Below are 221,841 nucleotides of genomic sequence, written 5' to 3'. Positions count from 1 at the left end.
CCAGCGACGCCGCCAATATGTAGCGCGTCATCCCGGGCGTGCTGCCGGCACGGGCCTCATCGGTCTCGAGGTGCACTCGATCGTTCTCGTCTGCCATGGCCATCCAACGCGTGATGACCGTTTTGGGTCCGTAAGGATGGTACCAAGCGACGGCAGGTGCGCGATTTCCGCGTCCGGTCGCGCGATCGGGGTGGCGCGCCGCCACCCCTCTCGCGGAAGCTCACGCCGGGACGGTGGTCTCGTCGAAGAACAGCGCCTGGCTGATCGCCGCCTTCACCGTCGAGCGCTGGAACGGCTTGGTGATCAGGAAGGTCGGCTCGGGCCGCTCGCCGGTGAGCAGCCGCTCGGGGAAGGCGGTGATGAAGATCACCGGCACGTTGAACTCGGCGAGGATGTCCTTCACCGCGTCGATCCCCGAGCTGTCGTCGGCGAGCTGGATGTCGGCCAGCACCAGGCCGGGGCGATCCTCCATCGCCAGCGCCACCGCCTCGTCGCGGGTGACCGCCACGCCGGTGACCTCATGGCCGAGGTCGCGCACGATCGACTCGATGTCCATCGCGATGATCGGCTCGTCCTCGATGATCAGCACGCGCGCGCGCGTCTGCTTCTCGATCTCGGCGAGCGCCTCGGCCACCAGCGAGTCGACCTCGGACGGCTCGACCTCGATCAGATAGGCCGCGTCCTCCGGCGTGAAGCCCTCCATCGCGGTGAGCAGCAGCGCCTGGCGCGACAGCGGCGTCATGCGCGACAGCCGCGCGCGCGCCACCGCCTCCTGCTCCTCGGCCGGCTCGCTGCCCTCCACCTCGTCGAAATTGGCCGAGTTCCAGATCGCCTGGAAGGTGCGATACAGCCCCAGCCGCGGATCGACGTCGCGCGGGAACTGGTCCGGCGCGGCGACGATCGCCTCGAGCGTCGCGCGGACGTAGCGGTCGCCCTGCGCCTGGCTCCCGGTCAGCGCGCGGCCGTACCGGCGCAGGAACGGAAGATGCGGCGCGAGTTGTTGTCCGAGCGACATGTGTAGAAAGCCCTCCCTCACGGCGGTCGCCGAGGCGCCATCGTGCGTCATCAAAAAACGGTCGTGGACGCTGCGCGGCCGTGGCAATAAGTTCCCCCCGGTCGGCGATTTTCGTCGCACGGCGGGGGAACCATCGAGGGGCTATTTGGTTTCATCCGCCGAGCGCGGTCAACCGTGCCAGCTGCATACGAATGTTCCATCGTGTTCCGCTCGACCCGCCCAGCGGTCGCTGGGGCCGGGTTGTCTTGGGGGGTTTGCGTTGACGTCGGACAAGAAAGCGCCGGAGAAGCCGAGCAAGGCCCCCGCCGCGCATTCCAAGAATCGTGACATGGGTTCGGCGCTGCGCTCCGTGTATCAGAAGACCGTCGAGGAAGCCGTGCCCGACGATCTGCTCTCCCTGCTCGGCAAGCTTGACTGACCGAAGTGGCCGCGTCCCCGGCCGCTGACGTCCCGCGCCCGTCCGCGGGGCGGGGCGAGTTCGTCGGTCGCTGGCCGACCGGCGCCAAATTGTTCCTGATCCTCAGCATCGCGCTGCTGCCGCTGGCGCTGATCGCGATCTTCGCGACGCTGCGCGTGACCCAGATCGCCGACACCGAGCTGCGCTCGCACCTGCGCGTGGCCGCGGCCGAAGCGAGCCGCGCGATCGCGATCGAGCTGGTGGGCGACATGACCGCCTTGCGGGTCGCGGTGGACGCGCTCAACGCCGATCACGGCGACGCGCCGAGCTGCGCGCGCACGCAAGGCGTGTTCGCCCAGCAATCGGCGGCGGGGACGAGCTTCGTGATCCTCGATCGCCGCGGCCTGCCGATCTGCGGCGAGCCCTTCCCCGGTGCCGCCGCCTTCGCGCGCCAGTCCGAGCCGGCCGTGATCAGCGCGCGGATCGTCGATGCCGCGACCGGGGGGCGGCGCGGGCTGATGCTGCGCATCGCCGGGCGCAACAATGGCGTCACCGCCGCCGCCTATTTTCCCGCCGCCTTCCTGCAGCAACTCAGCCGCCCGAGTGGCTTCGCGCTCGATTACGGCTCGACGCTGACCCTGGGCAACCAGCGGCTGGAGCTCGATCCGCTCGCGCGCGAGAGCGCGTTCGAGCGGCGTGAGGCGGCGCGCAACGATCTCGCAATCGCGGGGCTCGCGCTGGAGATGCAGGTGCGCAGCGCGCCGATCAGCTCGCCGCTCCTGATCGCGCTGGCGCTCCCGCTGCTGATGTGGGCGCTCGCCGCCGCGATCAGCTGGTTCGTCGTCGACCGCCTGCTGATCGCGCCGCTGCGCGCGCTGCGCGGCAGCATCGCGGCCTATGCGCCCGGAGACCAGCCCGACCCGGCGCTGTTCCGCGCTTTGCCCGCGCAGGAGATCCGCGATCTCGGTGACACGTTCCGCGCGCTCAGCCGCACGGTCGCGTTGCACGAGGCCGGGCTGGCGGAGGGGCTGGTGCGCCAGACGAAATTGACGCGCGAGGTCCATCACCGCGTCAAGAACAACCTCCAGGTCATCTCCAGCCTCATCAACTTCCACGCCCGCGGCGCCAAGAGTGCGGAGGCGACCCAGGCCTATGCCTCGATCCAGCGCCGGGTCGACGCGCTGGCGGTGGTGCACCGCTATCATTTCGCGGAGATGGAAGAAAATCGCGGGGTCGGCCTGCGCTCGGTGCTGGGCGAGCTGGCGTCGAGCATCCGCGCCACCGCGCCCGAGGGGACGCGGATCGGGATCGTGCTCGACATCGACCCCTTCTATGTCACGCAGGACGTCGCGGTGGCGGTGGCCTTTCTGGTGACCGAGCTGGTCGAACTGGCGATGACCTGCGTGCCCGAGGCGCAATTGCGCATCTCGCTCAAGCCGCTCGCCGACGGCGCGCGCGATCGGGCGATGCTGCGGCTGTCGTCGCGCGCGCTGGTGGACAGCGACATATTGCGCGAGGGGCTGGGGCATCGCTACGGGCGCGTGATCGAGGGGCTGACGCGCCAACTGCGCTCATCGCTCGATCATGACCCGCTGTCGGGCGCCTATGAGATCGCGATCGCGGTGACGGGCAGCGAGTAAGTCGCTCGAAAGATTCGGCTTTGGAAAAAAATGCGGCGGGCGCTCGGAACCCTTCCCGGGAGTGGCCGTTCAGCTACCCGGACAGCGACTTTATGCCCCCCCGCTCTCGCTGTCCGCGACATAGGCCCGGAAGCGTCCACCCCTCCCCCCCCCCGGTGACGCTTCCGGGCCTTTATCCTTTCAGATCCGTCGCTTCGCTCGCCGCACGCTATTGCACGCGCGGAACGATCGCGGTTGTCGCGCATTGTCGCGATGATCTTCTAGGAGGCAGTCCATGCGTAAGATGATGACGGTCGCGGCTCTGGCCGGCGCGGTTCTGGTGGCGGCGTGCAACACGGTCGGTGGCGTCGGCAAGGACGTGTCGTCGGCAGGCGACGCGGTGAGCACGGCGGCCGACAAGACGAAGTAATCTTCATCCCTTCGAGGGTCGCACGGGAGGCGGGTCGCGATAACGCGGCCCGCCTTTTGCTATGGGGTGACGTGGTGTCGAGAGCGCTGGAAGGAGGCTTCCTTGCACGGCGCCGTCGCACGATGCCGTGGCACGACGCGGGGGAGGCCCATCATCCGTCGTCATCCCGGACTTGTTCCGGGATCCACGGTGCCGCGCGCTCCCAAGACGTTGCTCCTGCGGACCCGTGGATCCCGGAACAAGTCCGGGATGACGGCTGATCGTTGGAGGCAAATGCCCTGAGCGCGGGGTAACCGCCCCCTATTCCGCCTCGACCGCGGCCGCCGTCTCGCGCGCGCGCTTGCGCTCGGTGAACCAGATGCCGACGATCGCCAGCTCGTAGAGGATCACCAGCGGGATCGCGAGCAGCAGCTGCGAGCCGACGTCGGGCGGCGTCAGCACCGCGGCGATGGCGAAGGCGCCGACGATCGCGTAGCGGCGCGCGCCGATCAGCTGCTTGCGCGTCACGATGCCGGCGCGCTCGAGCAGCATCAGCAGCACCGGCAGCAGGAAGGCGGCGCCGAAGCCGAACAGGAACTGCATGACGAAGCTGAGATAATAGCCCATCGCCGGCAGCGCCTGCTGCTGCACCCCGCCGACCGTGCCGGAGAAGCCGAGCAGGAAGTGGAGCGCCATCGGGATGGCGATATAATAAGCCATCGAGGCACCGAGCAGGAACAGCAGCGGCGTCGCCAGCAGGAAGGGCAGCAGCGCGCGCTTCTCCTTGCGGTACAGGCCGGGCGCGACGAACTGCCACAGCTGCATCGCGATCACCGGGAAGGAGATCATCATCGCGGCGAAGAAGGCGACCTTCACCTGGACGAAGAAGGCCTCGAACAGCTGCGTGTAGATCAGCGTCTTCTGCCCCGCGGTCAGCAGCGGCTGCACCAGGAAGGCGAAGATGTCCTCGGCGAAATACCAGCAGACCGCGAAGGCCAGCACCACCGAGGCGATGCAATAGAGCAGGCGGCGGCGGAGCTCGAGCAGATGGTCGAGCAGCGGCGCGCGGCTGTCTTCCAGCTCGTCGACGACCTCGCTCACGACGCGGCCTTGCTGTCAGCCGCCGGAGGAACGTCCGGCGCACCCGGCACGACGCGCGGCTGTTCGACCATCACCGGCGGGTGATCCTCGTGCGCCGGCGCGCCGTGCGGGGGGGCCAAGGACGCGTCCGTGGGCGTATGCTCGATCTGCGCGGGCGCGTGCTCGCCCGACGCGGGCTCGGGCGGGGGCGGCGGGATCATCGGGTGCTCACGCATGATCCGCTCGTTCTCCGCCTTCCACTTCTTCTCCATCTCCTCCAGCTCGGCCTCGCGCACCATCTCGTCGAAGCCGGCGCGGAACTGGCGCCCGACCGCGCGCGCGCGGCCGACCCAATAGCCGACCACCCGCATCGCCTTGGGCAGGTCCTTGGGGCCGATCACCACCAGCGCGACCAGCGCGACCAGCAGGAACTCGGACGAATCGATGTTGAACATTCAGCGTGCCGGCCGGGTGCGAGGGATCAGCGCCGCTCCTCGCGGACTCGGTCGGCGTCGCGATCGAACGCGGGCTCGGCGCTCGACTGCGCCTCGATGCGCGGCTTGGGCGCGCGATCCTCGGCGTCCTCCTCAGCCATGCCCTTCTTGAAGTTCTTCACGCCCTTGGCGACATCGCCCATCAGGTTCGAGAAGCGCCCGCCACCGAGCAGCAGGACCGCGACGATCGCGAGGATGAGGATATGCGGAAGACTGAAGCTGCCCATGACGGAATCTCCTAATTGCGTGTCATCTAGTCGTCGTCGGCGTCTTTTTCCACCGCGAGTTGCTCGAAGGCGAGATCGACCGGATCGAGCAGCCCCGCGGCGCGCAGATCGTCGATGCCCGGCAGGTCGCGTCGGCTGGTGAGCCCGAAATGTGACAGGAATTCGGGGGTGGTGGCATAAATGAGCGGGCGCCCCGGCACCTCGCGCCGGCCGGCGGGGCGGACCCAGCCCGCCTCCATCAGCACGTCGAGCGTCCCCTTGGCGACCTGGACGCCGCGGATCGCCTCGATCTCGGCGCGGCTGACCGGCTCGTGATAGGCGATGATCGCGAGCGTCTCGATCCCGGCGCGGCTGAGCCGGCGCACCTCCTCGCGGTCGCGGCGCAGCAGGTGGGCGAGATCGGGCGCGGTCTGGAAATGCCAGCGCCCGCCGCGCTCGACCAGCTCGACGCCGCGACCGCGGTAGCGCTCGGCCACGGCGGCGATCGCGGCGCGGATGTCGCCGTCGCCGACATAGGCGCGCAGCGAATCGATCGACAGCGGCTCGGCGCTGGCGAACAGCACCGCCTCCACCGCGCGCTCGATCGCCGCGCTCACGCCGCCGGCCGCCGCAGGTAGAGCGGCGCGAACGGGGCCTCCTGCCGCAGCTCGACCCGCCCCTGCCGCGCCAGCTCGAGCGCGGCGAGGAAGCTCGACGCCAGCGCCGAGCGGCGCAGCGCGACGCTCGCCTGCTCGGGCAGGAAGGCCTCGATCGTGCGCCAGTCGATCGCGCTGCCGACCAGCGCCGCGACGCGCGCGATCGCCGCCTCCAGCGTCATCACCTCGCGGTCGTGGACGACGTGCATCACCGGGCGCGAGCGCGCCGAGACGCGGCCATAGGCGGTCATCAGCTCGTAGAGGTCGGCGGTCCACTGCGCCTTGCGCACCACGCGCAGCCCCTCGGGCGCGGCGCGGCGGAAGACGTCGCGCCCCAGCCGGTCGCGCGCCATCAGCCGCGCGCCGGCGTCGCGCATCGCGTCGAGCCGCTCGAGCCGCAGCTGCAGCCGCATCGCCAGCTCGTCGGCGTCGGGCTCCACCTCGGGGTCGCGCGGCAGCAGCAGCGCCGACTTGAGATAGGCCAGCCACGCCGCCATCACGAGATAGTCGGCGGCGAGCTCGAGCTGGAGCACGCGCGCGCGTTCGACGTAGCGGAGATATTGCTCGACCAGCGCGAGGATCGAGATCTCGCGCAGGTCCACCTTCTGCGCGCGGGCGAGCGACAGCAGCAGGTCGAGCGGCCCTTCCCAGCCCTCCAGATCGAGCGTCAGCTGCTCGGGCGCGTCGCTCACCGGATGGCGCCGGGGCGAGAGGGCAAGGCGCTGACGCGACACATGCGCCGCACCGTGGCACGTGACTCGGGGCGCGGCTAGAGGGGGCGCTGAGGGGGACGCCGGGGCGTAGGCGCTGCCCTTCCCTCACACGCTCCTGTTCCCCGGCGAAAGCCGGGGCCCAGGTGGGGGACGCTGGTGTGCTCCACGACGGCCTTCCCACCTGGACCCCGGCTTCCGCCGGGGAACAGGCAGCGAAGTGAGCGCCTACACCAGCGCCAGCAACCGGTCGCGCGTGTCCAGCAGCGCCGCCAGGTCGCCCGCGGGCGGGGTCAGCGTCGCCATCGCGCGCTCCAGCCGCGCCAGCGACACCGGCGCGATGTCGTCGAGCCGTTCGACGATCTGCTCCATCTCGGGCATGCGCGCCCAGCAGTCGAGCACCAGGTCGCAGCCCGCCGCGATCGCGCCCGCGGCCTTGTCGCCCGCGGTGCCCGACAGCGCCTTCATGTCGATGTCGTCGGTCATCAGCAGCCCGTCGAAGCCGATCGCCCCGCGGATCACCTGCTCGATCACCACCGGCGAGAGCGTCGCGGGCCGCTCGCGATCCCACGCCTCGAAGACGATATGGCTCGTCATCCCCATCGGCGCGTGCGCCAGCGCGCGGAAGGGGGCGAGATCGTCCTCCAGTTCCTCCGCCGCGGCGGTGACGGTCGGCAGGTGATAGTGCGTGTCGAGCAGCGCGCGGCCGTGCCCCGGCATGTGCTTGACCACGCCCACGACGCCGCCCGCGGCCAGCCCCTCCAGCGTGGCGCGGCCCATGGCGGCGACGCGCATCGGCTCGCCGCCGAAGGCGCGCGACGCGATCGCCTCGGTCGTGTCGGCGCGCGCCACGTCGAGGATCGGGTGGCAGTCGACCGTGATCCCCACCTCGGCGAGCATCAGCCCCAGCGCGTGCGCGTTGGCGCGTGCCGCCTCGATCGCGGAAATCGGGGCGAGTTCGTACAGCCGGTCGAACGCCGGCCCGGCCGGGAAGGCGGGCCACTCGGGCGGCCCCAGCCGCGCCACGCGCCCGCCCTCCTGATCGACCAGGATCGGCACGTCGTCGCGCCCCTCCAGCGCGCGCAGCGAGTCGGTCAGCGCGCGCAGCTGGGCACGATCCGCCACGTTGCGCTTGAACAGGATATAGCCCGCGGGGCGCGCGGCGCGGAAGAAGTCGCGCTCGGACGCGCTGAGCTCGAGGCCGGACAGGCCGAAGATGACGGGCTTCATGCGCGCGGCTTGTAGAGTGCCACACGCGCCGTGGGAAATCCCCTCGTGCACCGCCGTCCCGCGGTGGCGGACCCGTGAAGGCGGCCAAGGCGTTGATCCAGGTCACACGGGGGTGTCGAAGGGATCCGCATGTCATATCGCGCCGCCGGCCCGCTGCTTCTCGCCGCCGCCGTCCCCGTCGCCGCACAGGAGCGCGCCGGTCCGCCCGATGCGCGCGCGCCCGACGTCGCCGCGGACCAGCCGCTGATCCCGACCAAGCCGGAACAGCGCGTGCGACGCGAGCCGCTGCGCATCCGGGCGGCGCTCGGGCCGCAGCTCCAGCCCGGCTTCCCCGGCAATGATTCGCTGCGGCTCACCCCGATGCTCAACCTGTCGCGCGCGCGCGGCGACGCGCCGTTCCGCTTCGGTGCCCCCGGCGATGGCAATGCGATCGCGCTGCTGCGTCGCGGCGCGGCCGAGTTCGGGCCGGTGATGCGGCTGGAGGGGCGGCGGCGCGCCGACGACCTGCTCGTCGGTCTGCCCGAGGTGGCGCGCACGGTCGAGCTGGGCGGCTATGCGCAGACCTGGACGAGCGACCGGCTGCGCTGGCGCGGCGACGTGCGCAAGGGGCTGGGTGGGCATGGCGGCTGGATCAGCCAGCTCGGGCTCGACTATGTCCGCCGCGACGGCGACGATTGGCTGGTGTCGCTCGGGCCGCGGGTCACGCTGGCGGACGCGCGCTACCAGCGCGCCTGGTTCGGCGTCTCGCCCGAGGCGGCGGCGCGCACCGGGCTCGCCACCTATTCGCCGGGTGCCGGCGTCCAGTCGCTCGGCGCGACCAGCCGGGTGATCTACGCGCTCACGCCGCGCTGGGGCGTGCAGGCGCAGGCGATGTACCAGCGGCTGGTGGACGATGCGGCGCGCTCCCCGGTGATCCGCCGGGTGGATTCGCGCGATCAGCTCTCGGCCGGGATCGCGCTGAGCTACACCTTCTCGATCCGCTGACGACGACGGTTCAGCCCGTCACGAAACAGGGTTCGCCCGCCACCTTGAGGCGACCGCACAGATCGGTCGCGGCGCGCGGGCTGCCCGCGTTGACGCGCAGCCGGTAGACGTTGCGCCCGTTGACCGTGGCGGGTTGCACCAATTTCTCCAGCTCGGCGACATAGCCGAACCGCTTGGCGATCGCACTCCACGCCGCGTTCGCCGCCGCCTGCGTCGGGAACGCACCGAGCTGGACCTGCGCGCCGCCCGACCCCGCGCCGGGGACGCGGGCAGTCGGCGCCGCGACCGGGCGGGCGGCGCGCAGCGGCGCGCTCGCCTCGGGCACGGAGGCGCTGACGCTCGCCGCCCCGCGCGCGGGCGCCGGGGCCGGCGGCGCGGCGGCCGGCGTCGCACCCGGGCGCACGATCGGCGTCTCGGGCACCGCGCTCAGATCGATCGCGGCCGCGGTGTTGCTGCCCGCGCTCGCGGCAATCGCCGAATCGCCCTCGCCCTCGACCTTGAGACCGCCGGGCTCGTCGGGACGGACCTTATAGTCGCCCGCGGGCGCGGCGATCAGCCCGCCCTCGCCGCCCGCGCTACGCTGATAATGGTACAGGCCGAACAGCACCGCGCCGAGCACCGCCAGCCCGAGCAGCACGAGCAGCACGACGCGGCCGACGGGCGCACCCTCGGGCTCGTCGGGCTCGACCGTCTCGAGCCAGGGCAGCCGGTCCTCGTCGCCGCGCGCGAACGACTGAGACCTCGACATCAGTGCATCTCCGTGACCGCCTCCACGCCCATGATGGCGAGGCCATTGCGGATAATCTGGCCGATCGCGCCGGCCAAGGACAAGCGCGCGGCGGTGACCCGAGCATCCTCCGGGACGAGGAAGCGCCGCTCCGGCCGGTCATTGCCGACATTCCAGAGCGCATGAAACTCGGCCGCGAGATCATAGAGATAGAAGGCGATGCGATGCGGCTCGCGCGCCGCCGCGGCGGTCTCCACCACGCGCGGGAACTGCGCCGCGCGCTTCACCAGCGCGAGCTCCTCCGTATCAAGCCGGGACAGATCGGCCGCCTCGGCGCTGATCCCCGCCTCCGCGGCGCGGCGGTGGAGCGAATGGACGCGCGCGTGCGCGTACTGCACGTAGAAGACCGGATTCTCCTTCGACGCCTCGACCACCTTGGCGAAGTCGAAGTCCATCTGCGCGTCGCTGCGACGCGTCAGCATGGTGAAGCGCACCACGTCCTTGCCGACCTCGCGCACCACGTCGGCGAGCGTGACGAAATTGCCCGCGCGCTTCGACATCTTGACCGGCTCGCCGCCGCGCAGCAGCCGCACCATCTGCACCAGCTTGACGTCGAAGCGGGTCTTGCCCTCGGTCAGCGCGGCGACCGCGGCCTGGATGCGCTTCACCGTGCCGGCATGGTCGGCGCCCCAGATGTCGATCAGCTGGTCGGCGCCCTGCGCCTTCTGAAAATGATAGGCGAGGTCGGCGCCGAAATAGGTCCAGCTGCCGTTCGACTTCTTGATCGGCCGGTCCTGGTCGTCACCGAAGCGGCTCGAGCGGAACAGCGGCAGCTCGACCGGCTCCCAATCCTCGGGGGTCTCGCCCTTGGGCGCCTCCAGCACCCCGTCAAAGACGAGATCGCGCGCGCGCAGCCACGCCTCGGCCGCCTCGGGCTTGCCCGCCGCCTGCAGCTCCGCCTCGGACGAGAACAGGTCGTGGTGGATGCCGAGCAGCGCGAGGTCGTCGCGGATCAGCACCAGCATCGCCGCCACCGCGCGCGTGCGGAACAGCGCGAGCCAGTCGCTTTCCGGCGCGGCGGCGTAGCGGTCGCCGAACTCCTCGGCGAGCGCGCGGCCGACCGGGATCAGATAGTCGCCGGGATACAGCCCCTCGGGCACCGCGCCGACATCCTCGCCGAGCGCCTCGCGGTAGCGCAGGTGCGCCGAGCGCGCGAGCACGTCGACCTGCCCGCCGGCGTCGTTGACGTAATATTCGCGCACCACCTTGTTGCCGGCGAACTCGAGCAGGCTGGCGAGCGCGTCGCCCACCACCGCGCCGCGGCAATGCCCCATGTGCATCGGACCGGTCGGGTTGGCCGAGACATATTCGATGTTGACGGTGACGCCCTCGCCGCCGGACGAGCGACCGTAATCCGCCGCCGCCGCATGGATGGCGCCGATCTCGTCGCGCCACACGTCGTCGCGCAGCCGCAGGTTGATGAAGCCGGGACCGGCGACGCTCACCTCGGCCACGTCGGGCAGCGCGCGCAGCTCGCCCGCCAGCGCCTCGGCGAGCGCGCGCGGGTTGGTCGCGGCGGGCTTGGCGAGCACCATCGCGGCGTTGGTGGCGAGATCGCCGTGGCTGGGATCGCGCGGCGGCTCGACCGTGACGTTGCGGCGGTCGAGCCCGGCCGGCAGCGTGCCGGCGGCGGTGAGCGCGTCGAGCGCGGCGTCGACGTGAGCGGCGAAGCGAGTGAAGAGCGTCATAGGCGCGGCGCCTTAGCCGAAGCGCGGGGGTGACGCAAAACGCACGCGCGTGCCCCGCGGCCACGGCTGCACGCCCTGCAATCACGTTTGCGGAACGAACATTTGCACACGCTGCGGCGCAACATTCATGTTGCATCGCATCAAACGGGCGCACGCCCCCAAGCAGGAGCATCGATCATGCGGACTCTCTCGCTCATCGTCGCCGGCGCGACCGCGCTGCTCGCCACCGCCGCCGGCGCGGCCCCGGCCGAGCGCAGCTTCACGCGCGACGGTCACACCTATGTCTACACCACCAGTGCGCTCGACGCGCAGCGCACCGTGATCGAGGGGCATGAGGTCGGCCGTGGTGCCCGCTTCCGCCTGGTGGTGAACGGCGACCGCGTCTCGGGCAAGGCCAATGGCGTGCCGGTCTCGTTCCGCGCCGCGCAGCCGCTGCCGACCAACGCGAGCGGCGCGACCAACTGAGGACTTGGCGGTCACCCTCCCGCGCTGGAGGGTGACCGCGCGGGCATTCGCTTCGGTTCACCCGCTGCGGGTGAGCCGGGCGGCGCCCGTCGGACACAAGTCCCTTCAACGTCGTGAAGCGACTTCTCGGACGTCGCGGGCGCGGGGCGAAGGTTCCGGTGGCGTGAGCCCAGGCCGGATACACGGTCGACCGTGCGGCCTATGCCGTCGCTGTACCGCGCCTCTCTACGTACCTGTCGGGCCGATCAGAAGCCGTCGGGCAGGTCGATCGCGCCGACCACCTCGCGATAGCGCGCGATCGCGTAGCGGTCGGTCATCCCGGCGATGAAGTCCGCGATATGGCGCGTGACGCCGGGCTCGCCCTCGGGCAGGCGCGAGCGCCACTCCTCGGGGAGGCGCGCCGGGTCGTCGCGATAGGCGGCGAACAGCGCCGTCACCACCTGCGCCGCCGCGGCCGCTGCCGCCAGTTGGCGCGGATGGTGGTACAGGTTGGCGTACATGAAGCGCTTGAGCGCGCGTTCCTCCCCCGCCATCGCGGGCGAGAAGGCGATCAGCGCGCGCCCCGCGGCGCGCACCTCGTCGACGCTCGCCACCCCCGCCGTCGCGATCCGGCGTCGCGATTCCTCGATCAGGTCGTTGACCATCGCCCCGATCTGGCTGCGGATCAGTTCCCCCGCGAGCCGCGCCCGCGGCACGTCGCTGAACCGCGCCGCGACCCGCGCCCAGCCCGCCGCCACCAACGGCACCGCCATGATCTGATCCAGCGTCAGCAGCCCCGCGCGCAGACCGTCGTCGATATCGTGATTGTCATAGGCGATATCGTCCGCCAGCGCGGCCACCTGCGCCTCCAGCGAGGCATAGGTGTCCAGCGCGAGCGCGGCGTCGCGATCGGCCTCGGCGAGCGCCCAGCCCGGATGGCGCACCGGGCCATTGTGCTTGGCCAGCCCTTCCAGCGTCTCCCAGCTGAGGTTGAGCCCGGGCCAGCGCGGATACGGCCGCTCGATCCGCATCAGCGTGCGCAGCGTATGGCCGTTGTGATCGAACCCGCCATGCGCGCGCGTCGCGTCGCGCAAGGCGTCCTCGCCGGCATGGCCGAACGGCGGGTGGCCGATGTCGTGCGCGAGGCACAGCGCCTCGGTGAGATCCTCGTTGAGGCCGAGCGCGCGCGCGATCGTCCGTCCGATCTGCGCGACCTCGAGGCTGTGGGTGAGCCGGACGCGGAAATGGTCGCCGTCGGGGGCGAGAAAGACCTGGGTCTTGTGGCGCAGCCGACGGAAGCTGATCGAGTGGATGATGCGGTCGCGGTCGCGCTGGAAGGCGTCGCGCGGGCCGCGGTCGCCCGATTGCTCGGGATGGAGCCGACCGCGGCTGCGCGCGGGATCGGCGGCCCAGGGAGCGGGCGTCGTGGCGACGATCACTTGGCGTCGAGCCGGCTGACCTTCTGCCCCGCCTCACTGGTGAAGGTGAAGGCGGAGAGTCCCTGCTTGGCGAGCGTGTTCACCATCGCACGCGCCTCGGCCTCGGTCTTGAACGGCCCGGTGACGACGCGGTTGGTGGCGCGCAGCGGCGTGGTGTAGGCGCGCTTTCCCGCGAGCGCGGGCGCCTTGCCCTGCGCCGCCTTCCACGCCTTGCCGAGATCGTCCGCATTGGCGCCGCCCGCGACCTGCACCCAGATCCGCGGCGGCTCGTCGCGCGTCGTGCGCGCCGACTTGTTGGCCTTTTCCGCCTTGTCGCCCCTGTCTGTCTTCGCGGTTCCGTCCGCCTTGCCGCTCTTGCTCGCGGTGGCGCGCTCGTCCCCGGTCTTGCCCGCGCTGGACTTGCCTGCGCTGGACTTGGTCGCGTCGGCGCGGTCCGCGACCTTGCGCCCGGCGCCCCGCGTCGACGCGTCCTCGTTCGCGACGGTCCCGCGCGCGCGCTTGCCCGTGGCGGGAGCCTCCTCGACGGCGTCGCGGGCCGACCGCTTCGCGTCGGCGGCGGCGAGCTGGCGCCGCTGGCCGCGGACGGGCTCGGCCGGCGCGTCGGCGGCGACCTCGCGCGTGGTGACCCGCTTGGCCTCGGCGAGCCGCTGACGCTTCTGCTCGTCGGCGGCCACGTTGCGCTCCGCCGCGCGCGCCGCCTCCTCGATCGACGCGCCGGTGGGCGCGGGCGGCGCCGCCACCGCAACGACGCGCTGCGCCCCCGGCATCGGCGTGACGCCCAGCTCGGCCCCCGGCACCGAGATGCCCGCGACGATCCGGGCGAGGATCGAATCCTCGCCGAGCCGCGGCGGGGTCGGCCGCGCCGCCGCCGCCGCCACCGAGGGCGCGGGCGGCGTCGTTGCCGCAGGCGGGATCGCGCTGCCGGTCGGCCGCGGTGCGGTCGACGGGGGCGGCGTCGCGGCGGCGAGCTGCGTACCCTGCACCGGTGCGCCGGCGGGCCGCGCTCCCGCAACGTTCGCGGTCGCGGTCGCCGGTGTCGACGTCGGCGCGGTCGCGGGAGGCGGGGCCGCGCGTGCGGCGACGGGCGGCGTCGCGGCGGCGAGTTGGGGCGCCGGAGCCGCCGGCGTCGACATGGGCGGCGAGGCGGTCGCGGTGACGGCGGCCGGCGGCGCGACCGGCGGCGTGGCCGTGACGGGCGCCGCGGCGGCGACCTGGCGGCTCGGCGGCCGGGCGCGCGCGGCCGCGGCGGCAGCGCGCGCGGCAATCTGGCGCTGGCGCTCGGCTTCCTTGAGGCGGCGGCGCTGCTCGCCGCGCGAGAGCGGCTTGGTCGCGGCGGGCGCGGGCGCGGCGGCGGCCACCTCGACGCGGCGCGGCGCGTAAGGATCGGCGCCGAGCACGGGCAGCACCGGCACCATGCGCGCGTCGGCGAGCCGCGCCGGGGTCGGCGCCACCTCGCCGAAATGCACGGCGAAGGCGCGGTCGGCGGCGTTCAGCGTCGGCAGCCGCTGGAAGAAGGCGGCGAGCCCCTGCGCCATGCCCGGCGGCATCATGCCGGTCGCGATCCGGTTGGCACCGGCGACGTCGCCGCCCATCGCCAGGATGAAGGCCCGCGCGCGCCACGCACCGCGGTCGGAGCGGCGCAGCAGGGCGTCGATCTCCGCCAGCGCCTCCTGCTGCCGCCCCGAGATGCCGAGCGACAGCGCGTAGCGACGACGGATCTCGTCGAGCTCGTCGCTCTGCCCCCCGCCCTGCGCGAGCGCGAGGCGATAGTCGCGTTGCGCGCGCTCCTGCTCGCCGATGAGATCATAGGCCAGCCCGCGATCGTCGGCGTAGCGCGCCATCACCGCGCCATAACGCTGCGCCTCGTCGAAATAGCGCAGTGCCTCCCCGGGGCGCTCGCCGGCGACGAGGATGCGCGCGATCCCGCCCTTCACGCGCGCGTTGCGCGGGTCGATCGCCTCGGCGCGCTTGTAGAGCGCCGCCGCGGCGGTGGCATCGCCCAGCTTGAACGACAATTCGCCCGCCTCGACCAGCGCGGAGAGATCGCGCGGCGACGCGCCGATCCGCCGTACCAGGTCGGCGAGCCGGTCGGCATCGGGGTTGGCGGCGGGCATGATCGCCTGCGCGCGCGCCGGCAGCGCTGGCGCGGCCGCGGCGAGCGCGGTGGCGAGCGCCAACGGGGTCAACGCGGCGGCGAGCGTGCGTCCCGGTCGCGGTCGAGGGACGTCGGTCATGCGAATCTTCACTCCGCGCCGGCGGTGACGCCGACGGAATCGACTGTGGCCCGTCGCCGGGCCGGGGCGCCGTCTAGACCGATTGGCGACTGAACCGGCAATGACACGCCTCGCCGCGCTGCGATGAAGCGCGCCAGTCCGGCGATGAAACGTGGCGGGCGGTCAGATCTTCTCCGCCGCGGCGAGATAGTCCCACATCTGCTGCGATCCCTCGCTGGTGAGGCGCAGCAGCACGCGGCGGCGGTCGACCGGATCGGCCTCGCGCGTCACCAGCCCGCGATCGACCAGCATCGCGATCTGGCGCAGCGCGGTGGTCAGCGGCGCGCCCGAGGCGACCGCCGCGCTGGTGGTGTAGGTCTGCCGCCCCGACACCTGCTGCACGAACAGGTCGAGCAGCAGGTCGAAGGCGGGTTCGCCGAACATCTCGCCCTGGAAATACTGCGTGCGCAGCCGCCGCTTCGCCAGGATCCGCTCGGCCGCGACGCGGAGCAGGCGGCGCTGGTCCTCGACCCGCGGTGTCTCGAGCAGTTCCACGGTGGCGAGCTGGCGACGGTTGGTGCCGGTGTAGAAGAGGCTGACGTGGTTGGTGACCCAGATCGCGCTGCCGTCCGCCGCGATATAGCGTTTGGTGATCGAATAGGGCTCGCCCCCGGCGAGCAGCGCCTCGGACCGCTGGCGGTTGACGGTGCGATCGTCCTGGTGCGTGATCTCCAAGATGCTGCGCCCGATCAGCCTGTCACGGTCGTAACCGAGCATCGCGATATAATCGTCGTCCGCGTCGACCAGCCGCATCTGCTCGTCGGTCAGGCAACTCATCAGGCTGCGCGATGCCGCGCGATCCATCTCCACCCCCGTGTCCACGCCCGCGATGCGCTTCATCGCTGATGCGTATCGCTAACATGGAACACGTGGGAATGGAGCAAAGAAGATTTACTCTGGATATGATTTCCAGCAACTTAGCCTATGTTAGCGGCACCGCCACACGGGTCACAGGCGGCGCGTACCCGGGTAGGCGAACAGCAGGTCGGCGTCGTTGGAGGCGTGGAGCTGCTCGTGGCCGGTCACGGTGACGCACTCGCCCGCCTTCCACTCCACCCCGCCGACGACCCCCGTGCCGCGGATCGGGACGAGCCAGCCGGTCGCGCCTTCGGGCAGGACGATCTCGCGCGCGCCGCCGGTCCAGCGCTCCAGCACGAACTTCGGCCCTTCGACCAGGATGGTGCGCCCCGGCGCGACCTCCCCCGGCGAGGCGTAGGGGACGTAGGGGTCTAGGTGCGCCACCGCGACGCCGTCGTCGAGGTGCAGCTCGCGCGGGCGACCATAATCGAACAGTCGATAGGTGGTGTCCGAGTTCTGCTGCACCTCGATCACCGTCAGTCCCGCGCCGATGGCGTGGATCACGCCCGATTCCGAATAGAGGAAGTCGCCGGCCTTCACCGGGCGCCAGTCGAGCTTGTGCTCGAGGCTGCCGTCCTCGGCGCTGCTGCGCAGCTCCTCGCGCGTGATCGGCTGGAGCGGGCCGAGCGCGATCGTCGAATCGGGTTCGGCGGCGAGGATCGTCCAGCATTCGTCCTTGCCGCGCGGCAGGCCGCGCTTGTGCGCTTCCTCGTCGGAGGGATGATTCTGCACCGAGAGCTTCTCGCTGGTGAACAGATATTTGATCAGCAGCTCGGGCTCTTCCGGATGCGGCGACTGGAACCAGATCTCGCCGATCGGCGCGGCATCGGGCGCGGGATCGGGGAAGCCGGGGAAGAGGTGATGCCGGCCCCAGGGCTTCTCGACGCGCTTGGTGGCGAGCAGGGTGGCGGGCATGCGAACTCCTTGGGTGCGAGCGAGAGTGCGGCGACAACGTGTCGTCCACGCGGCGTGTTGCGTCCGCGCGAAAGCCGTTGTTCGCCGCGACCTCCTTAAGCTAAGAGCCGGGTCGATGCGTACCCCCCTTTTCCGCCCGCTCTCGCTGGGTCTCGTCGCCGCGCTCGCGCTTCCGATCGCCGGCTGTGCGGGCAACCGCAACCGCGCCGATCTGCCCTATGTCGCGCGCGACGTCGGCACGCTCTATTCCGCCGCCAAGCTGCGGCTCGATCAGGGGCGCTACAAGGAAGCGGCGGCGCTGTTCGACGAGGTCGAGCGCCAGCACCCTTATTCGATCTGGGCGCGGCGCGCGCAGCTGATGGGGTCGTTCAGCTACTACCTGAACCGCGACTATACCCAGGCGATCCAGGGCGCGCAGCGCTTCCTCTCGGTCCACCCCGGCAACCGCGACGCGCCTTACGCTTATTACCTCGTCGCGATGAGCTATTACGAGCAGATCAACGACGTCACGCGCGACCAGAAGATCACCCAGCAGGCGCAGGACGCGCTGGGCGAGCTGACGCGGCGCTATCCCAACACGCGCTACGCCGCCGACGCGCGGCTCAAGATCGACCTGGTGCGCGACCATCTCGCCGGCAAGGAGATGGAGATCGGGCGCTTCTACGAGCGGCGCCGCCAATGGCTCGCCGCCACGCTGCGCTTCCGCCGCGTCGTCGACCAATATCAGACCACGACTCACGCGCCCGAGGCGCTGATGCGGCTGACCGAGACCTATCTCGCGCTGGGCGTCCGCCCCGAGGCGGAGAAGGCCGCGGCGGTGCTCGGGGCCAATTACCCCGGCAGCGACTGGTACCAGCGCGCGTACAAGCTGATGCAGCAATATCCTGCCAAGCCGATCGCGCCGCTCGCGCCCGGCGAGCTGATCGTGCCGGTGGCGACGCGTCCCGGCGTGCCGGGCGAGGCGACCGCGCCGCCGCCCAGCGCCGAGGCGCCCGCACCGACGACGCCGACCACCACGGGGGGCGACAATCCCTCGGGCAGCACCGCGCCCGGCGCGGTCACCGACACGCCCGCCACCACCCCGACCGGCCCGCAGTAACGCGGCGCGGAACAAACGGGGTAAACAGACGCGCGAATCGCCGCTAAGGAGCGCAGGCCGATGCTGACCGCGCTATCCATCCGTGACGTCGTGCTGATCGAGGCGCTCGAGCTCGAATTCGGGCCGGGCCTCGGCGTGCTGACCGGCGAGACCGGCGCGGGCAAGTCGATCCTGCTCGACGCGCTCGGGCTCGCGCTCGGGCGCCGCGGCGAGAGCGGGCTGGTGCGCAGCGGCGCGGCGCAGGCGGTGGTGACCGCCAGCTTCGACGCACCGCCCGCCGCCGCCGCGCTGCTCGCCGACAACGGGCTCGATCTCGATCCCGGCGAGCCGCTCATCATCCGTCGCATCGTCAAGGCCGACGGCGGCAGCCGCGCCTTCGTCAACGACCAGCCCGCCTCCGCCGCGCTGCTGCGCGAGATCGGCGCGCTGCTGGTCGAGATCCACGGCCAGCACGACGATCGCGGCCTGCTCGCCGCGGCGGGCCACCGCGCGCTGCTCGACGCTTTCGCGCGCAGCGACACGCGCGCGGTGGCGGCGGCGCATGCGGCATGGCGGTCCGCCGAGCGCGCGCTCGACGCGGCGCGCGAGGGGATCGCCGCCGCCCAGCGCGACCGCGAGTGGCTCGAACATTCGGTCGCCGAACTGACCGCGCTCGCACCCGAGCCGGGCGAGGAGGAGACGCTCGCCGAGCGCCGCCGCGCGATGCAGCGCGCCGAGAAGGTCGCCGACGACCTCAACGCGGTGACCGACCATCTCGACGGTGGCGACGGCGCGCTGACGCACCTGCGCCAGGCCGCGCGCGTGCTGGAGCGGATCGCGGAGGATCATCCCGCGCTGACCGACGCGCTGTCCGCGGTGGATCGCGCGCTGATCGAGGGGGGTGTCGCAGAGGAGCGGCTGCGCGAGGCCGCGGCGGCGCTGCTGTACGACCCGCGCCAGCTCGAGGACGACGAGGCGCGGCTGTTCGAGCTGCGCGGCATGGCGCGCAAGCATCGCGTCCAGCCCGACGAGCTGGCCGCGCTGACGGGCGACCTGGCGGCGCAGCTCGAGCAACTCAACGCCGGCGAGGAAGGATTGACCGGGCTGGAGCGCGACGTGGCGCAGGCGCGCACGCGCTACGAGGCCGCGGCGGCGGGACTGAGCGTTACCCGCGGCGAGGCCGCGACGCGACTCGACGCGGCGGTCGCGGCCGAGCTCGCGCCGCTCAAGCTCGACGCCGCGCGCTTCCGCACCGTGGTGGCGCCATTGGCCGAGAGCGACTGGTCCGCGGCGGGACGCGACCGCGTCGAGTTCGAGATCGCGACCAACCCGGGCGCGCCCTTCGCGGCGCTCGCCAAGATCGCGTCGGGCGGCGAGCTGTCGCGCTTCATCCTCGCGCTCAAGGTGGCGCTGGCGCAGGAAGGCGGCGCGTCGACGATGATCTTCGACGAGATCGACCGCGGGGTCGGCGGCGCGGTCGCGAGCGCGATCGGCGAGCGGCTCGCGCGGTTGGCGCAGGCGACCCAGCTGCTGGTGGTGACGCACAGCCCGCAGGTGGCGGCGCGCGGTGCCACCCACTGGCTGATCGCCAAGTCGAGCGACGGGGTGGTGACGCGCACCGGCGTCCGCCCGCTCGACGCGGTCGAGCGCCGCGAGGAGATCGCGCGGATGCTCTCCGGCGCGACCGTCACCGACGAGGCGCGCGCGCAGGCGGAGCGGCTGCTCGAGACCGCGTGAGGACGGGGGCGGCGAGCGATTCGCTCGACGTCACTCATCTCGCTTGAACCGTGCTCCTGCGGACGCGAGACCTTTGCAAAAGCCGCGCAACGCTCCGCCGCTACCGTCATCCCGGACGTGTTCCGGGATCCACGCTTCCGCGAGAGCAACGCACCGGCGGTCCGCGGCACGGTGGATCCCGGACCAAGTCCGGGATGACGGAAGGTTTCGCAAAGGTCCCGCGAAAGCAGGAGCACGGCGCTGGTTCAAGCCAGGTGGATCACACCCTAGCGGAGAGCCCCCTCCACCCAGCGTCACCGCACCGCTGGCGCGGCCCGCCCCGGCGATGGTAGACGCCGCTGCATGGGCCACGGTCACCACCACGCGCACGCGCACGCGCATCACCACCACGACCACGATTCGCACGGCCACCACCATCACGCCCCGCCCGAGCGCTGGGATCGCGCCTTCGCGATCGGGATCGGGCTCAACCTCGCTTATGTCGTCGCCGAGGGCGCCGCCGGGCTCGCCTTCGGATCGATGGCGCTGCTCGCCGACGCGGGGCACAATCTCTCCGACGTGCTCGGCCTTGCGGTCGCCTGGGGCGGCGCGACGCTGGCGCGCGCGACACCGTCGAAGCGCTTCACCTATGGGCTCAAGGGCTCGACCATCCTCGCCGCGCTCGCCAACGCGCTGCTGCTGCTCGTCGCGATCGGGGCGATCGCGCTGGAGGCGGTGCATCGTTTCGGCGCGCCGCAGCACGTGCCCGGGCTCACCGTCTCGCTCGTCGCCGGTGCGGGGATCGCGGTCAACGCGGTCACTGCCTGGCTGTTCGCGCGCGGGCGCGAGGGCGACGTCAACATCCGCGGTGCCTATCTCCACATGCTCGCCGACGCGCTCGTCTCCGCCGGCGTGGTGGTGGCCGGGATCGCCCTCTATCTCAGCGGCTTCGGCTGGATCGATCCGGCGGTGAGCCTCGTCATCGCCGCGGTGATCTTCTGGCAGACCTGGGGGCTGCTGCGCGAGACGGTGGAGATGGCCTTGTCGGCGGTGCCGCGCGGGATCGACTATGACGGGGTCCGCGCCGCGCTCGCCGCGCTGCCGGGCGTGTCCGGGATCCACGATCTCCACATCTGGCCGATGTCGACCACCGAGCCGAGCCTCACCGCGCATCTCTGCATGCCGGGCGGTCACCCGGGCGACGGCTTCCTCCATGCGGCGCAGGACATGCTCCACACGCGGTTCGGGATCGGCCATGCCACGATCCAGGTCGAGACCGGCGCGCCCTGCGCGCTGGGGGACGAACGCCGCGTCTGAGCGGGCGACCGGGAAGCGTCCCGGCCACGCGCTCAATAAGCGCGCGCCACCGCGAACTCGACCGCCTCGATCATCGCGTCCTTGGCGGCGCTCTCCGGGAAGATCGCGAGCGACTCGATCGCGCGCTGACCGTAATGGCGCGCGCGCGCGAACGTGTCGTCCACCGCGCGCGACTGGCGCACCAGCGCCACCGCCTGGGCGAAATCCTCGTCGCCCGCACGCCGCCCCGCCACCGCGTCGCGCCAGAAGGCGCGCTCGTCCTCGCCGCCGCGCGCGTAGGCGAGGATCACGGGTAGCGTCATCTTGCCCTCGCGGAAGTCATCCCCCGCGTCCTTGCCCATCGTGCCCGAGTCGCTGGTGTAATCGATCGCGTCGTCGACCAGCTGGAAGGCGATCCCGAGATTGCGGCCATAGGAATCGAGCGCGCTCTCCTCCGCGTCGCCGCGATCCGCCACCACCGCCGCGATCCGACAGGCGGCGGCGAACAGCGCGGCCGTCTTGGCACCGATGATGTCGAGATAGCGCTCCTCGCCCAGGTCGATCCGGCGCACCGCGGTGAGCTGGTTGACCTCGCCCTCGGCAATCACCGCGCTGGCATTGGACAGGATCTCCAGCGCGCGCAGGCTGCCGCCCTCGACCATCAGCTCGAACGAGCGCGAGAACAGGAAGTCGCCGACCAGCACGCTGGCGGGATTGCCCCAGATGATGTTGGCGGTGCGCTTGCCGCGGCGCAGGTCGGAGCCGTCCACCACGTCGTCGTGGAGCAGGGTCGCGGTGTGGATGAACTCCACCGCGGCGGCGAGCAGATGGTGCCGCGTTCCCCCGTAACCGAGCAGCCGCGCGCCCGCGAGCGTCAGCATCGGCCGCAGCCGCTTGCCCCCGCCCGCGATCAGATGCCCCGCCAGCTCGGGGATCAGCGGGATCTCCGAGCGCATGCGGTCGACGATCACGCGATTGACCGACGCCATGTCGTCGGCGACCAGGTCGATCATCGGATCGAGCGACGGCGACGTGCCGGCGAGACGGTGGAGAGTGGCGCTCATCTACCCTCGCCCTTAGGGGCTCGCACGCGCGCAACGCAAGCGCGGGCTTGCCCTGATCCACCTTGATCAGCATGGAGGCCGCGCGCGCGAGGGAGGCGAGCCATGACGGACGACGTGCTGAAACGCTATCGCAAGAGCATCGACAATATCGATGCCGCGCTCGTCTGCCTGCTGGCCGAGCGGTTCAAGGTCACCCAGGCGGTCGGCGCGCACAAGGCGACCGCGGGACTGCCCGCGGCGGACCCCGGGCGCGAGGAGGCGCAGATCGCGCGGCTGCGCCGGCTCAGCGAGGAGGCCGAGCTGGACCCGGAATTCTCCGAGAAGTTCCTGCGCTTCATCATCGACGAGGTGATCCGCCACCATCGTGCCGCACAGAGCGGCTGAGCCCGACGCCGCGCGTCGCCGTCACCGCGGGGAGGCGCGGTCGAGCCGCGCGACCACCATCCCCGCCTGACGATGCAGATAGGCGCGATCGCCCGCGGAGAGATCGCGCCGCGGCGACCGGTCGAACACGCACAAGGTGCCCAACGCCGGCCCGGCGGACGCGCGCAGCGGCGCGCCGGCGTAGAAGCGCAGCGGCTCGCGCTCGCTCATCGTCGGATGGCCGGCGAAGCGATCGTCCGCGGCGAGGTCGCACACGAGGAACAGCTCGCCCGGCGTCACGATCGCATGGCCGCACAGCGAGGTGCGCCGGCTGTACGCCCCCGCGGCAAGGCCACTCCCCGCCAGCACATAATGCCATTCCTTGTAGACGATCGACACCGCCGCCGCACTCGCCTGGAGCGTCTCGCGCACGTCCTCGACCAGCGACTGGAGCGCCGTGTCGCCGCGCAGCGCGAGCGCGCCGGACTGTTCCACCTCGCGTTGGCGGCTGGGTTCGTCGTCCGGTGTCGGCGCCGGCTCGAACACGGTGATCCCCATGGCGCTTCCCCTCACCCGGAGGAGGCTGGATAATCCAATGATCGAAGGAGGATAACTCCGTATCGCCGCCGAAATGAGAGCGATCGACCATGGTCATGGCCCCGATCGCTCCACACGGGCACGCGAAGGCCGGAGCAGAGCCGATCGCAGCCGACCGCGCGTCACCGGCGCGGCACCTTGCCCGGCTCGCGCGTTGCGACCATCAGCGGACCGTCCGGCGCCGCCCGAGGGAGATCGAATGGCCACGCTCGCCGCGCGCCTGCGCGAGAACATCGTCCTCTACGGCGCGCTCGCCGCCAATGTCGGCATCGCCATCGCCAAGTTCGTCGCCGCCGGCATCTCGGGATCGTCGTCGATGCTGACCGAGGGGGTGCATTCGCTGGTGGACAGCGGCAACCAGATCCTGCTGCTTTACGGCCAGCACAAGGCGCGGCGCGCGCCCGATGCGGCGCATCCGTTCGGCTACGGCCGCGAGCTGTATTTCTGGTCGTTCGTGGTGGCGATCCTGATCTTCGCGGTGGGCGCGGGCGTCTCGATCTACGAGGGCTGGCGCCACTGGCGCACCCCCGAACCGCTGGCCGACCCGCTGCTCAATTACATCGTCCTCGCGGTCGCGGTCGTGCTGGAGGGCACGTCCTGGTTCATCGCGATGCGCGCGTTCGCCGCCGCCAAGGGCGACGCGAGCTGGTGGCGCGCGATCCGTGAATCGAAGGATCCTCCCGGCTTCATGGTGCTGTTCGAGGACAGCGCCGCGCTGGCCGGGCTGGCGATCGCCGCGGTGGGGGTGTGGGCGAGCCATGCCTATGGCGATCCGCGCATCGACGGGCTGGCCTCGATCGCGATCGGGCTGGTCCTGGCGCTGGTGGCGGTGCTGCTGGCGCGCGAGAGCAAGGGGCTGTTGATCGGCGAGCGCGCCGATCCCGCGGTGATCGCGCGCGTCCGTCAGGTGGTGGAGCGGCAGCGCGGGGTCACCGCGGTCAATCACGTCCGCACGATCCACACCGCGCCCGACAGCATCTTCGTCGCGCTGAGCGTCGATTTCGACGATGCGCTGACGATGGGCGAAGGCGAGCGGATGATCGAGTCGATCGAGGACCAGCTCCGCGCCGCCGAGCCGCGCTTGTCCTCGATCTACATCCGCCCGGAGCGGCGCGAGGACGCCGCCGCGCTGCGCCCCGAGGCGGACGCGTGACCGTGCGTCACGTCGGCGCGCCGCTCGCCGCTTTGCTGCTCGCGCTGGTCGCGATGCCCGCGCACGCGGCGGTGACGATGACCTTCTGGAGCCGCGACTTCGGCAGCTATTTCCCGCACAGCTTCTTCCAGTTGCGCGGCACGCCCGTCGCGGGCGGCGCGCCGGTGGATGCCAGCTATGGCTTCACCGCACGGTCGATCTCGCCGGCGATCCTGTTCGGCAATGTCGCGGGGCGGATCGAGCGGCCCACGCTCTTCTACATGCAGGGCAGCAAGGTGCGCTTCGCGGTGACGCTGAGCGACGCGCAATATGCCGCGATCCTGGCCCTGGTGCGCGAGTGGGATGCGACGACCGGCGATTCGACCTACAATCTGGGCAAGCGCAACTGCGTCACGTTCGTGCGAGAGGCGGCGCGGCGCGCGGGGCTGGCGCAGGTCGACTTCCCCAAGCTGATGAAGAAGCCGACCAGTTACCTGCGCGCGGTCGCCGCGGCCAATCCGACGCAGGTGCGCGTGATCGAGCAGGACGGGCGCAGCTTCCTGGCCGCGCTTCCCCCGCTCGAGGCGGTCGTGCCGGTCGAGGTACCGGTGTCGACGCCCGGCACGATGCCCGGCAAGAAGGCCGAACCCGCCAGCGACTGAGGCGCAGCGGTGGCGCGACGCGTGGCGGCGTGAGAGCCTGATTCACCCCGGCCGATCCGTGTTCCTGCGTTCGCAGGAGCACCCCGCCGGTTCACACGCCAGCGTCACCCCGCCGGCACCAGCTCCACCACGTCGAGCAGCGACTCGAACGCCGGCTGGGGCAGCATCAGGCGCCAGCGCGCAGGGCCGATCCGCTCGAGCCAGGCGGCGAGGTCGCGCGCTGGCTGTCGACCATAAGCGAAGGGCCGGGTCTCGTCGCCGAGCATCAGCGTGCCGAGGAAGACCGCGCGCAGGCCGTTGTCCTGATAGATCACGCCGACCGGCCGCTGCGAGCCGGAGAGCTTCTCGAGGCGGAGCGTTCCCGCCGCATCGCTCGCGACGCGACAGGCGAAGGGCGGATAATCGACATAGTCGCGCGCGCCCGGTCGACGCGCGCCGAGCTTGAACACACGACACGCATATTGCCCCACCGGCGGCACCGGCTGATCGAGCCCGCGCGCCGGCTCGAACAGCGCGCCCTGCGCCGCGATCTCCGCCGGCGCGGTCCGGCGCGCGTCGGCCAGCGCGCGCTGCCACGTCGCGCGCCACGAGCGCAGGCGCGCGCGGTCGGCGGGCGTGGCAGCGTGGCGCCAGTCGGCCCCCGCCGGCGGCGGGACCAGGCGCGGCGGCGGTGTGTCGCCGCATCCGGTCAGCGTCGCCAGCAGGACAAGCACCGCGGATCGCCTCATGCCGCGGTCCAGCCGCCGTCGACCGACAGGTTGGCGCCGGTGATCGCGCTGGCCGCGTCGCCGCACAGGAACAGCGTCAGCGCCGCGACCTGCTCGGGGGTGACGAACGCCTTGGTGGGCTGCGCGGAGAGCAGCACGTCGTCGATCACCTGCTCGCGCGTCAGCCCGCGCGCCGCCATCGTCGCGGGGATCTGCTGCTCCACCAGCGGCGTCCAGACATAGCCGGGGGAAACGCAATTGGCGGTGATGCCGTCCGCCGCGGTCTCCAGCGCGACGGTCTTGGTCAAACCGACCAGCCCGTGCTTGGCCGCGACATAGGCCGATTTGTTGGGGCTGGCGACGAGGCTGTGCGCCGAGGCGGTCGACACGATCCGACCCCAGCCGCGCGCGCGCATGTGCGGCACCGCGGCGCGGATCGCATGAAAGGGCGCGCTCAGCCCGACCGCGAGGATCGCGTCCCATTTCTCCGGGGGAAAGTCCGCGATCGGCGAGACGAACTGGATCCCGGCATTGTTGACCAGGATGTCCGGCCCGCCCCAGGCGGCGTGCGCGCGCTCGATCATCGCCGCGATCTCGCCGGGACGGGTCATGTCGGCGGGGTCATGAAGCGCCTCGGCGCCGCTCGCCGCGGCCAGCTCGTTCCGCGCCTGCTCGATCGTGTCGGCATCGCCGAAGCCATTGATCATCACGCTCGCGCCCTCGCGCGCCAGCGCGCGCGCGATCGCGAGCCCGATGCCCGAGGTCGACCCCGTCACCACCGCGCTCTTCCCCGTCAGAATCATCCGTTCGCCTCCTCCACCCCGACGCTCTTCCGCGCGTGCCGGCCCGCTTGCAACCCGTCCGCCCCCGCGCGCATTCATGCCGCGACGGCAACGAAACGCCTGGGGGGACCCGATCGATGCGGCTCGACGACTATGACAACGACATCAACGTCGGCGAAGCGCGCGGCGGGGGCGGGATCGGCGGCGGGGGCGGAGGCGGGCTGCTGCTCGGGCTGCTGCCGCTGATCGGCAGCCGCTTCGGCTGCGGCGGGATCGTCGTGGTGCTGCTGCTGCTCGCGGTCTTCGGTGGGCTGGGCAATCTCGGCTCGATGCTGGGGGGCGGCGGCAGCAGTCCGGCGCCGACCCAGATCGGCCGATCGGAGGGCGGTGACGTCCGCCAGGTGTGCGACGCCTCGCCGCAGCGGCGCGAGACCTGCCAGGCGTTCAGCAACGCGCAGAATACCTGGGAACAGATCTTCGCCAAGGAGGGGCAGCGCTTCAGCCCGCCGATGCTGCGCTTCTTCAGCGGCAGCGGGCAATCGGGCTGCGGCCAGGCGATGTCGGCGATGGGGCCGTTCTACTGCCCGAGCGACAACGGCATCTATCTCGACACGCAATTCTTCGACGAGCTGACCAACCGCTTCAAGGCGCCGGGCGATTTCGCGCAATATTACGTGATCGCGCACGAGTTCGGCCATCATATCCAGAAGCTGCTCGGCACCTCGGATCAGGTGCAGCGCGCGCAGGCCCGCGGCAGCGAGCGCGAGGGCAATGCGCTGTCGGTGCGCCTCGAATTGCAGGCGGATTGTTACGCGGGCGTATGGGCGGCGCAGAACCGCCAGCGGCTCGATCCGGGCGACGTCGAGGAGGGGATGCGCGCGGCGCAGGCGATCGGCGACGACACGCTCCAGCGCGAGGCGCAGGGCCGGGTCGTGCCCGACAGCTTCACCCATGGCACGTCGGAACAGCGGCAGTCATGGCTGCGGCGCGGGATGCAGAGCGGCGACCCGGCGCAATGCGACACCTTCTCGGGCGCGATCTGATCCCGGGCGGCGAAGCGCCGCAAGAGCGCTGACAGCGAAAGGGAGGGCGGCCTCTCGGCTGCCCTCCCCCATGACCGTCAGGCGGCGACCTTGGCGCGGCTGGCGCGCTTGCGCTCGTGCGGGTCGAGGTAGCGCTTGCGCAGGCGGATCGACTTGGGCGTCACCTCCACCATCTCGTCGTCGTCGATATAGGCGATCGCCTGCTCCAGCGTCATCTTCTTCGGCGGGGTCAGGCGGATCGCGTCGTCCTTGCCGCCCGAGGCGCGGAAGTTGGTGAGCTGCTTCGCCTTCATCGGATTGACCTCGAGGTCGTCCGTCTTGGCGTTCTCACCGATGATCATGCCCTCGTACAGCGCCTCGCCGTGGCCGACGAAGAGGATGCCGCGGTCCTCGAGCGGGCCGAGCGCATAGCCCTGCGCCTCGCCCGCGCCGTTGGAGATCAGCACGCCGTTCTTGCGGCCCTCGATCGCGCCCTTGTGCGGGCCGTACTTCTCGAACAGCCGGTTCATGATGCCGGTGCCGCGCGTGTCCGACAGGAACTCGCCGTGATAGCCGATCATGCCGCGGCTCGGCGCGGAGAAGGTGATGCGCGTCTTGCCGCCGCCCGATGGGCGCATGTCGGTCAGCTCGGCCTTGCGCAGGTTCATCTTCTCGACGACCGTGCCCGAATATTCCTCGTCCACGTCGATGATCACGGTCTCGTACGGCTCGGTCTTCTTGCCGTCCTCGTCCTCGCCGAACAGCACGCGCGGGCGGCTGATGCCGAGCTCGAAGCCCTCGCGGCGCATCGTCTCGATCAGCACGCCGAGCTGGAGCTCGCCGCGGCCCGCCACCTCGAAGCTGTCGCGGTCGGCCGCCTCGGTCACCTTGATCGCGACGTTCGACTCGGCCTCGCGCAGCAGGCGGTCGCGGATCATGCGGCTGGTCACCTTGCTGCCCTCGCGCCCCGCCATCGGCGAGTCGTTCACCGCGAAGCGCATCGACAGCGTCGGCGGGTCGATCGGCTGGGCGTGGAGCGGCTCGCTCACCGACGTGTCGGCGATCGTGTTGGCCACGGTGGCGACGGTGAGGCCGGCGAGGCTGATGATCTCGCCCGCGCGCGCTTCCTCGACCGGGACGCGCTCCAGCCCGTGGAACGACATCAGCTTGGAGGCGCGCCCCGCCTCGACCACGTTGCCGTCATTGTCGAGCGCGTGGATCGGCTGGTTGAGCTTGACCACGCCCGAGTTGACCCGGCCGGTCAGGATGCGGCCGAGGAAATTGTCGCGGTCGAGCAACGTCACCAGGAAGGTGAAGGGCGCGTCGAGGTCGACCTTGGGGGCGGGGACGTGCTCGACGATCTTCTCGAACAGCGGGGTCAGCGTGCCCTCGCGCGCCTTGGGATCAGTCGAGGCATAGCCGTTGCGGCCCGAGGCGAAGAGCACGGGGAAGTCGAGCTGCTCGTCGGTCGCGTCGAGCGAGACGAACAGGTCGAACACCTCGTCGAGCACTTCCTGGGTGCGCTCGTCGGCGCGGTCGATCTTGTTGACCACCACGATCGGGCGCAGGCCGAGCGCCAGCGCCTTGCCGGTGACGAACTTGGTCTGCGGCATCGCGCCCTCGGACGAATCGACCAGCAGGATCACGCCGTCGACCATCGAGAGGATGCGCTCCACCTCGCCGCCGAAGTCGGCGTGGCCGGGGGTGTCGACGATGTTGATGCGCGTGTCGTTCCACACGATCGAGGTCGGCTTGGCCAGGATGGTGATGCCGCGCTCCTTCTCGAGATCGTTCGAGTCCATCGCGCGCTCCTCGACGCGCTGGTTGTCGCGGAACGTGCCCGACTGGCGGAAGAGCTGGTCGACGAGGGTGGTCTTGCCATGATCGACGTGCGCGATGATGGCGATGTTGCGCAGGTTCATACGGATTCCTGAGGTGGCCCGCGGCGGCCGCGGGCGATGTCGCCGGCGCGCATAGCCGAAAGCGCGCGCGGACGCCAGCCTTCGCGGCCGCAGCATGGTGCGCGCGGGCGGGACGGGTCAGGCGGGCGCGGCGAGCAGGGTGAGATCGAGGATGTCGAAGCCGCACACCCTCGGAACACTCCTCACCTCACCGTCATCCCGGACTTGTTCCGGGATCCACCCCTCCCCGCCACCGACACCTGGGGCGTGCGAGGCACGGTGGATCCCGGAACAAGTCCGGGATGACGGGAGGGATACGCAATAGGCCCTTTCAGCGGAGGTTCTTAGGCGTGGTCTCGCCATCTATTTGTCTAGTGCTCGGTGCCACCACGCCTGCGACCGCGCGAGAGGCTGTCGCGCATCCAGCGATCGGCCCGCCGCTCGACACCGCCACCCACCACCTCGACAACCCCGCCCCACCGTCTTACATACACAACACACTTGAACAGCGCGCGCCACCGCGAGACAAGAGCGCGCGACGCACGAAGGAGACGAGCATGGCGACCCCCCCCGGTACCGACACCGAGCCGGCGCTGACGCTGACCCCGCCCGACCCCGTCCCCGCGGTCTCCAGCGAGCGCGCCGCCGGGCTCGTGCCGGTCGACCCCGGCACGCGCAGCGAGCTGGAGAAGCGCGTCGACGCCTTCGTCGACCAGCTGCTCGCCGAGGACGTCAACTCGCCCGAGTTCGGCAAGCGCGTCGACGCGATCACCGCGATGGGACAGAAAGAGATCCGCGACGCCGCGGGCCAGTCCAACCGCTTCCTCGATCGCCCGGTGCGCGCGATGGACAAGGAGGCCGGCGTCGGCAAGGACCTCGCCGAGCTGCGCCGCACCGTCGAGCAGCTCGATCCCGGCCGCCGCGGCAATCTGTCCAAGCCGCAGAAGCTGTTCGGCGTGATCCCGTTCGGCTCCAAGATGCACGACTATTTCGACGGCTATAAGAGCAGCCAGACGCATATCGCCGCGATCCTGCGCAGCCTCGGCTCGGGCAAGGACGAACTGCTGATGGACAATGCCGCGATCGACACCGAGCGCGCCAACCTCTGGGCGTCAATGGGGCGGCTCGAGCAGATGATCCACCTCGCGCGCGCGATGGACGCGCGGCTGGAGGACAAGGCCAACGAGCTCGACGCCACCGATCCCGCCAAGGCCAAGGCGATCCGCGAGACCGCCTTGTTCTACGCCCGCCAGCGCACGCAGGACCTGCTCACCCAGATGGCGGTGACGGTGCAGGGCTATCTCGCGCTCGACCTGGTCAAGAAGAACAACGTCGAGCTGATCAAGGGCGTCGACCGCGCCAGCACCACCACCGTGGCGGCGCTGCGCACCGCGGTGACGGTGGCGCAGGCGCTGACCAACCAGAAGCTGGTGCTGGAGCAGGTCACCCAGCTCAACGCCACCACCGCGGGGCTGATCGACTCGACCGGCAAGCTGCTGCGCCAGAACACCGCCGCGATCCACGAGCAGGCCGCCGCCTCGACCATCCCGCTGGAGACGCTGCAGCGCGCCTTCCAGAACATTTACGACACGATGGACGCGATCGACACGTTCAAGCTCAAGTCGCTCGACACGATGAAGAGCACGGTGGAGACGCTCGGGCGCGAGGTCGACAAGTCGCGCGGCTATATCGCGCGCGCCGAGGGCGCGGCGCGCAACAGCCTCGCCAGCCCGGCCGAGCAGTTCAAGCTGGAGGCGCTGTGACGCTGCCGCCGAGCCACGACACCGACGCCGCGATCGCGGGCGCGCGCGCCGCGGCGGACCGGGTGAGCGGGCGCGGCGTGCTGACGGTGCAGCGCCGCGCGCGGCGCGGGCGCGGTGGGGCGAAGGCGCGGCTGGCGCTGATCGCGGCGGTGAACGGCGCGATCCTGCTGGTGGCGACGCTGCTCGGCGTCGGGCTGTTCGGCGGCGTGGCGGCGATCATATTGATGCTGGCGGCGACGCTGGCGATCGCCTTCGCGCCCGCGACCCCGGTGCCGACCCCCGAGCGGCTGGCGCGCTCCGAGCTGAAGGCACTGCCGGCGCAGACCGCGCGCTGGCTCGACGCGCAGCGCCCGTCGCTGCCCGCGCCCGCGCTGGCGGTGGTCGACCGCATCGAGCAAAGGCTCGACACGCTCGGCGTCCAGCTCGCCGCGCTCGACGAGGGCTCGCCCGCCGCGGCCGACATGCGCCGGCTGATCGGCGAGCAGCTGCCCGACTTCGTCCGCGACTATGCGCGCGTTCCCCCGGCGCTGCGCGGCACCGCGCGCGGCGGCCGCACCCCGGACCAGCAGTTGGTGGAAGGACTCGGCGTGATCGAGCGCGAGCTGGCGGCGACGAGCGAAGAGCTCGCGCAGGGCGACCTCGACGCGCTCGCGACCAGGCGACGCTACCTGGAGATCAAATACGAGGCGGAGTGAGCAGGATCGGCGATCCGGACGTCACCGCCGGAGACCAAGAAGCACTGCTCCGGACCAAGAAGATCTATTGTCGCGCGAGCGACGCGCCCGCCCCGTCATCCCGGGCTCGATCCGGGATCCATGGCGCCGCGACCGCCGCGGCGCTGCTCTCGCGGAATCATGGATCCCGGCGCGAGGCCGGCGTGACGGTGAGGTGATACCGCCCCCTCGCCTTCACTCGATTCGCCGAGACCTCGCGACCCGTCAGCGCCCCCGCTCTCGCACCGAGGAACGACGCGCGGCCTACCCCGCCGCCATGCCCCACAAGAGATAGCCGTTAAGACCGACGATCACCGCCGCGATGCCCCAGGCGAGCCCCGCCAGCCAGCGCGGCGCGGCGAACTCGCCCATCAACCGCCGGCTGGCGGTATAGGCCACCAGCGGGATCACCGCGAAGGGCAGTTGCAGGCTCAGCACTACCTGGCTCAACACCAGCAGGTCGGTCGCGCCGCGATCGCCCATCGCCGCCACCACCACCACCGCGGGCACGATCGCGATCGCGCGGGTCACCAGCCGGCGCAGCCACACCGGCAGCCGCACGTCGAGGAACCCCTCCATCACGATCTGCCCGGCCAGCGTGCCGGTCACGGTCGAATTCTGCCCGCTGGCGAGCAGCGCGATCGCGAACACCGCGCTCGCCGCACCGACGCCGAGCATCGGCGAGAGCAGTTCGTGCGCCTGCTCGATCTCCGCCACCTCGGTGCGCCCCGCGGTGTGGAAGGCCGCCGCCGCCAGGATCAGGATCGCGGCGTTGATGAAGAAGGCCAGTCCCAGCGCCACCGTCGAATCTATCGTCGCCAGCTTGAGCGCCTCGCGCCGATCGCGCGCGCCGCTGCCGTACGCGCGTGTCTGCACGATCGATGAATGGAGATAGAGATTGTGCGGCATCACGGTCGCGCCCAGGATGCCGATCGCGATGTAAAGCATCGCGGGGTTCGTCACCACCTCGCGCGAGGGCACCAGCCCGACCGCCGCGCTCGCCCAATCCGGGCGCGCCCAGAACAATTCGAACGCGAAGCAGCCCGCGATGATGACGAGCAGGCTGGCGATGAACGCTTCCAGCCGGCGGAAGCCGTAGCGCTGCAACGCGAGGATCAGGAACACGTCGAGCGCGGTGACCACCACGCCATAGACCAAGGGCAGCCCGAACAGCAGCTTCAGCGCGATCGCGGTGCCCAACACCTCCGCCAGGTCACAGGCGATGATCGCGATTTCCGCCAACGCCCACAACAGCCAGGCGAGCGGGCGCGACGAGTGCTGGCGGCACGCCTGCGCGAGATCCAGTCCGGCGCCGATCCCGAGCCGCGCCGACAGGGCCTGGAGCACGATCGCCATCAGGTTCGACAGCAGCACGACCGAGAGGAGCGTGTAGCCGAACGCCGAGCCGCCGGCGATGTCGGTCGCCCAATTGCCCGGGTCCATATAGCCGACCGCGACGAGCCAGCCCGGCCCGACGAAGGCGAGCAGCTTGCGCCAGAACCCCGCTCCCTGGGGAACGGGAACGGTGGCGAAGCTGTCGCCGAGCGAGCGCGTGGTGGAGGTCATGCGCGGCGTTGAATGCGGGAGACGCGCCGCGGTTTCAACCGGCGCGTCGCTCACCCCGCCACGCGCGCCAGGATCGCGGCGTTGCGCGCCACCAGCGCGGGATCGCGCGCCGCGGGCGCGGTGAAGAGCGCACCGTCCAGCGCCGTGTCGGCGGGCACGGGGGAGCGCTCGGGCGGCAGCGCGCGCGCCAGTGCCGCGACCGAAGCGCGCGCGACCGCGCCGTTCGCCGCCGCCTGCGCGACCACCGCGGCGAGGTCCACCGCCGCGCCCTCGTCGCGCCACGAGTCATAGTCGGTCACCATGCCGACCAGCGCATAGGGCAGCTCCGCCTCGCGCGCGAGGCGCGCCTCGGGCAGCGCGGTCATGCCGATCACGTCACAGCCCCAGTCGCGATACAATCGGCTCTCCGCGCGGGTGGAGAATTGCGGTCCCTCCATCGCGAGATAGGTGGCGCGCTCGGCCACCCTCCCGCCCGCCGCGGTCACCGCCGCCGCGGCCAGGGCGGACAGCCGCTCGCACACCGGATCGGCGAAGGACACATGCGCCACCAGCCCGCTGCCGAAGAACGAGGCGGGGCGCGCCACGGTGCGGTCGACGAACTGGTCGACCAGCACGAACGTCCCCGGCGCGAGCTCGCCCCGCAGCGACCCGACCGAGGAGAGTGCGACCAGATCGGTGCAGCCCGCCCGCTTGAGCGCGTCGATATTGGCGCGCGCCGGGACGTCGCCGGGGGCGAGCCGGTGACCGCGGCCGTGACGCGGCAGGAAGCGGATCGCGACCGCGCCGATCCGACCGAACAGGATCGCGTCGCTCGGCTGGCCCCAGGGGGTGGCGACGTCGCGCCACTCGGCGTCTTCGAGCCCGTCGATCGCGTACAGCCCCGAGCCGCCGATGATCCCGATCGTCCATTGCGCGTTCATCGTCCGCCTCCGATAGTTCGACCCATGCGTACCTCCCTGTCCGCGGCGCTCGCGCTGCTCGTCCTCGCCGCCCCCGCCACCGCCGATGCGGCCACGCCGATCGCCGGACGCTACGTCACCGAGGACGGCGCCGGGATCGTCACGGTCGGCCCGTGCGGCGCGACCATGTGCGGCAAGCTGAGCACGATCCTGCGCAAGCGCCCCGGCGCGGCCGACACCGACGTCAACAACAGCGATCCGGCGCTGCGCAACCGTCCCATCCTGGGAATAGCGATCCTGTCGGGCTTCACCGACGAGGGCAAGGACTGGCGCGGCAAGATCTACGATCCGCGCAACGGCAAGACCTACAAGTCGATCGTCTCGCGCGAGGGCGACGGCACGCTCAAGGTGAAGGGCTGTATCGCTTTCCTGTGCAAGTCGCAGGTGTGGAAGCCCGCGCGCTGACGCGATGGGGCGCGGCGAAGCGCTTCCCGCGCCCACCGCCCTCGCGGTCAGCTCTCCAGCCGGAAGTGGAACAGCCGGCTCGGCCCGTCCTCGGGCAGCACGTAGAGGTCGCGCCCGGCGATCGTCATCCCCTCGCCGGTATAGGCGCGCAGCGGCCCCACCGCGCCCGCGCGCAGCGTTCGCCGCAGCGTCATGCTCGGCCAGTCGAGCCAGTCGACCGTGCCGCTCCACGGATCCAGATTGCCGCCCGCGACGAGCTGGTCGCCGACGAACTTCATGTCCTGATACCGCGTCGACGAGGGATTGGGCACGATGCGCACGTGCGCGAGGTCGTCGAGGTCGATCAGGTACAGAGCGCGACTGTCCCAATTTCCCGCCACCAGCCGCCGCCCGGAGGCCGCGACGCAGCCGAGATGATCCGCCACGTGCAGGCGGCGGCGCACCCGCAGCGTCGCCGCGTCGAGCTCGACCAGCACCGCCGAGCTGTGCGGGCGCAGTTCGGCCACCGCGACCCAGAGCGACCCGCCGCTCCGTGACAGCCCGCCGGGGTGGTAGCGCGCGCCATCGGTCAGCTCGACCCGGCGCAGCCACTGACCGGTGACGCGGTCGAAGGCGTCGAGATAGCCGCGCCGCGCCGCGCGATCGACCGAGGTGACCCACAGCCACCGCCCCGCGATCTCCACGCCCTGGACGTGGTCGAGCGCGCCGTCGAGCGCGAGCGTGTCGAGCAGGTGCGCACCCTCGATCGCGCCGTCGAAGCGCTCCGCCGCGCCCGCCACCGACAGCCCTGCCAGCAGCAGCAACGCCGCCGTCACCGTCGCTCGCACCGTCCGCCGCACCATCAGCCCCCCGCCGCGTCGCCGCGACGGCTGTGCCAAGCCGATGTGTCAGCAACGCTGAACTTCTGTTGCATTTCGGCGGCAACGGCGCGGCGCCGACCCGATCGGGCGCGAACTTGTAACTATTGCACGGGAAAGTCGCGACTTCTTCCAATCCGCGCCGATGCGGAACCGATATCATCCTGCATCAGAGGGGAGACGCGGCGGCGCCTTCGCGGCGACGCGGGGGCGCCGCCCGGTTTCCGTTCGGGGAGGACGATGATGCCTTATCGTCGTGGCTGGGCGGCGGTCGCGCTGTTGCTGCCGCTGATCCTGTTGGCGTTCTGGCCGGGCTATTTCGGTGCGCTGCGTGCCGCGCCGCTCGCGCTCCACGCGCATGGGATCAGCGCGACCGTCTGGCTGATGCTGCTCGCGCTCCAGCTCTGGTCGATCCACGACCAGCGTCTCGCGCTCCATCGCGCCGCGGGGATGGCGCTGTTCGTGATCGTGCCGCTGTTCGCCGGGGCGAGCCTCGCCGCGCTCCAGGGCGGCGTTGCGCTGTTCGCGAGCCGGAGCGACCCGTTCCACGCCGCCTTCGCGGTGCGACTCGCGCTGGTGGACCTGGTCGCGCTGGTCACCTTCGTGGCGCTGGTCCGCGCCGCCTTGCTCGCGCGGCGCGTGCCGCGCGCGCATGCCGCGGCGATGCTCGCCACCGCGCTGCTGGTGCTGCCGCCAATCCTTGGACGGTTGTTCCCGCTCGTCCCCGGCTTCTTCGACTGGCAGATCGCCGGGCGGTCGGGCTTCGCGCTGTCGGTCCACCTGGGGATGATCGTCGCGGTGGCCGGCGCGCTCGTCCTGTCGCGGCAGCGGCCGGGCGGTGGCGCCTTTCTCGCCACCGCCGCGTCACTGCTGCTCCAGTCGCTGCTGTTCGAGACGCTCGGCGCGAGCGCCGGGTGGGAGAGAATAGCGCTCGCCACGCTCGCGGTGCCGGCGCCGCTGCTGTTCGCGCTGGGCGCGCTGATCGCCGCCGGCGCGCTGGCGGAGGGCTGGCTCCGCGTCCCGCCACGCGCCCGTCGCCGGCTGCGCACCGCCTGAACCGTCGCCTGGACGCGCGTCACACCGGCGCCGCGTCCGCCCCCGCACCATAATGATGCCAGGTGAAGATCGCGGCCGCGCCGCGATAGGGCCGCCACGGCTCCGCCAGTTCGCGCGTCAGCCGCTCGCTCGGCCGCTCGGGCAGGCCGAGGATCCGCCCCACCTCGATCTGCACCGCCAGGTCGCCCGCGGGCCATATGTCCGCGCGCCCCTCGGCGAACAGCAGATACACTTCGGCGGACCAGCGCCCGATGCCCTTCACCGCGACGAGCTGCGCGATCGCTTCCTCGTTATCGGCGGGCAAGGCGGCGAGGTCGAGCGCGCCGGCGGTGACGAGCCCGGCGAGGCTGCGCGCATAGCCCGTCTTCTGCCGCGAGAAGCCGCACGCGCGCAGTTCCTCGTCGCTGAGCCCAGTGACCAGCGCCGGGTCGCCGGGATCACCGCGCTCGGCGAGCTTGCGCCACACCGAGTCGGCCGCGCGCACGCTCACCTGCTGGCCGACGATCGTGCGCAGCAGCGTGGCATAGCCGGTGGCGCGGATACGCGGCGCGGGATAGCCGACGCGCGCGATCGCGGCGGCGAAGGCCGGCTCGATCGCGGCGAGCGAATCGAGCCCCGCGGTGAGCGCGGCGGCGCTCAGCCCCATTGCGCGGCCCCGGCGCAAACGGCATGGATCGGGCGATTTTCGGTGGAGACCAACATGCCCAAGCTTATCGTCGAGACGCGCGCGGGGGAAGAACGCGAGATCGACGGCGCCGCCGGCCTGTCGGTGATGGAGGTGATCCGCGAGGCCGGGATCGACGAGATCCTGGCGCTGTGCGGCGGCTGCTGCAGCTGCGCCACCTGCCACGTCCACGTCGACCCCGCCTTCGTCGCGCTGCTGCCGCCGATGAGCCAGGACGAGGACGACCTGCTCGACGCGACGAGCGACCGCGACTCGACCTCGCGGCTGTCGTGCCAGATCGAGTTCGGTCCGGCGCTCGACGGCCTGCGCGTGCGCGTCGGCGCGGACGACTGAGGCTGTCCTGCGATCGGGTGGATGGGTTGGCGCGACGACGCGACGACGCGAAGAGGTCGGGGCCGGGAAACGGCGCGTAGCGCCAGAAGGATGTTCACGCGGAGGCGCGGAGACGCGGAGGGGAGCCGCGATCGACGACCGTCGCCTGCGCCCGCGATCGGAGCGCGACACTGCTGCCGCGCGCTCCCTCTCTGCGCCTCCGCGCCTCCGCGTGAACCGACCTTCTTCTTCGCGTCATCGCGTCGTCGCGTGAACCGATCTTACCCCACCCGCGCCGCCGCGGCGTAGAGCGCGATCGCGGCGGCATTGGAGACGTTGAGGCTCTCCACCTTGGCCGAGATCGGCAGCCGCGCCAGCTCGTCGCAATGCGCCTCGGTGTTGTGGCGCATGCCCTCGCCCTCGGCGCCGAGCACGATCGCGACGCGCTGGGCGCCCATCGCCTGCGCCAGCGTCTGCGTCGCGTGACCGGTCAGCCCGATGCGCCAGAAGCCGGCCTCACCGATCTCGTCGAGCGCGCGCGCGAGATTGACCACGCGCACCCATGGCACCGTCTCGAGCGCGCCCGAGGCGGCACGCGCCAGCGCCCCCGATTCAGGCGGCGCGTGACGGTCCTGCGTGACGATGCCGAGCGCGTCGAACGCCGCCGCCGAGCGCAGGATCGCGCCGACATTGTGTGGGTCGGTCACCTGATCCAGCACGACGAGCGGGCGCTGGTCCTCGCGCCCCTCCTCCAGCAGGTCGCCGAGCCACACGTCCTCGAGCGGGTCGACCTCCGCGACCAGCCCCTGGTGCGGCGCGTCGGAGGGGACGAGCCGGCCGAGATCGGGCGCCTCGGCGAAGACGATCGGCAGCACCGGCGGCAGATCGAGCGACCCCAGCGCTTCGCGCGTGCCCCAGACCTTGCGGACGGTGCGCTGCGGGTTCGCGAGCGCGGCGAGCACGGGATGGCGCCCCCACAGCCGCGTGCGATTGCCCTGTTGCTGACTCGGCCGATGTCCGCGCCGCGCCATCAGCCGCGACTCCGGCGGGCGGTGAGAGAGGCGAGCGAACGACGCGACATGACGAGGGAGCTTTCCGGCGATGGGAGGGAGTGCGGCGGACGCTATGCGCGCGCGCGCCGGGACGCAACCGCCGCGGTGCTCGCGAAAAGGCGGGACGGAAGGCGTTGACAGGCCGGGCGAGCGCGGGCATTGGGCGCCCTCGCTTTCGACAGCGCCGCTCGTGGAAGGGTGGCCGAGTGGTTAAAGGCAGCAGACTGTAAATCTGCCCACGCAAGTGTACGCTGGTTCGAATCCAGCCCCTTCCACCACCCCTTCGTTCCGGGTCATCTCAGACAACCTCAGAAACGGGTCATTCCCCTCGTGGGAAGGCTTGTCCGTTGTCTCATTTGGTCGCAATCAACATCGATGCAGCGCGACGATTCTGGGGGCACTTTGGGGGCACGAGTTTGCCAGCCTGGGGGCACCGGTTGCTGACGGACGTAACCTGCCGGAAGGCTGCCCCCAAGGACAAGCCGTACAAGCTCGGGGATGCCGCAGGGCTTTACCTCTACGTGCTGCCGAGCGGCTTCAAGTCGTGGCGCTGGAAGTACCGCGTCGGGGGCAAGGAGAAGCGCCTGGTCTTCGGGGGGTACCCGGAGATCTCGCTCTCCAAGGCGCGCGAGCTGCGCGAGGACGCGGCGCGGACGTTGCGCGAGGGCGCGGACCCGGCGGTGGCGAAGCGGCAGCGAGCGGCCGAGCAGACAGCGATGGCCGGCAGCAACTTCGAGACGATCGCGCGCGAGTGGCACGCCAGCCAGAAGGCGGGCTGGTCGAAGCGCTACGCGGACATCGTGCTCAACAGCTTCGTCAACGACGTCTTCCCGAGAATCGGCAAGCTGCCGATCGCCTCGGTGACGACGCCGCTGGTGCTCGAGGTGCTGCGGCCGATCGAGGCGCGCGGCGCCGTAGAGACGGCGCACCGCGTGCGGCAGCGGATCTCGGAGGTCTTCGCGAGAGCGATCGCGGGCGGCATCGCGCCGGCGGATCCCGCGGCGGTGACGAAGCGGGCGCTCGGGCGCAAGACGAAGGGCAAGTTCCCGGCGGCGCGCACGATCAAGCTGGCGCAGGCGGTCCTGGCCGATTCGGAGCGGCAGCCGGGGCACCCGCTGACGAAGCTCGCCTCGCGGCTGCTGGCGCTCACCGCGGTGCGCTCGGCAACGCTACGGATGGCCGAGAAGCACGAGTTCGAGGAGCTGGACGGAGCCGAGCCTATCTGGCGCGTGCCGGCGGCCAAGATGAAGCTCGGGGTCGAGCGGAAGCGGGATGCGGCTTTCGAGTTCGTCGTGCCGCTCTCGCGCCAGGCGGTCGAGACGGTGAAGATCGCAATCGCGTTCTCGGGCAAGGACAACCCGGGGCTCGTTTTTCGCAGCGTCCGCAATTCGCGGAAGCCGATCAGCGACAGCACGCTCAGCAAGGCCTACCGCGAGGCGGGGTACTCCGGGGTGCATGTGCCGCACGGCTGGCGCTCAACGTTCTCGACGGTGATGAACGAGCTGGCAAAGGATCGCGGCCAGGATGGCGATCGCGCGGTAATCGACCTGATGCTCGCTCACGTCCCGGAGGGTGTCGAGGCTGCGTACAATCGCGCCGCTTACATGCCTCGCCGGCGCGCAATCGCGCAGGAGTGGGCGGACATGCTGACGGAGGGCCTAGCTCCGCCGGAGACGCTGCTCGAGGGCAAGCGGCAGCACGCCTGATCGTCGGGGGCCGCGCATGACCGCGGCCTCGATGACGCGGCAGACGAAGCTGGTGATGAAAGGCTTCGCCGCCCGACTCGCTGGCAACACCGAGCGCGGCGCCGATCGGAAGGTGCGGCGCGGTAGCGTCGACGCCCGCGATCGCCGGGCTCAGGTCTATCGGCCGATCGGCGATGGCACGACGGCTGGCGCGCTCGGGTGGATCGATTGCCTATTGAAGGTCGTAGCCGAGTGGGACGACCAGGAGCGGCAGCGCGGCGGCGCGCGGCCGCTCGGCCTGCACGGCATGCGCGTGCTCGAGACGTTGCTCGGGCGCCGCGGCGGCGTTGCGGTCGACTTCAAGACCGGGCGTCTCGACCCGGCGATCGACACTATCGCTCGCGCGGCTCGCGTCGCGCGTGGGACGGTCATCCGTGCTCTGGCGCAGCTCAAGCGGCTGGGGATCCTCGATTGGGTGCGCCGCACGGAGAAGACCGGCGCCGATGGCGTGTTCGGCCCGCAGCGCCGCCAGATCTCCAACGCCTACTTCTTCACGCCCGAGGGGCTGCCAGCCCGGGTGGCGCAGCGACTGCGCGATCTCCTCGCACGGCGCCGGGTGCGACGCGAGGGCACACAGCCGCCACCAGGCGCGCCGCCTGCCCGGCCTATGCCGTCGAACCCCGAGATGCGAGCCGTCCTCGCCCGGATGGAAGCGGGGCTCGACCGTCGCGCGGAAGAAGCAAGCGCGAGTCCGCCATCCGGTCAGTATCCCCTCTCAGGGGTTCAAGGATAAAAGGAATGGGGTCGCTGAGGCGACCCCATGCGCAGATTTGATCATCCCCCCGCGCTGAGAGGTCCCACCGCCTCCGAACGATCGCCTAGGCTCGGCGGTCGGACGTGGCGGCTTGCGCCGCCCCGATGCTGCCTGGGGGGGATGGAGCACGAATGGTGCCAACCGCCCCGTGCGCGGCGTTCGCGGCGCGGTCAGCCCGTCAGGATCTCGGCCCAAGTCTCGAATAGTCGCCGGCGGGGCGCGAGCTGCTGGGCGCGGTTGTACGCGCTCTCCACCTTGGCCGTGGTTCCGTCCTCCCGCTTGAGGACGTGGCCAAGGGCGCGATCGATCGCGCCGCGCTGGTCCGGCGCCTGCTCGTTGAGGATCGTCGAGAAGGTGGCGCGCCAGCCGTGCGGGACATGGCGCCGCGCGAAGCCCGCGCGATCATAGAGCGCGCCGATCGCGCCCTCGCCGATCGGCGCCGCGCCGCCACGGCCCGGGAAGATCAGCTCACCGGCGTCGCGATCCGCATCCGCAGCATGCATATTCGCATCGGCAGAATGCATATCGGCAACGCGCAGAGCGCGCGCGGCGCGCAGGACGTCGACCGCGGCCGGCGCCAGCGGCACCAGGTGGTCGTTCGCCGCGTCGCGCTTCTTCGCTGCCGCGAGTTTCATCCGCGCGGAAGGTACGCGCCAGAGCGGCTCGACGCCGTCCAGGTCCTCGATCTCTGACCAACGCGCGCCGCGCACCATTGCCAGCCGCACCGCGGTGAGCGCGAGGAAGCGCGAGGCGAGCTTCACCGCCGCGCCGGCGCCGACCTGCTCGGCCGCGGCGAGCAGTTCGCGCGCCTCGGCGATCGTCGTCACCGCCGGCTGGTGCCGCGGCGCCGGCGCCGGCGCCAGTGCGCGGCCGACGACGGCCGCGGGGTCGATCGAGCACCAGCCCTCGCTGATCGCCAGCGCGAACACGTCCGAGATCCGCTGCCGCACGCGCGAGGCGGTGACTATCGCGCCGCGCCGCTCGATCGAGCGGACGACCCGCAGCACCGCCGGCGAGTCGATCGCGTCGAGCTCGGCCGCACCTAGCTGCGGGAACACGTCGGCCTCAAGGCTGGCGAGCACGTCGTCGGCGTGGACCTTCGTCCACCCGGCGAGCTGCTGCGCGTGCCAGGCGCGCGCCGCGCGCTCGAAGGTCATAGCCGTGGCGACCGTCCGCGGATCCACGCCCCGGCCGAGCTGCTCGCGCGCATCCTCGGCGCGCGCCCGAGCGGCGTCGAGCGAGACCTCGGGCCACTGGCCGATCGTCAGCAGCTGCTCGTGCCCGGCGAAGCGAAAGCGCCAGCGGAACGACTTGCGGCCGGTCGGCGCGACGAACAGATGCAGCCCGCGCTCGTCGGCGATCTTGTAGGCGGCCGCGCGCGGCCGCGCGGCTTTCACCGCGGCGTTCGTCAGCATATGACTATCCGGTCAAGAGGAGCGGCGCATGGACAACCAGCACCAGAAGATCAGCGGCTACCGTGACCTGTCGCAGGCCGAGATCGATGCGATGAATGAGGTCAAAGCACTTGAGGCGCGCTTCAATGGCATGATCGATCGGCTGAGAAGTATCGACGGGATCGATCAACGAAACGTTGCGATCGCCCAGACCGAGGGCGAGACGGCGTTCATGCGGGCTGTCCGCGCGATCGCGCAGCCAGTGCGGATCACCGACCGGTGAGCGTGAACCCGGACGCGGACAAGGCGGCTGCGGCGATGGACTGGCTGACCTTCATCGCCTCAATTGTTGGCTCGCTAGCGTGGCCCGTCGCCGCGTTCGGGATCGCCTTCCTCTTCCGCTCAGAGATCATCCGTCTTCTTAGTCGCATCCGAAGGCTTTCGGTCGGAGACAACTCAGTTGATTTCGGCGAACAGCTTGCTGAAGCCGAGGCCGACGTGCCCGCGATCGCAGAGGATGATGGCCTCGTAGCGCTGGATGATCGCCTCAAGCAGCTGGTGGTTATAGCTCCAGGCGCGGCGATACTTGAGAGCTGGCGGTCGCTCGAGGAGCAGGTCAAGAGGCGTTCTGCCGCGATTTTCGGGGAAAATGACGGCTCTTATGGCCGGTATAGTTTCGGCTACCGAGCACATCGAATGTTCAAAGAAGGGTTGATAAGTCCGGCAACTTACCGCCTACTTTTTGATCTTCGTAGTCTTAGAAGAAGCGCTGCGAACACCGGCGAGGTGACCACTGACGACGCTGTGCGCTTTCTGTCACTCGCTGAGAAAGCGAAGGTGCTGCTTGCAGGATCCGATTTAACCCCTGACCTACCCGAATGACGACCGCGGCGGAGGAAGCCTCCGCCGCGATGCACGCGCGGATGGCGGTTTTCTGCGGCTGAGCGGGGTATCCGCCGAGTGTTCGTACCCTCAGCGATACCCCGCGCTGATCAGCCGATGTTGCTGACGACCAGCTCTGTGACGCGCTTCGCCGTGCCCATCGCCTTGGTCGCGATCGACCAGGCAACATCGACGTCCACGGTGCGGAACCGGCTGAATACCGCGCGCGAGCCTTCCGTCGCGTTAATCGACAGCACGAACTTGCCGCGGATCCCGGCGAGCTGGTCGGCGAGCTGCTCGAAATCGCCGCGCGCGAACACGTCGGCGCCGTAATCGTCCTCGCAGCCCCAATAGGGCGGGTCGAGGTAGAAGAGCGTCTCGGCCGAGTCGTACCGCCGGATCAGGTCGGCATAGGGCAGCCGCTCAATCGTGACCGGCGCGAGGCGCGCGCCGAGCGCGCGGATCTCCGCGCGGAGCTGAGCATAGTCGAAGCGCGATGGTCGCCCCGCCGACACGCCGAAGGTGCGCCCGGTGACCTTCCCGCCGAAGGCGAGGCGCTGGAGGTAGAGGAAGCGCGCGGCACGCTCGATGTCGGTCAGCGTGTCCGGGGCTACCAAGCGCTGCCGCTCAAACTCGTCGCGGCTGGCGAGCAGCAGCTCCAGCTCGTCGACCAGCGGCTCGAAGTGGCGGCGCACGACGCGGAATAGGTTGGAGACGTCGCGCGAGATGTCGTTGATCACCTCGGCCGGCGCGGCACGGCCGCGGCGCAGGAAGATCCCGCCCATGCCGACGAAGGGCTCGACATAGGTACGGTGCGGCGTCGCATCGATGATGGCGCACAGGCGCTTGGCCAGGTTGCGCTTGCCGCCCAGGCACGGCGCGATCGGCCGGATGGCGGTGGTGGTGGGCATGCTGGTGCTTTCTCTTCAGGAGGAAGCGCTCGGCTACGCGCGCGGGATCGCGCCGATCGGCGACGATCGACGGGCCTGCACCAGGTCGGCGCAGGATCTCGGCAGCGGCTCTCGGCCGCGAATGTCTGGTGGTGGTGCTGCGCGGCCGGCCGCCCGAACCGGGTGGTTAGCCGCGCAGACCTGTGGAGCTACGCCCCCGCGTATTCCCCCGAAGGGTCTTCTATTCTGCGGGCCACCCGGCGAACCGGTGACCACAGGATGTTCCGCGCGCGCGGGCTGACCCTCTCGGCTACGATGGGGCCAGCGAGGCGACTATGACACCGCGCCGGCGGTCGAGGAAGCCTATCCGCGCAGCCGGCGGACCAGCTCCTTCCATTCGCGCGGCCCTTGCGGCCCCCACTCTGGCCCGGTCGGCAGGTCATAGGTGAGCCCGAGCCGCACGCGCTTGCCGCGGCACCTGGTGCAGCGCAGCCGGTCCTGGACCATGTGCAGGCGGCCGTCCCACAGGTGCACCATGAAGTAGCGCGAGAGCTTCGGGCCATCGATGACGGCGCGGTGACCGCACGCGCAGCGCACCGCGACGTTGCCACGGCCCGCCAGCTCGGCCAGCGTCTCAGGTCGGAAATTGGCACCCATCGCTCGACCAGCATGCCGGAACATGGCGGGAACGTAAGGGCTGGGAATGTTGGAGATCTGGTGCTCAGTGGGGCGCCCGCCGGCGCCCCACCGAGTCGACGTGCGTTACCGGGTGATCACCCGCATCGGCTCGAAGCGCCCAGCCAGGAACGCCTGCCACGCCGGCAGCGCGCGTAACCAGGCGGCGATCGCCGCGTGGCCGTCGTCCGACGGGTGGATCCCGTCACCAGCCCAGGCAGCGCTGTAGAGCAGGCCGTCGCGCCAGATATTCGTGTTGCGGCCGGTCGTGACGAAGCCGGCGACGTCGACCACTAGGTTGAGCGGATGCCCTGCGGCGCCGACGCGCGCGATCGTCGCGCCGGTCGCGCCGATCTCGGCGACCGCCTTGGTCGCGGTGTCGAACGGCGCGCCGTCGCGCAGCCACTCGTTGCCGAGGTCGACCGAGCCGCCGACCACGAAGCGGCCGCCGCCCGTCGTCGTGTTGTCTTGGTTCGCCGGCGCGTAGACCGTCGCGCCCGACTTCAGCGAGACCTGCGGCGTGATCGTGAACTGCGCCATCTTGGCGCTCGGGTGGATCGAGCGCAGCACCAGCCAGGCGTCGAGCGCCCTCTGACGCCAGGTCGTGACATTGCCGGTCGCCTCGTTGGTCCCCAGCTCGACGACGATGCGATCGACGAAGGGTAGCAGCGCGGTATTGCGCCCCGCCTGGGCGTTCGTGGCGAGGTTGGACCACTGCGACCCGAACTGGCCGACGTTCACGACCGGATAGTCGCCGCCGAGCGCGCGCTCGAGGTAGCCCGCCAGGCCGGTCGCAGGGTCGCCGCCGTTGGCGAAGGTCCCATTGTCGCCGGCGGCGCGCACGATGCTGTCGCCGAAGATGGCGAGAGCGTGCGGCACGCTGCAGGTGCCGCTGACATGCGCGACCCCGCCGAGCGGACCATAGCCGAAGCCGTTGCCCGGCGCCTGGCCCGGGTTGCCGGCGACCATGGTGGCGTCGGTGCGCGTGCCCCCGCCGTTCACATACTCGCCGCGCGCGGCGTAGAGCGGCGCGCTACCCGAGACGAGCGTGCCCGACGGCCAGGTCTGGTAGCTGCGCCAGCCGAGCGTGCGCGAGGTGAATGGTCCGACGATCGCGTCCGAGAAGTGGGTCGTGCCGGGCACGTAGGTGAGCGTCGCCGCCCCGCCCCAGGTGATCTCGACCGGCGTGCCATCGTTCCAGACGCGCTCGAGCGCGTTGTGCGAGGTCACGCCGGCGCCGACGTTCTCCTCGGCCGGCGCCGTCGATTTCTGGTGCCAGGCGGGGAGCACCACGCGCAGGCGCTTGATGCAGGTCGGGTCGATCAGGTTGGCGATCGGCAGCTGGCGCCGCGTGTTACTCTGGCCCGAGGCGTTGGTCGGGAACAGCGCCGTCGAGAGGTTCGGCGTCGCCGTGCGGTAGGTCACCAGCATGCCGAGGTCGCGGGGCGAGGACGGCTCGGGCTGGCCGCTGGCGTAGATGCTCGGCGTCGCCACCTGGGCGAGCGCGGCGGCCGGCAGCAGCAGCGCCGCCGCGATTGCGGGGATCAGGCGCCGCATCACGGCACCCGCGACAGGATGGCGGCGCAGCCGGTCGTCCCGCTGATCGTCACGCGCACGCTGGCGTTCGAGCCGAGCCCGATCACGGTACCGGAAGCGCCGGTGTCGCTGGCGGTCTTGCTCGCCGCGGTGGCGAAGGTGACGCCGTCGGGCCCGAGCACCTGGAAGTTGAGCGTGCCGTAGGCCGAGCAGCTCTGCGTCAGGATATAGGTCCCGCCGTAGATGGTCTGGGCGGCGGAGGGCACGTTGGCGAGCGCCAGGCGCACCGTCTCGCGCACGCTTCCGGTCGGCAGCGGCGCGGCCGCGCTCACCGCGACGCAGCTGCCGTCGACCTGCGCGACACACGCCGCGCTCATCGGCGCGTAGCCGGCCGGCGCTGCGACCGACGCCGCGGTCTGCGCCGACGCGATCGCCGGAATGAGAGCGAGCGCGATCGCGCCCGCCCGAAGAAGCAGGGTCCTCATAGTGGTCCTTCCTGGATGAAACGAAGAGGCGGGTCAGCGCGGCTTGGCAAGCTCGCCGAGCGTCGTCGGCAGCACGCCCTCGGGCCATGCGTCGATCAGGAGCTGGCGCTTGTCGTCGCAGCTCCACACGTCGAAGCCGCGGTTGCGGATCGTGCCCTCGGCGTCGGCCGAGGTCGCGCTACCGTCCGGTTGGCGGAGAACCGGCGACAGGGTGCAGGGCTCCATCGCCGCGGCCGGCGGCCGCACCCGCACCGGGACGGGCGGCATCGAGCGCATCGATGGCGCGCACGCGGTCAGCGCCAAGGCACAGAGCCCGGCCGGCGTCAGTCTGAGCATATTCCCTCACGGTGTCGGTGGAGTGGACGATCAGCGGCTCGCGCGCGGCGAGCCGGTCGGCGAAGGTCGACGTCGCCTTCGCCTCGCGCTGCGCGCTTGCCGCGACGATCTCGGCGCGCTCGCGGCGCGCGCGCTCGGCCGCGGCGGTCGCCTGGCTGCGCTCGAGCGCCAGATCGTGCCGCGCGTCGACCAGCTCGGCGCGCAGGTAGAGCGCGGCCGCGGCGAGCCCGGCGATCGTCAGCAGCGGCGCGAGTCGGCGCAGCAGCTCGAGCAGCGCGGCAGCCTTCACGCGGTCACCTTGCCGAAGGTCCGCGCCTTCAGCTCGGCGAAGTCGCCGAGGTAGAGCGCGGCCTCGGCCGCGCGCCGGCGCACCAGGCCGCTGCTCTTCTTGCCGTCGACCAGGTTGAAGAGGCCGAATGCGGCCGCGGCCGCGTCGATCTGGCCGGCGCGGTGGAGCCGCAGCACGCTCGAGCTGCGGAAGGCCTTGAGCCCGATGTTATAGGCCAGCGCGACCATCGCGCCGAACTGCTGCGCGGTGACGGGCACGCGGCCGATCGCCGCCATGACCGGCGCCGCGAAGTCGCGGGCGAGCAGCTGCGCGAACATCGCATCGGCTTGCTCCTGGGTGATGCGGTCGCCCGCCTTCACGCGCCGGCCGTCGGGATAATAGGTCATCCCCCAGCCGATCGTCCATTTGCCCGCCGGGCAGCGGTAAGCGGAGAGTCGGCAGCTCTCGAAGTGGTGGAGCAGCGCAATCGCGACCGGCCCGACCATCAGCGCCGGCGCCGGCGTGCTGAGCAGGCCCAGGCGGTGCGCGGCCTTCGGCTGCGGTACCGCGCGCGCGACGGTGACGCCGACGAAGAGCAGCAGGCCGATCCACGCCTGCAGGTGCTCGGGCAAGAGCGCGCGCAGCTCGGGCGGCATGCCGTTCCAGGCGCCCTGCAGCACGGTTGGGTCGAGCGCGAGCAGCGCGGCGGAGAGCGCGGCGCCGATCGCGGCAATACGGACGGACCAGGCGTGCGCGGCAGCGCTCGCCCGCTCGAGCAGGATCGACATGGGTGTTCCCTTCGGTGGTGAGGTCAGTCGCGCGCGGGCGAGCGCGCGAGCAGCAGGTCGAGCTTGGCGTCGACCCGGGCGACGATCTTGCCGAGGTCGCGGGTCTCGCTGTCGGCGCGATCGGCGCGCTGCTCGAGCTGGGTGGTGCGGCGCTCGTTGTCGCCGACCTGGCGCGTGAGCTGGCCGCCGTAGAAGACGATCGTGAAGAGGGTGACCAGGAAGGTCAGCGCCGACACGACGAGCGAGGCGACGCCGTGCCAGGTGACGCGCGCGGGTGCCGGCGCCACGACGACGGCCGAGGCGGTGGGGGTGTCAGTCATGGGGGATCTCCGCCGGCGCGCCGGCCTGGTAGTGGCTTAGGGGGCGACGGTGCCGCCGATGGTCCAGCGCGCCGACACGCCGTCGACGTTGGAGACACATTCCGCGTAGCAGCTGGTGCCCGGGCCGCCCGAGCGGGTGAAGGCCGAGGCGGCGCCGTCGGGATCGATCAGGTCGCCGTTCTCGGTGAGAAAGCCCCAGCTGTTCGCGTTGCGCTGCTCGAAGTAGACCCGGTCGCCGACCCGCACGTTGAGCGCGCTGACGACAACGTTGCCCGCCGCGTCGTACTCGGTGAGCCGGCCCTTGGGGAGTGTGATCGTGCGGTTGCCGTCGACCATCCGCACCGCCTGCAGGCCGCCGATATGGGCGCCGGTGACGGTGTAGGTGTTGGATCGCGCGCCGGCGAGCCGGAAGGGCGTGCTCCACGTCTTCGCGACTGCCATCGTGGAGTCGAGCGACGAGTAGCGCACGGTGAGCGCCTCGCCGGCGGGGATCACGATGTTGTCCGAGGTGATCCGGCCCGCGGTGGCGTTGACCACCACGAGCTCGAAATCGCCGGGCACCTTCGTCTTGTCGATCGGCGTGAGCACGGTGCCGTCGTAGTTGGTGCCCTGGATCCGCATCGTGATCTTGCGGTCGAGGAGGTTCGCCACCGGCAGCGACGGCGTGGCCGAGTTGTAGGAGATCTCCATGTAGTAGGAGCCGGTCTCCTCGCCGAACACGAGCTTGCGGATCGAGTGCTTCAGGTTGGGGAAGCGCTCGGCGTAGAGCCCGGCCGGGTTGTAGCCATGCGCCCCGCCGAGATTGTGGATCCCCTCGTAGAAGGTGTCGGGGAACTCATGCACCGCGGCGGCGAAGGGCGTGTTGTTGTCGTCGACGGCACCGCCCCAGAGATCCTTCACGTAGGTCGGCCCGGCGATGACCTTCACGCCGGCGCCGCGGTCGAAGCGGACGCTGCTCGGCTTGTAGTCCTGGTGCCAGAAAATCGTCGCGCCCTGCCCGCCCGACACGGTGACGGTGCAGCCACGGCCGCTGCCGCCGGTGGTCGCGGCGATCCCCTGCGGGAGTGCGGTGTAGGCGCCGACGTCGGAGACGTCGACGCGCTGGACCTCGCCCGCCGCGCTGACGCTGGTGACCTGGACCTTCGCCGTCCGCGACCAAGTCCCGCCCTGCGGCGTCAGGAGATCGCCGACGCGGTACCCGCGCCCGCCCGCGGCGACGCCGGCATAGCGGACTTGGTCCTGCGGCTGGCGCACCTTCGTGAGGTCGATCGTCGGGCCACGCCCGGTGATCGTCGCGCGCGTGTAGCTGAACACGCGGCGGTGATCGGTCTCGCCCTCGACCGCGAAGGTGACGTTGTCGCCGAAGCGGACGTGCGAGTCGTAATCCTGCGCCAGGTAGATCGTCGCCGAGCCGCTCTCGACCGGGCGGTGCGAGAAGTAGCTGTCGCGGATCGTCAGCTCGAAGGTGGCGGGATCGTTCGCCGTCGGCGAACTGGTGGCCAGGCTGCTGACCTGCGCGCGCTCGCTGTGGTGTCCGCTGACCTCGTTCCCTGGTCCGTAGCAGGAGAAGGCGATGCCCTGCCGGCAGTTGAAGTCCATGCAGTTGCGGATCTTGATGTTGGTCCCGCGCGGCGAATAGGCGGGCCCGCCCGAGCTGGCGCCGGCGTAGAAGTTGGCGGCGATGCAGGCTTCGAAGATGTAGCCGTCGACCTCGTCGTGAACGCCGAAGCCGTTGGAACAGCCGAGCGCGACGCACTGGCTCACGATGCCGTCACGCGCTGAGCCGTACTTCCAGGGTGCGGGATCATCATCGAAACAGGAGTAGCCGCCGGCGTCGTTCGGGTGGCGGATGTCCATGAAGGATCCGTTGCTCAGCCGGAGCCCCGTGTTGCAGGTGTCGTTGACGCCGTAGGGCCAATTGCCCGACGTCGGGATCGTCGGCGAGCGCTCGAAGTGGAGCCGGTCGACCACCGGCTGCCGGTTGGAGACCAGCCACACCAGCGGCCCGAAGAACTGGCGGCAGCGCAGGCCGATGACCTCGGGCTGCGCCATCTGGATCAGCTGCACCGCGCCGCGCACGCCAGCGCCTGGTCCGGTGAGCAGCGGGGTGTCGCAGCTGACGGTGAAGCCGTGGATCTCGAGCGCGGCGTCGGGCATCAGCGCGATCCGCGGGTTCATCGTGTAGGAGCCGCGAAGCGGCGCCGTCAGGATGATCTTGGTCGGATCGTCGGTGTTGTCCTTGCCGACGACGGCGTCCTCGCCCTCGTGGCGCGTGCCGGCGCCGTCCGCGGTCTTCTGGTTGGGGATCGGATCGTTGGCGTAGATCTTGACCTGCTGCCCCGCCTTCACCGGATGGGGCGACGCCATGGTGATGACCGAGACGGTGCCCTCGGTCTGGAAGGTGGGATCCTTGGACAGCAGCACCTTCACCGCGCCGATCGCCGTGATGCGGTCCCACCAGATCTCGTTGGCGACGCAGGTGATGAGCTGCGCGCGGGTGGTCGCGTAGAGGATCGCGTTGTGCGTGCCGACAAGCCGCTTGCGCTTCCCGTTCGGGATGACGCCGCTCCAATGCGGCGAGTAGACGCCGTCGTCGAAGACGAGCGTGTTGACGACGTCGTCGAGCATGAAGGCGTCCAGCGCCGCCTGCAGCCCGGGCGTATCGTTCTTCAGCTTCCGATCGCGGAGATAGTTGGCGATCGTCGCAGAGCCGCCGGGCAGCGCGCCGCCGCGCGCCAGCTCGAGCACCTTCGCCGGCGACGGCAGCGAGCGCACGAAGCCGGCGCTGTCGGTCGCCGGGAATAGCCCGTCGCCGGCCAGGCCACCGTCCGCCGCGCCCGCCCACCAGGCCGAGAACTCCTGCTGGGTGAGGTCGCGACGGCCGAGCAGCGCTGAGACCTTGTCGAGCAGGTCCTGGTCGAGTGCCATCAGATCTTCCAGTCGACGATCGCGGCCGCCTGCTTGGCGGCAAGGGTCTTGGCCGCGCGGACGGCGATCTTCGCCGCGCGCCGGCGCCGCTCGATCTCCGCGCGCGCCGCGCGGCTCGCCGCGGCCGCGGCCGTCACGGCATCGCGCGCCTGGACCAGCGTGGCGGCGCCGCTCGCCTGCATCTCGGCGTAGAGGAACGGCCAGCGCGCCTGCTGCTCGGTCGCCGGCAGCGCCTTGAGCGCCGCGAGGATCAGCGCGGTGGTGCCGCCCAGACCGCTGATCGACGCCACGTCGGCCATCTTCTCGCGGTAGGCGTCCGACTGACCGGGCACGATCGTGAGCCAGCGCTGCCGCGCGACGCCGGCCTGCGCGTCGATCTGACCTAGTATCATCTGCTCCGCCTCGGCCAGCGTCAGCGGCGCCGGCGCGTCGAGTGGCGGGCACGGAATGCCGCGCACCGCGTCGAGGGTCTCGCCCGGGGCGAGCTGCGCCTCAGCCTCCTCGCGGGTCGGCACGCGGACGTAGCGCGTGACCGAGGCCGAGCCGGCCGCGTAGATCGCAAAGCTCGTCATGCTCGCTTCGCCTCGTCAACGGAGAGATTGGAGCCGGCCTCGATAAAGCCCGTCCCGGTGCCGCCATCGTGTCCGAAGTAGACGAAGCGGAGGGTCCAGGTGTGCGTACCTTTCGGCACGTCGTAGATCCGTAGGCGGTTCGGCATGACCGAACGGACGCTGTTGATGTTGCTGATGTTGGCGGTGGTCATCCAATACCAGGTCTGGTCGACCACGATGCCGTTGCGCTCGAGCTGGAAGTAGCCGGCGTACCCGCCGCCCGGTCGCATCCGCATCATCCAGGCGACCTCGAGGTCGCTTTCCGCGAGATCCTTGTTCGTGACGAGCTGGGCGATGATCACCGAGCCGTTCGAGTAGGGCAGTGCCACGTTCTGCGCGGTCTGGGTGTAGTAGGGCCGCTTCACCGCGAACTGCTGGAGGTTCTTCGTCTCGATGCTGTCGGCGACGAGCCGCTTTGCATAGACATCGGTGTGAAATTCCCACCGCTGCTCGGCGCCATTGTACGAAAGCACCCGCAGCGGGTTGCCGCCGGACGGATCCACGAACTCGAACTCGTTGGCGAAGAAGGCCATCTTGCCCAGCCGCTCGGGTCCATCCGCGGTCAGCGAGAAGGCGGCGAACACGCCGTCGGCGTCGGCCCGCACGATCGACTTGGCATAGCCCCCGCCCTGCGGCCCGATCAGCGCCTCGTTGAGCGTGGTGATCGTGGCGTTCGAGTTGACGGTCGCGACCGCGACCTCCTCGAGCGAGCGCGCGAGCGACGTGCCGTCGTTGCCGAAGCGCACGGTGTCGAGATTGAGCACCCAGCCGGTTCCGTTCGTGGTGCGATAGCCGATCAGGCTCAGGTCGGTCGCGACCTTGGCGTTGATCAGGTCCTGCGCTTCCTTGAACTCGATGAAGATCGGCCCGACCGGCTGCCCTTGCACGAAGGTGCGCGCGTCGAAGATCCGCTGCAGATCGTCCTGGCGCAGCGCCTCCTCGAGGATCGACTTCGTGTTGATGTCGACTGAGGCGACCAGCTCCTGCGCCTCGCGGTCGCCGACGTTGGTCCCGGGCGGCGCGCCCACCGTGGCGTTGTCCTGCGGCTTGGTGTTGTCAGGGTCGCCGATCGAAGGCCACTCGGCCGACTTGCCGGCGTCGGTCAGCCCCTGGATCAGCGGCCAGAGCGAGGCGTCGTAGCGGGTCGGCTCGGCGCCGGTGACCGGCGCGGCATCGCTACCGTCCCAGGCATAGATCGCCGAATGCTCCTCGCGCAGCATCATCGGCACCTTGCCGTCGACCTGGATCGCCATGTCGGCGATGCGGAACAGCTTGCGGTCCCAGCCGAGCTGCCGGAACGTCAGACGGATCACATCGCCCTTCTGAAACTTCCACGCGGTCGCCTGAAAGGTGGCGGTGAAGGTGCCGCCGTAGATCATGCGCTGCAGGCGCTGCTTGGAGAGCCGCTGCGCCTGGCTTGCCGACTGCACCAGTGGATAATTGAGGGTCTGCGAGCGCTCGATCCCGTCGCGGCTGGCGATCGAGACCTCGGGATAGTCGGCGAGCTGGAACAGCGACGTCGTCGACGGATCGACGTAGCCCCCGCGAATGACGTTGACGCTGTCGTTTAGCGGGAGCGTCTGCGACCAGGTGAAGGCGCCGAGGACGTCGTCGGTGACGAGGCTGCCGATCGGCGCCGCCAGGTCGTTGTGCAGCACCGTCAGGCGCAGGCGCCCGTCGATATCGTCGAGCACCGCGTTCATCGACGCCTTGAGGTTGTCGAGCACCGCGTCGGTCGCGTCGCCCTCACTGATCACGCCGTCGCAGCGGTACCGCGGCTCGGTACCGCCGGCCGAGCGGATCACCGGCTCGTCGCAGAGATTGGCGGCTTCAATGAAGCTGGCGAGATCGAGGCGCTCGGGTGGGATGCCCTTGCCGACCGCCAGGCGCCCGGCGATCCGCCAGCCGAGCAGATAGAACAGCGTGCAGAGCGCGGGATTGCGCGACGCGCTGTCATCCCACGCCCAGGTCGACTGATCGTCGGCACGCTGCGGCCCCGAGCCGCCGGGCACCGTGCTATCGCGGCGCGGATCGTAGACCGAGGCGCCGTCCCCGACGATCGTCACCCGGCTCGGGATCGACTGGTTGAAGACGGAGTCGACCTTCTTCTTCGAGGTGTCGAGGATCTGATAGCGCAGGTAGACGTAGGCGCAGCCGGTGAAGCGCCGGGTTCTACCCATGCGCGGACCGAGGTTGATCGCGTTCGCAGCGTTGCCCTCGAGCACCGGGGTCACCTGCAGCCACTTCTGAAACTCGCCCTGCGCTCCGCCAGCCGCGGTCCAGGCGAGCTTGTCGTCGAAGTAGATCGCGCGGATGGCGGTGACCCGGTGCGACGCAACGACGATGAATCGGTGCAGGTAGGTCTGGTTGTCGGAATATTCCTGGTCGCGCAGGTCGGTCGCCATCGCGGTCGTGCCGAAGACGATCTTGCGGGGCTCGCGCGTGTTGATCGACACGGTGAGGCGATCGCTGGTCGACGACAGGCCCGCCGGCGACTTCGGCTTGCCCGAGAGCAGCGACGCGCCGGCGCTGAGGATCTGCGCCGCCACGAACGTCGGGCCGCCGATCAGGAAACCTACGGCGTTCATCGCGCCGCGCACCAGGCCCTTTTTGCCGTCGACGATGACGCCGAGGACCGGGCCGTAGAGGAACTTAAGCGCCTTCCCCATCAGCCGACCTTCCAGGCGATCGACCACGCGCTGCGCTCGAGCCTCACCCAGCCGGGCGCGCCGTCAACGTCGCCGACGAACAGAGCGCGCGGCCCGATCGAGACGCCGGCCATCCCGTCGACCATCACCAGGTCACCGCGGCGGGCGAAGGCGGGCTCGATCCGTGGCAGCGCGGCGTCGATCGTCGCCTCGAGCGTGCCGTCGCCGAAGCGGCGCAGCGCGCGCACGCTGCCGCGCGCGGTGCTGTAGTGGCCGCGGTAGGCGGCTGCGAGGTCCACGCCGGTCTGCGCCAGTACGGCGCCGGCCGCGAACAGCGCGCAGTCCAGCTCGCCCCAGCGGAAGGCCGCGCCCTCGAGGTCTGCGACATAGTCATGCAGCAGCTGCTCCCACTCGGGCAGGCGTTCGAGCATGGCGGCCTCCATCACAGGAGCTGTCGAATGGCGGCCGCGCTCATGGCGCTGCCGCTCGAGAAGGTGATCGCGGTGTTGCTGGTCAGCGGACTGCCGCTATTGCCGTTGGCGATCGCGATCGCGGCCTTCGCTGAGAGGTCAGCGGGATCGTACAGCGCCTGATCCATGTACGTCCGGCCCGACGCCTGGCTGTAGGCGGCGAGATAGCCCTCGATTATGAGGTTGATGGTCTGCCCGACGGCCGGGTCGCCCTCGATCGAGAGCGCGGTCATGTAGCCGGTGTAGTAGTGCTGGATCGCCCCGCGCTGGATGCCGTCCTCGTCGCGGATCATCCGCCACAGCCGCGCCGTGCGGCTCTGCCAGTTGGCCGCGCCGCCGATCAGGTTCAGCAGCTCGTTGTCGAGCGTCAGCAAGCCCGACAGCTTCGCCGAGACGGCGTCCGAGCCGCCATCCTTGGCGCGCACCGGGCCGATGTCGACGATCGTGGCGTCCAGGCCGTCGAACACGAAGCCGTCGAGATCCGCGTCGCCGGTGCCGTTGACGAGCAGCGAGCGGCCGGCGGTGCAGGCGCGCAGCGGGTCGCCGAGGACGTCGAGGTAGACGAAGAAGACCGGCCGGATGATCTGGCGATCGAGCGCGGCCGAGGCATTGGCGTCGGGGCGGCTCAACGCGCCTCCTCCACCGCGAAGGGGAAGGTATAGGTCTGGCCGACGTCGACGTCCCAGCCCGGCGCCTCGCTGGTCTGGCGTACCAGCGCGTAAGGCTCGCCGATCTCGACGACGGCGTTCTGCGCCGGGATCTCGCTCAGCTCGGGCCCGAACAGCGCAATCGCGGTACCGGCGCCGTCGCTGACCAGGTCGCGGGTTAGGCAGACCAGCCGCTTGTGGCCGCTCGGCAGAGGCACCGTCATCAGCTCGCCCGCGAGCAGCACAGTGGTGCTGGCAGGCAGGCCCTTGAGCGGCAGCGTGTCGGCACTGCCCGCGCCGGCGGCAACCTGGGGGTTGGCCGCCGCAGTCTGCCGTGCGCGCTCGATCGCGACGAGCGGGAAGCTGTTGCGCTGGCCGCGCAGCGACGTGAAGAAGCCGCGCCAGCGCAGCGCCCTCCCCTCACCGACCTGCGTCACGAAGGTGCCGGTCGCGCTCCAGAGCGCGGCGCCGGGCAGCCCGACGACCTTGCTGGTGTTGGTCCAGCCCGAGCGATTGACGCTCGCGGGTTCGGGACAGCGCCATTTTACGCCGCGCAGCGGAAGCCGCGCGGGTGGCTGGATCACGGCCATGGGATGAGCCTCAGATAGTAGGACGGCCGATTGCGGCCATGGTCTGCGCGGAGGCCGCGTCGACGAGCTGCGGCGCGCCGGCCTTGAAGACCTCGACCGCCGCGCCGATCGCGCGGTTGTCGATCGTGGCGTTGAGGTCCTCGCTGAGCGCGACGCGGACGTTGATCGTGCCGCCGGCGCCGCCGGCACTGACGCCGGCAATCTGCGGTGCCGCTGGCAGGCGCAGGCTGGTGCCGGGCGTGTTCCCGACGCGACCGCCGGTTGCGAAGCCTTGGAGCGTGCCCTTGTTCATGGCGTCGATCACCGGCCACCAGCGCGCTGTTGCCTCAGCCGTGACGATGCTCTCGCCGTTGGAGACCAGGAGCGGCCGCTTGCCGTCGACCATGGCGAGGATGCTGTCGGACGTGCCGGTGCCCGGGCCCGAGATCCGGCCGCCGGCAGCCTTCGCCTCTATCCGGCCGCCGGTCGCCCGACCCTCGATCTTGCCACCCTTGGCGAAGCCCCCGAAGCTGCCACCGATCGCCGAGACGATCGCCTTCTCGATCGCGATCTTCGCCAGGTCGGCGATGATGCTGGCCGCCATCTTCTTGAAGGCCGAGCTGACGGACTCGGTGCCGTTCACCAGCCCCACCAGGCCGTCCTGGAGCGTCTGCAGCCCGTCGACCGCCACACCCTCAAGCGCGTTGTTCACGTCGTCGGTGTTCTCGCGGAGCCGCTCGCGATACTGGTCCAGCGGGCCCGCGGTCTGCCGCTTGATCGACTGCGCGCCGGCCGCCTGCAGGTCGCCCAGGATCGCCTTGCGCTGGCGCGCGATCTCCTTCTCGGCCTCGCTGCTGTCACGCGACGCGATCACGCCGTCGAGCCGCGCGCGCTCTTCCTGGAACTGGATGTCGAGGATCCGCAGCTCGAGCGCGCGGCGCTGGCGCGCGGTGGTCGCCAGATCCGACTGCGCGGCGAGCAGGTCCTGCTGATTGCGCCGGCCCGCCTGGGTGATGGCGAGCTGCTCGTCGCGCTGACGCTGGCCGAGCTGCTCGTCGACCACCCGGGTCTCAAGGCCGGCGCGCTGGTCGTTGAGGCCCTGGAGCGCGACCACGCGCTGCTTCGCCTCGTCGCCGACGCCGAAGCGCCCCTGCTTGGCCTGCTCGATCAGCTCCTCGTTGCGGCTCTGGCGCTCGGCCTCGATCCGATCCTTCTCGATCTTGGCGCGCGCTTCGATCGAGCCGGACAGCTCGGCCTGGGCCACCGCGATCTCGCCGTTCGTCTGGCGCGATGCCGCGGCATAGGCTCGAGCGTCGCCCGCGGCGTCGCGGGCCGCGACTTCTTCCTTCCTCTTCTCGGCGGCCGCCGCGTTGCCCGCCTTGGTCGCCGCGCGCCCTGCGGCCTTCGAGGCGTCCCGGTCGGTGCGCTGCTGCGTCGAGTCCCGGAAGGCGGAGGCATCCTTCGACGAGGCGGCGTTGGCCGCGTCGACCGAGAGGCCCTGCTTCCGATATTTGTCATACTGCGTCAGCTCGAAGCGCTGCGCCTTGAGGTCGGCGATCAGCTGCTTGTTCGTGCCCTGCTGCGCGATCGCCAGGTCGCGCGAGATCCGCGCGCGCTCGCCGTCAACGTCGCGACCACCCGGGCGGTCGGTCTCACGGACGTAGTTGGCAAGCGGCAGCTTCACGGCCGCCTCGATGCTCGCCGACGCGGTGCGCGAGCGCTGCTGCGCCGATTCGTACTGCTTGCGCGCCTCGGTGCGCGCGCTCTCGTCGTGGCCGATGTAGCCGACCTTGGCGTCGAAGGTGCCCGATGCCGCCTGGAAGCGATCCTTTGCCGCGGCCGCGTCGTTCTCGGCGTTGAGCTTGTCGGTCGACAGCCGGACGAACAGCTCGCGGCGCCGCGCGCGGGCGAGCGCGTCGAGCTTCTCGGCCGCCTCACCAACTGCGCCGGCGAACGACCGCACGCCGGAGGATGCGGTGGCCGCCTGCTTGCCGACGGTCGCGACGTGATTGCCTGCGCTGAGCGCATAGCTGGCGAGCAGCTTCGACGTCTCGGACGCGGTGCGCTCGTGCTCGGCGAAGGCCGCCAGCTCGGCCGACGTCTTCGCCGCCTCGTCGCGCATCGAGATATAGGCGGCGATGAGCGCGCCGATTACGAGCACCGCGGCACCGCCGGCGACCGACCCGCCGATCAGCGTAAGCGCGCCGGCGAACAGGCGCGACGCCGCGGCCGCGGCGCGGCTGGCGATCGTCGCGGCCGTCGCCGCTGCTGTCGACGCGGTCGTCGCCGTGGCGGAACGGGCCTGCGCGCCGGCGAGCGCTCCCTCGGCCACCGCCAGCTCGCCGTCGACCACGGCCAGGCGCTGCCGTGCCGCGGTGAGCCGGTCGGTCGCGAAGGTGGCGTCGTTCTCCGCCTTGCGCTGCGCGGCGAGCAGCACGGTGCGGTTGCCGCCGCTGGTGTTCTGTGCGGCATAGCTGACGGCTGCGGCGCGCCGCTCGGCCGCCAGGGCGCGCTCGCCGGCGATCTGCTCGAGCAGCGCCGCCTGGTCGGCGCGCCGCGCGGCGATCGTCGCCTCGATCTCGGCAACCTCGACACGGGCGGACGCGGCGATCGCCTCGGCCTTCTGCGCGGCCGCGACCTTGCCGCCGATCAACACGACCTTCTCGGCGTCGAGCGCCTTCGTCAGCAGCAGCACCTCGCCGGCGACCGCGGCGATCGGCCCCGCGACGAAGCGGGCGGCGAAGCCGGCACCGACGACCGCCAGCGCCGGCGCGACGACGTCGAGGTTGTTGGACAGCGTGACGATCGCGGCCGACACGCGCGCGGTCGCGCTTAGCCCGGCATCGGTCTCGCCGATATACTTGCCGAGCGCGTTGTTGAGGATCGTGAACGACGCGCCGATCGTCAGGTTCGCCTTCGCGGCCTGCGCCTCGAGCTGGCCCGAGCCTTTGAGGAAGCCCTGGAAGAAGTCCTGCGACGTGACGGTGCCCGCGAGTACGTCGGCGCGCAGCGCGGCGACCGAGCCCTTGTATTTGTCGATACCGTTGGCGACCGCCTGCAGGATCGGACGCGCGCCCTCGTTGACGCTGTTGAACTCCTCGGCATGGACCGTGCCGGCCGAGAGCAGCTGGCCGAGCTGCAGCAACGCGCCCTGCGCGTCCTCGGCCGAGCCGCCCTGGACCTTGAGCGCAGCGCCGACGCCGTTGGTGAACTTGATCAAGTCAGCCTGGCTGGCGCCGAGCGCCTTGCCCGCCTGCGAGGCGCGGCCGTAGAGCGTGCCGACGCTCTCGAGCTGGATGCCGTAGCGCTGGGCGACCTCGAAGAGCTGCTCCTGCGTCTTCGCGAGACCAGCACCCTCAAGCCCGGCGACCTTCAGCTGGTTCGTGTAGCGGGTGTATCCGTCGGCATAATCCTTGATCCGGTCGACAGAGAACGCTGCCGCGACGCCCGACGTGGAGGCGAGCAGCGCCGCTTTGATGCCGCCGGCCGACGAACGGATGCGGTTCTCGGTATCGGCTACCGAGGCGCCCAGGGACGCGATCTCTCGGCGCGCGCCGGCGATCGACGTACCAAAGCCGGCGAGCGGACGGCCGAACTCACCGAGGCGGCGGTCGACCGCGTCTAGGCGGCGCGTGGTGTCGCCGGCGAACTGGTCGACCCGCGCCTGTCCCGCGCTCAGGTTCCGGCGCAGCAGCTCGACAGAGGCGTCGACCTGGAGGAGCAGCGTCTTGACGTCGGTACCCGCCATCGCCTCACTCCTCGCTGGCCGTGTTCATCGCTTTCCAGGCCTCGAAGGCGGCCCAGAAGTCGTGCGGCGTGGATGACCAGAATTGTGCGGCCGACCAGTGAAAGGCGGCCGCGGCGATGCCCGCTAGTCGGCGACGGGGGTCTCGGGGATCATCGTCCCCGTCGCTTTGGCTTCCCCCGAGGGCAGGCACCCTCCGGTTGCGGCGAGGCCGAGGACGAGCGCGATGCGCGGCTGCACCGCCATGACGCCGACCGGGAACAGCAGCTCGGCGATCGCGTCCTGCCCCGCGGCCTTCGCCGCGGTCACATGGGCGCGCTCGGCGGCCGATGCGTATTCGTCGAGGGCCTGCTCGCGGCCCCAGGCTCGAACGAGCTCGGTGACGACGATCGCCTGCGCCTCAAGCGTGAGAGCGCCCTGCTCGGCGAGTTGCGCGAGCTGCAGGAGCGCGAGGCCGGTCTTCTTCTCCATCGCGACGATCGCTGTGAACGACGGGCGGAGCACGAAGCTCTGCCCGTCGAGCACCAGGTCGACCTCGCCGCGAAGCTCGTTCGCGTCGGCCATGATCAGCCGAGGACGTCGGTGGTCGGCGCTGCGGCGGCCGAGAAGCCGATCTTCGCCTTCACCGCCTCGTTCTGACCGAAGTCGGTGGAGTCGATGTTGCCGTAGACCGACCCGGCGAACACGACGTCGCCGTTGGTGCCGGTGCTCGCGCCCTTGCGGATCTGGATGTTGAAGGGCGCCTGCGGCGTCGCGTTGCACAGCGTCTCGAGGCGCGTATAGCCGTTCGCGTCGGGCAGGTTCGGGATCATGTCGAGCGAGATCTTCAGCGACTTCAGACCCGGCGCCGAGGTGCCGTAGCCGGACTCGTCCTTGCTGGTCGTGTCGATCGAGCCCGCGTCGCGGCTGACGGACAGGTTCTGCTGCCCCTTCACCACGTTGAAGGTCCCGGCGGTCGCGCTCTCGATCCAGAGCAGGTAGTCGTTACCAAGCTTCTTCGCCATCGTGTCTCTCCAATGCGAAAAGCCCCGCGGGCGAGGCGGGGCGGAGGTTGTTGGGTAGGGTGGTCAGTCCTCGCGGAAGGCGAGGATGGTCAGGATGGTGGTGCCGACGTAGCCGGACCCGTCCTCCGACAGGGCGGCCGCGCTGCTCTCGAGCGCGACGTGCAGGTTCCACTCGCCCACCGGGAAGCTTCGGGCGGCGAGGATCGTCTCGATCTGTCCCTGCAGGTCGGTGCAGGGGGCGCGCTCGTCGCCCTCGGTAATGACGATCAGGGTGAGGGTGATGCGCCGGTCGGGATCGTCCGAGCGGCCGAAGGGTGAACTCTCGACGTCGCCGATGATGACGAGCGGCGGCTTCGCGTCGTCGGGCACGTCCTGGAACACGCTCGCGCCAACGATCGCCGCGTCCAGCTCGCGAAAGGCAAGCAGCTCGACGGCCGCGGCCGCGCTACTCATCCGCGCCACCTCGAGCCAAGCGCGCGAGGATCCGATTGAGCATCGGCTTTACCTCCCGGGTCACGCTGTCGCGCAGGTCACGATACTGGCCGCTGACGAAGCGATCGCCGGCGATCGCGCGGACCTTCATGCTGGCGCCGGTGCGTGGCCCGCGGGCGATCCGCACCGTCTGCGCCTTGCGGCCCTTGTCGAGCACGAAGCCGTAGAACAGCTTGGAGCGACCCCGCTTCGTGCCGAGCAGGCCGACCTGCAGGCGCAGCGTCTTCGGCCGCACCACGTACTTCACGCCCTGCCGCAGCGCGCCGGTCTTCCGCTTAGCGCGTGCCTGGACCGCCGCCTGGGTGCGGCGACCGGCGCGATCGAACGATGCGACCAGGTCGCTGCGCGCCTCGTCCGGCAGCTGCTGCATGATCCGGCGGAAGGCCTTGCTGCCCGGGACCTTGCTCACTTCCCGTTCGCCCCGCTCTCGCAGGTCATCACGAGGCCGTCGCGCGCCTCGTTGGGCGCGGCCGTCTTGATGTCCATGACGATCGAGCCGCAGCGCAGGCGGTGCGTCGTGTCGACGTCGCCGCGGATGCGGATCTCGACCCGCCACAGCTGCACCGCGCGCTCGACGTTCGCCCGCACCGCTTCCTCACCGCGCAGCCCGATGATCTCAGCCCAGGGCTCGCCGTAGGCCTTCCAGCCGCCGGTTTCCGGGTTCGGCTTGCGCCCCCCGCGGCCGTTGTCGACCAGGTCGGGCGCGAGCAGCGTCACCTGGTGGATCAGCCGGGTGGAGCTGAGCCGCATCACGCGCCGACCCGCTGGTTTGCGAGCAGCGGGCCGAGATCGACCGCCTTCTCCTCGAACTTGCCGCGGGTGAGCGCGAGCACCGCCCAGCGGAGGGACGGCGGCAGCTTGCCGACCTCGTAGCCGACGACCAGGCGCACCACGATCGCGCCCTTGCGCGCCATGATCGGCGGCAGTGCGGCGCCGATCGCGCGCACGATGCCGCCCTCGAGCGTGCCAGCACCGACCAGGTCATAGGACGCCGGCGACAGCACCTGCGACACGCCGGCGGGATCGAGGTAGCGGATCTCCGCCACCCGCTTCACCGGCGCGACCTCGAGGTGGGAGAGGTCGGCGAAACAGTCGGCGCGAACCTCGACGGTCTGCTCGACCATCCGCTGCCCGGTCATCTGCTCGATCTCGAGCCCCGCGGCGCCGACCAGCATCCCGACGTCGAGATCCAGGCTGTCGCCGTCGACGCGCAGGAAGCGCTTGGCATCTGCCAGCGCCACCGGCTCAGCCGCCGGCGACACAACGGTGACCGCCTCGCTCAGCATCTCAGGCCTGCGCCGCCGGCTTCTTGGCGCGCGCGCGCTTCGCCGGCGCCGGTGCGGGCTCGGCCGCCGGGGCGGGCTCCGTCGCCGGCGCGGCCGCCGTCACCGGCTCGGCCGGTGCCTGCTCGACCACCTCGACGGCGAGGTCGCCGTCGACCAGGCGCTGCGCCTCGTCCGCATCGACGTCCACGCCGACGACCAGGTCCTGCCCAGGCGCGCGGGAGAGCGTCGGGCCTTCCTGCCCGACGAGCATCTTGATCGTCTTCATGTGAAATCTCCTCGGCAAGCGGCAGGCGCGCCTGCGGCTTGCGGAAGAGGCGGGCCGCAATGGGCCCGCCTCCGATCGCCTGGCTGCCGATCAGGCGAGCTGCAGGTGCTTCACGGCGTTGGCGTCGATCAGCTTGCCGTCGTAGCGGATGATCCCCGCCATCCCGACCTTCGGCCAGAAGCGCTCGCGCACCGTGCCGATCAGCGGCGAGCCGACCTTGCGGACGGTGTAGCGGCTGTGATCGCCGAACAGCACCGCGCGGGCGCCGGTGGCGATCGCCGGCATGTCGTCGTTCACCGAGTAGGGCTTGCCGAGCAGGACGTCGGGCGCGTTGGCGCGCACGTCGCCCATCTGCCAGAGGAAGTTGCCCTGGCCGTCCTTCAGCTTGCGGATGACCGCCAGCGTGGTGTCGGCGAACTGCCAGCGGCAGAACGGGCTGCGGCGATAGGCCTGGTTGACCGAGTGCTGCAGGTCGATCAGCTCTTCGGCCGCGATCGCCGCGGCCGCGGCCGCCAGCTTGCCGCGCGGCGAGGCCGTCAGGATGCCGGTCGGCTCGTTCACGCCGGTACCGACGGTCAGCTTCGCGTTGCCGCCGCGGCCGAGACGCTCACCGAGCTTGCGCGCGATGAACTGCTCGAGGTTGAACTGCGAATCCTGCAGCAGCTCGAAGCTGATCTGCAGCCACGGCGTCGCGAACACGAAGGCGCTGAGCGTGGTGTTGCCGAACACCATGTCGCCCGAGCCGTCGTCGACCAGGTTGCCCGCCTCGGCGAGCGGCGCCGAGCCCTTGGTCGTGTCGTCGTTGGTCGGCACGTCGTAGGGGTTGCCCGAGCTGGTCACCATCTCGTCGGTGACGGTGGGGTCGTACATGGGGCCCCAATCACGCATGACCTCGACGATCGCGCCCGCCAGCGTGCGGGGCACGGTGAATCCGCCGGCGGCCGGCGTGCCGACGGTCTGGGCGCGGTTCTCGACGTAGCCGCCGCGGAGCGCCGAGCGCTGCTCGTTGCTGAGCTGCGACACGTCGCCGCCGACCGCGAGCATGCCGAAGAAGGCGTCACGGTACTCGGTCTGGATGCGCTCGGCGTCCTCGGCCGGCTCGCGGCCCTCGCCGTCATGACCGCGCACCTCGAGGTCGCGGCCGCCCGGGCGGCGCTGCTCGCGCAGCTCGAGGTCACGCGCCTCGGCACGCGCCATGCGCTCCTCGCGCTCGATCGACCGGTCGAGCGTGTCCAGCTCGCCCATGATCGTGTCGTGACGCGCCTCCAGCTCGGCGGTGCGCGCGGCGTCGGTGTTGGCGGTGACCTCGGCGAGCGCGGCGCGCGCCTGCGTGACGAGGGTCCCGCGCTGCTCGTGCAGCTGGGTCAAAGTGGGCATGAATGTCTCCGGGTTCCGGTTTCAGGGGAAGGCGTCGAGTTGAAGCGCCGACGCGCGCCTCGGGCTGGGCCCGGTGACTAGATCCCGCGCTCGAGCTGCGCCTGGCGCATGTGGCGCGCCGCTATGCGCGCGCTGGCGCCAGCGCGATTGTGGTCGCGGCGCTCGTCGCGGACACGCTCGAGGCTGCGCAGCGCGACCTCGGTGTCGCGGTAGGCGGGATAAGCGGTGTAGGTGATCTCGAAGAGGAGAGCCTCGAGGATCGTGCGCTCGGTCACGTCCTTGGTCTCGTCCCACTCCGACCGCACCGAGACGAAGCCGATCGACATGCCGGCGACGTCGCCGCGCTCGAGCTGCACGATCAGGTCGCGGCCGTCGCTGGTGTCGGGCAGCGGGTTCTCGAAGGCGAGCCCCTTCGCGTCCTCGCGCAGCGTCAGCGTGCCGGCGCCGAGGCGCCCGACGACGCGGCCGCTGTCGTGGCTGTGAAGCGCCAGCACGTCGCGCTCCTGGAGCGACTTCGTGAAGGCGCCAGGCGCAATCCGCTCGCGCCACATGCCGCCGATATCGGTCCAGGTGTCGAAAAGCGCGGCATAGCCGTGCCCGGTGCGGATCGCGCTGTCAGCCGCGGCGCGCAGCTCGAGCTGGGTGACGATCGCGCGCGTCTCGCGCTCGTTAGGCGTCGGTGCTGGCATCGGTCTCGTCCTTGGAGGCATCGGCGGGTGCCGGCTCGTCGTTGGCTGGGGGCTCGGGCTCGGTCGGCGGCTTGGTCGCGAGCACCGTGCCGAGCGGGACGGTCGCGCCCTGGATGTAGAGGCGGCCGCCCTCCCCGTTCGGGTCCGGCGGCCGGTTCTCGAGAGCGCGCGCCTCGTCGGGCATGAGCTGGCCGGTCTGGATTGCGCGGGCGAGACCCTCGATCCGGCTCTTGAAATCGCCGCGCTGCAGGCCGTCGAGGTTGTGCTTCACCTCGCGCGCGCGCCGGCGCTGGCCGAACAGCTTGAGATTGAGCTCCTGCTCGAAGATGACTGCCCAGTGCACCACCAGGTGCTTCACGAGCTGCAGATCCTGCTGCTCGGTGTTGGAGAACGTGCCCTTTGAGAGATCCTGCAGAAACACCGGCGGCAGCCCGTACAGGCGCGCGATCTCCTGGATCTGGAACAGCCGCGCCTCGGTCATCTGCCCCTTGTCGGGGTCGGTGCCGATCGGTTTGAGCGCGTGCCCGGGGGGCATGCCGAAGAAGGCGCGGCCAGCCTTGCGCGCCAGCTCGATCGCGCGCTGGATCTGCTCGGTGGCACGCTTGAGGCCGTCGGATCCCTGGGGCAGCGGACCCTCGAGCGCCATCGGCGGGATCCCGCCGCCCGCGAAGAAGCCGGCTGCATAGTTGGCCATCGCGATCGCCAGGCCGATCGCCTTGCGACCCATGTGGATCGGGCCGTAGGCGCTGAGCTGGTCGGGGCGCAGCGCGAAGGTGACGTCGATCACGTCGGCCGCGGCATATTCCTGGCCCTCGCAGCGATAGAAGCGCTTCCCGCCGCGGCGGATCACCGTCGTCGCGGTCGGATCCATCGGCCAGATCGCGACCGGGCGGACGCCCTGGCGCTCGATGTAGCTGACGCCGCGGCCGCCGGTGAAGACGCCGTGCCACATATACCGGCGCCAGTTGGCGCTGGTCCATTCCGGGTTCGGCGCCTCGTTGAGCAGCATCTGTAGCGCGCCGTCGACGCGCTCGGCCTCGCCGGCGCGATCGCGGAAGGCGTGAAGCGGCAGCGTCGCCATCATCCGCTCGAGGAAGTTGACTGCGTCGAACACGGCCGGGACCTCGAGCGCGCTCTCGACCGTGACGTGCGGCAGCTCGGCGCCGCCGCTGGTGATGCCGAGGAACTGCGCCCACTCGTCCCAGGTCGCGCCCGAGCTGATCGTGTCGGGGCGCTCGAAGGATCGCTGCTCGCGATCGGCGCCGAAAGGCCAGAGCCTCACGCTTCGCCCACCATGTCGAAGTCGGGGTCATCCCATGGGGAAGCCATCATCGTCTCTTCCTTCTGGGTGAGGGCGACGGCGATCGCGGCGATGAGCGCGACCGGGTTGTCGATCTTCGCCTCCGCGCGCGGCTTGCGCGGGTAGACGTTGTCCTTGGCGTCGAGCTGGGCGACGACGTTGGCGACCTGCCACTCCATGACGGGGCAGTTGCCGTGACGGATCAGCTCGGCGCGCATCCAGGCGTCGAGCTGTTTCATCGGGTCCGAGAAGTTGATCACGGTCGGCCGGACCTCGAGGACCGGCGCGCCATCCTTGACCAGGCGGTTGATCAGCATCGTCGCCTGGGCGGGGTCGTAGGCGATCGTCTGGACGTCGAAGATCTCGCGCAGCTCGCCGATCGCCAGCTCGATCTCTTCGAAGTCGGTGATGTTGCCTTCGTTGACGTCGAGCAGGCCGAGCGCGTCCCAGCCTTGGTAGGCGCTGACGTCCTCGACCGCCTTTGTCGGCAGGAAGTAGCGACCGAGCCGGATATACGGATCGGTCTTGGTCGGCCGCTCGCTGAGCGGCAGGATCAGCACCTCGACTGCGGCGATGTCGACCTTCGAGGCGAGGTCGAGGCTGACGATCGCGCGCCGGCCGCGCAGGCGCTCGAGCTGCTTCGCCTCGGCGAACAGCACCGGGATCCCGTCGTCGGCGCAGCGGCGCCAGGCCTCGATGTCGAAAAAGGCGGCCTTCGCCGCGACCCAGAGGTTGAGGTGCTTGGTCTTGAAGATGGCCCGCTTGCGCGGGGTGGCGACAGCGTCACGCTGGCGCGCCAGGAGGTACTCGAGGCCGACCGAGATCCCGATGTTTGGATTCGCCTTCCGGAGCGCCGCCTCGGTGCGCCAGTCGTCATCCTCGTCAATCGCGTACTCGGCGAAAAAGGTGTCGTCGTCGATCGGCGGGCCGCCGTTGTGGCCGATCCCGGCGAGCCGCTCGCGCTGCTCGAGGATCATCGCGTAGCACGGACCCGCCAGGTTCTCGCCGGCGGTGGTGATCAGCAGCTGGAGCGGCTGGTCGCGCGCGCCCATGCCGGTGATCATCGTGTCGACCTGGCCGTCGTCGACGTGCTCGTGATATTCGTCGTGGATCGAGCAGCTCGGCGACTGCCCGTCGCCGGGGTCGCCGATAATCGTTTCCATCCGCGACCCGTCGTCGGGTCGGTGCAGCTGCTTTGCGAGGATCTCGATCCCGAACTTCGCCTTCAGCGGCGGCAGCTTCTGCACCATTAGGCGCGCCGGCCGGAACACCTCCCAGGCCTGCTTCTCGTTGGTCGCGCCCGAGTAGACCTCGGCGCCGTGCTCGCCATCGGCACACAGCATGTAGAGCGCCAGGCCGGACGCGATCGCCGACTTGCCGTTCTTGCGCGGCACAACCAGGAGCCAACGCCGGAAGCGCCTGGTGCCCGCCTGGGTGCCGGCCTTGTGGAGCCAGCCGAAGACCAGGCAGAGGTTCCAGATCTGCCACGGCTCGAGCGTCAGCCGCTTCTTCTGTTTCGCCCAGGGCCCTTTGGTATGGGGCAGGCGTTCGATGAAGCGGCACGGTCGCCCGGCTTTCTCCTCGTCGAAGCGGTAGGGGAAGTCGTCGCCGGCGCTGCGGACCAGCTCGCCGATGAAGCGCTCGCACTGCAGGCGGATCTGCTTGCCCGCGGGGATCTTGCCCGCGACGACGTCGGCCGCGTAGCCGCGCGCGATCGCGGCATAGTCCCGCACCGGCACCCCGGCCGCCGTAGACACGGCTTAGAAGTCGTCGAACTCGCCCGGCGCGTCCTTCTTGCCGGTCGCGAGCTTCATGGCGGCCGACGGGCTGAGCATCAGCTCGCCGAGCAGCGACTGCGCCTGGCGCATCGCGTCCGACAGCATAGCGACCTCGGGCCGCGCGCGGATCATTTCGGTCACGACCTGCTCGCCGCCGACCTTCCGCACCGTCTTACTGGTGCAGGTGTCCCCCATCATCTCGAGCACCGCCTGGAAGCGCTGGATCTGCTCGAGCCGCATAGCGAGGAGCGCGACCACCTGGACGAACTGCGGCTCTGCGCGGTGCTGCGCGACCAGGATGTCGCCGATCTCGTTAAAGAGCCCGCGCGCGATGCTCGAGAGGTGCATCGGCGGGATCATCGCCTCGCCGGCGCCGATCGGCACCGGCACCTTCGCGCGCTCGGCGGCTGTCATCTTCAGCGCCGGCGACTGCCGTTTGCGACCCGACCCGGGGCGCGCTCCACCGCTCGCCATAGGTCGCCTCCCAAGGGTACATTTTGGTTTTGAAAAGGCGCGCGCGAGAATTTGGTTAGGCTGCGGTGTCCGGCAGCGCGGCGTCCGAGCGATCGACCCTCCCCCGCGGGGGGGGGGCAGGCCGGTCGAGGGGCGATCAGGCCCGCCGCGCGGCGTCCTCGGCCCGCGTCTTGGCCAGGTGGCACGGCGAGCAGAGGCCTTGCTTGTTCGCCCTGGTGTCGCTGCCGCCCGCGCTGAGCGGCACGATGTGGTCGACCTCCTCGGTCGGACTCTCGACCCCGCGCTTGAGGCAGGCGCGGCAGAGCGGCTCCTCGGCGACCACCTGCGCCCGCTCGCGCATGCCGGCGCGGCCGCGCTTGCGGCGGTCTGGTCGCCCCTCGGGCAGCGCCCAGGCCTTCCGCTTCGGCTTCACACCGCCGAGCACCGGCGGCTGCCATGCCATCGTCAGTCGACCTCTATCCCGAAGCCGCGCAGCTCCCGATCGACGGCAGCAATCTGCTCGTTGAGGTCAGCGTTCACGACGGCTCGCATCCCGTCGACGACGGCAGGACGCAGATCGGTGCGGTGGCCACCGAATTGGCTGCTCCCAATGATGTGAGCCGGGATCCAGCCGTTGTCTCGCAGGTCGATCAGCAGCGTGCGCTTTCGCTCGAGCGCGCTGACGAGGGCGAGGTCCGCGAGCTTCATGCGACCGCGATGTCCAAGGGGATCGAGGTCCAGGCCGCGTCGGGCGCCGAGCGCTGGTAGAACCGCACGTAGGTCTTCGAGCCGATGACGCGAATGCTCTCGCGGATCGCGAGCATGGCGCGCTTCCAGCGGTCGTCGTCAATCGCGACGCGCATCAGCATGAACAGCTCGGCGCGATTGATCTGGCCTTCCTTGTCGACCGAGAAGACCCGGTTGACGAGCGCGCGGATCTCAACGCCGCTGTCGGCTGCCCACTCGAGCAGGCATTCGTCGATGAGCGCCTTGGCTGCCTGCAGCTCGGGACCGAACTCGATCAGGTCGGCGACCTGGACCTGCAGCTTGCGGCAACCATCGAACGACGTGAGGGTAATGTTGCCCTTCGTGCCGCCGATCTTCGTGTCGAACTCCTGCGCGAGGATCGCCTGGAAGGCGCCGACGTGCTCGAAGGTGGCCGACTTGAAGCGGCGGATCCGCTCCGACAGCGCGATCGCGCCGTCGATCACGGTGCCGACCGTCTCATCCATCAGCAGATCGGTCGCCTTCACCGCGGCGAGCGGCACCAGCGCGCCCTTCGCGTCGCGGAGGTATGGCTCGCCGGCGACGTCAATCGCGCGAGGGTGGCTCTTCGGCTCGGTCACGCGACCGCTCCCGCCGCGATCGCGGCAACGACGGGCGTCGCCGGCGCATCGCCAGCGGACGGCAGCGCCGCGACCAGCTCGCGCAGCAGGCTGATCGGCACGCCGACCAGCGCGGTTTCGGCATGACCGGCGTTGAGCACGTCGGTCAGCTTCTGGCGGACGGTCGTCATCACCACAGCGCTCCATTCTTGAAGAGGCGCAGCGGCGGGTTCCGCGGCGCCGGCGCGCGCACCGCGGCGCGCAGGTCGCGACAGAAGAGGTGGATCAGCTCGTCCACGTCATCGATGTCGCGTTGTGAAGTGGCCAGCCGCGCGCGGTGGACTAGCTCATCGAAGCGTGGCGTGAACCGTTCGAGCTGGTCGGCCACATTCGGGCGCGGCTGGGGCGTCGCGCACTCGGCGCGGCGCAGCTGCAGCTGGGTCAGGGAGGCGGCGGACAGGGTCACGGGTGACCTCCGGAAACGACGCAGGCCGCACGCTCCGGGAGGTGTGGAGCGGGCGGCCTGCGGGCGCAGCTATGGCGGGGTCGTTTCTGCCGCTTACGTGACCGTTTTTCGCGGTGCCCTTGTGGGCCGTGCCCACAAGGGCACTCCAGCCATCAGCTCGGTCGTACCGCGGTCGACATAGCTCGGTTCGACTCTGCTACGGTAATCTTCAGCTCATAAAGCGTCCGGTCGTCTTCGTCGTTCAACTCGACGATCCAGACCTTATCAATCCAGAGTTCCGAGGCATGCCCCTTAATGAAGGCGCTCGCTGCTACCGCTAGCTCAAGACGAGCGTCCGCCAGACACGTCGCCTCAATCGGGCTCTTCTGGTAGAGGCGATCCTCGCCGCACCATCTCATGCTGAAGCGCGACATAAATTTTCCCACAGGGTCGGGCGAGGTTCCGCCGCTCGTAGGAACGCATATACCGAAAAGCTGCGTTAGAATATTATAGAATGTTATATTCCGTCGATTGGACGCCTTCGTCGGCTTACCGCCAGGTGTTCAAACCCGCGATTAGGATGGCGCGTGCGCGCCGGTCAGAAAGGCGCCACCGCCGGCCGGCGGCGGTCAGAGCCATATCGTCGACGATGATCGCGAGCAGCATCGCCGTATGCGGCGCGACCGCCGCGCGCCAAACGGTGTAGCTACGCTCGAGAAGCACGGCGCTGATCCGCTCGGCCGAAGCTGCGTCTGGCCCGCCGCCTGACCCTCGCGGCTCGAACCTTGCGGTGCGGACGGCGACATCGGCGATCGTGAGCTGGTGCGCGGCGTTGATGCGCTCGGCCGCTGCGAGCTGGTGCGTGTCGATCGCACCGGTGCGATGCAACCTTGCGAGACAACCTTCGCGCAGCGAGGCAAGCTTGTGCTTCTCGTGCGTCTCGGGCGTGCCCTCGGCCTTGTGCGACCAGCATTCGCGCAGAGCGACTGCTTCCTCGACGCCGGCAGCGAGCGCGATCGGCCGTACCACCTTCGTCTTCTTCCGCTTCGCGCTGACCTTGGCGCGCGGCCGCGGCGCGCCGAGCACCAGGTGCGCGACGCGCTGCTGCTCGCGCTCCGCTGGCGTCATCCCGTCCGCGCGCGCGGCGCCGCTACTGCTGCTGATCACCTGAACCCCCCACGGCTATCGCGGGCACATGCTCGAGGATCGCGACGAGCGACAGATGCTCTTGTGGGCACGGCTCGACCTCGATGTCGCGATCGACCTTCCAGCCTTCCTGGCGCAGCTTCTCCACGACGAGCTGCTCGAACAGCCCGGGCACGCTGATCGCGCGCTGCGAGCCGGGCACGCGATCAATCATCTTGAGCGTGGCGAGCTGGTGGACCAGCGCCTTCGCGCGTGTGCGGCCGACGCCAAGGCCGGCGGCGATATCGCCAATAGACGGGCTATGGCCTGTGCGGACCAGGTATGAGGTGATGAACGCCAAGGCTTGCGCGCGCCGGCCGGCTGGCTCCGCGCCGTCAGGGCAAATCGCTACTGAGACTCCCATGCACGCCACACTCCTACCTTCCAGAACATAGCAGGATCAGCGATGAAATGATAGGTCAGCAAGACAGACTGAGAGACATGGCTATTATTTTACTTGAGGGACCTTCGTGTAAAGGCGTGTCATTAGCCGCCGTCGCGGCATCAAGCGGGGTGGAGGATGGGCCTGATCAACCTACAATTCGTAGCCGAGGTAAACCGAAACGCCCGCGCGCTTTTCCGGATTGAGGAGGTCGAGAACGGTGACGTTTATGTGAAGCTTCGTTCGGGCCCGTTCGTCGGTATCGGAGATGATGCTCAGCGAGTGAAGCAGGAACGCTACTCGGTGCATTATGGGACAACCAGTCCGACGTATAGTACGCTTAAGTGCCGAACCGACTTGGAAGACGGAACTCAGCACATCAGCGTTGCTTTAACGGACGCAATTAAACGACAAAATGGCTTTTCATTGCTCTTTATGTATCGCGCCAACAATCTAGCTAGCAGCTACTTCGACCTTGGAAAAACCAAGATGAAGGTTATACGCACTGGCGCTTTCAATCCGGAAGCCAATACCCTCGTCCTCGGCGTCTTTGTAGGACACCCCGCCTTGACTTTCGACGTACCTTCGGGACAAGTGCTTATTGAAAGCGTTGTAACGAAGCATTTCAAGCTTGTGGTTGTTTGGCACTATCGACATTGCGCAGCCTCACCATTCTCAAGGAAGTATGAGACGATGACGACGGCGCCTGCCGACTCGCTCGACGAGGCGGCGCTGCGTCGAATGGCGGGTGAGAGTGTGGAAACGTGCCTCCAATGGTTCGAGGCGCTTTCTACGGAGCTGCTTGTAGACCTTCTCCTGACCTACCGGCACTTCGCCGCAGGTTATCCTGACGTCATCGCCGAGATCGATGAAGGTCTCGCGACGCTGGAAAGGTCGATCGTCCGGCTTGATAGCCAATTCTTTCGAGACCCTACCATCAGCAGCAACTGACCGCTTTACCGCGGCGGAGAAACCCTCCGCCACGGTGTTGAACATGCGAGCCGCAGGTCGAGCCTTTAGGGGCTCTAACATCTTCTATTTTTTCGCAGGTCATTCAGCTCAGGAGTGAACAGATGTACTGAACCAGCCCCTCTGTCCTCTCAGGTTTGTGCACCTGCAACCATTCAAGCAGGCGAACTGTATGAGACGTCTTTCTGTAAATATGTAGGTTACCCGTTAGCTCTTTAAATAGATCGTCCAGTAGGCTGGGCGCGTCGATTCTGAAAAGATCCGACTCCTCAGCATTGTCCGCAGCACGGTAGTTAGCGAAATTGCTGCTAATCCAAGCGTTGACTTGGGACTTGTCAGGAGGTGCGGAGTCCGTGTTTGTTGATGCGTAATCTTCCGATATTATGACGCTTATAGCGTCGGCATCAATAACAAAGTTTTCCAAGGTTCTTGCCGGAAGAAACCTAACACGACCTTGAAGATATCGTGAGAGATCATCAATTTCTCTTGATGATTTGCCCTCCCTGTCAAGATTAAAGACGCTTTGCCTCGGCAAGAGCGAAGATACGCTACCAAGGATACCATATATATCAAGCACTGCTTTGACGTCAGAGCCTTTTCTGAAAACGTCACCAGTAGCTCTTAGGCGAAGGAATTTGGTAGATACCAAGCTCAGCCCGGCCAGTCGAGCGATGATTGGGAAGGCGCCTACTTCAGTGGGCCCTTCGCACCAAACGACCCTGTCAACGGAGAATACGTCAGACAATTCACAGCCCAAGTCGAGCAAGATCTTCTCAATATCATTGAGCGATTGCCGATCTAGAACATCAATGCTTGTTCTTCCGTCGTACCACGACGTCGAGAGCAAAACCTCTGGGTCAATGACACTAATCAATTCTGGTGAATGTGTGGAGATGATATATTGATTGTCAGAATACTTGTTAAGGATCGCCATCAGCTTCTTCGCCGCCCCTGGATGCAAAAAGCTGTTTGGCTCATCTATAACTATAATGCTACCTGACCTCGCCATAGCGACATATAGAATACTCAGAACCTGGGCAACTCCGGTCCCTGATTCCTGCAGGAGGACGGCATAGTCGGCTCCGTCTTCTGAAGGAATGTTTTGCCACACGTAAACAGCGATCTCTGCGCCCAAAGGGCTCACCGCCACGTCGCGGATAGATGGGAAAACCTCACGGACGTGATGTTTAAATCGCTCCCACTTAGCAGGATTTCGGCTCATTGTGGCTAAAACAGCAGGCAGGTTCCTAGCTGACGGATCCAGGTGCGCGGTTTCCGAAGTAGTGCAAGATCCGATTTTGAGACGCTCGGGATCGAACACGTATATGCTTTCTGCACGCAGGTTTTCGACCAGTCCTGGCAGACCATCTGTATGCACCTGGTTAGCCGCGACAAAGCGGTCGGTCGTAAAATCGTATTGGACAAGCCTCGATTGATGAGCAATTGATGCGCCGAATAGGTTGTGCGATGGGCTTTGGAGTGCAGAGAAACCTGAGCCAGGAGCCGCGATGGCCTGAACTGATATGGTGATAGCATCCTTGTTGAAAAAGTGCTCAATAAATTCATTTTGATCTACTGGATCTGGCGTGGGAATAAATATAGTTCGGCTATCTTTTATAATTTTATCTCGAAGCTCAGATCCGCTCACTTTGAATCTGACCTGGAATAATGAACCGGAGTTGGGAGGCCACGCCGGTAGTTTCGGCCCCCTATACAGGTTCGGCTGGTTATCATTGAACCGAAAGCTTTGAAGAAACGCAGTTTTACCGCTATTGTTCTGACCCACTAAAACATTTTTTGTCGGGCTCAGCTTTATCCAACCTGTATCGTGAAGTGATTTGAAGTTCTGAATTCTTATACTGTTAATCTTCATATGATTTACCCATCCCCACTTTTGCGGATCGTGGCGGAGGATCCCTCCGCCGCGATCAGCCCAGTGCCGCGGAAATGCGCGCCCGGTTGTCGAGGAAAGGCGCGCGATACCCATACGAATACCCGCTTCGACGCTCCTACTTCGCCTGCGCTTCAAGCCTGTCCGCCTCAGCCTCCAAGTTGGCGACAAGCGAGTCTACGGTGTTGACCTGCATCTGAGCAGGCCCGTTGGCGCTGCTCGATGAGCCCTGCGCTGCAATGAACGCGAAGAGCGCTAGAAGGACCACCGCTAAGCCGACCCAAAGGTAAACGGTCGCGGTCTTCCGCTTGCTAGCCTCCTCCTCCGTCTCGACCCTTGGCGCATAGCCGGTAAGGTGGCGCGGCTTTTCCGATGCTGAGTTCACCTCAGCATCGTTGTCGGATTCACTGACATGCGGTGCCTGCGGAACGGCGACCCCCTCAGCGTACCCGCGCGTGGCCATGGAGCCGAAGCCGTGCAAGACAGCCCCACCGATGAAGAGGGCTCCGCCCGCCTGCAAAACCATGATTTGTAGTTGAGCTTTCGCGAGGTTGAAAACATCCGCCGATCCGGTCGTGATGCTCTGCCCAATGGACGCTAGGTACTCAGTTTGCGGCGTGGTTACCGTGTTAGGCATTAGAAAAGATACACATAGGAGCAGCAACCCTATCGCTATCAAGCCAGTGCCAATGCCCTTCATAACTCCCCCCTCCCTTGCCGCCTCAGTCAAGCACCCCATTCGGAGCCGTCTCGTCGGGCCAGAAACCATCTTCGGCTGGCTGCGACGACGCCGCTTCTACCGCAGACTGCCCTGGTAGGCTCGGTCGACCGCCCCCGATCCGGATGCGAATGAACGCGGCGGCGCTTTCGAGCCCCTGGAAAATGGCCGAAATCTCTTCACCGTCGCGGATCTTGGCTCCTATCCAGGGGGCCCGCTCGGCCGTCAGATAGCCGACCTGGATCCCGCTGGAGCTGAACACAGCCACTGCGTGGGGGTCATGCGGGTTCTTTGGCTCAGGGCGCAGCTCAATGTCGGCCCCCTCATCAAGCAGTAGCAGCTCGGAACGCCGGTTGGTTCGCGAGCGATCAGCATTGGGGTAATCTATGCCGACGACGGCGAGGGTCAGCTCTCGCGCCACCGCTTAACTGCCGATCGCCGATGCTTCTAGCGCCACCGGCACCGCGAGGTAATTTTCGCCTGCCTCTTCATCGTAGGATGCCAGGGCCATGCGCGCCGCGTCGTCGATTGCTTCGCCGGCCGAGCAGCGCCATGTCGACCGAGGCTCGCCAAACACCGTGATGCGATACCGCTGCCCGCTCACGCGATGATCTCAGAGCCGCTTGATGATGTGAGAGACCCGCCCCACTACGTTTATCTCGTCCGGGTGAGCCTTGTCGGGTGGCACGCGATCGTTGTCGGACAGGATCGTCACCGTCTCGCCTCGGATGCGCAGACGCTTCATCATCGCGATGTCGCCGATAGTGAACGCCCAAATCGCATCCTGATCCTTCACAGATCGGTCGGACCTGTCGATCAGCACGATGTCATCGTCCTCGATCGTAGGCGACATCGAATTACCGCGCCCGCGCGCCCAGGTCAGGGCGGCCGGCGGCGTGCGTGTCATCGCCTCGATCCACTGCCGAGGGAAGTGCATGACCTCGACGCTCACGTGGCCGTCAGCGAAGGTCCCGCCCATGCCATAGGCTAGGTCGATTGAAGCGACGGGCACCAAGTCGAGCATCTCCGCCATCTGCGCCGCGCTCGGCGCGGGCGGTGCATCAGACGCGGGATCGTTCGTTTCGCCAGCTAGGTACTGGGGCGTAGTATCCAGCTCACGCGCGATCTTATGCAGCGACGTGGTGCTGCGAGATCCGCCCGTTACCAGCTTATGAATCGCCTGCTGCGAGATCCCGACACGACGTGCCAGCTCGGCTTGCGAGATGCCGACAATAGCGAGTTGTGAGAGCAGGCGTTCGGGCACAATCATCGTTGCGACCCTACAACTGCAGTAATCGACAACCACGCAAAGAATGGTTGTTGACGCGAGACAACCGCAGATGTAGCACCATCATCCATGGATGATGCAACCCCACAGGAAGCGCTTCGCGAAGCGGTCGAGCGAGCCGGCGGGCAATCTGCTACCGCTCGCCTGGTTGGCGTCTCGCAAACCGCCGTGTGGAAGTGGATCACCGAGGCCAAGGTCCTCCCCGCCGAGCACGTCCTCGCGGTTGAGCGCGCGACAGGCGTCAGCCGGCATCTTCTTCGTCCCGACATCTACCCTCTGGAAGAGGTGGGACGTGTCAACGGTGCGCCGCAATGACGCCCTTGCCCTTAATTGTTCCCCCCTTCGACCGCTCGCAGACCGGTCGATCGTCGGCCAACTCCCCCGGCGCCTGTTCAGTCTGCGGATCCACCACTGCCACCCTCGGCGCCGGTCGTCTGCCGCGATCGGGGCCACTTTTCGGAGCAACCCTGTGACCCAGCCTGGCGCCACTACAACGCTCGAGGCCGCGCTTTTCCGCATTGTCGGGCAGATCGGCGTCGCAACGGCTGCCGAGGTGGCTGGTCTGCGTGCCGAGCAACTGCTCGCATCGTGTGACCCGAACCGCGGCGAGCGGCTCAAGATGCCTGCGGCTATGAGGCTCGACCTCTACTGCGAAGGTGCCGAGAGCGCTCTGTTCCCGCTTTCCACACTCGTCCTTGAGGCCGAGCTCGGCGTGCTAAAGGCCAGGCTGCGCGGCATACCACCGACCTGCGCGGTGGCCGCATGACGAAGGTTCGCGCGCCCCTCACCATTGAGAATGCCCTTTTCCGCGTCCTGGGCGAGATTGGCATCGAGATTGCTGCCGAGGTCACCGGCCGCGGCGCCGACTATCTCCGCGCGCTCAGCGATCCCGACCGCCGCGAGCGGCTGACGATCGAGGACGCGATTAAGCTTGACCTGCACCACCGCGCTACCGGCGGGGTCGGCTTCCCCATTTTCGAGACCTACGGCCGTATCGTCGAAAGCTCCGCCGCCGAGCGGTTCGCGGATGCCGCGGCGATCGGCGCGGTGACGATCGACCTGGCCAAGGAGTCGGGCGAGGCTCTCGCCGCCTCGATTGCCGCGGCGCAGCCAGGCGCCGACGTCCGGACGCTCGAGACTGCGCTGCGCGAGCTCGAGCAGGCCGACGAGGCCACCTCCACTGCCATCACCACCATTCGCCAGGCCGTGTCCCGCATCCGCGACGGGCCGCCTGCGCAGCCGGGCTGAGCTCGCCCTCCTAAACGAACACAACGACAACTGACCTGCCGCCTCGGTCGCATGCGCTTCCGGGAGCGGCCTCGTGCTGCCTGGAGAGAACGACCTTGAAGATGTTCGCCTCATCCCACTTCCGCCCTGCCCAGACGCCCTCGGCGCTCGGTCCCCTGCAGGCGTCCGAGTACCTGCGGCTCCGCCGCACGGCCGCCGGCCTCACCGTCGACCAGCTCGCCGATCGGCTCGGCCCGGGTCGCCGCGCCGGTGAAGCGCGCAGCATCATCACGCGGCTTGAGGCGCGCGGAGCGACCGCACGTACCGACGCGATAATCGAGCGTATTGCGCGCGTGATCCCGCTCGACGCGACCGTTTATCGCCAGCTCGCCGATGATCCCGTCGAGCGGCATCCCTCGGTATGCCGCAGCTGCGGCTGCAGTGAGTTCGATGGCTGTTCGTGCTCCGACAGCGGCCGGGCGTGCAGCTGGGCGACCTCGCACCTTTGCACGCGCTGCGAGCGCGCCGGCGGTGCCGAGTGAGCCGCGGCCGAACCCAGCGCCGCGTTCCGGCGCGCGCCGCTCAGGCGCAGGCGAGGCCGAGCGTCACCGCGCTGATGGCGATCGCCGGCCTGCTGATGGGGCTGACCTTCTGCGAGGGCGCTGCGCTGCTCGGCGCCGGCCCGCACGTCACGATCATCTTCGGAGGGCAGGGCTGATGGCCGGCGATCGCCAGGAAGGCATGGGCGGCGGCGCCGTCGCAGCGGACGAGCTGCGGCTGTTGATCGAGCGCGCCGAGCGCCTCGAGGAAGAGAAGAAGGGCATCGCCGACGACATCAAGGACGTCTTCGCCGAAGCCAAGAGCCGCGGCTACGACGCCAAGGCGATCCGCCAGATCATGAAGATCCGCAAGCAGAAGCGCGAGGAGTTCCAAGAAGAGCAGTCGATCCTCGAGGTCTACATGCAAGCGCTGGGCATGCTCTGATGCGCGCCCCGTCGCGTCTGATCGGCCAGGTCGCCGCTGAGATCGGCGCGACCTCGGCGTCCGTTCGCCGTGCCATCTACCTCAAGGGGCTCGCAGCGGACGGCGCTGACGCGGCACGCGCGATGAGCGCGCTGCGGTGCTCGCGCCGTACCCTGCAGCGGGTCTGCCGCCGCTTCATGATCGACCTCGTCGACTATCGTCCGTTCGCCGGCCTCGAGCGGCGCGGCAAGCGGCGCCCCCATCCACCCGTCAGCTTGGACAACCTAGGATGATCAGCTCACACCCCACGACGGTGCGGGCGGACGGCATGGTATGGCCGCTCCGCACGTATTGCGCCGCATATGGCATGGTCGCGGTCGACCAGTTCGCGCGCCCCTCCTTCGACAGCCAGGTGCGCGTCATCGCGCTCTGTAATGATGGCGCCGTCACCGAGCCTCGCTGGGCGGACCAGGTCCTCTGGCATGACGTCCTCGCCTACCGGCTGCTCGACGGCCCGACGCCGGCGGAGCCGTGCATCTGCTGCGGCAGCAGCTCAGATCCCAACGAGATCTGCGGGGATTGCCATGACGACATGGAGTGGGGCTCGTGAAGACGAACCCCGGCTTCCTCCCGCAGGAGGCGATCGGCCGCCGCGTCCGCGTGCGCCTCGAGCGCGACCCCGCTGGCGTCGCGCCTCACGAGTGGCCGGCCGACGGCAAGATGGGCTGTCGCTGGACCCGGACGGGTCACCCCTTCGATATCGCAGAATACGAGGTGATCGGCTGATGCCCGACCATGCCCCGCTCACCGCCGGCGCGCCGGTCGACTCCGTTCCCGAAAGCACGATGGCGGCGATCGTCGCCCTGGTCGCGCGGACCTATCCGGACGGCGCCAACCAGTTCGAGGCCGTCCACCTGGCCGCGACAACGGCTTGGATCGTCGCCCGCTTCTCGGTCGAGATCCGGACCGTTCCCGCAAGCGCGCTTCCTCGCCAGCTTGGGCGCCTCCACCTTGGAGAGCGCCGCTCGAGCGGCAAGCGACTGTGCAGCCACGACCACGAGGTGCCAGCCGGACACCCGCTCTACTGGCCACAGCAGCTGAGCGAGCACGACGACAGCGACCCGCTCTGCCTGGTGCACGCGATCGAGCAGGCGATGAGCAACGAAGGCTGGTGCGAGCAATGCGGATCCGCCGCAGGCGCATCTGAAAAGGTCACCGCTGCGCTCCAAGCCGGCGAGGCCATTCTGCGCGGCGCCGGCGATGGCACCTACGACGAGGCGCTCGACGCGATCCGCCTGCTCACGGCTGCCCTGCACGTACCGCCCCCTGTCGCGACCGCGACGGTGGTGGATGCGGGAGAGCCGTGGCGCATCGCTGCGTGGAATGCCTGCCGCAAGCGGGGCTTGTCGGATGAGGCTTCAATCGGGCTTGTGCAGGCTATCGCCGACGAGCTTTCCGCCACCCCGCGACAGCCAGCAGGGGATCGGTGATGGCGGCCGCTCACACGCCCCGCACGATTGCCGAGGCGAAGCGGGCGGGATGCCCGCTCGCACGCGGTCGCTTCCTCCGGATCAACGACGTGATCGCGACCACCGGGCTCAGCCGGGCGACGATCTATCGCCTCATCAACTCGGGCGAATTCCCGCAGCCGGTTCGACTGACCGCCCGGTCGGTCGGCTGGTGGGAAGCGGCCGTCTCGACCTGGCTCGATTCTCGGCTCTCCGCCGCCTGAGCGGGCCAAAGCTGGGGGCACCCGAGGGGGCATCAGCCAAACGCTACACCTCAAAAACAACGCATTTCCGAGGATCTATGACCATCATTCCAGCAGCAGCCCCTTCCACCAAAACCTAATCTCACCTGTTCCCAGTTACCGCCAATCCGGGCCACGTCCCCGTGGCTTGACGGGTTGTTCCCGGTCCCACTGACGCTCAACACAACCCCCGCAATCACGAACGGATCGAGGGTATCGCATGCTGAGCGAGCTGGCGTGCCGTCGAGCCAGTCCGCGGGACGTGCGTACAAGATCACCGACGCACACGCGAGATACCGAGCTGGCGCGCGATGTGCGTTGGCCTCACACCTTCGGCCGCGAGCTTGCGCACGGCCGCCGGATCGATGCGCGGCTTGTCGCCCTTGTAGACACCGCGGGCCTTCGCCGCCTGGAGGCCCTCCGCCGGCAGCCCGCCGCGCGCAGCGCAGCCTCTTGGATGCCGAGGCCCTGATCGATCGTTGATATCCGCGCGTAGCCGAAGAGCGTCATGCCGGCCCCTTCTGTTCCACCAGCTGCCAGCCCCTCGCAGCCGAGTGTTCAATATCTCTGCAAGTGACCCTGATTGAACGGGAAAGCTGTTCCAGCAGCCGTGTTTCGGCAGGGTATACCTCCGAGAGTGAGGAAGGCCTGCGCGACGTCGCAGCCGAAAATCCTAGATTCTCGGCGGGAGCAGAGGCCAACGCGATGATAAAAGGGGGGCCCGATCGGGCCACCCCCGGTCGGTTCAGTCAGGACCGGCGGTGGGTCCGGCCCTCACGGACGGCGCAATGACCGCGTGACGGCAGCGAAGAACGCATCGTCATCGAGGTCATGGGGGCGGACCGCCCCCTTCGACGGCGCGCGCAGCGCCACGATCACGACATTCTCCGCCGGGTTCACATAGATATACTGGCCGTACATGCCGCGCGCTTCATAGGCGCCTTTCTGGATCGGATCGGCCTGATCGGGCACCCACCACATATAGCCGTAATCGACCGTCTTGCCGCCGATCGCATGCGGCGCACCGGCTTCGGCGAACCAACGGTCGGGCAAGGTCTTGCGGCCGTCGATGACGCCGTTCGACGCCGCGAACAGCCCGAACCGTCCATAATCCTGCAGCGTCGCGGTTAGGCCGGCCGTCCCCTGGGCTCCGCCGTCGAGGCTGTCGAGCCACCATGTCGCGTCGCTCGCCATCCCGGCGGGGATCCATATCCGATCGCGCAAATACTGCCAGAGCGGCTTGCCTGTCGCATTCTCGACGACCGCGGCGAGCACATGGCCTTCGCCGGAATTATACTGCCAGCGCGTGCCCGGCGCGACCGCGCTGGGCTTCGTGCGGATGAAGTCCAGCGCGGCATGGGGCTTGCCGCTTCGCATCCGCGCCAGCAACTGCCGGCGGTCGGATCGCGGATCGGCATAGGTTTCATCCAATTGCAGGCCCGATGCCATCTGCATCACCTGCCGGACGGACACCTTGTCATAGCCGCTACCTTTCAACGCAGGGACATAGCGGACCACGGGATCGTCGACGCTGCCGATAAACCCGTCCTTGACCGCGACGCCGGCCAGCACCGACGTGAACGACTTCGCCATCGAGAAGGAAGCCCAATGCGTATCCTGATCGATGCCCAGGTCGTAATGTTCATAGGCGATGCGCCCGTCCTTGAGGACGAGCAGACCGGCGACGCGATTGTACGACAGATAGTCGTTCAGGTCATAGTCGCCATCATGGCTACGAAAGCTGATCGCGGGAAAAGGGCGCGGGTCGCGCTCTAGGATATGCGGGTTGCGGCCATGCGCCACGATCGCGCTGGGATAGAGCGATCCGTAGTGCGACAGCGTATCGACGACCTCGCGCGGCGACAGCGTACTCTCGTACAGCCGGTCGACCGATGCCATCTGGCCGGCCGCAGGGGACAGGGCCGCGACCAACAGGGTCGCAGCGGTGACGTAGGCTGGGATGGCGAGCCTCAAGAATTCGTCCTTCCACCAAAGTTGGCCATCGGAGCACGGAAATGGGGCGAGCCGTTGTCGCAGCACCGCAGAGCGCCTCCTTCGACACACTGCCGTCGGCGATCGACCCAATTTCCTTCATAACCTTGTGGCCCGTTGGGAACGGATCGGCGGATAGGGTTGCGCCATGACAATTTCCTGTCACTCAGATTCGAATAATAGTCGCATATCTGTGAGAATTGGGCTCACCCCCTATCTTGACCGCGCGCTCAGCCACTGGAGGAGCCGATCCGCACCGGAGCGATCTGCTGCCGTCGTCACGTTGGCGATGCAGGATTTTCCCGGGAACGCTATGTCTGGAAACGGGCAAACCAAGCCATAGTCGCGGTCTAGATGGGCAACGAACTGTTTCGGCGCGACGGTGGCTCCCAGATTGTCGCGAACCGCGTGCATGGCGACGAACAGATGATCGAAGACATGCCCCCCGAGGAGCCTGTGGCCCTCCACGCCCGCCTGAGCGAACCAAGAATCCCAGTCGCCGGGGCGGCTCGCCGACGCGATCAGGGCGTGGCCCGATATGTCGGCCGGCTGCGCCATAGGTCTCTCGTGCAGGGACAGGCCGCTGCACACCACCGTCAGCGCCTCCTCGAACAGGCAATAGGTATGGGCGATCCGCGCACCTTTCTGCAGTCCCGGCCCGCGTGTGATAACGATATCGTGCCGCCCGAAATCGGGAACCTGATTGGTCGTCCGTGTCGATACCCAGACGGCATAACCGGGATGGTCCTGCTCGAACTGCTTGATGGCGGGCAGCAGGAAATACATCGCGAAGGTCGTCGGTGCTTCGACCGAGATGACCCGACGCTCGCGGTCTCGCCGGACATGATCGCAGGCGGCCACCAGATCGCGCATCGATTGCGTGACACGTTCGGCCAAGACCTGACCATAAGGACTGAGCCGGAGCGAGCGGCCCTCGCGCACGAAGAGCTCCTGGCCAAGCTGCGCCTCCAGCACCGCGATCTGTTTGCTGACCGCGCCGTGCGTCACGCCGAGCTGCCTGGCCGCCGCCATCAGGTTTTCTGACCGGGCGGCGGTGGCAAAGGCCCGCAGGGCCGTCAGGGGAAGATCGCGCTCTTTCATGCCAGCCTTGCGAATTTAAGTCGGTTTTTTGTCAGTTACGCCCAACTTAAACTCACACGTTTGCGCTGTATATTCGATTGTGCGACCGCGGCTCTCGCTCTCAGAGGCAATCGTCCGAACGCCCATGCGCGGAGAGATCGAGTGTCCGAGATAAACCTGAGCGCCTCGCCTGTCGGCCGTATCGAGGCCAACGGCCGTCACTATGCGCTGCCCACCAAGCCGACCGTCGTCATCTGCCTGGACGGCTTCGACCCCGAATATCTGGAGCGCGGGATCGCCGACGGCATTCTGCCGACCATGGCCGCCTTCCGCGAGAACGGCTATATGGGTCTCGCCGACGCAGGTCTGCCAACGACGACCAACACCAACAATAGCTCGATCATCACGGGCGTGCCGCCTGTCGTCCATGGCATCAACGGCAATTATTATCTCGATGCCGACACCGGCGAGGAGATCATGGTCACCGATGCGGCACGCCTGCGCTGCGGAACGATCCTCTCGGCGATGAGCAAGGCGGGGGTCACCACCGCCGTCGTCACCGCCAAGGACAAGCTGCTGAAGGTGCTTGCCCATGACATGCATGGCATCGGTTTCTCATCGGAACAGGCCGACGCCGCGGATCTGTCGGCGATCGGTATCGGCACCGGCGAGGATCTGGTCGGGCGCGCCAGGCCCAGCCGCTATTCCGCCGACCTCTCGCTGTTCACGCTGGATGCCGGGATCGGGTTGCTGACGACGTTACGGCCCGACCTGATGTATCTGTCGACCTCCGATTACGTGCAGCACAAATTCGCGCCCGGCACGCCGGCCTCCGACGCCTTCCTGATCGCGGTCGACCAGCGCATCGCCCGTATGCTGGAGCTCGGCACCACGGTCGCGCTGACGGCCGATCACGGCATGGCGGACAAGGCCGATGCGCAGGGCCTGCCCAATGTCGTCTACCTTGAAGACGCACTCAACAACCGCTTCGGCGCGCAGGCGACCCGCGTGATCTGCCCGATCGCCGACCCCTTCGTGAAGCATCACGGCGCGCTCGGGTCCTTTGTCCGTGTCCATCTGCTCGCGGCCGGCGATGTCGACGCGATGATGACGTTCGCCCAGTCGCTTGCAGGGGTCGAGCTCGTCTTGGACCGTGCGGCCGTTTGCCAACGCTTCGATCTGCCGCTCGACCGGGAGGGCGACTTCGCGGTGTTCGGGGACCGTCGCACGGTCATCGGTGCGCGGCGCCAGGATCATGACCTCTCGCAACTCGGCGAGCACCGGTTACGCTCGCACGGCGGCTTGGGCGAGCGACGCGTTCCGTTCCTGCTGTCGCGCCCGCTCAATCCCTCCTACCGCTCCAGGGCGCAGCAGGAGACATGGTGCAACCACGACATCTTCGATGCCGTCCTGAACGGCGTCGACTGACGGCCACGCTGCCAACCCACGCGACGACGGTCCTACAGGAAAAGAGCCATATCATGTCGACGCCGACGGTTGCGATCGCGCGGACGGAAGGTCGCTCCTATCGACGGGCGAAATGGCGCATGCTGCTCGCTGTCATGTTCTGCTACCTGTTCTATTACACGGGCCGACAGACGCTGGGGTTTGCGATCCCCGGCATCGAACGCGAATTTCACCTCAGCAAATTCGCGATCGGCTGGATCTCCGCCGGTATCCTGTGGGGCTATGCCGTCGGGCAGGCGATCAACGGCAATCTGGGGGACACGTTCGGCGGACGGCGAACCATGGCGGCAGGCGCCCTGCTGTCCACCGCGGCGAACTGGGCGGTCAGCTTCTCGATCGGGTTCAAGACGTTGTTCATCGGGTGGTGGCTCAACGGCTACCTTCAGGCGCTCGGCTTCGCCCCGGGCAGCAGGTTGATTTCGAACTGGTGGACCAAGGCGGAGCGGGGCAAGGCATATGGCCTGTACCTGTTCGCGGCGGGCATGTCGTCGGTGATGGCGTTCGTGCTGGCACTGATCGTCGTCGACACGCTGCACATGGATTGGCGCTGGATCTTCCGGCTACCCGTGCTGCTGCTTGCCCTCGCCGGCATCCTGTTCTTCGTCATTGCGCGCGACGACCCGCGCCAATTGGGCTTCAAGCCGCTCGAAGAGGACACACACGTCACCCCTGACGAGCCGCATGACGAACATTCGCGCGATCGATATCTGGCTGTCGTGCGCAACGCCAGGGTCCATATCGGCGGTATCGCGCTCGGTTTCCAAAGCATGGCCCGCTACGGGCTGATCGTCTGGACGCCGGTGCATTTCATGGGCGCAAACTGGAAGACAGCAAGCCACGCCGCGATCAACCCGGGATGGATTACTGTGGCTTTGCCGCTCGGTATGGCCTTCGGTGCCTTGGCCAATGGCTGGCTTTCCGACAATGTCTTCGGCTCGGTGCGATGGAAGCCGATCGCGCTGTTTATGGCGCTGGCGGTCATCACCGCAGCGTTCATCTACCTTGTTCCCATGTCGCTGACCGGTGACATCGCCACGCTCTTTCTTTGCGGCTTCTTCGTCTATGGGCCGCATTCGACGTTCTGGGCGCTGGTGCCCGACGTAGTGGGCCACCAGCGCGCCGGGACAGCGACCGGAATCATGAACATGTATGCCTATCTGTTCGCCGGCATCGGTGAGCCGCTGGTCGGCCGCCTGGTCGACAGCTACCATGACACGAGCCTGATCTTCGCCGTCGTCGGTGTTACGTGCGCATTGAGTGGCCTCAGCGCAGCTTTGATCCGACGCTAATCGACCAACGGTGCCCGGGTGTATCTCAGAAGGTACGGCTGAGTGTAATATCGATGACCCTGGTGCGCCCGCGCTGACCCTTGGCTGCATGAAAGACGACGTCTCTTCGTCGGTCGTTGCGGTGCCGGCGGCGATCCTGTGGGCGGCGGACAATGATTTCACGCTGGCCGTTTCGAACCAGAAGCAGCTGGTGACGCAGACGGGCAGCTACGAGAACCTGCTTCCGTCGATGGATTTGCAGGTCGAGATGGCGAGAAACCTGATCGGGCGCGTCTCGTTCAGCCGCACCATCGCGCGCCCGGATTTCGGCAATCTGTTCTCGGCCAGCTTGGTCAGCATTCCGAGCCGCGCCACGGCGGTGGGCGGGTTCGCGGGGGGGTCGACCGGCAACGCCAATCTCTCGCCGCTGATTTCCGACAACGTCGATGTGTCACTGGAATGGTATTACAAGCTGTCGAGCTTCGTCTCGTTCGGGTTCTTCGACAAGCGCGTTCAGAACTTCGTCGGCACGGGGCAGACCAGCCAGAATATGTTCGGCCTGCGCGATACGGCCAGCGGCGCGAGCGGCACCCGATCCGGCGCGGCCAAGGCTGCGCAGCAAGGGATCGGCGCCGACATCAGCGACGTCAACCTGTTCACCATGACCGCGCTGTTGCAGCGGACTGGCAACACCGCCGCCGCCACGCAGCAATTCCAGGCCAATCGCTTCAATGGCGCGCTGACCCAATCGTTCATCGACGACACGCTGAAAGCTGTCGACATCATCGCGAACGGTAGCGACCTGCTATATCAATTCTCCGTCACCCGCCCGATCAACAATCGCGAGGGCAAGATCCACTGGTTCGAGGCGGCATTTCAGCACTTTTCGGCGATACCGGCATCGGCATGGCGGCGGCCTACACCTATGTCCGCGGCGACGTGGGCGTGGATGTTGGCGCTAATCCCAGCGTCGATCAATTCGCGCTGCTGGGGCTGAGCGATACCGCCAACGCGACGCTGATCTACGACAAGCACGGTGTTTCCGCGCGGCTGGCCTATAATTGGCGTGGCCGCTTTTCCAGGCGACAAATCAGGGAGGTGACCGCAATCCGCTATTCGTCGAGCCGTTCCGGGCAGCTGGACATGAACGTCAGCTACGACATCTCGGCCAACTGGTCGGTGTCGCTGGAGAAGATCAACTCACCGAGGAAAGCATCCGCACCTACAATCGCTCGAGCCGCAACCTCGCCTATGCGCAAGAGCTCGATCGACGCCTCCTGCTCGGCGTCAGGACGCGCTTCTAAGCGATGAGCAGCACCGTTCTCCTGACTCTACCAAGGACTTGATCATGGCATTCATCAGCCGTCCCCTTTCCTTCCGTGAGGCCCTGCTCCTCGGCGTCGCGATGGGCTCACCGCTGTCGGCCACGGCGCAGGTCTACAAGGACCCCGATGCCTCTGTTGAGAAGCGGGCGGCGGACCTGGTATCGCGGATGACGCTGGAGGAGAAAGCGCGGCAGATGCAGAATGCCGCGCCGGCGATCCCGCGCCTCGACCTGCCCGCCTATGACTGGTGGAACGAGGGGCTGCACGGGCTCGCGCGCGCCGGCGAAGCAACCGTATTCCCGCAGGCAATCGGCATGGCGGCGACCTGGGACAGGGAATTGCTGAAGGCCGAGGGCCGCGTGATCGGCACCGAGGCGCGGGCGCGCTACAATCAGGCGCAGCGCGAGGGCAACGTCGACCGCTATTTCGGGCTGACGATCTGGTCGCCAAACATCAACATCTTCCGCGATCCGCGCTGGGGGCGCGGGCAGGAGACGCTGGGTGAGGACCCGTATCTGACCGGCACGCTGGGCACTGCGTTCGTCGAGGGATTGCAGGGCGACGATCCGCGCTACTTCCTGACGGTCGCCACGCCCAAGCATCTGGCCGTCCACAGCGGTCCCGAGCCGTTGCGTCACGGCTTCAACGTCGATGTCGCGCCGCAGGACCTGGCTGAAACCTATCTACCCGCGTTTCGCCGCACCATCACCGAGGGGAACGCCTATTCGCTGATGTGCGCCTATAACGCCGTCAACGGCAGTCCGGCGTGCGGCAGCACGATGCTGCTGAAGGATTATGTTCGCGACGCCTGGGGGTTCAAGGGGTTCATCACTTCGGACTGCGGCGCGATCGACGACTTCGTCGCGGGCCATAAGACGCAGAAGAACTGGGAGGAGGCCGCGGCGGTCTCGATCAACGCCGGCACCGACACCGGCTGCAACTTCCGCGACGAATATCTGGCCATTCCGAACGCGGTCCGGCGGGGGCTGCTCGCCGAGCGCGACGTCGACACCGCGGTCAGGCGACTGATGACCGCGTGCATCCGGCTGGGGATGCTCGATCCAGCCGCGCGTGTTCCTTACGCCGCGATCCCCTATGCCGAGAACCACAGCGCGGCGCATCGCGCGGTGGCGCTGCGCGCGGCACGGGAATCGATCGTGCTGCTGAAGAACGATCGTGTGCTACCGGTCGCCGCGACGGCGAAGCGCGTGCTGGTGGTCGGCCCCGCCGCCGCCAGCCGCGAAGCGCTAAACGGCAATTACAAGGGCACCGCCGTCGGGCAAGTGTTGCCGGTCGACGGGATCGCCGCCGCGCTGGGGAACAACCGGGTGACGTTCGCGCAAGGCGCGCCATTCGTCGAGCAGGTCGCCGTCACGGTACCGCGTACCATATTCGGCGCGCAGGGCGTCACTGCGCGCTTCTGGAACGGCGCCGGTTTCGCTGGACCGGTGATCGCGACACGCACCGAACGCGAGATCGACAATGACTGGAACGGTATCGCGCCCGCCCCCGGCGTCGACCAAACCGCCTTTTCCGCGGAATATGCCGGCACGCTGACGGTGCCGGCCAACGGCGAATACGTTTTTGAAATTGGTGACCGGCGCTGTGACTGGTCGGAGGACCAGCAGACCTATGTGCTGAGCATCGAAGGGCAGCCGGATGTCCGTGCGACCTCGAAATGCTTCACCGGCGTGCCCTTGTCGACGCCGCCGATCCGCATGGAGGGGGGCAAGCCGCGCTCGTTCCGGCTCGCCTTCACCCACCACTCGCCAAGGCTGGGCGCGGGGTTGACGCTGACGTGGAAGCCGCAGCCAGACGCCTTGTTGCAGGAAGCGGTGAAGGCGGCGGGTGACGCCGACATGATCGTCGCCATGGTCGGGCTGACCGCCGGGCTGGAGGGCGAGGAGATGAAGGTCAAGGCGCCCGGCTTCAACGGCGGCGACCGTACCACGATCGCGCTGCCAGCGGTTCAGCAGCGGCTCCTCGACGCACTCGTCGCGACCGGCAGGCCGGTGGCGATCGTCGGCGTGTCAGGCTCGGCGCTGACGTATGGCAGCGCAGGGGCGAAGGCAAAGGCGGTGTTGCAGGCCTGGTATGGCGGCGAGGCGGCGGGGCAGGCGATCGGCGAGGTGCTGGCGGGAACGGTCAATCCGTCGGGACGCCTGCCCGTCACCTTCTACGCCTCGGTCGATCAGCTGCCTCCGTTCGGCGACTATGACATGAAGAACCGTACCTATCGTTACTTCAACGGTCGTCCCGAATATCCCTTCGGGCATGGGTTGAGCTACACCCGCTTCGACTATTCGGCACTCGGCGTGCAATCGACCATCCACGTCGGCCAGCCGGTCAGTGTCGCAGCGACGATCCGTAATACTGGCCAGATGGCCGGTGACGAGGTTGCGCAGCTCTACATTTCCCCGGTGGGCCGTCTCGATCTGCCGCGGCGATCGCTCAAGGGGTATCAGCGCGTGCGGCTTGCGCCGGGCGAGATCCGGCAGGTGCAATTCTCGCTCTCGCCGCGCGACCTCGCCTTCGCCGATGGCAAAGGCGTCATGCGCGTCACCCCCGGTCGATACCGGCTGTGGGTTGGCGGGGGGCAGGAAGGCAAGGACGTTCCGGGTGTCGTCGCCGAGATCCGCGTCGCAGGCAGCAGGGTTTTGCCGAAATGACAGAAGTGCCGGAGGAAATCATATTCAAACGAGCTCGAACACGGACATCCAGAGCTGAACCGAACCAATCTCTCCGTCATCCAGTTCCACGCAGAACAGATTCCGCAACTAGTTGCAGTAAATCAATTGGTCTTCGTAATCCGACGAGCGCTCGTCCTCGTGGCGGGAGCAGATGGGCGCGACCGCGTGGTAAGTCGGGCCACCTTGAGGGCCGCAATTCCCACTGAGCTACCGCGCAGGGCCGCGGCTGGTGCCGATCCCCGCGCGCCCGTGACGACCGCTTGCAGCGGCCCGACAGAGCTAAGCTGCCGGGCCGGGTGAGGAGTGAGGAGTGAACTCAAGTAAAAATGAAGTTCGACTCGGTTAAGCTGGAAAGCTGCACGTTTTGAAGCAGGATCGTGCCGAAGTAGCCGGAAAAGTCGACAAAAACGTCGTCTCCGACTTGCTCGGCATCCTTCATGAATGCTGGAAAGTTGTCGTATACGTCATAGTCAAAGGCAAGTCGATCAGAATCGACGTCGAAGTCGGTTATAACGTCATGCCCCCAAGTCCCCTGCGAAGGAGAAAATATCGTTGCCCCCGCGACCGGTAAGATAATTATCTCCTAGGGCAGAGGATAGGGTGTTGTCTTGCGAATTTCCGTAGCCGTGCGTGCCGCCCGTAGAGAGAAATAGGTGTTCCACAAACGTGCCGGCAAGATCATAATTGACGGAGGATGCGACGAAATCGCGACCCTCAGCTTTCCCCTGTTTCTCTATTATTTTGTCGCCAACGTTGTCTACTCTGTAAGAGTCATCGCCTTTGCCGCCAATCATCGTATCTGCGCCGGCGCGACCATCTAAAAAGTTAAAGCTATCGTTGCCAATAAGGATGTTGCCTTGCGCATTGCCTTTCGCCGAAAGAGCGCTGCCGGTCAATACCAGCGTTTCAACAAAAGTGTTAAACAGATCAAATTCGTAGGAGGAGTAGATGACATCATTTCCGTGAGCTTTCCCCTGTTGCTCTACAACGCGAGCTCCAGGATAAGATACAAAGTACGTGTCATCCCCATCGCCGCCAATGAGCGTGGAAAAGTTCTTATCCGAATTACTGTATAGATAATTATTCAAGGCATTGCCGGTTGCCGATGTAGCGTTACCCACGAGCTTAATGGCTTCTACGTTGGCGGGAAGGGTGTAATCCACAGAGGCGAGGACGGTGTCAAACCCGCCATCGGGCTGCTCGTCTATAGAGAAGTCGCTACGATCGACGAAGTAGGTGTCGTTACCGATGCCCATTTTTGCAGACTCCATGTATCCTGCCGAAATCTAGGCGGGATCGAGCACTGAGTCGACGCGCCTTCCGCTTCATCCACCTTCTACCGCGACCCGGTCATCGCGGTTGCTCGCCTAGGAAGTTTGCCGCAGTGCGCGCGAGCTCGCGGAAGCGGATGTGCCAGAGGTCGCCAGCATCAGCGCAGCTGCGGGTCGACTGCATCCCCGTCGGCCAGACCCATCCCGAGCGTCGTGCGGTCCGATCGCGCGCGTTGCAGATGAACCGGGCGGGGCCGTGCTCGATGATGCCAACCGCCGCGCGCGCCACGAAGACGTGTGCGTACCGGCGAGTCGGTTCGCGCCGCGTGCTATGTGCTGCGGCCCTATCTGCCCGACCGCGAGCGGCTGGTGACGTTCGGGACGCGGCGGAGATCGGGCGGGGCAAGCCGCACGGAAGCTGTCGATCGCAGCCGGTCTTGCGCCGAGCCTGCGCGCGTGTAGTGCCGGTGATCTGGGGCAGGTCTGTCAGTTTCCGACGTCGATGTCAGCGGCTTGCCAAATGGGATGGCAGAGCCAAGGCGGCGATATGTCGTGCGGCTTCTGCCGCACCGTCTTCCTTGGCGATGATCGCCGTCGCCCGGCCCGTTGCATCCGCCATCGCCGGATCAGTCAATATACGGGATACGATGCTCATTGCTCGATCGGCCTTGAACCTGTCGCGGTGGATCGTGGCACTCACACCACTCGCTTCCAATCGCGCGGCATTGTCGAACTGATCGCCGAAGTGGGGAACGACGATCTGAGGACGGCCCGCACGCAATGCCTGTCCGGTCGTCCCGATTCCGCCATGATGAACGATGGCAGATGCACGGGGGAAGACCGCCGAGTGCGGCGCATAATTCATGGTGAGGCGGTCGCCATCGCGACGCGGTGGTACCGGCCGCCCGGTCAGCAGCACCGCTCGTTTGCCAAGGGCACGACTGAGAGCCGCTGCCTCGTCATAGAAATGGCCGGCCGAAGCGACCGCGAACGATCCTAAGGTGAAAACAAGCGGCGGAGGGCCGTCCGCGAGGAAGGTTCGAAGTTCGATGGCCAGCTCGTCGTCGGCGCCACTCTCGCTGTCGAAGAAGGGAAAGCCAGTCAGGACCGCACGATGCGGTACATCGGGTGGAAGCTTGCCTAACGTCTGCGACCAGCAGCATATGACAGCGCCTGTGGCCGGACTGTGATCCAGCATGGGAGCGCCCCGGCTGGAAGGAAGACCGTGTGCGGCACGGACATCATCGATCTGCCGGGCGTGACGCCGACGCAGGGCGACGCGCGCGAGCGCGTAGAACATCCGGTTCCAGTTCCGTCCGATGGCAGTGTGCGGCCGATGCCGCATGATCCCAAAGCGCGGTGCTGTGGGAGGCTGCCACGCCGAGAACAACGTCATGGCTTGAAGCACGACCGACGCCAGAGGCAGGCCACGCTTCTCCGCAACGATCTCCGAGGCAAGGGCGAAGATCGAACCGGCGATCACGTCGGCATCCACCGATAAGTCGTCCAGCGCTGCCGTACTCGATCGGAGCGACGGGATGAGGATCTGGTCGACGACGAAGTTCGCGTCTCCGAGAACCCTGGCTGCCGCCCCTCCCGGACTCATGCCGAGACGTGCGCAGATGTCGCCATAGCTTGGCAGGATCGGTGCGGCGTCGAGGCCGGCGGCACGGACCTTGGCGGCGCCGTCGTCGGGCACCGCCAGAACGACGCGGTGCCCCTGCCCGGTCAAGGCTCGACCGATCGCTATGAACGGGTGCAGGTCTCCCAGGGAGCCGATGGTGACCGGAATGACGCGAGCCATCAGGGCATGTCCTCGAGCGCGGGCCTGACCGCATTATATCGCGTGACCGCGCGAGTTCCCGGCAGAGGGTGGAGCGTCCAAGGCCGAGTTGCTTCGCAGCTTGCGCGGTGCGGACACCCGCTTCGACCAGTTTTACGGCGGAGGGGCGATTGTCAGTGTCGAGCGTCGACCGACCCGGTGCCTTGCCGCCTGCACGGGTAGCAGCGATGCCGTCGCGCGTGCACTCCATGATCAGCCGTGGACAATGCCGAGAGGCGACTTCTATCTATGATGCCGGCTGCCAAACGGACGGGACTCGACCAACATTGTGCGGGGTGTTCTTGCAGGTTGAAATGGGATCGCCGTGCAACGCGCTTGAGGATTTGCGAGATCGGATGGATAAGGCGCTGGAGTGTAGGAAGTCTTGGTCGAGATGTTCAGAGCGCCTTGATTCGGTTTGGAAAGCTCTTCCTGAGGCACGCTCTGCAAATTAAACCGGAAAACAGCCCGGTGGCTTGAACGAGAAAAAGTGGCCATGGTGATCCGATCGCCCCGTCTGCGATCAATTCGACTCCTGGATGGGCTCTGGTCCCAGCCGCCGCGCTACAGCATCAGGCAGAGCGCGCCGATCAGCAGCATCGATCTCACGCGACCAGCCGACACCGTGGCGGCGGTCGCGTCACGGCAGGCAACAACCGTCACGATCGCCAGTCCGGCCAGCGCCACCATCACATAGACCGGTGTCAGCTCGGCGATGATCATCTCGGCGACCTGTCGCGCCACCGCATTGTCGCATCGGGCCATCGCTCGTTTCTCCCTTCCACGCCGCGCGTCGCGCCCACGGCCGCCGACCCGGCGCTCGCAACGGTCGCCGGTCAGTTCCGCGTGGCGCCCGTGCGGACGGCGAACGGCGGCACCGAAGCCTCGCGCCGCGCGGCCACCGCCGGCGGGGGATCGAGGCGGTGGACGTGGCTGCCGCCCGGCTGCACCGCCGCGGTGCCCGCCCCCAGCCGGAACCGTGTCACCTCGCGCGCCAGTTCCTCGGCCTCGGACGCCAGGCTGCGCGTCGCGGCGGTGGCTTCCTCGACCATGGCGGCGTTCTGCTGGGTGACGCCGTCCATCTCCGCGATCGCGGTATTGACCTGCTGGAGCCCGATCGCCTGCTGCTCCGCCGAGGACGCGATCGACGAGACGATCGTGCTGATCGAGCCGACCCGGCCGATGATCCCCCTGAGCGCCTCCCCCGTCGCGGTGACCAGCTCGACGCCCAGCTCGACCTGCCCGGCCGAGGCGGTGATCCGCTCCTTCACGTCCTTGGCCGCCTCGGCCGAGCGTTGCGCCAGCGCGCGCACTTCGGAGGCGACCACCGCGAAGCCGCGACCGGCGTCGCCCGCGCGCGCCGCCTCGACCCCCGCGTTGAGCGCGAGCAGGTTGGTCTGAAAGGCGATGCCGTCGATCACCGAGATGATCTCCGAGATCTCCGCCGAGGCGCGCTCGATGCCCGCCATCGCGCTCATCGCGCGCTGGACGACGTCGCCGGAGCGCTGCGCCTCGGCCTGCGCCTCCGCCACGAGCGAATTGGCCTGGATGGCGCCACGGGCGCTCTCGCGAACGGTCGAGGTGATCTCCTCCATCGCCGCCGCGGTCTCCTCGAGCGCCGCGGCCTGCTGCTCGGTGCGGCGCGACAGATCGTCCGAGGCCTGGCGGATGTCGCCGGCACCGCTGCTGATGTCACCGGCCGCCACCGTGACCTTGCCCAGCGTCGCCGCCATCGCGTCGAGCGCGCCGTTGAAGTCGTGGCGCAGCGCCTCGTAATGCACCGCGAAGCGATCCTCGATGCGCTGCGAGAGATCGCCCGCGGCGAGCCGGCCCAGCCCGGTGCCCAGCATCTTCACGATCGTCTCTGCCTCGGCGTTCGAGCGCTGCACCGTCTCGGCGTTGGCGCGGAACACCTCCATCGCGCGCGTCATGCGCCCGACGCAGTCGCGATAGTCGGTGCGCTGGATCGGACTCGTCAGGTCACCGCTCGCGAGCCCCTCCATCCGCACCACCGTCGCGACATAGGGATCGCTGATCACGCGACCGCTCCACCAGGTCAGCAGCACCGGCACCAGCGCGAGGCCGAACCCGCACGCCAGGATCGACCGGATGTGGTCGGACGATGCCATCGCGGCGGAGCAGAGCGCGGCGATGCTCAACATCGCGACGACGAGCTGGATGGCGAGCAGCACCTTGAACTTGGTGCGAACCGGCGCATGCTGTGCGAACCACGCGATCATGAAGCTTGCCTCTCCCCGTTGCCGAGGAAGCTAGACGATCCGCATTAAGCGACTGCAACCGATTGCAAAGAAGAGCGACCGGTGCTCGCGGGCGCTGCGCGATGCGCAGTTAATGCCTGATTACCCACCGGGATCGGCAGATTTCCACAGATCTAGATGTATGTATATTACGCACCCTCTGTCGCACCGGCGTATAGGATGCAGTTTAATTAAGCGGATACTACCGGACCTCCGTCCGAATCGGCAGCTAGCACGCCCGAATCTTCGCGCGGACAAGTCGCATGACTACCGCGCGAGACGATCACAGGCGGCTCATCGATGAATCCGCGGGGCAGCTTCTGCGAACCAGCCCCCGACGCCGGCCTACCTCGATCGCCGCTGGACGACGCCTCGCTCATGGTGATAGCCTACCATATCAGTAGGGTTTAGAAAGAGGCCTGACCGTGCCGGTGAACCTGCCCACCAACGTCCTGCGCAGCTTCGTCGCGATCGTGGACTCCGGATCGATGCTGAGCGCCGCCGATCAGGTGTTCGTCACCCAATCCGCGCTGAGCCTCCAGATCAAGCGACTGGAGGACATGCTGCAGCAGAGCCTGTTCACGCGCGACGGGCGCAAGCTCACGCTCACGCCGGCGGGCACGTTGATGCTCGATTATGCGCGCCGCGTGCTCGCGCTCCACGACGAGGCGGTGCAGGCGGTCGGCTCGGGTCAGTTCGCCGGTCCGATCCGCATCGGCATGGTGCAGGATTTCGCGGAGGCGCTGCTCGGCGGCGTGCTGGCCCATTTCGCCCGGCTCCATCCCGAGTCACAGGTGTTCGCGCGAGTCGCCGGCACCGCCGAGCTGCTGAGCCTGCTCGCACGCGACCAGCTCGACATCGCGATCGGCTATGCCGGCGCGCAGGAAGAGGACGCGATCCTGCGCGCCCCCACCGCCTGGTTCGGCAAGCCCGACCTGCTCGCACGCGACGTGCTGCCGCTGGCGGTGCTGGAGCGCCCGTGCCGCTTCCGTGAGGCCGCGATCACCGCGCTCGACGCCAGCGCGCGACCGTGGCGCATCGCGGTGGAGACACCCAATCTCTCCACGCTGCGCGCCGCGGTCGAGGCGGGCCTGGGCGTGACCGCGCGCACCGCGCTCTTCCTGCCCGACGACGTGCCGCTGCCGCCGGGCGTGCTGCCGTCGATGCCGCCGGTCACGACGATCATCCGCGCCGGGGAGCGCGCCGATGTCGCCACGCTGCGGCTGCGCGACCTCAGCCGCGACGTGATGGCGCAGCTCCAGCCCGCCTTATGAGCAGAGGTCATCCACACCTCGGCGAAGTCGTTGGAGGCGCGTCGGCCCGCTTCCTAGACCCGCCGCAGCGCGCGCCGCGGCGGCGCGGCGCGGCGAGACGGAGGAAGACGGCGATGACGACGTTGAGGGCACGTTTCCGCGCGCTGGAGGAAGCGCGCGAGCGCGACTGGCCACGCGCGCGGCTCGAACACAATCGCGCCGAGCGCCGGGCGCTGCTGGATGCCAGCGACCCCGGACGAATGGTGACGCGCGGCGACCGGCTGCCGGACGCGCCGCTGCTCGACAGCCGCGGCGGCGCGCTGACGCTCGCGCAGGCGGTGGGCGCGGGGCCGGCGATCTTGATCTTCTTCCGCTTCGCCACCTGTCCGGCTGACGCATTGGCCCTGCCGCATTATGACCGCGCCTTCGCCGCGGCGGGCGTGCCCGTCGTGGCGCTGAGCCCGCAGCTGCCCGAGCGGCTCGACGCGATCCGCGTCGCGCACGCGCTGCAACTGCGCGTCCTCAGCGATCCCGGCGGTGCGCTGGCCGAGCAGCTCGGGCTCAACTTCACGCCGATCGACACGCCCGAGCCGCCCCCCGCCGGCTGGATCGGCGAGCTCACCGGCACGGGCACGTGGAAGCTGCCGCGGACGAGCGTGCTGATCGTCGACGGCGAGCTGACCGCCCGCTACGTCGCGATCAGCCCCGACTGGCTCGATCGCGTCGAGGCCGAGGACGTGCTGGCGGCACTGGCCGCGCCGGCACGGGCGGACGCCGCATGAGGCTGCACCGCCGCTCCCTCCTCGCCGGTGCGGGCCTGGGACTGCTCGCCGCCTGCGCGCGCGGTGGCGCGCGGGACGACGTGCTGCTCGTCGGTGACCAGCGCGGCGGATCGAAGGTGGTGCTCGACGCGATCGGCGCCCTCGCCGCCCTGCCCTATCACATCGAATGGTCGTCCTTTCCCAATGCGGCGCCGCTGCTGGAGGCGCTCAACGCGGGCGCGATCGACACCGGCATCGGCGGTGACGCCGCCTTCATCTTCGCGATCGGCAGCGGCGCCAAGATCAAGGCGATCGGCGCGCAACGCTACGAGGGGCCGGGACCGGTGCTGATCGTCCGCGGCGACTCGCCGATCCGCACGGTCGAGCAGATCGCGGGCAAACGGATCGCGACGCCGCGCGGGTCGATCTCGCACAATCTGATCCTCGCCGCGCTGGAGGCGCAGGGGCGCCCGCTCGACGCGGTCACCTTCGCCTTTCTCTCGCCGCAGGATGGGCAAGCGGCGATGCAGGGGGGCTCGGTCGACGGCTGGGCGATCTGGGACCCTTATGCCGAGCTGGCGGTGCGTGGCGGCGCGCGCGTGGTGGGCGGTCTGGACGGGCTGGTGCCGTCCTACGCGCTCGTGTTCGGACGCGACGGCGCGATCGCCGACAAGCGCCCGCTGCTCGCCGATTATCAGGCGCGACTGCGACGCGGCTGGGCGTGGGCGGCGGCGCATGGCGACGATTATGCGCGGCTGCTGGCGCGGGAGACCGGGGTCGACGTCGCGGTGTGGCAGTCGGTGACCCGCCGCACGCGGCGGCTGGCGGCGCCGATCGACGCGACCCTGATCGCCGATCAGCAGCGCACCGCCGACCGCTACCGCCGCGCCGGTCTGATCGACCGGCCGGTCGATGTCGCCACCGGCTTCGACGCGAGCTTCGCCTGAGCCGCGATCATAGCCGTTGAAATGTTCTCATAGCATCCATTCACCTACTGAAATGATAGGTGAAAGGATGTAGGAGACCCAGACAATGATGGGGGGTTTCCGATGACGCCAGCCGGCAGGAATACGATCAGAAAAGCTTTTCTTGCAACGGCCTCCATTTTGTCTTTCCATGACATGCCGGCACTTGCACTTGAAGCATCCACGCCGACGGCGCCGGTAGCCGCGGACGAACCCAAGCCGGAAGACGAAGTCGCCGATCAGCCGGGCGGCGCCGACATCACCGTGACGGCGCGCTACCGGCGCGAGAGCGCGCAGGACGTGCCGATCGCGATCACCGCGCTCGCCGGCGACACGCTCGAGCGACAGGGGGCCTTCAACCTCAAACAGGTGGTGCAGCAGCTCCCCAGCCTCAACATCCAGGGCATCAGCGGGCGCAACCAGACGATCACCGTCCGCGGCATCGGCACCAACGCCGGCGGCACCAACGACGGGCTGGAGCAAGGGGTCGGGCTCTACGTCGACGGCATCTATCGCCCGCGGACCGGCTCGGTGATCACCGACCTGATCGACGTGGAGAGCATCCAGTTGCTGCGCGGGCCGCAGGGCACCTTGTTCGGCAAGAACACCGTGGCCGGCGCGATCGACATCCGCACCCGTGAACCGAGCTTCGACGGCCCGGAAGGGCGCGCCGAGATCAGCTACGGCAATTACGATTATCTGCGCGGCTATCTCGCGGTCGGGGCACCGCTGACCGACGATCTCGCGGTGCGGGTCAGCTATCTGCGCACGCAGCGCGACGGGCTGATCTACAACACCACCTATCGCCAACGCTGGGACGGGCTGGACAATCACGCCGCGCGCTTCGACCTGGTGTGGAAGCCGCGCGACGATCTCAAGCTGCGGCTGATCGCCGATTACAGTCTGCAGGTGGGCGACGTCGGCTTCCAGAGCGTCGCCGCGGTGCTGCCGACCACGCTCGGCAACGGCACGCAGGTGCGCGGCTTCTACCGCCGCGCCGCGGACGTCGGCTATGCGCCGATCGCGATCGAGCCGTTCGCGCGCCGCGTCGACATCGACAGCTCGCAATATGACGAGATGCCGAGCTGGGGTGTCTCGCTGCGCGGCGACTGGACCAGCCCGGGCGGGCTGACGCTCACCTCGCTCAGCGCGTTCCGCCGCTGGCAGTGGATCCCCAATTATGACGGCGACCAGTTCGGCGCCAACGTCTCCACCCAGTCGATCGTCAAGACCGATCAGCGCCAGGTGAGCCAGGAGCTGCGCCTCGCCTCGCCCGGCCACCAGACGATCGACTATAGCGGCGGCCTCTATTTCTTCTGGCAGGAGGCCGACGATCTGTCGGTCACCGGCTATGGCAGAGACGCGGCGGCGTGGCTCACCACCGCCAACACGCCGACCGCGCCGGTGAGCACCCTGCCCAGCGCCGCGCTCGACGGACTGCAGGCGATCGCGCGCGTGGTGCCGCAGACGTACAGCTACGCCGGCTATGGTCAGGCGACGTGGAACGCCTCGCCCGTGTTCCGGCTGACCGCCGGGCTGCGCTATACGTGGGAGCACAAGACCGGGCTCTACGATGCCTATGCGGGCGGCACGGCGGCGCCGCTGTCGAGCTTCGCCGCCGCGCTGCAGCCAGCGATCGCGGCGCGGCGCGCGGCGCTGACGCCGACCGGCTCCTACACCGCCGAGCGCGACACGCGGAACCTGTCCGGCATCGTCACCGCCGCCTACGACCTGTCCGTCGACGTACACGGCTATGCGACCTATTCGCGCGGCTACAAGTCGCCCGGGATCAACCTGGTCAATCGCAGCAACGGCGTCGACATCTTCGTCCGGCCGGAGAAGGTGGACGCCTATGAGCTGGGCCTCAAGAGCCGCTTCTGGGGACAGCGCGCCGAGCTCAACCTCGCGCTCTTCTGGACCGACGACAGCGACTATCAGGCCAATTTCGTCAACAACACCGTCACTCCGGTGGTTGCCTATATCACCAACGTCGGCAAGCTGCGGTCGCGCGGGGTCGAGCTGGACGCGCGTGTCGCGCCGCTCGACGGGCTGACGCTGACGGCGGCGGGCACCTACAATGACGCGCGTTACGTCACCTATCGCGCCGCGCCGGCGCAATATCTCAACAGCTATCTCGGGCTGATCGACCTGTCCGGCCGCACCGCTTCGGGTGCGCCGAAATGGGCGCTGACGGGCACCGCCGAATATGTCCATCACGCCGGGGCGCACGAGCTCTATGTCGGCGGTGACGCGAGCTACCGCTCGGGCTTCTACGCCGCGGTCAACCTCGATCCCTATTCCTGGGTGCCGGGCTATGCGCTGGCCGGGCTGCACGCCGGGGTGCGCGACGCCGAGGGCCATTGGGACCTGTCGGCCTGGGTGCGCAATCTCACCGGCACCGACTTCTACAACACCAAGGCGGTGAACAACACCTACGGGCTCGTCTTCGCCGCGCTGGGCGAGCCGCGCACCTACGGCATCACGCTGCGCGGCCGGCTGTGACGCCCCCGTCCCCGATCCTGAGGAGTGACCATCATGACCAAGCGACAGCTCAAGCTCGGCCTCGTCCCCACTGGAGTCGGTGGTCCGGGCGAATATAATCGCTGGCTCGACCCCGAGATCCCGGTCGACGCCAGCGTCAGCATCGACTGGTACATCGACGTCGTGCGCCAGGCCGAGGCGGCCAAGTTCGACCTCGTCTTCATCGTCGACAGCCAGTTCATCACGCCCGACTCGCCGCCGCATTATCTCAACCGGCTCGAGCCGCTGACGCTGCTGTCCGCGCTGGCGGTGGCGACCAGCCATATCGGGCTGATCGGCACGCTAACGACCTCGTACAACGATCCCTATAACGTCGCGCGGCGGCTCGCCTCGCTCGATCTCATCAGCAAAGGGCGCGCTGGCTGGAACGTGGTCACCAGCGGCGACGCCGGCACCGCGGGCAATTACAACCGGGACGAGCATTTCGACTATGACACGCGCTACGCCCGCGCGCACGAGTATCTCGACGTCACGCGCGGCCTGTGGCGCTCCTATGAGGATGACGCGCTGGTGCGCGACCGGGCGACCGGGCAGTTCCTCGATCCCGCCAAGCTCCACACGCTCGACCACCGAGGGCGCTTCTTCTCGGTCGTCGGGCCGCTCAACATCCAGCGCTCGCCGCAGGGCGAGCCGGTGATCTTCCAGGCCGGCGACAGCGAGCAGGGGCGCGACCTCGGCGCCGCGATCGCCGACGGCATCTTCACGCACGCGCAGAGCCTCGAACAGGGTCAGGCCTTCTATGCCGACCTGAAGGGACGCGCGGCACGGCTCGGCCGCGACCCGGATCAGGTCGTCGTCATGCCCGGCTTCACCGTCTATGTCGGCGACAGCGACGCGGACGCGCGCGAGATCGAGCGGCACTGGCGCGCGCACGATCACAGCTTCGAACAGGCACTGGGCGAGTTCGGCCGCGCCTTCGGCTGGCACGATTTCCGCCAATATGATCTCGACGCGCCCTTCCCGGTCGGCGCGCTGGACCATGCCAAGACGAGCTTCTTCACCCAGGCCAAGAAGATCACCGATCTGGCGGTGGCACGCGGGCTGACGCTGCGCCAGGCGGTGGAGACGCAGCGGTCGGGCCGCTCCAGCCCGTTCGTCGGCTCGGCCGCGACGGTGGCTGCCGAGATCGAGCGCTGGTTCGAGGCGCGCGCGCTCGACGGGCTCAACATCCACGCCGGCCATCCCAGCCAATTCCGCCGCTTCACCGAGGAAGTGGTGCCGATCCTGCAGGAGCGCGGCACGTTCCGCCGCGATTATACGGCGACCACGCTGCGCGGCCATCTCGGGCTGCCGATCCCGTCCAACCGGCGCACCGCGCCGTCGCAGGAGCTGGAGATCGCCGCGGAGTGAGTCATGGCGGGCGCCGGTTTGACCGGCGCCCGCGCTCAGATGACGTAGAAGCCGTGCGTGGCATCGCGCTCGAGCTGGGCGACCAGGCCATATTCCCAGTCGAGATAGGCCTGCATCGCGGCGTGCTGGTTGTCGGTGCCCTCATACGGCCGCTTGTAGCGCTGGTCGGCCGCCAGCGCGGGCCAGACCTCGGGCGCGCCGGTCTCCAGATCGGGCCCGAAGCCGCCCTCGAGCACATAGACCTCCCATCCCATCTGCGCGAGCCAGGAGGCGGTCATGTCCGCGCGCGATCCGAGATCGTCCGCCAGCAGCAGTCGCGCGCCGCGCACCGGCGCCGCCATGTCGGTCTCCTGCACCAACTGGCCGCCGGGATAGTGGCGGAAGCCGGGAAGATGCCCCGCGGCATAGTCAGCCGCACCGCGAACGTCGAAGCGGTACAAGGTCCGCGTCGGGTCGGTCGCGAGCGTGGCCGCGTCCTGCGCCGACAGGTGGCGGACGCCCGCGCGATACGCCACCCCGCGCGCCGCGACGCGCGCCGCCGCGACGTCGCCCGCCGCGGCGTCGCGCGACGCGCCATGCTCGAGCGCCTGCCCCGCCAGCGTCCAGCCGATCGTGCCGTTGCGCAGCGCCACGACGCGGTTGCGCACGCCGGCGTTGCGGAGCGACTGCGCGCCGATGATCGAGCGCGTGCGGCCGGCGCAATTGACGATGATGGTCGTGCCCGGATCGGGCGCGGCCGCGCCAGCGCGCAGTACCAGCTCGGCCCCGGGCGCGCTGAGCGAGCCCGGGATGTTCATCGTGGCATATTCCACCGGTCGGCGCGCATCGAGGATGGCGATATCGGCGCGCGCGTCGATGAGGGTGGCCACGTCCTCGGCCGCGAGCGAGGGCGTGTGCCGCCGCGCCTCGACCAGCTCGCCGAACGCCTTGGAATAGGAATTCACGTCCTCGAAGAGCTCGTAGCCGGCGGCGCGCCAGCCCGCCAGCCCGCCCGCCAGCCGCGCCACCTCGTTATAGCCGAGCGCGGCCAGGCGACGCGCCGCCTCGTCCACCAGGCCCTCGCCATCGTCGTAGAGCACGATTGGCACGTCCCGCCGGGGCAGCCGCGCGTGCGCCTCGATCGCGATCCGATCGAGCGCCAGATGGGCGGCGAACAGCGGGTGTCCGGTGGCGAAGGCGGCCTCGCTGCGCAGGTCGAGCAGCGCGATCTCCTGGCGCAGCAGCAGCGCGCGGCGCACCTCCGCCGCGGTGCGTTCGATCGTCATCATGTCATGATCCCTCAGAGCGACAGCGCGGGCGCGGGCGAGTAGCCCGAGACGAACGGTTTGGCGTCGCCCGACGCATCGTAGGTGAAGCGCCGGACCGCACCGATGTCCGCGCCGTAGACGTGGATGCTGACCGACGGCGCGTCGGCGAGCCCGTTGCTCACCTTGTGCAGGTCGCCGAGCGTCGGCGACACCGCGTCGATCGCGCCGCGCTCCAGTCGCGTCACCTCGGTGCGGCGCAGCCCCGCCGCGTCGCGAACGTAGCTCTCCGCGATCTCGGCGCCGCGCAGCACGCCGACCAGCCCCCAGACGCGATGATCGTGGACCGGCGTCGACTGCCCCGGCCCCCAGACGAAACTGACGACCGAGAAGCGGCCGCCGGGGTCGCGATGGAGCAGATATTGGCGGTAGCGCTCGGCATCGGGCACCGCGTGCGTCTCGGGCAGCCAGTCGTCGGCGGCGAGCAGGTCGCGCAGCAACGCGCCGCCGCGCGCGAGCGTCACGGTCTCGTCCGGGTTGGTATCGAGCAGTGCCGAGAAGGCGGCGACGAAGCGCCGGAGCGGCGCGAGCGATCCGCTCACGCGTGCCGTTCCAGCAGGTCGGCGTAGGCGGCGCCGCCGACGTCGATGCCGAGATGACGCAGCAACGTGGCGCGCAGGTCACGGACGATCGCACCGCGGCTGCCGCGCGGGGCGAGCAGCCGCTCCTCCGCGACGATGCGCCCGCGGTCGAGCACCAGGATCCGATCGGCCAGCGCCATGGCCTCCTCGACGTCGTGGGTGACCAGCAGCAACGCCGGGCGATGGCGCTGCCACAGCGCCAGCACCAGCGCGTGCATCTTCATCCGCGTCAGCGCGTCCAGCGCGGCGAAGGGTTCGTCGAGCAGCAGCAGCTCGGGCTCGCGCACCAGCGCCCGCGCGATCGCGGCGCGCTGCGCCTCACCCCCCGAGAGCGTCAGCGGCCAGGCGTCCACCCGGTGTGCCAGCCCGACCTCCTCCAGCGCGGCGAGCGCGCGCCGCCGCGCGTCGCGCCCGCGCAGCCCGAGTGCGACATTCTGCCACACGCGCTTCCACGGCAGCAGCCGCGCATCCTGGAAGACGGTGGCGCGCGATCCGGGAAGGCGGATGTCCTGCCCCTGCGGCGGGTCGAGCGCGGCGAGCGTGCGCAACAGCGTGGTCTTGCCCGAGCCGGATCGGCCGAGCAGCGCGACGAACTCGCCGGGTGCGATCGACAGGTTCAACGAGTCGAGCACGACGGTGGCACCGAAGGCGCGCGACACGTCGCGGAGCCGCACGACGGGTTCGGGTGGCAGCGGATCGGGCACGATCTGCAGCGGCGAGCGGAGCGCGTCGGTCATCGTCTCAAGCCTCCACCAGCGCGGGGCGCCACGCCAGGGTCCGCGCCTCGACCGCGCGCACCAGCGCGTCCCCGGCCAGCCCCAGCAGCGCATAGACCAGCAGGCAGACGACGATGATGTCGGTGCGCATCGCGTCGCGCGCGTTGTTGATAAGGTAACCCAGCCCGGCCGAGGCATTGATCTGCTCGGCGAAGACCAGCATCAGCACCGAGATCGACAGGGCGTAGCGCAGGCCGGTCAGCAGCGCGGGGAGCGCACCCGGCAGCACGACCTCGCGGATCAGCGCCGCGCGTCCCAGGCCGAAGCTGCGTGCCGCGTCCATCAGCCGCACGTCGACGCCGCGGATGCCGGCGTGAAGATTGATGTAGACCGGCAGCATCGCCGCGAAGGCGATCATCGCGATCTTGGTGGTCTCGCCGATGCCGAACCAGATGATGAACAGCGGCGTGAGCGCGACCACCGGGATGGTGCGCTTCACCTGCACCAGCGGATCGATCCAGGCGTCGCCGCGTCGGGCGAGCCCCGCGGCGAGCGCCAGCGCGACTCCGACGGTGGCGCCGATGATGAGGCCCAGGATCGCGCGCCGCAGCGACACCGCGAGGTTGATCGGCAGATCACCCGAGCCGATCATCTGCGCCAGCGTACTCCCCACCGACGAGGGCGCGGCCAGCGTGTGAGCGGGGATGACCCCGAGCCGGCAGAGCCCCTCCCAGACCAGCAGCAGCAGCAGCGGCGAGAGCCAGCGGCGCTGGAGCGGATCGCGGCGCGGGGCCGCACGGGCGTTGGCAGGCAAGGGCATGTCGGTCGTCTCCGAGCCCTACCTTTCTCCACCACGACGCCCGCGACAAACGAGCTTTCGGACAGCGCTATGAGCGGTGCTCATACGGGGGATCGATGAACATGTCGGGGTGAGCGCGGATGACCGTCGGACGATGGAGGCGTGGGGCTTTCGGGGGAAGACCGGCACCGGCGGCACTCTTCCGCCGACAACTGCCGCGCCAAGCCGCGCCTGACAGCGCCATCGACGCATGAAGGCGGGGCGACGGTAACCAGTGCCGCCGCGCCTCGTGCTGGATCCCGTATCGGGCGACGTCATCTACGACAGCGCGGGTCGGACCGATCAGGTCAGCCGCACAAAGCGCGCCCAACGCGGCGTCGCGCCCAGCGACCGTCCCGTCGCGACGATGCGGCGGTTCGCACGGCCTGGCGTTAGCTTTCCTCGTTCGCGATCAGGGACTTCGAGACGATGAGCCAAGGCAACGACACCTATTTCGTCGATCGTTCGGACTTTGTCATCGAGGAGCAGCCGAACGGCGGCACCGACACGGTGATCGCCTCGGTCAGCTACACGCTGCCCGCCAACGTCGAGATCATCAGATTGCAGGGCGAGGGCCTCACCGCGACCGGCAACGCGCAGAACAACCGGCTGTACGCCGATCCCACCCACGCCTCGACGCTGATCGGCGGCGAGGGCGACGACACCTATTATCTGTTCAACGTCGGCGATCGCGTGATCGAGAGCGCGCTCTACGGCAGCGACGCGATCGTCTCCACGGTCAGCGTCGCGCTGGGCGACATGCGGATCGAGCGGCTCACGCTCGTCGGTGACGCCGATATCGACGGTTCGGGGCGCGCGGTCGTCGATCGCATCACCGGCAACGCGGGCAGCAACGTCCTGAGCGGGTTCGGCGGCAACGACACGCTCGACGGCGGCGCGGGCGTCGACACGCTGATCGGCGGTGTGGGCGACGACATCTATTATGTCGACGACAGCCGCGATCGCGTGGTCGAGGCGCAGGGCGCGCGCGAGGGCCGCGACATCGTCTACGCCGACACCGATTACAGTCTGGCGCTCACCTTCGTCGAGGAACTCGTGCTGCGCGGCGGCTCCCGTATCGGCAGGGGCAACAGCCAGGACAATGTCATCACGTCTGGTTACGGCAACGATATCCTGATCGGCGGCGGCGGGGACGACGTGCTCACCGGCGGAAGCGGCAATGACACTTATTACGTGGACAGCGCCACCGACGTCATCGTCGAGGAAGAGACCCTGCGCAACGGCGTCGACCTCGCCGTCGCGACCGCGACCTACGACATCGCCGGCACCTACGTCGAGAATCTGACGCTCGCCGATCGCCCCGACGGCAAGTTCGTCTACGTCGTCCCGAACGGCTATAATTTCGATGGCTATGGCAACTCGCTCAACAACATCATCACCGGCAACCATGGCGACAATGTCATCGACGGTCGCGGTGGCGCCGATCAGATGATCGGCGGTTCCGGCGACGATACCTATTTCGTCGACGATGCTTCCGATCGGGTGATCGAGAATCCGCGCTACGATGGCCAGCGACTGAACTATGACACCGTCTACGCGTCGGTCAGCTTCGGGGCGGGCTCGCAGGACATCGAATGTATCGTGCTGACCGGGGCGGGCAATATCAATGCCACCGGCGGCCTCCGCGACGACCTGATCGAGGGCAATAGCGGCAACAACGTGCTCGACGGCGGCGGTGGCGTCGACACGCTGATCGGCGGGCGCGGTGACGACACCTATTACGTGCAGAGCCACGATACCAAGGTGATCGAAGGACAGGGGGCCGATGGCGGCAACGACCTGGTCTATGCGGTGTCGAACTTCAGCCTGGCAGGCACCTTCGTCGAATCGCTCGCGCTGCTCGGCAGCGGTGACTTCATCGCCAAGGGCAACGCGCAGAACAACACGCTGGTGGGAAATGCCGGCGACAATCGCCTGATCGGCGCGGGCGGCGCGGATATCTTTCGCTTCAACAAGGATTTCGGCGACGACACCGTGTCCGATTTCGGCGCCGACGACCATCTCTGGTTCGGCGCGGGCACCTTCGCCTCGTCCGACGACGTGCTCGCGCACGCCAGCCAGAGCGGCGCCGACACCGTCATCACCCTGGACGAGGGCAACAGCATCACCTTGCGCAACGTCGTACTGGGCTCGCTGCAGGCCGACGACTTTCTGTTCGGATAGCGCGCGCCGGACGCCCATGTCGCGCGGCCTGGAATCGTCTGTGGTTAGGCGATTATAAAGGCTTCTCGCTTAGCTCGATCGCCGGACTTTCGAGGAAAACCGGGTCGATGAACGCGTTCGGGCGCCGCAACGGCGGGATGGGGACGACAGGCGCGCGCGGCGGCTTCGGCGTGGCGCGACCGATGCAGGCCAACCCGCTGGCGCGGCCCGAGCCCGAGCCCTTCCCCGCCGCCGACGCGCTGGCCCTTCCCGGCGAGGGCGATGCGTCGCTGGTGCCGCAGGGCACCGTCGACGCGATGCAGCGACTCGCCGACCGGCAGAACGCCAGCGGCGACGCCGGCGCGAGCCGGATGGAGGGCTTCGAGGCCTCGATCCACCGCATCAAGGAACAGGTGCTGCCGCGCCTGCTCGAGCGCGTCGATCCCGAGGCCGCCGCGACGCTCGGCAAGGACGAGCTGGCCGAGGAATTCCGCCCGATCATCGGCGAGGTGCTCGCCGAGCTCAAGCTGACGCTCAACCGCCGCGAACAGTTCGCGCTGGAGAAGGTGCTGGTCGACGAGCTGCTCGGTCTCGGGCCGCTCGAGGAGCTGCTCGCCGACGCCGACATCAGCGACATCATGGTCAACGGCCCCGACCAGACCTTCGTCGAGCGCAAGGGCAAGCTGGAGCTGGCCAACATCCAGTTCCGCGACGAGGAGCACCTCTTCCAGATCGCGCAGCGCATCTGCAACTCGGTCGGCCGCCGCGTCGACCAGACCACGCCGCTGGCCGACGCGCGCCTCAAGGACGGTAGCCGCGTCAACGTGATCGTGCCGCCGCTCAGCCTGCGCGGCACCGCCATCTCGATCCGCAAATTCTCCGCCAAGCCGATCACGCTCGACATGATGGCGGGCTTCGGCAGCATGTCGCAGAAGATGGCGACCGCGCTCAAGATCGCGGGGGCGTGCCGCTTCAACGTCGTGATCTCGGGCGGCACCGGCTCGGGCAAGACGACGATGCTCAACGCCTTGTCGAAGATGATCGACCCGGGCGAGCGCGTGCTGACGATCGAGGACGCCGCCGAGCTGCGGCTCCAGCAGCCGCACTGGCTGCCGCTGGAGACCCGCCCCGCGAACCTGGAGGGCCAGGGCGAGATCTCGATCCGCGACCTCGTCAAGAACGCGCTGCGCATGCGCCCCGACCGCATCATCCTGGGCGAGATCCGCGGCAGCGAGTGTTTCGACATGCTCGCCGCGATGAACACCGGCCACGACGGGTCGATGTGTACGCTCCACTCCAACTCGCCGCGCGAGGCGCTGGCGCGCATGGAGAACATGGTGATGATGTCGGACATCAAGGTGCCCAAGGAGGCGATCAGCCGCCAGATCGCCGACTCGGTCGACATGATCATCCAGGTCAAGCGCCTGCGCGACGGTTCGCGCCGCGTCACCAACATCACCGAGGTGATCGGCATGGAGGGGCCGGTGATCGTGACGCAGGAGCTGTTCAAGTTCGAATATCTCGACGAGAGCGCCGACGGCAAGATCATCGGCGAGTATCGCTCGATGGGGCTGCGCCCCTACACGATCGACAAGGCCAAGCAGTTCGGCTTCGACCAGGCCTATCTCGAGGCCTGTCTGTAATCGCCGCGGGCGATCGCCGCGCGCCCTGTGACGGTGCGCGGCGATCCGCTACACCGCGCGCCGTGCGCCGTTCGTTCGCCCCGTTCCTGCCGCTGCTGCTGGTCGTGACCGCGGCGACGCCGCGCGCTCTGCCCGAGCCGCGCGGCACGTGGAGCGGCACCAGCACGCTCGCCTCCGACAGCGAAGCGCGCTGGGTCGCGTTCGATCTCACCCCGGGCAACCAGATCCGTTTCCGGATGCAGCTCGACGGGCGCGAGATCACCGCGGTGCTCGACACCGGGGTGAGCTATTCGGTGCTGGCGCGCCATTACGCGCAGACCCATCGTCTCGCAATCCGTGCCGAGGGGCAGGCGACCGTGATCGGCGGCAGCGTCGACGTCGGCCGGGTGGATACCGCGACAGTCACGCTCGGCGGTCTCACGCGGCGCGGCGGCAGCCTCGCGGTCGCCGACCTGCCCGCCGCGGCGACCGGCAGCGCCACCGCGGTCGACCTGCTGGTGGGGCGCGACCTCACCGCGGCCTATGCGCTCGACATCGATTATGCCGCGCGCCGCTTCCGCCTGCTGCGCAGCGGGCGGCTCCCTTTCGCCGGGGTGCGCGCGCCGCTGACGATCGCCCCCGACCGGCTCGTCTATGTCAGCGAGGTGACGCTCGGGCGGACACGGCTGCGTCCGATGGTGGTCGACACCGGCGACGGCTCGTCGATCACGCTGGGCGCGACCGGCTGGGCCGCCGCGGGCGCCGCGGTGCGCGCGGTGCCGACCACCACGACCGTCTCGTTCGGGCTCGCCGGCGCGGTGGTGAGCGAGCTGGCGATCGTGCCGCGGTTGCTGGTGGGCGGCGCCACCGCGCGCGAGGTGGAGGTGCGCGTGGAGCCCGCGGGCGGCTTCTCCGACACGATCGGGGTGGCGGGGCGGATCGGCTCGGGCTTCCTGCAACGCTATCGCGTGCTGCTCGACCCCGGTGCGGGGCATATGCTGCTCGGCAGCGGCGCGGCGGCCGCGCCCGCCACGGTGCGGTCGACGAGCGGGCTGCTGCTGGGGCTCGCCGCCGATCGGCTGAAGGTGCTTCACGTCATGCGGGGCAGCCCGGCCGCGGCGACGGGATGGCGCGCGGGCGACACGATCTGCGCGGTGGACGGCGTCGCGATCACGCCCGCTTATGCCGCGGCACCGCTCGCCGGCTGGGCGACTGCCGCCCCCGGGCGGGCGGTGCGGCTGACCGCGTGCGACGGCGCCGAGCGCGTACTGACGTTGCGCCGCTTCTACTGAGCCGCGCGCGGGCGGGCTCCGGCGAGTCGCCGCATGGCCGCGTTCATGCCTTGAGCACGGCATAGCCGGCGATCGCGAGCGCGATCAGCGCGGCCATCTGCACCATGGTCCAATCGACCCAGCCCACCGCGTCCGGGTCGCTACGCCGCGTGCGGCGGTGCGCGCGCCAGCCGGCGAACACCGCCACCACCAGCGCCGCGCCGGCGAGCAGCGCGAGCGACACTTGCGCATCGCTCACCGCCGCGTCAGCCTGCGCGTTATGGCCGCTAAGGCTTTGGAGGATCGTCGCTCATGCATCGTCTCGCCTGCTCCCTGCTGCTCGCCGCACCGGCACTGGTCGCCGCCAGCACGCCCCAAGTCCCCGCCGCCATCACCGCCGCGGTGGCCGCACCGACGCGCACCGCCGCGAATGTCGCGCGCGACCGCTATCGCCACCCGGCGCAGACGCTCGCCTTCTTCGGGGTGAAGCCGGGCGACACGGTGGTGGAAGTATGGCCGGGCGGCGGCTGGTACAGCGAGATCCTCGCGCCGCTCACCGCGCGCGCGGGCAGCTATTATGCCGCCGGCCCGTGGGAGAAGGGACTGAACGGCGTGCGCGGGCTCCAGGCCAAGGACGCCGCCACCTACGGCAAGGTGAAGCTCGCTGCCTTCCCCGCGGAAGCAGGGCAGACCGGCGTGCCCGACGGCAGCGCCGACGTGGTGCTGACCTTCCGCAACGTCCACAATTGGCGGTTCGGCGGCGAGGATCGCGCGCGCGCGATGTTCGCGGCGATGTACCGGATGCTCAAGCCCGGCGGCACGCTGGGCGTGGTGGAACATCGGCTGCCCGAGTCGCGCCCCGCCGCGGCGGAGGAGAAGAGCGGCTATATGAAGACCAGCTCGGTGGTCGGCTTCGCCACCGCGGCCGGGTTCAAGCTGGCGGCGCGGTCCGAGATCAACGCCAATCCCAAGGACAGCGCGGACTGGCCCGACGGCGTCTGGACGCTGCCCCCCAGCTATGCGCTGAAGGACAAGGACCGCGCCAGATATGCCGCGATCGGTGAGAGCGACCGCATGACGCTGCGCTTCGTCAAGCCGAAGTGACGGAGAAGCGACAAACCTGACGTCTCCCCGCCCCGGTTGCCTGCGCCGCGTCGCAGGATGACCGGGCATCGTCGCACCTGACAGGTTCAGCGTCGCGCAGGCGGCTCGCGCCACCCGTCATCCCGGCCTCGCGCCGGGATCCATGGAGCCGCGAGCACCGCCGGCGTTGCTCGCGCGGAAGGATGGATCCCGGCGCGAGGCCGGGATGACGATGAGGGAAGAGCAACCGCCCTTCCTCGAACCACCGGCCGATCGCCGCCCCCGCGCGCGCGGGCGATCAGTCGCCCAGCTTGTCGACCTTGTCGCGCAGCTGCGCCAGTTCGGCCTTGAGCGCGGCGATCTCGCCGTCCTTGCCCGCGCCGCCCCCGGTGCCGCCCGCCGTGCCGGCGCCACCCGCCGCCGCGGCCGCGCCCGGTTTGAAGGCATTGGCCGCCGCCTCGAACATCTCCATGTTGCGCTTGGCGATCTCGGCGAAGGGCGAGCCCGCGAACGCTCCCTCCACCGCGGTCTTGAACTGCGTCTGGTTGCGGCGGAAGCTCTCCATCGAGGCTTCGAGATAATCGGGCACCATCGCCTGCATCGAATCGCCGTACAGCGCGATCAGCTGGCGGAGGAAATTGACCGGCAGCATCGTCTGGCCGCGGCTCTCCTCCTCCATGATGATCTGGGTGAGGACGTTGTGGGTGATGTCCTCGTCGGTCTTGGCGTCGACCACCTTGAACTCGCGCCCCGCGCGCGTCATCGCCGCGAGGTGCTCGAGCGTGATGTAGGATGAGCTCTCGGTATTGTAGAGCCGGCGATTGGCGTATTTCTTGATGACGACCACGCCGTCGCCCTGCTGTTTCTTCATCGCGCGAGCCCCCATGACCGACCTGCCCTTCGGTACCGCACAATTTTTCGCGTCGCAACATGCGCGCGACGTGCCGCGTCCGCTGCCGCTGTTCCTCGACATGCTGCGCCGCGAGACCGCAGCATCGCCGGAGCGCCGCGCCGCCGCGCTCGCGGGCTTGCGCCGCTACCAGGAGGCGCCCCGAACGCGCCGCCGCGCCCGGCCGGTGCGCTTCCGCAAGGGCGCGGCGCGGCTGCGTGACGGTGGCGGGGCACCCGACGCGCCGCCGGTCGTGCTGGTGCCGTCGCTCATCAACCCGCCCGACGTGCTCGATCTCGCGCCCGGTCGCTCGCTGGTGGCGCATCTCGCCGCGGCGGGGTTCCGGCCCTGGCTGCTCGACTGGGGCCACCCGCGCGCGCGCGACGCGACGCTCGACCTCGCGCAGCACGTCACTGCGCGGCTGCTGCCGCTGATCGCGAAGCTCGACCGACCGCCGCTGCTGGTCGGCTATTGCCTGGGCGGGACGCTCGCGCTCGCCGCCGCGGCGCTGCTCGGCGCGCGCTGCGCCGGGGTGGCGACGATCGCGGCGCCGTGGCGCTTCGCGGGCTATGGCGCGACGGCGCGCGGCGCGATGGGCGCACAATGGGCGCGCGCCGAGCCGGCGTGTCGCGCGCTCGGGCTGCTGCCGATGGAGGTGCTCCAGGCGGGCTTCTGGCAGCTCGATCCCGCCCGCACCGTCGCCAAATATGCGGCGCTCGCGACCGCTGACCCCGCCACGCTCGCGCGCTTCGTGCTGCTGGAGGATTGGGCCAACGCGGGGGCGCCGCTGACCTACGCCGCGGGCGCCGAGTTGTTCGGCACGCTGGTGGCCGAGGATGCGAGCGGCCAGGCGGCGTGGCAGGTCGGCGGCGTGACGATCGACCCCGCCGCGCTGGCCTGCCGCGCGGTCGAGTTCGTCTCGCTGCGCGATCGCATCGTGCCCGCGGCGACGGCGGCGGGCCTGGCCGATCGGCGCGACGTCGGTGCGGGCCATGTCGGCATGATGGTGGGAGGTGGCGCGCGCGCGCTGCTCTACGATCCGCTGGTCGACTGGCTGCGCGGCGCGGGCTGAGCGGCGGCGGCTATTCCCAGCGACGCTCGAACCGCCGTCCCAGTCCGGTGAGCAGCTCATACTGGCTCGTGCCGGTCGCCGCCGCCATCGCGGGCAGGTCGGGATCGAAGCGCAGCCAGTCGCCCTCGTCCACCGCGCTCGCCCCCGCGTCGAGCGCGACCAGGTCCATCGACACGCGCCCCACCACCGGCAGCACGTCGTCGCCCCAGCGCGCGCGTCCGCGATCGGAGAAGGCGCGGTAATAGCCGTCCGCATAGCCGAGGTTGGCGATCACCACGTTCGTGTCGGCCGGCGCGCGCCAGGTAGCGTTATAGCCCACGGTCTCGCCGGCGCGGACGCGGCGGCGCTGGAGTACTTCCGCCGCGATGGTCGCGACCGGGCGCACCGCGTCGGCCAGCGCCGGCGTGGGCACGCCGCCGTACAGCGCGATCCCCGGCCGCGTGAGGTCGAAATGATAGTCCGCCCCGAGCGCGATGCCCGCCGAATTGGCGAGGCTCAGCCGGCGTGCGGCGGTACGGCCCGCCAGTGCGGCGAAGCGCGCGCGCTGCGCGGCGTTCAGCGGATGGCCCGGCTCGTCGGCACAGGCGAGGTGGCTCATCAGCGTGTCGATCGACAGCCCGTCGAGCAGCCCCGCGCCGATCTCCTCCGCGCTGACGCCGAGCCGGTTCATCCCGGTATCGACCATCACGTCGCACGCGCCGCCCCCCGCCGCGCGCCAGCGCGCCACCTGCGCCGCGCTGCTCAGCACGGGTCGCGCGGGTGACCCCACCGCCAGCGACAGGTCGCCCGCGCGCACGCCATGGAGCACCGCGACGCGCGCGCCGGTCCCCGCCAGCGCGGGAAGTAGCGCCGCAGCCTCCGCCCAGGTCGCGACGAAGACGTCGCGACAGCCCGCGGCGGCGAGCCGCACCGCGACCGCCGCGGCGCCCAGCCCATAGCCATCGGCCTTCACCGCCGCGCCGCACGACGCCGCGCCGCTCCGCCGCGACAGCGCGCGCCAATTGTCCACCAGTGCGTCGGTGGAGAGATGGAGACGGTGCGGCAGATCGGTCATCGCGCGCCGGTTAGCGCGTGCGCGCGCGACGCGCCACCGCCCCTTTACCCGCGGCCGGCGCGGCGGCAGGAGAAGGCGATGAACGTCCTGATCTTCTACGGTTCTTATCGCGCCGACCGCGCCGGTATCCGGCTCGCACGCTATCTGGTCGATCGCTTCGCCGCGCGCGGCGACGCGCCGACGCTGGTCGATGCCAAGGCGGTGGGCCTGCCGCTGCTCGACCGGATGTACAAGGAATATGCCGAGGGCACCGCCCCGCCCGCCATGGCCGCGCTGGCGCAGCAGATCCGCGACGCCGACGCCTTCGTGTTCGTCGCGGGCGAGTATAATTGGGGGCCGCAGCCCGGGCTCAAGAACCTCACCGACCATTTCCTCGAGGAATGGTTCTGGCGGCCCGCCGCGATCGCCAGCTATTCCGCCGGGCGGCTCGGCGGCGCGCGCAGCAACGCGGCCTGGTACGCGATCCTGCCCGAGATGGGCATGCCCGTGATCCCCAGCACCCTGGTGGTCGGCCCCGTGACGCAGACGCTCGACGCCGAGGCGCGCCCGACCGGCCCCGCCGGCGAGTCGCTGGAGCGGCAGTTCAGCCGCTTCGCCGACGATCTCGCCTGGTGGGCGGAGGCCGCCAAGGCGCAGCACGCGCGCCGCGCGCCGCCCTATTGAGCGCCGGCGCCGCGCACCGCTTGCGAGCGCGGCGCGACGGCGCTATATCCGCTGTGCTTTCTCTTACATCGCGAGGTGCAAGGGGCTGCGGGGCTCGCTCCGCGGCGGCAACCAACGCATGTCCGGCAGGTGCATTTGAGCGACAACGATTCCCTCTACCGACTGGTCGAACCCGAGGCGCAGGCGCTCGGCTTCGCGCTGGTGCGCGTGCGGCTGTTCGGCGCAAGGTCGGGCAATGGGGGCGACGAGCGCACGCTCCAGGTGATGGCCGAGCGCCCCGACACGCGCCAGCTCACCATCGACGACTGCGCCGAACTGTCGCGACGGCTGTCCGACCTGCTCGACCAGCTCGAGGCCGAGGGGCGCGACCCGATCGAGGGCGCGTATCGGCTCGAGGTGTCGTCGCCCGGCATCGACCGGCCGCTGACGCGCCGGCAGGATTTCACCGACTGGGCCGGCCATGAGGCGCGCATCGTGCTCACCGAGCCGGTCGAGGGGCAGAAGCAGTTCAAGGGCGATCTGGAAGGGATCGACGCCGACGGCCAGATCGCGATCCGCCACGCGCGCACGCACGAGCTGGCGCGCGTGCCCTTCGCGCTGATCGCCGACGCCAAGCTGGTGCTCACCGACCGGCTGATCGCCGCGACCGTGCCGCTCTCGATGGAGGGCGCCGACGAAGAGATAGAAGACATGTCCGCGGACGCGGACGCCGATACCGAAGAAGAGGAATCGAACTGATGGCCACCGGGGTCACCGCCAACCGTGCCGAGCTGATCGCGATCGCCAACTCGGTCGCGTCGGAGAAGATGATCGACAAGGCGATCGTCATCGAGGCGATGGAGGACGCGATCCAGCGCGCCGCGCGCACGCGCTACGGCCAGGAGATGGACATCCGCGCCAAGCTCGATCCCAACAACGGCGACCTGCGGCTGTGGCGCGTCGTCGAGGTGGTCGAGCTGGTCGACGACATCTACAAGCAGGTCGACGTCGCCGGCGCGCAGAAGCTCCAGCCGGGCGCGAGCGTCGGCGACTATCTGGTCGACCCGCTGCCCCCGATCGAGTTCGGCCGCATCCAGGCGCAGGCCGCCAAGCAGACGATCTTCCAGAAGGTGCGCGACGCCGAGCGCGAGCGCCAGTATGAGGAGTTCAAGGACCGCGCCGGCGAGATCATCACCGGCGTCGTCAAGCGGGTCGAGTTCGGTCATATCGTGGTCGACCTCGGCCGCGCCGAGGGCGTGATCCGTCGTGACGCGCAGATCCCGCGCGAGGTGGTGCGCGTCAACGACCGCATCCGCTCGCTGATCCTCAAGGTGGTGCGCGAGAACCGCGGCCCGCAGATCTTCCTCAGCCGCGCGCACCCCGACTTCATGAAGAAGCTGTTCGCGCAGGAAGTGCCCGAGATCTACGACGGCATCATCGAGATCAAGGCAGCCGCGCGCGACCCGGGCAGCCGCGCCAAGATCGGCGTGATCTCGCACGATTCCAGCATCGACCCGGTCGGCGCCTGCGTCGGCATGAAGGGCAGCCGCGTTCAGGCGGTGGTGCAGGAGATGCAGGGGGAGAAGATCGACATCATCCCCTGGTCGCCCGACACCGCGACCTTCGTCGTCAACGCGCTCCAGCCGGCGAACGTCGCGCGCGTCGTGATCGACGAGGAAGAGGATCGCATCGAGGTGGTCGTCCCCGACGATCAGCTGAGCCTCGCGATCGGCCGCCGCGGCCAGAACGTTCGCCTCGCCTCGCAGCTCACCGCCAAGGCGATCGACATCCTCACCGAGACCGACGCCAGCGAGAAGCGCCAGCAGGAGTTCGTGAAGAACTCCGAGCTGTTCCAGAACGAGCTCGACGTCGACGAGACGCTGGCGCAGCTGCTGGTGGCCGAGGGCTTCGGCGCGCTGGAAGAGGTCGCCTATGTCGAGCTCGACGAGCTCGCCGGGATCGAGGGCTTCGACGAGGATCTGGCGCAGGAGCTGCAGAGCCGTGCGCAGGAGGCGCTCGACCGCCGCGAACAGGCCGCGCGCGAGGAGCGCCAGGCTTTGGGCGTCGAGGACGCGCTGGCCGAGCTGCCCTATCTGACCGAGGCGATGCTGGTCACGCTCGGCAAGGCGGGGATCAAGACGCTCGACGATCTGGCGGACCTTGCCACCGACGAGCTGGTCGAGAAGAAGCGCGCCGAGCCGCGCCGCCGCAACGACGACGCGCCGCGCCGCGACTCGCGCAACGACGGCCGCGGCAACGGCGGCGTGCTCGGCGAGTACGGGCTGAGCGACGAGCAGGGTAATGAGATCATCATGGCCGCGCGCGCGCACTGGTTCGAGGACGAGGACGGGTCGGCCGAGGCGGACAATTCCGGTGACGAGAGCGCCGAGCAGGAGACGCAGGCCTGATGCCGTTCGTCTCGATCCGATTGGCGGGCAGCGCGACGCGCGAGCAGAAGGCGGGGATCGTGGCGGATGTCACGGCCTCGCTGGTGACGCGGCTGGGCAAGAACCCGGCCGCGGTGCAGGTCGTGATCGAGGAAGTGTCGACCGAGAATTACGGCGCGGGCGGGCAATTGCTCGCCGACCGCGACGCGGGCGCGGCGGGTGCCGCGTCTTCCAGCCAGGGAGACGCGCATGCGGCACCTGGGCAATGAGACTCTAGGCGGCCTGGGGCAGCGTCGGTTCCTAGCCCGCGTCGCCTTCGGTGGCGGGCGGGGCGGATGCGCGTTGCGCACACCGCGGGCATTGCGCTCGCGGTACCATGGATCCCGGGTCAGGCCCGGGATGACGGATAGTTGCGTTGCCGTGCCAAATCTAACCGCCCGTCGTCACCCCGGCCTTGAGCCGGGGTCCATGGCGCCGCGCGCATTGACGATTGGCGGAGGAGCGACCCTCGCCACGTCATCACACCAACCGCGGCAGGCCGAGACCGATCGCCAGGTCGCTCCACGTCGGATTGTCGCGCTCGATCAGCTCGATCTTCCAGTCGCGGCGCCAGCGCTTGATCCGCTTCTCGGCGATGATCGCGGCCTCCATTGTGTCGGCGAGCTCGTACCAGACCAGCCGCTTCACGGCGTAGCGATCGGTGAAGCCGCGGAACGTGCCCGAGCGATGCTGCGTCACGCGCGCGAGCAAGTCGGACGTAACGCCGACGTAGAGCGTCCCGTAATGACCGCTAGCCATCAGGTAGACGCACGGCTGCCGCTGTCGCACCTGACCCGCCCCCCGAGTCATCCCGGCCTTGCGCCGGAATCCATCCTTCCGCGCGCGCAACGCTCGCGGCGCCATGGATCCCGGGTCAAGCTCGGGATGACGGGGATTGGCGAACGGCGAGTGCAACCCTTTGCCTTCAAGGAGCCCGCCGCATGAGCGACGCCGTCCGCTCCTGCATCCTCACGCGCGAGCGTGCCGATCCGGCGCGGCTCATCCGCCTCGCGCTCGCGCCGGACGGGCGCGTGCTGCCCGACGTGCGCGCCAAGGCGCCCGGGCGCGGCGCGTGGATCGGCGTCGCGCGTCCCGAACTCGAACAGGCGATCGCCAAGGGCAAGCTGCGCGGCGCGCTCGCGCGCGCGTTCAAGACCGGCGAGCTGACCGTCCCCGACGACCTGCCCGACCTGATCGCCGCCGCGCTGGAGCGCAACGCGCTCGATCGACTCGGGCTCGAGGCGCGCGCCGGCACGATCGCGACCGGCGCCGAGCGGATCGAGACCGCGGCGCGCTCGGGCAAGCTCCACGCGCTCTACCACGCCGCTGACGCGAGCGAGGACGGGCGCCGCAAGCTGGCGCAGGCGTGGCGCGTCGGCAGCGATCGCGAAGGAAGTGACCTCAAGGGCTTGGCGTTGCCGGTCGAGCGCCCCATATTGTCGTTGGCGCTGGGCCGCGAGAATGTGGTACACATCGGCGTCATAGACCGCACCGCGGCCGGACGATTGGGCGAAGCGCTCGATCGCTGGCTGCACTTTATCGGCCCTGAACTGACCTCCGCACCTTGCGCTACGGCCGCGCAAGGCGCATCGGCGCCCGGCACCGCCGGGCCCGCTTCGGCCGTGAGATTGCACGAGGAATTTGAGTGAGCGAGACCGACAACGACAAGCCGAAACTCGGGATGCGCGCGCCGCTGGGGCTGAAGCGCACGGTCGAGACCGGCAAGGTGAAGCAGAGCTTCAGCCACGGCCGTAGCAATACGGTGGTGGTCGAGGTGAAGCGTCGCCGCGTGCTCGGTCCGCAGGGCACGCCCGAGCCGACGCCGGCGCCGGCGCCCGAGCCGGTCGCGGCCACTCCCGCGCCCGCGCCGGCGCGCCCCGCCCCGCGCCCGCCGGTCTCCAACGAGACCGCGCAGGAGCGGCAGGCGCGCCTGCTGCGCGAGGCCGAGGACCAGCGCATGCACGCGCTGGAGGAAGCGCGCCGCCGCGAGGAGGCCGAGCGCCAGCGCGCGGCCGAGGACGAGCGTCGCCGCGTCGAGGAGCGCGCGCGCGCCGAAGCCGAGGCGCGTGCCGCCGCCGCCGCGCCTGCCCCGCAAGTGACCCCGGCGCCGGAGCCGACGCAGGCCCCCGCTCCCGCGGCACCTGCGGCCGAGGCGCCCGCCAGCGAGGCACCGAGCGCGCCCGCGCAGGCGGCCGAGCCGGTCGCGGAGTCGCGCCCGGCTCCTGCCCCGGCCCCCACGCCCGCGGCGCCGCCGCCCCCGCCGCCGGTGCTCGAGCTGGGCCGCGACCCGGCGATGCCGGCGCCGCGCCGCTTCTCGCCGGTCGCCCGCCCCGAGATCCCCAAGCCGCAGCCCAAGCCCGAGCCCAAGCCGGCGCCGGCTCCCACCGCGAGCGCCCCGGCCACGGGCGGCGGTGCGTCGGGCGGCGCCTCGCGCAGCCTGCCGAGTGGCCAGGCGACGCCGCGCAACGCCGCGCCGGCGCGGCCGCAGCAGCGCGACCGCAAGGGCGACGAGCGCCGCGGCGGCAAGCTGACCGTCACGCGCGCGCTCAACGAGGACGGCGCGCGCGCGCGCAGCCTCGCCGCGCTGAAGCGTGCCCGCGAGAAGGAGAAGCGTGGCTTCTCCGGCCCGCGCGAGCCGCAGGCCAAGCAGGTCCGCGACGTCCAGGTGCCCGAGGCGATCACCGTGCAGGAGCTCGCCAACCGCATGGCCGAGCGCGGCGCCGATCTGGTCAAGACGCTGTTCAAGATGGGCATGCCCGTCACCATGACCCAGACGATCGACCAGGACACCGCCGAGCTGCTGGTGACCGAGTTCGGCCACAATATCGTGCGCGTCTCCGACTCGGACGTCGATCTCGCGCTCGACACCACCGCGGACTCGCCGGACCAGCTCCAGCCGCGTCCCCCGGTCGTCACGATCATGGGCCATGTCGATCACGGCAAGACCAGCCTGCTCGACGCGCTGCGCGGCACCGACGTCGCCAAGGGCGAGTCGGGCGGCATCACGCAGCATATCGGCGCCTATCAGGTGACGCTGAAGGACAAGTCGAAGATCACCTTCCTCGACACGCCGGGCCACGAGGCCTTCACCGCGATGCGCGCGCGTGGCGCGGACGTGACCGACATCGTGGTGCTGGTGGTCGCCGCCGACGACGGGCTGATGCCGCAGACGATCGAGGCGATCAACCACACCAAGGCGGCGGGCAAGCCGATGATCGTGGCGATCAATAAGATCGACAAGCACGATGCCAACCCGCAGCGCGTGCGCGAGCGTCTGCTCGAGCATGACGTCCAGGTCGAGATGATGGGCGGCGAGACACAGGACGTCGAGGTCTCCGCGCTCAAGAAGACCGGTCTCGACGAGCTGATCGACAAGATCCAGCTCCAGGCCGAGCTGCTCGACCTCACCGCCAACCCCGATCGCGCCGCCGAGGGCAGCGTGATCGAGGCGAAGCTCGACAAGGGCCGCGGCCCGGTCGCCACGGTGCTGGTCACGCGCGGCACGCTCAAGGTCGGCGACGTCTTCGTCGTGGGCGCCGAGAGCGGCAAGGTCCGCGCGCTGGTCGACGACAAGGGGCGCCAGCTCAAGCAGGCAGGTCCGTCGATGCCGGTGGAGGTGCTCGGCCTGTCGGGCACGCCGTCGGCCGGTGACCAGCTCCAGGTGGTCGAGAACGAGGCGCGCGCGCGCGAGGTGGCCGAGTACCGCCAGAGCGTGCTGCTCCAGAAGCGCACCACCGCGGCGCCGACCAGCCTCGAGAACATGTTCTCGGCGCTGCGCGCCAACGCCGCGATCGAGTATCCGCTCGTGGTGAAGGCCGACACGCAGGGCACGGTCGAGGCGATCGTCGCGTCGATCAACAAGATCTCGACCGATCTCATCAAGGCGCGGGTGCTGCACTCGGGCGTCGGCGGGATCACCGAGAGCGACGTGACGCTGGCGGGTGCGTCGGGAGCGCCGATCATCGGCTTCCACGTCCGCGCCAATGCCAAGGCGCGCGAGATCGCCGAACGGCAGAAGGTGGCGCTGAAATATTACGACGTCATCTACGACCTGATCGACGAGATCCGCGCCGGCATGGCGGGCGAGCTCGGGCCGGAGGCGTTCGAGACGGTGGTCGGCCGCGCCGAGATCCGCGAGGTCTTCTCCGCGGGCAAGCACGGCAAGGCGGCGGGTCTGCTCGTCACCGAGGGTGTCATCCGCAAGGCGCTCAAGGCGCGCATCACGCGCAACGACGTCATCATCTACCAGGGTGAGATCGCGTCGCTGCGCCGCTTCAAGGACGACGTACCGGAGGTGCGCGCGGGCCTGGAGTGCGGCGTGACGTTCTCGCAGAACTTCGTCGACATCAAGGCCGGCGACTATCTCGAGACGTACGAGGTCGAGCTGCGCGAGCGCACGCTGTAAGGGATGGCGACGCTCGGTACGGTCACCCCCGTCTTGCGCAGCTTCGATGCGGCGCGAACGCGGGCGTTCTATCTGGATTTCCTCGGCTTCGAATTGGTGTTCGAGCACCGGTTCGAGCCGGGGATGCCGCTCTACATGGGCGTCGCGTCCGGCGATTGTACGCTGCACCTGTCGGAACATTACGGTGATGGTGCGCCGGGCGCGTCGGTTCGGATCGCGTGCGACGATGTCGTGGCCTATGCCGCGGCGCTGCGCGCGCGCGGGTTCGAGAACGCGCGTCCGGGCGAGCCGCAGCGGATGCCATGGGGGACGCTGGAGATCGGCGTCCACGATCCGTCGCACAACCGGCTGACCTTCTTCACCCCTGTCGACGGTGATGACGATGAATGAGCAGAGCGGCGAACGCTCGGTCCGCACGCTGCGCGTCGGCGAGCAGGTTCGTCATATCCTGTCCGAGATCCTCCAGCGTGGCGACGTTCACGACGAGACGCTCGCCAGCCACATGGTCAGCGTCACCGAGGTGCGCATGTCGCCCGACCTGCGCCACGCCACCGTGTTCGTGAAGCCGCTGCTCGGCAAGGACGAGGAAGCGGTGCTCAAGGCGCTGCGCACCAACACCGCCTATCTCCAGCGCGAGGTCGCTCATCGCGTGAAGATGAAATATGCCGCGCGGCTGAAATTCCTAGCGGACGAGAGCTTTGACGAGGGCAGCCACATCGACTCGCTGCTGCGCCGGCCCGAGGTGGCGCGCGACCTTCCCGCCGAGAGTGGCGACGATTGACCGGAGTGCCGGTAAGACGCATCTTACCGGCATGAACGCGGTCACGCGACTGTCGGACAAGGGCCAGGTCGTGGTGCCCAAGGCGATCCGCGATCTGAAAGGCTGGGCGCCGGGGCTCGACCTAGAGGTGGTCGACGCCGGCGACGGCGTGCTGCTGCGGCCGCGCCGGGCGCACAAGCATCTCAGCGTCGCGGAAGCGGTGGAGCGGATGCGCGCGATCTACACGCATAGCGGCCCACCGGTTACGCTGGAGGAGATGGACGAGGCGATCGCGGAAGCCATAGCCGAGCGGGACCGTCGCACGCGGTGAGATCCGTCGACGCTAATGTCCTGGTCCGTTGGTTGACGCGCGACGACGAGCGCCAAGCCGCGCTCGCCGACGCGGTACTGTCCGCGCCGACGTTGATCACCCTCACCGTTCTGATCGAGCTCGCCTGGGTGCTGCGGCAGCGCTACGCGTTCGATCGCGCCGCGCTGAACGCCGCCCTCATCACGCTCATCGCGCTCGAGCATGTTACCGTCGAGCACGAGCAGGGCGTGCGGTGGGCGCTCACCCGCCATGCCGCCGGCGGTGACCTCCCGGACATGCTCCACCTGGTCGCCTCGGTGAGCGCCCGCGCGTTCGTCACCTTCGACCGACGCCTCGTTCGCCACGCCGGCACCGACGCCCCGCTTTCGATCGAGACGCTCGCCTGATGGCCAAGCTGTATTTCTACTATGCCAGCATGAACGCGGGGAAGTCGACCAACCTGCTCCAGGCCGATTTCAACTATCGCGAGCGCGGCATGCGCACGATGCTGTTCACCGCCGCGGTGGACGATCGCTTCGCCGCGGGCACCATCACCTCCCGGATCGGCCTCACCGCGCCCGCGACGATGTTCGACGCCGCGACCGATCTCGCCGCATTGGTCGCGGCCGAGCACGCGCGCGCGCCGCTGGCGTGCGTGCTGGTGGACGAGGCGCAGTTCCTCACCGCGGCGCAGGTCGACCAGCTCGCCTGGCTCGCCGACGTCGAGGACGTGCCCGTGCTCGCTTATGGCCTGCGCACCGATTTCCTCGGCAAGCTCTTCGCCGGCTCGGCGCGGCTGCTCGCGCTCGCGGACTCGCTGGAGGAGATCAAGTCGGTGTGCGCCTGCGGGCGCAAGGCGACGATGAACCTGCGCGTCGACGCCGACGGCCGCCCGGTCACCGCCGGGCGCCAGACCGAGATCGGCGGCAACGACCGCTATGTCGCGCTGTGCCGCCGCCATTTCAGCGCGGCACTGGCGGAGGGGTGAGCGCCCCGCCGATCCAGCGGGTGACCGGCATCAACCATGTCACGCTCGCGGTCAGCGACGTGGCGCGCTCGCTCGCCTTCTACCGCGACGTGCTGGGGTGCACCGTGCGCGCGCGCTGGGCGGAGGGTGCCTATGTCGAGGCGGGCACGCTGTGGCTGTGCCTGCTCCACGATGACGCCGCGCGCACGGCGCCGCACGCCGACTACACCCATCTCGCCTTCAGCGTGGCCGAGGCGGACTATGCGGCACTCAGCGCGCGCCTGACGGCTGAGTGCGTGATCTGGAAGACCGATCGCAGCGAGGGCGCGTCGACCTATTTCCTCGATCCCGACGGCCACAGGCTGGAGATCCACCTCGGCACGCTCGAGACGCGGCTGGCGCATTATCGCGAACATCCCGGCAAGCGCGTTACCGTGTTCGATCGGGACGCGCCGGCCGCCTCATAGTCCGGACTACCCCCAATGACCGGTGCTCCGGCGGACACGGGAGCCCGGGGCCGCGAGCCTGACGCTCTTGGCTCCTGCGTCCGCGGAACCTTTGCCCCCCGTCATCCCGGACTTGTTCCGGGATCCACCGTCCCGCGAAATTATCGCACGTTGCTCTCGCGGTGAAGTGGATCCCGGAACAAGTCCGGGATGACGGAGGGAAGGTTGCGTCACTTTTGCAGAAGTCTCGCGGCCGCAGGAGCGCCCCGCTGGTTCGAAGGAGATGGAACACACGCTAGCCGTGACGCCCTCCCTCGCCTATCTCGCACCGCATGGACCCCAGCGGCATCATCTGGCGGGCGGCAGTGTGGATCATCCCGCTGGTGCTCGCGATCGTCTTCCACGAGGTGAGCCACGGCCTCGCCGCGCGCGCGCTCGGCGACCCCACCGCCGCCGAGCAGCGCCGGCTGTCGCTCAACCCGCTGCGCCACGTCGACCCCGTCGGCACCGTGGTGCTGCCGCTGCTGCTCGCGCTCGCCAAGGCGCCGGTGTTCGGCTGGGCCAAGCCGGTGCCGGTCGACTCGCGCCGCCTGCCCCATCCGCGGCGCGACATGATGCTGGTGGCGCTCGCCGGGCCGGGGTCGAACCTCGTGCTCGCGCTGGTCGGCGCGGTGCTGCTCGGCGCGCTCACCCCCAGCCTCTACGGCATCCAGCCCGGCAGCCTCACCGCCTTCGTCGCGGCCAACCTGCTCAACTTCGTGATCATCAACGTCTTCCTCGCGATCTTCAACCTGATCCCGCTGCCGCCGTTCGACGGCGGGCACGTCGTCGCCGGGCTGCTGCCCGAGCGGCTGGCGCAGCGCTGGGACCAGCTCGCGAGATATGGCCTGCTGCTGTTCATCCTGCTGCTGCTGGTGCTGCCGTCGATCGTGCCGGGCGCCAACATCGTCCAGCGGCTGGTGGCGCCGCCGGCGCAGGCGCTGACCGAATGGTATCTCGGCCTCGCCCAGTCGATCGCGGGCTGAGCGCGTGCACGGCTGGCTGATCCTCGACAAGCCGCTCGGGCTCGGGTCGACGCAGGGCGTTTCCGCGGTGAAGCGCGCGCTGCGTACCGCGGGCGCGCCCAGGCTGAAGGTTGGGCACGGCGGCACGCTCGACCCGCTCGCCACCGGCGTGCTGCCGATCGCGATCGGCGAGGCGACCAAGCTCGCCGGGCGGATGCTCGACGGCGACAAGGTCTATGACTTCACCATCGGCTTCGGCGAGCAGACCGACACGCTCGACGCCGAGGGCGCGGTGATCGCGACGAGCGACATGCGGCCGACGTTGGCGCAGGTGGAGGCGGTGCTGCCGCGCTTCACCGGGCCGATCGCACAGGTGCCACCGGCCTATTCGGCGCTCAAGGTGGACGGCGCGCGCGCCTATGACCTGGCGCGCGCGGGCGAGGAGGTGGTGCTCGCGACAAGGGACGTGACGGTGCATGGGCTCGCGCTCGCCGCGGACGACGCGCCGCCCTCCCCTCTGGCGTCATCCCGAACTCGTTTCGGGATCCACGGCGCGGCCGATCCAGCGGCCGAGGCGCTCGCGGACAGGTGGATCCTGAAACAAGTTCAGGATGACGGAGGGACGGATGACGGCGGAACGGATGCCGCCGCCCCCCTCGACCACGTCACCCTCACCGCGCATGTTTCGAAGGGCACCTACATCCGCAGCCTCGCGCGCGACATTGCGTTGGCGCTCGGCACCGTCGGCCATGTCACCTATCTGCGCCGCACCAGGGCCGGGCCGTTCACGCTCGCCGAGGCGATATCGCTGGACAAACTCGACGAACTCGCTAAGGCGCGCGGTCTTGAACACTCCCTTCTGCCGCTGGGCGCGGGGCTGGACGACATCCCGGCTCTCTCGCTCACTCCCGACCAGGCAGGAGCGCTCCGTCAGGGGCGAGTGCTGGCCGGGATCGCCGCCGACGACGGCCAGGCCTTCGCGCTGCTGGGTGAGACACCCGTAGCGCTGGTCGAGGTGGAAAGCGGGCTCGCCCGCGTCGTCCGCGGCTTCAACCTGTAACGCATCGATGTCGCTAGGAACTTAAATGACGATCACCGCTGAACGCCGCCAGGAAGTCATCAAGGATCACGCCCGCGCCGATGGCGACACCGGGTCGGTCGAGGTCCAGGTCGCGATCCTGACCGAGCGGATCAAGAACCTGACCGAGCACTTCAAGGGCCACGCCAAGGACAACCACTCCCGCCGCGGCCTGCTGATGATGGTCAACAAGCGGCGCTCGCTGCTCGACTATCTCCGCAAGAAGGACGGCGACCGCTACGTCGCCCTCATCGCGAAGCTCGGTCTTCGCAAGTGACACAAAGGGGCGGCCCGCAAGGTCCGCCCCTTTTGTCATCCCGGACTCCGATCCGGGATCCAGCATGAGAAGGGGCGCGGGAGCGCCCTCCCCAGCCGCTGGAGCTGGACCCCGGCCTTCCGCCGGGGTGACGGAAGAGAGGGCAATACGGCCCGATCTTCCCGGACCAATGTCGGTCCGTACGCAGGCCCCCCGGTGATCCGCACCGGGGAGTGAAGGAAACAACATGTTCGATACCAAGAAGGTGGAAATCCAGTGGGGCGGCAAGACGCTGACCCTGGAGACCGGCCGCGTCGCGCGTCAGGCCGACGGCGCCGTGATCGCGACGCTCGGCGAGACGGTCGTGCTGTGCGCGGTGACCGCCGCCAAGACGGTCAAGGAGGGGCAGGACTTCTTCCCGCTCACCGTCCACTATCAGGAGAAATTCTCCGCCAGCGGCCGCATCCCCGGCGGCTTCTTCAAGCGCGAGCGCGGCGCGACCGAGCGCGAGACGCTGATCAGCCGTCTCATCGACCGCCCGATCCGCCCGCTGTTCCCGGAAGGCTTCTACAACGAGATCAACTGCATCGCGCAGGTGCTCTCGTATGACGGCGAGAACGAGCCCGATATCGTCGCGATGGTCGCGGCCTCGGCCGCGCTGACCATCTCGGGCGTGCCCTTCATGGGCCCGATCGGCGCCGCACGCGTCGGCTACAAGGACGGCGAGTATCAGCTCAACCCGACCGACGGCGAGGTCGCCGAGGGCGAGCTCGACCTGGTCGTCGCCGCCACGCACGATGCGGTGATGATGGTCGAGTCCGAGGCCAAGGAGCTGTCGGAAGAGGTGATGCTGGGCGCGGTCATGTTCGCGCACAAGGCGTCGCAGCAGATCATCGACGCCATCATCGACCTCGCCGAGCAGTCGGCCAAGGACCCGTGGGAGCTCGCCCCGGTCGACGACAAGTCGGCGACCATGGCCAAGCTGAAGAAGGCGATCGGCAAGGACGTCGAGGCGGCCTACAAGCTGACCGACAAGCAGGCGCGCCAGAACGCGCTCAACGCCGCGCGCACCAAGGCGCGCGAGGCCTTCGCCGACCTCAAGGAGAGCGACCCGGCGCAGTATCTCGGCACGCTCAAGCTGGTGAAGAAGCTCGAGGCCGACGTCGTCCGTGGCGCGATCCTCAAGAGCGGCCGCCGCATCGACGGGCGCGACACCAAGACGGTGCGTCCGATCGCTGCCGAGGTCCACTTCCTGCCGCGCGCGCACGGCTCGGCGCTGTTCACCCGCGGCGAGACCCAGACGATCGCCACCACCACGCTGGGCACGCGCGACGCCGAGCAGATGATCGACGGGCTCAACGGCCTGTCGTACCAGCACTTCATGCTGCACTATAACTTCCCGCCCTATTCGGTCGGCGAAGTGGGCCGCTTCGGCGCGCCGGGCCGTCGCGAGATCGGCCACGGCAAGCTGGCGTGGCGCGCGCTGCACCCGGTGCTGCCGTCGAAGGAGGAGTTCCCCTACACGATCCGCGTGACCAGCGACATCACCGAGAGCAACGGCTCGTCGTCGATGGCGACGGTGTGCGGCGGCTCGCTGTCGCTGATGGACGCGGGCGTGCCGCTCAAGCGCCCGGTCTCGGGCATCGCGATGGGCCTGATCCTCGAGGGCAAGGACTATGCGGTCCTCAGCGACATCCTCGGCGACGAGGATCACCTCGGCGACATGGACTTCAAGGTGGCGGGCACGTCCGAGGGCATCACCAGCCTGCAGATGGACATCAAGATCGCCGGCATCACCGAGGAGATCATGAAGGTCGCGCTGGCGCAGGCCAAGGACGGCCGCGCCCACATCCTCGCCGAGATGAACAAGGCGCTGGGCGAGACTCGCACCGAGCTGTCGGCGCACGCGCCGCGGATCGAGACGATGCAGATCGACAAGTCGAAGATCCGCGACGTGATCGGCACGGGCGGCAAGGTGATCCGCGAGATCGTCGCCACCACCGGCGCCAAGGTCGACATCGACGACGAGGGCGTGATCAAGATCAGCTCGTCGGACGGCGCGCAGATCGAGGCGGCCATGAACTGGATCAAGGGCATCGTCGAGGAAGCCGAGGTTGGCAAGATCTACAACGGCAAGGTCGTCAACATCGTCGACTTCGGCGCCTTCGTGAACTTCATGGGCGGCAAGGACGGTCTGGTCCACGTCTCCGAGATGAAGAACGAGCGCGTCGAGAAGCCGGGTGACGTCGTCACCGAGGGCCAGGAAGTGAAGGTCAAGGTCCTCGAGATCGATCCGCGCGGCAAGGTCCGCCTGTCGATGCGCGTCGTCGACCAGGAGACCGGCGCCGAGCTGGAGGACACCCGTCCCGCGCGCGAGCCGCGCGGCGAGCGCAGCGACCGCGGCCCGCGCCGTGACGGTGGGCGCGGCGGCGACCGCGGTGGTGACCGGGGCGGCGATCGCGGCGGTGACCGCGGTCCGCGCCGCGAGGGCCGTGGCCCGCGCCGCGAGCGCAGCGAGGGTGGCGCCAAGGAAGGCGGCGACGAGGGCGATGCGCCCGCGTTCGCCCCGGCCTTCCTGACCGGCGACCGCGACTGAGTGACCGCCGTGCTCCGGCGTTGGCCGGAGCACGGTTTCCTCGGAGCGCGCGAGCGCTACGTCACAAACGAGAACGGCCCCGGCAGCGATGCCGGGGCCGTTCGCGTATCGCACCGCACCCCGCGGCGTGCTCCGGGGTTCAGTCCGCCGGCAGTGCGAGGATCTGGCGCTCGGCGAGCAGCCGTTCGCGCAGCCGCGGATAGGACACGTCCTGCACCGCCGCCCCGTCGCGCAGCGCGAGATCGGCCGCCGCCGCGGCGGATTGGCCGAGGATCATGAACACCGGCTCCATCCGGATCGTGCCATAAGCGATGTGCGACGCGGACAGCGCCACCGGCACCAGCAGGTTGGTCGCCTCCGACCGGCGCGGCACGATCGCGTCATAGGCGATCGCATAGGGTCGCGCGACGCCCACCTCGATATTGCCCTCGTTGCGCGCGAAGCCGCGCGCGTCGACGACACGCTGCACGTTGTGCGAGTCCATCTGGTACGATCCCATGCCGATCGGGCGCGGGGTCGTTTTCTGGCCGCGCACGTGCGGCTCCGCCATGACGAAGTCCGAGACCATGCGGCGCGCCTCGCGCACGTACATCTCGCGCGGCCAGCCGCGGTTGCGCGTGAACTCGTCCTTGCACAGCCCCCAGCGCCCCATCCGGGCGCGCGTCTCGGCGGGCACGCGCGGGTCGTTCGCCATGAACCACAACAATCCCTGCTGATAGCGGCGATGCTCGCGCGCGATCGCCGCGCGCGCGGCGTCGCTGCCGCGCGGATAGCCGTAGTTCATCCCGATATTGTCGGTGGAGAAGCCGCCGTAGTTGTTCACATCGGCCTTGCCGTTGGGGATGCGGTCGAACTTCTGGAAGAAGTTGCGATACCCCGCGTCCATGTAGCGCAGCAGCAGCGCGTACTGCCCAGCGTCATAGCCCTGCGGCCGCGGCAGCGGCAGCCGATTGGCCGCCACGTCGGTCAGGCACAATCGATAGGTATAGGCCTGGATCTTGTCGTCGGCGCTGCCGTCGGGCGCCAGCCGCGCCGGGCTGATCCGCGGCAGCAGCCCGCTGCGCGGATCGCCTTTGACCCGATAGGGATCGACGTCCATCGTGAACTGATGGTTGGTGGCGTTGCGCGCCTGCACGCCGTTGAGCGTCTCGCCATAAGTGGCATTGGCCTCGCGCCCGACCGCGAACGACACCCCCGCCCCCGCCATCAGGTCGCCCTCGTAGCTCGCGTCGATGAAGACCTGCCCCGCGAACCGCCGCCCCGTGACCGAGCGGAACGAGACGACGCGCGCGCCGGCGCGTTCCACCCCATCGGCGCTACGGTCGATCGGCTGGCGACGGGCGATCGTCACCCCCGCCTCGGTGATCCAGCGCTCGAGGATCCGCTCGGCAACGCGCGGCTCGAACTGCCACATCGCGCCATCGTCGACGAAATTCTCGGCGCGCGCGGGGCGCGGCGCGAAGGTCCAGGCGCGCGGGTCGTCGTAGTGGCGCTTGATCCGGCGATAGAAGTCGAGCGCCAGCCCGCCGATCGCGCGGTGATTGCCCGTGTCCGACCAGCTCAGTCCATTGGTCGTCATCCCCCCGACATAATCGTCGCGGCACACCAGCGTGACCGATCGCCCGAGCCGCCGTGCCTCGATCGCGGCGATCACCCCGCCCGCGGTGCAGCCATAGACGACGATATCGCTCGACTGCGCGACCGGCGGGGGCGGCGCGGCGGCGCCGGTCAGCAGCAGCAGCAGCGGGGCGAGACGGAGCGGCGACATGGTCTTCTCCCTCAGAAGGTGGCGGCGACGCCGAAGAAGACGCGGCGGTCCTCGCGCGCGGCGTTGAGCAGCCGCAGCGGCGTCTGGAGATATTGCCGATCGAGCGCACGCGTCAGGTTGATCGCCTCCACCGTCAGCCGCACGTTACGGGTCAGGTTGATCTGCCCCGAGGCGTCCAGCTGTCCGCGCGCGGCGACATAGGAGCTGCCCCCCGCCGCCGCGCTGCCCTGCCCGAGCAGATAGCGGCTGCGATAGACATAGGCGACGCGCGCCGAGACGGTGGCATCCTCGTAGAAGCCGATCAGATTGTAGCTGTGCTTGGACAGCCCCGGCAGCGGCAGCCGCGCCTGGGTCGCCTCGTCGATCAGCGGGGTCTCGCTGTCGACGAAGGTGTAATTGGCCTGGATCCCGAGATTGCCGAGCGGGCCGGGAAGGAAGCGCAGCGCCTGCTGATAGGCCAGCTCGACCCCCTTGATCGTCCCCGCCTCGCCGTTGATCGGCTGGGTGATCTGGAACGCGCCATAAGGTTGCGCGGTGCTGGGGTCGATCTGCTCCGACAGGCCGGGGATCAGCTCGCTCTGCGTGCGGTTGATCGTGAAGGAATCGACGTTCTTGTAGAAGCCCGCGACCGTCAGCGCGCTCGACGGCGCGAAATACCATTCCAGCGTCGCGTCATATTGCGTCGCCTCGAACGGCCGCAGCGCGGGGTTGCCGCGCGACCCGGTGCGCGACACGAACAGCGGCACGAAGCTGACGCCGACGTCGCTCAGGCTCGGCCGGGCCACCACCTTGGCCGCGGCGGCGCGCAAGGTCAGGTTGTGGCGGAGGTCGAGCGAAGCATTGGCGCTCGGCAACCAATAATCGAAGCGCGACTTGGACGCGGTCGGCTGCGTGTCCGACAGGAAGCCTGAGGACAGGCGCTCGAAGGTGATGTAGCGCACGCCGGCATTGCCGCTGATCGGCATCGCGCCGAGCGATCCCGCCAGATTGGCTTTGGCATAGACCGCCAGCGTGTCCTGATCCACGTCCTTGATCGAGACGCGGCCGAACGGGATCGTGTCGGCACGCGGCACCGGCAGGCCGAAGGCGTCGCGTGCGGCCTCCTTGTCGGTGGTGCCGCCCAGGATGTCGCGCGGGAAGTCGCCCGCGACGCCCGGGAAGAAGCTGCCCTGGCGCCCGTCGTAGCTCAGCCCCGGCAATTCATCGACGGTGAGCACGCCGTCGCCGTTGCGGTCACCGCGGGCGACCAGGCTGGCGGCGGTGGGGATGTTCTGCGGCGCCTCCGAATAGAATTGGATCTTCTCCCAGCGCCCGCCGACCTCGACCGAGCGGACCGGGCCGAGATCGGTCCGGATGGTGAAGTCCAGCCGCGCGTCATAGCCGGTGTTGTCGGTGACGAAGTCATTCTCGAAGATCGAGGCGAGCTGATATTGCGCGGGATCGTTGAGGTCGAAGTTCGACCGGAGCGACAGATCGGGCACCGGGCCGCCGCGCGAGAAATCATAGCTGGCGCTCGCCACCCGTCCCGCGCGCGGCACGACGACATAGGTGAAGGACGCGCCGGGGCCGCCGTCGGTGCCGCGCCCCTTGCTGTAGGAGGCGTCGGCGCGGACGGTGACGATCTCGCCCTCATATCGCGCCGAGCCGCCGATGTTGGTCGATCGGAACTCGGTCGGCTCGTCGTAGATCAGCGGACGGACGGTGACGTTGTCGAACGTCCCGCTCACCACGGTGCCATTCTCGTCCGCGACCGCGCGCGAGTCATTGTCGTTGAACAGCACCTGGTAATTGGCGCTCTGCCGCTCGCGCTGCAGCCGCGTGTAGGTACCGTCGAGGATCAGCTCCAGCCGCTCGGTCGGACGATATTGCATCGAGCCGTTGAGCGTCAGCCGCTCCTCCGCGCGGTCGTAGATCCGCGCCATGAAGCGGTTGGGGCGGTACAGGCCCGGGTCGTTGACGCCGTCACCGTCGCCGTCGATGTTGTTGGTGCGCGTCCAGCCGCCGGTGTCGAACTGATAGCCGCGCGTGCGGGTGTTCGAATAGGCTGCGCTGGCGAGTATCCCGAACGTCTCGCCCAGCTTCTTCGACACCAGCGCCGAGCCGCGATAGCCGAGATGGTCCGCCTGATCGGTATAGGCCCCCTGCAATCGCCCGCTGACGACCAGATCGTCGAGGTCGAGCGGGCGCTTGGTCTTGAGGTTGACGGTCGCGCCCAGCGCGCCCTCGGGCATGTCGGCGGTGGGCGATTTGGCGACGACGATGCTGGAGATGATCTCCGGGCTGACCGATTCGAGCGAGGCGCTGCCCCCCGCGCCGGGGCCGAGGAAGGTGCGGCCGTTGATCTCCAGCCGGTTCTGCGAGATGCCGCGCACCGTGAAGTTCGAACCGTCACCCTCGCGGCGCGTGATCTGGACGCCGGTGATCCGGCTCATCGATTCGGCGACGTTCTGATCGGGCAGCTTGCCGATGTCCTGCGCGGTGATGACATCGACGATATTGGCCGCGGCGCGCTTCACGTTGATCGATTGCTGGAGCGAGCCGCGGATGCCGGTGACGACCACGTCCTCGCCGGGTGCCTCCTCGGGCCCGGCCGGGCCGGGCTGCGCCATGGGCGCCGGCGCGGCCCCCACCTGCACGGCGGCGGGGGTCAGCGCCGGGGCGGTGTCCGCGGTGGCGCGGCGCAGGATGATCGCGCCGCCCGCGCGCACCGGCACCAGATCGGTGCCGGCGAGCAACAGCCGCAGCGCCGCGGCGACGTCATAGGCGCCGCTGACGCGATTGACCGTGGCGCTGTCGGCGAGCGGACTCGACACCAGGATCTGGATCCCGGCCTGATGCGCGAACTGCGGGATGCCGGTGCGCGCGGGCTGCGCGGGCACGTCGAAGCGACGCGTCTGCGCCGCGGCGGTTTCGGCACAGCACAGGATGACGGCGGTGGCGCCGAGCAGGCGAAGACGCGCGGACAACATCAGGATCCTCCCTTCGGATGGGCACCCCTGTGGCCGGGGCGCTCCTTTCCCTTGAGCCGCGGGAACGGCGTTTCCGTCAGCGCCGCGACGACGCGGTGCGATCGAGGCGGATCTCGGCCGGCCCGCTCGTCACCGTCACGTCGAGTGACGCCGCGAGCGAGGCCGCGAAATCCTCCGGCCGGTCGAGCTGGAACAGCCCGATCAGCCGCTCGCGCCCCAGCGCCGGGTCCGCGATCACGAGCTGGCGGCGATTGTAGCGGTTGAACTGCGCCACCGCGCTCGCCACCGTCTCATTCTCCAGCGCGATCTCGCCGCCGCGCCACGCCAGCGCGCGCTCGATCGCGGCCGGCGCGGTGCCGGTGGCCGGCGCGGCCACGTCGGAGCGGAAGCGGGCATATTGGCCGGCGTGGAGGATCGTCATCGCGCCGCCGGCCGCGCTGGGCCACACCGCCACCACGCCCTCGGTCACCGCGATCTCGACCGCGCCTTCGCTGCGCTCGACCGAGAATGCCGTGCCAACCGCGCGCGCCTGCGCGATCCCCGCGTCCACCACGAAGGGGCGCGCGCGATCCTTGGCGACCTGGAACCACGCCTGCCCCTGATCGAGCGCGACACGGCGCTGGTCGCTCGCCAGCACCACGCGCAGCGCGCTGTCGCTGTTGATCGTCGCGACCGATCCGTCGGCCAGCGGCAGCCGCCGGATCTCGCCGCGCGCGGTGGTGACGCGCTCGCCCGCGACGTGGCGCCACCCGACCAGCCCCGCCACGCTGGCGGCAAGCGCGCCGCTCATGCCGATCAGCAGTCGCCGCCGCGTCGCGGTCTGCGCGGGCGCGGCGGGACGCTCCTCCGCGACGGCGCGGTCGACCGCGCTCAGCGCCGCCATCGCGCGCAACAGCGCGCCGGCGTGGTGCGGATCGCGCGCCAGCCAGGCGTCGAGCGCGCGCTCGCCGGCGGGATCGAGCGGGTGGCGCAGCGCCCAGGCGGCGGCCTCGTCATCGCGCGTCGACACTTTTCGCCCCCTTGTGCGCGCGCGGCGCCTCAGCGTCGGCGTCGGTGAGCTGGCGCAGGATGGCGCGCAGGCTGCGGCTCGCATCATTCTCGACCACCGCCTCGCTGACGCCCAGTGCCGCGGCGATCTCCTTCTGGCTCAAGCCCTCGACGCGGCGCATCACGAAGATCCGCCGCGCGCGCTCGGACAAGGTGGCGAGCGCGGCGCGGACGCGGTCGAGTTCCTGGCGCGCCGCGGCGATGCGATCGGGCAGCGGACCGTCGCTGACCAGCTCATCGGCCGCGCTGTCACCGATCGGCTCGATCGGGACGACGCGCGCGCGCTGGCGCTGCCGCTGCGCGAGATTGCGCGCCATGGTGAAGAGATAGGCGCGCGGCGAGTCGATCTCGGCGACGCTGCGGAGCTGCGCGAGGCGGCAATAGCATTCCTGCACGATGTCCTCCACGTCCTCGGCGGGCACGAAGCGCCGCCGCAACCAGCCGCGCAGGTCGCGTTCGTGCGGCAGGATCTCGCGTCCCACCCATTCCGCCAGCGCCTCGCGTCGCGTCGATCCTCTCCTTCCCGATGCTTATGAGCCGCCGCGCGCGGTTTTCCGTCGCCGTCGTCGCACAAACTACCCGTCCGTCGCCTCCGCCTGGAGCGCGACCAGCCGCTCTGCCAGGAAATCGAGCGTCGCGCGGATCCGCGGGACGTGGCGCAGCCGCTCGTGCGTGACCAGCCACAGCCCGCGCTCCTCGTGCGGTGCATGCGGCAGGCAGCGGATCAGCCCGGGCTCGCGATCGGCGACGAGGCAGGGCAGCGCGGCCACGCCGGCGCCCGCGCGCACCGCGGCGAGCAGCCCGACGGACGTGTCATGCTCCATCGCCACCGCCGCCTCCAGGTCGTTGCGCGCGAGCCACTCGCGGTAGTGGCGCCGGATACCCGGCTCGCCACCGCCGATCAGGACGTGCCCCGCCAGGTCGCGGCGCGTTCGCGGCAGGCCACGCTCGGCGGCATAGTCGCGGCTGCAATAGACGCTCCACGCGTCGGACGCGACGCGGCGCGCCACCAGCCCACCCCCGCTCGGACGCCGGCACGCGCGCAACGCGACATCGGCCGCGCCCGCGGCGAGATCGCGCAGCGCGTCGGTGGTGTCGAGTTCGAGCCGGATCGCCGGAAAGGCGCGCTGGAAGTCGCGCGCGATCGGCGCGAACACGGTCGCGGCATAGATCTCGCCCATGGTCAGCCGCACCGCGCCCCCGGTCGCGCGCGCCTCGGTCGCGGCCGCGTCGGCGAGCCCGTCCGCCGCCGCCGCCAGCGCCAGCGCATGCGGCAGCAGCGCCTGCCCCTGGTCGGTGAGCCGATAACCCGAGGCGCGGCGGTCGAACAGCGTGACCCGCAGCGCCGCCTCCAGCGCCGCCACCCGGCGCGCCACCGTGGTCTGGCTCACCCCCAGCCGGTGCCCCGCGGCGAGCGTGCTGCCGGTGTCCGCGACGGCGACGAGATAACGGGCATCGTTCCAGTCGAACATGCCGCGGTTCTGCACGATCGCAGAACGGGCGCGCAACAACGTTGTTATTCGCAACCGACATCATCGGCTAGAAGCGGCGGCGTGGCGCGGGCGACGCGCCGGGAGAGCTTCGACATGTACCCCATCCTGCTGATCGCGGCGGTCGCCGCGAGCGCATCGGCGCTGCCTGCGCGCGCACAACGAACCTATACGGTCGCGGTCGATCGCGCCGATCTGGACCTGACGCGCGCGCGCGACGTGGCGCGGCTCGACCGGCGGATCGCGCGGGCGGCGGAGACGGCGTGCGGTGCGCCCTCCCCCTATGATCTGGCCGGCACCAACGACCAGCCGCGCTGCACCCGCGCCGCGATCGCCGCCGCCGCGATCACGCGCGACCGCGCGATCGCGGCGGCCCGGGCGGCGCGCGGGCAGTGAGGCGGCCCAGGTTCGCCGCGACCGACCGGCGCCCCCTGTCGTCAACGATCCTGTCCCGCGGGCTGGCGAGGGATGTCGCCGTCGTACCGCAACGCCGACGCGGCGCTATCGGCGCGAGCGCGCTCGACGGTGCGGCGACCTCGCGCGCGCGACCGGCTCATCGCGGCGCGTGCGCCGACGCGCCCAGCCGCGCCCCGCGATGATCGCGAGCGCGAGGCAGGCCAGCGCCACCCATTGCCACAGCGGCACGAACACCAGCGCGAGCGCCGCGGTCGACGATTCCGATACGACGAAGGCGCGATAATAAGTGATCCCCGCCGCGAGGCTCGACGCCAGCAGCGCCGCCAGCAGCAGCGGCGCCGCCCAGCGCGGCTCGCCCCATCGGCGCGCGAGCAGATAGGTCGCCACGCTCGGCCCGATCACCCAGCCGGCGAACGGCAGCGCGAGCGCCCACCAGCGCGGCTCCCCCGGATGGCCGAGAAAGAGGATCAGCGCCGCCAAAGCGACGGCGACGGCGACCGTCACATACCGGGTGATCGTGATGATCGGCACTGGCCCTCCCCGCGCGGGCGGGGCGCCGCGGCGGGAGGCATGGTCGCACGCCACCGTATCCGGCTCAACCCGCCCGCGCTCGCCTGACGTGGCGTCGCGGCCCCGACGCGCGGTCAGCCCGCCGGCATCGCACTATTGTCGGGCTCGTCCTTGGGCGTGGGCAGGTCCATCTCATGCTGCTCGCGCGCGCGCTCGCGCTCGTCGCTGGTCACGGTGCCGTCGCGGTTGGCGTCCTGCTGGTCGAAGCGCGCGATCATCCAGCTGCTCCACTCGTCGTTCGAGATCCGCCCGTCCTTGTCGCGGTCGATCTCGTCGAAGCGCTCCGCGAGACGCTGGGGCAGCTCGTTGCGCGTGAGATGATCGTCGTGGTTGACGTCGAGCCGGCGGAAGCGCCGCTCCACCACGCCGCCATAGTCGAGCCGCGACATCACGAACGGCGGGACGTAATTGGCGAGCACCGCCGGATCCGCCGCCTCCTCCGCATTCTCCTTCGAGCAGGCGGCGAGCAGCACGGCCCCCGCCACCATCATCTGCCACCGCATGCGCCCCGAAACTCCCGTCTATGTCACCCGCGACGCGTCACGCCTCGAGCTCGACGTCCCAGTAGAGCCAGTCGTGCCAGCTTTCATGCAGATAATTCGGCGGGAAGCGACGGCCATGCTCCTGCAGCTGCCAACTGGTCGGACGGATCGGTTCGATCGCGAGCGGCATATGCGCCTGGCGCGGCGTGCGGCCGCCCTTCTTCAGGTTGCACGGCGCGCAGGCGGTGACGACATTCTCCCAGGTCGTGCGCCCGCCCTGCGCGCGCGGGACGACGTGATCGAAGGTCAGCTCGCGCGCGTTGCTGCCGCAATATTGACAGGCGAAGGTGTCACGCAGGAACAGGTTGAAGCGCGTGAACGCCGGGAATTGCGAGGGTTTCACGAACTGCTTGAGCGCGATTACCGAGGGCAGGCGCATCACGTGATTGGGGCTGCGCACCTCGCGCTCGTAATGCGCGACGATGTCGACGCGCTCGAGGAACACCGCCTTCACCGCGGTCTGCCACGGCCAGATGCTGAGGGGATAATAAGACAGCGGCGTGTAATCGGCGTTCAGCACCAACGTCGGGCAGCTGTCCGGATGCCGGATCAGGTCGGGATGGAACACGCTTGGACGTCCCCCTTTCCGCTTCTCGCGCCGGCGCTGTCGCGCAATGGCGTGACGACATGATGACAGCGCGACTCCGACGCTTCAAGACTGGTCGGCGCGCGGCGGCTGTGGCACCTGTCGCGGCTTCGCTTCCCGCCACGGACCACATCATGCCCGACCATCCCGCGCGCCTCCGCGCGCTCCGCGACCATCTCGCGCGCGCGCGCCTCGACGGCGTCGTCGTGCCGCTGACCGACGAGCATATGAGCGAATATGTCGGCGATTACGCGCAGCGGCTGGCGTGGCTGACCGGGTTCGAGGGCTCGGCCGGCACCGCCGTCGTGCTCGCCGACCGTGCCGCGATCTTCACCGACGGGCGCTACACGATCCAGGTGCGCGAGCAGGTGTCGGGCACCGACTGGGACTATGTCGGCGTGCCCGAGACGAGCGTCAGCGCCTGGCTCGCCGCGCACGCTCCGCGCGGCGCGCGGATCGGCTATGACGCCTGGCTCCACCCCCGCACCTGGGTGGAGGAAGCGCGCGCCGCGCTCGCCACCGTCGAGGCGACGCTCGAGCCGGTCGCGACCAACCCGATCGACGCGATCTGGCACGATCGCCCCGCCGCCTCGGCCGCGGCGATGCAGGTCCAGCCAGACCGCCTCGCCGGGCGCGGCGCCGCCGCCAAGCGCGCCGACGTCGCGGACTGGCTCGGCGCGGTCGGCGCCGACGCGACCGTGATCACCGCGCTCGATTCGATCGCCTGGCTGCTCAACCTGCGCGGCGCCGACGTGGCGCGCACCCCGGTCGCGCTGGCCTATGCGATCGTCCACCGCGACGGCACCGCCGAGCTGTTCGTCGCGCCGGAGAAGGTCACTCCCGCGGTCGCGGAGCATCTCGGCAATGCGGTGCGCGTGCGCGATCGCGCCGCCTTCGTCGCGGGGCTGGACGCGCTCGCGGGGAAGCGCGTCGCGATCGACCCCGCGCTCGCCGTCGCGGCGATCGCCGACCGGGTGGAGCAGGCCGGCGGTGTCGTCCTCGCGCTGCGCGATCCCACCGTGGTGCCGCGCGCGACCAAGAATGCCGCCGAGATCGCCGGCCACCGCGCCGCCTCGCTGCGCGACGGGGCGGCGCTGACGCGCTTCCTGCGCTGGATCGCCGCGGCGGGGCCGGCGGGGGGCGAGACCGAGATCAGCGCGGCGGAGCGGCTCCACGCCTTCCGCGCCGAGACCGGCGTGCTGCGCGACCTGTCGTTCGACACGATCTCCGCCACCGGACCGCACGGCGCGATCCCGCATTATCGCGTCACCCCCGAATCGAGCCTGCCGATCGCGCCGGGCGAGCTGTACCTGGTCGATTCGGGCGGCCAATATGAGGATGGCACCACCGACGTGACGCGCGTCGTGCCGATCGGCGCGCCGAGCGACGAGATGCGCGACCGCTTCACCCGCGTGCTCAAGGGGCATATCGCGCTCGCCACCGCCACCTTCCCGCCGGGCACCAACGGCGGCCAGCTCGACTCGCTCGCGCGCCGCCCGCTGTGGGACGCGGGGCTCGATTACGCGCACGGCACCGGGCACGGCGTGGGCAGTTACCTGTCGGTCCACGAGGGGCCGGCGCGGATCGCCAAGCCGAGCTACCCGGGCGGTGGCGCGGGCGAGCCGCTGCTGCCGGGGATGATCCTCTCGAACGAGCCGGGCTATTACAAGGCGGGCGCCTACGGCATCCGCATCGAGAACCTGCTGCTGGTGGTGGAACGCGCGGTGGCCGGCGGCGACGCGCCGATGCTGGGGTTCGAGACGCTGACACTGGCGCCGATCGACCGCGACCTGATCGACCCTGCGCTGCTGGACGAGACCGAACGGGCGTGGCTCGACGGCTATCACGCGCGCGTCGCGGCGGCGCTGACGCCGCTGCTCGACCGCGACACCGCCGCGTGGCTGGCCGAGCGCTGCGCGCCGCTGCCGCACTGACCGGCGGCGGGGGCCGGGCGGCGCCCCTCGCCTCACGCGGCGGCGCGGAGGCGCCACCACGCCCCGACCCCGAGCGCCACCAGCGCGAGCACCGGCCATCCTCCCGGATCGTGCCACAGATAGCGCAGCGCCGCGGCGAGCGCGGCCACCGCCACGGCCGCGCGCACCACCGGGGCGTGGAGGCGCCGCGCCAATGCCGCCGCCAGCAGCAGCGCCGCCACCGCGTTGAGCGCGAGCCAGGCATAGGAATGTAGCGGCGACATCGCGCCCGCCAGCGGCAGCTTCACCGTGGCATAGCCGATCATATGCCGCGGGAAGCAGTCGGCGGCGAGATGCACGCCGGTCCCCGCCGCGATGCCGCAGGCGGCGGCGCGCTGCCGCGCGGCGAGCAGCAGCAGCGCGGGCAGGATGCTGTGGGTGAGCGCGCTCCGGTGACCGAGCCACAGTCGCAGGTCGAGGTCGGGCAGCGTCAGCCCGACCGCCAGCGCGACCAGCGTGACGATGGCGGCGACCGCGGGTGGCGGCGCGCGCTGGGGCTCAGGCGAGGACATCGGAGCCGCCGCTGCCACGCCGCGGCGCGAGGGTCACCCCGTGGCGTGACCCGGCGGGGCGGGTGCGCCTTCTCCTGACCGCCCTGGCGTCATCCCGAACTCGATGCAGGATCTACGGGTCCGAACCCAAAAGCTTCATTGTCGCGAACGCGGCTAGCTCCACCCGTCATCCCGGGCCCTTCGACAAGCTCAGGAGAGCCTTGACCCGGGATCCATGGTTGCCGCGAGAGCCGATCGCGTTGCTCTCGCGGCACCATGGATCCCGGCGCGAGGCAGGGATGACGGGGTAAGCTGCATTCGCGACAATGAACCTTTTCGGTCCGGACCAACGGTGCCGCGCATCCAGAGGCGGGAGGCGCCTGCCGGCCGGTGGATCCTGAGACAAGCTCAGGATGACGCCTGTCTGTTGGGGCAGTCGTGCGTCATGTACCGCTCGCCACCTACGTCACGTCAGCGCCAGCCCGCGCGCCCTTCCCCCGCCTTCGCGCCACCCCGACACACTGGTGCGTCCGCCGCTCATGAAGCCGCTTCCCCCGCGCCGCGCTTTCGGCCTAAGCGGGCGGGCATGTGGCAGCTCTATCAGTTCCCTCTGTGCCCGTTCACGCGCAAGGTCCGCACGCTCCTCAACGAGAAGGACGTCGGCTATCAGCTGATGCGCGAGAACCCGTGGGAGCGGCGCGACGCCTTCATCGACATGAACCCCGCCGGCCAGACCCCGGTGATGACTGATAACGAACGCGGCGTCGTGCTCGTCGACTCGATGGCGATCTGCGAGTATTTCGAGGAGACCGTCGAGCGCGTCGCGATGATCAACGGCACCGCCGCCAACCGCGCCGAGATCCGCCGGCTGGTCGCCTGGTTCGACACGCATTTCTACCGCGACGTGACCCAGCCGCTGCTCGACGAGCGGATGATCAAGCGCGTCGTCCACCGCACCACGCCCGACGCGTCGCGGCTGCGCGAGGCGATGAAATCCTCGCTCGGCCACCTCGACTATATCGATTTCCTGCTCGACCATCGCAAATGGATCGCCGGCGCGACGATCAGCCTCGCCGACCTCGCCGCCGCGGCGCAGATCTCGGTCGCCGACTATCTCGGCGGCATCGACTGGACCGGCCACGCGCACACCAAGGCATGGTATTCGGCGTTCAAGAGCCGGCGCAGCTTCCGCCCGCTGCTGGCCGAGCGCATCACCGGGATCGAGCCGCCGAGCTATTACGAGAATCCGGACTTCTGATGCACGTCACGCACGACCCCGCCGCCGTCGCCGCGCCCGAGATCGCGTTCGACGACTTCCTCAAGGTGGACGTGCGCGTCGGCACGATCGTCTCGGCCGAACCCTATCCCGAGGCGCGCAAGCCCGCCTACAAGCTGCTGATCGATTTCGGCACCGTGATCGGGCGCAAGCGTTCCTCGGCGCAGATCACCGAACATTATGCGGTGGAGGAGTTGGTCGGGCGCCAGGTCGCCGCGGTGGTCAACTTCCCGCCGCGGCAGATCGGCAAGTTCGTCTCCGAGGTGCTGACGCTCGGCTTCCCCGACGCCGCGGGCAAGGTGGTGCTGGTGACGCCGAGCGAGCGCGTGCCCGACGGCGGGCGGCTGTTCTGATGCGCCAGGCGGTCGGCGAGATCGCGGTGGCGACGCGCGGCGCCGGGCTGGTCGAGATCACGCGCGAGGTGGCGGCGTGGCTCGACGGCGAAGCGATCGCGACCGGGCTGCTCACCGTCTTCTGCCGCCACACCTCGGCCTCGCTGCTGATCAACGAGAATGCCGCGCCCGCCGTGCGCCGCGACCTCGAGCGCTGGCTGGCGCGGGTGGCGCCCGAATCACGCGACTATGAGCATGACGACGAGGGGCCCGACGACATGCCCGCGCACCTGCGCAGCGTGCTCACCGGCGTGTCGCTGTCGATTCCCGTGGCGGACGGCCAGATGGTGCTGGGGACGTGGCAGGGCATCTACCTCGCCGAGCACCGCGCCGCGCCGCATCGCCGCCGCGTGGCGCTGCACGTGATCGGCGAGTGATCGCCGCGGCCCGCGGCGATAGAGCGTTCACGGCAGGATCGAACCGGTGCGATACAGCCGGTCCTCCAGCAAGGGCACGAGGTCGTCGCCGTCGGTCAGCCGCGCCGGATCGAGTTCGAGCAGCCCGGCGAGCGAGTCCCAGTCGTCGTTCGCCGCCTCGCCCGCACGCCCCGCGCCGGCGACGCGCCGGATCGCGCCATGCGCATGCTCGACGATGCTCGACCCGCCCACCTCGGTCGCGATCTCGCCACCGACGTAGATCGGCACGCGCAGATCGCCGCCGATCACCACCAGCGCATCCTCGCGCGCGGTGTAGAGCCACGAGTCGATCAGCACGTTGCCGGTGACGATGACGCGGCTGCCCCAATCGTTGAGCAGGCTGGCACAGCGCAGGTTGCCGAACACCACCAAGGCGGCGCGACCGTCATTGCCGTCCAGCTCCTGCGTCGAGACATGGCCGCCGACGATCAGATCGCCCTCGATCAGCGTCAGCAGCGTGGCGGGCGCGTAATCGCCGGGGATCGCGACGTCGCCGCGATGGCGCCCGGCGCTGACATCATCGGCTTCGAGCGCGTGCGAGACCAGCTCGACCTGCGCGAGCAGATCGGCGAGCGCGCGGTCGGGCAGCGCCTCGGCCAGCGCCGCCACCTTGTTCTGCCACGTCTCCATCGGCATGCGTTGCCACGTCATGGTGCGACCCCTTTCTCGACCTCCGTTATAGGAAGGCGAGATCGGGAACCGCGGCAGGGTGGCGGGCGCGCTGACCCGGAAGCGTCACCCGGCCCAGCGTCTTGGCGGCCCTCAGCCGATCAGCAGCCCCGCCAGCGCGGCGCTCATCAGGTTCGCCAGGCTCCCCGCCGCCAGCGCGCGCAGGCCGAGCCGCGCGATGGTCGGGCGCTGGTTGGGCGCGAGGCTGCCCGTCACCGCCATCTGGATCGCGATCGAGGAAAAATTGGCGAAGCCGCACAGCGCGAAGGTGACGATCGCGATGGTGCGCGGGCTGAGCTGCGCCGCCTGCTTGCCGAGATCGATATAGGCGACGAACTCGTTGAGCACGATCTTCTCGCCGAACAGTCCGCCCGCGATGCCGGCCTCGCGCCACGGTACGTTGAGCAGGAACATCACCGGCTGGAAGACATAGCCGAGCAGCCCCTGGAAGCTCAGCTCGGGGTGGCCGAACCAGCCGCCGACGCCGCCGAGCAGCCCGTTGGCGAGCGCCACCAGCGCGACGAAGGCGAGCACCATCGCGCCCACCGCCACCGCCAGCTTGACGCCGGTCTGCGCCCCCTGCGCCGCCGCCATGATGAGGTTGGCGGGCTTCTCCTCGTCGTGAGTCGCGTCGGGGAGCGGCTCGCCCGCGACCGGGTGCGCCGCCTCGCTCGGCAGCGCCGCCGGGCCGATCCCCGCGGCGGTGCGGCGATGGTCCGCCAGCGCGACGTCGCGCGGCGCGCCCGGCACGTCGCCCAACGCGAGCTCGCCGTCGGGCGTGACGCGCCGGTCGGGCATGATGATCTTGGCCATCAGGATCCCGCCCGGCGCCGCCATGAAGCTGGCGGCGAGCAGATAGTCGATGCTGATCCCCATCGAGGCATAGGCCGCCAGGATCGTCCCCGCCACGCCCGCCATGCCGCTGGTCATCACCGTGAAGACCTGCGGCGGGGTGAGCCCGGCGAGATACGGGCGGATCACCAGCGGCGACTCGCTCTGGCCGACGAAGATGTTGGCGGCGGCGCACAGGCTCTCCACCTTGCTGGTGCCGATCAATTTCTCGATCGCGCCGCCGAGCCAGCGCACCACCAGCTGCATCACGCCGAGATAATAGAGGATCGACACCAGGCTGGCGAAGAAGATGATCACCGGCAGCGCGGCGATGGCGAAGCTCTGCCCGCCGACGGCGGGGCTGGCGAGATTGCCGAACAGGAACTCGGTGCCGCGCTGCGAATAGCCCAGCAGCGCGGCGACGCCGGCCGAGGCGCCGGCGAGCGCGGCGCGGCCGGGCGTCCAGTAGAGCACGATCACCGCGATCAGCGCCTGGAGCGCGAAGGCGCTGCCGACGACGCGCGGGCGGATCGCGCGGCGGTCGGCGGAGAGCAGCACCGCGAGCAGCAGGATCACCGCGATGCCCGCGAGACCGATCAGGATTCTCTGCATTCGTCTTCTTTGATGTGAGCCGCGTGGAGGGCGCGCGGCGGGGGCGCGCACGCGGGGGCGGATCATACAGCCGTGGCCGTGCGCCGCCAGCCATGTTCGCGCGAGTCGGGAAAGGGTGTGCCGGATTCGCAACGGGTTGGGGGCAAGCCTCCGCTGTCGGCGTTCCTCGACGAGAGACTGGGGAAGGCCCTCCTCCCTCCGTCATCCCGGACGTGTTACGAGATCCACTGGTCCGGACCCAGAAGTTTCATTGTCGCGGAAGCCACTCGCCCCCGTCATCCCGGGCTCGGCCCGGGATCCATGGTGCCGCGAGAGCCGCCAACGTTGCTTACGCGGAAAAATGGATCCCGGCGCGAGGCCGGGATGACGGTGAGGCAAGAGAAAGAGGACTCCCTCATCACAGCGTATCACCCGCGAAGAGCAGCGGCCGATCAGGCGGCCGAAGAGGCAAGCCACCTTTACCCACCGTTCCGCGACAGCAACGCTGCACGAATATGCGGCACGGTGGATCCCGGACCGAGTCCGGGATGACGGAAGAGCCCGGGATGACGGAAGAGTGAGGCAGGGAAAGCCGGTGAGAGGAGGATTAGCTTGTCCCCGCGACACCTTCCCCCCACCCCCCGCGCCCGCTACGACGCTCGCGATGGCCTCCGCTCCCCACGCCCCGATCCCGCGCTCGCTGTTCGCCCTGTCGATCTTCTACGGCGGGATGGTCTGCATCGCCGGGGTGCTCGGCAACAAGCAGGTGTCGCTCGGGCCGATCTCGGCGCTGGGGCCGCTGGTCGGGCTGCCGCCGCTCGCGGTGGAGGCGGGGATCTTCGCCTTCCTGCTGCTGGTCGTCACCTCCAGCGCGGTGGCCGAGCTGCACGGGCAGAAGGTCGCCGGCAGGCTCGTGCTGCTGGGCTTCGTGCCGCTGCTCGTCTCGATGGTGCTGACGCTGGTGGTGCTCGAGCTTCCGCCCGCGCCCGAGATGGATCGCGCGCATCTCGCCGCGTTCGAGCAGATGATGGGCGCGACGCCGTGGATCTGGGCGGGCGGGATCGTCGCCTATGGCGTGTCGCAGACGCTCAACGTCACGATCTTCTCCTGGCTCAAGGGGCGCGAGGGCGGGCGGCTGCTGTGGTTCCGCGCCGCCACCGCCAGCGCGCTCAGCCAGATCGTCGACTCGGTGCTGTTCATCTCGATCGCCTTCGGCCTCTCCGCGGTGGGCTGGCTGATGGCGGGGCAGATGCTGGCCAAGGTAGTGCTGTCGATCGTGCTGGTGCCGCCGCTGATCTACCTGATGGTCGCGCTGGGCCGCCGGCTCGACGGCTGACCTTTCGCCCCCGCGCCCGCGCCGCTATGGCGCCGCGGATGACCGATCCGACCCCCGCCGCCGCCCCGATCGCTGCCGTGCCCCCCTCGCTCAAGGCCGAGACGCTGGTCGAGGCGCTGCCCTATCTCCAGCGCTACGCGGGCAAGACCTTCGTGGTGAAATACGGCGGCCACGCGATGGGCGAGCCCGAGGCGCAGGCCGATTTCGCCGAGGACGTGGTGCTGCTCAAGGCGGTCGGCATCAACCCGGTGGTGGTGCACGGCGGCGGGCCGCAGATCGGCAGCATGCTCAAGCGGCTGGGGGTCGAGTCGCGGTTCGTCGACGGCTTGCGCGTCACCGACGCGGAGACCGCCCAGATCGCCGAGATGGTCCTGGCCGGATCGATCAACAAGGAGATCGTCAGCTGGATCGGCCGTGCCGGCGGCCGCGCGGTCGGCATCTCGGGCAAGGACGCCGGGCTGGTCCAGGCCGAGAAGGTCGGTGGCCGCGACCCCGACCCGCTGCAGGGGATCGAGCGCAAGGTCGACCTCGGCTTCGTCGGCGAGCCGGTCGCGGTCGACCGCCGCATCATCGACTCGCTCAGCCGCGACGGCATCATCCCGGTGATCGCGCCGATCGGCATCGGCGCGGACGGCCACACCTACAATATCAACGCCGACACGATGGCGGGCGCGATCGCCGCGGCGCTGGGCGCGGCGCGCTTCTTCCTGCTGACCGACGTGGCGGGCGTGCTCGACCGCGACGGCGAGCTGCTCACCGACCTCGACCCGGCGGCGATCAAGCGGCTGCGCGAGGAGGGGACGATCAGGGGCGGGATGATCCCCAAGCTGGAGACCTGCGTCGCCGCGGTCGAGGCCGGGGTCGACGCCGCGGTGGTGCTGGACGGGCGCGTGCCGCACGCGATGCTGCTCGAGATCTTCACGCGGCGCGGCGCGGGCACGCTGATCCGGCGGTGAGGGGGTGGGCGGGCGCACGCTCCTTCGCTGGCGCCGCCCTCTCTCGCTGGCGCCGCCCTCTCTCGCTGGCGTCATCCTGAACTTGTTTCAGGATCCACTGACCCGCGAGCGCCGACGGACCTGGGTGCGCGGCACGGTGGATCCTGAAACGAGTTCAGGATGACGCCGGATGGGGGCAAACGGTGCTCGCTCCACCCGCCCGCCAACCTCAACCCACACCCGCTGGCACCGGCCGCGCCAGTGCCCTATATGACCGATACACCATCACGGAGACGCCGCGCGTGCTGACGCTCACCATCATCCAGATCCTGCAGGTGCTGATCTCGTTCGTGCGCTGGATCATCATCATCCAGTTCATCCTGTCGCTGCTGATCGTGTTCAACATCATCAACACCTCCAGCCCGTTCATCCGCGGGCTGCACGACGGGCTCGACCGGCTGACCGAGCCGCTCTACCGCCCGATCCGCCGCCTGCTGCCCGCCACCGGCGGGATCGACTTCGCGCCGATGGTGGTGCTGCTCGGGCTGGTGATCCTCAACATCATCCTCAACAACATCGCCGCGAGCGTGCTGGTGGGCGGCGCCGTCTGAGCGCCTGGCGCGCGACCGCGGAGGGAATCGCGCTCGCGGTGCGCGTGACGCCGCGCGGCGGGCGCGACTCACTGACGGCGGGGACGGACGAGCACCTCGCCGCGCGGCTCGCCGCCGCCCCGGTCGACGGTGCCGCCAACCATGCTTTGGTCGCGCTGGTGGCGCGCCACTTCGGCGTGGCGAAGCGCGACGTGGCGCTGGTCGCGGGCCAGACCGCGCGGCTCAAGCGGCTGACGATCAAAGGCGATCCCGCGACGCTGGCACAGCGCGCCGCTTCGTTCTATGCGGCCGAGTCATGACCGCCCGCCTCATCGACGGAAAAGCCTTCGCCGCCGCGCTGCGCGACCGTGTCGCCACCGCTGCCGCCGCCTTCACCTCGGCCGCCGGGCGCCAGCCCGGGCTGGCGGTGGTGCTGGTCGGCGAGGATCCGGCCTCCTCGGTCTATGTCCGCTCCAAGGGCAAGGCGACGCTGGCGGCGGGCATGGCGAGCTTCGAGCACCGCCTCCCCGCCGACACGACGCAGGAGACTTTGGTCGCGCTCGTCGACCGGCTCAACGCCGACCCGGCGGTGGACGGCATCCTCGTCCAACTGCCGCTGCCGCGCCACATCGACGAGCGCGCGGTGATCGCGCGGGTCGATCCCGACAAGGACGTCGACGGCTTCCACCCGCTCAACGCCGGGCGGCTCGCCACCGGCCTCGACGCGCTGGTGCCGTGCACGCCGCTCGGCTGCCTGATGCTGCTGCGCGACGTCCACCCGCATCTCGCCGGGCTGGAGGCGGTGGTGATCGGCCGCTCGAACATCGTCGGCAAGCCGATGGCGGCGCTGCTGCTGCAGGAGAGCTGCACGGTGACGACGGTACACAGCCGCACGCGCGACGTGATGGCGCATGTGCGAATGGCCGACATCGTCGTCGCCGCGGTCGGCATCCCCGGCTTCGTCCAGCCGGAGTGGATCAAGCCGGGCGCGACCGTGATCGACGTCGGCATCAACCGCGTCGAGGGCGGACTCGTGGGCGACGTCGACCCGCGCGTCGCGGAGGTGGCGGGGGCGATCACCCCGGTGCCGGGCGGGGTCGGGCCGATGACGATCGCGGTGCTGCTGCGCAACACATTGGTGGCGGCGTCGCGTCGCGCCGGGCTGGCGGTGGACGCGTCGCTCTGAGATGGTCGAGCTGTTCGTCTCATCCTTCATCACCTTGTTCGTCATCATCGACCCGCCCGGCTGCGCGCCGATCTTCGCCGGGCTGACCGCGGGCGCCACCCCGGCGCATCGCCGCGCCATGGCGATCCGCGCGGTGGTGGTGGCGGCGGCGATCCTGCTGCTGTTCGCGCTGGCGGGCGAGCCGCTGCTCCACGCGCTCGGGATCGAGCTCGCCTCGTTCCGCATCGCGGGCGGGCTGATGCTGTTCCTGATCGCGCTCGAGATGGTGTTCGAGAAGCGCACCCAGCGCCGCGAGGACCGCGCCGCCAAGGTCACCGCGGAGGAGGCCGACGACGTCTCGATCTTCCCGATGGCGATGCCGATGATCGCCGGGCCGGGCTCGATCGCGACGGTGATGCTGCTGATGGCGCGCAGCAACGGCTTCGAGCGCTCGGCGGTGGTGATGGCGGCGCTGGGCGCCAACCTGCTGCTGATGCTGGGCTCGCTGCTGGCGGCGGGGCCGATCATGCGCATCCTTGGCGCCAAGATCGAGGCGGTGATCACGCGGCTGCTCGGCGTGCTGCTGGCGGCGCTGGCGGTACAGTTCGTGATCGACGGGGTGGTCGAGCAGCTGCGCTGACCGCCGCGCCGCGCGCGGTCAGTTCGCGCCGAACTGCGTCAGCGCCTGCGCCGCCGAACGGCCCGCGGGTGAATCGGGTGCGAGCCGCGCCGCCTCCTGCCACGCGGCCTTGGCGCGATCGGCGTCGCCCGCTGCCGCGGCGATATTCCCCGCCTCGAGCTGGACCGATGCGTCGTCGGGAGCGCGGCGCAGCGCCTGCGCGATGTCGGTGCGCGCGCGCGCGAGGTCGTCGCCGCGCCGCGCCAGCGTCGCCGAGAGCAGCCATGCCAGCGGATCGTCCGCCGCGTTGCTGAGCGCCTGATCGAGATCGGTGCGCGCCGCCGCCTCATCCCCCAGCGCCACCGCGGCGCGGGCGCGATCCAGATGCGCCTCGCCGCGCTGGAGGTCCACCAGGGTCCCCGCCGCCAACGCCGCGTCGAGCGCGCCGCGGGCCTGACGCGGCTCGCCCGCCGCCAGCCACGCATTGCCCGCCTGCGCCCAATAATCGGCGGCGCGACGATCGTGCGCCAGCTCGGCCCCGTGCGCCGCCTCGGTGAAGGCGGTCGCCGCCTCGGCGAACCGGTCCTGCGCCACCAGCGCCAGCGCGAGGCAGGCGCGCAGACCCGCGCCGCCGCGCCGCGCACGCGCCTCCGCCGCGGCGGGATCGCTCCGCGTCTCGGCGATGCAGCCCGCCGCCGGGTCGGTCACCGGCGCGGCCGGCGGCGCGGCGGGGCCGGCGGTGAGCTGGGCGGCGGCGAGCAGCGCGGCGGCGAGCAGGGTCATGGCACCACATCCTCCACCGCGCGGATCAGCAGCGCGAGATCGTCCTCGCGCGACAGGCGGTGATCGCCGTCCTTGACCAGCCAGGTCTGAACGTGCGGCGAACCGATCAGCTCGGCCAGCCGCGCGCTGCGATGCCATGGCACATCGGGATCGGCCTGGCCGTGGAGCAGCCGCACCGGCCCGTCGAAGGCGATCGCGCCCGACATCAGCCGGTTGGCCTCGCCCGACTGCCAGAACCGCCGGGTGTAGACGGTCGGCGCTGGGCCGTAAGGGTTGGCGCGCTCGAGCCGGCCGTGCTCGAGCAGGTACATCTTCTCCTCCTGCGAGAAGCCCCAGTCGGTGAAATCGGGGGCGGCGGCGATCCCCACCAGCGCGGCGACGCGCGCCGGGCGCGCCAGCGCGGCGAGCAGCATCACCCAGCCCCCCATCGACGAGCCGACCAGCACGACCGGGCCATCGACATGGTCGATCATCGCCAGCGCGTCGTCGCGCCAGTCGGTCAGCGACTGATCCTCGAACGCGCCTTCCGACGCGCCGCACCCGCCGTAATCGAAGCGGAGGAAGCCCTGCCCGCGTGCCTTGGCCCAGGCTTCGAGCGCGAGCGCCTTGGTGCCGGTCATGTCGGAGGCATAACCCGGCAGGAAGACGACGGTCGGCGCCGCGCCGGCGCTGTGATGATAGGCGAGGCGCGGGCGCGCGGGCTTGCTGGTGACGATGCTCATGCCGCGCGATGTAGCGAGGGCGCGGAGTTTTGCGAAGGCTGCCGGACGTTTAGCTCGGCGGGTGCTACGCCGCGGGGCGCCGGCCGCGCCACGTGCCGGCGCGCGCTAGCCCCGCCGCGCGAGCATCTCCACCATCTCGGCGGCGAGCAGCGACAAGGTGTCGTCGCGCGCGCCCATCACCACGATCCGGTCGCCCGCGCGCGCCACCGCGACGCAATGCGCCGCCGCGGCGGCGCGCTCGGGCAGGTGGAGCGCCTGGCGTCCCGCGACGGCGACGTCGCGGACCACATCGGCGCTGGTCACCTCGCGCGTCACCGTGCCACCCTGATAGACCGGGTCGGGCAGGACCAGCAGGTCGTCGGGTGCCAGCTTGGAAGCGAACATCGCCGCCAGCTCGGCGCGCATCACCTTGAGCGGACCATAACCGTGCGGCTGGAACAGCAGGATCAATCGGCCGGGAAAGGCGTGCAACGTGTCGAGCGTCGCCGCGATCTTATCGGGATTGTGACCGAAGTCGTCGATCACCGTGACGCCCGCGGCCGCCCCGACGCGATCGAAGCGGCGGCGCAGCCCCTCGAAGCGCGCCACCCCCGCCACCGCCGCATCGAGCGGCACCCCCGCCGCCAGCGCGGCAGCGATCCCCGCCAGCGCATTGGCGACATTGTGCCGCCCCGGCACCTGCAGCGCCACCGCACGCGTCTCGCCGCGATGATGGAGCGCGAAGCGCACCGCGAAGGGCGCCTCCTCGATCGCGTCGGCGAACAGCCCGGCGCCCGCGTCGCGCAGAGAGAAGCGCGTCACGCGTGAGGCGGGGAGCCGCATCGCCAGCGTCGCGGCGTCGGCATTGTCGGCGTTGACCACCGCATGATGCGCCTTGGCGAGGAAGTCGCCGAACAGCAGGTTGAGCTCGTCGAGCGACTTGTGATCGAGGCTGACGTTGTTGAGCACCGCCACGCGCGGCGCGTAGAGCGCGATCGATCCGTCGCTCTCGTCGACCTCGCTGACATATTCCTCGCCCTGCCCCACCAAAGCGCTGGCGAAGGGGCGGTCGCTGCCCGCGACATGCTTCATCACCGCGCCGTTCATCACGGTCGGGTCGCGCCCGGCGGCGCCGAGGATCGCGGCGATCATGCCGGTGACGGTCGACTTGCCGCTCGTCCCCGCGACGCCGATCGGCAGCGCGCTGGCGTTGAACAGCCGCGCGTTGAGCTCGGCGCGCGACAGCCGCTGGCAGCCGAGCCGCGCCGCCGCGACCATGTCCGCGACCGTCTCCTCCACCGCGGCAGAGGCGACCACGATCTGGTCCGGCGCGGTGATGCCGCTGCCATCCTGCGCGAACAGGTCGATGCCGAGCGTGCGCAGCGCGTCGAACTTGGCGGGAACCCGCCCCTGGTCGAGTCCGCGGTCGCTGCCCGCGACGATCGCGCCGCGACCGCGCAGGATCATCGCCAGCGGCATCATCCCCGATCCGCCGATACCCACCAGAAAGAAACGCTGGTCCGCCACGTTGCCGTCATGCATGGCGCCGGGCTATCCGCCTTCGCTGGGCGGGTGGCAAGCGGGAGTGTGCGCGATGCGGATCGGAGTGCTGGCGGCGAGCAGCGTCGCCAACCCGGACGTGATCGCGCCCGTCTCGGCCTTCGCCGCGATCGCCTTCCCCGAGATCGACCTCGTCTTCCACCCGCAATGCTACGCGCACGAGGGGCATTTCGCCGGCTCGGACGCGGTGCGCGCGGCGGCGTTCCTCGATTATGCCAACGATCCGGCGTTCGACGCGATCTGGTTCCTGCGCGGCGGCTATGGCTCCAACCGGCTGCTCGCCACGATCATGCCACGGCTGGGCGAGGCGGCGCGGCGCAAGACCTATCTCGGCTATTCCGACGTCGGCTTTCTGCTGGGCGCGCTGTACGCGCGGCGGATCGGTCATCCGGTCCATGGGCCGATGGCGAGCGACATCCGTCGCACCGGCGGCGACGCGACCGTCGCGCGCGCGCTGGGCTGGTTCGCGCGGCGCGACCGTGCCGGGCTCGAGCCGGGGCTCGACGGCCGCCCCGCGGCGGCGTTCAACCTGTCGATCCTCACCGCTTTGGTGGGGACGCCCTATCTGCCGGATCTCGCGGACCATGTCCTGATCGTCGAGGAGGTGTCGGAGGCGATGTACGCGATCGACCGGATGCTGTTCACGCTCGGCAACGCCACCCAGTTGCGCAGCCTGGCGGGCGTGCGGCTGGGCGCGGTGACCGCGGTACAGGAGAACGACCCGGCCTGGGGCGAGACGCTGGAGGTGATGATGCGGCGCTGGTGCGGCGAGCTGGGCGTACCCTATCTCGGGCGGGCGGAGATCGGCCACACCCAGAGCAACCGCGTGGTCCCGTTCGGGGTGGTGTGACCGCTCCGCCGGGCGTCAGTCGCCGCTGATCTCGCCCAGCTCGTCCTTCAGCCGCGCCCTGACCCGTCGGCGCCGAGCGTTCCTGATCAGGTCGCTGATCTCGTCGAGCAGCACGATGCCGTCTTCGGCTTGCCCCGTCGTCATGTCGGGATCGGCTTCGAACAGCGCCTTGGCGCGCGCGGACATATCGATCGCCTTGGCGTAATCATCCTCGCCGAGCTTCTCTCGCACGAGCTCCAGGCCATTGTTCAACTCATAGAAGTCCGCCTCGAGGAATGTTTCCGGAAAGTAGCCGGTTTTCTTTTTGAACTTTCTTGGAACATGCAGTACCATTCCCCCAAGTTTATCGTAAATCTCTCCCAACGTTTTGGGTATGTATGGACCTGGTATAATGATGGAACTGCGGTAAAAATATTCCTCTTCCTCGTTGTCGCTCACTTCACTGACTCCGCTATGACATGCACAACTCCTCCGGAGTTCAGCTGGGAATCGCGATTACAAAGACAAAACCTTTTGATGCAAGATTTTCAACCTGCCGGTCGGACGTTGCCGCTCAGCTTGCAGTCTCACCGGCTAGCTGCCGTCCGACTATCAGTCGCCGGTCACCTCGCCCTCATCGTCCTTCAGGCCGCTCTCGTAGCGGTGGCGTCGCACCGCGTTGATTAGCTGATCGATCTCATCGAGCAGCCGATTGCCCTCCCTCGTCTTCTCGCTGGCGATATCTGGTGACTGGAGGAACAGCGCCTTCGCGCGCCCTGACAACTCGATCGCCCTGGCGTAGACATCCTCGCCGAGCTTCTCGCGCATTCGCTCTAAGCCGCTATTCAACGTGAAGAAGCTCGAATCCGAGCTCATACCCGGGAAAAGTTCTGTTCTATCTTCAAAATGAGGAGATTTAAGCATCATCGATCCGAGATGATCTTCAATCTCGCTCAGCGCCGACGGGATGTACGGTTTTTGGCTTGTGATTGAGCTTCTGCAGCCCAGATCGCCATCATAATTTTTATTCATTTAGCAGGCCTCCTGATGATCTAGCTGCTTCCTTCTTGCCGAGGACGTATAATCACCACCGCGGAAGGCCTTGACCGCCAATTTTAATCTGTTCGCATCCAGATCGAGAGTAAGCGTCATCGTTCGGCGGGGCTCACCCCCGCCGGTATCCATGCCCGCTCCATGTTCATCGTGTCGCCCCGTTCTGCTGACGCGGCGAGAACATCTGAGCAACATTTACCAACAAGGCAATCGCCGATGGCGTGCGATCGCCGTGGTGGGTCAGGTGAGGAAGGGAGTGGCGCGAGCCTGCGCGGTGGGTGTGTCGAGGGCGGTTGCCCCTACACTGTCGCCCCGGCGGAAGCCGGGGCCTGGTTGGGTAGGCCGTTGTGGGACTTACAAACGTCCCTCAACTGGACCCCGGCGTCCGCCGGGGTGACGATGGGGGATCGGGCGAGTGGGAGCGTCCTAGCAGCCAGCACGGTCACCCCTCCCCGCCTCCCCCTCACGCCTCCTGCGGGTGGTGCGGCGTGAGGATCAGCGTGCGCCCCTCGACCCGCCACGCGCTCAGCCGCGACAGGAAGTTCATCCCCACCACGTCGACGTCGCCGAAGGCGGGCGACACCACCACCGCGAGGTCGCGCGCCACCACGTTGCCGAAGCGCAGCTCGGCCAGCGCCCCCGTGTCGGCGCGGATCGTGCCGTTGGCGGTCTTGAGCAGCAGCGGGAAGGTCGCCGGCCGCACCTCCACCCCAGCCGCCGCCGCGGTGGCGGGCGACAGCGCCGTGATCGTCGCGCCGCTGTCGACCAGCAGCCGCCGCTCCACCGCCGCCCCCGGCGGGCCGAGCCGCGCGCGCACGTAGAAATGGCCGTCGGGGCTCATCTTGACCCGTGTCTCGCTGCCCGAGACCTGCTGGCTCTCGACGTCGAGCGCGGCGGCAACGCGGCCGAGCCAGGGATCGAAGCGCTCGCGCTCCACCAGCAACGTGTAGAGAAGCACCGCCAGCCCGCCCCACACCGCCAGGCTCACCAAGGTGCGCAGCAGCGGCACGCGCCGCGCCACGATCGCCGCCACCAGCAGCGCGCCGAGCAGCAGGTAGAAATGCGGGTTGGCCGAGACGTCGACGGGCATGCGCTGGATATAGGGATGCGCTGGTCCGGACCCAAAAGGTTCATCGTCGCGGAAGCGGCTCGCCCCATCCGTCATCCCGGGCTCGACCCGGGATCCATGCTGCCGCGAGAGCCGTCGGGGGTTGTTCTCGCGGAAGGATGGATCCCGGCGCGAGGCCGGGATGACGTTGGGGGAAGGGAAAGCCGCCTCTTACCTCCGCACCCGCCCGCCCCCGATAAGCCCATGCTGGCGCCGCGGCCCTCGCGCGGCTATATCGGCGTCACCATGCGCACGGCCCCGCTCACTACTAGCATCCCGGCGCGGCCCGCGGCCGGCGCGCGCGTCACCCGCTGACGCGCCCCGCCGCCCGCGCCACGCCGGGCAGGCTCCCTCTTTTCGTCGCTCCACGCGCGCCTTAGGGCGTGCCCCACGGTTCTCGCAGGAAGATTCTCCATGGACATGCTCTCGATCACGCTGCCCGACGGTTCGGTCCGCGAGGTGGAGCCGGGCACCACGCCCGCGGCGATCGCCGCCGCGATCGGGCCCGGGCTGGCCAAGGCCGCGATCGCGGCGCGCGTCGACGGCGAGCTGCGCGACCTCTCGCGCCCGCTGACGCAGGACTCGACGCTGGCGCTGGTGACGCAGCGCGACGAGGCCGAGGCGCTCGAGCTGGCGCGGCACGATCTCGCGCACGTGCTCGCCGAGGCGGTGCAGCATCTCTTCCCGGGCACGCAGATCACCTTCGGCCCCGCCACCGACGACGGCTTCTACTACGACTTCGCGCCGAAGGAGCGGCCCTTCACCGACGAGGACCTGCCCGCGATCGAGGAGGAGATGCGCCGCATCATCGCGCGGAACGAGCCGTTCACGCGCGAGGTGTGGACGCGCGAGCAGCTGATCGAGACGTGGCAGCGGCAGGGCGAGACCTTCAAGGCGGAATGGGCCGCCGAGCTGCCCGACCACGAGGAGCTGACGATCTATCGCCAGGGCGAGTGGCTCGACATGTGCCGCGGCCCGCACATGCCGACGACGGGGCGGCTCGACCCGCAGGGGTTCAAGCTGACGCGCGTGTCGGGCGCCTATTGGCGCGGCGACCAGAAGAACGCGATGCTCAGCCGCATCTACGGCACCGGCTGGCTCAACAAGAAGCAGCTCGACGCGCACCTCCACATGCTGGAGGAAGCGGCCAAGCGCGACCATCGCCGCATCGGCCAGGACATGGACCTGTTCCACCTCCAGGCCGAGGCGCAGGGCTCGGTGTTCTGGCACCCCAGGGGCTTCGTGCTGTGGCGCCAGCTCGAGGCCTATATGCGCCGCCGCCTCGACGCCGCCGACTACGCCGAGGTGAAGACGCCGCAACTGATGGACGCGCGCCAGTGGGAACAGTCCGGCCACTGGGGCAAGTATCGCGAGAACATGTTCGTCGTCCCCGACGAGATCCCCAACGTCGAGGAAGAGGGGCCGGTGCTGTCGGGCGAGGGCGACCTGATGGCGCTCAAGCCGATGAACTGCCCCGCGCACGTGCTGATCTTCAAGCAGGGCATCAAGAGCTACCGCGACCTGCCGATCCGCATGGCCGAGTTCGGCTGCTGTCATCGCAACGAGCCGCACGGCGCGCTGCACGGCATCATGCGCGTCCGCCAGTTCACCCAGGACGACGCGCATATCTTCGTGCGCGAGGACCAGTTGGTCGAGGAGGTGCGTAAGTTCTGCGAGCTGCTCGACAGCGTCTACCGCGACCTCGGCTTCGAGGATTATGCGGTGAAGCTGGCGCTGCGCCCCGACAAGCGCTTCGGCGACGACGCGATGTGGGACAAGTCCGAGCAGGAGCTGCGCGACGCGGTGCATGCCTCGGGCCTGTCGGACGCGATCAAGGCGAAGTTCGAGGAGCTGCCCGGCGAGGGCGCCTTCTACGCGCCCAAGCTGGAATTCCACCTCACCGACGCGATCGGGCGGACGTGGCAGGTCGGCACGATCCAGTCGGACCGCGTGCTGCCCGAGCGGCTCGACGCCAGCTATGTCGGCGAGGACGGCCAGCGCCACCGCCCGGTGATGCTCCACCGCGCCATCCTCGGCACGTTCGAGCGCTTCATCGGCATCCTGATCGAGCATCACGCCGGGCGCTTCCCCTTGTGGCTCGCGCCGGTGCAGGCGGTGGTGGCGACGATCGTCTCCGACGCGGACGATTATGCCGCCGAGGTCGCGGCGGCGCTGCGCGCGGCCGGGATCCGGGTAGAGACGGACACGCGCAACGAGAAGATCAACTACAAGGTGCGCGAGCATTCGGTCGCGAAGGTGCCGGTGCTGCTGGTGGTCGGCAAGCGCGAGGCGGAGGAGCGCAAGGTCGCGCTGCGCCGGCTCGGCAGCCAGGCGCAGGAGGCGCTGACGCTCGACGCGGCGGTGGCGATGCTGCGCGGGGAGGCGACCCCGCCCGACCTGCGCTGAGGCGGGCGGGCGCGCACGCGGGAGGCCCCTTCTACGGTGCACCACCTCTTGCCTAGCCCGGGCGGCAGCTTCCAGGCTTTCTGTCCGCTGTCTCGTCATGCCGGGCTTGACCCGGCATCCAGGGTGCCGCGTACACTGCGGCCGCTGCTCTCGCGGCCGCATGGATCCCGGCTCAGGCCTGTCCTGAGCGACGCCGCAAGCGGCGTCGAAGGGGCGGGGATGCCGTGGCATTGCGCCGTGGCGAGCAGCGAGCGGGCGCACGTACCTGACGCAAGGAGGCGAAGGTGACGATCTGGCAGGAGATCAAGGCCGGCACGATCCCGCCCCGGCTCACCGTCGCGGACATCTACGCGCTCACCGAGGCGGGGCTGCTGGCCGAGAACGAGCATTTCGAGCTGATCGACGGAGAGATCGTGCCGATGGGCGCGGCGAAGTCGAGCGACCACGAGCGGGTCAAGCAGCGCCTCAGCCATCTGCTCAACCTCAGCCTCCCGCGCGCGCTCGGCGTATTCGTAGCGGCAGACATCGCCTTCGGCCCGTCCGACCTGCACGAGCCTGACCTCGCCGTGTGGCCACGAGTCATCCCGTCGCAGGAGGTGCGCGGGCCGGACCTGCTGCTCGTCATCGAGGTGGCGGTGTCCTCTATCGGCTATGACCTGCGCGTCAAGGCGCCGCGCTACGCCACCTTCGGCGTGCGCGATTACTGGGTGGTGGACGCGATCCGCAAGACGATCCGCGTGCATCGCGCGCCGGTTCAGGGCGCGTACAGCGATGTCGAGGAATATGAGGCACATGAGTGCGTGACGGCGCTGCTGCTCCCCGAGGTGAGCGTCTGCCTGGAGGAGATCGACGGCCCGCCCGCGCGGCGCTGGTGATTGACGGGGTGGCGCCCCGGCCGCCCCTCGACTGCCACCCCGGCGAACGCCGGGGTCCAGGTGGGGGACGTAGCGGGCCAGCCACGACGGCTTTCCCAACTGGGCCCCGGCGTTCGCCGGGGCGGTAAAGTAGAGGCGTTGCGAAGATGAGAGAAACCTCGATGCGCCCGACCCTGCTCCTCCTGGCCCTCCTCGCCGCTCCTGCGGCCGCGCAGCGCCCCGGACCGATCGCGCCCACGCCACGCGCCGACTCGGGCATCGCCACCGATTTTCCCACCACGCGCGACAGCATCGCGCGTGAGCGCCGCGCCGGTCGCCTCTCCCGCCGCGATGCCCGCCGCGCCGAGGCCGAGGTGGACGTGAACGCCGCCATCGCCGCGCGCTACGCCCGCGACGGCGGCCTGTCCGACTCGGAACGCGCCGAGATCGACAACCGCGATCGCGCGACGCGCAGCCTGCTCGACGCCCCCGCGCGACGGCCGGCGCCGCGATGACGCGCCGCCCCTTCTAAAAGCGCGCGATCTCCCTTATATTGGCCGACAGCACAGCCAACGGAGATTTACCTATACGTCCCCCCATGATGCGCCGGCCGATGCAGGCGCCGCCGATGAACGGGCCCCGCTTCAACGAGTGGATCCAGAGCCCCAAGGTCCGCGTGATCGACCACGAGGGTGAGAACCTGGGCGTGATGTACACGCGCGAGGCGATGGAGCAGGCGCGCGAGGTCGGGCTCGACCTGGTCGAGGTGTCGCCCAACGCCGACCCGCCCGTGGCCAAGTTCCTCGATGTCGGCAAGTTCAAGTACGAGGCGCAGAAAAAGGCGAACCTCGCACGCAAGTCGCAGAAGACGCAGGAGATCAAGGAGATCAAGATGCGTCCGAACATCGACGACCACGATTACGACACCAAGATGAAGAAGGTGGTCGAGTTCATCGAGGAGGGCGACAAGGTCAAGGTGACGATGCGCTTCCGCGGCCGCGAGCTGAGTCACGGCCAGCTCGGCATGAACGTGCTCCAGCGCGTCGCCGAACAGGTCGCCGAGGTCGCCAAGGTCGAGGCCTATCCGCGCATGGAAGGCCGTCAGATGCTGATGGTGCTCGCGCCCAAGTGAGCCGATCGGGCCGCGGCCACGCGCCGCGGCCCGCCCGCCTGCCGTAGCGTCAGGCGCGGATCACGCCGCAACGTGCGCGCACAGCGTTGCACGCGCTCCACACCCGACATTGAAAATCGCCGCGTCGCGTCGGAAAACGCTAGACGCGCCCTTAGCGTGCGCTAAGCTCTCTCCAATACCGAACCTTCGAAAAGGAGGTCGGGATAACAGGACCTTGGGAGAGGGACGCCACATGCGACTGAGCATTTTCCTCCTGTCGTCGGCGGCGATGACCGTCGCCGCGCCCGCGCTGGCGCAGCAGCAGGCCAGCCCGGTGACCAGCAACGCCGCGGTCGATAACCAGAGCGACACCACCGCGGACCAGGCCGGCGACACGCGCGAGCTGAACGCCAACGACATCGTCGTCACCGCCACGCGCCGCTCGGAGCGGCTGGCGGATGTGCCGATCTCGATCACCGCGGTGAGCCAGCAGGCGCTGCAGAATTCGGGCGCGACCGATATCCGCCAGATGGCGCAGCTCGCCCCCTCGCTCAACGTCTCCTCGACCGGATCGGAGGCCAATGCCTCGGCGCGCGTCCGCGGCGTCGGCACGGTCGGCGACAATCCCGGGCTGGAGAGCTCAGTCGCGGTGTTCATCGACGGCGTCTATCGCAGCCGCACCGGCTCGGGGCTCAACGACCTCGGCGAGGTCGACCGGATCGAGGTGCTGCGCGGGCCGCAGGGCACGCTGTCGGGGCGCAACTCCTCGGCGGGCGCGATCAACATCTACACCAAGGCGCCGTCGTTCGACTTCGGCGGCTATGCCGAGGGCACCTACGGCAATTACGACTTCTGGCGCGCCGCTGGCGCGCTGACCGGCCCGATCATCAAGGACGTGCTCGCCTTTCGCGTCGACGGCGTGTGGCAGAAGCGCGACGGCTTCTACCAGGACGTCGCCAACGACACCGATTATAACAATCGCGACCGCTATTTCGTGCGCGGGCAATTGCTGCTCGAGCCCTCGTCCAACTTCTCGCTGCGGCTGATCGGCGACTATACCCGCCGCGACGAGAAATGCTGCGGCGCGGTCTATGTCGACACGCGCGAGAAGATCGATCCCACCCCCGGCGTCGCGGGCGATTACGCGATCAACCCCGCGGGCAACCGCATCGTCAGCGTGATGACCTCGCTCGCCGCGTTGCGCGGCTATCCCGCGGGCACGGTCTTCCCGAGCGGCAACGACCCGTACAGCCGCCGCATCGCCAATACGCCGGGCCGCGCCTATTCGAACGTGACCAAGGATTATGGCGGGTCGGGCCAGATCGACTGGAACCTGGGCGGCGCCTCGCTCACCTCGATCACCGCGTACCGCGAGTATAAGTCGGACGGCGCGAGCGACATCGACTATAACGTGCTCGACATCGGCTATCGCCCCGACGACGGCAACAATTACCGCCAGTTCCACACCTTCACCCAGGAGCTGCGGCTCAACGGCGAGGCCTTCGGCGACCGGCTCAACTGGCTGATCGGCGGCTTCTACAGCAAGGAAGACCTGCAGGTCGTCGACAACCTCAAGTTCGGCCGCGACTATGGCGCCTTCGCCGCGTGCCGCATCGTCGCGACGATCAACCCCAATGCCGCGCTGCGCAACCCCGCCAATCCCGGCTGCCTCAGTTCCGCCGGCACCGCGATCCTCTCGGGCCAGCTCCCGGGGACGACCCCCGCGTTCGGCGCGGCGACGCCGCTGCTGCTCGCCAACATCCGGCTGCTGTCGACGCTCAACGACCTCGGCACCACGCGCGACGTCTACGACCAGGACAGCCAGAGCTTCGCGCTGTTCACGCACAACATCTTCAAAATGACCGACACGCTCTCGCTCACCGGCGGCCTGCGCTGGACGCACGAGCGCAAGAAGTTCGACGCCAGCTTCGGCAACAACAACACCGTCTGCCCGCAGATCCAGACGCTGCTCGGCGCCGGCCCCGCGGGCAACCTCTTCAACAACGCGCAGCTCGCCGCGCTCACCCGCGGCATCGCCACGCTCGCCTGCACCGGCAACAGCTCGGCCGCGCTCAACGGCCGCCAGATCGCGGACGACTTCAGCGAGAGCCAGTTCACCGGCACCGCGGTGCTGAGCTGGAAGCCGAGCGACCGGCTGATGACCTATGCCAGCTACTCGCGCGGCTACAAGGCGGGCGGCTACAACCTCGACCGCTCCGACCTGGGCGACGCCTATAATCCAGCGACGATCGCCAATATCGACGCGGGCCGGCTGCGCTTCGATCCCGAGACGGTCAATGCCTTCGAGGTCGGCTTCAAATATTCGAGCCGCGCCTTCACCTTCAACGCCGCGGCGTTTCGCTCGGAGTTCAAGAACTTCCAGCTCAACACCTTCAACGGCACCAATTATGTCGTCGAGAATATCGGCTCCTGCTCGGAGGGCCTGAACGGTGCCGACCGCGACGCCAGCGCGACGACCGGCGTCTGCACCGGCGACGTGAAATACGGCGTGCGCAGCCAGGGCGTCGAGCTCGAGGCCGGGATCTACCCGGTCGAGCATCTCGCCTTCAACATGGGCTATACGCTCGCCGACACCAAATACCGGCGCAACCTGGTCGGCTCGGACGCCGGCGCGGCGCTCGACCCGGCGTTGTTCCTGCTGTCGGGCGCGCAGATCTCGAACGCGCCGCGCAACGTCATCACCACCTCGCTGAGCTGGACGCCGCCGATCGGCGACAGCGGGATGAGCGCCTTGTTCTACGTCGATCAGCGCACGTCATCCGACTATAACACCGGCTCCGACCTGTTCGCGGAGAAGATCCAGGACGGCTTCACCTTGGTCAACGCCCGCATTGGCCTGCGCGGGCGCGAGGATCGCTGGGCGGTGGAGGTATGGGCACAGAATCTGCTCGACACCGATTATCAGCAGGTGGCGTTCAACACGCCGTTCCAGGGCGCCGGCAGCCTCGAGCAGGTGCGCAGTTTCGGCGGAGTCGGCAATCAATTGTTCTCCTCCTTCCTCGCCGAACCGCGCACCTATGGCGTGACGCTGCGGACGCGCTTCTGAACCGGAGGCCGCCGAGTCACTTCTAAGCATTTTGTTAACCAATTCTCAGGCAATATGGGTTAGCAATGCGGGATGACCGGCGGCGAATCGATTCGGAACAGCGGGATCTTGCGATAGATTGGTATGGCAAGGTGCCTGCGCGCCCGTGGGGGTGAGAGATGAATGTGGACGTTCTCGGCCAGACCTTGACCGAGCAGCTCGAACAAGTCCTCTGGACCGCGCGTAGCGCGGGGAGCACGCTGATCATCTCGCGCGCTCAGCACCCCGATGCGGTCGGCTGGATGATGCGCGAGGGATGGGTACGCGAGCGTCTCGGCCATCTCGTGCTCACCCCCAAGGGTCACGCCCACCGGCGCGCCTGCGCCCCTTATTGAGCCGAGCCGGCCGAGGCCCCGCGCCGGCGGCACCCCCTCCGCCTCTCCGCCCCTCGGCTTCTGGCCAAGACGCGCGCGCCGAGGCATAGCGACGGCGCCATGACCGACTCCGCGCTGGCGCTCTACGTCCATTGGCCGTTCTGCGTCTCCAAATGCCCCTATTGCGACTTCAACAGCCATGTCCGCGAGTCGGTCGACCAGGCGGCGTGGCGCGCCGCGCTGCTCGCCGACCTCGCGCATGAGGCCGCGCTGCTGCCGGGGCGCCGGCTCGGCTCGATCTTCTTCGGCGGCGGCACCCCCTCGCTGATGCCCCCCGCCACGGTCGCCGCGGTGATCGACGCCGCCACCGCCGCCTGGACGCCCCTCCCCGACCTGGAAGTGACGCTCGAGGCCAATCCCTCCTCGGTCGAGGCCGCGCGTTTCGCCGATCTCGCCGCCGCGGGGGTCAACCGCGTCTCGCTCGGGCTCCAGGCGCTCGACGACGCGGCGCTCCGCTTCCTCGGGCGCGCGCATGACGTGATGGAGGCGCTGGGCGCGCTCGACGTCGCGCAGGCGCGGTTCGCGCGGGTGAGCACCGACCTGATCTACGCGCGCCCGGCGCAGCGGCTCGACGCATGGGTGGCCGAGCTGACGCGCGCGCTCGCCTTCGGCACCGAACATCTGTCGCTCTATCAACTGACGATCGAGCCGGGCACGCGCTTCGCCACCGAGGCCGCGGCCGGCCGGCTCCAGATCCCGGACGGCGATGCGGCGGCCGATCTGTTCGAGGCGACGCGCGCGCTCACCGCCGCCGCGGGCCTGCCCGCCTATGAGGTGTCGAACCACGCCCGGCCCGGCGCGGAGAGCCGCCACAATCTGGCCTATTGGCGCTATCGCGATTACGCCGGGATCGGCCCGGGCGCGCACGGCCGCCGCCTCGCCAGCGCGACCCAGCGCCACCGCAAGCCCGAGAACTGGCTCGGCGCGGTGGCGCGCAATCGCCACGGCATCGTCGTCGAGGAACCGCTCGCCCCGTCGCTGCGCGCGAGCGAGGCGCTGCTGATGGGACTGCGGCTGGCGGAGGGGGTCGATCTCGCGTGGATCGCGCGCGAGACCGGGCTGCCGCGCGACGCGCTGGTAGACGCGGGCGCGATCGCGGCGCTGCCGGAGCTGATCGTGCTCGAGGGCGACCGGCTTCGCGTCACCGAGGCGGGGATCCTGCTGCTCGACTCGATCCTGCCGCGCGTGGTGCGCGCCGAGCCGGTGCTCGCCTGAGCCACCGCCGCGCGACGGTGGCTCAGCCGGTCAAAAGGACGACCAATCGTCCTCGGCCACCGCCACCGCGGCGCCGCCGCGACGCGGGGCGGGGGCGGCGCGGCGCGCCGCCGCGGGCGCGGCGTGCGTCACCGTGGCGCGCGCCGCGGCGCGGCGGGTCACCGCGCGCGACGCGGGGGCGGCCACGCCGCCCAGCGTGAAGCGCGCGATCTCCGCCGCGAGCGTGTCCGCCTCGCCCGACAGCGCGCGCGCCGCGGCGGTCGCCTCTTCCACCATGGCGGCGTTGCGCTGCGTCACGCCGTCCATCTCGCCCACCGCGGTGTTGACCTGCTGCAACCCCTGCGACTGCTGCTCGGCCGAGCCCGAGATGTCGGAGACGAGCACGCTGATCTCGCCGATCCGGCCGATGATCCGCTCGAGCGAGCGACCGGTCTCGCTCACCAGCGCCACCCCGGCGTCGACCGTCTCGGCCGAGGCGGTGATCCGCTGCTTGACGTCCTTGGCGGCGTCGGCCGAGCGCTGCGCCAGCGCGCGCACTTCGGAGGCGACCACCGCGAAGCCCTTGCCCGCGTCGCCCGCGCGCGCCGCTTCGACCCCCGCGTTGAGCGCGAGCAGATTGGTCTGGAAGGCGATCGCGTCGATCACCGCGATGATGTCCGAGATCTCCGCCGAGGTGCGCTCGATCCCCGCCATCGCCTCGATCGCGCGGCGCACCACCGCGCCCGATTCCTCCGCCTCGGCGCGCGTCACGCCGACGATCTGATTGGCGCGCCCCGCCCCGCCCGCGGTCTCGCGCACCGTCGCGGTGATCTGCTCCATCGCCGCGGCGGTCTCTTCCAGGCTCGCGGCCTGCTGCTCGGTGCGCTGCGACAGATCGTCCGACGCCGAGCTGATCTCGCCCGCGCCGCGGTGGATGCCTTCGGCGACCCGCGTGACCGAGCTCATCGTCGCGTGGAGCGCGGCGACCGCGTCGTTGAAATCATGCTTCAGCTTGAGGAACGGCCCGCTCAGCTCGGCGTCGATCCGCGCGGTGAGGTCGCCCGCGGCGAGGCGGCCGAGCCCCTCCCCCATCGCCAGCGCCATCTTGCGCTGCGTGTCGCACTCGGCCGCGGCGAGCGAGCTCTCGCGGAAGATCGCCATCGCCTTGGTCATGCGCCCGACGCAATCGCGGTTGCCGGTGTGCTGGACCGGGCTGTCGAGGTCGCCCGCGGCGAGCCCCTCCATCCGCACCACCGTCTCGACATACGGCGTGCAGATCAGCCGCGCCGCCACGAGCGTCACGCCGACGATCGCCGCCACCCCGGCGAGCGCGCCGCCGATCACCCAGCGCGGATCCGCCGCGCCGGGGGCGAGCACGCCATAGCCAGCCAGCGCCGCGATCCCGCCCGACAGCGCCAGATACACCAAGGTCAGCACCTTGAACTTCAACCGAATCGGCGCGTGCCGACCGAACCATTCCACCATCTGGCCGCCCCTGCTGACGGCCGAGCGGGATGTTCGGCCACGGCCGCCCTGATGCGCGCTGCACGGCTAAAATTCTGCTAAGGTATTGTCGTAAGACTGAAGTCTAAGGCCGGGCGAGCCGCCGCTCACACCGCCGGCACCGCCCCCGCGAGCGGTGCGAACCGCGCCACCTGCCGACCGATCAGCCGCAGTTGATCGCGCACCGCGGGGTCGCTCACCCCGCCGGCATCGTCGAACTTGGTGAGCTGGGTGTTGATCGCGGCGGCGAAGGGGGTTGGCCAGCCGCGCAGCGCGTGGACGATCGAGCGCAGCGCCGCGATCGTCGATCCCGTCGCCTGCCAGCCGTAGGCGGTGGCGATCAGGCCCACCGGCACGTCGGCGAGATAGGCGCGCTCGTCGCGCGCGGTCTCTTCCAGCAGGTCGAGCGCGTTCTTGACCACGCCCGAGATGCTGCCGTGATAGCCGGGGCTGGCGATGATCACCGCCGAGGCGTCGCGCACCGCATCGACGAAGGCGCGCTCCTCGGGCGTGCGGCTTGTCGCGCGCGGGTCATAGAGCGGCAGCCGCGCCATGTCCTCCCCGCCGAACAGTCGGATACGGAATCCCTCCGCGCGCGCGGCGTCGAGCGCGACGCGCAGCGCGCGTTCAGTCGAGGACACCCCGCCGATCGTGCCACCGATCCCGACCACCAGCGGCGCCTCTGCGCCTTTCGCTTCGTCCACCATGCGGCTATCCTTGTGGCACGCGGTCGCCGCTTGCGACAACTGTTATATAAATGTAAGACACCCCGTAGCATGCGCCCCCCCTACGAACCCGGCCGCGTCCGCTATCATCACACGCGCGGCGACCCGCCCGCCGCCGGCGAGGAGCAGCGCGCCGCGCCGCTTCCGTCGTTCGATCCGTGGCGCGACGCCGATGCCGCGCCGCCACCGCGCGAGGATCGGCAGGGGGACGGCGACCGTCATCGCGACGACGGCGGCTTCTGGCAGCAGACCCGCCAGCGCTGGCCCGATCCGCTGCCGCCGCCGCGGCCGTGGTGGCGGCGCGTGCGCTGGGGGCGCTGGCTGGTGCGCGGCGCGGCGGCGTTCATCGTGCTGTTCGTGGTCGCGGTGATCTGGCTGGCGGTGACCGCGCCGCTGTCGCGCTCGCTCAAGCCGCCGACGCCGCCCTCGATCACGCTCACCGCCGCGGACGGCACGCCGATCGCGCGGCGCGGCGCGATCATCGGCGCGCCGGTCGACGCCGCCAAGCTGCCCGCGCACGTGCGCGAGGCGTTCCTCGCGATCGAGGACCGCCGCTTCTACTCGCATTTCGGGGTCGACCCGCGCGGCATCGCGCGCGCGGCCTGGGCCAATCTCGGCTCGGGCGGGGTGCGCCAGGGCGGCTCGACGATCACGCAGCAGCTCGCCAAGAACGCCTTTCTCGACTCCGACCGCACCGCCGCGAGGAAGCTACGCGAGGCGATGATCGCCTTCTGGCTGGAGGCGTGGCTGAGCAAGGACGAGATCCTCTCGCGCTATCTCTCCAACGTCTATTTCGGCGACAACGTCTACGGCATCACCGCCGCGTCCAAGCATTATTTCGGGCGCACCCCGATGCAGCTCAACACCGGCCAGGCGGCGATGCTGGCCGGGCTGGTGAAGGCGCCGTCGCGGCTGGCGCCGACCGGCAACCTCAAGGGCGCGCGCGCGCGCCAGGCGGTGGTGGTCGGCGCGATGGTCGACGCGGGCTTCCTGTCGAAGGACGAGGCGGCGCGGGTGCAGCCGCAGCGCGTGCTGGCCGAGCGCCCCGAGACGCTGCCGACCGGCACCTACTTCGCCGACTGGGTGCTGCCCTCGGCGCGCGAGGTGGCGGGCGAGTCGGGCACCGAGGCGACGGTGCGCACCACGCTCGACCGCGGCTTCCAGCGCACCGCCGAGCGCGTCGTGCGCCAGGCCTCCCTGCGCGGCATGCAGGCGGCGCTGGTGGCGATGAAGCCCGACGGTACCGTCGTGGCGATGGTGGGTGGCAAGGATTATCGCGCCAGCGCGTTCAACCGCGCGGTGCAGGCCAAGCGCCAGCCGGGCTCGACCTTCAAGCTGTTCGTCTATCTCGCCGCGATGCGATCGGGGCTGACCCCCGCGTCGGTGATGGACGACACGCCGGTCGAGATCGCCGGGTGGAAGCCGCGCAACGACGACGGCCGCTACCTCGGCCCGATCACGTTGCAGCGCGCCTTCGCGCGCTCGTCCAACGTCGTGGCGGCGCGGCTGACGCAGCAGGTCGGCGTGCGCAACGTGATCCGCGCCGCGCGCGACCTCGGCATCACCACGCCGATCGCCAACGAGGCGACGATCGGACTGGGCACCTCCGAGGTGTCGCTGCTGGAACTCACCGGCGCTTATGCCGCGGTGGCGAGCGGGCGCTATCCGGTGGTGCCGCGCGGCGTCGAGGGCGGGCGCAGCGCGAGCTGGTACGAGGCGATCGCGGGGCGCGACACCGCGATGTCGGACAAGGTGCGCGACGAGATGCGCACGTTGCTGGGCTCGTCGATCCGCGGCACCGGGCGCGGCGCCAACCTGCCGGTCAGCGCCTTCGGCAAGACCGGCACCAGCCAGAGCGGCCGCGACGGCTGGTTCATCGGCTTCGCGGGCGACCTGGTGGTGGGCGTATGGGTCGGGCGCGACGACAGCGCCCCCAACCCGGGGCTGCACGGCGGTGGCATCCCCGCGCAGATCTGGCGCCAGTTCATGATGTCGGCGCTGCACATCCCGGTCGCGGTCGCGCCGGTCGAGGAGGAGATGGCGGCGCCGAGCGACGCGGCCAATATGGTCGAGGGGCTGGGGGTCGAGCTCGACAGCGAGATGGGCCGCGCGATCGACGGCGCGCAGCCGCGGATCGAGGACGCGCTCGACCGGCTGCGCGAGATGGGGATCGATCTGCCCCGCCCGCCCGCGCCGCGTGAGCGCGTGCCCGAGCGGCGGCGCCTCGACGAGGGCCGCGGCGAAGGCGGCGGCGACGGCTTCGAAGAGGACGGCGGACCGGGCGCGTTCTGACGCGACGGCTTGGTGGAGATGCACGCGGAGGCGCTGAGCGGCAGCGTTCGCCGCGTCAGCGGCTCTCCAGCATTTTTGTTCACGCGAAGACGCGAAGACGCGAAGACGCGAAGAGGGGTTGCCAGCCTCGCGCGTCACGACCGGTATGCAAAGGTAACGAGCCGCTGTCGCGGCAGGCTCGCCCTCTCTGCGCCTCCGCGTCTCCGCGCGAACAAACTTCTTCGCGTCGTCGCGTCTTCGCGTGAACCACCCCACGCGCGCGACAGAGCGCACGCGGGGGGTGGCCGACCGACCTCAGAAGTGCGCGATCACGCCCGCCATCGGGCGCACGGTCTCGAAGTCGCCGCGCGTTGAGATCTCGGCGCGGAAGCGCACGCCCTCCTTCTTCACCAGCCCGTCGAGGCCGATCGCCGAGGGGCCGAACTCGCCGCCGATGCCGTAGGAGATGCGGCCATAGTCACCGCTGTTCGAGCCGTAGCGGTCGAAATTGACCCACTGATAGCCGACCTTGCCATAGACCAGCCCGGTCTCGCCCGCGCGCACGCCGGCGCGGCCGTGGACGCCATATTCCCAGTCGATGTCACCGCTGAACCCCTTGGCGGCATTGCCCTCGACGCCGACGAAGAAGGCACCGAGCGGCACGTTGACGCCCGCGACGCCCTCGACCAGCCCGCCCTTCAGGCGGTTGCCCGGCGCGTTGTACGGGATGCCGTGCCCGGGATCGCTCTCGAACCCCTCATAGCCGCCCATCACGCCGACATACGGGTCGATGCCGAACGCGCGCGACCCGTCGCTGGTGGTGTCCTGCGCCTGGGCGGCGCCGGGAAGGAGGAAAGCGGCAGCAACGGCTGCCAGAAGCAACGTCTTCATCTTGATACCTTTGTGAGGAAGCGCGGTACGTCGGCGCCTCGACGATCGAACGGGTCGCGGCAGGGCCGGGTCCGGCCAAATTGGAAAAAAATGCCGCTGTTGCGGATCGGCCACAACGCCGCTGCGGGAGCGTGTCCCTCTACAAAGTGAGTCCGCCGATCGGCTCGGCGCGCGGAGACGGACATTGATCGTCGGCATCGACCTGGGCACCACCAACAGCGCGATCGCGCGCTGGCATGACGGCAGGGCCGAGCTGATCCCCAACGCGCTGGGCGCGACGCTCACCCCTTCCGCGGTGAGTCTCGCCGAGGACGCCAGCGTGCTGGTCGGCGCCGCCGCGCGCGATCGCCAGATCACCCATCCGGAACGCACCGCCACCACTTTCAAACGCCTGATGGGGACGAGCCAGAAGGTGACGCTCGACGGCGTCGCCTTCACGCCCGAGGATCTGTCCGCGCTGGTGCTGCGCCAGCTCCGCGAGGATGCCGAGCGTCATTGCGGCGAGCCGGTCACGGGGGCGATCATCACCGTCCCCGCCTATTTCAACGACCGCCAGCGCAAGGCGACCCGCCGCGCCGGGCAGCTCGCGGGCCTGCACGTCGAGCGCCTGGTGAACGAGCCTACCGCCGCGGCGCTCGCCTACGGCATCGTCGACCGCAGCGATCGCGAGCCGTTCCTCGTCTTCGATCTCGGCGGTGGCACCTTCGACGTCTCGATCGTCGATGTGTTCGACGGCATCATCGAGGTGCGCGCCTCGGCCGGTGACAACCGGCTCGGCGGCGAGGACTTCACCGCCGCGCTGGCGGTGGTCGCGCGCGCGCGCGCCGGCGTGCCGAGCGACCCCGCGTCACCGCGGCTCGACGAGGCCGTGCGCGCCGAAGCCGAGCGCGTGCGGATCGCGCTGAGCGACGCGGACAGCGCGACCTTCTCGCTGGTCTGGGCGGACCGACGCTACGAGGCCGAGCTGACCGGCGCCGACCTGGAGGCGGCGGCCGCCCCGCTGCTCGATCGGCTGCGCGAGCCGGTGCTGCGCGCGATGCGCGACTGTCGCCTGCGCGCCGAGGAGATGAGCGAGATCGTGCTGGTCGGCGGCGCCACGCGCATGCCGATCGTGCGCCGCGCGGTCACCCGGATGTTCGGTCGCTTCCCCAGCCATGTGATCGATCCGGACCGGGCGATCGCGCTCGGTGCCGCGGTACAGGCCGGGCTGAAGGCGCGCGCCGCCGACCTCGCCGAGATCCGGCTGACCGACATCTGCCCCTTCTCGCTCGGCACCGACGTCGCCGATCGCGGGCCACAGGGCCAGATCCTCGCCGGGCGCTTCAAGCCGCTGATCGAACGCGGCACCGTTCTCCCCGCCAGCCGCGTCCACCGCTTCGTCACGATGACGCCCAACCAGGCCAAGGTCGAGTTCGACATCTATCAGGGCGAGGCGCGCCGGGTCGACGCCAATGTGCTGCTCGGGTCGCTCTCGATCCCGGTCCCGCCGCGCCCCGCGGGCGAGATCGCGCTCGACTGCCGGTTCAGCTATGACGTCAGTGGTCTGCTCGAGGTCGACGTGACCGTGCTCACCACGGGCGAGACGCATCAGCTCGTCCTCACCGACGACGAGTCGATCGATCCGGCGGAGCTCGCGGCGCGCCGCGCCGCGCTGGCCGCGCTCAAAATGCATCCGCGCGACGAGGCGCGCCACCGCGCCCTGCTCGCGCGTGCCGAGCGTTGTTTCGAGCTGTTCCTCGGCAACCAACGCGAGTTCGTCGCCGGGCTGATCGCGCATTTCGAGACGGTGCTGGCGACGCAGGAGCCGCGCGAGATCGCCGAGGCGCATGCGGCGATCTCGGCGCGGCTCGACCAGCTCGAGCGCGAGCGGCCGTCGTGAAAGGGGATGTCTGGACCTTGCTGGGCCTCGAACCGACGGCGGACCCGGTCGCCATCCGCCGCGGCTATGCGCGGCGGCTGAAGCAGATCGATCCCGAGCGCGACCCGGCGGCCTTCCTCGCGCTGCGCGCCGCGTTCGACGAGGCCACGGCCATGGCCGCACGCGACGCGGCGGCAGCGCGGGACCGCGACGACGCGCCGGTCGGCGAGGAGGAGCGCGCGGACCGGCCTGAGGAGCATAACGACGGGGCGGCGGCGCGCTCCCCCGCGCTCCCTCCGTCTGCCGCGGAAGGGCGGCCCGACGAACCCCCGTATGACGAACCCCCGTATGACGAACCCCCGCATGACGAACCGCCGCATGACGAACCGCCGCATGACGAACGCGACGCCGACCGGGCACTGCGGCTCGATCATGTCGCCGCCTTTCGTGCCTTGCTGACCGCGCTCGACCCGCCCGAGGCCACACCCGCGATGATCGCGGCGCAGGGGGCGCGTGTGCTCGATCATCCCGCGATGGCGAACCTGGACCATCGCTCGCTCGTCGAGGCGCGGATCGCCGAGCTGATCGCCTATCGCATCCCGCACAGCGATCCGTTGATCGATCTCGCGATCGCCGCCTTCGGCTGGCGCGGCGACCTGCACGGCGACCTGCCCGCCACATTGGCCGCGGTGCTGCAACGCGCCGCCGACCGTTGCCACGAGGACGCGCTGCGACTTACCGCGCCGGCCGATGCGAGGCTGCTGGCGCGGTTGCGGCGCGGCCCGCCGCGACGATGGGGGCGGATCGTCGCCTTGCTGTCGAGCGCCCGTGTCGAGCGCTTGCTCGACCGCTTCTTCGAGGAGCACCCCACCACGCTGCAGACGATCCCCGACGAGACGGTCCTGTGGTGGAAGGAAGCGGTGTGGCGCGGCCACGACGGACCTTGGCCGGCACGCTGGTGTCATCGTCTGGGTGCCAAAGCGCTGCGGATGCGCGCCCCGTCGGTCGCGGAGGTCGGGTGGTTCATCCTCAACGCCGTGCTTTTCACGATTTTCCCGCTTCGAGCGATCTGGCTGCTGCGGTCGGGCACGTCGCCGACGATCCGCTGGCTCGGTATGAGCTATGCGCTCCTCGCCTTGATCGCGTGGGCCGCCGTCCATGCGTCCATTGCGCCAAGGGGCGACGGTCTCACGACGCCGCGCCACGATATCGAACGCGTGCTGGGCAACGTCACGGGCGACCGCGCCGATCCCGCCGTGGTGATCCAGCGCAACCCCGGCCTGTATCGCGCGCTCGATGAAGCCTGGCACGCGGCGGCGCGCTTGCCGCGGGAGGGCCAGCTGCACTTTTTCTACCGCCAGAGCGCCGCGGTGGTGAACGTGCCGATCAGCCGCGCCGAGCGCGACGGCGACCGGCAGATCGCGCTGGACGAGGCGCGCTGGCGGCTCGCTTCCATGCGCATCGCGACGCGCCGCAGCGACTCCGCCTGCGTCGACGCGCTCTATCAGCTCATCCCGGACGAGCCGCGCGCGGTGCGCGCGCTGCGCGAGGCCACGATCGCGCGCGCCCTGCTCACCGGGCCGGTACCGCACCGGACCTTGTCGCCGCTGATCCCCAACTGGCTCTACGACGACGCGGTGCGACGCTCCGGGCTGAGCCGTGAGGCGGCCGATGTCGCCAGTCACGGCAAGGGCTCGCCGCATGCGCGGTGCCTCTGGCAGATCGCCGAGCTCGAGGCTGCGCTGGCGCGACCGAATGACGAGGCGGTCGACCTGCTGCGGTTGATCCTGGCTTGAACGAAGGAGGCCGAAGCGGGATCGTCACCGGGCGCGCCGTCACGTCACTCGCGTGCAGAAGCTTGCCGACCTTCCTCTCGATCTCACAATATTATAAACTTGATCGAACAGTATTCTGGCCGGCGATCATTGACTAGGCGACGACGCCGGATCACAATCCTTCCTCCCCATAGCCGAGACAGGCCCTTATGCCCGAATTATATGAAGTCATGGAGGATCTGGTCGAATCGATCGACGTATTGTCGAAGCGCCCCGCAGCGGAGGTTCTCGATGATCTCACCGACGCCGTGCGCGAGGCCCGCCCGCTGAGCACCGATCAACTAATCTCACTAGCCTTTATCGCCGGGCTCGAGGTGGGATCCGTCGGCAAGTTCGCGCGCACGGAATATGCGCTGAGAACAGAGAATTTCCGCGCGGCCGCGACGGGAAGCTTGATCGATACAGGTCGACATATCAGTGATATCGAGATCAAAGATTTGATCGCGGAGGCGAAGAACGATTCCGATTGAACCGAGCGGCGGCGTGTGCCCGTCGCCCGCACGGATCGGATGACCTTCACCTATACAGCGCTGCGCCACATGCGCGCCCGCCGCCACCACCTTGACCGCCCAGCGCCGCTGACCGAAGGCGCTGATCATGCGCTTCTTCTCCGACAATGCCGCCCCCGTTCACCCCGCCGTGCTGCGCGCCATCGCCGAGGCCGACCGGCTCGACACCGCTTATGACGGTGACCGCTGGTCCCAGGCGCTCGACGCGCGCTTCGCCGCGCTGTTCGAGACCGAGCGGTTGCGCGTGCTGTGGGTGCCGAGCGGCACGGCGGCCAATTGCCTCGCGCTCGCCGCGCTGTGCCCGCCGCACGGTGCGGTATTGTGCCACCGCGACGCGCACATCCAGAACGATGAGTGCGGCGCGCCCGAATTCTACACCCATGGCGCCAAGTTGCTGCTCGCCGAGGGCGCCGGCGCCAAGCTGACGCCCGCGACCGCCGCCGCGGTGCTGGATCTCCAGCGCTACGACGTCCACCAGCAGCGCCCCCACGCGCTCTCGATCACCAACGCCACCGAATATGGCCGGGTCTATGTGCCCGACGAGGTCGCCGCGCTCGGCGAGCTCGCCAGGGCGCGCGGGCTCGGCTTCCACATGGATGGCGCGCGCTTCGCCAATGCGGTGGTCTCGACCGGCGCCTCCCCCGCCGATCTCACCTGGCGCGCCGGGGTCGACGCGCTGAGCTTCGGCTTCGTCAAGAACGGCGGCATGAACGCCGAGGCGCTCGTCTTCTTCCGGCCCGAGCTGGCCGAGGAGACGCTGTTCCGCCGCAAGCGCGCCGGGCACCTGCTGAGCAAGGGCCGCTACCTCGCCGCGCAGCTGCTCGCGATGCTCGACGGCGATCTGTGGCGCGACTGCGCGCGCGCGAGCAACGCGGGCGCGGCGCTGCTCGCCGCCGCGGCGGGCGATCGGCTGGTCCATCCGGTGGAGGCCAATGAGGTGTTCCTGCGCGTCTCGCCCGACGAGGCGGCGCGGCTGCGTGCGCTGGGCTTCGACTTCTACGATTGGGGGCCGGGCGAGGCGCGACTGGTCATCAGCTGGGACCAGCGTGCCGAGGACATCCGCCCGCTCGCCGAGGCGATCGCGGCGCTGTGAGCAGGTGTGAACTTCTCCCCTCCCCTTCAGGGGAGGGGCTGGGGGTGGGGCGCTTCCGCGCTCGGCGCGCTCGGGGAAGTGCCCCACCCCAACCCCTCCCCTCAAGGGGCGGGGCTTCGCTCGCGAGCCCATCCGCCCCATGAACCTGCCCCGCCCCAACAGCACGCGCGCGGCGGTGCTCGTCCCCTTCGCGATCGTCACGCTGATCTGGGGATCGACCTGGATCGTCATCCGCGACCAGCTCGCCGGTGCCGGCGTGCCGCCGAGCTGGTCGGTCAGCTACCGCTTCCTCGTCGCGGGGGCGACGCTGGCGGCGGTCGCGGCGTGGCGCGGCGAGTGGCGCGGCGCCCCGCTGCGCGACCGCGGCTTCTGGATGTTCACGGGCGCGGTCGGGCTGCTCCAGTTCGTGATGAACTTCAACTTCGTCTATCGCGCCGAACAGCATATCACCTCGGGGTTGGTGGCGGTCACCTTCGCGCTGCTGCTGATACCCAACGCGCTGTTCGCCCGCGTCTTCCTGGGCCAGCGTCTGGGGCGGCAGCTTCTGCTCGGCTCGGTTGTGGCGATGGCGGGAGTCGCGCTGCTGTTCGTGCGCGAGGCCCGCGGCGATCCCACCGGCGCGCACGAGACGATCCAGGGGATCGGGCTGACGCTGGTGGCGATCCTGTCCGCCTCGGTGTCGAACGTGATGCAGGCGACCGAGCGCGCGCGGCGCTACCCGATGACGCCGATGCTCGCCACCGCGATGCTGGTCGGCGCGGCGATGGACGCGACCTGGGCGTGGCTCACCACCGGGGCGCCGGTGTTCGACGCGCGGCCCAGCTATGTCGCGGGGGTGCTGTACCTCGGCCTGTTCGCCTCGGCGCTGGCCTTCACGCTCTATTTCCGCATCATCCGCACGATCGGCCCGGCCAAGGCGGCGTATAACAGCGTAATCGTGCCGGTGATCGCGATGCTGCTGTCGACGCTGTACGAAGGCTATCGCTGGACGACGCTCGCGGCGGCGGGTGCGGCGCTGGCGGGGGTCGGGCTGGTCGTGGCGCTGAGCGCACGCAGGCCGGCGCGATAATCGGGGTAGCGCGGGCGCCAACCGAGCACGCGCACCGCCTTGGCATTGGCGACGCGACGGTTCTCCGCATGAAAGGCGCGCGCCGCCGGGCTGAGCGCGGCGAGCGGCACGAGCGGCGGCGCGGGCAGGCCCAGCAGCCGCGCGGCATGGTCGAGCACCGCGTCCTGCGCCGCCGGGACGTCGTCGGCGAGGTTGTAGGCGCCCGCGGGCGCGTCGAACCCTGCGACCACGCCGCGCGCGAGATCGTCGACATGGATGCGGCTGAACACCTGGCCCGCCACGCCCGTGCGCCGCGCCTCGCCGCTCCTGACCCGGTCGAGGGGCGAACGGCCGGGGCCGTAGATGCCGGGCAGGCGGAAGACGCGCGCGCCCCGCGCCAGCCAGGCCGCGTCGGCGCGGTTGCGCCCGGCGCGGCGGCCGCGGTCGGCGGGCGCGTGCTCGTCGACCCAGGCGCCGCCGGTGTCGCCATAGACCCCGGTCGACGACAGATAGCCGAGCCAGCCGCGATCGAGCCACGCGCCATAGGAAGCGAGCACGGGATCCTCCCCCGCCCCGTCGGCATCGGGCGGGATCGAGGAGAGCACATGGGTCGCCGCGGCGAGCCCCGCACGCACCGCGTCGGCGTCGTCGAAGCGGATCGTGCCGTCACGCCCGTCGCGGGTGGTGGCGAGCAGCGGCACCGACGCGGCCTCGGCGATCGCGCGCGCCGCATAGCCCAGACCGAAGACGAACAACCGCATCGCACCCCCCGTTCGATCAGACAGACCCGCGCGACCCGCCCGCGGTTCCCTCCCGTGGCGATCCGCCGCGGCGACAATCGCCTCGACCTCGCGCGATAAGCCGCTAGGCGGGAGCGGTGCCAGCGCTCATCCCGATCGACGATCCCGCCGACGCGCGGATTCATCCCTACCGCGACGTGCGCGAGCGCGACCTGGTCGGTCGCGACGGGCTGTTCGTCGCCGAGGGCGTGGTGGTGCTGGAGAAGCTGGTGACGAGCCCGCTCCACCGCCCGCTGTCGCTGCTGCTGGCCGAGAAACGCGCCGAGCCGCTGCGCCCCTTGTGGTCGCGGCTGGGCGAGGACGTGCCCGTCTATGTCGCGCGCCAGCCGGTGCTCGACGCGATCGCGGGCTTTCCGCTCCACCGCGGCGTGCTCGCGATCGGTGCGCGCGCACCGATGCCCGAGCCCGCGGCGCTGCTCGCCACGGCGCGCGCCGCCGCGCGCGACGTGCTGCTGCTGTGCGGCATCGCCAACCACGACAATATGGGCGGGATCCTCCGCAACGCCGCCGCCTTCGGGATCGGCGCGGTGCTGCTCGATTCGGATTGTTGCGACCCCTTCTATCGCAAGGCGATCCGGGTCTCGGTCGGCGCCGCGCTCGACGTGCCGCAGGCGCGGCTCGCGCCGGGCGCTGACGCGATCGCGCTGCTCGACCGCGCCGGCTTCGCGCCGGTCGCGCTCAGCCCCGCGGGGTCGATGGCGCTCGCCGACTGGGTACCGCCGCCGCGCAGCGCCGTGTTGCTCGGGGCCGAGGGGCCGGGGCTCGCCGCCGCGCTGATGGCGCGCACCGCGACGGTGCGGATCCCGATGGCGGACGGGTTCGACTCGCTCAACGTCGCCACCACCTCGGGGATCGTGCTCCACCATCTCAGCGCGGCGCGACGGCGCGGCGGCTGAGCCCCGCGCTCACTCGATGCGGAAAGCGCGGAACGGCGACCCCTTGCGCAACGGCACCGGCACCAGCCAGGCGAAATGCTCGCCGCGCGCCAGCCGCGCGTAGAAGCCGGCCGGCGCCTTGGCGCGGTAATTGGTCGATTCCGCCATGTCGGGGCACACCAGCAGCAGCGTCGCGCCGTGACGCTTCATGATCGCGCGCGCGCGATCCGGCTCGCCCTTGAAGGCGTGGTGGACGTCGAGGATCGCGTCGCCGTTGCGATGATAGGGCCCGGCGATGGCGTTGTGATGGGTCAGCGTGATCAGCCGCGGGCCGAGGTCGACGAAGGTGAAGACCGTCTGGCGCGGCAGCCGGTTGAGCGGCGCCATCGCGGGGATGGTCATGCACCGCCCGGTGGCCTTGTTGACGCGGCGGACATAGGCGCTGGGGCGATCGATCTTGAACCAGTCGATCGCGAGCTGCGCGAAACTGCCCGAGACCAGCACGAACACCGCCACCGCCGCGAACGCCTTCACCGGCCAGTAGCGCGGCGCGAGCAGCCACGGCAGCGTCGCCCAGGCGAGCGCCGCGGCGCCGGGGATGGCGAGCAGCTGCGCCGCCGGTCCGGCACGCGCCTGCCACAGCAGCATCAGCGCGGCGAAGGCGCCGAACAGCGCGACACAGGCCCAGCCGCGCAGCGCGGGCGCGCGCCGCGCGCGCCACGTCGCGAGCAGCGCGCCGATCAGCCCGATGATCGGCAGCGTCACGATCGGCAGCGCGACCCGCAGCGGGTGGCGATAGATCGGCTTGGCCTCGCGCACGTTGGCGAGCCAGGTGGTATAGAGTTCGTCCGACACCTGCTCGGGCCGGCCGAGGCATTGCGGGAAGGCGAGCGCGAAGAAGCCCGCCACCGCCGCCCCCGCCGCCAGCGCCAGCACCAGCCGCACCGCCGGCCGCTTCGGATCCACCAGCGCGAGCAGCAGCAGCAGCCCGCCCGCGAGCACCACCACCGACAGCCACACCGGGGTGAGCGCGTCGCAGCGCAGCGCGCGATTGGCGTAGGAGGCGAAGCCCGCGTACCCCAGCGCGCCACCGCCCGCCAGCGTCAGCGCATAGACCGCGAGCCGGTCGCGCTCGCCGCGGTCGATCACCCAGGCGAGCGCGAGGATCGCGCCCGACATCGCGGCATAGGGCAGCATCTCGAGCCCGATCGTCATCGACACCGCGGTGGCGACGCCGACCAGCGCGCCGCCGCGCGCGCCGCGCGGGTCGCACAGTCCCGCGACCGTCACCGCCAGCATCGCGAGCTGCCAGCCGTGATGGTCGATCCGGTCGGGCATGAACATGCCCAGCGTCACGTTGGTGGCGAGGAACAGCGCGGGCGCGAGCGGCCAGGCGAGCGGGTGTACCAGCCGTCGCAGCGTCGCCCCCAGCGCCACCAGCGTCACCGCCGCGGGCAGCAACGGCGCGATGCCGCACGCCAGCCGCTCGGCCTCGGCGGCGCCGACCAGCGGCCGCAGCAGCAGGATCAACCCCGCGATCGGCAGGTCGACCAACCGCGACCAATGGATGTCGAACCCGCCCGGCGGATTGAGGCGATAGTCGCGCAGGTCGAACCAGCCCTGGCCGGCGAGCAGCGCGCGCACCTGCATCAGCCGCATATTGTCGTCGGTGTCGCCGAGCGACAGCCAGTGGATCGCGGCCCAGCGCTTCCACAGGAACCAGGCGGCGATGCCGACCCAGACGAGCAGCGACAGACGCAGCCAGTCGCGATCGATCACGCCGCCCGCGCGCGCGATCGCGTCGCGCGCCGCGCCCAGCCTGTCCCGTCGGGCGTGCAGCCTTGTCGTTCCCAAAACGCTTCCTTCCGGCCCGCGAGCGCGATAGAGCCGCAGCCGCGTCTAGCCGCGGCGGCGCAAAGGGCAAGGTTTTGGCAGCGTCTCACTCCCCTTCATCGGCGTCGCCGCCCCCCCGCGCGGCGCAGCGCGAGGTCTTCTGGCAGCTGGTCCGCTTCGGCGTGACCGGGGGCGTGATGACGCTGCTCTACGCCGCGGTCTATTGGCCGCTCGCCACCTATGTGATGTACCCCAATCTGGCGGTGGTGGTCGCGTTTCTCAGCGTCACCTTCATCGGTCGCTTCGCGCACGGCGCGGTGAGCTTCCGCGGGCACGGCACGCGGAGCGCGCGCACCGCGCGGCGCTTCTTCCTGGTGCAATTGTTCGGCTTCTTCCTGCAGCAGGGCTTCACCTGGGTGCTGGTGACCGGCCCCTTCTTCCACGGGCCGACATGGTGGCCGCTGGTGCCCGCGGTGTCGGTGGTGCCGCTGCTGACCTTCTGGCTCCAGCGCAACTGGGTATTCGCGTAACATGAAGGCAGATCGCTGATGGACCGCCGCGTCTACGACCGCATGGCGGAGCATGATTCGACCCACTGGTGGTATCGCGCGCGCCGCGACGTGCTCGCCGATTTCCTGACGCGCGAGGCGCGGCTGCCCGCGCGCGCGCGCATCCTCGAGATCGGCTGCGGCACCGGGCACAACCTGCCGATGCTGGCGCAGTTCGGCGAGGTCGACGCGATCGAGATCGACCCCGCCGCGCGCGCGATCGCGAGCGAGCGGCTGGGCAAGCCGGTCGGCGCCGCGCCGCTGCCCGAGCTGCCGGGGGTCGAGCGCGGCGGCTATGACCTGATCGCGGTGCTCGACGTCGTCGAGCATATCGCTGACGACGTCGCCGCGCTGGCGGCGATGCGCGCCTGCCTCCGGCCCGGCGGCAAGATCCTGATCGCGGTGCCCGCGCACCAGTGGATGTGGAGCGCGCACGACGTGGTGAACCACCACCATCGCCGTTATTCCAAGCCGACGCTGGTGCGCGCGATCCGCGCGGCGGGGCTCCGCGAGCGCGGGCTGACCTATTTCAACTCGCTGCTGTTCCCGCTGGCCGCCGCGGCGCGCGTCGCTGGCCGGCTGACCGGGCGCGACGACAGCGACGATTCACCCCCCGCCGCGCCGCTGAACGCCTTGTTCGAGCGGATCTTCCGCGTCGAGCGCCATCTGGTGGGGCGGGTGCCGATGCCGATCGGCGTGTCGATCCTGACGCTGGCCGAGCCGGCCTAGCGTGTGAACCGGCGGGGTGCTCCTGCGGCAGCAGGAGCACGGTTGACCGGGGTGGATCAGACGCCCGTCGACCCGGTTCGGCCGTCGCGCCCGTGCCGTGGGGAGCCGGAAGCGATCCGCCGCCGCTCCCTTATCCCGCGAGCAGCGTCTGGGTGAAGCGCTGCGCGTCGGTGGCGAGCAGCGACAGGGTGCGCTCCAGCAACCGCGTCGCGTCGCGGAAATGCTCGGCCGAGGCGAGGTTCTGCTGCACCGTCGTGCCGATCCGCTCGCTCGCCGACGCCAGGGCGTGCGTGCGCTCGCGTACCTCGCCGATCCGCGCGTTGAGCTGGTCGATCGATCGCGCCTGGCCGCGCGACATCAGCGCCACCCGCCCCGCGCCCTCGTCCATCCCGCCGATCAGCGCGGTCAGGCTCTGCGTGTTCGACACCATCGTGCCCATCTGCTGCTGCACCGCCTCGATCGTGCGCCGCACGTCGCTGGTCGACGATCCCGTCCGGCTCGACAGCGACTTGATCTCCGCCGCCACCACGGCGAAGCCCGACCCCGCCGCGCCCGCGCGCGCCGCCTCGATCGTGGCGTTGAGCGCGAGCAGGTTGGTCTGCTGCGCGATCGCGTCGATCACGTCGACGATCTGCTCCACCGTCGCGGCCTGCTGCTGCGACGCCGCCACCGCGGCCTGCGCGCTCTGCGCGTGCCGGTTGATCGAGCGCGCGGCGTGGCTGGTGCGCTCCACCTCGCGGTCGATGTCCTCGAACGCATTGGCCAGCGAGCGCGTCGCCTCGCTCGCCTGCGCCATCTCGTCGCTGAACTGCTGCGCGATCGTGTCGAGCTGGTCGGCCAGCGCGCGATCCCCCGCGGCCGAGCCGGTGAGGTCGAGCGCGTTGCGATCCAGCTGCGCCATCGCCGCCTGCGCCTCACGGATCGCGCCCGCGACCTGCTCCTCGAACGTCTGTGCCAGCGCGCGCAGCGTGTCGCGACGGTGCGCCTCGGCGACGCGGGTCGCCTCCGCCACCTCGACGTCGCGGCGACGCTCCTGCTCGCGCGCCGCGGCGTGGAGCCGCGCGGCCTCCTGCTCCAGCCGCGCCGCCTCGCGGCGCTGGCGATCGAAGGTCTGCAACGCGGTCACCATCTGCCCCAGTTCGTCGCGGCGGCGCAGCGCGGCGAAGTCGGGCGGGTCGCCCGCGAGCACCTGCTCGGTCGCGGCGGCGATGCTGGTGATCGACCGCACCGTCGAGCGGCTGATCAGATAGGCCATCGCGAGCCCCAGCGTCGCCGCCAGGGTCGCCACCACCACGATCGCCAGCAGCGTGGCGCGCGTCGCGGTCACCGCGTGCGCGGCGCTCGCATCGGCCCGCGCAACGCCGTCCTCGGTCATCCGCCGCAGCCGGTGCTCAACGCGGCGCGCATTGTCGCGGAACGGCGCCACCATCGCGGCGCTGCTGGCGAAATCCACCTCGAGCATCGAGGTGATGACGCCGACGGTGGCGCGATATTCGTCGAGCGCGGCGATCATCGCGTCCAGTGCCGCGCGGTCCGCCCCGTGACGCGCGCGATAGCCGGTCAGTTCGGCGCGCACGCGCTCCAGGTCGCGCTCGATCCGCGCGGCGCGCGCGGGCACGTCGGTCGCGGGCGCGGCGGCCTTGGCGACGAGCAGCCGATAGAGTTCCGAATCCGCCATCTCGAAGCGCAGCGCGACCGCGTTGAGCTGGCTCAGGTCGCGCATGTCGCCCTGCACGATGCGGCTGACGCTGCGATCCGCCACCAGCAGCCCGCCCGCGCTGAGCGCCGCCACCAGCGCGAACAGCACCAGCATCAGCACCGGCGTCGCGGCGACCTTGGTGGTGATCGGACGATCCGCCAGCCGCACGCGCCGCTCGGCGCGATCGGCCAGCCGCCGCAGCACGCTCACCATGTCACAAGCTCAGCCGCATGCCGCCGCGCACGCGCCGGTCCGCCGCGATCGGTGAGCCCGCCGCCCCGTCCGCCAGCGTCAGATTCTCGCCCGCGGCGAACAGCTCGATCGCGGGGGTGAGGCGGTAGCCGAGGCGCGCGTCGAGCGCGACCGCCGCGTCGACGCGATACAGCCGCAGCTGCTGCGCGGCGGAGAAAGCGAACTGCCGCGTCGCCGAGGTGTAGCGCGCCACCGCGCCGGCATACCAGCGGCCGGCGTCGTGGCCGAGCGCGACATTGGCCTTGTGCCGCGGCGTGGTGACCCGCGGCGCGAGCGCATATTCGATCGGCGGCACGATGCCGGCGAGATCGCCGTCGGTCTGCGTCCAGGTGTAGTTGACGCGCCAGTCGAGCGCGGCGAGGCGCCCGCTCGCCTGCCATTCGGTGCCATAGGTGGCGAAATCGCCCACCGCGGCGAAGCGGGCGGCCAGCACCGGCGCGGGGGTGAGGAACAGCTCCAGATGCGGCTCGAGCCCGTCGCCCGGCGAGGCGATCGCGTCCTGGGTGCGGGTGTAGAAGGCGGTCGCCTCCAGCCGCGTCCCGCCGAGCGACTGGGTGTAGCCCAGCTCGCCGCTCCACACGGCGACCGGGCGCATGCGCGGCGAGCCGGTGACGACGATCGGCACCGGCGTGGGCACCGCGAGCGGCAGCCGCAGTCCGAAACTCACCAGCGACGGCAGTTGATAGCCGCGCCCGCCGTTGAGCCGGACGCGACCGCTCTCCCCCACCTGTACCACGACAGCGGCGTTGAAGCTGAAGCGGGTGAGCGCGCGGTCGAACGCGGCGGGATCGTCGAGGACCGGCTGGATCAGTGCGCCCGACTGGCCGAGCCACAGCCGATCCACCCGCCCCGCCGCGCTCAAGGCGACGCGCGCGCTGGGATGCAGGTCGAGCATCGCGTCGAGCGAGCCGACGTCATAGGCGATCGTCTCGGCGAACTGCGAGGTGCCGCGCAGCCGGCTGTTGCGATACTCGCCCCCGACCCGCAGCGTGTTGACGGTATCGAGCCGGTACAGCGCCGCCGCCTTGGCGACGACGATGCGGTTGGCGAAGGGCGAGCTGGCACCCTGCGGCGCGTCGCTGCCCGCGACGCCATAATCGGCGTCCAGCCAGTTGACGTAGCTGTTGAGCGACACGCCGCCCCAGCCGGTGTCCTGGGTCAGCCCAGCGTGAACAGTGCCGCTGCGATAGCGCTGGTTGGAGAGCAGCTGGCTGGGCAGGAATTCGACCTGGCGATTGGTGGCATAGCCGCCGCCGAGCACCGCCTCGCCCGCCCCGACGCGCGCGCTCAGCTCGCCCGAGACCTGGTCGGCGGCGACATCGCCCACCGCGGGCGCGAGCAGCCCCGCGGGCACGCGCCGCTCGTCCTCGCGCAGCCGCCCCGCGGTCAGCTTGGCGCGCACACCCGTGCCGAGCGGCAGCGTGGCGGTCGCCGCGAGCCGCGAGACGCCGTGATCCCCCGCCGCGGCGGTGGCGCGCGCGCTGGCGGTGTCGCCGCGCTTGGTGATGATGTTGACGACGCCGCTCGCCGCGTTGAAGCCGAACAGCGCCGCGGCGGGGCCGCGCACCAGCTCGATCTGCTGGATGTCCTCCAGCTGGACGCCGAGCAGGTTCCAGTCGGTCATGCCATAATGGTCGAGATAGACCTGGCGCCCGTCGACCAGCACGAGCAGGCGCGCATTGTAGGTCTGCACCCCGCCGCGCACCGCGACGTCGCTCTGCCCCGCGGTCCAGCGATGGACGTCGACCCCGGCGTAGCTCTTGAGCAAGCCGGGCACGTCGCGCGCGGGGGAGCGCGCGATCTCGTCCGCGGTGATGATCGTCGCCGCGGCGGGCACCTCGGAGGCGCGCTGCGGCTTGCCCGTCACGCTGGTGGTGACGGGCTCGCCGACCATCGCGGAGAGCGCGGAATAATCCACCGATTGCGCCGCCACCGGGGTGGCGGTGACGGCGGCGCCCAGCGCCAGCACGCCGAACCGACTCGCCGCCACCCTCATATCTCCTTGACAAGCATGAGGAAGGCCGAGCCGAACCGGGCATTGGCCGCGCGCGCCGCGGCGCGGTTGACGGTGATCTGCACGCGCGCGCCGCTGGCGATGCCGACGACGCAGCGCGCCGCCTGGACACACGCCTCGTCCGAGGTGATCGTCACCACCGAGGCACGCGACGCCGCCGCGGCGATCGCGTCCTGATCGGCACGCGTCCCCGCCGCGACGAAGGCGACGCGATAGCCCGCGAGCGACTCGAGCGCGGTGGCGGGCACGCGGCGCGGGCGCAGCACCGCCTTGCCCGCGATGCTGCCTCCGCCGATCGCGCGCTCGATCGCCGCGGCATCCGCGATCGACGCCGGATTGCCGGGCGAGAAGACGATCGCGGCGGGCATGGTGCCGCTGGGCGGCGGCTGGAGGAAGGACACGACCCGCACCGCGATCGGCACGTTCAACTCGGCCTGTAGCGGCACGGGCACGACCGCGGCCACAGCCATCACCGCCAACAACATTTTCCTCACGCGCACCACCCTCGACATCGCGCGATCGAATAGGCGCCACGCCTCACCACGAGGTTAACGTCGCGCTCATGATGCGCCGCGCGACGCGCTGCGGCATAAGCCCGCGCCTTGGCTGGGATTGGATCGATGAAGCTGCTGATCGTCGAGGATGATACCGATTATGCCGCGGCGCTGCGCGACTCGCTGCGCCGGCTGGAGCATGAGGTGGCGGTCGCGCGGGACGGGCGCGACGCGCTGCTCGCGCTGGAGCGCGACGGCTATGACGCGATGGTGCTCGACTGCATGCTGCCGCTGGTGGACGGCGCCACGGTGGTGCGACGCGCGCGCGATCGCGGGCAGCGGCTGCCGGTGCTGATGCTCTCCGCGCTCGGGCGCAGCGCGGACAAGGTCGACGGTCTCGACGCCGGCGCCGACGACTATGTCGTCAAGCCGACCCCGCCCGAGGAGATCGACGCTCGGCTGCGCGCGCTGGTGCGCGCGCGCGCCTGGACGCGGGCGGGCGACGCGCCCGCGGACACGCTCCGGGTCGGCGACATCGTGGTGAGCCCCGGCCAGCACCGCGCCTGGCGCGGCGACCGCGCGCTCGATCTGGCCAAGCTCGAGTTCGGCGTGCTGGCCGAACTGGCGCGCCATGCCGGCCATTATCTCACCCGGGCGATGCTGATCGAGCGCGTCTGGGGCTATGATTTCGAACCCGCCACCAACATCGTCGACGTGCAGATCCGCGCGCTGCGGCGCAAATTATGTGCGGCGGGGGAAGACGACCCGATCCTGACCAGGCGCAGCGTCGGCTATATGCTGCGCGGCTGAGATGAGCTCGCTGCGCGCGCTGACCTTGTTCTTCCTCACCGCCTTCGCCGCGGCGACCGCGATGGCGGTGTACCTCACCGACCGCGCGGCGCAGGCCGCGCTGGTGAGCGCGGTCGATCGGCGGATCGAGCAGGTCGCCGACGCGATGCTCAGCGAGGTCACGCCGGGCGACGCGCGCGCGATCCTGCGCCGCATCCACGGCTTCGCGGCGCGTCGCGACACGGGCGACATCGGCTTCGAGCTGGAGGATGCGCGCGGGCATCGGCTCGGCGGCAACGTCGTGATCGGGCGCGTGCTGCCGCTCGGCGACACGACGCTGCGCGCGCGCGACGGCATCCCGGGGCTGAGCGCCGGGCGCGCGCAGACGCGCGACGCCGGGGGCGGGCTGCGGCTGATCACCGTCGCGGAGACCGAGCCGATCGACGGCTATGCCGCGACGCGGTGGCGGCTCTACCTGCTCGGCTTCGGCGCGCTGCTGACGGTGGTGCTGGCGGGCACGCTGAGCTTCGGGCTGATCGTGCGGCAGCGCATCGGCGAGGTGCGCGCCACCGCCGCCGCGATCATCGACGGCGATCTGGCGCGGCGCGTGCCCGTTCCCGCGGGCGGCGGCGCCTTCGCCGCGCAGGCGCAGGCGTTCAACCGCGCGCTCGACCGGATCGCCGCGCTGATGACCCAGTTGCGCGAGGTGAGCAGCGACGTCGCGCACGATCTGCGCACGCCGCTGGCGCGGCTGCGCGCGCGGCTGGCGCGACTGGCCGAGGCGACGCCTTCGGATAGCGACCGCGACGCAGAGCTGGCGGCGGCGGTGGCGGAGTGCGACGCGCTGCTCGGCGTCTTCGGCGCGATCCTGCGCATCGCCGAGATGGGCGCGGGCGAGCGCCGCGCCGGGTTCCGCGCGCTCGACCTCGGGGCCTTGGCGCAGCAGGTGTGCGACACGCTCGCCCCCGCCGCGACCGAGGGTGCGCGTCGGCTCGACGGCGGGCCGTTCGCGCCGCTGTCGATCCGCGGCGACCCGTCGTCGCTGAGCCAGGCGCTGATCAACCTGGTCGAGAACGCGCTCCACCATACGCCGCCGGGAACGCGCGTGACGGTCACGCTGGCGCAGCACGACGCGGCGGCGGTGCTCGCGGTGGCCGACGACGGACCGGGTATCCCGCGCGGCTCGCACGCGCTGGCGCTGCGGCGCTTCGGGCGGCTCGACGTCAGCCGGCACCTGCCGGGTCACGGGCTGGGCCTGCCGCTGGTCGAGGCGGTGGCGAAGCTTCACGGCGGCACGCTGACACTCGGCGATGCCGCGCCGGGGCTGCGCGCGACGATCACGCTGCCGCTGCCGCGCGGCTGACGCGCGGGAGGGGCGAACCCCTCCCGCGGCGATCAGGCGACCGCCTGCTTGAGCTGCTCGACCAGGTCGGTCTTCTCCCAGGTGAACAGGTCACCCTCGGGATCGCGGCCGAAGTGGCCATAGGCCGCGGTCTTGCTGTAGATCGGCGCGTTGAGCTTGAGGTGCTCGCGGATGCCCTTGGGGGTCAGCCGCACCAGCTTGGGCAGCGCCGCCTCGAGCTTGCTCTCCTCGACATTGCCGGTGCCGTGCAGGTCGACATAGACGCTGAGCGGCTCGGCCACGCCGATCGCGTAGCTGAGCTGGATGGTGCAGCGCTTGGCGAGGCCCGCCGCGACCACGTTCTTGGCGAGATAGCGCGCGACATAGGCGGCCGAGCGGTCGACCTTGGTGGGGTCCTTGCCGCTGAACGCACCGCCGCCGTGCGGCGCCGCGCCGCCATAGGTGTCGACGATGATCTTGCGCCCGGTCAGCCCGGCGTCACCGTCCGGCCCGCCGATCTCGAACAGGCCCGTCGGGTTGACGTAGATCGCCTTCTCCTCCGGCAGCCAGCCCTCGGGCAGCACCTCGGCGAACACGCCCTTCACATACTCGCGCAGCTTGGCCTGACCGGCCTCGTTCGACAGCTCGGCCGAATGCTGGGTCGACACCACCAGCGCGGTGGCGCGCACCGGCACGCCATTCTCATAACGCAGCGTCACCTGGCTCTTGGCGTCGGGCTCGAGGAAGGGCGCGGTGCCGGCGTGGCGGTCCGCCGCCATCTTCTCGAGGATCTTGTGGCTGTAATAGAGCGTGGCGGGCATCAGGCCGGGGGTCTCGTCGGTGGCGTAGCCGAACATGATGCCCTGGTCGCCGGCGCCCTCGTCCTTGTTGCCGCTCTCGTCGACGCCCATCGCGATATGCGCCGACTGGCCGTGCAGGTTGTTCGAGAAGTCGAACGTCTGCCAGTGGAAGCCCGACTGCTCATAGCCGATCCGCTTCACCGTGGCGCGCACCGCCGCCTCGATCTCGTCGAGCACGCCCGGCGCCCACTGATCATTCTCGTAGATGCCGCGGCCGCGGATCTCGCCCGCGAGCACCACCTTGTTGGTGGTGGTCATCGTCTCGCACGCGACGCGCGCCTCGGGATCCTTGGCGAGGAACAGGTCGACGATCGCGTCCGAGATCTGGTCCGCGACCTTGTCGGGGTGTCCCTCCGACACCGACTCCGAGGTGAAGATGAACGACTGACGCATGGAGGCTCCGGCAGATAACGATATAACGATAGCTTTATATGCTTACCGCCGGCGCGCGCGCAACGCAACCGCACCCGCCACCAGCGTGAGCCCGACCAGCAGCGCCGCCCAATTGCCCATCATGGCGAACAGCGTAGCCCGGTGCGCCGGCGGCAGCGGCACGTCGATCGCGCCGCCGACATGATGCGCCACCGTGCCGAGCAGCGCGCCGTCGGCAGCGATCACCGCGGAGATGCCGTTCGGAGTCGCGCGCACCACGGGCAGGCCTTCCTCGATCGCGCGCAGCCGCGCCTGGGCGAGATGCTGCGGCGGCCCCCAGGCGCCGAACCAGGCGTCGTTCGACGGATTGAACAGCAGTCGCGGCCGGTTCGCGCGCTCCACCACCTCGCCCGAGAAGATGATCTCGTAGCAGAGCTGCACCCCGATCGCGCCGAAGCCGGGCACCGCCAGCGTGCGCGGCCCCGGCCCCGGCGCGAAGTCGAGGTCGCCCGGCACCAACCGCGCCAGCCCGAGCGGCTTGAGCAGCCACGGCATCGGCAGATACTCGCCGTAGGGCACGAGATGCGCCTTGTCGTAGCGCGCGCGGATGCGCCGCGCGGGATCGAGCACGAACACCGCGTTGGTCGCGTCGGTGACGTCGCCGCGCGAGTCGAAGCGCAGCGCGGTGCCCCCGGTCATCAGCATGTCGCGCGGGCCGAGCACCGCGGTCATGCGCGCGCGGGTGAGCGCGGGGCTGGTGTCGCCGTAGACCCAATAGGGATAATCGTCCTCGATGAAGTCGCGGATCACGCCCTCGGGCCACAGGATCAGCCGCGGCGTCGCGCCGGGGCGGCCCGAGAGGCGCGTGAGCCGCGCCAGCATCATCGCCTGATCGCTCTCGCCGCGCTGGTCCTGCGGCACATTGGGTTGCACCACCACGACGCGCGGCGTGTCGGGCAGCACCGCGGGGGTGGTGCGATAACTCAGCCACTGCGCCACGAGCAGCCCCGCGGCGCCGAGCGCGACCCCGCCCAGCGGCACGGCGCGGCGCGGCACGCACAGCAGCAGCCCCGCCAGCACGACGGTCAGCCCCGACAGCGCATAGGTACCCGCCAGCGTCGCCAGCCACGCCACCGGCTGCACCGGCACCCACATCACCGCGAGCGGATCCCAGGCATAACCGGTGAACAGCCAGGACCGGATCCACTCGGTGACGATCCAGCAGGCGCCGAACAGCAGCGCCCAGCTTACGTCGGGCGCACCGCCGCGCCGCAGCCGCCACGCCAGCCCCGCCGCGACCGCGGGAAACACCGCGAGATACAGCGCGAGCGCGAATGGGGCGAGATAGCCCAACGCGTGCGGCATCTTGTCCTGGAAGGTGAAGGCGTGCTGGAACCAATTGTCGTTGATCGTGAAATGCCCGACGCCGAAGGCATAGCCGCGCCACAGCGCCTGGCGCAGCGTCGGCGCGGCATGGACCAGCGCCATCCATGCCGCGATCGCGACCACCGCGAGCCACCACAGTTCGAGCGGCGCGAAGCCACAAGCGGCGACGACACCGAGCAGCAGCGCGGCGAGAGCGGGATAGCGCGTCATGCGCGCGGCGCTAGCAGCTCCGCGCGCGCGGCGGGAGGGGGATGCGGCCGCGGGCGCGCGACTTCGTCGTCCCGGGTCGGTCGCGGCGAGGTCGAGCGCGGCCACGGACCGGCCGCCCCAGTCACAGGGCGCGGGTGAGCAACCGGGCGCGGCCCACCACCACCACCGCCCCGGGCGCCACCACCTCGCTCGGCCAGTCGGGATGGTCGCTGCGGATCTCCAGCCCCGCCGCGACCCAGACCAGCCGCTTCACCGCCAGCAGCTCGTCGCGCCGGATCACGTAGATCGCACCCGCGTCCGGCGGGACACGATCCGCCGTGTCGACCAGCAGCCGATCGCCGTCACACAGCGTCGGCGCCATCGACTCCCCGGCGACGGTGATGAGCGAGGCGTTCGCCGCCGCCACCCCGGCGGCGCGCAGCAGCGCGCGCGGCACCGGCTCGGTGCGGATCAGCCGGTCCGCCGCGATGCGCCCCGGCCCCGCCGCCGCCTCCACCGCGAGCCACGGCACCGCCACGGTGTCGCTCGCCACCGGTGCGGCGCCGAGCAGCGCCTCGTCGATCGCGAGGAAGTCGGCGAGCGCGCGCCGCTCGCGCTCGGGCAGGCGCCGGGGCGAGCCGCGCAGCACGAACTGGCTGAGATAGGCCTGGTTGCGCCCGATCATCCGCGACAGCGCGGACAGAGCGACGCCGCGCGCCCGCGCCGCGCGCGCCAATGCCTCTTGCGGGGTCTCGACCATGCGCGACCCTATACTGAGGATTTTTCCTCGACAAGTTGGAAATTGGAGAACAGACAAAGAACAGCCGAGTCGAGAGAGGGTCACATGAGCTTGTTGATGGAGATCGAGCGCTATCTGCGCCGCACGGGCATCGCGCCCACCACGTTCGGACGTCGGGCGGTCAACGACCCGCGGCTGGTGCTGGACCTTCGCCGCGGCCGGGTGGTGGGGTCGAAGATCCGCCGCCGGGTCGAGGCGGTCATTCGCGCGGTGCCGCGGTGAGCGCGGGGCGTTTGCAGCGGGCGCTGGCGCGCTCGGCCACCGCGGCGGGTGCGGCGCTGACGATCGAGCGGCATCGCGCGCGCGCGTGGCACAGCGCCACCTTCGCCGGCGACCGCCACGAACTGGTCGTGACCGGGGCGAGCCCCGCGCTGGACGCGTGGCTCGACCGGCTCGACCCCGTCGCACTGAGGGTGCCGGGTCACGTCATCGCGGAACTGCGCGTGGTGGCGCGCTCGTCCGCGGCGGGTCACACCCGCGCCGAACTGACGGGATATACGGTGGTGACGGGCTGAGCCGGGTCCGCGATCAGGCGGCGACGAGCACGCGGAGCCGCTGGAGCGTCTCGTCCAGCAGCAGCGGCTCGAACGGCACGGGGCGCGGGCGCGGCGCAGAGTCGCCCGTCCCCCGCGCCATCGCCGCGGGATCGAACAGCCGGAGCGGCAGGTCGAGATCACGCGGCAACGGCCGCTCGGTCGGCGCGACGCGCGGCGCGGGCGAAGGGGCAACGGCCACGCTGTCGCGGCGGCGCTGGACACGTTCCCACAGGTCGGCGACATGCGAGAGCGACAGGCCGGTCGCGCCAGCGCGCGCGAGCGGTAACGGGCGGGGGAGAGCGGCAGCAACCATGCGCCGCCTCTAACCCCGCAGAAGTAAGCCGATGGTAAACGCGGCGGTAGTTATATCCGCCGCGTCACTCGCCGGTCGATCAGCGGCACTTGACCTTGCCGCGATCGATCGAGCGCCCCAGCAGCGCGCCGCCGCCCGCCCCGAGCAGCGTGCCCAGCGTGCCACCACCGACCAGATTGCCCAGCACGCCGCCGCCGACGCCGCCGATCACCAGCCCGGTGGTGCCGTCGTTGCGCTTGCAATAAGCGCGACCGTCGCGGCCGCGGTAGATCTGGTCGTCACGGCCGAGCGCGCGCTCGCGCCGGCTGCTGCCGCGGCGATAGTCGCGCGACGGATCCCAATTCTCGTCGTCGCCGTGCCAGCGATAATCGCGATCGCGGCGCTGCGCGTCGGCGGCCGGCGCGATCATCGGGGTGGTGGCGGTGGCGAGCGCGACCGCGGCGAGCAGGGCCTTCTTCATGACGTGCATCTCCTTCTGCTGGCGACGAACGTCGCAGTGGCGCAGGAGTTCACTTCGATCAGGTCGCGATCAGGCCGGCACCGTGTCGTGGCGGGGCAGCGGCGCCATCGTGCCCTCGGCCGACAGCATGTCCTCGCGCCTGGCGACGATCAGCGGCACCAGCACCTGCCCGGCGACGTTCACCGCGGTGCGCCCCATGTCGATGATCGGGTCCACCGCCAGCAGCAGCCCCGCGCCCTCTAGTGGCAGGCCGAGCGTGGTGAGCGTCAGCGTCAGCATCACCAATGCGCCGGTCAGCCCCGCGGTCGCCGCCGACCCGATCACCGAGACCAGCGCGACCAGCACATAGTCCGAGGCATGCAGCGCGATGCCGTAATATTGCGCGACGAACAGCGCCGCCACCGCCGGGTAGACCGCGGCGCAACCGTCCATCTTGGTGGTCGCGGCGAAGGGCACCGCGAAAGCGGCATAGTCGCGCGGCACGCCGGCACGCTCGGCGGCGTCCTCGGTGACGGGCAGCGTCGCGATCGACGAGCGCGACACAAAGCCGAGCTGGATCGCGGGCCAGGCGGTGGCGAAGAAGCGCGTCACCGACAGCCGGTTGAGCGCGAGCAGCGCGGGATAGACGACGAACAGCACCAGCGCGAGCCCGAGATACACCGTGCCCGCGAAGCTGCCGAGCGCGGCGAGCGAGGACCAGCCGTAGCGCACGATCGCGGTGCCGATCAGCCCGGCGGTGCCGATCGGGGTCAGCTTCACCACCCAGCGCAGCAGCCGGCGGAAGATCGCGAGCAGCGAGGCGTTGGTGGCGAGGAAGGCGCCCCCCGCCTCGCCGACGCTGACCGCCGCCGCGCCGACCGCGACCGCGACGACGATCAGCTGCAGCACGTTGAACGACAGCTTGGTCGCGGCGCCGCCGTCGGCAAGCCTGGTGCTCGCCTCGATGCCGAGGAAGTTGCCCGGGATCAGCCCGCGCAGGAAATCGAGCCACGAGCCGGTGGTGGCGGGCAGCGCGGCGGCGGACGGATCGACCCCGCTGCGCACCCCGGGCTCGAGCAACGTGCCGAGCGTGAGCCCGATCGTCACCGCGATCAGCGCGGTGACCGCGAACCACAGCAACGTCTGCCCGACCAGCCGCGCGGCATTGCCGAGGTCGCGCAGCGCCGCGATCGAGGCGACGATCGCGGTGAACACCAGCGGCACCACCAGCGCCTTGAGCAACTGGACGAAGCTGTCGCCGGTGAGCCGCAGCGCCTCGGCCAGCGCCGGCAGCTCGCGCGCCGCGAAGCCGAGCGCGACGCCGATCGCCATGCCGGCGAACACCTGCACGGTGAAGGAAGGAGTCTTCATGAGAGGAGAGGTGCGATCGGCGGCCGCGCTTCGCCAGCAACTTTCCGTTGCAGACGCGCGAGCGCGGCTATCGTCGTCCGCCTGCTGCACGGTGGCGACGCAGGTGGGCGTCGGTGCGGCCCGCCCGCGTCCATGCGGTAGGTGGGGGGCTTATTCCTTCGCCGCCTCCGCATAGGGCATCACCAGCGTCCCGTCCGGCGCGGCGGTGTAGGTGGTCTGCGTCGGATAGGCGATGCCGATCTTCTCGTCGGCGAAGCGGCGCATGATCGCCACCATCAGCCGGTCGCGCGTGGCGTGCGCGGTGGCCCAGTCGTCGCCTGGCGTGTCGACCTGGAGCGCATAGTCGAGGCTCGACGCGCCGAACGTCTCGAAGCCGCAGCGCGCCACCTTGGCGCCCTCCGCCTCGACCAGCTCGGTCAGGATCGCGGGCACGCGCGCCAGCGTGTCGGGCGGCGTCTCATAGGTGACGCCGATCGTGTAGGACACGCGGATGTGATCGCGCAGCGAGGTATTCTGGATCTCCTTGTCGAGCAGGTTGCGGTTCGAGATGATGCGCAGCTCGCCGGTGAAGGCGCGGATCCGCGTCGACTTCAGCCCGATCGACTCGATCACGCCGCTGGTGGTGCCGTAGCTGACCTTGTCGCCGCGGCGGAACGGGCGGTCGAAGATGATCGCCAACGCGGCGAACAGGTCGGCGAAGATGCCCTGCGCGGCGAGGCCGATGGCGATGCCGCCGACGCCGAGCCCCGCGACCAGCCCGGTGACGTTGACCCCGAGATTGTCGAGCACCACCACCAAGGCGATCGCGAACACCGCGACGCTGACGAGGAGGCGGATCAGCCCCATCGCGCTCATCAGCGCCTCGCCGGTGTAATGTTCGCCGCGGGTGCGGTGCTCGATCGCGCCGAGGATCAGCTCGCGTGCCCAGATCGCGCCCTGGAAGGTGACCGCCACCTTGAACAGGAAGGCGATCGTCGCGTCGAGCTCCGGCGGGGTGGCGGCATAGCCACTCACCAGCCGCGCCGAGAGCATGATGATGAAGAAGGCGTTGGTGCGCTCCACCGCGCGCCCCAGCACCGCCGACCAGCCCTTGCCCGAGGCGCTGCGCCGCGCCAGCCGCGGGCCGAAGGCGCGTAGCCAGAACAGCAGCAGCGCGATCGCCACGCCGATGCCGAGCGCGATCAGGATTTGCAGCCAGTGCTGCTGCAGCCAGGTCAGGCTGGCCCCGAGCAGTGCCTGCGCCTGATCGCCGACGCGGTCGGCGTCGATCGACACGGCCTGCTTGGCCGCCGCCGCCTTGCTGTCACTCATCTCAGGCCGCCTTCAACTCGCACGCGCCGCTCTGCTCGAGGAAGGCGATCAGCCCGCGCTCGGTGCGGCTGAGATACTGGCTGGCGCGCGGCAGCCGCAGCCCCTGGCGGAACGCCGCCTGCGCCGCCTTGTCCTTGCCCAGCTCGATCAGCGCGGGATGGACATAGGATTTGCGCGCGATCGCCGGCGTGTTGCCGAGCCGCTCCACGACCGGTTCCAGCATCGTCTTGAGCCCGATCGGCGCGGGCGCCTCGACCAGCGCCTCGAACGCGACGACGCTCGCGCCCCAGGTGCGGAAATGCTTGGCGGTGAAGCCGTCGCCCATCGCCTCGCGCAGATAGGCGTTGACGTCGGACGAGGTCACCGCGTGCGGCGCGCCGTCGTCGCCGACATATTGGAACAGCTTCTGCCCCGGCAGGTCCTGGCATTTCTTGACGAAGCGCGCGAGGCTGCCGTCGGTGATGCGCAGCTTGCGCGTCTTGCCCGACTTGGCCTTGTACTGGAGCGACAGCGTGCTGCCCTTGATCTGCGCGTGGCGGTCGCGCAGCGTGGTCAGGCCGTAGCTCTTGTTGGTCTTGGCATAGGTCTCGTTGCCGATGCGCAGCGCCGCCATGTCGAGCAGCTTGACGATCGCGGCGACGGTGCGTTCCTTGCTGTGGGTGCGCTTCTCCAGATCGGCCTCGACGCGCGCGCGCAGCTTGGTCAGCGCGCGGCCGAACGGGGCGCAGAGGTCGTATTTGGCCGCCTCCTGCTGCGCGCGATAGTCGACGTGATAGCGATATTGCTTGCGGCCCTTCTCGTCCCAGCCGACCGCCTGGATGTGGCCGCTCGGGTCGGGGCAGAACCAGGCGTCGGTATAGGCCGGGGGCAGGCCGATCGCGTTGAGCCGGTCGATCTCATCGCGGTCGGTGATCCGCTTGCCGTCGGCGTCGTGATAGGCCCAGGCGCCGTGACGCGTCTTCCGGCGCGTGATGCCGGGCTCGCCGTCATCGAAATACACGATGTGGCAGCCGCTGACGGTGGTTCGCTCGGCCGGTGCACTCATGTCGCGGGAAATGCGCGGGCTGCCGCATCGTTCCGGAACGGGTGCCCGGCGGCGGGGTTGGGACCGCGTCGAACCGACACGTATCAGGAGATTTCCCATGGCCGACCTGTCGCAAGCCCGCGTGCTGATGCTCGCCGCCGACGGCTTCGAGACGGTGGAGCTGTTCGAACCGCGCCAGGCGCTGGAAGCCGCGGGCGTCACCGTCTCGCTCGCCTCGATCAAGCGCGACCCGATCCAGGGCATGAAGCAGGACATCAACCAGGCCGAGACCGCCACGCCCGACCTCACGCTCGACGAGGTCGAGGTCGATGACTACGACGCGCTGGTGCTGCCGGGCGGGGTCGCCAACCCGGACAAGCTGCGCGTCGCGGCCAAGGCGGTGCAGATCGTCCAAGACTTCATGGACGAGGACAAGATCGTCGCGGCGATCTGCCACGCGCCCTGGCTGCTCGCCGAGGCCGACGTGATCGACGGGCGCCGGCTGACCGGCTTCGAGTCGATCCGCACCGACCTGGAGAATGCCGGCGGCGAGGTGGTCGACGAGGAGGTCGTGGTCGACGACAATCTCATCACCAGCCGCAAGCCCGACGACATCCCCGCCTTCAACAAGGCGATCCTCGCCGCGCTGACCGAGGAGCTCGGCGCCGACGAGGAGGAGGAAGAGGAGGCCTGAACCTCGCCGAGGCTGCGGGCGATCGGGGCGCGCCCCCGGGCCGTTGGTCCCGAGATGCGACGGTGAGGTGATCGCGTCACCTCACCGACAGGAAGCGCCGGCGATCGATCGTTCGACGCCGGCGACCCGGGTCCCTGCCCTAAGGATCGCGCGTCCTCAGATCCCGCCTTCCTCCAGGCTCAGCAGCGTCGCGTTGCCGCCCGCGCTGGTGGTGTCGACCGACACCGCGCGCTCGGCGCAGAAGCGGTAGAGGTACAGCGGCCCGCCCGCCTTCGGCCCGGTGCCTGACAGGCCCTCGCCGCCGAACGGCTGCGACCCCACCACCGCGCCGATCATCGAGCGGTTGATGTAGAGGTTGCCCACCGCCGCCGCCGCCTCGGTCACCTCGGCCGCGCGCGCGATGCGGCTGTGCAGCCCCATCGTCAGGCCATAGCCCTTGGCGTTGACCCGCGCGATCGTCTCCTCCAGCGCGCCCGCCTTCCACGTCGCGACGTGGAGCAGCGGCCCGAACCACTCGCGGTCAAGCGCCTCGACCGAGTCGAGCCGGATCAGCGTCGGCGGCACGAACAGCCCCTCCGCCGGCGCCGCCACCGTCTTCACCCAGCGCGCGCGCGCCTGCTCGCGATAGGCCATCAGCCGGTCATAGGCGGCGCGGTCGATCACCGGGCCGACGTCGGTGCGCGGGTCGCCCGCCTCGCCGAGCGTCAGCAGGTCCATCGCGCCGGCGAGCATCTCGATCAGCCCCTCGGCGATATCCTCCTGCACCAGCAGCAGCCGCAGCGCCGAGCAGCGCTGCCCGGCCGAGCGGAACGCGCTGGTGACGACGTCCGCCACCACCTGCTCGGGCAGCGCGGTCGAGTCGACGATCATCGCGTTGATCCCGCCGGTCTCGGCGATCAGCGGCACGATCGGGCGGTCGTCGTCCGCCAGCAGCGCGCGCGCGATCGAGCGCGCGGTCGCGGTCGAGCCGGTGAAGGCGACACCCTGCACACGCGCGTCGCCGACCAGCGCCGCGCCCACCTCGGGCCCGCCCGGCACCAGCACGAGCGCGTCGCGCGGCACCCCCGCCTCATGCGCCAGCGCCACCGCCGCGGCGGCGATGCGCGGCGTCTGCGGCGCAGGCTTGGCGACCACGGTATTGCCCGTCACCAAAGCGGCGACGGTCTGGCCGAGGAAGATCGCCAGCGGGAAGTTCCACGGCGCGATCGTCGCCCACACGCCGCGCCCTTCCAGATGGAGCGTGTTGCGCTCGCCGGTCGGCCCGGGCAGCTCGACCGAGCCGAGCGTGGCGCGCGCGCGGGCGGCGTAGTAGCGGCAGAAGTCGGCGGCCTCGCGCACCTCGCCGATCGCGTCGGGGATGGTCTTAGACGCCTCCTGCACGCAGATCGCCATCAGCCGGTCGCGGTCGCGCTCGAGCAAATCGGCGAGCCGGTCGAGACAGGCGGCGCGCGCCGCGACCGGGGTGGTCTGCCACGCCGGGAAGGCCGCGCGCGCGCGCGCCACCGCGGCGGCGACGTCGGCGGCGGGCGCAGGCGCCGGCTCCGTCATCGGCCGGTTCACCGCGGCGCGCGTGTCCTCCAGCACGACGCGGTCGCCGAGGTCGAGCCCGCGCGAGTTGCGCCGCTCGGCACCGAACAGCTCGGCCGGCAGCGGGATGCTCGGGTGGCGCGTGCCGCCGACCGACGCGATCTTGGCGACCGGATCGGCCAGGATGTCGGCCTCGCTCAGCCGCGCGTCGGCGAGCTGGTGGACGAAGCTGGAGTTGGCGCCGTTCTCGAGCAGCCGGCGGACGAGATAGGCGAGCAGGTCGCGGTGCCCGCCCACCGGCGCGTAGATGCGGCAGTGATAGCCCTGGTCGCGCACCAGCCGCTCGTACAGGCCGTCGCCCATGCCGTGGAGCCGCTGGAACTCGAAGTCGCGGCCGTTGCCCGCCCACTCCACGATCGTCGCGACGGTCAGCGCGTTGTGGCTGGCGAAGGCGGGGCGGATGTAGCGCGCGTCGAGCATGTCGCGCGCCACCGCGAGGTAGCTCACGTCGGTCGCGGCCTTGCGCGTGAACAAGGGATAGTCGTCGAGCCCCTCGACCTGGGTGCGCTTGATCTCGCTGTCCCAATAGGCGCCCTTCACGAGCCGCACGTTCATCAGCCGGCCGAGCGAGTCGGCCCAGGCCACCACCGGGCGCGCGCGCTTGCCATAGGCCTGCACCGCCATGCCGAACCCGTCCCAGTCACGTAAGCGCGGCAGAGCGGCGACCGCGCCGATGATGTCGAGGCTCATCTCGAGCCGCTCGCTCTCCTCGGCGTCGACGGTGAGCGCGATGCCGCGCGCCGCCGCCTGGAGCGCGAGCGCCTCGAGCATCTCGGTCAGCGCGGGCACGCATTCGTCCCAGCGCGCCACCTCGTAGCGCGGGTGGAGCGCGGAGAGCTTGACCGAGACCGAGTGGCCCGCCTTCGGGTCGCTGCCGACCGCGTCGATCGCGTCGACATAGGCCTGGAAATAGCGTTCGGCGTCGGCGCTGGTGCGCGCCGCCTCGCCGAGCATGTCGAAGCTGGCGGTGAAGCCGCGGTGCTCGGGCCGGCGCATCCGCTTCATCGCCTCGTCGATGGTGCGGCCCATCACGAAGATCTCGCCCATCATCCGCATCGCCGCGCCCACCGCCTGGCGCACGAACGGCTCGCCGGCACGACTCAGCAGCCGCTTGAGCGGCCCGGTCTCGCCCTCGCCCACCAGCGCGCGGCCGACCACCAGCCCCCAGGTGGCGGTGTTGACGAGGCGCGAGTTGGACTGGCCGGCGTGCGCGCGCCAGTCGGCGTCGCCGAGCTTGTCCGCGATCAGCAGGTCCGCCGTCTCGGGGTCGGGCACGCGCAGGAACGCCTCGGCGAGGCTGAGCAGCGCGACGCCCTCGGACGAGTTGAGGCGATATTCCTGGAGGAACTGGTTGACCCAGCCGCGCGCCTGCGCCGCGCGCAGGTCGGCGAGCAGCCCCGAGGCGGTGTCGACGATGCGCGCGCGCGAATCGGCGCCCGCGGCGGCGCGCTCCAGCAGCGGCTTTAGAACATCGGGTTCGCTGGCGCGGTGGAGTGCGCGGAGCTGGGCGAGAGTGGATGACGGTACGGCAGCGGCCATCTTCGTGCTTTCGGTTCGTTGTGTCTTGCGGGCACGGCAGCGCCGCGCCTAGACAGATGCGCGCGCTGTAGCGCGTCGCATGGCGGAGGGGAATCGCGGTGACGGCCGAGGAGATGAGCCAGGCGGTCGGGCGCGAGAGCGTCTCCGACTGGGTCGAGGTCACGCAGGCGATGATCGATCTTTTCGCCGAGGCGACCGGCGACCATCAGTTCATCCACGTCGATTCCGAGCGCGCCGCCGCGACGCCGTTCGGCACGACGATCGCGCATGGTTTCCTGACGCTGTCGCTGCTGCCGCTGCTGGCGGCGCGCACGCCCAACGCGCCGCGGCTAGACGGGGTGACGATGGGGGTGAATTACGGGGGCAACAAGGTGCGCTTCCTCGCGCCGGTGCCGTCGGGGTCGCGGGTGCGCGCGCGCTCGGTGCTGGCCGACTTCGCCGAGAAGCGGCCCGGGGTGTATCAGTATACCACCGCCACCACGGTCGAGATCGAGGGGCAGGACAAGCCCGCGATGGTGGCGGAGTGGATCACGCAGGTGTTCGTGTGAGGGGGGCTTCGCGCCCCTCCCCCTTTCCGTCATCCCGGACTTGTTCCGGGATCCACCGTGCCGCGCCCTCACCCGCCGGTTGGTGCGCCGACGGGTGGATCCCGGACCAGGTCCGGGATGACGGAAGTGAGTGCGAAGGCTGCCTCGAACCTCATCACCCCCTGACCCTCACCGAAGGACCCTCCCCATGCGCTCCGCCGTCATCGTCTCCACCGCCCGCACCCCGATCGGCCGTGCCTATCGCGGCGCGTTCAACAACACGCCCTCGCCGACCCTCGCGCATCACGCCATCGCCGCCGCGGTCGAGCGCGCCGGGGTCGACCGCGCCGAGATCGAGGACGTGATCCTCGGCGCCGCGCTCCAGCAGGGGCATCAGGCGAGCAACATCGCGCGCACCAGCCTGCTGCGCGCCGGGCTGCCGACCAGCGTGCCGGGCATGTCGGTCGACCGCCAATGCGCCAGCGGGCTGATGGCGATCGCGATCGCGGCCAAGCAGATCGTCGTCGACGGGATGGACGTGACGATCGGCGGCGGGGTCGAGAGCATCAGCCTCGTCCAGACTCCCGAGATGCGCGTCGCGCCCGACAAGGAACTGCTGGCGATGCACAATGACATCTACATGCCGATGCTGCAGACCGCCGAGATCGTCGCCGACCGCTACGGCATCGATCGCGAGGCGCAGGACCAATACGGGCTCCAGTCGCAGCAGCGCACCGCGGCGGCGCAGGCGGCGGGCCGGTTCGACGACGAGATCGTCGCGGTCACCGCCATCAAGGCCAATGTGAACAAGGAGACGAAGGAAGTCAGCCACGAGGAGGTGACGCTGGCGCGCGACGAGGGCAACCGCGCCGACACCAATATCGAGGGGCTGCGCGCGCTCAAGCCGGTGGTCGGGCCGGACCGCCACGTCACCGCCGGCAATGCCTCGCAGCTGTCCGACGGCGCCTCGGCCAGCGTGCTGATGGAGGAGCGGCTCGCCGAGCGGCGCGGGCTCACCCCGCTCGGCCGCTACGTCGGCATGGCGGTGGCGGGGACCAAGCCGGACGAGATGGGCATCGGCCCGGTCTATGCCATCCCCAAGCTGCTCGAGAAGAACGGGCTGACGATGGACGACATCGGCCTGTGGGAACTCAACGAGGCGTTCGCGGTGCAGGTGCTCTACTGCCGCGACAAACTGGGCATCCCCGACGAGCTGCTCAACGTCAACGGCGGCGCGATCTCGATCGGCCATCCCTATGGCATGTCGGGCGCGCGCATGACCGGCCACGCGCTGATCGAGGGCAAGCGCCGCGGCGCCAAGTACGTCGTGGTGACGATGTGCGTCGGCGGTGGCATGGGCGCGGCGGGGCTGTTCGAGGTGCTGTGAGGCGGCGCGCGGGTGGGGATGCGGGCGCGCCGCGCGCGGTGGCGCGCTCCGTCCCGCTCGCCCCGCCCCGCAACCAACCCGACGCGCTCTCGTTCTCCGTCCACACCGAGAGGAGACCCAAGATGGCGGACGCCAACACCGACCCGACCAAGCTCAAGCACGATCTGTGGCAGAAGATGGCGGACAGCCCCTTCGTGATGGTCGGCCCGGCGAACGGCTCGGCGCACAGCGAGCCGCTCACCGCGCAGCTCGACAAGGATCAGGTCGACACGTTGTTCTTCTTCGTCGGCAAGGACAATCGCCTCGCCGGCGGCGGGCGCGTGATGGCGCAATATGTGTCCAAGGCGCACGATTTCTTCGCCTGCATGGACGGCGAGGCGCGCATCGACAACGATCCCGCGCAGATCGACAAATTGTGGAACAAGCAGGCCGAGGCCTGGTTTCCGGGCGGTCGTGAGGACCCCAATCTCGCGCTCCTGCGCGTCGACATCGCCACCGCCGAGCTGTGGGAGAGCGACGTCTCGCTGTCGGGCCGCGTGAAGATGCTGTTCGGCGGCACGATCAAGGCCGGCGAGGAAGGCAGCCACGCCAAGGTGGCGACCACCGCCGAGAACAGCCCCGCCTGAGCGACCGACGCGGTCGTCCGCAGCGACGACCGCGCGCCCCCCCCCGCACGATGACCGGCCCGCGGTCGCACCCCTGGCCTCCGAGCCTGTAGCATCAGACGAACGCCGCTCCGTCCCTCCCCAGGACGGAGCGGCGAATCGTTTGTTACCGCGACCCCCCCCCCCGCCCGCGCGTGCTCAGATGATGCGGCGGTCGGTCGGGTGCGCGGGCGCCGCGGCCGAACGCGGGGTCACGCCCTCGTCGCGCAGGGGACGGTCGTCGTAGCGGTCGCCGACGATCGGCCGCTCGTCGCGCACGACCCGCTCGGTCACCACCGGCTGCGCCGCCGCGAGCCGCGCATTCTCGCGCTCCAGCTCGGCGATCCGCGCGTTGTCGCGCTCCAAATCGGCGATCCGCGCATTGTCGCGCTCCAGATCGGCGAGCCGGCCATGGTCGCGCTCCAGCTCGGCGACGCGCCGGCCGGTCGTGGCATGGGCGTCGCGCTCGGCGATGTAGCGCGCCTTCCACTTGCGCCCGCCCGGATGGCTCGCCAGCCCGAACAACCAGCCGGCGATCAGCGCGATCGCGAGGGCGATATATTGCGTCGATGTCGTGAACAGCATGGCTTCCTCCTGCCGCCGGGCCTGCCAGGGCCCATTACGACCGGGAAACGACCGGTGCGGACGCGGTGTTCCGCGCCCGCGCCGGGTCCGGCTATTGCGGGCCGGAGTGGAGGAAGGAGTCGTTGATCGAACAGGCCGCCGGGCCGAGGATGACGATGAACAGCACCGGAAGGATGAACAGGATCAGCGGCACGGTCATGATCGCGGGCAGGCGTGCGGCTTTCTCCTCGGCGCGCATCATCCGCTCGTTGCGGAACTCGCCCGACAGCACGCGCAGCGCGCTCGCCAGCGGGGTGCCGTATTTCTCGGTCTGGATCATCGTCGTCACCACGCCGCGCACGGCGTCGAGATCGACCCGCGTGGCGAGATTCTCGAACGCCTGGCGCCGGTCGGTCAGGAAGCCCAGCTCGATCGCGGTGAGCGCGAATTCCTCGCCCAGTTCGGGATAGGCCTTGCCCAGCTCGCGCGACACGCGGTGGAAGGCGGCGTCGACGGTCAGGCCCGCCTCGGCGCAGATCACCAGCAGGTCGAGCGCGTCGGGCAACCCCTTGCGGATCGCGTCGCTGCGCTTGCCGATCTTGTTCTTCAGGAAGATGTCCGGCGCCTTGTAGGCGAGGATGAAGGTGCCCGCGACCAGCCCGTAGCGCTTGAGCGGGCTCCAGTCGGGGAAAGCGTCGAGCAGATAGACGTAGATCACGATCAACCCGCCGAAGATGATCGGCAGCACCAGCCGGCCGAAGATCACCGCGACCGCCCATTCCTTCTTGCGGATGCCCGCCTGGAGCAGCTTGTGCTGCGCCACCTTGAGCTGCTCGTCCTGCAGCACGCGCAGCGACGACAGGAAGGCGCGCAGCCGGTCGGCGGTCTCGTTCTTCTGGACCAGCTTGGCGCGGCGCTTGGCGGTGGAGGCGGTGATCCCGGCCTTGAGCTGCTCGCGCCGGTCGTTGAGCGCGCGCACGCGCCGCGTCATCGGGTCGCGCACGCTGACCGCGGCGTAGATCGCGACGAACACCGCGGCCGCGGCGATGCCGGAGAGCAACGTCGCCGCCCAGGCGACGTCGATGCCGAAGAAGGAAGCGGAGGCTGGTTGCATGTCAGATCTCGAAGCTCACCATCTTGGCCATGATGAAGGCGCCGATCCCCATCCAGACCAGCCCGCCGCCGCCCGCGAGCATCAGCCGCGGATCGGCGAAGAAATTGAGCATGTACGGCGCGTTGATCATGTAGATCAGCGAGAAGACGATGAACGGCAACGACCCGACGATATAGGCCGACGCCTTGGATTCGGACGACATCGCGCGGATCTTCAGCTTCATCTGCGCGCGCTGGCGCAGCACGGTGGCGAGATTCTGCAACGTCTCGGCGAGATTGCCGCCGGTCTCGCGCTGGATCGCGATGGTGATGACGAAGAACTGGAATTCTGGCGTGCCCAGCCGGTCGGCGGTCTCCTGCAACGCCACGTCCATCGTGCGGCCGATCTTCATCTTGTCCGCCACCGCGCGGAATTCCTCGCCGACCGGGCCGGGCACCTCGGCGCCGACCACCTGCATCGTCTCCGAGATCGGTAGGCCCGAGCGCAACCCGCGCACCAGCAGCTCGATCGCGTCGGGGAATTTGACGGTGAAGGCGTTGACGCGGCGCTTGATGAGCGTCCCCACCGCGAGGTGCGGTAGCGCGCCGCCCAGCGTCAGGCCGAGGAACAGCGCCAGCAGGAACGGCATGCCGCGGAGCAGCAGCAACAGCGCCACCACGCCCGCGATGCCGACCGTGGCGCCGCCGTACTGACCCACGGTCCAGCTCTTGCCCGTCATCGCCAGCCGCTTCTGCAACTGCGCCGGGTTGGGCAGCAGCCGCATCGCGGCGAGATCGGCCCGCGTCGCGCTGCGTCCGGTGATGCGGCGCATCTGCGCCTCGATCGCGGTGCCGGGCGAGGCGGTATGCCGCTCGCGCAGCGCAGCGAGCCGGCGCGTCGTCGCCTTGCCGGCGGACGGCCCCGCGAAGGCGAGCGCCACCAGCCCGAGCGTCAGCGCGGCGCCGGTGAACAGCAGGATCAGCGGCAGGATCGGCATGGCCCCTCCTCGGCGCGGGCGCGCAGGTTCACTTCGCGTGCGCCGGCTTCTTGGGCATCAGGCCCTTGAGGTCGGCGAACTTGGAGAGCAGCGAGCCGCCGCGCGCCGCGCCGGCGCCGTTCAGCGGCTCGCCGTCGTCGCTGCTGCGCAGCAGCTGGTCGGCGAAGTCGCTCAGCGGCGTGACGGTCTTGCTCGCCTTGCCCACCTCGGCGAAGGGTTTGCCCAGCTTGGCCGCCTGCGCCGCCAGCTTCTGGTCGAACGGCACCACCACGTCGACCTTGCGCTCGATCGATCCCTCGAAGTCCTTGCGCGTGATCTCGGGCTGCGCGCCGGGATGGACGCGGTTCGCCAGCACCGTCACCTGGATCTGCGGCGCGTTGCTGCGCAGATAGGAGAGCAGGCGGATCGAATCGCGCGCTGCCGCGAGCGTCAGCTCGGTCACCAGCACCGCGGCGTTGATGTCGGCGAGCAGATGCGGATGCTGCACCAGCATCGGGCGCGGCAGGTCAATCACGCTCGCCTCGAACGCGGCGCGCATCTCCTCCTGCAACTGATAGAAGGCCGCGCCGTCGGTGATGATCGGCGCGCTGATCGGCGCCTCGGCCGACAGCACCGACAGTTTCTCCGACGCGCGCACCATCGCGCGCTCGATGAACAGCCCGTCGATGCGGCTGGGATTCTCGATCGCGTCGGTCAGCCCGCGCCCCGGCTCGAGGTCGAGCGCCAGCGCGCCCGTGCCGAAATGCACGTCGAGGTCGAGCAGGGCGGTGGAGCGCTTGCCGCGCTCGCTCATCAGCCACGCCAGCGAGGTGGCGACGGTGGACGCGCCGGCGCCGCCGCGGCTGCCGATCACCGCGACCGCGCAATGCGGACGGTCGAGCGACGCCTCCATCGGCTTGGGCGCGTTGAGCATCGCCTGCGCCTGGCCGAGCGCGTCGCGCACCGCGTCGGGCTGCAACGGCTTGAGCAGATAATCCTGCAATCCGCTGGCGAGCAGGTCGCGATACAGCCGCACGTCGTTGATCTGACCCGCGGCGATCACGATCGTCCCGGGTTCGCAGACCTCGGCGAGGCCGTTGATGTCGCCGAGCGGGTCGCTCGACTCCGCCAGATCGACGAACAGCACGTGCGGGCTCGACGTCACCGACAGCGTCTGCACCGCGTTGCGCAGCCCGCCCTTGTAGACGTTCTCGGTCGGCCAGCCGAGCTCGGCCGCGATCGGGCGCAGCGCCTCGACCGAACTGTCGTCGCACGCGAAGGCGAGGAAGGGCGCGCGGCTGCCCGCGGTGCCCGGCTTCCAGGGTGCGTTCATCTCACTTGCCTCCCGTGCTCTCGCTGCGCACCGCGGTGCCCCCCGCGCCGCTCGGCTGCGCGCGGCGCAGCGCGCCGATCGCCTTGTTGCCGGTCAGCGGGTCATAGCCGCCGGTATCGGACTTGCCGTGGACCAGGTCGTTGGGGTCGGCCACCATCGCGGCGAGATTGCCGTTGATCGAGCAGCCGTAATCGCCGCTGGTGCGCGCGTCGAAGTTGAACAGCCCGCGGTTGGACTGGGGCGAGCAGCTCGGCACCGCGGCGGCGGTGCGCGTGACGGTGACGCGCACCGCGCCCGGCGCGACCGCGCCACCGGTGAGCGGCGCGGCGGGCGCCAGCGTCAGGCCATAGCTGCCCGCGATCGCCGCCACGTCGGCGCGCGCGCCGTCTGCGTCGCCGCGCGGATCGTCGAGCGCGATCGAGTCGCCATAAGCGAGCCGCAGCGCGTCGAGCCAGCCGCGCAGCCGCTGTGCCTCGCCGCTGGCGAGGCCGTCGGGCGCGGCCTGGAGGTCGAGCGCATAGTCGCTGCGCGTCACCACCGGCTGATGCGCGGACTCGACCCCGCGATAGCTGCCGGCGCAGCCGGCGAGCGTCAGCGCGAGCGAGGTCAGGAGGAGCGGACGGTTGAGCATCGTTGACCTCAGTTGATCGAGAAGCCGGGCGCGGGCGCCGGGGACTTGCGGTCGCCCGGCTTCACCGCCTTGGCGTCGGCGGGGGCGCGCTCCGCCGGGGCGGGCGCGACCGGCGCGGGGATCGCGGGCAGCGGCGCCACCGCGCCGACCGCGGGCGCGGCGGGAGCGGCGGCCTGGGTAGAGGGCTTGGGCCGGTCGGCGGCGCGATTGCCGCTCTCCAGCGAGCCGACGAACACGCGCTCGAAATCGCCCGGCGCCTTGTAGCCGTCGGTCGGCAGCTTGATGTCGTTGCCGTTGACCGGGCGCACCAGATACGGGGTGATGACGATCACCAGCTCGGTCTCGTTGCGCTGGAAGCCGTTCGACTTGAACAGCGCGCCGATCACCGGCAGGTCGGCGACGCCCGGGGTCTTGTCGTAATTGTTGTTGTGCGTGTTCTGCATCAGCCCGGCGATCATGAAGCTCTGGCCCGAGCCGAGCTCCACCGTGGTCTCGGCGCGGCGCGTCGTCAGCGCGGGGACGCGCCCGCTGCCCACCGTCACCGCGTTGGAATAATCGAGCTGCGACACCTCGGGGCGGACGCGCAGCGAGATGCGCCCGTCGCTCAGCACGGTCGGCGAATAGGCCAGGCTGACGCCGAACTGCTTGTACTCGATCGTGGTGGTGCCGAGCGCCTGGCTGACCGGGATCGGGATCTCGCCGCCCGCCAGGAAGGTGCCGGTCTCGCCCGACAGCGCGGTGAGATTGGGATTGGCGAGCGTGGTCACCTGCCCCATCGTCTCGCCCAGGTCGATCGCGGACAGCACGTCCATGCCGAGCAGCTTGCCCGCCAGCCCGAGCGAGGTGCGCGTGCCGCTGCTGTCCTTGGTGGCGGTATATTGCGTCCCGCCGACGACGAACCGGCCCTTGGCCGGATCGAACGGCAGCGAGATCGACCCCGCGGGCAACCCGTAGAGCGCCGAGGCGTCGAGCTTGGGCAGCGCCGAGGTGTCGAGATCCGAGATCGTCCCCGGGCTGCGGCCCGAGTTGCCGACGAAGGTGAAGCCCCCGGTCCGGTCGCGCGTGACGAAGCTGTTGCCGATGTTCTTCAGGAACGAGCGGCTGACCTCGGCGAACTTGACCTGCAGGTTGACCTGGAGCGGGGTGGCGGTGCGCAGCCGGTTGACCACGCCGATCTTGAGCACCGCGCCCTCCGCCCCGACCGCGACGCCGGGGTTGAGCAGGCTGGTGACGAGACGCTGCGCCTGGTCCGAATCGGCGGGCGAGTCGACCGTGCCGTTGATCACCGCGATCTGGCCGACCTGGGTGACGCGGATGTCCGCCCCCGGCATCGCCGCCTTCAGCATGCGGTCGATCGAGGTCGAATTCTGCGCGACATGGACGCTGGCCGAGTAGATCACCGCGCCGCTGCGATCGGTGGCGAACACGGTCGAGTCGCCGAAGGCCTTGCCGAACAGATGGATCTGCCGCGGGTTGGCGACATAGACGTCGGCGGTGTCGGGGCTGGACGTCCACACCTCGCTCACGGTCGAGGGCAAGGTGATCAGCTCGCCCTCGCCGATCGAGAGCCACTTCTCGACGCTCGGCTTGGTGACGCCGGCGGGCGGCAGCCCGGTGCGGACCGTGGCGGCGGCGGTGGTGGCGCGCCGCGCGGCGGGGGCCGCCGTCACGGGCGGCAGCGCGACCCCGGCCAGTGCGGCCAGCGCGACGCCGCGCGCGAGGACATGGTGGAGGCGCATCTCAGTTCTTCCCTGCGACGGAGACTTCGGTGACGTTGTTGCCGCGCGCGATCCGCACCATCGGCATCGCCGGGCGCGGCGCGGCGCCGGGATCGATCGCGGCACCGGGGACCGGCGCGGTGACCGGGGTGCTGGAAACCTTGGCGGGCACGCTGCGGCGCTGGAAGCGCGACACGTCGGCGCCGACCGCATAAGTGGTCTCGCCCGACTGGGGCGTGTTGGCGACGCGGTCGAGCATCGCCTGCTCGGCCTTGGCATCCTTGGCGTCGCCGACGCTCACCGCGCCCGAGGCGATCGCCTGGTCGAGCTCGGAGGCGGTGTCCGCGATCGAGCGCAGCGACAGCGACAGCGTGCCGATCGTCTGCGCCACCGCGATCTGCTCGGCGATCTTGGGAGTCGCCTCGACCGTGACGTTCGAGAAGGTCTGGACGATCGTGTTGCCGTTCTCGTCCTTCTGGTCGCTGGTGCGCTGGTCGGTGGCGAGCACGCGCAGGTTGCGGATCACCGTCTCGCTCGCCTTGAGCGGGGGACCGTCGCCGCCGCCCTCGACCGACTGGGTCAGGATCAGGTCGATATGGTCGCCCGGGAAGACGAAGCCCGCGACCGAGGTCTGCGCCGACACCGGCACCGTCACCGCGCGCATTCCCGCGCCCAGCGCCGCGGCGAGGAAGCCGCGATCGCCCGGCTTGACCAGCTGGCCCTGGGTGACGGGCTGGCCCGCGGTCACCGGCAGCCGCACCACCGTGCCGATCAGCTTGGCCAGATCGGTCTGCGACTTCTGAAAATAGGCGTTCTCGACCAGCTCCTTGGGCCAGGGCTGGAACTTCAGCGCGGTGGCGTCGAGGATGGTGCCGACCGGCAGCGCGCGCGTCGCCACCAGCACCTCGGGGCCGTCGACGACGGGCGCGGACGGCGCGGCCATCGCCACCGCCTCGGGTGCCGCGGCACCGGCGACCAGCGAGCGCGCGGCGACCGCGGTGACCACCGCCACCACCAACGCCCCGACCAGCATGATGAGCTTGCGACTATCCATTGGCGAGAAGGTCCTCTGAGCGCGCGCGGCGGCGCCTAATCTGCGGAAAGTTATGCGCTGAATTGGTTAACAAGCGGTTCGGCTAACGTGATGAGCCCGGCCGCCGCGATGGCGACGCCATAGGGCACCTCGATCGCGCCCGCGCCGGCGCGCCAGCGCCGCTCGATCACGAACAACAGGGTCAGCGCCCCGCCGATCACCGACATCACCAGCAGGGTGTCGAGCAGCCGCAGCGGGGTGAGCCACAGCGACAGCGCGCCGATGAGCTTGACGTCGCCTCCCCCCATCTGGCCGAGCGCGAAGGCGCCGACGAACAGCGCGGTGACGCCGAGCGCGACGCCGAGCTGGAGCGCCATGCCCGGCCAGGGCGACAGCCCCACCGCGACCCACCACAAGGGAGCGAGCAGCGCGATCGCGGCGTTCTTGCGGTTGGCGATCTCGCGCGTGCGCGCGTCCTCGATCCCGGCCGAGAGCAACAGCGCGCCGAGCAGCACGGGCAGAAGCCAGGCGAGAAGAGAATGACCCATATCGGCGGTGCTAGACGACAGGGTTTGAGAAACCGTAACCATGATGGGAATGATGATCGACCCCGCCGTCCGCCGTCTCATCCCCACCGCCGCACGCGTCGACATCGCCGCCGCGGCGGACGGCTGGCCGTTGCGCCGCTTCCTCTGGCCGGGGGGCACGCGCGGCACGATCCTGTTCCAGGCCGGGCGCGGCGACATGTTCGAGAAGTATCTGGAGACGTTCGCCTACTGGCAGGCCGCCGGTTGGACCGTGGCGGCGTTCGACTGGCGCGGCCAGGGCGGGTCGGGGCGGCTGTGCGCCGATCCCGCGATCGGCCATTGCGGCGATTTCGCGCCGTGGCTCGCCGATCTCGCCGCGCAATGGCGCGACTGGATCACCCCCCTGCCCGCGCCGCACGTGATCGTCGGCCATTCGATGGGCGGCTATCTGGCGCTGCGCGCGCTGCTCGACGGCGCGGTGCAGCCGCGCGCGGCGGTGCTGGTGGCACCGATGCTCGGGCTGGCCTCGCCGGTGGGCGCGTGGCTCGGCGGGCGCGCGGCGCGGCTGATGCGGCGGCTGGGTGACCCCGCGCGCGCGGCATGGCGCGGCGAGCGCCCCGGCCTGCCCGATCGCCGGCGCCTGCTCACCGGCGACGCCGACCGCTACGCCGACGAGGGCTGGTGGTATGAGGCCGAGCCGACGCTGCGGCTCGGCCCGCCGAGCTGGGCGTGGCTCGACGAAGCCTTTGCCGCCACCGCGCGGCTGCGCGCCGACCCCGCGCTGACGCGGCTCGACGTGCCGGTGCTGCTGCTGGTCGCCGATCACGACCGGCTGGTCGACGCGCGCGCGGCGCACCGCGTCGCGGCGCGGCTGCCGCGCGCCACACTGGTGCGCTTCGGCGAGGAGGCGGCGCACGAGTTGCTGCGCGAGCGCGACGCGGTGCGCGACCGCGCGCTCGCCGCGATCGACTCGTTCCTCGCCGAGCAGGCCGCATGAGCGCGCCCGACCGGGTCGCCGACATCGCGATCGTCGGCGCGGGGATCGCGGGGGCGAGCCTCGCCGCCGCGATCGGTGACCGTGCGCGCGTGCTGCTGATCGAGGGCGAGGACCAGCCTGGCTATCACGCCACCGGCCGCTCCGCCGCCTTCTGGTCCGAGACCTATGGCGGGCCTGCGATCCAGCCGCTCACCTCCGCGTCGGAGCTGCCGCTGCGCGCGGGCGGCTATCTCGACCCGCTCGGCGCGGTGCATGTCGGCCGCGCCGAGGATGCCGCCGCGATCGAGGCGCTGCTCGCCGCATTCGCCGGCAGCGACGTCGCGCTGAGCGCGGTCGACCCGCGCCCGCTGGTGCCCGGACTGCGCGACGACTGGTCGCTCGGCGTGCGCGAGCCGAGCTGTTCGTACATCGACGTGGCGCGGCTCCACGCCGATTACCTCGCCGCGGCGAGTCGGGCGGGAGCGACCTTGCTCACCGCCGCGCGGCTCGTCGCGGTGGCGCGGGTCGGCGGCGGCTGGCGGCTGACGCTCGCCGACGGGCGCCGCGTCGATGCCGCGATCCTGGTCGACGCCGCGGGCGCCTGGGCCGATGCGGTGGCGACGCTGGCGGAGGTGCGCCCGCTCGGCATCCGCCCCTATCGCCGCACCGTCGCGCAACTCGCCACCGATCCGCCCGCGCCCGCGGCGATGCCCTTCGTGATCCACGCGGGCGGCGGCTTCTATTTCAAGCCGGAGGCGGGCGGGCGGCTGTGGCTGAGCCCGCATGACGAGCACCCCGTCCCTGCCCATGACGTCGCCGCGGAGGAGATCGACGTCGCGATCGCGATCGACCGGTTCGAGGCCGCGGTCGACTGGCGCGTCCGCCGGGTCGAGCGGCGCTGGGCGGGGCTGCGCTCGTTCGCGCCCGATCGCCTGCCGGTCTATGGCTTCGCCGAGCCCGGCTTCTTCTGGTTCGCGGGCCAGGGCGGGTTCGGCATCCAGACCGCCCCCGCCGCCGCCGCGATCGGCGCCGCGCTGCTGCTCGGCGACGCCGCGCCGTCGGACCTCGATCCGGCGCGCTACGCGCCGGGGCGGTTCGCGCGATGACCGACGCGATCACGATCAGCTGCGCGTGCGCGGGACGCGAGGAGGCGCGGATCATCGCCACCGCCTTGGTCGACCGCCGCCTCGCCGCCTGCGTCCAGCTCGGCGCGATCGAGAGCCTGTACCGCTGGGAAGGAGAGACCCGGCGCGACGACGAGGTGCTGCTGGTCGCCAAGACACTGGCGCGGCGCTTCGACGCGGTGGCGGCGTGCATCCGCGCGCTCCACAGCTACCAACTGCCCGAGATCGTGGCGCAACCGATCAGCGCGGCGGACCCCGGCTACCTCGCCTGGATCGAGGAGATGGCGGGATAGGGGCCGATCCCGCGCGGTGTGATCCATCTGGTGTGAACCAGCGGGGCGCTTCGCTCCCTAGCCGGCCGCCTTCATCATGCCGTGCATCGTCAGCCAGCGCGCGAAGGCGTCGAACCAGCCGGTGCTGGTCGTCGTCTTGGGGTACATGCCGAAGCCGTGACCGCCCTTCTCGTAGAGGTGGAACTCGACCGGTCGCTGCGCGGCGCGCCAGCGCTCGATCAGCCCGAACCCGCCGTTGGCGAAGAAGGGATCGTCCGCCGCCAGCGCGACGAACAGCGGCGGCGCCGCGGCGGGCACCTCCACCGCGGCGAGCGGGCCGTAGATGTCCGCGATGAACGCGGGCTTCGCCTCGGCGGAGGTCAGCGTCGTCGCGAGCGTCAGCATCGCGCCCGCCGAGAAGCCGATCATGCCGATCCGCTGCGGATCGACGCGCCACTCCGCGGCGCGGCGGCGCACCAGCGCGAACGCCGCCTCGGCGTCGGCGAGCTGGGGCGCGAGCTGGGTCGCCATCGTCGCGGGATCCGGGCGCGGCGGGCGCGCCGCGGTGCCCGAGAACATCGCGCGCATCGCCTCGGCGAAGGCGGGCATCTCGCGCGGGGTCTGGTTCAGCCGGTATTTGAGCACGAACGCCGCGACGCCCCGTGCCGCCAGCGCGCGCGCGACGTCATAGCCCTCATTCTCCATCGACAGCGTGCGAAAGCCCCCGCCCGGTGCCACGATCACCGCCGCGCCGCTGGCGCGCGCGGGGTCGGGCAGGAAGGGCGTGAGCGTCGCCTCGGTGACGTTGCGCGTGAAGATGCTGCCATATTGACGGAACCAGGATTCGGGCACGGTCGCGCCAGGCAGCGCGCCGGTGCCGAGCGCGATCGCGCCCGGTGACGCGGGCGTCGCGATCGGCGTCATCCGGTCCGCCTGCGCCCCGGCCGGCGCGGCCGCCAGCATCGCCGCCGCCGCGAGTGCCGCCCACGCGCGGGTCATCGCCGTTCCTCGCATCCTGTCCTCCCCTGGTATCGTTACCACGACGCTAGGCGAGCCATCGGACGCTGTCCAGCAGCGGCGCCCGCGACATCGTGCGCGCAGCGCGGAACGGGCTGACGCCGCCCGCGCGACTGCGCTATGCTCGCGCCATGTCGGAACCGCGCCGAGTGTTGATCGTGGGCGGTGGCACCGCCGGCTGGTTGACCGCGGCCTATCTGGCGCGTGCGCTCGGCGGCGCGGTGTCGATCACGCTGCTCGAGGCGCCCGAGCTCGGGACGATCGGGGTCGGCGAGGGCACGTTCCCGACGATACGCGAGACGCTGCGCTTCCTCGGGATCGACGAGGCCGCCTTCGTCCGCGACGCGGGGGCGACGTTCAAACAGGGGGTGCGCTTCGCCGAGTGGCAGCCGCCCGTCGCCGGCGTCCCGCACAGCTATTTCCACCCGTTCGATCCGCCCTATCAGGGTGCCGGGCTGGTGCCGCACTGGCTGCGCCAGGACGCGCGCGCGCGCGCGCCGTTCGCGGAGGCGGTGTCGATCCAGCAGCGCGTGGCGGCGGCGCGGCGCGCGCCCAAACAGCCCGGCGAGGGCGATTTCGACGGCCCGCTCCACTACGCCTTCCACTTCGACGCCGCGCGGCTCGCCGCGCTGCTCGCGACGCGCGCGCGCGCGCTGGGCGTGGCGCATCGCAGCGCGCGGCTGCGCGCGGTCGTCGGCGCCGCCGACGGCGGGATCGCGCGGGTGGAGACCGACATCGGTGCGCTCACCGCCGACCTCTATGTCGACTGCACCGGCTTTCGCGCCGAGATGATCGGCGAGGCGCTGCGCTCGCCGTTCCACTCGGTCGCCGACCAATTGTTCACCGACCGCGCGCTCACCTGCAAGATCCCCTATGACTCGCCCGACACACCGCTGGAGAGCGCCACCGTCGCGACCGCGCATGCGGCGGGCTGGATCTGGGACATCGGGCTGGCCGGCGCGCGCGGGATCGGCTGCGTCTATGCCAGCGGCTATATGGGCGACGATGCGGCGGCCGAGACGCTGGGGCGCTATCTCGGGCGCGACCCCGCCGCGATCGCGCCGCGCCGCATCGCCTTCACACCCGGCTGGCGCGAGCGATCGTGGATCGGCAATTGCGTCGCGGTGGGGCTGGCGAGCGGCTTCCTCGAACCGCTCGAATCGACCGGGGTGGTGCTGATCGAGGCGGCGGCGGCGATGATCGCGGAGCTGCTGCCGAGCGACGGCCCCGTCGACGCACCCGCCGCGCGGTTCAACGCGCTGCTCGCCGCGCGCTACGAGAATATCGCCGCGTTCCTGAAGCTGCATTATTGTCTCAGCGCGCGCCCCGAGCCGTTCTGGCGCGACCATCGCGATCCCGCGACGATCCCGCCGCGGCTGCGCGACTGGCTCGACCAATGGCGCCATCGTCCGCCCAGCCGCTTCGACTTCCAGCTCGAGAGCGAGACCTTCGCGCACTTCAACTATCAATATATCCTCTACGGCATGGGCTATGCCACCGCCGGCGGCAGCGCCGACGCGGCCGCGACCGAGCGCGGCGAGCGGCTGCTGGCGCGCGTCCGCACCTTCGGCGAGCGTGCCGCGCGCGAGCTGCCGCCGCACCGCGCGCTGGTGGAGCAGCTCGCCGCCGCGCCGATCAGCCCCGCGCGAACAGGCTCCTGAGCCAGAACGGCCCGCCGCGCGTCGCCTCGCGCCAGTCGAGCTCCTCCTCCACCGCACCCGGGACGTAGCGCCAGGGATCGACCGTCCGCACCTTGCCGAGCCGATAGCGCGCGGGGTGCGGCGTCGCGAGCGTCAGCTTGTGCTCCAGCGCGGTCGCGGCGAAGAGCGCGTCGCGCGGCTCGGCATAGCCGAGCTGTCCGGCACGCCGCGCCACCGCGGCATCGACCGGCAGGATGCGGCCCTCGAAGGCGCGCGGCACCACCTCCTCCGCCCAGTGCCGCGCGCGCGCGCCCGCTCCTTTGTCCGCCCGCTCGATCTGGAGCGTCGCCGCGGCGAGCTCGCCGCAGGTCATCGCCGAGAGGAACAGCGCGGTGCGCGGCTGGCGCGCCGCCCAGGCGGTCACCCCCGGGTCGCAGCTTCCCGCGCGCGCGCCGCGCAACGCCCATAGCAGCTCGGTGTCGAGCAGGTGCATCAGCGCGTCCAGCGCGTGATCGCGCGCCAGTCGGGCTCGACCGCGATCGGCTCGGCGGGGGCGAGCTGGTCGGCGAGCGAGTCCGCCTGCCCCGCGAGCTGCCGGAACGACTCGAAGCTGAGCAGCACATGGGTCGGCCGGCCGCGGTCGGTGATGAGCACCGGCTCCTGCGCGGCGAGCCGCTTGGCCAGGCTGACGTCCTGATTGAAGGCCCGGCTGGAGAGGGTCCGCACGACGCACCGCCTGTCGGATGAGCGAATCTACTGTAGGTACGTACCTACTCTGTAGCGGCGTCGCAACGCTTTGCCGGGTCCGGCTGGAAATCGGCGAGGCGGGCGCGCGGGACGCTTGCGCGGCGGCGCGATCCCTCCCTTGATGGCGCCGGGGGAGAGCGGGCGGTGCCCGCCGCCGGGAGGATGATGATGGGTGATTGGCTGGCCAGCCTGTGGACGACGCTGGCGAACGTGCTCGAACCGCATGGGCCGGCCACCGCCACCGCGGCGCACAGCTACGCGCCGGGCGATTTCTCGATTCACTTCTTCCTCCAGCTCGCGGTGATCCTGGTGGCGTGCCGCGTGGTCGGCTGGCTCGGCCAGCGGCTGCTCGGCCAGCCGCAGGTGGTGGGCGAGATGATCGCGGGCGTCGTGCTCGGCCCGTCGCTGCTCGGGCTGCTCTTCCCGGGGCTCCAGGGTGCGATCTTCCCGAAAGAGACCAAGAACGTGCTCTATGCCGGCGCGCAGCTCGGCGTCGGGCTCTACATGTTCCTCGTCGGCACGACGCTGCGGCTCGACCATTTCCGCACCAAGGCGCGTAGCGCCTCCTTCGTGTCGATGGCCGGGATCGCCGCGCCCTTCCTGATCGCGGTGCTCATCACCCCGCTGCTCCTGAAGGTGCCCGGGCTGTTCGCGGCGGGGATCAGCCAGGCCAACGCCACCCTGTTCCTGGGCGCGTGCATCGCGCTGACCGCCTTTCCCATGCTGGCGCGGATCATCAACGAGCGCGGTCTGGCGGACAGCTCGCTCGGCACGCTGTCGCTCACCGCGGGCGCGTTCGACGACGCCTGCTCCTGGTGCGTGCTGGCGCTGGTGCTGGCCACGTTCGGCGGCGGCGCGGGCGTGGCGATCCTCGCGATCGGCGGCGGGCTGTTGTGGGCCGCATTCGTCGTGCTCGCGGGGCCGCGGCTGCTCGCCCCGCTGGCGCGCAAGGTCGAGCGCGAGGGGGAATTGAGCCTCGCCAGCTTCGCGGTGGTGATGATCGCCTTCTGCGTCTCCGCCTTCCTGATGGACATGGTGGGCATCCACGCGATCTTCGGCGGCTTCATCCTCGGCGCGGTGACGCCGCGCGGGCTGCTGACCGCCGAGATCAAGCGCAAGCTCGAGCCGCTGACGGTGGTGCTGCTGCTGCCGATGTTCTTCACCTATTCGGGCCTCAATACCCGGATGGACATGGTCAATTCGGGCGAGTTGCTGCTGATCGCGCTGGGCGTGCTGGTGGCCTCGGTGATCGCCAAGGGCGGCGCCTGCTATCTCGCCGCGCGGCTGTCGGGTGAGGACAACCGGACCGCGCTGGGCATCGGCGCGCTGATGAACTCGCGCGGGCTGATGGAGCTGATCATCATCAACATCGGGTTGCAGAAAGGGATCATCGGGCCGACCCTGTTCTCGATGCTGGTGCTGATGGCGATCGTCACGACGATGATGGCGAGCCCGCTGTTCGAGCTCTTCTACGGGCGGCGGGGACGCGAGAGCGGCGAGCTGTCGGCACTCGGCCGGGCGCTGCCCGAGGCGGGCTGACGCGCCCTCACGCCCCCGCCACGCCGTCGCGGCCGCGCGCGGCTCAGCCCGCGCCGGTCTGCGCCCCGCCACCATCCCCCCACGCCGGGCGCGCGGGTGCGGCGCAGTGGCGGGCGACATAGTCGGCGTGGCGCGGCATCGCTGCCGCGGTTTTCGCCACCATGTCGCGGACATGGCGCAGGAAGCGCTCGGTCTCGTCGAGCGGCAGCGTCGCCGCCAGCGGGTCCACCGCCCGCGACGGCGGCTCCTGCCCCGCCAGCACCGCGATCCAGCTCGCCGGCGTGAACAGCTCGCCGCGATCGTGGAGCACGCGCCCCGCGCCGCGCCACAGCGCCAGCCGCTCGGCGAGCGTGTCGGGCACCGCCATCGTGCGGCAGTGGCGCCAGTAATCGCTGTCGTCGCGCCGCGTCGCCTTGTAGTGCAGGATGATGAAATCGCGCGCCTGCTCATAGTCGCGGCGCAGCGAGCGATTGTAGGTGTCGCGCTCGGGCGCGGCGAAGCCGGTGTCGGGGAACAGCGCGAGCAATCGCGTGATGCCGAGCTGGATCAGGTGGATGCTGGTCGATTCCAGCGGTTCGAGAAATCCGCCCGCCAACCCGATGGCGACGCAATTCCCTTCCCACCAGCGCCGCCGCACCCCCGCCTCGAACCGGATCGAGCGCGCCGTGTCGAGCGCCGGCTCGGTCAGCCCCGCGAGCAGCAGCCGGTGCGCCTCCTCTTCCGCCACGACGTCGCTGGCATAGACATGGCCGTTCCCGGTGCGGTGCTGGAGCGGGATGCGCCAGCGCCAGCCCGCGCGCTCCGCCATCGCGCGCGTGTACGGCGCCGGGTCGGACGCGGCGGCGCTCGGCACCGCGAGCGCGCGATCGTTGGGCAGCCAGTGGCGCCAGCTCTCGAACCCCACGCCGAGCGTTTCGCCGATCAGCAGCGCGCGAAAGCCGCTGCAATCGACGAACAGCTCGCCGCCGAGCTGCCGCCCGTCGGCGAGCCGCAGCGCGGCGATATGCCCCGTCTCGGGCGCGAGCGCGACGGAGTCCACGCGCCCCTCGACCCGACGCACGCCCGCCGCCTCGGCGTAGGCGCGCAGGAAGCGCGCCACCAGCGTCGCGTCGAAATGGAGCGCGTGGCGCAGGGTCGAGCGCACCGCGGCGGGATCGCTGCTGGCGCGGTCGAAGCGATGCTGCCGCGCCGCGACGGTACACAGGCTGTAGTCGTCGAGCGTCCCCGCGTCCGCCACGCCGGCGCGCGCGGCGCGCTGCCACAGCTGGTGGAAGGCGACCCCGGCGATGTCGCGCCCCGCGGCGCCGAACGGGTGCATGTAGCGCTCGCCGCGCGCACCCCAGTCGCTGAACTCGATGCCCAGCTTGAACGTCGCGCCGGTGGCGCGGACGAACGCATGTTCGTCGATCCCCAGCATCGCGAGGAAATCGAGGATCGACGGGATCGTCGCCTCGCCCACGCCGACGGTGCCGATCTCGGCCGACTCGACCAGTGTCACCGACACGCCCGCCGCGACCAGTCGCGACAGCGCCGCCGCGGTCATCCAGCCCGCGGTGCCCCCTCCGACGATCGTGACCGCGCGGACGGGTGCGGGCGTGCTCACGCGCCGCCGCCGAAGCCGCGGTGCTGCGCCGCCTCGACCAGCGCGCGATGCGCCGGCAGGTTGGCGAGCGCGACGCCGACCTGGCGCCGCACCTCGCCGAAGGCACGCCGCGCGTCGTCGCGGTAGCGCAGCGCGCCGGCGCGCGCGCTCAGGTCGGTGCGCCAGCCCATGCCGTAGAGGACATATTGCCAGCTCGCCTCGGTGAAGATGTCGACCTGGGGATCGATGTCGAGCTCGTTGGGCCAGCGGTGGCGCCAGCGGTCGAGCAGCTCGAGCAGGCTGGCGGTGTTCGACGAGCCGGCGACATTGTCGCG

At 70.0% G+C, this 221,841-nt stretch carries 231 protein-coding genes and 1 tRNA gene (2 of these 232 only partly in view); 106 read left to right on the top strand and 126 right to left on the bottom strand.

From position 1 onward, the window contains the following. Together EV292_RS22725 and EV292_RS16495 are read right to left on the bottom strand one after the other, a co-directional pair. On the bottom strand, positions 1-97 hold the 5' portion of the coding sequence (locus tag EV292_RS22725) for a hypothetical protein (RefSeq protein ID WP_165927131.1). 41 nt of this gene lie to the left of the window's left edge; the window shows 97 of its 138 coding nt (coding positions 1-97); it begins with the start codon at positions 95-97; its stop codon lies off the left edge, out of view. 123 nt (positions 98-220) lie between these two features. Beyond that, complete coding sequence (locus EV292_RS16495; protein ID WP_132910328.1) at positions 221-1,015, bottom strand: response regulator; 795 nt, start codon at positions 1,013-1,015, stop codon at positions 221-223. A 259-nt stretch (positions 1,016-1,274) separates the two neighbouring features. Here EV292_RS16495 and EV292_RS23165 point away from each other — a divergent pair, with 259 nt between their 5' ends. The 3 genes from EV292_RS23165 to EV292_RS16485 all read left to right on the top strand — a co-directional run bounded on the left by EV292_RS23165 (position 1,275) and on the right by EV292_RS16485 (position 3,461). After that, entirely contained in the window at positions 1,275-1,433 is a 159-nt protein-coding gene (locus EV292_RS23165) for a NepR family anti-sigma factor (RefSeq protein WP_243693819.1), read from the top strand. 5 nt (positions 1,434-1,438) lie between these two features. Beyond that, positions 1,439-3,052, top strand: coding sequence for a sensor histidine kinase (locus EV292_RS16490; RefSeq protein ID WP_132910327.1), 1,614 nt, complete (start codon positions 1,439-1,441; stop codon positions 3,050-3,052). Between the two features lie 274 nt (positions 3,053-3,326). After that, complete coding sequence (locus tag EV292_RS16485) at positions 3,327-3,461, top strand: entericidin A/B family lipoprotein (RefSeq protein ID WP_132910326.1); 135 nt, start codon at positions 3,327-3,329, stop codon at positions 3,459-3,461. Between the two features lie 300 nt (positions 3,462-3,761). Here the strand turns inward: EV292_RS16485 and tatC are convergent, their stop codons facing one another. The 6 genes from tatC to EV292_RS16455 form a co-directional block, all read right to left on the bottom strand. Next, the gene (gene tatC, locus EV292_RS16480) at positions 3,762-4,541 is read right to left on the bottom strand and encodes a twin-arginine translocase subunit TatC (RefSeq protein WP_132910325.1); all 780 of its coding nucleotides are present in this window, start codon (positions 4,539-4,541) and stop codon (positions 3,762-3,764) included. Beyond that, positions 4,538-4,975, bottom strand: coding sequence for a Sec-independent protein translocase protein TatB (gene tatB / locus EV292_RS16475; protein WP_132910324.1), 438 nt, complete (start codon positions 4,973-4,975; stop codon positions 4,538-4,540). The genes tatC and tatB overlap by 4 nt, the downstream gene beginning before the upstream one ends. Positions 4,976-5,001: 26 nt before the next feature. Further along, positions 5,002-5,241, bottom strand: a complete 240-nt coding sequence (locus EV292_RS16470) for a twin-arginine translocase TatA/TatE family subunit (protein ID WP_132910323.1) — start codon at positions 5,239-5,241, stop codon at positions 5,002-5,004. Positions 5,242-5,267: 26 nt separating this feature from the next. Then, on the bottom strand, positions 5,268-5,837 hold the full coding sequence (gene scpB, locus EV292_RS16465; RefSeq protein WP_132910322.1) for an SMC-Scp complex subunit ScpB: 570 nt from the start codon (positions 5,835-5,837) through the stop codon (positions 5,268-5,270). After that, positions 5,834-6,568 carry a ScpA family protein gene (locus EV292_RS16460; protein WP_132910321.1) on the bottom strand — a complete coding sequence of 245 codons (735 nt, stop codon included), beginning with the start codon at positions 6,566-6,568 and terminating at the stop codon, positions 5,834-5,836. The genes scpB and EV292_RS16460 overlap by 4 nt, the downstream gene beginning before the upstream one ends. Before the next feature lie 246 nt (positions 6,569-6,814). Continuing rightward, positions 6,815-7,816, bottom strand: coding sequence for a glycoside hydrolase family 3 N-terminal domain-containing protein (locus tag EV292_RS16455; protein WP_132910320.1), 1,002 nt, complete (start codon positions 7,814-7,816; stop codon positions 6,815-6,817). 129 nt (positions 7,817-7,945) lie between these two features. On the opposite strand from EV292_RS16455, the gene EV292_RS16450 reads away from it, so the two are divergent. Beyond that, positions 7,946-8,800, top strand: a complete 855-nt coding sequence (locus EV292_RS16450) for a MipA/OmpV family protein (protein WP_132910319.1) — start codon at positions 7,946-7,948, stop codon at positions 8,798-8,800. 10 nt (positions 8,801-8,810) lie between these two features. On the opposite strand, the gene EV292_RS16445 is transcribed toward EV292_RS16450, so the two are convergent. Both EV292_RS16445 and argS read right to left on the bottom strand, forming a co-directional pair. Then, positions 8,811-9,548, bottom strand: coding sequence for an SPOR domain-containing protein (locus tag EV292_RS16445; RefSeq protein WP_132910318.1), 738 nt, complete (start codon positions 9,546-9,548; stop codon positions 8,811-8,813). Then, complete coding sequence (argS, locus tag EV292_RS16440) at positions 9,548-11,275, bottom strand: arginine--tRNA ligase (protein ID WP_132910317.1); 1,728 nt, start codon at positions 11,273-11,275, stop codon at positions 9,548-9,550. The genes EV292_RS16445 and argS overlap by 1 nt, the downstream gene beginning before the upstream one ends. Positions 11,276-11,452: 177 nt before the next feature. On the opposite strand from argS, the gene EV292_RS16435 reads away from it, so the two are divergent. Continuing rightward, on the top strand, positions 11,453-11,740 hold the full coding sequence (locus EV292_RS16435) for a hypothetical protein (protein ID WP_132910316.1): 288 nt from the start codon (positions 11,453-11,455) through the stop codon (positions 11,738-11,740). Positions 11,741-11,985: 245 nt separating this feature from the next. On the opposite strand, the gene EV292_RS16430 is transcribed toward EV292_RS16435, so the two are convergent. From EV292_RS16430 to EV292_RS16415, 4 genes are all read right to left on the bottom strand, one after another. Beyond that, positions 11,986-13,158, bottom strand: a complete 1,173-nt coding sequence (locus tag EV292_RS16430) for a deoxyguanosinetriphosphate triphosphohydrolase (protein WP_243693818.1) — start codon at positions 13,156-13,158, stop codon at positions 11,986-11,988. Further along, a complete protein-coding gene (locus tag EV292_RS16425) occupies positions 13,155-15,392 on the bottom strand; it encodes an SPOR domain-containing protein (RefSeq protein ID WP_132910315.1) in 2,238 nt (745 codons plus the stop codon). Before EV292_RS16425 ends, EV292_RS16430 begins: the two co-directional genes overlap by 4 nt. 162 nt (positions 15,393-15,554) lie before the next feature. Further along, on the bottom strand, positions 15,555-16,271 hold the full coding sequence (locus EV292_RS16420) for a PAS domain S-box protein (RefSeq protein ID WP_132910314.1): 717 nt from the start codon (positions 16,269-16,271) through the stop codon (positions 15,555-15,557). A 108-nt stretch (positions 16,272-16,379) separates the two neighbouring features. Next, a complete protein-coding gene (locus EV292_RS16415; RefSeq protein ID WP_132910313.1) occupies positions 16,380-17,204 on the bottom strand; it encodes a class I mannose-6-phosphate isomerase in 825 nt (274 codons plus the stop codon). A 115-nt stretch (positions 17,205-17,319) separates the two neighbouring features. Between EV292_RS16415 and EV292_RS16410 the strand changes: the two genes are divergently transcribed. The 3 genes from EV292_RS16410 (at position 17,320) to EV292_RS16400 (ending at position 21,315) form a co-directional block, all read left to right on the top strand. Continuing rightward, entirely contained in the window at positions 17,320-18,303 is a 984-nt protein-coding gene (locus tag EV292_RS16410) for an outer membrane protein assembly factor BamD (protein WP_132910312.1), read from the top strand. A 60-nt stretch (positions 18,304-18,363) separates the two neighbouring features. Next, positions 18,364-20,019 carry a DNA repair protein RecN gene (recN, locus tag EV292_RS16405; RefSeq protein ID WP_132910311.1) on the top strand — a complete coding sequence of 552 codons (1,656 nt, stop codon included), beginning with the start codon at positions 18,364-18,366 and terminating at the stop codon, positions 20,017-20,019. A gap of 342 nt (positions 20,020-20,361) precedes the next feature. Continuing rightward, positions 20,362-21,315, top strand: coding sequence for a cation diffusion facilitator family transporter (locus tag EV292_RS16400; RefSeq protein ID WP_132910310.1), 954 nt, complete (start codon positions 20,362-20,364; stop codon positions 21,313-21,315). Positions 21,316-21,347: 32 nt separating this feature from the next. Here the strand turns inward: EV292_RS16400 and EV292_RS16395 are convergent, their stop codons facing one another. Beyond that, a complete protein-coding gene (locus EV292_RS16395; RefSeq protein ID WP_132910309.1) occupies positions 21,348-22,358 on the bottom strand; it encodes a polyprenyl synthetase family protein in 1,011 nt (336 codons plus the stop codon). Positions 22,359-22,460: 102 nt separating this feature from the next. On the opposite strand from EV292_RS16395, the gene EV292_RS16390 reads away from it, so the two are divergent. Next, on the top strand, positions 22,461-22,742 hold the full coding sequence (locus EV292_RS16390) for a chorismate mutase (protein WP_132910308.1): 282 nt from the start codon (positions 22,461-22,463) through the stop codon (positions 22,740-22,742). 21 nt (positions 22,743-22,763) lie between these two features. Here EV292_RS16390 and EV292_RS16385 read toward each other — a convergent pair whose 3' ends face one another. Continuing rightward, the gene (locus EV292_RS16385) at positions 22,764-23,279 is read right to left on the bottom strand and encodes a GAF domain-containing protein (protein ID WP_132910307.1); all 516 of its coding nucleotides are present in this window, start codon (positions 23,277-23,279) and stop codon (positions 22,764-22,766) included. Positions 23,280-23,517: 238 nt separating this feature from the next. Here EV292_RS16385 and EV292_RS16380 point away from each other — a divergent pair, with 238 nt between their 5' ends. After that, on the top strand, positions 23,518-24,471 hold the full coding sequence (locus EV292_RS16380; protein WP_132910306.1) for a cation diffusion facilitator family transporter: 954 nt from the start codon (positions 23,518-23,520) through the stop codon (positions 24,469-24,471). Beyond that, positions 24,468-25,112: a hypothetical protein gene (locus tag EV292_RS16375; RefSeq protein ID WP_207913449.1), complete on the top strand. Its 645-nt coding sequence runs from the start codon at positions 24,468-24,470 to the stop codon at positions 25,110-25,112. The genes EV292_RS16380 and EV292_RS16375 overlap by 4 nt, the downstream gene beginning before the upstream one ends. A 104-nt stretch (positions 25,113-25,216) precedes the next feature. Here the strand turns inward: EV292_RS16375 and EV292_RS16370 are convergent, their stop codons facing one another. Continuing rightward, positions 25,217-25,840: a DUF4893 domain-containing protein gene (locus EV292_RS16370; protein WP_132910305.1), complete on the bottom strand. Its 624-nt coding sequence runs from the start codon at positions 25,838-25,840 to the stop codon at positions 25,217-25,219. After that, positions 25,837-26,622 (bottom strand): 3-hydroxybutyrate dehydrogenase, encoded by a 786-nt coding sequence (locus EV292_RS16365; protein WP_132910304.1) that lies wholly within the window; start codon positions 26,620-26,622, stop codon positions 25,837-25,839. Before EV292_RS16365 ends, EV292_RS16370 begins: the two co-directional genes overlap by 4 nt. A 116-nt stretch (positions 26,623-26,738) precedes the next feature. On the opposite strand from EV292_RS16365, the gene EV292_RS16360 reads away from it, so the two are divergent. Then, positions 26,739-27,644: a neutral zinc metallopeptidase gene (locus EV292_RS16360; RefSeq protein ID WP_132910303.1), complete on the top strand. Its 906-nt coding sequence runs from the start codon at positions 26,739-26,741 to the stop codon at positions 27,642-27,644. A gap of 77 nt (positions 27,645-27,721) precedes the next feature. Here EV292_RS16360 and typA read toward each other — a convergent pair whose 3' ends face one another. Continuing rightward, positions 27,722-29,545, bottom strand: a complete 1,824-nt coding sequence (gene typA, locus EV292_RS16355) for a translational GTPase TypA (RefSeq protein ID WP_132910302.1) — start codon at positions 29,543-29,545, stop codon at positions 27,722-27,724. A 536-nt stretch (positions 29,546-30,081) separates the two neighbouring features. Between typA and EV292_RS16350 the strand changes: the two genes are divergently transcribed. After that, positions 30,082-31,287, top strand: a complete 1,206-nt coding sequence (locus EV292_RS16350; protein WP_132910301.1) for a toxic anion resistance protein — start codon at positions 30,082-30,084, stop codon at positions 31,285-31,287. Continuing rightward, positions 31,284-31,982 carry a hypothetical protein gene (locus tag EV292_RS16345; RefSeq protein ID WP_132910300.1) on the top strand — a complete coding sequence of 233 codons (699 nt, stop codon included), beginning with the start codon at positions 31,284-31,286 and terminating at the stop codon, positions 31,980-31,982. Before EV292_RS16350 ends, EV292_RS16345 begins: the two co-directional genes overlap by 4 nt. A 282-nt stretch (positions 31,983-32,264) precedes the next feature. Here the strand turns inward: EV292_RS16345 and EV292_RS16340 are convergent, their stop codons facing one another. Both EV292_RS16340 and EV292_RS16335 read right to left on the bottom strand, forming a co-directional pair. Further along, positions 32,265-33,566, bottom strand: coding sequence for an Nramp family divalent metal transporter (locus EV292_RS16340; RefSeq protein ID WP_132910299.1), 1,302 nt, complete (start codon positions 33,564-33,566; stop codon positions 32,265-32,267). Positions 33,567-33,616: 50 nt separating this feature from the next. Next, positions 33,617-34,486, bottom strand: coding sequence for an S-methyl-5'-thioadenosine phosphorylase (locus EV292_RS16335; protein WP_132910298.1), 870 nt, complete (start codon positions 34,484-34,486; stop codon positions 33,617-33,619). A gap of 24 nt (positions 34,487-34,510) precedes the next feature. Here EV292_RS16335 and EV292_RS16330 point away from each other — a divergent pair, with 24 nt between their 5' ends. Beyond that, on the top strand, positions 34,511-34,930 hold the full coding sequence (locus EV292_RS16330; RefSeq protein WP_132910297.1) for a DUF2147 domain-containing protein: 420 nt from the start codon (positions 34,511-34,513) through the stop codon (positions 34,928-34,930). Between the two features lie 47 nt (positions 34,931-34,977). Here EV292_RS16330 and EV292_RS16325 read toward each other — a convergent pair whose 3' ends face one another. Beyond that, the gene (locus tag EV292_RS16325) at positions 34,978-35,808 is read right to left on the bottom strand and encodes a DUF6454 family protein (protein WP_132910296.1); all 831 of its coding nucleotides are present in this window, start codon (positions 35,806-35,808) and stop codon (positions 34,978-34,980) included. A gap of 222 nt (positions 35,809-36,030) precedes the next feature. On the opposite strand from EV292_RS16325, the gene EV292_RS16320 reads away from it, so the two are divergent. Beyond that, positions 36,031-36,843, top strand: coding sequence for a hypothetical protein (locus tag EV292_RS16320; RefSeq protein WP_132910295.1), 813 nt, complete (start codon positions 36,031-36,033; stop codon positions 36,841-36,843). A gap of 19 nt (positions 36,844-36,862) precedes the next feature. On the opposite strand, the gene EV292_RS16315 is transcribed toward EV292_RS16320, so the two are convergent. Beyond that, positions 36,863-37,489, bottom strand: coding sequence for a DNA-3-methyladenine glycosylase (locus tag EV292_RS16315; RefSeq protein ID WP_132910294.1), 627 nt, complete (start codon positions 37,487-37,489; stop codon positions 36,863-36,865). A gap of 54 nt (positions 37,490-37,543) precedes the next feature. Here EV292_RS16315 and EV292_RS16310 point away from each other — a divergent pair, with 54 nt between their 5' ends. Continuing rightward, positions 37,544-37,861, top strand: a complete 318-nt coding sequence (locus EV292_RS16310) for a 2Fe-2S iron-sulfur cluster-binding protein (protein WP_132910293.1) — start codon at positions 37,544-37,546, stop codon at positions 37,859-37,861. 260 nt (positions 37,862-38,121) lie between these two features. Here the strand turns inward: EV292_RS16310 and rlmB are convergent, their stop codons facing one another. After that, positions 38,122-38,871, bottom strand: coding sequence for a 23S rRNA (guanosine(2251)-2'-O)-methyltransferase RlmB (gene rlmB, locus EV292_RS16305; protein WP_132910292.1), 750 nt, complete (start codon positions 38,869-38,871; stop codon positions 38,122-38,124). Between the two features lie 213 nt (positions 38,872-39,084). Between rlmB and EV292_RS16300 the strand changes: the two genes are divergently transcribed. The 3 genes from EV292_RS16300 to EV292_RS16290 all read left to right on the top strand — a co-directional run bounded on the left by EV292_RS16300 (position 39,085) and on the right by EV292_RS16290 (position 41,370). After that, positions 39,085-39,170, top strand: a tRNA-Tyr gene (locus tag EV292_RS16300). Between the two features lie 69 nt (positions 39,171-39,239). After that, a complete protein-coding gene (locus tag EV292_RS16295) occupies positions 39,240-40,598 on the top strand; it encodes an integrase arm-type DNA-binding domain-containing protein (RefSeq protein WP_347812600.1) in 1,359 nt (452 codons plus the stop codon). A 16-nt stretch (positions 40,599-40,614) separates the two neighbouring features. Then, positions 40,615-41,370, top strand: coding sequence for a hypothetical protein (locus tag EV292_RS16290; RefSeq protein WP_132910291.1), 756 nt, complete (start codon positions 40,615-40,617; stop codon positions 41,368-41,370). 191 nt (positions 41,371-41,561) lie between these two features. Here EV292_RS16290 and EV292_RS16285 read toward each other — a convergent pair whose 3' ends face one another. Beyond that, positions 41,562-42,806, bottom strand: coding sequence for an integrase arm-type DNA-binding domain-containing protein (locus EV292_RS16285; RefSeq protein ID WP_132910290.1), 1,245 nt, complete (start codon positions 42,804-42,806; stop codon positions 41,562-41,564). A gap of 28 nt (positions 42,807-42,834) precedes the next feature. On the opposite strand from EV292_RS16285, the gene EV292_RS16280 reads away from it, so the two are divergent. Together EV292_RS16280 and EV292_RS16275 are read left to right on the top strand one after the other, a co-directional pair. Further along, on the top strand, positions 42,835-43,068 hold the full coding sequence (locus EV292_RS16280; RefSeq protein WP_132910289.1) for a hypothetical protein: 234 nt from the start codon (positions 42,835-42,837) through the stop codon (positions 43,066-43,068). Next, complete coding sequence (locus tag EV292_RS16275; RefSeq protein WP_132910288.1) at positions 43,065-43,667, top strand: hypothetical protein; 603 nt, start codon at positions 43,065-43,067, stop codon at positions 43,665-43,667. The genes EV292_RS16280 and EV292_RS16275 overlap by 4 nt, the downstream gene beginning before the upstream one ends. 110 nt (positions 43,668-43,777) lie before the next feature. On the opposite strand, the gene EV292_RS16270 is transcribed toward EV292_RS16275, so the two are convergent. The 35 genes from EV292_RS16270 to EV292_RS16105 all read right to left on the bottom strand — a co-directional run bounded on the left by EV292_RS16270 (position 43,778) and on the right by EV292_RS16105 (position 72,483). Next, entirely contained in the window at positions 43,778-44,578 is an 801-nt protein-coding gene (locus tag EV292_RS16270) for a DNA adenine methylase (protein ID WP_132910287.1), read from the bottom strand. 342 nt (positions 44,579-44,920) lie between these two features. Further along, positions 44,921-45,214 carry a hypothetical protein gene (locus tag EV292_RS16265; RefSeq protein WP_165927153.1) on the bottom strand — a complete coding sequence of 98 codons (294 nt, stop codon included), beginning with the start codon at positions 45,212-45,214 and terminating at the stop codon, positions 44,921-44,923. Positions 45,215-45,319: 105 nt separating this feature from the next. Beyond that, complete coding sequence (locus tag EV292_RS22715; protein ID WP_165927152.1) at positions 45,320-46,789, bottom strand: SGNH/GDSL hydrolase family protein; 1,470 nt, start codon at positions 46,787-46,789, stop codon at positions 45,320-45,322. Next, positions 46,789-47,253 carry a hypothetical protein gene (locus EV292_RS16255; RefSeq protein WP_132910285.1) on the bottom strand — a complete coding sequence of 155 codons (465 nt, stop codon included), beginning with the start codon at positions 47,251-47,253 and terminating at the stop codon, positions 46,789-46,791. Before EV292_RS16255 ends, EV292_RS22715 begins: the two co-directional genes overlap by 1 nt. A 33-nt stretch (positions 47,254-47,286) precedes the next feature. Then, on the bottom strand, positions 47,287-47,478 hold the full coding sequence (locus EV292_RS16250; protein ID WP_132910284.1) for a hypothetical protein: 192 nt from the start codon (positions 47,476-47,478) through the stop codon (positions 47,287-47,289). Then, positions 47,432-47,878 (bottom strand): hypothetical protein, encoded by a 447-nt coding sequence (locus EV292_RS16245; RefSeq protein ID WP_132910283.1) that lies wholly within the window; start codon positions 47,876-47,878, stop codon positions 47,432-47,434. Before EV292_RS16245 ends, EV292_RS16250 begins: the two co-directional genes overlap by 47 nt. Further along, positions 47,875-48,645, bottom strand: a complete 771-nt coding sequence (locus tag EV292_RS23160; RefSeq protein ID WP_243693817.1) for a lysozyme — start codon at positions 48,643-48,645, stop codon at positions 47,875-47,877. The genes EV292_RS16245 and EV292_RS23160 overlap by 4 nt, the downstream gene beginning before the upstream one ends. 23 nt (positions 48,646-48,668) lie before the next feature. Then, a complete protein-coding gene (locus tag EV292_RS16235; protein ID WP_132910282.1) occupies positions 48,669-48,965 on the bottom strand; it encodes a hypothetical protein in 297 nt (98 codons plus the stop codon). Between the two features lie 36 nt (positions 48,966-49,001). Next, the gene (locus EV292_RS16230) at positions 49,002-51,893 is read right to left on the bottom strand and encodes a hypothetical protein (protein WP_132910281.1); all 2,892 of its coding nucleotides are present in this window, start codon (positions 51,891-51,893) and stop codon (positions 49,002-49,004) included. Continuing rightward, a complete protein-coding gene (locus EV292_RS16225) occupies positions 51,893-52,465 on the bottom strand; it encodes a hypothetical protein (RefSeq protein WP_132910280.1) in 573 nt (190 codons plus the stop codon). Before EV292_RS16225 ends, EV292_RS16230 begins: the two co-directional genes overlap by 1 nt. Next, complete coding sequence (locus EV292_RS16220) at positions 52,462-55,173, bottom strand: phage tail protein (protein WP_132910279.1); 2,712 nt, start codon at positions 55,171-55,173, stop codon at positions 52,462-52,464. Before EV292_RS16220 ends, EV292_RS16225 begins: the two co-directional genes overlap by 4 nt. After that, entirely contained in the window at positions 55,173-55,583 is a 411-nt protein-coding gene (locus EV292_RS16215; RefSeq protein ID WP_132910278.1) for a hypothetical protein, read from the bottom strand. The genes EV292_RS16220 and EV292_RS16215 overlap by 1 nt, the downstream gene beginning before the upstream one ends. Positions 55,584-55,594: 11 nt before the next feature. Next, positions 55,595-56,251 carry a hypothetical protein gene (locus EV292_RS16210; RefSeq protein ID WP_132910277.1) on the bottom strand — a complete coding sequence of 219 codons (657 nt, stop codon included), beginning with the start codon at positions 56,249-56,251 and terminating at the stop codon, positions 55,595-55,597. Continuing rightward, a complete protein-coding gene (locus EV292_RS16205) occupies positions 56,248-56,859 on the bottom strand; it encodes a hypothetical protein (RefSeq protein ID WP_165927151.1) in 612 nt (203 codons plus the stop codon). The genes EV292_RS16210 and EV292_RS16205 overlap by 4 nt, the downstream gene beginning before the upstream one ends. Before the next feature lie 10 nt (positions 56,860-56,869). Beyond that, positions 56,870-60,586 (bottom strand): tape measure protein, encoded by a 3,717-nt coding sequence (locus EV292_RS16200; protein WP_132910275.1) that lies wholly within the window; start codon positions 60,584-60,586, stop codon positions 56,870-56,872. A 123-nt stretch (positions 60,587-60,709) separates the two neighbouring features. Then, entirely contained in the window at positions 60,710-61,147 is a 438-nt protein-coding gene (locus tag EV292_RS16195) for a GTA-gp10 family protein (RefSeq protein WP_132910274.1), read from the bottom strand. Between the two features lie 2 nt (positions 61,148-61,149). Beyond that, positions 61,150-61,587: a phage tail tube protein gene (locus EV292_RS16190; RefSeq protein WP_132910273.1), complete on the bottom strand. Its 438-nt coding sequence runs from the start codon at positions 61,585-61,587 to the stop codon at positions 61,150-61,152. A gap of 63 nt (positions 61,588-61,650) precedes the next feature. Then, complete coding sequence (locus EV292_RS16185; protein WP_132910272.1) at positions 61,651-62,040, bottom strand: DUF3168 domain-containing protein; 390 nt, start codon at positions 62,038-62,040, stop codon at positions 61,651-61,653. Beyond that, positions 62,033-62,488 (bottom strand): hypothetical protein, encoded by a 456-nt coding sequence (locus EV292_RS16180; protein ID WP_132910271.1) that lies wholly within the window; start codon positions 62,486-62,488, stop codon positions 62,033-62,035. The genes EV292_RS16185 and EV292_RS16180 overlap by 8 nt, the downstream gene beginning before the upstream one ends. Further along, a complete protein-coding gene (locus EV292_RS16175; protein WP_132910270.1) occupies positions 62,485-62,829 on the bottom strand; it encodes a head-tail adaptor protein in 345 nt (114 codons plus the stop codon). Before EV292_RS16175 ends, EV292_RS16180 begins: the two co-directional genes overlap by 4 nt. Continuing rightward, the gene (locus EV292_RS16170; RefSeq protein WP_132910269.1) at positions 62,829-63,365 is read right to left on the bottom strand and encodes a hypothetical protein; all 537 of its coding nucleotides are present in this window, start codon (positions 63,363-63,365) and stop codon (positions 62,829-62,831) included. The genes EV292_RS16175 and EV292_RS16170 overlap by 1 nt, the downstream gene beginning before the upstream one ends. A 1-nt stretch (position 63,366) precedes the next feature. Then, positions 63,367-63,630, bottom strand: a complete 264-nt coding sequence (locus tag EV292_RS22925; RefSeq protein ID WP_207913448.1) for a hypothetical protein — start codon at positions 63,628-63,630, stop codon at positions 63,367-63,369. A gap of 90 nt (positions 63,631-63,720) precedes the next feature. Continuing rightward, the gene (locus tag EV292_RS16160) at positions 63,721-65,007 is read right to left on the bottom strand and encodes a phage major capsid protein (RefSeq protein ID WP_132910268.1); all 1,287 of its coding nucleotides are present in this window, start codon (positions 65,005-65,007) and stop codon (positions 63,721-63,723) included. Positions 65,008-65,084: 77 nt separating this feature from the next. Next, positions 65,085-65,696 (bottom strand): HK97 family phage prohead protease, encoded by a 612-nt coding sequence (locus tag EV292_RS16155; protein ID WP_132910267.1) that lies wholly within the window; start codon positions 65,694-65,696, stop codon positions 65,085-65,087. Then, entirely contained in the window at positions 65,677-66,978 is a 1,302-nt protein-coding gene (locus tag EV292_RS16150) for a phage portal protein (RefSeq protein WP_132910266.1), read from the bottom strand. The genes EV292_RS16155 and EV292_RS16150 overlap by 20 nt, the downstream gene beginning before the upstream one ends. Continuing rightward, positions 66,975-68,753: a terminase TerL endonuclease subunit gene (locus EV292_RS16145; protein ID WP_243693816.1), complete on the bottom strand. Its 1,779-nt coding sequence runs from the start codon at positions 68,751-68,753 to the stop codon at positions 66,975-66,977. The genes EV292_RS16150 and EV292_RS16145 overlap by 4 nt, the downstream gene beginning before the upstream one ends. A 3-nt stretch (positions 68,754-68,756) precedes the next feature. Continuing rightward, positions 68,757-69,188, bottom strand: a complete 432-nt coding sequence (locus tag EV292_RS16140) for a P27 family phage terminase small subunit (RefSeq protein ID WP_243693815.1) — start codon at positions 69,186-69,188, stop codon at positions 68,757-68,759. Positions 69,189-69,384: 196 nt separating this feature from the next. Next, on the bottom strand, positions 69,385-69,690 hold the full coding sequence (locus EV292_RS16135) for an HNH endonuclease signature motif containing protein (RefSeq protein WP_132910264.1): 306 nt from the start codon (positions 69,688-69,690) through the stop codon (positions 69,385-69,387). Positions 69,691-69,692: 2 nt separating this feature from the next. Next, positions 69,693-69,935 (bottom strand): hypothetical protein, encoded by a 243-nt coding sequence (locus EV292_RS16130; protein WP_132910263.1) that lies wholly within the window; start codon positions 69,933-69,935, stop codon positions 69,693-69,695. After that, positions 69,932-70,573, bottom strand: coding sequence for a DUF3164 family protein (locus EV292_RS16125; protein ID WP_243693814.1), 642 nt, complete (start codon positions 70,571-70,573; stop codon positions 69,932-69,934). The genes EV292_RS16130 and EV292_RS16125 overlap by 4 nt, the downstream gene beginning before the upstream one ends. Then, positions 70,570-70,746 (bottom strand): hypothetical protein, encoded by a 177-nt coding sequence (locus tag EV292_RS23155; RefSeq protein WP_243693813.1) that lies wholly within the window; start codon positions 70,744-70,746, stop codon positions 70,570-70,572. Before EV292_RS23155 ends, EV292_RS16125 begins: the two co-directional genes overlap by 4 nt. Beyond that, positions 70,743-71,018 carry a hypothetical protein gene (locus tag EV292_RS16120; protein ID WP_132910261.1) on the bottom strand — a complete coding sequence of 92 codons (276 nt, stop codon included), beginning with the start codon at positions 71,016-71,018 and terminating at the stop codon, positions 70,743-70,745. Before EV292_RS16120 ends, EV292_RS23155 begins: the two co-directional genes overlap by 4 nt. A 152-nt stretch (positions 71,019-71,170) precedes the next feature. Beyond that, positions 71,171-71,431, bottom strand: a complete 261-nt coding sequence (locus tag EV292_RS16115; protein ID WP_132910260.1) for a hypothetical protein — start codon at positions 71,429-71,431, stop codon at positions 71,171-71,173. A gap of 115 nt (positions 71,432-71,546) precedes the next feature. Then, a complete protein-coding gene (locus tag EV292_RS16110; RefSeq protein WP_132910259.1) occupies positions 71,547-72,083 on the bottom strand; it encodes a hypothetical protein in 537 nt (178 codons plus the stop codon). 64 nt (positions 72,084-72,147) lie between these two features. Continuing rightward, a complete protein-coding gene (locus EV292_RS16105; RefSeq protein WP_132910258.1) occupies positions 72,148-72,483 on the bottom strand; it encodes a hypothetical protein in 336 nt (111 codons plus the stop codon). Positions 72,484-72,702: 219 nt separating this feature from the next. Here EV292_RS16105 and EV292_RS16100 point away from each other — a divergent pair, with 219 nt between their 5' ends. After that, a complete protein-coding gene (locus tag EV292_RS16100; RefSeq protein WP_132910257.1) occupies positions 72,703-73,515 on the top strand; it encodes a hypothetical protein in 813 nt (270 codons plus the stop codon). Positions 73,516-73,618: 103 nt separating this feature from the next. Here EV292_RS16100 and EV292_RS16095 read toward each other — a convergent pair whose 3' ends face one another. From EV292_RS16095 to EV292_RS16075, 5 genes are all read right to left on the bottom strand, one after another. Then, positions 73,619-75,406: an AAA family ATPase gene (locus EV292_RS16095; RefSeq protein ID WP_165927150.1), complete on the bottom strand. Its 1,788-nt coding sequence runs from the start codon at positions 75,404-75,406 to the stop codon at positions 73,619-73,621. 136 nt (positions 75,407-75,542) lie between these two features. Further along, entirely contained in the window at positions 75,543-76,124 is a 582-nt protein-coding gene (locus EV292_RS16090; protein ID WP_132910255.1) for a hypothetical protein, read from the bottom strand. Between the two features lie 22 nt (positions 76,125-76,146). After that, entirely contained in the window at positions 76,147-76,563 is a 417-nt protein-coding gene (locus EV292_RS16085; protein ID WP_132910254.1) for an HIRAN domain-containing protein, read from the bottom strand. 3 nt (positions 76,564-76,566) lie between these two features. Further along, the gene (locus EV292_RS16080; protein ID WP_132910253.1) at positions 76,567-76,746 is read right to left on the bottom strand and encodes a hypothetical protein; all 180 of its coding nucleotides are present in this window, start codon (positions 76,744-76,746) and stop codon (positions 76,567-76,569) included. Positions 76,747-76,755: 9 nt separating this feature from the next. Next, on the bottom strand, positions 76,756-77,412 hold the full coding sequence (locus tag EV292_RS16075) for a S24 family peptidase (protein WP_132910252.1): 657 nt from the start codon (positions 77,410-77,412) through the stop codon (positions 76,756-76,758). An 87-nt stretch (positions 77,413-77,499) separates the two neighbouring features. Here EV292_RS16075 and EV292_RS16070 point away from each other — a divergent pair, with 87 nt between their 5' ends. The 11 genes from EV292_RS16070 to EV292_RS16020 all read left to right on the top strand — a co-directional run bounded on the left by EV292_RS16070 (position 77,500) and on the right by EV292_RS16020 (position 81,352). Beyond that, a complete protein-coding gene (locus EV292_RS16070; RefSeq protein WP_132910251.1) occupies positions 77,500-77,745 on the top strand; it encodes a YdaS family helix-turn-helix protein in 246 nt (81 codons plus the stop codon). Positions 77,746-77,899: 154 nt separating this feature from the next. Next, positions 77,900-78,196: a hypothetical protein gene (locus tag EV292_RS16065; RefSeq protein WP_132910250.1), complete on the top strand. Its 297-nt coding sequence runs from the start codon at positions 77,900-77,902 to the stop codon at positions 78,194-78,196. Next, entirely contained in the window at positions 78,193-78,678 is a 486-nt protein-coding gene (locus tag EV292_RS16060) for a hypothetical protein (protein ID WP_132910249.1), read from the top strand. Before EV292_RS16065 ends, EV292_RS16060 begins: the two co-directional genes overlap by 4 nt. A gap of 95 nt (positions 78,679-78,773) precedes the next feature. After that, positions 78,774-79,199, top strand: coding sequence for a helix-turn-helix transcriptional regulator (locus EV292_RS16055; RefSeq protein WP_132910248.1), 426 nt, complete (start codon positions 78,774-78,776; stop codon positions 79,197-79,199). Then, a complete protein-coding gene (locus tag EV292_RS16050; protein ID WP_132910247.1) occupies positions 79,196-79,375 on the top strand; it encodes a hypothetical protein in 180 nt (59 codons plus the stop codon). The genes EV292_RS16055 and EV292_RS16050 overlap by 4 nt, the downstream gene beginning before the upstream one ends. After that, positions 79,375-79,641 carry a DUF2312 domain-containing protein gene (locus tag EV292_RS16045; protein ID WP_132910246.1) on the top strand — a complete coding sequence of 89 codons (267 nt, stop codon included), beginning with the start codon at positions 79,375-79,377 and terminating at the stop codon, positions 79,639-79,641. The genes EV292_RS16050 and EV292_RS16045 overlap by 1 nt, the downstream gene beginning before the upstream one ends. Continuing rightward, positions 79,641-79,913: a hypothetical protein gene (locus EV292_RS16040; RefSeq protein ID WP_132910245.1), complete on the top strand. Its 273-nt coding sequence runs from the start codon at positions 79,641-79,643 to the stop codon at positions 79,911-79,913. Before EV292_RS16045 ends, EV292_RS16040 begins: the two co-directional genes overlap by 1 nt. Beyond that, positions 79,910-80,230 carry a hypothetical protein gene (locus EV292_RS16035; protein ID WP_165927149.1) on the top strand — a complete coding sequence of 107 codons (321 nt, stop codon included), beginning with the start codon at positions 79,910-79,912 and terminating at the stop codon, positions 80,228-80,230. Before EV292_RS16040 ends, EV292_RS16035 begins: the two co-directional genes overlap by 4 nt. Further along, entirely contained in the window at positions 80,227-80,406 is a 180-nt protein-coding gene (locus EV292_RS16030) for a hypothetical protein (RefSeq protein WP_132910243.1), read from the top strand. The genes EV292_RS16035 and EV292_RS16030 overlap by 4 nt, the downstream gene beginning before the upstream one ends. Continuing rightward, positions 80,406-81,110: a hypothetical protein gene (locus tag EV292_RS16025; RefSeq protein ID WP_132910242.1), complete on the top strand. Its 705-nt coding sequence runs from the start codon at positions 80,406-80,408 to the stop codon at positions 81,108-81,110. Before EV292_RS16030 ends, EV292_RS16025 begins: the two co-directional genes overlap by 1 nt. Continuing rightward, positions 81,110-81,352 (top strand): AlpA family transcriptional regulator, encoded by a 243-nt coding sequence (locus EV292_RS16020; protein WP_132910241.1) that lies wholly within the window; start codon positions 81,110-81,112, stop codon positions 81,350-81,352. Before EV292_RS16025 ends, EV292_RS16020 begins: the two co-directional genes overlap by 1 nt. Positions 81,353-82,144: 792 nt before the next feature. Here EV292_RS16020 and EV292_RS16010 read toward each other — a convergent pair. Beyond that, positions 82,145-83,344, bottom strand: a complete 1,200-nt coding sequence (locus EV292_RS16010; protein WP_132910240.1) for a serine hydrolase domain-containing protein — start codon at positions 83,342-83,344, stop codon at positions 82,145-82,147. A gap of 231 nt (positions 83,345-83,575) precedes the next feature. After that, positions 83,576-84,463: a LysR substrate-binding domain-containing protein gene (locus EV292_RS16005; RefSeq protein ID WP_132910239.1), complete on the bottom strand. Its 888-nt coding sequence runs from the start codon at positions 84,461-84,463 to the stop codon at positions 83,576-83,578. A 141-nt stretch (positions 84,464-84,604) separates the two neighbouring features. Here EV292_RS16005 and phnA point away from each other — a divergent pair, with 141 nt between their 5' ends. The 5 genes from phnA (at position 84,605) to EV292_RS15985 (ending at position 91,171) form a co-directional block, all read left to right on the top strand. Beyond that, the gene (phnA, locus tag EV292_RS16000) at positions 84,605-85,870 is read left to right on the top strand and encodes a phosphonoacetate hydrolase (RefSeq protein WP_207913447.1); all 1,266 of its coding nucleotides are present in this window, start codon (positions 84,605-84,607) and stop codon (positions 85,868-85,870) included. A 53-nt stretch (positions 85,871-85,923) separates the two neighbouring features. Beyond that, positions 85,924-87,198, top strand: a complete 1,275-nt coding sequence (locus EV292_RS15995; protein ID WP_207913446.1) for an MFS transporter — start codon at positions 85,924-85,926, stop codon at positions 87,196-87,198. A gap of 88 nt (positions 87,199-87,286) precedes the next feature. Beyond that, positions 87,287-88,174, top strand: a complete 888-nt coding sequence (locus EV292_RS15990) for a TonB-dependent receptor (RefSeq protein ID WP_243693812.1) — start codon at positions 87,287-87,289, stop codon at positions 88,172-88,174. Further along, positions 88,084-88,488, top strand: a complete 405-nt coding sequence (locus EV292_RS23150; RefSeq protein WP_243693811.1) for a hypothetical protein — start codon at positions 88,084-88,086, stop codon at positions 88,486-88,488. The genes EV292_RS15990 and EV292_RS23150 overlap by 91 nt, the downstream gene beginning before the upstream one ends. Before the next feature lie 37 nt (positions 88,489-88,525). Next, positions 88,526-91,171, top strand: coding sequence for a glycoside hydrolase family 3 C-terminal domain-containing protein (locus EV292_RS15985; protein ID WP_132910238.1), 2,646 nt, complete (start codon positions 88,526-88,528; stop codon positions 91,169-91,171). Between the two features lie 536 nt (positions 91,172-91,707). Here the strand turns inward: EV292_RS15985 and EV292_RS15980 are convergent. From EV292_RS15980 to EV292_RS15960, 4 genes are all read right to left on the bottom strand, one after another. Next, positions 91,708-92,448, bottom strand: a complete 741-nt coding sequence (locus EV292_RS15980) for a hypothetical protein (protein ID WP_132910237.1) — start codon at positions 92,446-92,448, stop codon at positions 91,708-91,710. Positions 92,449-92,968: 520 nt separating this feature from the next. Next, positions 92,969-94,267, bottom strand: a complete 1,299-nt coding sequence (locus EV292_RS15975; protein ID WP_132910236.1) for a nucleotide disphospho-sugar-binding domain-containing protein — start codon at positions 94,265-94,267, stop codon at positions 92,969-92,971. A 582-nt stretch (positions 94,268-94,849) separates the two neighbouring features. Next, on the bottom strand, positions 94,850-95,050 hold the full coding sequence (locus EV292_RS15965; RefSeq protein ID WP_132910235.1) for a hypothetical protein: 201 nt from the start codon (positions 95,048-95,050) through the stop codon (positions 94,850-94,852). A 71-nt stretch (positions 95,051-95,121) separates the two neighbouring features. Beyond that, on the bottom strand, positions 95,122-96,525 hold the full coding sequence (locus tag EV292_RS15960; RefSeq protein WP_132910234.1) for a methyl-accepting chemotaxis protein: 1,404 nt from the start codon (positions 96,523-96,525) through the stop codon (positions 95,122-95,124). 443 nt (positions 96,526-96,968) lie between these two features. On the opposite strand from EV292_RS15960, the gene EV292_RS15955 reads away from it, so the two are divergent. The 5 genes from EV292_RS15955 to EV292_RS15935 all read left to right on the top strand — a co-directional run bounded on the left by EV292_RS15955 (position 96,969) and on the right by EV292_RS15935 (position 103,413). After that, positions 96,969-97,817: a LysR substrate-binding domain-containing protein gene (locus tag EV292_RS15955; protein WP_132910233.1), complete on the top strand. Its 849-nt coding sequence runs from the start codon at positions 96,969-96,971 to the stop codon at positions 97,815-97,817. A gap of 113 nt (positions 97,818-97,930) precedes the next feature. Beyond that, the gene (locus EV292_RS15950; protein ID WP_132910232.1) at positions 97,931-98,578 is read left to right on the top strand and encodes a redoxin domain-containing protein; all 648 of its coding nucleotides are present in this window, start codon (positions 97,931-97,933) and stop codon (positions 98,576-98,578) included. Continuing rightward, on the top strand, positions 98,575-99,504 hold the full coding sequence (locus EV292_RS15945) for an ABC transporter substrate-binding protein (protein WP_132910231.1): 930 nt from the start codon (positions 98,575-98,577) through the stop codon (positions 99,502-99,504). Before EV292_RS15950 ends, EV292_RS15945 begins: the two co-directional genes overlap by 4 nt. Positions 99,505-99,678: 174 nt before the next feature. Then, positions 99,679-102,024: a TonB-dependent receptor gene (locus EV292_RS15940; RefSeq protein WP_165927148.1), complete on the top strand. Its 2,346-nt coding sequence runs from the start codon at positions 99,679-99,681 to the stop codon at positions 102,022-102,024. A 33-nt stretch (positions 102,025-102,057) separates the two neighbouring features. Further along, positions 102,058-103,413, top strand: coding sequence for an LLM class flavin-dependent oxidoreductase (locus EV292_RS15935; protein ID WP_132910229.1), 1,356 nt, complete (start codon positions 102,058-102,060; stop codon positions 103,411-103,413). Between the two features lie 35 nt (positions 103,414-103,448). Here the strand turns inward: EV292_RS15935 and EV292_RS15930 are convergent, their stop codons facing one another. From EV292_RS15930 to EV292_RS15915, 4 genes are read right to left on the bottom strand one after another with little or no spacing between them, the layout of a single operon-like run. Next, positions 103,449-104,678: a rhodanese-like domain-containing protein gene (locus tag EV292_RS15930; protein WP_132910228.1), complete on the bottom strand. Its 1,230-nt coding sequence runs from the start codon at positions 104,676-104,678 to the stop codon at positions 103,449-103,451. 14 nt (positions 104,679-104,692) lie between these two features. Further along, positions 104,693-105,259, bottom strand: a complete 567-nt coding sequence (locus EV292_RS15925; protein WP_132910227.1) for a cysteine dioxygenase — start codon at positions 105,257-105,259, stop codon at positions 104,693-104,695. After that, positions 105,256-106,035 carry an ABC transporter ATP-binding protein gene (locus EV292_RS15920; protein WP_132910226.1) on the bottom strand — a complete coding sequence of 260 codons (780 nt, stop codon included), beginning with the start codon at positions 106,033-106,035 and terminating at the stop codon, positions 105,256-105,258. Before EV292_RS15920 ends, EV292_RS15925 begins: the two co-directional genes overlap by 4 nt. Positions 106,036-106,039: 4 nt before the next feature. Then, positions 106,040-106,834 (bottom strand): ABC transporter permease, encoded by a 795-nt coding sequence (locus tag EV292_RS15915; protein WP_132910225.1) that lies wholly within the window; start codon positions 106,832-106,834, stop codon positions 106,040-106,042. A gap of 447 nt (positions 106,835-107,281) precedes the next feature. On the opposite strand from EV292_RS15915, the gene EV292_RS15910 reads away from it, so the two are divergent. The 3 genes from EV292_RS15910 to EV292_RS15900 all read left to right on the top strand — a co-directional run bounded on the left by EV292_RS15910 (position 107,282) and on the right by EV292_RS15900 (position 111,929). Further along, positions 107,282-109,036, top strand: coding sequence for a calcium-binding protein (locus tag EV292_RS15910; protein WP_132910224.1), 1,755 nt, complete (start codon positions 107,282-107,284; stop codon positions 109,034-109,036). Between the two features lie 107 nt (positions 109,037-109,143). Beyond that, on the top strand, positions 109,144-110,658 hold the full coding sequence (locus tag EV292_RS15905) for a CpaF family protein (RefSeq protein WP_165927147.1): 1,515 nt from the start codon (positions 109,144-109,146) through the stop codon (positions 110,656-110,658). 62 nt (positions 110,659-110,720) lie between these two features. After that, complete coding sequence (locus tag EV292_RS15900) at positions 110,721-111,929, top strand: aspartyl protease family protein (RefSeq protein ID WP_243693810.1); 1,209 nt, start codon at positions 110,721-110,723, stop codon at positions 111,927-111,929. A 43-nt stretch (positions 111,930-111,972) separates the two neighbouring features. Here the strand turns inward: EV292_RS15900 and EV292_RS15895 are convergent, their stop codons facing one another. Next, the gene (locus EV292_RS15895) at positions 111,973-112,167 is read right to left on the bottom strand and encodes a hypothetical protein (protein WP_243693809.1); all 195 of its coding nucleotides are present in this window, start codon (positions 112,165-112,167) and stop codon (positions 111,973-111,975) included. A 53-nt stretch (positions 112,168-112,220) separates the two neighbouring features. Between EV292_RS15895 and EV292_RS15890 the strand changes: the two genes are divergently transcribed. Continuing rightward, the gene (locus EV292_RS15890) at positions 112,221-113,012 is read left to right on the top strand and encodes a methyltransferase domain-containing protein (protein ID WP_132910223.1); all 792 of its coding nucleotides are present in this window, start codon (positions 112,221-112,223) and stop codon (positions 113,010-113,012) included. A gap of 277 nt (positions 113,013-113,289) precedes the next feature. Here EV292_RS15890 and phaR read toward each other — a convergent pair whose 3' ends face one another. Next, entirely contained in the window at positions 113,290-113,862 is a 573-nt protein-coding gene (gene phaR / locus EV292_RS15885; RefSeq protein ID WP_132910222.1) for a polyhydroxyalkanoate synthesis repressor PhaR, read from the bottom strand. 13 nt (positions 113,863-113,875) lie between these two features. Here phaR and EV292_RS15880 point away from each other — a divergent pair, with 13 nt between their 5' ends. Beyond that, positions 113,876-114,952, top strand: coding sequence for an alpha/beta fold hydrolase (locus tag EV292_RS15880; protein WP_132910221.1), 1,077 nt, complete (start codon positions 113,876-113,878; stop codon positions 114,950-114,952). Positions 114,953-114,962: 10 nt separating this feature from the next. On the opposite strand, the gene alr is transcribed toward EV292_RS15880, so the two are convergent. Continuing rightward, positions 114,963-116,006, bottom strand: coding sequence for an alanine racemase (gene alr / locus EV292_RS15875; RefSeq protein WP_132910220.1), 1,044 nt, complete (start codon positions 116,004-116,006; stop codon positions 114,963-114,965). A gap of 78 nt (positions 116,007-116,084) precedes the next feature. On the opposite strand from alr, the gene EV292_RS15870 reads away from it, so the two are divergent. From EV292_RS15870 to EV292_RS15855, 4 genes are all read left to right on the top strand, one after another. Beyond that, a complete protein-coding gene (locus tag EV292_RS15870; protein ID WP_132910219.1) occupies positions 116,085-116,669 on the top strand; it encodes an NAD(P)H-dependent oxidoreductase in 585 nt (194 codons plus the stop codon). A gap of 135 nt (positions 116,670-116,804) precedes the next feature. Beyond that, positions 116,805-117,407, top strand: coding sequence for a ribosome maturation protein RimP (gene rimP, locus EV292_RS15865; RefSeq protein WP_132910218.1), 603 nt, complete (start codon positions 116,805-116,807; stop codon positions 117,405-117,407). Then, positions 117,407-119,056, top strand: a complete 1,650-nt coding sequence (gene nusA / locus EV292_RS15860) for a transcription termination factor NusA (RefSeq protein ID WP_132910217.1) — start codon at positions 117,407-117,409, stop codon at positions 119,054-119,056. The genes rimP and nusA overlap by 1 nt, the downstream gene beginning before the upstream one ends. After that, entirely contained in the window at positions 119,056-119,304 is a 249-nt protein-coding gene (locus EV292_RS15855; RefSeq protein WP_132910216.1) for a 4-oxalocrotonate tautomerase family protein, read from the top strand. The genes nusA and EV292_RS15855 overlap by 1 nt, the downstream gene beginning before the upstream one ends. 250 nt (positions 119,305-119,554) lie before the next feature. Here EV292_RS15855 and EV292_RS15850 read toward each other — a convergent pair whose 3' ends face one another. Continuing rightward, on the bottom strand, positions 119,555-119,884 hold the full coding sequence (locus tag EV292_RS15850; protein WP_132910215.1) for a GIY-YIG nuclease family protein: 330 nt from the start codon (positions 119,882-119,884) through the stop codon (positions 119,555-119,557). A 131-nt stretch (positions 119,885-120,015) separates the two neighbouring features. Between EV292_RS15850 and EV292_RS15845 the strand changes: the two genes are divergently transcribed. The 12 genes from EV292_RS15845 (at position 120,016) to pnp (ending at position 130,896) form a co-directional block, all read left to right on the top strand. Beyond that, complete coding sequence (locus EV292_RS15845) at positions 120,016-120,723, top strand: DUF448 domain-containing protein (RefSeq protein WP_132910214.1); 708 nt, start codon at positions 120,016-120,018, stop codon at positions 120,721-120,723. Beyond that, the gene (gene infB, locus EV292_RS15840) at positions 120,720-123,479 is read left to right on the top strand and encodes a translation initiation factor IF-2 (RefSeq protein WP_132910213.1); all 2,760 of its coding nucleotides are present in this window, start codon (positions 120,720-120,722) and stop codon (positions 123,477-123,479) included. The genes EV292_RS15845 and infB overlap by 4 nt, the downstream gene beginning before the upstream one ends. 3 nt (positions 123,480-123,482) lie before the next feature. Beyond that, positions 123,483-123,869: a glyoxalase superfamily protein gene (locus EV292_RS15835; RefSeq protein WP_132910212.1), complete on the top strand. Its 387-nt coding sequence runs from the start codon at positions 123,483-123,485 to the stop codon at positions 123,867-123,869. Next, complete coding sequence (rbfA, locus tag EV292_RS15830; RefSeq protein WP_207913445.1) at positions 123,856-124,260, top strand: 30S ribosome-binding factor RbfA; 405 nt, start codon at positions 123,856-123,858, stop codon at positions 124,258-124,260. The genes EV292_RS15835 and rbfA overlap by 14 nt, the downstream gene beginning before the upstream one ends. Positions 124,261-124,291: 31 nt before the next feature. Then, positions 124,292-124,570, top strand: a complete 279-nt coding sequence (locus tag EV292_RS15825; RefSeq protein WP_132910210.1) for an AbrB/MazE/SpoVT family DNA-binding domain-containing protein — start codon at positions 124,292-124,294, stop codon at positions 124,568-124,570. Then, on the top strand, positions 124,567-124,956 hold the full coding sequence (locus EV292_RS15820) for a type II toxin-antitoxin system VapC family toxin (protein WP_279432433.1): 390 nt from the start codon (positions 124,567-124,569) through the stop codon (positions 124,954-124,956). The genes EV292_RS15825 and EV292_RS15820 overlap by 4 nt, the downstream gene beginning before the upstream one ends. Next, on the top strand, positions 124,956-125,537 hold the full coding sequence (locus EV292_RS15815; protein WP_132910209.1) for a thymidine kinase: 582 nt from the start codon (positions 124,956-124,958) through the stop codon (positions 125,535-125,537). The genes EV292_RS15820 and EV292_RS15815 overlap by 1 nt, the downstream gene beginning before the upstream one ends. A gap of 20 nt (positions 125,538-125,557) precedes the next feature. Continuing rightward, entirely contained in the window at positions 125,558-125,983 is a 426-nt protein-coding gene (locus tag EV292_RS15810; RefSeq protein ID WP_132910385.1) for a VOC family protein, read from the top strand. Positions 125,984-126,294: 311 nt separating this feature from the next. Then, on the top strand, positions 126,295-126,987 hold the full coding sequence (locus tag EV292_RS15805; protein WP_132910208.1) for a site-2 protease family protein: 693 nt from the start codon (positions 126,295-126,297) through the stop codon (positions 126,985-126,987). 4 nt (positions 126,988-126,991) lie between these two features. Continuing rightward, entirely contained in the window at positions 126,992-128,026 is a 1,035-nt protein-coding gene (truB, locus tag EV292_RS15800; RefSeq protein WP_132910207.1) for a tRNA pseudouridine(55) synthase TruB, read from the top strand. A gap of 25 nt (positions 128,027-128,051) precedes the next feature. Continuing rightward, positions 128,052-128,321: a 30S ribosomal protein S15 gene (rpsO, locus tag EV292_RS15795; RefSeq protein ID WP_132910206.1), complete on the top strand. Its 270-nt coding sequence runs from the start codon at positions 128,052-128,054 to the stop codon at positions 128,319-128,321. A gap of 226 nt (positions 128,322-128,547) precedes the next feature. Beyond that, the gene (pnp, locus tag EV292_RS15790; RefSeq protein WP_132910205.1) at positions 128,548-130,896 is read left to right on the top strand and encodes a polyribonucleotide nucleotidyltransferase; all 2,349 of its coding nucleotides are present in this window, start codon (positions 128,548-128,550) and stop codon (positions 130,894-130,896) included. A gap of 139 nt (positions 130,897-131,035) precedes the next feature. On the opposite strand, the gene EV292_RS15785 is transcribed toward pnp, so the two are convergent. The 5 genes from EV292_RS15785 to EV292_RS15765 form a co-directional block, all read right to left on the bottom strand. Next, positions 131,036-132,664, bottom strand: a complete 1,629-nt coding sequence (locus EV292_RS15785; RefSeq protein WP_132910204.1) for an FAD-dependent oxidoreductase — start codon at positions 132,662-132,664, stop codon at positions 131,036-131,038. Positions 132,665-132,675: 11 nt separating this feature from the next. Beyond that, the gene (locus EV292_RS15780) at positions 132,676-135,633 is read right to left on the bottom strand and encodes a TonB-dependent receptor (RefSeq protein ID WP_132910203.1); all 2,958 of its coding nucleotides are present in this window, start codon (positions 135,631-135,633) and stop codon (positions 132,676-132,678) included. Between the two features lie 76 nt (positions 135,634-135,709). Then, positions 135,710-136,642, bottom strand: a complete 933-nt coding sequence (locus EV292_RS15775; protein ID WP_132910202.1) for a FecR domain-containing protein — start codon at positions 136,640-136,642, stop codon at positions 135,710-135,712. Continuing rightward, positions 136,626-137,162: an RNA polymerase sigma factor gene (locus EV292_RS15770; RefSeq protein ID WP_132910201.1), complete on the bottom strand. Its 537-nt coding sequence runs from the start codon at positions 137,160-137,162 to the stop codon at positions 136,626-136,628. Before EV292_RS15770 ends, EV292_RS15775 begins: the two co-directional genes overlap by 17 nt. A 93-nt stretch (positions 137,163-137,255) precedes the next feature. After that, positions 137,256-138,188, bottom strand: a complete 933-nt coding sequence (locus EV292_RS15765; RefSeq protein ID WP_243693806.1) for a LysR family transcriptional regulator — start codon at positions 138,186-138,188, stop codon at positions 137,256-137,258. A gap of 78 nt (positions 138,189-138,266) precedes the next feature. Between EV292_RS15765 and EV292_RS15760 the strand changes: the two genes are divergently transcribed. Beyond that, on the top strand, positions 138,267-138,566 hold the full coding sequence (locus EV292_RS15760; protein ID WP_165927146.1) for a UrcA family protein: 300 nt from the start codon (positions 138,267-138,269) through the stop codon (positions 138,564-138,566). Between the two features lie 105 nt (positions 138,567-138,671). On the opposite strand, the gene EV292_RS15755 is transcribed toward EV292_RS15760, so the two are convergent. From EV292_RS15755 to EV292_RS15745, 3 genes are all read right to left on the bottom strand, one after another. Then, positions 138,672-139,118, bottom strand: a complete 447-nt coding sequence (locus tag EV292_RS15755; protein ID WP_132910199.1) for a hypothetical protein — start codon at positions 139,116-139,118, stop codon at positions 138,672-138,674. Positions 139,119-139,231: 113 nt separating this feature from the next. Next, positions 139,232-139,660, bottom strand: a complete 429-nt coding sequence (locus EV292_RS15750; protein ID WP_132910198.1) for a hypothetical protein — start codon at positions 139,658-139,660, stop codon at positions 139,232-139,234. Between the two features lie 37 nt (positions 139,661-139,697). Then, positions 139,698-140,267 carry an HNH endonuclease gene (locus EV292_RS15745; protein WP_132910197.1) on the bottom strand — a complete coding sequence of 190 codons (570 nt, stop codon included), beginning with the start codon at positions 140,265-140,267 and terminating at the stop codon, positions 139,698-139,700. Between the two features lie 152 nt (positions 140,268-140,419). Here EV292_RS15745 and EV292_RS15740 point away from each other — a divergent pair, with 152 nt between their 5' ends. Further along, positions 140,420-142,219 carry an aminopeptidase P family protein gene (locus EV292_RS15740; RefSeq protein ID WP_132910196.1) on the top strand — a complete coding sequence of 600 codons (1,800 nt, stop codon included), beginning with the start codon at positions 140,420-140,422 and terminating at the stop codon, positions 142,217-142,219. Between the two features lie 32 nt (positions 142,220-142,251). Here the strand turns inward: EV292_RS15740 and EV292_RS15735 are convergent, their stop codons facing one another. Continuing rightward, positions 142,252-142,770 carry a hypothetical protein gene (locus EV292_RS15735; protein ID WP_132910195.1) on the bottom strand — a complete coding sequence of 173 codons (519 nt, stop codon included), beginning with the start codon at positions 142,768-142,770 and terminating at the stop codon, positions 142,252-142,254. Positions 142,771-143,335: 565 nt separating this feature from the next. Here EV292_RS15735 and EV292_RS15730 point away from each other — a divergent pair. The 3 genes from EV292_RS15730 to EV292_RS15720 are packed head-to-tail and all read left to right on the top strand — an operon-like array spanning position 143,336 to position 144,794. Further along, positions 143,336-144,007 (top strand): glutathione S-transferase family protein, encoded by a 672-nt coding sequence (locus tag EV292_RS15730; RefSeq protein ID WP_132910194.1) that lies wholly within the window; start codon positions 143,336-143,338, stop codon positions 144,005-144,007. Further along, a complete protein-coding gene (locus EV292_RS15725; protein ID WP_132910193.1) occupies positions 144,007-144,378 on the top strand; it encodes a tRNA-binding protein in 372 nt (123 codons plus the stop codon). Before EV292_RS15730 ends, EV292_RS15725 begins: the two co-directional genes overlap by 1 nt. Beyond that, the gene (locus tag EV292_RS15720) at positions 144,378-144,794 is read left to right on the top strand and encodes a secondary thiamine-phosphate synthase enzyme YjbQ (protein ID WP_132910192.1); all 417 of its coding nucleotides are present in this window, start codon (positions 144,378-144,380) and stop codon (positions 144,792-144,794) included. The genes EV292_RS15725 and EV292_RS15720 overlap by 1 nt, the downstream gene beginning before the upstream one ends. A gap of 27 nt (positions 144,795-144,821) precedes the next feature. Here EV292_RS15720 and EV292_RS15715 read toward each other — a convergent pair whose 3' ends face one another. Both EV292_RS15715 and EV292_RS15710 read right to left on the bottom strand, forming a co-directional pair. Beyond that, positions 144,822-145,484 (bottom strand): hypothetical protein, encoded by a 663-nt coding sequence (locus EV292_RS15715; RefSeq protein ID WP_132910191.1) that lies wholly within the window; start codon positions 145,482-145,484, stop codon positions 144,822-144,824. Between the two features lie 111 nt (positions 145,485-145,595). Continuing rightward, entirely contained in the window at positions 145,596-146,945 is a 1,350-nt protein-coding gene (locus tag EV292_RS15710; protein ID WP_132910190.1) for a NupC/NupG family nucleoside CNT transporter, read from the bottom strand. A 643-nt stretch (positions 146,946-147,588) separates the two neighbouring features. Between EV292_RS15710 and EV292_RS15705 the strand changes: the two genes are divergently transcribed. The 6 genes from EV292_RS15705 (at position 147,589) to EV292_RS15680 (ending at position 151,590) form a co-directional block, all read left to right on the top strand. Then, positions 147,589-148,260 (top strand): queuosine precursor transporter, encoded by a 672-nt coding sequence (locus EV292_RS15705; RefSeq protein ID WP_132910189.1) that lies wholly within the window; start codon positions 147,589-147,591, stop codon positions 148,258-148,260. A gap of 38 nt (positions 148,261-148,298) precedes the next feature. Next, positions 148,299-149,216, top strand: a complete 918-nt coding sequence (gene argB / locus EV292_RS15700) for an acetylglutamate kinase (RefSeq protein ID WP_132910188.1) — start codon at positions 148,299-148,301, stop codon at positions 149,214-149,216. Positions 149,217-149,497: 281 nt separating this feature from the next. Further along, a complete protein-coding gene (locus EV292_RS15695) occupies positions 149,498-149,806 on the top strand; it encodes a YggT family protein (protein WP_132910187.1) in 309 nt (102 codons plus the stop codon). Next, positions 149,803-150,105, top strand: a complete 303-nt coding sequence (locus EV292_RS15690; protein ID WP_347812602.1) for a DUF167 family protein — start codon at positions 149,803-149,805, stop codon at positions 150,103-150,105. The genes EV292_RS15695 and EV292_RS15690 overlap by 4 nt, the downstream gene beginning before the upstream one ends. Continuing rightward, positions 150,102-150,971 carry a bifunctional methylenetetrahydrofolate dehydrogenase/methenyltetrahydrofolate cyclohydrolase FolD gene (gene folD / locus EV292_RS15685; protein WP_132910185.1) on the top strand — a complete coding sequence of 290 codons (870 nt, stop codon included), beginning with the start codon at positions 150,102-150,104 and terminating at the stop codon, positions 150,969-150,971. The genes EV292_RS15690 and folD overlap by 4 nt, the downstream gene beginning before the upstream one ends. 1 nt (position 150,972) lies before the next feature. Beyond that, positions 150,973-151,590: a MarC family protein gene (locus EV292_RS15680; RefSeq protein ID WP_132910184.1), complete on the top strand. Its 618-nt coding sequence runs from the start codon at positions 150,973-150,975 to the stop codon at positions 151,588-151,590. An 18-nt stretch (positions 151,591-151,608) separates the two neighbouring features. Here the strand turns inward: EV292_RS15680 and EV292_RS15675 are convergent, their stop codons facing one another. The 3 genes from EV292_RS15675 to EV292_RS15665 form a co-directional block, all read right to left on the bottom strand. After that, positions 151,609-152,352 (bottom strand): tetratricopeptide repeat protein, encoded by a 744-nt coding sequence (locus EV292_RS15675; RefSeq protein ID WP_132910183.1) that lies wholly within the window; start codon positions 152,350-152,352, stop codon positions 151,609-151,611. After that, the gene (locus EV292_RS15670) at positions 152,349-153,074 is read right to left on the bottom strand and encodes an alpha/beta hydrolase (protein ID WP_132910182.1); all 726 of its coding nucleotides are present in this window, start codon (positions 153,072-153,074) and stop codon (positions 152,349-152,351) included. Before EV292_RS15670 ends, EV292_RS15675 begins: the two co-directional genes overlap by 4 nt. A 105-nt stretch (positions 153,075-153,179) precedes the next feature. Beyond that, positions 153,180-154,595 (bottom strand): Mur ligase family protein, encoded by a 1,416-nt coding sequence (locus tag EV292_RS15665; RefSeq protein ID WP_132910181.1) that lies wholly within the window; start codon positions 154,593-154,595, stop codon positions 153,180-153,182. 52 nt (positions 154,596-154,647) lie between these two features. Here EV292_RS15665 and EV292_RS15660 point away from each other — a divergent pair, with 52 nt between their 5' ends. Then, on the top strand, positions 154,648-155,463 hold the full coding sequence (locus EV292_RS15660) for an LD-carboxypeptidase (RefSeq protein WP_132910180.1): 816 nt from the start codon (positions 154,648-154,650) through the stop codon (positions 155,461-155,463). 15 nt (positions 155,464-155,478) lie between these two features. On the opposite strand, the gene EV292_RS15655 is transcribed toward EV292_RS15660, so the two are convergent. The 3 genes from EV292_RS15655 to EV292_RS15645 all read right to left on the bottom strand — a co-directional run bounded on the left by EV292_RS15655 (position 155,479) and on the right by EV292_RS15645 (position 157,585). Then, positions 155,479-155,901: a hypothetical protein gene (locus EV292_RS15655; protein ID WP_243693805.1), complete on the bottom strand. Its 423-nt coding sequence runs from the start codon at positions 155,899-155,901 to the stop codon at positions 155,479-155,481. Between the two features lie 153 nt (positions 155,902-156,054). Then, positions 156,055-156,474 (bottom strand): hypothetical protein, encoded by a 420-nt coding sequence (locus tag EV292_RS15650; RefSeq protein WP_132910179.1) that lies wholly within the window; start codon positions 156,472-156,474, stop codon positions 156,055-156,057. Between the two features lie 484 nt (positions 156,475-156,958). Further along, complete coding sequence (locus EV292_RS15645; protein WP_132910178.1) at positions 156,959-157,585, bottom strand: TIGR02281 family clan AA aspartic protease; 627 nt, start codon at positions 157,583-157,585, stop codon at positions 156,959-156,961. A gap of 438 nt (positions 157,586-158,023) precedes the next feature. Here EV292_RS15645 and thrS point away from each other — a divergent pair, with 438 nt between their 5' ends. The 7 genes from thrS (at position 158,024) to hemW (ending at position 166,669) form a co-directional block, all read left to right on the top strand. Further along, positions 158,024-160,009: a threonine--tRNA ligase gene (gene thrS / locus EV292_RS15640; protein ID WP_132910382.1), complete on the top strand. Its 1,986-nt coding sequence runs from the start codon at positions 158,024-158,026 to the stop codon at positions 160,007-160,009. 284 nt (positions 160,010-160,293) lie between these two features. Further along, entirely contained in the window at positions 160,294-160,884 is a 591-nt protein-coding gene (locus EV292_RS15635) for a Uma2 family endonuclease (RefSeq protein ID WP_132910177.1), read from the top strand. Positions 160,885-161,045: 161 nt separating this feature from the next. Beyond that, positions 161,046-161,378: a hypothetical protein gene (locus tag EV292_RS15630; protein WP_165927145.1), complete on the top strand. Its 333-nt coding sequence runs from the start codon at positions 161,046-161,048 to the stop codon at positions 161,376-161,378. A gap of 83 nt (positions 161,379-161,461) precedes the next feature. Next, entirely contained in the window at positions 161,462-161,995 is a 534-nt protein-coding gene (gene infC, locus EV292_RS15625) for a translation initiation factor IF-3 (protein ID WP_132910175.1), read from the top strand. A 232-nt stretch (positions 161,996-162,227) separates the two neighbouring features. Then, the gene (locus EV292_RS15620; protein ID WP_132910174.1) at positions 162,228-165,041 is read left to right on the top strand and encodes a TonB-dependent receptor; all 2,814 of its coding nucleotides are present in this window, start codon (positions 162,228-162,230) and stop codon (positions 165,039-165,041) included. Between the two features lie 158 nt (positions 165,042-165,199). Further along, positions 165,200-165,415: a hypothetical protein gene (locus EV292_RS15615; protein ID WP_132910173.1), complete on the top strand. Its 216-nt coding sequence runs from the start codon at positions 165,200-165,202 to the stop codon at positions 165,413-165,415. Between the two features lie 99 nt (positions 165,416-165,514). Then, entirely contained in the window at positions 165,515-166,669 is a 1,155-nt protein-coding gene (gene hemW / locus EV292_RS15610; protein ID WP_132910172.1) for a radical SAM family heme chaperone HemW, read from the top strand. Between the two features lie 30 nt (positions 166,670-166,699). Here hemW and EV292_RS15605 read toward each other — a convergent pair whose 3' ends face one another. Next, complete coding sequence (locus EV292_RS15605) at positions 166,700-168,133, bottom strand: methyl-accepting chemotaxis protein (protein ID WP_132910171.1); 1,434 nt, start codon at positions 168,131-168,133, stop codon at positions 166,700-166,702. 125 nt (positions 168,134-168,258) lie between these two features. Next, positions 168,259-168,858, bottom strand: coding sequence for an NAD(P)H-dependent oxidoreductase (locus EV292_RS15600; RefSeq protein ID WP_132910170.1), 600 nt, complete (start codon positions 168,856-168,858; stop codon positions 168,259-168,261). Between the two features lie 69 nt (positions 168,859-168,927). On the opposite strand from EV292_RS15600, the gene EV292_RS15595 reads away from it, so the two are divergent. After that, complete coding sequence (locus tag EV292_RS15595) at positions 168,928-171,168, top strand: transglycosylase domain-containing protein (protein ID WP_132910169.1); 2,241 nt, start codon at positions 168,928-168,930, stop codon at positions 171,166-171,168. 294 nt (positions 171,169-171,462) lie between these two features. Here the strand turns inward: EV292_RS15595 and EV292_RS15590 are convergent, their stop codons facing one another. Continuing rightward, positions 171,463-172,038, bottom strand: coding sequence for an opacity protein (locus EV292_RS15590; RefSeq protein WP_132910168.1), 576 nt, complete (start codon positions 172,036-172,038; stop codon positions 171,463-171,465). 184 nt (positions 172,039-172,222) lie between these two features. Here EV292_RS15590 and EV292_RS15585 point away from each other — a divergent pair, with 184 nt between their 5' ends. The 5 genes from EV292_RS15585 to EV292_RS15565 all read left to right on the top strand — a co-directional run bounded on the left by EV292_RS15585 (position 172,223) and on the right by EV292_RS15565 (position 178,402). Beyond that, positions 172,223-173,917 (top strand): molecular chaperone HscC, encoded by a 1,695-nt coding sequence (locus EV292_RS15585; RefSeq protein WP_132910167.1) that lies wholly within the window; start codon positions 172,223-172,225, stop codon positions 173,915-173,917. Then, positions 173,914-175,692 (top strand): hypothetical protein, encoded by a 1,779-nt coding sequence (locus tag EV292_RS22710; protein ID WP_165927144.1) that lies wholly within the window; start codon positions 173,914-173,916, stop codon positions 175,690-175,692. Before EV292_RS15585 ends, EV292_RS22710 begins: the two co-directional genes overlap by 4 nt. Before the next feature lie 188 nt (positions 175,693-175,880). Next, on the top strand, positions 175,881-176,201 hold the full coding sequence (locus EV292_RS15575; RefSeq protein WP_165927143.1) for a hypothetical protein: 321 nt from the start codon (positions 175,881-175,883) through the stop codon (positions 176,199-176,201). 127 nt (positions 176,202-176,328) lie between these two features. After that, the gene (locus EV292_RS15570; RefSeq protein ID WP_132910165.1) at positions 176,329-177,333 is read left to right on the top strand and encodes a beta-eliminating lyase-related protein; all 1,005 of its coding nucleotides are present in this window, start codon (positions 176,329-176,331) and stop codon (positions 177,331-177,333) included. Positions 177,334-177,472: 139 nt separating this feature from the next. Beyond that, a complete protein-coding gene (locus EV292_RS15565; RefSeq protein ID WP_132910164.1) occupies positions 177,473-178,402 on the top strand; it encodes an EamA family transporter in 930 nt (309 codons plus the stop codon). On the opposite strand, the gene EV292_RS15560 is transcribed toward EV292_RS15565, so the two are convergent. Beyond that, on the bottom strand, positions 178,312-179,142 hold the full coding sequence (locus tag EV292_RS15560; protein WP_132910163.1) for an NAD(P)-dependent oxidoreductase: 831 nt from the start codon (positions 179,140-179,142) through the stop codon (positions 178,312-178,314). The genes EV292_RS15565 and EV292_RS15560 overlap by 91 nt on opposite strands. A 116-nt stretch (positions 179,143-179,258) precedes the next feature. Between EV292_RS15560 and EV292_RS15555 the strand changes: the two genes are divergently transcribed. Then, positions 179,259-180,077, top strand: a complete 819-nt coding sequence (locus EV292_RS15555) for an RNA methyltransferase (RefSeq protein WP_132910162.1) — start codon at positions 179,259-179,261, stop codon at positions 180,075-180,077. A gap of 9 nt (positions 180,078-180,086) precedes the next feature. Here the strand turns inward: EV292_RS15555 and EV292_RS15550 are convergent, their stop codons facing one another. Beyond that, positions 180,087-181,853 carry an AcrB/AcrD/AcrF family protein gene (locus EV292_RS15550; RefSeq protein ID WP_132910381.1) on the bottom strand — a complete coding sequence of 589 codons (1,767 nt, stop codon included), beginning with the start codon at positions 181,851-181,853 and terminating at the stop codon, positions 180,087-180,089. Between the two features lie 131 nt (positions 181,854-181,984). Here EV292_RS15550 and EV292_RS15545 point away from each other — a divergent pair, with 131 nt between their 5' ends. Further along, on the top strand, positions 181,985-182,419 hold the full coding sequence (locus tag EV292_RS15545; protein ID WP_243693804.1) for a GtrA family protein: 435 nt from the start codon (positions 181,985-181,987) through the stop codon (positions 182,417-182,419). A gap of 18 nt (positions 182,420-182,437) precedes the next feature. Continuing rightward, positions 182,438-183,166 (top strand): class I SAM-dependent methyltransferase, encoded by a 729-nt coding sequence (locus EV292_RS15540; RefSeq protein WP_132910161.1) that lies wholly within the window; start codon positions 182,438-182,440, stop codon positions 183,164-183,166. Between the two features lie 130 nt (positions 183,167-183,296). On the opposite strand, the gene EV292_RS15535 is transcribed toward EV292_RS15540, so the two are convergent. From EV292_RS15535 to EV292_RS15525, 3 genes are read right to left on the bottom strand one after another with little or no spacing between them, the layout of a single operon-like run. Next, a complete protein-coding gene (locus EV292_RS15535) occupies positions 183,297-185,078 on the bottom strand; it encodes a methyl-accepting chemotaxis protein (RefSeq protein WP_132910160.1) in 1,782 nt (593 codons plus the stop codon). Between the two features lies 1 nt (position 185,079). Beyond that, positions 185,080-187,107 (bottom strand): TonB-dependent receptor, encoded by a 2,028-nt coding sequence (locus EV292_RS15530; RefSeq protein WP_165927142.1) that lies wholly within the window; start codon positions 187,105-187,107, stop codon positions 185,080-185,082. Between the two features lie 2 nt (positions 187,108-187,109). Further along, complete coding sequence (locus tag EV292_RS15525) at positions 187,110-187,601, bottom strand: YfiR/HmsC family protein (RefSeq protein WP_243693823.1); 492 nt, start codon at positions 187,599-187,601, stop codon at positions 187,110-187,112. A gap of 150 nt (positions 187,602-187,751) precedes the next feature. Between EV292_RS15525 and EV292_RS15520 the strand changes: the two genes are divergently transcribed. Together EV292_RS15520 and EV292_RS15515 are read left to right on the top strand one after the other, a co-directional pair. Then, on the top strand, positions 187,752-188,435 hold the full coding sequence (locus EV292_RS15520) for a response regulator transcription factor (RefSeq protein ID WP_132910157.1): 684 nt from the start codon (positions 187,752-187,754) through the stop codon (positions 188,433-188,435). A gap of 1 nt (position 188,436) precedes the next feature. Further along, positions 188,437-189,777: a HAMP domain-containing sensor histidine kinase gene (locus EV292_RS15515; protein ID WP_132910156.1), complete on the top strand. Its 1,341-nt coding sequence runs from the start codon at positions 188,437-188,439 to the stop codon at positions 189,775-189,777. Positions 189,778-189,809: 32 nt separating this feature from the next. Here the strand turns inward: EV292_RS15515 and metK are convergent, their stop codons facing one another. From metK to EV292_RS15500, 3 genes are all read right to left on the bottom strand, one after another. Beyond that, positions 189,810-191,009: a methionine adenosyltransferase gene (metK, locus tag EV292_RS15510; RefSeq protein WP_132910155.1), complete on the bottom strand. Its 1,200-nt coding sequence runs from the start codon at positions 191,007-191,009 to the stop codon at positions 189,810-189,812. A gap of 42 nt (positions 191,010-191,051) precedes the next feature. Next, positions 191,052-192,584 (bottom strand): apolipoprotein N-acyltransferase, encoded by a 1,533-nt coding sequence (lnt, locus tag EV292_RS15505; protein ID WP_132910154.1) that lies wholly within the window; start codon positions 192,582-192,584, stop codon positions 191,052-191,054. Between the two features lie 121 nt (positions 192,585-192,705). Then, positions 192,706-193,323 carry a S24 family peptidase gene (locus EV292_RS15500; RefSeq protein WP_132910153.1) on the bottom strand — a complete coding sequence of 206 codons (618 nt, stop codon included), beginning with the start codon at positions 193,321-193,323 and terminating at the stop codon, positions 192,706-192,708. 84 nt (positions 193,324-193,407) lie between these two features. Here EV292_RS15500 and EV292_RS22705 point away from each other — a divergent pair, with 84 nt between their 5' ends. After that, complete coding sequence (locus EV292_RS22705) at positions 193,408-193,584, top strand: hypothetical protein (RefSeq protein WP_165927140.1); 177 nt, start codon at positions 193,408-193,410, stop codon at positions 193,582-193,584. Then, complete coding sequence (locus EV292_RS15495; RefSeq protein ID WP_132910152.1) at positions 193,581-193,877, top strand: hypothetical protein; 297 nt, start codon at positions 193,581-193,583, stop codon at positions 193,875-193,877. The genes EV292_RS22705 and EV292_RS15495 overlap by 4 nt, the downstream gene beginning before the upstream one ends. A gap of 13 nt (positions 193,878-193,890) precedes the next feature. Here EV292_RS15495 and EV292_RS15490 read toward each other — a convergent pair whose 3' ends face one another. The 5 genes from EV292_RS15490 to EV292_RS15470 form a co-directional block, all read right to left on the bottom strand. Then, the gene (locus EV292_RS15490) at positions 193,891-194,211 is read right to left on the bottom strand and encodes a hypothetical protein (RefSeq protein WP_132910151.1); all 321 of its coding nucleotides are present in this window, start codon (positions 194,209-194,211) and stop codon (positions 193,891-193,893) included. A 79-nt stretch (positions 194,212-194,290) separates the two neighbouring features. Continuing rightward, positions 194,291-194,671 carry a glycine zipper 2TM domain-containing protein gene (locus tag EV292_RS15485; protein ID WP_132910150.1) on the bottom strand — a complete coding sequence of 127 codons (381 nt, stop codon included), beginning with the start codon at positions 194,669-194,671 and terminating at the stop codon, positions 194,291-194,293. A gap of 69 nt (positions 194,672-194,740) precedes the next feature. Continuing rightward, the gene (locus EV292_RS15480; protein WP_132910149.1) at positions 194,741-196,021 is read right to left on the bottom strand and encodes a dicarboxylate/amino acid:cation symporter; all 1,281 of its coding nucleotides are present in this window, start codon (positions 196,019-196,021) and stop codon (positions 194,741-194,743) included. 150 nt (positions 196,022-196,171) lie between these two features. Next, positions 196,172-197,332: a mechanosensitive ion channel family protein gene (locus EV292_RS15475; protein WP_132910148.1), complete on the bottom strand. Its 1,161-nt coding sequence runs from the start codon at positions 197,330-197,332 to the stop codon at positions 196,172-196,174. Between the two features lies 1 nt (position 197,333). Then, complete coding sequence (locus EV292_RS15470; RefSeq protein WP_132910147.1) at positions 197,334-198,377, bottom strand: DNA topoisomerase IB; 1,044 nt, start codon at positions 198,375-198,377, stop codon at positions 197,334-197,336. Between the two features lie 97 nt (positions 198,378-198,474). Here EV292_RS15470 and EV292_RS15465 point away from each other — a divergent pair, with 97 nt between their 5' ends. Then, positions 198,475-199,050 (top strand): type 1 glutamine amidotransferase domain-containing protein, encoded by a 576-nt coding sequence (locus EV292_RS15465; protein WP_132910146.1) that lies wholly within the window; start codon positions 198,475-198,477, stop codon positions 199,048-199,050. Between the two features lie 156 nt (positions 199,051-199,206). Here EV292_RS15465 and EV292_RS15460 read toward each other — a convergent pair whose 3' ends face one another. Next, positions 199,207-202,176 (bottom strand): L-glutamate gamma-semialdehyde dehydrogenase, encoded by a 2,970-nt coding sequence (locus EV292_RS15460; RefSeq protein ID WP_132910144.1) that lies wholly within the window; start codon positions 202,174-202,176, stop codon positions 199,207-199,209. 113 nt (positions 202,177-202,289) lie between these two features. Here EV292_RS15460 and EV292_RS15455 point away from each other — a divergent pair, with 113 nt between their 5' ends. The 3 genes from EV292_RS15455 to EV292_RS15445 all read left to right on the top strand — a co-directional run bounded on the left by EV292_RS15455 (position 202,290) and on the right by EV292_RS15445 (position 204,716). Then, positions 202,290-202,724, top strand: a complete 435-nt coding sequence (locus EV292_RS15455) for a MaoC family dehydratase (protein WP_132910379.1) — start codon at positions 202,290-202,292, stop codon at positions 202,722-202,724. Positions 202,725-202,911: 187 nt separating this feature from the next. Further along, a complete protein-coding gene (locus EV292_RS15450) occupies positions 202,912-204,090 on the top strand; it encodes an acetyl-CoA C-acyltransferase (RefSeq protein WP_132910143.1) in 1,179 nt (392 codons plus the stop codon). Between the two features lie 122 nt (positions 204,091-204,212). Then, the gene (locus tag EV292_RS15445) at positions 204,213-204,716 is read left to right on the top strand and encodes a pyridoxamine 5'-phosphate oxidase family protein (protein WP_132910142.1); all 504 of its coding nucleotides are present in this window, start codon (positions 204,213-204,215) and stop codon (positions 204,714-204,716) included. A gap of 177 nt (positions 204,717-204,893) precedes the next feature. Here the strand turns inward: EV292_RS15445 and EV292_RS22920 are convergent, their stop codons facing one another. From EV292_RS22920 to EV292_RS15405, 8 genes are all read right to left on the bottom strand, one after another. Next, on the bottom strand, positions 204,894-205,319 hold the full coding sequence (locus EV292_RS22920; protein ID WP_207913444.1) for a hypothetical protein: 426 nt from the start codon (positions 205,317-205,319) through the stop codon (positions 204,894-204,896). A 91-nt stretch (positions 205,320-205,410) separates the two neighbouring features. Continuing rightward, a complete protein-coding gene (locus tag EV292_RS15435; RefSeq protein ID WP_132910140.1) occupies positions 205,411-206,412 on the bottom strand; it encodes a type II secretion system F family protein in 1,002 nt (333 codons plus the stop codon). Between the two features lies 1 nt (position 206,413). Further along, positions 206,414-207,388, bottom strand: a complete 975-nt coding sequence (locus tag EV292_RS15430) for a type II secretion system F family protein (RefSeq protein WP_132910138.1) — start codon at positions 207,386-207,388, stop codon at positions 206,414-206,416. A gap of 28 nt (positions 207,389-207,416) precedes the next feature. Next, positions 207,417-208,700, bottom strand: a complete 1,284-nt coding sequence (locus tag EV292_RS15425) for a pilus assembly protein CpaE (RefSeq protein WP_132910137.1) — start codon at positions 208,698-208,700, stop codon at positions 207,417-207,419. A gap of 1 nt (position 208,701) precedes the next feature. Then, a complete protein-coding gene (locus EV292_RS15420) occupies positions 208,702-209,331 on the bottom strand; it encodes a CpaD family pilus assembly lipoprotein (RefSeq protein WP_132910136.1) in 630 nt (209 codons plus the stop codon). 8 nt (positions 209,332-209,339) lie between these two features. Beyond that, a complete protein-coding gene (locus EV292_RS15415; RefSeq protein ID WP_132910135.1) occupies positions 209,340-211,070 on the bottom strand; it encodes a type II and III secretion system protein family protein in 1,731 nt (576 codons plus the stop codon). Position 211,071: 1 nt separating this feature from the next. Beyond that, the gene (gene cpaB / locus EV292_RS15410; protein WP_132910134.1) at positions 211,072-212,103 is read right to left on the bottom strand and encodes a Flp pilus assembly protein CpaB; all 1,032 of its coding nucleotides are present in this window, start codon (positions 212,101-212,103) and stop codon (positions 211,072-211,074) included. A 50-nt stretch (positions 212,104-212,153) separates the two neighbouring features. Further along, positions 212,154-212,630 (bottom strand): prepilin peptidase, encoded by a 477-nt coding sequence (locus EV292_RS15405; RefSeq protein WP_132910133.1) that lies wholly within the window; start codon positions 212,628-212,630, stop codon positions 212,154-212,156. A gap of 52 nt (positions 212,631-212,682) precedes the next feature. Here EV292_RS15405 and EV292_RS15400 point away from each other — a divergent pair, with 52 nt between their 5' ends. The 3 genes from EV292_RS15400 to cutA are packed head-to-tail and all read left to right on the top strand — an operon-like array spanning position 212,683 to position 215,002. Continuing rightward, positions 212,683-213,606 (top strand): alpha/beta hydrolase, encoded by a 924-nt coding sequence (locus tag EV292_RS15400; protein WP_132910132.1) that lies wholly within the window; start codon positions 212,683-212,685, stop codon positions 213,604-213,606. Further along, complete coding sequence (locus EV292_RS15395; RefSeq protein ID WP_132910131.1) at positions 213,603-214,691, top strand: FAD-dependent oxidoreductase; 1,089 nt, start codon at positions 213,603-213,605, stop codon at positions 214,689-214,691. Before EV292_RS15400 ends, EV292_RS15395 begins: the two co-directional genes overlap by 4 nt. Next, on the top strand, positions 214,688-215,002 hold the full coding sequence (gene cutA, locus EV292_RS15390; RefSeq protein ID WP_132910130.1) for a divalent-cation tolerance protein CutA: 315 nt from the start codon (positions 214,688-214,690) through the stop codon (positions 215,000-215,002). Before EV292_RS15395 ends, cutA begins: the two co-directional genes overlap by 4 nt. Positions 215,003-215,059: 57 nt before the next feature. Here cutA and EV292_RS15385 read toward each other — a convergent pair whose 3' ends face one another. Continuing rightward, entirely contained in the window at positions 215,060-215,980 is a 921-nt protein-coding gene (locus tag EV292_RS15385; protein WP_132910129.1) for an alpha/beta hydrolase, read from the bottom strand. 167 nt (positions 215,981-216,147) lie between these two features. On the opposite strand from EV292_RS15385, the gene EV292_RS15380 reads away from it, so the two are divergent. After that, the gene (locus EV292_RS15380) at positions 216,148-217,659 is read left to right on the top strand and encodes a tryptophan halogenase family protein (protein WP_347812598.1); all 1,512 of its coding nucleotides are present in this window, start codon (positions 216,148-216,150) and stop codon (positions 217,657-217,659) included. On the opposite strand, the gene EV292_RS15375 is transcribed toward EV292_RS15380, so the two are convergent. Beyond that, positions 217,634-218,131, bottom strand: a complete 498-nt coding sequence (locus EV292_RS15375; protein WP_132910127.1) for a PIN domain-containing protein — start codon at positions 218,129-218,131, stop codon at positions 217,634-217,636. The genes EV292_RS15380 and EV292_RS15375 overlap by 26 nt on opposite strands. Continuing rightward, on the bottom strand, positions 218,131-218,364 hold the full coding sequence (locus tag EV292_RS15370) for a type II toxin-antitoxin system Phd/YefM family antitoxin (RefSeq protein ID WP_132910126.1): 234 nt from the start codon (positions 218,362-218,364) through the stop codon (positions 218,131-218,133). Before EV292_RS15370 ends, EV292_RS15375 begins: the two co-directional genes overlap by 1 nt. Before the next feature lie 183 nt (positions 218,365-218,547). On the opposite strand from EV292_RS15370, the gene EV292_RS15365 reads away from it, so the two are divergent. After that, positions 218,548-219,924 (top strand): cation:proton antiporter, encoded by a 1,377-nt coding sequence (locus EV292_RS15365; RefSeq protein WP_207913453.1) that lies wholly within the window; start codon positions 218,548-218,550, stop codon positions 219,922-219,924. Between the two features lie 43 nt (positions 219,925-219,967). Here the strand turns inward: EV292_RS15365 and EV292_RS15360 are convergent, their stop codons facing one another. Together EV292_RS15360 and EV292_RS15355 are read right to left on the bottom strand one after the other, a co-directional pair. Further along, on the bottom strand, positions 219,968-221,527 hold the full coding sequence (locus tag EV292_RS15360) for a tryptophan halogenase family protein (protein WP_132910124.1): 1,560 nt from the start codon (positions 221,525-221,527) through the stop codon (positions 219,968-219,970). Next, positions 221,524-221,841: the 3' end of a tryptophan halogenase family protein gene (locus EV292_RS15355; protein ID WP_132910122.1), read on the bottom strand. The gene runs 1,227 nt beyond the window's last position; only the last 318 of its 1,545 coding nucleotides appear in the window; the start codon falls outside the window, past its right edge; it ends in the stop codon at positions 221,524-221,526. Before EV292_RS15355 ends, EV292_RS15360 begins: the two co-directional genes overlap by 4 nt.

This window comes from Sphingomonas sp. BK235 (assembly GCF_004345855.1).
Lineage (GTDB): Bacteria > Pseudomonadota > Alphaproteobacteria > Sphingomonadales > Sphingomonadaceae > Sphingomonas.
Note: the sequence above shows the minus strand (reverse complement) of the source record. Positions and strands in the feature narration are given on the sequence as shown.

What these genes read in the sequence shown, in the direction of transcription:
- EV292_RS15780 (WP_132910203.1), bottom strand. Translation starts at nt 135,633, where the DNA reads ATGTTGTCCGCGCGTCTTCGCCTGCTCGGCGCCACCGCCGTCATCCTG.
- EV292_RS16310 (WP_132910293.1), top strand. Translation starts at nt 37,544, where the DNA reads ATGCCCAAGCTTATCGTCGAGACGCGCGCGGGGGAAGAACGCGAGATC.
- EV292_RS16135 (WP_132910264.1), bottom strand. Translation starts at nt 69,690, where the DNA reads ATGGCATGGCAGCCGCCGGTGCTCGGCGGTGTGAAGCCGAAGCGGAAG.
- EV292_RS16470 (WP_132910323.1), bottom strand. Translation starts at nt 5,241, where the DNA reads ATGGGCAGCTTCAGTCTTCCGCATATCCTCATCCTCGCGATCGTCGCG.
- EV292_RS15395 (WP_132910131.1), top strand. Translation starts at nt 213,603, where the DNA reads ATGAGCGCGCCCGACCGGGTCGCCGACATCGCGATCGTCGGCGCGGGG.
- EV292_RS15805 (WP_132910208.1), top strand. Translation starts at nt 126,295, where the DNA reads ATGGACCCCAGCGGCATCATCTGGCGGGCGGCAGTGTGGATCATCCCG.
- EV292_RS16040 (WP_132910245.1), top strand. Translation starts at nt 79,641, where the DNA reads ATGCGCGCCCCGTCGCGTCTGATCGGCCAGGTCGCCGCTGAGATCGGC.
- EV292_RS16075 (WP_132910252.1), bottom strand. Translation starts at nt 77,412, where the DNA reads ATGATTGTGCCCGAACGCCTGCTCTCACAACTCGCTATTGTCGGCATC.
- EV292_RS15915 (WP_132910225.1), bottom strand. Translation starts at nt 106,834, where the DNA reads ATGCCCTTGCCTGCCAACGCCCGTGCGGCCCCGCGCCGCGATCCGCTC.
- EV292_RS16205 (WP_165927151.1), bottom strand. Translation starts at nt 56,859, where the DNA reads ATGGCCGTGATCCAGCCACCCGCGCGGCTTCCGCTGCGCGGCGTAAAA.
- EV292_RS16025 (WP_132910242.1), top strand. Translation starts at nt 80,406, where the DNA reads ATGCCCGACCATGCCCCGCTCACCGCCGGCGCGCCGGTCGACTCCGTT.
- EV292_RS15615 (WP_132910173.1), top strand. Translation starts at nt 165,200, where the DNA reads ATGAATGTGGACGTTCTCGGCCAGACCTTGACCGAGCAGCTCGAACAA.
- EV292_RS15845 (WP_132910214.1), top strand. Translation starts at nt 120,016, where the DNA reads ATGAGCGACGCCGTCCGCTCCTGCATCCTCACGCGCGAGCGTGCCGAT.
- EV292_RS22705 (WP_165927140.1), top strand. Translation starts at nt 193,408, where the DNA reads ATGAGCTTGTTGATGGAGATCGAGCGCTATCTGCGCCGCACGGGCATC.
- EV292_RS16290 (WP_132910291.1), top strand. Translation starts at nt 40,615, where the DNA reads ATGACCGCGGCCTCGATGACGCGGCAGACGAAGCTGGTGATGAAAGGC.
- EV292_RS15630 (WP_165927145.1), top strand. Translation starts at nt 161,046, where the DNA reads ATGCGCCCGACCCTGCTCCTCCTGGCCCTCCTCGCCGCTCCTGCGGCC.
- EV292_RS16155 (WP_132910267.1), bottom strand. Translation starts at nt 65,696, where the DNA reads ATGCCAGCACCGACGCCTAACGAGCGCGAGACGCGCGCGATCGTCACC.
- EV292_RS16235 (WP_132910282.1), bottom strand. Translation starts at nt 48,965, where the DNA reads ATGACTGACACCCCCACCGCCTCGGCCGTCGTCGTGGCGCCGGCACCC.
- thrS (WP_132910382.1), top strand. Translation starts at nt 158,024, where the DNA reads ATGCTCTCGATCACGCTGCCCGACGGTTCGGTCCGCGAGGTGGAGCCG.
- EV292_RS16250 (WP_132910284.1), bottom strand. Translation starts at nt 47,478, where the DNA reads ATGGAGCCCTGCACCCTGTCGCCGGTTCTCCGCCAACCGGACGGTAGC.
- EV292_RS16370 (WP_132910305.1), bottom strand. Translation starts at nt 25,840, where the DNA reads ATGAGGCGATCCGCGGTGCTTGTCCTGCTGGCGACGCTGACCGGATGC.
- EV292_RS15705 (WP_132910189.1), top strand. Translation starts at nt 147,589, where the DNA reads ATGGCCTCCGCTCCCCACGCCCCGATCCCGCGCTCGCTGTTCGCCCTG.
- cutA (WP_132910130.1), top strand. Translation starts at nt 214,688, where the DNA reads ATGACCGACGCGATCACGATCAGCTGCGCGTGCGCGGGACGCGAGGAG.
- EV292_RS16270 (WP_132910287.1), bottom strand. Translation starts at nt 44,578, where the DNA reads ATGCCCACCACCACCGCCATCCGGCCGATCGCGCCGTGCCTGGGCGGC.
- EV292_RS16230 (WP_132910281.1), bottom strand. Translation starts at nt 51,893, where the DNA reads ATGGCACTCGACCAGGACCTGCTCGACAAGGTCTCAGCGCTGCTCGGC.
- EV292_RS16070 (WP_132910251.1), top strand. Translation starts at nt 77,500, where the DNA reads ATGGATGATGCAACCCCACAGGAAGCGCTTCGCGAAGCGGTCGAGCGA.
- EV292_RS15725 (WP_132910193.1), top strand. Translation starts at nt 144,007, where the DNA reads ATGCACGTCACGCACGACCCCGCCGCCGTCGCCGCGCCCGAGATCGCG.
- phaR (WP_132910222.1), bottom strand. Translation starts at nt 113,862, where the DNA reads ATGAAGAAACAGCAGGGCGACGGCGTGGTCGTCATCAAGAAATACGCC.
- EV292_RS15855 (WP_132910216.1), top strand. Translation starts at nt 119,056, where the DNA reads ATGCCGTTCGTCTCGATCCGATTGGCGGGCAGCGCGACGCGCGAGCAG.
- EV292_RS15890 (WP_132910223.1), top strand. Translation starts at nt 112,221, where the DNA reads ATGCATCGTCTCGCCTGCTCCCTGCTGCTCGCCGCACCGGCACTGGTC.
- EV292_RS22715 (WP_165927152.1), bottom strand. Translation starts at nt 46,789, where the DNA reads ATGCGGCGCCTGATCCCCGCAATCGCGGCGGCGCTGCTGCTGCCGGCC.
- EV292_RS15835 (WP_132910212.1), top strand. Translation starts at nt 123,483, where the DNA reads ATGGCGACGCTCGGTACGGTCACCCCCGTCTTGCGCAGCTTCGATGCG.
- EV292_RS15720 (WP_132910192.1), top strand. Translation starts at nt 144,378, where the DNA reads ATGCGCCAGGCGGTCGGCGAGATCGCGGTGGCGACGCGCGGCGCCGGG.
- recN (WP_132910311.1), top strand. Translation starts at nt 18,364, where the DNA reads ATGCTGACCGCGCTATCCATCCGTGACGTCGTGCTGATCGAGGCGCTC.
- EV292_RS16420 (WP_132910314.1), bottom strand. Translation starts at nt 16,271, where the DNA reads ATGAAGCGCATCGCGGGCGTGGACACGGGGGTGGAGATGGATCGCGCG.
- argS (WP_132910317.1), bottom strand. Translation starts at nt 11,275, where the DNA reads ATGACGCTCTTCACTCGCTTCGCCGCTCACGTCGACGCCGCGCTCGAC.
- cpaB (WP_132910134.1), bottom strand. Translation starts at nt 212,103, where the DNA reads ATGGATAGTCGCAAGCTCATCATGCTGGTCGGGGCGTTGGTGGTGGCG.
- EV292_RS16380 (WP_132910306.1), top strand. Translation starts at nt 23,518, where the DNA reads ATGGCCACGCTCGCCGCGCGCCTGCGCGAGAACATCGTCCTCTACGGC.
- EV292_RS15850 (WP_132910215.1), bottom strand. Translation starts at nt 119,884, where the DNA reads ATGACTCGGGGGGCGGGTCAGGTGCGACAGCGGCAGCCGTGCGTCTAC.
- EV292_RS15450 (WP_132910143.1), top strand. Translation starts at nt 202,912, where the DNA reads ATGCGCTCCGCCGTCATCGTCTCCACCGCCCGCACCCCGATCGGCCGT.
- pnp (WP_132910205.1), top strand. Translation starts at nt 128,548, where the DNA reads ATGTTCGATACCAAGAAGGTGGAAATCCAGTGGGGCGGCAAGACGCTG.
- tatB (WP_132910324.1), bottom strand. Translation starts at nt 4,975, where the DNA reads ATGTTCAACATCGATTCGTCCGAGTTCCTGCTGGTCGCGCTGGTCGCG.
- EV292_RS15420 (WP_132910136.1), bottom strand. Translation starts at nt 209,331, where the DNA reads ATGCTCAACCGTCCGCTCCTCCTGACCTCGCTCGCGCTGACGCTCGCC.
- EV292_RS16450 (WP_132910319.1), top strand. Translation starts at nt 7,946, where the DNA reads ATGTCATATCGCGCCGCCGGCCCGCTGCTTCTCGCCGCCGCCGTCCCC.
- EV292_RS16160 (WP_132910268.1), bottom strand. Translation starts at nt 65,007, where the DNA reads ATGCCCACTTTGACCCAGCTGCACGAGCAGCGCGGGACCCTCGTCACG.
- EV292_RS16425 (WP_132910315.1), bottom strand. Translation starts at nt 15,392, where the DNA reads ATGACCGACGTCCCTCGACCGCGACCGGGACGCACGCTCGCCGCCGCG.
- EV292_RS15715 (WP_132910191.1), bottom strand. Translation starts at nt 145,484, where the DNA reads ATGACGTGGCAACGCATGCCGATGGAGACGTGGCAGAACAAGGTGGCG.
- EV292_RS15540 (WP_132910161.1), top strand. Translation starts at nt 182,438, where the DNA reads ATGGACCGCCGCGTCTACGACCGCATGGCGGAGCATGATTCGACCCAC.
- EV292_RS16265 (WP_165927153.1), bottom strand. Translation starts at nt 45,214, where the DNA reads ATGGGTGCCAATTTCCGACCTGAGACGCTGGCCGAGCTGGCGGGCCGT.
- EV292_RS16255 (WP_132910285.1), bottom strand. Translation starts at nt 47,253, where the DNA reads ATGAGGACCCTGCTTCTTCGGGCGGGCGCGATCGCGCTCGCTCTCATT.
- EV292_RS15490 (WP_132910151.1), bottom strand. Translation starts at nt 194,211, where the DNA reads ATGGTTGCTGCCGCTCTCCCCCGCCCGTTACCGCTCGCGCGCGCTGGC.
- EV292_RS16340 (WP_132910299.1), bottom strand. Translation starts at nt 33,566, where the DNA reads ATGACCTCCACCACGCGCTCGCTCGGCGACAGCTTCGCCACCGTTCCC.
- EV292_RS15385 (WP_132910129.1), bottom strand. Translation starts at nt 215,980, where the DNA reads ATGACCCGCGCGTGGGCGGCACTCGCGGCGGCGGCGATGCTGGCGGCC.
- EV292_RS16415 (WP_132910313.1), bottom strand. Translation starts at nt 17,204, where the DNA reads ATGCCCGCCACCCTGCTCGCCACCAAGCGCGTCGAGAAGCCCTGGGGC.
- EV292_RS15965 (WP_132910235.1), bottom strand. Translation starts at nt 95,050, where the DNA reads ATGGCCCGATGCGACAATGCGGTGGCGCGACAGGTCGCCGAGATGATC.
- EV292_RS16020 (WP_132910241.1), top strand. Translation starts at nt 81,110, where the DNA reads ATGGCGGCCGCTCACACGCCCCGCACGATTGCCGAGGCGAAGCGGGCG.
- typA (WP_132910302.1), bottom strand. Translation starts at nt 29,545, where the DNA reads ATGAACCTGCGCAACATCGCCATCATCGCGCACGTCGATCATGGCAAG.
- EV292_RS15590 (WP_132910168.1), bottom strand. Translation starts at nt 172,038, where the DNA reads ATGAAGACGTTGCTTCTGGCAGCCGTTGCTGCCGCTTTCCTCCTTCCC.
- nusA (WP_132910217.1), top strand. Translation starts at nt 117,407, where the DNA reads ATGGCCACCGGGGTCACCGCCAACCGTGCCGAGCTGATCGCGATCGCC.
- EV292_RS16400 (WP_132910310.1), top strand. Translation starts at nt 20,362, where the DNA reads ATGGGCCACGGTCACCACCACGCGCACGCGCACGCGCATCACCACCAC.
- rpsO (WP_132910206.1), top strand. Translation starts at nt 128,052, where the DNA reads ATGACGATCACCGCTGAACGCCGCCAGGAAGTCATCAAGGATCACGCC.
- EV292_RS15740 (WP_132910196.1), top strand. Translation starts at nt 140,420, where the DNA reads ATGCCCGACCATCCCGCGCGCCTCCGCGCGCTCCGCGACCATCTCGCG.
- EV292_RS16225 (WP_132910280.1), bottom strand. Translation starts at nt 52,465, where the DNA reads ATGACGAGCTTTGCGATCTACGCGGCCGGCTCGGCCTCGGTCACGCGC.
- EV292_RS15940 (WP_165927148.1), top strand. Translation starts at nt 99,679, where the DNA reads ATGCCGGCACTTGCACTTGAAGCATCCACGCCGACGGCGCCGGTAGCC.
- EV292_RS16185 (WP_132910272.1), bottom strand. Translation starts at nt 62,040, where the DNA reads ATGAGTAGCGCGGCCGCGGCCGTCGAGCTGCTTGCCTTTCGCGAGCTG.
- EV292_RS15600 (WP_132910170.1), bottom strand. Translation starts at nt 168,858, where the DNA reads ATGGTGGACGAAGCGAAAGGCGCAGAGGCGCCGCTGGTGGTCGGGATC.
- EV292_RS23150 (WP_243693811.1), top strand. Translation starts at nt 88,084, where the DNA reads ATGGCGGCGGCCTACACCTATGTCCGCGGCGACGTGGGCGTGGATGTT.
- EV292_RS16100 (WP_132910257.1), top strand. Translation starts at nt 72,703, where the DNA reads ATGGGCCTGATCAACCTACAATTCGTAGCCGAGGTAAACCGAAACGCC.
- EV292_RS16315 (WP_132910294.1), bottom strand. Translation starts at nt 37,489, where the DNA reads ATGGGGCTGAGCGCCGCCGCGCTCACCGCGGGGCTCGATTCGCTCGCC.
- EV292_RS15365 (WP_207913453.1), top strand. Translation starts at nt 218,548, where the DNA reads ATGATGATGGGTGATTGGCTGGCCAGCCTGTGGACGACGCTGGCGAAC.
- EV292_RS15870 (WP_132910219.1), top strand. Translation starts at nt 116,085, where the DNA reads ATGAACGTCCTGATCTTCTACGGTTCTTATCGCGCCGACCGCGCCGGT.
- EV292_RS15920 (WP_132910226.1), bottom strand. Translation starts at nt 106,035, where the DNA reads ATGACCGACGCGCTCCGCTCGCCGCTGCAGATCGTGCCCGATCCGCTG.
- EV292_RS15760 (WP_165927146.1), top strand. Translation starts at nt 138,267, where the DNA reads ATGTACCCCATCCTGCTGATCGCGGCGGTCGCCGCGAGCGCATCGGCG.
- EV292_RS15605 (WP_132910171.1), bottom strand. Translation starts at nt 168,133, where the DNA reads ATGGTGGAATGGTTCGGTCGGCACGCGCCGATTCGGTTGAAGTTCAAG.
- EV292_RS15980 (WP_132910237.1), bottom strand. Translation starts at nt 92,448, where the DNA reads ATGGGCATCGGTAACGACACCTACTTCGTCGATCGTAGCGACTTCTCT.
- EV292_RS16455 (WP_132910320.1), bottom strand. Translation starts at nt 7,816, where the DNA reads ATGAAGCCCGTCATCTTCGGCCTGTCCGGCCTCGAGCTCAGCGCGTCC.
- EV292_RS16350 (WP_132910301.1), top strand. Translation starts at nt 30,082, where the DNA reads ATGGCGACCCCCCCCGGTACCGACACCGAGCCGGCGCTGACGCTGACC.
- EV292_RS16360 (WP_132910303.1), top strand. Translation starts at nt 26,739, where the DNA reads ATGCGGCTCGACGACTATGACAACGACATCAACGTCGGCGAAGCGCGC.
- EV292_RS15665 (WP_132910181.1), bottom strand. Translation starts at nt 154,595, where the DNA reads ATGCATGACGGCAACGTGGCGGACCAGCGTTTCTTTCTGGTGGGTATC.
- EV292_RS22920 (WP_207913444.1), bottom strand. Translation starts at nt 205,319, where the DNA reads ATGCTGTTCACGACATCGACGCAATATATCGCCCTCGCGATCGCGCTG.
- EV292_RS15485 (WP_132910150.1), bottom strand. Translation starts at nt 194,671, where the DNA reads ATGAAGAAGGCCCTGCTCGCCGCGGTCGCGCTCGCCACCGCCACCACC.
- EV292_RS16385 (WP_132910307.1), bottom strand. Translation starts at nt 23,279, where the DNA reads ATGGGGATCACCGTGTTCGAGCCGGCGCCGACACCGGACGACGAACCC.
- EV292_RS15680 (WP_132910184.1), top strand. Translation starts at nt 150,973, where the DNA reads ATGGTCGAGCTGTTCGTCTCATCCTTCATCACCTTGTTCGTCATCATC.
- EV292_RS15950 (WP_132910232.1), top strand. Translation starts at nt 97,931, where the DNA reads ATGACGACGTTGAGGGCACGTTTCCGCGCGCTGGAGGAAGCGCGCGAG.
- EV292_RS16285 (WP_132910290.1), bottom strand. Translation starts at nt 42,806, where the DNA reads ATGCTGACGAACGCCGCGGTGAAAGCCGCGCGGCCGCGCGCGGCCGCC.
- EV292_RS15560 (WP_132910163.1), bottom strand. Translation starts at nt 179,142, where the DNA reads ATGCGGTTGTTCGTCTTCGGTCTGGGCTATGCGGCGCGCGCGATCGCC.
- EV292_RS15575 (WP_165927143.1), top strand. Translation starts at nt 175,881, where the DNA reads ATGCCCGAATTATATGAAGTCATGGAGGATCTGGTCGAATCGATCGAC.
- argB (WP_132910188.1), top strand. Translation starts at nt 148,299, where the DNA reads ATGACCGATCCGACCCCCGCCGCCGCCCCGATCGCTGCCGTGCCCCCC.
- EV292_RS15565 (WP_132910164.1), top strand. Translation starts at nt 177,473, where the DNA reads ATGAACCTGCCCCGCCCCAACAGCACGCGCGCGGCGGTGCTCGTCCCC.
- EV292_RS15935 (WP_132910229.1), top strand. Translation starts at nt 102,058, where the DNA reads ATGACCAAGCGACAGCTCAAGCTCGGCCTCGTCCCCACTGGAGTCGGT.
- EV292_RS15595 (WP_132910169.1), top strand. Translation starts at nt 168,928, where the DNA reads ATGCGCCCCCCCTACGAACCCGGCCGCGTCCGCTATCATCACACGCGC.
- EV292_RS16190 (WP_132910273.1), bottom strand. Translation starts at nt 61,587, where the DNA reads ATGGCGAAGAAGCTTGGTAACGACTACCTGCTCTGGATCGAGAGCGCG.
- EV292_RS16130 (WP_132910263.1), bottom strand. Translation starts at nt 69,935, where the DNA reads ATGAAGCTCGCGGACCTCGCCCTCGTCAGCGCGCTCGAGCGAAAGCGC.
- EV292_RS15990 (WP_243693812.1), top strand. Translation starts at nt 87,287, where the DNA reads ATGAAAGACGACGTCTCTTCGTCGGTCGTTGCGGTGCCGGCGGCGATC.
- EV292_RS15455 (WP_132910379.1), top strand. Translation starts at nt 202,290, where the DNA reads ATGAGCCAGGCGGTCGGGCGCGAGAGCGTCTCCGACTGGGTCGAGGTC.
- EV292_RS15995 (WP_207913446.1), top strand. Translation starts at nt 85,924, where the DNA reads ATGTCGACGCCGACGGTTGCGATCGCGCGGACGGAAGGTCGCTCCTAT.
- EV292_RS15480 (WP_132910149.1), bottom strand. Translation starts at nt 196,021, where the DNA reads ATGAAGACTCCTTCCTTCACCGTGCAGGTGTTCGCCGGCATGGCGATC.
- EV292_RS16090 (WP_132910255.1), bottom strand. Translation starts at nt 76,124, where the DNA reads ATGAAGGGCATTGGCACTGGCTTGATAGCGATAGGGTTGCTGCTCCTA.
- EV292_RS15945 (WP_132910231.1), top strand. Translation starts at nt 98,575, where the DNA reads ATGAGGCTGCACCGCCGCTCCCTCCTCGCCGGTGCGGGCCTGGGACTG.
- EV292_RS15470 (WP_132910147.1), bottom strand. Translation starts at nt 198,377, where the DNA reads ATGAGTGCACCGGCCGAGCGAACCACCGTCAGCGGCTGCCACATCGTG.
- EV292_RS16170 (WP_132910269.1), bottom strand. Translation starts at nt 63,365, where the DNA reads ATGCTGAGCGAGGCGGTCACCGTTGTGTCGCCGGCGGCTGAGCCGGTG.
- folD (WP_132910185.1), top strand. Translation starts at nt 150,102, where the DNA reads ATGACCGCCCGCCTCATCGACGGAAAAGCCTTCGCCGCCGCGCTGCGC.
- EV292_RS15825 (WP_132910210.1), top strand. Translation starts at nt 124,292, where the DNA reads ATGAACGCGGTCACGCGACTGTCGGACAAGGGCCAGGTCGTGGTGCCC.
- EV292_RS15650 (WP_132910179.1), bottom strand. Translation starts at nt 156,474, where the DNA reads ATGAATAAAAATTATGATGGCGATCTGGGCTGCAGAAGCTCAATCACA.
- EV292_RS16495 (WP_132910328.1), bottom strand. Translation starts at nt 1,015, where the DNA reads ATGTCGCTCGGACAACAACTCGCGCCGCATCTTCCGTTCCTGCGCCGG.
- EV292_RS16395 (WP_132910309.1), bottom strand. Translation starts at nt 22,358, where the DNA reads ATGAGCGCCACTCTCCACCGTCTCGCCGGCACGTCGCCGTCGCTCGAT.
- EV292_RS16435 (WP_132910316.1), top strand. Translation starts at nt 11,453, where the DNA reads ATGCGGACTCTCTCGCTCATCGTCGCCGGCGCGACCGCGCTGCTCGCC.
- rlmB (WP_132910292.1), bottom strand. Translation starts at nt 38,871, where the DNA reads ATGGCGCGGCGCGGACATCGGCCGAGTCAGCAACAGGGCAATCGCACG.
- EV292_RS15785 (WP_132910204.1), bottom strand. Translation starts at nt 132,664, where the DNA reads ATGTCGCCGCTCCGTCTCGCCCCGCTGCTGCTGCTGCTGACCGGCGCC.
- EV292_RS16485 (WP_132910326.1), top strand. Translation starts at nt 3,327, where the DNA reads ATGCGTAAGATGATGACGGTCGCGGCTCTGGCCGGCGCGGTTCTGGTG.
- EV292_RS15905 (WP_165927147.1), top strand. Translation starts at nt 109,144, where the DNA reads ATGAACGCGTTCGGGCGCCGCAACGGCGGGATGGGGACGACAGGCGCG.
- EV292_RS15960 (WP_132910234.1), bottom strand. Translation starts at nt 96,525, where the DNA reads ATGATCGCGTGGTTCGCACAGCATGCGCCGGTTCGCACCAAGTTCAAG.
- EV292_RS15750 (WP_132910198.1), bottom strand. Translation starts at nt 139,660, where the DNA reads ATGCGGTGGCAGATGATGGTGGCGGGGGCCGTGCTGCTCGCCGCCTGC.
- EV292_RS15815 (WP_132910209.1), top strand. Translation starts at nt 124,956, where the DNA reads ATGGCCAAGCTGTATTTCTACTATGCCAGCATGAACGCGGGGAAGTCG.
- EV292_RS15985 (WP_132910238.1), top strand. Translation starts at nt 88,526, where the DNA reads ATGGCATTCATCAGCCGTCCCCTTTCCTTCCGTGAGGCCCTGCTCCTC.
- EV292_RS16115 (WP_132910260.1), bottom strand. Translation starts at nt 71,431, where the DNA reads ATGTCGCGCTTCAGCATGAGATGGTGCGGCGAGGATCGCCTCTACCAG.
- EV292_RS15520 (WP_132910157.1), top strand. Translation starts at nt 187,752, where the DNA reads ATGAAGCTGCTGATCGTCGAGGATGATACCGATTATGCCGCGGCGCTG.
- EV292_RS15645 (WP_132910178.1), bottom strand. Translation starts at nt 157,585, where the DNA reads ATGCCCGTCGACGTCTCGGCCAACCCGCATTTCTACCTGCTGCTCGGC.
- EV292_RS15670 (WP_132910182.1), bottom strand. Translation starts at nt 153,074, where the DNA reads ATGAGCATCGTCACCAGCAAGCCCGCGCGCCCGCGCCTCGCCTATCAT.
- EV292_RS16410 (WP_132910312.1), top strand. Translation starts at nt 17,320, where the DNA reads ATGCGTACCCCCCTTTTCCGCCCGCTCTCGCTGGGTCTCGTCGCCGCG.
- EV292_RS23160 (WP_243693817.1), bottom strand. Translation starts at nt 48,645, where the DNA reads ATGTCGATCCTGCTCGAGCGGGCGAGCGCTGCCGCGCACGCCTGGTCC.
- EV292_RS15735 (WP_132910195.1), bottom strand. Translation starts at nt 142,770, where the DNA reads ATGTCCTCGCCTGAGCCCCAGCGCGCGCCGCCACCCGCGGTCGCCGCC.
- EV292_RS16335 (WP_132910298.1), bottom strand. Translation starts at nt 34,486, where the DNA reads ATGAACGCGCAATGGACGATCGGGATCATCGGCGGCTCGGGGCTGTAC.
- EV292_RS16445 (WP_132910318.1), bottom strand. Translation starts at nt 9,548, where the DNA reads ATGTCGAGGTCTCAGTCGTTCGCGCGCGGCGACGAGGACCGGCTGCCC.
- EV292_RS15430 (WP_132910138.1), bottom strand. Translation starts at nt 207,388, where the DNA reads ATGCCGATCCTGCCGCTGATCCTGCTGTTCACCGGCGCCGCGCTGACG.
- EV292_RS16365 (WP_132910304.1), bottom strand. Translation starts at nt 26,622, where the DNA reads ATGATTCTGACGGGGAAGAGCGCGGTGGTGACGGGGTCGACCTCGGGC.
- hemW (WP_132910172.1), top strand. Translation starts at nt 165,515, where the DNA reads ATGACCGACTCCGCGCTGGCGCTCTACGTCCATTGGCCGTTCTGCGTC.
- EV292_RS15675 (WP_132910183.1), bottom strand. Translation starts at nt 152,352, where the DNA reads ATGACCCTGCTCGCCGCCGCGCTGCTCGCCGCCGCCCAGCTCACCGCC.
- EV292_RS15415 (WP_132910135.1), bottom strand. Translation starts at nt 211,070, where the DNA reads ATGCGCCTCCACCATGTCCTCGCGCGCGGCGTCGCGCTGGCCGCACTG.
- EV292_RS15880 (WP_132910221.1), top strand. Translation starts at nt 113,876, where the DNA reads ATGACCGACCTGCCCTTCGGTACCGCACAATTTTTCGCGTCGCAACAT.
- EV292_RS15975 (WP_132910236.1), bottom strand. Translation starts at nt 94,267, where the DNA reads ATGGCTCGCGTCATTCCGGTCACCATCGGCTCCCTGGGAGACCTGCAC.
- EV292_RS15515 (WP_132910156.1), top strand. Translation starts at nt 188,437, where the DNA reads ATGAGCTCGCTGCGCGCGCTGACCTTGTTCTTCCTCACCGCCTTCGCC.
- EV292_RS22925 (WP_207913448.1), bottom strand. Translation starts at nt 63,630, where the DNA reads ATGAAGACGATCAAGATGCTCGTCGGGCAGGAAGGCCCGACGCTCTCC.
- lnt (WP_132910154.1), bottom strand. Translation starts at nt 192,584, where the DNA reads ATGACGCGCTATCCCGCTCTCGCCGCGCTGCTGCTCGGTGTCGTCGCC.
- metK (WP_132910155.1), bottom strand. Translation starts at nt 191,009, where the DNA reads ATGCGTCAGTCGTTCATCTTCACCTCGGAGTCGGTGTCGGAGGGACAC.
- EV292_RS15500 (WP_132910153.1), bottom strand. Translation starts at nt 193,323, where the DNA reads ATGGTCGAGACCCCGCAAGAGGCATTGGCGCGCGCGGCGCGGGCGCGC.
- EV292_RS15525 (WP_243693823.1), bottom strand. Translation starts at nt 187,601, where the DNA reads ATGGCTGTGGCCGCGGTCGTGCCCGTGCCGCTACAGGCCGAGTTGAAC.
- EV292_RS16215 (WP_132910278.1), bottom strand. Translation starts at nt 55,583, where the DNA reads ATGCTCGAACGCCTGCCCGAGTGGGAGCAGCTGCTGCATGACTATGTC.
- EV292_RS15435 (WP_132910140.1), bottom strand. Translation starts at nt 206,412, where the DNA reads ATGCAACCAGCCTCCGCTTCCTTCTTCGGCATCGACGTCGCCTGGGCG.
- EV292_RS15570 (WP_132910165.1), top strand. Translation starts at nt 176,329, where the DNA reads ATGCGCTTCTTCTCCGACAATGCCGCCCCCGTTCACCCCGCCGTGCTG.
- EV292_RS15375 (WP_132910127.1), bottom strand. Translation starts at nt 218,131, where the DNA reads ATGCACCTGCTCGACACCGAGCTGCTATGGGCGTTGCGCGGCGCGCGC.
- EV292_RS16390 (WP_132910308.1), top strand. Translation starts at nt 22,461, where the DNA reads ATGACGGACGACGTGCTGAAACGCTATCGCAAGAGCATCGACAATATC.
- EV292_RS16195 (WP_132910274.1), bottom strand. Translation starts at nt 61,147, where the DNA reads ATGGCCGACGCGAACGAGCTTCGCGGCGAGGTCGACCTGGTGCTCGAC.
- EV292_RS15405 (WP_132910133.1), bottom strand. Translation starts at nt 212,630, where the DNA reads ATGGGTCATTCTCTTCTCGCCTGGCTTCTGCCCGTGCTGCTCGGCGCG.
- EV292_RS15475 (WP_132910148.1), bottom strand. Translation starts at nt 197,332, where the DNA reads ATGAGTGACAGCAAGGCGGCGGCGGCCAAGCAGGCCGTGTCGATCGAC.
- EV292_RS15535 (WP_132910160.1), bottom strand. Translation starts at nt 185,078, where the DNA reads ATGGTGAGCGTGCTGCGGCGGCTGGCCGATCGCGCCGAGCGGCGCGTG.
- EV292_RS16060 (WP_132910249.1), top strand. Translation starts at nt 78,193, where the DNA reads ATGACGAAGGTTCGCGCGCCCCTCACCATTGAGAATGCCCTTTTCCGC.
- EV292_RS15460 (WP_132910144.1), bottom strand. Translation starts at nt 202,176, where the DNA reads ATGGCCGCTGCCGTACCGTCATCCACTCTCGCCCAGCTCCGCGCACTC.
- EV292_RS16330 (WP_132910297.1), top strand. Translation starts at nt 34,511, where the DNA reads ATGCGTACCTCCCTGTCCGCGGCGCTCGCGCTGCTCGTCCTCGCCGCC.
- EV292_RS15710 (WP_132910190.1), bottom strand. Translation starts at nt 146,945, where the DNA reads ATGCAGAGAATCCTGATCGGTCTCGCGGGCATCGCGGTGATCCTGCTG.
- EV292_RS16200 (WP_132910275.1), bottom strand. Translation starts at nt 60,586, where the DNA reads ATGGCGGGTACCGACGTCAAGACGCTGCTCCTCCAGGTCGACGCCTCT.
- EV292_RS16005 (WP_132910239.1), bottom strand. Translation starts at nt 84,463, where the DNA reads ATGAAAGAGCGCGATCTTCCCCTGACGGCCCTGCGGGCCTTTGCCACC.
- EV292_RS15445 (WP_132910142.1), top strand. Translation starts at nt 204,213, where the DNA reads ATGGCGGACGCCAACACCGACCCGACCAAGCTCAAGCACGATCTGTGG.
- EV292_RS16045 (WP_132910246.1), top strand. Translation starts at nt 79,375, where the DNA reads ATGGCCGGCGATCGCCAGGAAGGCATGGGCGGCGGCGCCGTCGCAGCG.
- EV292_RS16320 (WP_132910295.1), top strand. Translation starts at nt 36,031, where the DNA reads ATGCCTTATCGTCGTGGCTGGGCGGCGGTCGCGCTGTTGCTGCCGCTG.
- alr (WP_132910220.1), bottom strand. Translation starts at nt 116,006, where the DNA reads ATGACCGATCTGCCGCACCGTCTCCATCTCTCCACCGACGCACTGGTG.
- EV292_RS16280 (WP_132910289.1), top strand. Translation starts at nt 42,835, where the DNA reads ATGGACAACCAGCACCAGAAGATCAGCGGCTACCGTGACCTGTCGCAG.
- EV292_RS15930 (WP_132910228.1), bottom strand. Translation starts at nt 104,678, where the DNA reads ATGACGATCGAACGCACCGCGGCGGAGGTGCGCCGCGCGCTGCTGCTG.
- EV292_RS16140 (WP_243693815.1), bottom strand. Translation starts at nt 69,188, where the DNA reads ATGACAGCCGCCGAGCGCGCGAAGGTGCCGGTGCCGATCGGCGCCGGC.
- EV292_RS15425 (WP_132910137.1), bottom strand. Translation starts at nt 208,700, where the DNA reads ATGAACGCACCCTGGAAGCCGGGCACCGCGGGCAGCCGCGCGCCCTTC.
- EV292_RS16035 (WP_165927149.1), top strand. Translation starts at nt 79,910, where the DNA reads ATGATCAGCTCACACCCCACGACGGTGCGGGCGGACGGCATGGTATGG.
- EV292_RS16220 (WP_132910279.1), bottom strand. Translation starts at nt 55,173, where the DNA reads ATGGGGAAGGCGCTTAAGTTCCTCTACGGCCCGGTCCTCGGCGTCATC.
- EV292_RS15660 (WP_132910180.1), top strand. Translation starts at nt 154,648, where the DNA reads ATGCGGATCGGAGTGCTGGCGGCGAGCAGCGTCGCCAACCCGGACGTG.
- rbfA (WP_207913445.1), top strand. Translation starts at nt 123,856, where the DNA reads ATGACGATGAATGAGCAGAGCGGCGAACGCTCGGTCCGCACGCTGCGC.
- EV292_RS15910 (WP_132910224.1), top strand. Translation starts at nt 107,282, where the DNA reads ATGAGCCAAGGCAACGACACCTATTTCGTCGATCGTTCGGACTTTGTC.
- EV292_RS15400 (WP_132910132.1), top strand. Translation starts at nt 212,683, where the DNA reads ATGATCGACCCCGCCGTCCGCCGTCTCATCCCCACCGCCGCACGCGTC.
- EV292_RS15620 (WP_132910174.1), top strand. Translation starts at nt 162,228, where the DNA reads ATGCGACTGAGCATTTTCCTCCTGTCGTCGGCGGCGATGACCGTCGCC.
- EV292_RS16175 (WP_132910270.1), bottom strand. Translation starts at nt 62,829, where the DNA reads ATGCGGCTCAGCTCCACCCGGCTGATCCACCAGGTGACGCTGCTCGCG.
- EV292_RS15465 (WP_132910146.1), top strand. Translation starts at nt 198,475, where the DNA reads ATGGCCGACCTGTCGCAAGCCCGCGTGCTGATGCTCGCCGCCGACGGC.
- EV292_RS16095 (WP_165927150.1), bottom strand. Translation starts at nt 75,406, where the DNA reads ATGAAGATTAACAGTATAAGAATTCAGAACTTCAAATCACTTCACGAT.
- infC (WP_132910175.1), top strand. Translation starts at nt 161,462, where the DNA reads ATGATGCGCCGGCCGATGCAGGCGCCGCCGATGAACGGGCCCCGCTTC.
- EV292_RS15730 (WP_132910194.1), top strand. Translation starts at nt 143,336, where the DNA reads ATGTGGCAGCTCTATCAGTTCCCTCTGTGCCCGTTCACGCGCAAGGTC.